At 55.0% G+C, this 230,686-nt stretch carries 208 protein-coding genes and 3 tRNA genes (2 of these 211 cut by a window edge); 64 read left to right on the forward strand and 147 right to left on the reverse strand.

Features of this window, described 5'->3' with window-relative positions; all coding sequences use genetic code 11:
- Positions 1 to 42: the beginning of a type I secretion system permease/ATPase gene (locus LG297_RS18325; RefSeq protein WP_404422818.1), read on the reverse strand. It extends 2,268 nt beyond the left edge of the window; the window shows 42 of its 2,310 coding nt (coding positions 1-42); its start codon is at positions 40 to 42; its stop codon lies off the left edge, out of view.
- Positions 43 to 368: 326 nt separating this feature from the next.
- Between LG297_RS18325 and LG297_RS18330 the strand changes: the two genes are divergently transcribed.
- The 3 genes from LG297_RS18330 to LG297_RS18340 all read left to right on the forward strand — a co-directional run bounded on the left by LG297_RS18330 (position 369) and on the right by LG297_RS18340 (position 2,489).
- Positions 369 to 1,265 carry a M48 family metalloprotease gene (locus tag LG297_RS18330; RefSeq protein ID WP_404422820.1) on the forward strand — a complete coding sequence of 299 codons (897 nt, stop codon included), beginning with the start codon at positions 369 to 371 and terminating at the stop codon, positions 1,263 to 1,265.
- A 30-nt stretch (positions 1,266 to 1,295) separates the two neighbouring features.
- Entirely contained in the window at positions 1,296 to 1,628 is a 333-nt protein-coding gene (locus tag LG297_RS18335) for an HNH endonuclease signature motif containing protein (protein WP_404422822.1), read from the forward strand.
- A gap of 162 nt (positions 1,629 to 1,790) precedes the next feature.
- Positions 1,791 to 2,489 (forward strand): MarC family protein, encoded by a 699-nt coding sequence (locus LG297_RS18340; RefSeq protein WP_404422824.1) that lies wholly within the window; start codon positions 1,791 to 1,793, stop codon positions 2,487 to 2,489.
- A 19-nt stretch (positions 2,490 to 2,508) separates the two neighbouring features.
- On the opposite strand, the gene LG297_RS18345 is transcribed toward LG297_RS18340, so the two are convergent.
- The 4 genes from LG297_RS18345 to LG297_RS18360 form a co-directional block, all read right to left on the reverse strand.
- The gene (locus LG297_RS18345) at positions 2,509 to 3,654 is read right to left on the reverse strand and encodes an HPP family protein (RefSeq protein WP_404422826.1); all 1,146 of its coding nucleotides are present in this window, start codon (positions 3,652 to 3,654) and stop codon (positions 2,509 to 2,511) included.
- 229 nt (positions 3,655 to 3,883) lie between these two features.
- The gene (locus tag LG297_RS18350; protein WP_404422828.1) at positions 3,884 to 4,804 is read right to left on the reverse strand and encodes a calcium/sodium antiporter; all 921 of its coding nucleotides are present in this window, start codon (positions 4,802 to 4,804) and stop codon (positions 3,884 to 3,886) included.
- A gap of 163 nt (positions 4,805 to 4,967) precedes the next feature.
- Entirely contained in the window at positions 4,968 to 7,352 is a 2,385-nt protein-coding gene (locus tag LG297_RS18355; RefSeq protein WP_404422830.1) for a transketolase, read from the reverse strand.
- A gap of 368 nt (positions 7,353 to 7,720) precedes the next feature.
- Positions 7,721 to 8,938: a methionine gamma-lyase gene (locus LG297_RS18360; RefSeq protein WP_404422832.1), complete on the reverse strand. Its 1,218-nt coding sequence runs from the start codon at positions 8,936 to 8,938 to the stop codon at positions 7,721 to 7,723.
- Positions 8,939 to 9,162: 224 nt separating this feature from the next.
- On the opposite strand from LG297_RS18360, the gene LG297_RS18365 reads away from it, so the two are divergent.
- The 4 genes from LG297_RS18365 to LG297_RS18380 all read left to right on the forward strand — a co-directional run bounded on the left by LG297_RS18365 (position 9,163) and on the right by LG297_RS18380 (position 13,333).
- Entirely contained in the window at positions 9,163 to 10,773 is a 1,611-nt protein-coding gene (locus tag LG297_RS18365) for a sigma-54-dependent transcriptional regulator (RefSeq protein WP_404422834.1), read from the forward strand.
- Between the two features lie 81 nt (positions 10,774 to 10,854).
- On the forward strand, positions 10,855 to 11,640 hold the full coding sequence (locus LG297_RS18370) for a 3-hydroxybutyrate dehydrogenase (RefSeq protein WP_007088879.1): 786 nt from the start codon (positions 10,855 to 10,857) through the stop codon (positions 11,638 to 11,640).
- A gap of 116 nt (positions 11,641 to 11,756) precedes the next feature.
- Entirely contained in the window at positions 11,757 to 12,023 is a 267-nt protein-coding gene (locus tag LG297_RS18375) for a helix-turn-helix domain-containing protein (protein ID WP_404422836.1), read from the forward strand.
- Entirely contained in the window at positions 12,023 to 13,333 is a 1,311-nt protein-coding gene (locus LG297_RS18380; protein ID WP_404422838.1) for a type II toxin-antitoxin system HipA family toxin, read from the forward strand. Before LG297_RS18375 ends, LG297_RS18380 begins: the two co-directional genes overlap by 1 nt.
- Before the next feature lie 61 nt (positions 13,334 to 13,394).
- On the opposite strand, the gene LG297_RS18385 is transcribed toward LG297_RS18380, so the two are convergent.
- Positions 13,395 to 14,270: a LysR substrate-binding domain-containing protein gene (locus LG297_RS18385; RefSeq protein WP_404422840.1), complete on the reverse strand. Its 876-nt coding sequence runs from the start codon at positions 14,268 to 14,270 to the stop codon at positions 13,395 to 13,397.
- 101 nt (positions 14,271 to 14,371) lie between these two features.
- Between LG297_RS18385 and LG297_RS18390 the strand changes: the two genes are divergently transcribed.
- Together LG297_RS18390 and fghA are read left to right on the forward strand one after the other, a co-directional pair.
- Positions 14,372 to 15,496 carry an S-(hydroxymethyl)glutathione dehydrogenase/class III alcohol dehydrogenase gene (locus tag LG297_RS18390; protein WP_404422842.1) on the forward strand — a complete coding sequence of 375 codons (1,125 nt, stop codon included), beginning with the start codon at positions 14,372 to 14,374 and terminating at the stop codon, positions 15,494 to 15,496.
- Positions 15,497 to 15,569: 73 nt separating this feature from the next.
- A complete protein-coding gene (gene fghA, locus LG297_RS18395) occupies positions 15,570 to 16,427 on the forward strand; it encodes an S-formylglutathione hydrolase (RefSeq protein ID WP_404422844.1) in 858 nt (285 codons plus the stop codon).
- A gap of 88 nt (positions 16,428 to 16,515) precedes the next feature.
- Here the strand turns inward: fghA and LG297_RS18400 are convergent, their stop codons facing one another.
- From LG297_RS18400 to LG297_RS18475, 16 genes are all read right to left on the reverse strand, one after another.
- Positions 16,516 to 17,118: an energy-coupling factor transporter transmembrane component T family protein gene (locus tag LG297_RS18400; protein WP_404422846.1), complete on the reverse strand. Its 603-nt coding sequence runs from the start codon at positions 17,116 to 17,118 to the stop codon at positions 16,516 to 16,518.
- Positions 17,115 to 17,789 (reverse strand): energy-coupling factor ABC transporter ATP-binding protein, encoded by a 675-nt coding sequence (locus LG297_RS18405; RefSeq protein WP_404422848.1) that lies wholly within the window; start codon positions 17,787 to 17,789, stop codon positions 17,115 to 17,117. The genes LG297_RS18400 and LG297_RS18405 overlap by 4 nt, the downstream gene beginning before the upstream one ends.
- Positions 17,790 to 17,863: 74 nt before the next feature.
- Positions 17,864 to 18,412, reverse strand: coding sequence for a biotin transporter BioY (locus LG297_RS18410; RefSeq protein WP_404422850.1), 549 nt, complete (start codon positions 18,410 to 18,412; stop codon positions 17,864 to 17,866).
- Positions 18,413 to 19,690: 1,278 nt separating this feature from the next.
- Positions 19,691 to 20,311 carry an urease accessory protein UreG gene (gene ureG / locus LG297_RS18415; protein WP_097051598.1) on the reverse strand — a complete coding sequence of 207 codons (621 nt, stop codon included), beginning with the start codon at positions 20,309 to 20,311 and terminating at the stop codon, positions 19,691 to 19,693.
- Positions 20,308 to 21,033, reverse strand: a complete 726-nt coding sequence (locus LG297_RS18420; RefSeq protein ID WP_404422852.1) for an urease accessory protein UreF — start codon at positions 21,031 to 21,033, stop codon at positions 20,308 to 20,310. The genes ureG and LG297_RS18420 overlap by 4 nt, the downstream gene beginning before the upstream one ends.
- Complete coding sequence (locus LG297_RS18425; RefSeq protein ID WP_404422854.1) at positions 21,023 to 21,607, reverse strand: urease accessory protein UreE; 585 nt, start codon at positions 21,605 to 21,607, stop codon at positions 21,023 to 21,025. The genes LG297_RS18420 and LG297_RS18425 overlap by 11 nt, the downstream gene beginning before the upstream one ends.
- 11 nt (positions 21,608 to 21,618) lie before the next feature.
- Positions 21,619 to 23,328, reverse strand: a complete 1,710-nt coding sequence (gene ureC / locus LG297_RS18430; RefSeq protein ID WP_404422856.1) for an urease subunit alpha — start codon at positions 23,326 to 23,328, stop codon at positions 21,619 to 21,621.
- Positions 23,329 to 23,330: 2 nt separating this feature from the next.
- Positions 23,331 to 23,642: an urease subunit beta gene (locus LG297_RS18435; RefSeq protein WP_007088864.1), complete on the reverse strand. Its 312-nt coding sequence runs from the start codon at positions 23,640 to 23,642 to the stop codon at positions 23,331 to 23,333.
- Positions 23,643 to 23,658: 16 nt separating this feature from the next.
- Positions 23,659 to 23,961 (reverse strand): urease subunit gamma, encoded by a 303-nt coding sequence (locus LG297_RS18440; protein WP_007088863.1) that lies wholly within the window; start codon positions 23,959 to 23,961, stop codon positions 23,659 to 23,661.
- Between the two features lie 9 nt (positions 23,962 to 23,970).
- On the reverse strand, positions 23,971 to 24,837 hold the full coding sequence (locus LG297_RS18445; RefSeq protein WP_404422859.1) for an urease accessory protein UreD: 867 nt from the start codon (positions 24,835 to 24,837) through the stop codon (positions 23,971 to 23,973).
- A 222-nt stretch (positions 24,838 to 25,059) separates the two neighbouring features.
- Entirely contained in the window at positions 25,060 to 25,755 is a 696-nt protein-coding gene (gene urtE / locus LG297_RS18450) for an urea ABC transporter ATP-binding subunit UrtE (protein WP_404422861.1), read from the reverse strand.
- Positions 25,756 to 25,757: 2 nt separating this feature from the next.
- On the reverse strand, positions 25,758 to 26,549 hold the full coding sequence (gene urtD / locus LG297_RS18455; RefSeq protein ID WP_404422863.1) for an urea ABC transporter ATP-binding protein UrtD: 792 nt from the start codon (positions 26,547 to 26,549) through the stop codon (positions 25,758 to 25,760).
- The gene (gene urtC, locus LG297_RS18460; RefSeq protein ID WP_404422865.1) at positions 26,546 to 27,733 is read right to left on the reverse strand and encodes an urea ABC transporter permease subunit UrtC; all 1,188 of its coding nucleotides are present in this window, start codon (positions 27,731 to 27,733) and stop codon (positions 26,546 to 26,548) included. Before urtC ends, urtD begins: the two co-directional genes overlap by 4 nt.
- Before the next feature lie 3 nt (positions 27,734 to 27,736).
- Entirely contained in the window at positions 27,737 to 29,431 is a 1,695-nt protein-coding gene (gene urtB / locus LG297_RS18465; protein WP_404422867.1) for an urea ABC transporter permease subunit UrtB, read from the reverse strand.
- Between the two features lie 116 nt (positions 29,432 to 29,547).
- Complete coding sequence (gene urtA / locus LG297_RS18470; protein ID WP_404422869.1) at positions 29,548 to 30,822, reverse strand: urea ABC transporter substrate-binding protein; 1,275 nt, start codon at positions 30,820 to 30,822, stop codon at positions 29,548 to 29,550.
- Between the two features lie 355 nt (positions 30,823 to 31,177).
- Complete coding sequence (locus LG297_RS18475) at positions 31,178 to 32,122, reverse strand: LysR family transcriptional regulator (RefSeq protein WP_404422871.1); 945 nt, start codon at positions 32,120 to 32,122, stop codon at positions 31,178 to 31,180.
- A gap of 105 nt (positions 32,123 to 32,227) precedes the next feature.
- Here LG297_RS18475 and LG297_RS18480 point away from each other — a divergent pair, with 105 nt between their 5' ends.
- A complete protein-coding gene (locus LG297_RS18480; RefSeq protein ID WP_404422873.1) occupies positions 32,228 to 33,211 on the forward strand; it encodes an MBL fold metallo-hydrolase in 984 nt (327 codons plus the stop codon).
- 96 nt (positions 33,212 to 33,307) lie between these two features.
- Here LG297_RS18480 and LG297_RS18485 read toward each other — a convergent pair whose 3' ends face one another.
- Positions 33,308 to 34,504, reverse strand: a complete 1,197-nt coding sequence (locus tag LG297_RS18485) for a urate hydroxylase PuuD (RefSeq protein ID WP_404422875.1) — start codon at positions 34,502 to 34,504, stop codon at positions 33,308 to 33,310.
- A 261-nt stretch (positions 34,505 to 34,765) separates the two neighbouring features.
- Between LG297_RS18485 and LG297_RS18490 the strand changes: the two genes are divergently transcribed.
- Positions 34,766 to 35,680 (forward strand): LysR family transcriptional regulator, encoded by a 915-nt coding sequence (locus LG297_RS18490; protein WP_404422877.1) that lies wholly within the window; start codon positions 34,766 to 34,768, stop codon positions 35,678 to 35,680.
- Between the two features lie 64 nt (positions 35,681 to 35,744).
- Here the strand turns inward: LG297_RS18490 and LG297_RS18495 are convergent, their stop codons facing one another.
- From LG297_RS18495 to LG297_RS18505, 3 genes are all read right to left on the reverse strand, one after another.
- A complete protein-coding gene (locus LG297_RS18495; protein ID WP_404422879.1) occupies positions 35,745 to 36,782 on the reverse strand; it encodes a histone deacetylase family protein in 1,038 nt (345 codons plus the stop codon).
- Between the two features lie 75 nt (positions 36,783 to 36,857).
- Positions 36,858 to 38,030, reverse strand: coding sequence for a methyl-accepting chemotaxis protein (locus LG297_RS18500; RefSeq protein ID WP_404422881.1), 1,173 nt, complete (start codon positions 38,028 to 38,030; stop codon positions 36,858 to 36,860).
- Positions 38,031 to 38,057: 27 nt separating this feature from the next.
- Positions 38,058 to 38,591, reverse strand: a complete 534-nt coding sequence (locus tag LG297_RS18505; protein ID WP_404422883.1) for a PAS domain-containing protein — start codon at positions 38,589 to 38,591, stop codon at positions 38,058 to 38,060.
- Between the two features lie 261 nt (positions 38,592 to 38,852).
- Here LG297_RS18505 and LG297_RS18510 point away from each other — a divergent pair, with 261 nt between their 5' ends.
- Complete coding sequence (locus tag LG297_RS18510; protein WP_404422885.1) at positions 38,853 to 39,236, forward strand: hypothetical protein; 384 nt, start codon at positions 38,853 to 38,855, stop codon at positions 39,234 to 39,236.
- A gap of 71 nt (positions 39,237 to 39,307) precedes the next feature.
- Here the strand turns inward: LG297_RS18510 and LG297_RS18515 are convergent, their stop codons facing one another.
- The 9 genes from LG297_RS18515 to uraH form a co-directional block, all read right to left on the reverse strand.
- Positions 39,308 to 40,390 (reverse strand): BMP family ABC transporter substrate-binding protein, encoded by a 1,083-nt coding sequence (locus LG297_RS18515; protein WP_404422887.1) that lies wholly within the window; start codon positions 40,388 to 40,390, stop codon positions 39,308 to 39,310.
- Positions 40,391 to 40,601: 211 nt separating this feature from the next.
- A complete protein-coding gene (locus LG297_RS18520; protein ID WP_404422889.1) occupies positions 40,602 to 41,522 on the reverse strand; it encodes an ABC transporter permease in 921 nt (306 codons plus the stop codon).
- A complete protein-coding gene (locus LG297_RS18525) occupies positions 41,522 to 42,601 on the reverse strand; it encodes an ABC transporter permease (protein WP_404422891.1) in 1,080 nt (359 codons plus the stop codon). Before LG297_RS18525 ends, LG297_RS18520 begins: the two co-directional genes overlap by 1 nt.
- Positions 42,588 to 44,171 carry an ABC transporter ATP-binding protein gene (locus LG297_RS18530; protein ID WP_404426969.1) on the reverse strand — a complete coding sequence of 528 codons (1,584 nt, stop codon included), beginning with the start codon at positions 44,169 to 44,171 and terminating at the stop codon, positions 42,588 to 42,590. The genes LG297_RS18525 and LG297_RS18530 overlap by 14 nt, the downstream gene beginning before the upstream one ends.
- Positions 44,172 to 44,293: 122 nt before the next feature.
- Entirely contained in the window at positions 44,294 to 44,770 is a 477-nt protein-coding gene (locus LG297_RS18535) for a nucleoside deaminase (protein WP_404422893.1), read from the reverse strand.
- A gap of 107 nt (positions 44,771 to 44,877) precedes the next feature.
- Positions 44,878 to 45,912, reverse strand: coding sequence for a xanthine dehydrogenase accessory protein XdhC (gene xdhC / locus LG297_RS18540; protein WP_404422895.1), 1,035 nt, complete (start codon positions 45,910 to 45,912; stop codon positions 44,878 to 44,880).
- A gap of 4 nt (positions 45,913 to 45,916) precedes the next feature.
- A complete protein-coding gene (xdhB, locus tag LG297_RS18545; protein ID WP_404422897.1) occupies positions 45,917 to 48,325 on the reverse strand; it encodes a xanthine dehydrogenase molybdopterin binding subunit in 2,409 nt (802 codons plus the stop codon).
- Positions 48,318 to 49,811 carry a xanthine dehydrogenase small subunit gene (gene xdhA, locus LG297_RS18550; RefSeq protein ID WP_404422899.1) on the reverse strand — a complete coding sequence of 498 codons (1,494 nt, stop codon included), beginning with the start codon at positions 49,809 to 49,811 and terminating at the stop codon, positions 48,318 to 48,320. The genes xdhB and xdhA overlap by 8 nt, the downstream gene beginning before the upstream one ends.
- Before the next feature lie 7 nt (positions 49,812 to 49,818).
- Complete coding sequence (uraH, locus tag LG297_RS18555) at positions 49,819 to 50,172, reverse strand: hydroxyisourate hydrolase (protein ID WP_404422901.1); 354 nt, start codon at positions 50,170 to 50,172, stop codon at positions 49,819 to 49,821.
- 421 nt (positions 50,173 to 50,593) lie between these two features.
- Between uraH and puuE the strand changes: the two genes are divergently transcribed.
- From puuE to LG297_RS18575, 4 genes are read left to right on the forward strand one after another with little or no spacing between them, the layout of a single operon-like run.
- Positions 50,594 to 51,514, forward strand: a complete 921-nt coding sequence (gene puuE, locus LG297_RS18560) for an allantoinase PuuE (RefSeq protein WP_404422903.1) — start codon at positions 50,594 to 50,596, stop codon at positions 51,512 to 51,514.
- A 33-nt stretch (positions 51,515 to 51,547) separates the two neighbouring features.
- Positions 51,548 to 52,075, forward strand: coding sequence for a 2-oxo-4-hydroxy-4-carboxy-5-ureidoimidazoline decarboxylase (gene uraD, locus LG297_RS18565; protein ID WP_404422905.1), 528 nt, complete (start codon positions 51,548 to 51,550; stop codon positions 52,073 to 52,075).
- Positions 52,076 to 52,125: 50 nt separating this feature from the next.
- Positions 52,126 to 53,157 (forward strand): allantoicase, encoded by a 1,032-nt coding sequence (alc, locus tag LG297_RS18570; RefSeq protein ID WP_404422907.1) that lies wholly within the window; start codon positions 52,126 to 52,128, stop codon positions 53,155 to 53,157.
- A 4-nt stretch (positions 53,158 to 53,161) separates the two neighbouring features.
- Positions 53,162 to 53,674, forward strand: a complete 513-nt coding sequence (locus LG297_RS18575) for an ureidoglycolate lyase (RefSeq protein ID WP_404422909.1) — start codon at positions 53,162 to 53,164, stop codon at positions 53,672 to 53,674.
- Between the two features lie 39 nt (positions 53,675 to 53,713).
- On the opposite strand, the gene LG297_RS18580 is transcribed toward LG297_RS18575, so the two are convergent.
- The 20 genes from LG297_RS18580 to pspA all read right to left on the reverse strand — a co-directional run bounded on the left by LG297_RS18580 (position 53,714) and on the right by pspA (position 72,143).
- On the reverse strand, positions 53,714 to 54,391 hold the full coding sequence (locus LG297_RS18580) for an HAD family hydrolase (protein ID WP_404422911.1): 678 nt from the start codon (positions 54,389 to 54,391) through the stop codon (positions 53,714 to 53,716).
- The gene (locus LG297_RS18585) at positions 54,388 to 55,164 is read right to left on the reverse strand and encodes a hypothetical protein (protein WP_404422913.1); all 777 of its coding nucleotides are present in this window, start codon (positions 55,162 to 55,164) and stop codon (positions 54,388 to 54,390) included. Before LG297_RS18585 ends, LG297_RS18580 begins: the two co-directional genes overlap by 4 nt.
- Before the next feature lie 56 nt (positions 55,165 to 55,220).
- Positions 55,221 to 56,927 (reverse strand): DUF4153 domain-containing protein, encoded by a 1,707-nt coding sequence (locus LG297_RS18590; protein ID WP_404422915.1) that lies wholly within the window; start codon positions 56,925 to 56,927, stop codon positions 55,221 to 55,223.
- Positions 56,928 to 57,070: 143 nt separating this feature from the next.
- Positions 57,071 to 57,850, reverse strand: a complete 780-nt coding sequence (locus LG297_RS18595) for a succinate dehydrogenase iron-sulfur subunit (RefSeq protein WP_404422917.1) — start codon at positions 57,848 to 57,850, stop codon at positions 57,071 to 57,073.
- A gap of 25 nt (positions 57,851 to 57,875) precedes the next feature.
- Positions 57,876 to 59,672: a succinate dehydrogenase flavoprotein subunit gene (gene sdhA / locus LG297_RS18600; protein WP_404422919.1), complete on the reverse strand. Its 1,797-nt coding sequence runs from the start codon at positions 59,670 to 59,672 to the stop codon at positions 57,876 to 57,878.
- A gap of 4 nt (positions 59,673 to 59,676) precedes the next feature.
- Positions 59,677 to 60,060, reverse strand: coding sequence for a succinate dehydrogenase, hydrophobic membrane anchor protein (gene sdhD, locus LG297_RS18605; RefSeq protein ID WP_404422921.1), 384 nt, complete (start codon positions 60,058 to 60,060; stop codon positions 59,677 to 59,679).
- Between the two features lie 26 nt (positions 60,061 to 60,086).
- Positions 60,087 to 60,467 carry a succinate dehydrogenase, cytochrome b556 subunit gene (gene sdhC, locus LG297_RS18610; protein WP_062951138.1) on the reverse strand — a complete coding sequence of 127 codons (381 nt, stop codon included), beginning with the start codon at positions 60,465 to 60,467 and terminating at the stop codon, positions 60,087 to 60,089.
- Between the two features lie 273 nt (positions 60,468 to 60,740).
- Positions 60,741 to 61,793: a MaoC family dehydratase gene (locus LG297_RS18615; RefSeq protein ID WP_404422923.1), complete on the reverse strand. Its 1,053-nt coding sequence runs from the start codon at positions 61,791 to 61,793 to the stop codon at positions 60,741 to 60,743.
- Positions 61,794 to 61,890: 97 nt separating this feature from the next.
- Positions 61,891 to 62,769 (reverse strand): HpcH/HpaI aldolase/citrate lyase family protein, encoded by an 879-nt coding sequence (locus LG297_RS18620; protein WP_404422925.1) that lies wholly within the window; start codon positions 62,767 to 62,769, stop codon positions 61,891 to 61,893.
- Between the two features lie 144 nt (positions 62,770 to 62,913).
- Positions 62,914 to 63,807, reverse strand: a complete 894-nt coding sequence (locus LG297_RS18625; RefSeq protein WP_404422927.1) for an efflux RND transporter periplasmic adaptor subunit — start codon at positions 63,805 to 63,807, stop codon at positions 62,914 to 62,916.
- Positions 63,808 to 63,815: 8 nt separating this feature from the next.
- Complete coding sequence (locus LG297_RS18630; RefSeq protein ID WP_404422929.1) at positions 63,816 to 64,019, reverse strand: DUF1656 domain-containing protein; 204 nt, start codon at positions 64,017 to 64,019, stop codon at positions 63,816 to 63,818.
- On the reverse strand, positions 64,016 to 66,109 hold the full coding sequence (locus LG297_RS18635) for an FUSC family protein (RefSeq protein ID WP_404422931.1): 2,094 nt from the start codon (positions 66,107 to 66,109) through the stop codon (positions 64,016 to 64,018). Before LG297_RS18635 ends, LG297_RS18630 begins: the two co-directional genes overlap by 4 nt.
- A gap of 15 nt (positions 66,110 to 66,124) precedes the next feature.
- Positions 66,125 to 66,532, reverse strand: coding sequence for a MarR family winged helix-turn-helix transcriptional regulator (locus tag LG297_RS18640; RefSeq protein WP_404422933.1), 408 nt, complete (start codon positions 66,530 to 66,532; stop codon positions 66,125 to 66,127).
- A gap of 192 nt (positions 66,533 to 66,724) precedes the next feature.
- Positions 66,725 to 67,855, reverse strand: coding sequence for a serine hydrolase domain-containing protein (locus LG297_RS18645; protein ID WP_404422935.1), 1,131 nt, complete (start codon positions 67,853 to 67,855; stop codon positions 66,725 to 66,727).
- A 62-nt stretch (positions 67,856 to 67,917) separates the two neighbouring features.
- Positions 67,918 to 68,250: a hypothetical protein gene (locus tag LG297_RS18650; protein WP_404422937.1), complete on the reverse strand. Its 333-nt coding sequence runs from the start codon at positions 68,248 to 68,250 to the stop codon at positions 67,918 to 67,920.
- Between the two features lie 22 nt (positions 68,251 to 68,272).
- A complete protein-coding gene (locus LG297_RS18655; RefSeq protein ID WP_404422939.1) occupies positions 68,273 to 68,842 on the reverse strand; it encodes an EndoU domain-containing protein in 570 nt (189 codons plus the stop codon).
- A 103-nt stretch (positions 68,843 to 68,945) separates the two neighbouring features.
- Positions 68,946 to 70,322 carry an ATP-binding protein gene (locus LG297_RS18660; RefSeq protein ID WP_404422941.1) on the reverse strand — a complete coding sequence of 459 codons (1,377 nt, stop codon included), beginning with the start codon at positions 70,320 to 70,322 and terminating at the stop codon, positions 68,946 to 68,948.
- 261 nt (positions 70,323 to 70,583) lie between these two features.
- Entirely contained in the window at positions 70,584 to 71,162 is a 579-nt protein-coding gene (locus LG297_RS18665) for a PspC domain-containing protein (protein WP_404422943.1), read from the reverse strand.
- Positions 71,159 to 71,407 carry an envelope stress response membrane protein PspB gene (gene pspB, locus LG297_RS18670; protein ID WP_404422945.1) on the reverse strand — a complete coding sequence of 83 codons (249 nt, stop codon included), beginning with the start codon at positions 71,405 to 71,407 and terminating at the stop codon, positions 71,159 to 71,161. Before pspB ends, LG297_RS18665 begins: the two co-directional genes overlap by 4 nt.
- A 70-nt stretch (positions 71,408 to 71,477) precedes the next feature.
- Complete coding sequence (gene pspA / locus LG297_RS18675; RefSeq protein WP_404422947.1) at positions 71,478 to 72,143, reverse strand: phage shock protein PspA; 666 nt, start codon at positions 72,141 to 72,143, stop codon at positions 71,478 to 71,480.
- A gap of 169 nt (positions 72,144 to 72,312) precedes the next feature.
- Here pspA and pspF point away from each other — a divergent pair, with 169 nt between their 5' ends.
- Both pspF and LG297_RS18685 read left to right on the forward strand, forming a co-directional pair.
- Positions 72,313 to 73,314, forward strand: coding sequence for a phage shock protein operon transcriptional activator (gene pspF / locus LG297_RS18680; protein ID WP_404422949.1), 1,002 nt, complete (start codon positions 72,313 to 72,315; stop codon positions 73,312 to 73,314).
- A 15-nt stretch (positions 73,315 to 73,329) separates the two neighbouring features.
- Positions 73,330 to 73,785, forward strand: a complete 456-nt coding sequence (locus LG297_RS18685) for a hypothetical protein (RefSeq protein ID WP_404422951.1) — start codon at positions 73,330 to 73,332, stop codon at positions 73,783 to 73,785.
- On the opposite strand, the gene LG297_RS18690 is transcribed toward LG297_RS18685, so the two are convergent.
- The 10 genes from LG297_RS18690 to LG297_RS18735 all read right to left on the reverse strand — a co-directional run bounded on the left by LG297_RS18690 (position 73,782) and on the right by LG297_RS18735 (position 84,838).
- On the reverse strand, positions 73,782 to 74,915 hold the full coding sequence (locus LG297_RS18690) for an acyl-CoA dehydrogenase (protein ID WP_404422953.1): 1,134 nt from the start codon (positions 74,913 to 74,915) through the stop codon (positions 73,782 to 73,784). The two genes, LG297_RS18685 and LG297_RS18690, sit on opposite strands and share 4 nt — an antisense overlap.
- A gap of 77 nt (positions 74,916 to 74,992) precedes the next feature.
- Complete coding sequence (locus tag LG297_RS18695; RefSeq protein ID WP_404422955.1) at positions 74,993 to 75,613, reverse strand: carbonic anhydrase; 621 nt, start codon at positions 75,611 to 75,613, stop codon at positions 74,993 to 74,995.
- A 106-nt stretch (positions 75,614 to 75,719) separates the two neighbouring features.
- Positions 75,720 to 76,907 (reverse strand): acetyl-CoA C-acyltransferase, encoded by a 1,188-nt coding sequence (locus tag LG297_RS18700; RefSeq protein ID WP_404422957.1) that lies wholly within the window; start codon positions 76,905 to 76,907, stop codon positions 75,720 to 75,722.
- A gap of 32 nt (positions 76,908 to 76,939) precedes the next feature.
- Positions 76,940 to 78,112: an isovaleryl-CoA dehydrogenase gene (locus tag LG297_RS18705; protein ID WP_404422959.1), complete on the reverse strand. Its 1,173-nt coding sequence runs from the start codon at positions 78,110 to 78,112 to the stop codon at positions 76,940 to 76,942.
- Positions 78,113 to 78,176: 64 nt separating this feature from the next.
- Positions 78,177 to 78,641 (reverse strand): PaaI family thioesterase, encoded by a 465-nt coding sequence (locus LG297_RS18710; protein ID WP_404422961.1) that lies wholly within the window; start codon positions 78,639 to 78,641, stop codon positions 78,177 to 78,179.
- Positions 78,642 to 78,840: 199 nt separating this feature from the next.
- Positions 78,841 to 80,139, reverse strand: coding sequence for a TRAP transporter large permease (locus LG297_RS18715; protein WP_404422963.1), 1,299 nt, complete (start codon positions 80,137 to 80,139; stop codon positions 78,841 to 78,843).
- Entirely contained in the window at positions 80,136 to 80,711 is a 576-nt protein-coding gene (locus LG297_RS18720; protein ID WP_404422965.1) for a TRAP transporter small permease, read from the reverse strand. The genes LG297_RS18715 and LG297_RS18720 overlap by 4 nt, the downstream gene beginning before the upstream one ends.
- A gap of 106 nt (positions 80,712 to 80,817) precedes the next feature.
- Positions 80,818 to 81,846 carry a DctP family TRAP transporter solute-binding subunit gene (locus LG297_RS18725; RefSeq protein WP_404422967.1) on the reverse strand — a complete coding sequence of 343 codons (1,029 nt, stop codon included), beginning with the start codon at positions 81,844 to 81,846 and terminating at the stop codon, positions 80,818 to 80,820.
- Positions 81,847 to 82,056: 210 nt separating this feature from the next.
- Positions 82,057 to 82,899 carry a substrate-binding periplasmic protein gene (locus tag LG297_RS18730; RefSeq protein ID WP_404422969.1) on the reverse strand — a complete coding sequence of 281 codons (843 nt, stop codon included), beginning with the start codon at positions 82,897 to 82,899 and terminating at the stop codon, positions 82,057 to 82,059.
- Positions 82,900 to 83,095: 196 nt separating this feature from the next.
- Entirely contained in the window at positions 83,096 to 84,838 is a 1,743-nt protein-coding gene (locus LG297_RS18735) for a DEAD/DEAH box helicase (protein WP_404422971.1), read from the reverse strand.
- A 377-nt stretch (positions 84,839 to 85,215) separates the two neighbouring features.
- On the opposite strand from LG297_RS18735, the gene LG297_RS18740 reads away from it, so the two are divergent.
- Complete coding sequence (locus LG297_RS18740) at positions 85,216 to 86,886, forward strand: methyl-accepting chemotaxis protein (RefSeq protein ID WP_404422973.1); 1,671 nt, start codon at positions 85,216 to 85,218, stop codon at positions 86,884 to 86,886.
- Positions 86,887 to 86,991: 105 nt separating this feature from the next.
- On the opposite strand, the gene LG297_RS18745 is transcribed toward LG297_RS18740, so the two are convergent.
- Positions 86,992 to 87,852: a prephenate dehydratase gene (locus LG297_RS18745; protein WP_404422975.1), complete on the reverse strand. Its 861-nt coding sequence runs from the start codon at positions 87,850 to 87,852 to the stop codon at positions 86,992 to 86,994.
- 80 nt (positions 87,853 to 87,932) lie between these two features.
- Positions 87,933 to 88,673, reverse strand: a complete 741-nt coding sequence (locus LG297_RS18750; RefSeq protein WP_404422977.1) for a 3-deoxy-manno-octulosonate cytidylyltransferase — start codon at positions 88,671 to 88,673, stop codon at positions 87,933 to 87,935.
- A gap of 338 nt (positions 88,674 to 89,011) precedes the next feature.
- Here LG297_RS18750 and LG297_RS18755 point away from each other — a divergent pair, with 338 nt between their 5' ends.
- The 3 genes from LG297_RS18755 to LG297_RS18765 all read left to right on the forward strand — a co-directional run bounded on the left by LG297_RS18755 (position 89,012) and on the right by LG297_RS18765 (position 91,977).
- Positions 89,012 to 89,740, forward strand: a complete 729-nt coding sequence (locus LG297_RS18755) for a c-type cytochrome (RefSeq protein WP_404422979.1) — start codon at positions 89,012 to 89,014, stop codon at positions 89,738 to 89,740.
- A 127-nt stretch (positions 89,741 to 89,867) separates the two neighbouring features.
- Positions 89,868 to 90,653: a histidinol-phosphatase gene (gene hisN / locus LG297_RS18760; RefSeq protein WP_404422981.1), complete on the forward strand. Its 786-nt coding sequence runs from the start codon at positions 89,868 to 89,870 to the stop codon at positions 90,651 to 90,653.
- A gap of 97 nt (positions 90,654 to 90,750) precedes the next feature.
- Entirely contained in the window at positions 90,751 to 91,977 is a 1,227-nt protein-coding gene (locus tag LG297_RS18765) for a cation:proton antiporter (RefSeq protein ID WP_404422983.1), read from the forward strand.
- 174 nt (positions 91,978 to 92,151) lie between these two features.
- On the opposite strand, the gene LG297_RS18770 is transcribed toward LG297_RS18765, so the two are convergent.
- From LG297_RS18770 to LG297_RS18790, 5 genes are all read right to left on the reverse strand, one after another.
- Positions 92,152 to 92,817: a LysE family translocator gene (locus tag LG297_RS18770; protein ID WP_404422985.1), complete on the reverse strand. Its 666-nt coding sequence runs from the start codon at positions 92,815 to 92,817 to the stop codon at positions 92,152 to 92,154.
- A complete protein-coding gene (locus LG297_RS18775) occupies positions 92,817 to 93,317 on the reverse strand; it encodes a DinB family protein (protein WP_404422987.1) in 501 nt (166 codons plus the stop codon). The genes LG297_RS18770 and LG297_RS18775 overlap by 1 nt, the downstream gene beginning before the upstream one ends.
- A 50-nt stretch (positions 93,318 to 93,367) precedes the next feature.
- Positions 93,368 to 94,312, reverse strand: coding sequence for a DMT family transporter (locus tag LG297_RS18780; RefSeq protein ID WP_404422989.1), 945 nt, complete (start codon positions 94,310 to 94,312; stop codon positions 93,368 to 93,370).
- 113 nt (positions 94,313 to 94,425) lie between these two features.
- Entirely contained in the window at positions 94,426 to 96,384 is a 1,959-nt protein-coding gene (locus LG297_RS18785; protein ID WP_404422991.1) for a potassium/proton antiporter, read from the reverse strand.
- 237 nt (positions 96,385 to 96,621) lie between these two features.
- On the reverse strand, positions 96,622 to 97,086 hold the full coding sequence (locus LG297_RS18790) for an Lrp/AsnC family transcriptional regulator (protein ID WP_404422993.1): 465 nt from the start codon (positions 97,084 to 97,086) through the stop codon (positions 96,622 to 96,624).
- Positions 97,087 to 97,244: 158 nt separating this feature from the next.
- On the opposite strand from LG297_RS18790, the gene LG297_RS18795 reads away from it, so the two are divergent.
- The 4 genes from LG297_RS18795 to LG297_RS18810 all read left to right on the forward strand — a co-directional run bounded on the left by LG297_RS18795 (position 97,245) and on the right by LG297_RS18810 (position 101,035).
- Complete coding sequence (locus LG297_RS18795) at positions 97,245 to 98,252, forward strand: DMT family transporter (RefSeq protein WP_404422995.1); 1,008 nt, start codon at positions 97,245 to 97,247, stop codon at positions 98,250 to 98,252.
- Positions 98,245 to 99,195, forward strand: a complete 951-nt coding sequence (locus tag LG297_RS18800) for a DMT family transporter (protein WP_404422997.1) — start codon at positions 98,245 to 98,247, stop codon at positions 99,193 to 99,195. Before LG297_RS18795 ends, LG297_RS18800 begins: the two co-directional genes overlap by 8 nt.
- Before the next feature lie 27 nt (positions 99,196 to 99,222).
- Positions 99,223 to 100,176 carry a DMT family transporter gene (locus LG297_RS18805; RefSeq protein ID WP_404422999.1) on the forward strand — a complete coding sequence of 318 codons (954 nt, stop codon included), beginning with the start codon at positions 99,223 to 99,225 and terminating at the stop codon, positions 100,174 to 100,176.
- Between the two features lie 97 nt (positions 100,177 to 100,273).
- Positions 100,274 to 101,035: an SDR family NAD(P)-dependent oxidoreductase gene (locus LG297_RS18810; RefSeq protein WP_404423001.1), complete on the forward strand. Its 762-nt coding sequence runs from the start codon at positions 100,274 to 100,276 to the stop codon at positions 101,033 to 101,035.
- A gap of 74 nt (positions 101,036 to 101,109) precedes the next feature.
- On the opposite strand, the gene LG297_RS18815 is transcribed toward LG297_RS18810, so the two are convergent.
- The 3 genes from LG297_RS18815 to LG297_RS18825 are packed head-to-tail and all read right to left on the reverse strand — an operon-like array spanning position 101,110 to position 102,779.
- Positions 101,110 to 101,400: a 4a-hydroxytetrahydrobiopterin dehydratase gene (locus LG297_RS18815; protein WP_404423003.1), complete on the reverse strand. Its 291-nt coding sequence runs from the start codon at positions 101,398 to 101,400 to the stop codon at positions 101,110 to 101,112.
- Between the two features lie 44 nt (positions 101,401 to 101,444).
- Positions 101,445 to 102,086 (reverse strand): uracil-DNA glycosylase family protein, encoded by a 642-nt coding sequence (locus LG297_RS18820; RefSeq protein WP_404423005.1) that lies wholly within the window; start codon positions 102,084 to 102,086, stop codon positions 101,445 to 101,447.
- Between the two features lie 27 nt (positions 102,087 to 102,113).
- Entirely contained in the window at positions 102,114 to 102,779 is a 666-nt protein-coding gene (locus LG297_RS18825) for a glutathione S-transferase family protein (protein WP_404423007.1), read from the reverse strand.
- A gap of 336 nt (positions 102,780 to 103,115) precedes the next feature.
- On the opposite strand from LG297_RS18825, the gene LG297_RS18830 reads away from it, so the two are divergent.
- Complete coding sequence (locus LG297_RS18830; protein ID WP_404423009.1) at positions 103,116 to 104,516, forward strand: leucyl aminopeptidase family protein; 1,401 nt, start codon at positions 103,116 to 103,118, stop codon at positions 104,514 to 104,516.
- 94 nt (positions 104,517 to 104,610) lie between these two features.
- Positions 104,611 to 104,958 (forward strand): MarR family winged helix-turn-helix transcriptional regulator, encoded by a 348-nt coding sequence (locus LG297_RS18835; protein WP_007088785.1) that lies wholly within the window; start codon positions 104,611 to 104,613, stop codon positions 104,956 to 104,958.
- Positions 104,959 to 105,292: 334 nt separating this feature from the next.
- Here LG297_RS18835 and LG297_RS18840 read toward each other — a convergent pair whose 3' ends face one another.
- The 7 genes from LG297_RS18840 to LG297_RS18870 all read right to left on the reverse strand — a co-directional run bounded on the left by LG297_RS18840 (position 105,293) and on the right by LG297_RS18870 (position 113,772).
- Positions 105,293 to 105,961 (reverse strand): LysE family translocator, encoded by a 669-nt coding sequence (locus LG297_RS18840; RefSeq protein ID WP_404423011.1) that lies wholly within the window; start codon positions 105,959 to 105,961, stop codon positions 105,293 to 105,295.
- Positions 105,962 to 106,096: 135 nt separating this feature from the next.
- On the reverse strand, positions 106,097 to 106,786 hold the full coding sequence (locus LG297_RS18845; RefSeq protein WP_404423013.1) for a hypothetical protein: 690 nt from the start codon (positions 106,784 to 106,786) through the stop codon (positions 106,097 to 106,099).
- Positions 106,787 to 106,867: 81 nt separating this feature from the next.
- Positions 106,868 to 108,502, reverse strand: a complete 1,635-nt coding sequence (locus tag LG297_RS18850; RefSeq protein WP_404423015.1) for an ABC transporter ATP-binding protein — start codon at positions 108,500 to 108,502, stop codon at positions 106,868 to 106,870.
- Positions 108,503 to 108,512: 10 nt separating this feature from the next.
- Positions 108,513 to 109,544: an ABC transporter permease gene (locus LG297_RS18855; RefSeq protein ID WP_404423017.1), complete on the reverse strand. Its 1,032-nt coding sequence runs from the start codon at positions 109,542 to 109,544 to the stop codon at positions 108,513 to 108,515.
- 2 nt (positions 109,545 to 109,546) lie between these two features.
- Positions 109,547 to 110,650 (reverse strand): microcin C ABC transporter permease YejB, encoded by a 1,104-nt coding sequence (locus tag LG297_RS18860; RefSeq protein ID WP_404423019.1) that lies wholly within the window; start codon positions 110,648 to 110,650, stop codon positions 109,547 to 109,549.
- A gap of 3 nt (positions 110,651 to 110,653) precedes the next feature.
- Positions 110,654 to 112,483: an extracellular solute-binding protein gene (locus LG297_RS18865; RefSeq protein WP_404423021.1), complete on the reverse strand. Its 1,830-nt coding sequence runs from the start codon at positions 112,481 to 112,483 to the stop codon at positions 110,654 to 110,656.
- A 362-nt stretch (positions 112,484 to 112,845) separates the two neighbouring features.
- Positions 112,846 to 113,772 carry a LysR substrate-binding domain-containing protein gene (locus LG297_RS18870; protein ID WP_404423023.1) on the reverse strand — a complete coding sequence of 309 codons (927 nt, stop codon included), beginning with the start codon at positions 113,770 to 113,772 and terminating at the stop codon, positions 112,846 to 112,848.
- 154 nt (positions 113,773 to 113,926) lie between these two features.
- Here LG297_RS18870 and LG297_RS18875 point away from each other — a divergent pair, with 154 nt between their 5' ends.
- Positions 113,927 to 114,136, forward strand: coding sequence for a DUF1127 domain-containing protein (locus tag LG297_RS18875; protein ID WP_404423025.1), 210 nt, complete (start codon positions 113,927 to 113,929; stop codon positions 114,134 to 114,136).
- Positions 114,137 to 114,392: 256 nt separating this feature from the next.
- Here the strand turns inward: LG297_RS18875 and LG297_RS18880 are convergent, their stop codons facing one another.
- The 3 genes from LG297_RS18880 to LG297_RS18890 form a co-directional block, all read right to left on the reverse strand.
- On the reverse strand, positions 114,393 to 115,658 hold the full coding sequence (locus LG297_RS18880) for a class I SAM-dependent methyltransferase (RefSeq protein ID WP_404423027.1): 1,266 nt from the start codon (positions 115,656 to 115,658) through the stop codon (positions 114,393 to 114,395).
- A 135-nt stretch (positions 115,659 to 115,793) separates the two neighbouring features.
- Positions 115,794 to 116,777 (reverse strand): NADPH:quinone oxidoreductase family protein, encoded by a 984-nt coding sequence (locus LG297_RS18885; protein WP_404423029.1) that lies wholly within the window; start codon positions 116,775 to 116,777, stop codon positions 115,794 to 115,796.
- A gap of 102 nt (positions 116,778 to 116,879) precedes the next feature.
- Entirely contained in the window at positions 116,880 to 117,185 is a 306-nt protein-coding gene (locus tag LG297_RS18890; protein ID WP_404423031.1) for a hypothetical protein, read from the reverse strand.
- Positions 117,186 to 117,524: 339 nt separating this feature from the next.
- Here LG297_RS18890 and LG297_RS18895 point away from each other — a divergent pair.
- Positions 117,525 to 117,614, forward strand: a tRNA-Ser gene (locus LG297_RS18895).
- 127 nt (positions 117,615 to 117,741) lie between these two features.
- On the opposite strand, the gene LG297_RS18900 is transcribed toward LG297_RS18895, so the two are convergent.
- Together LG297_RS18900 and LG297_RS18905 are read right to left on the reverse strand one after the other, a co-directional pair.
- Complete coding sequence (locus tag LG297_RS18900; protein ID WP_404423033.1) at positions 117,742 to 118,275, reverse strand: SRPBCC family protein; 534 nt, start codon at positions 118,273 to 118,275, stop codon at positions 117,742 to 117,744.
- The gene (locus LG297_RS18905) at positions 118,272 to 118,616 is read right to left on the reverse strand and encodes an ArsR/SmtB family transcription factor (RefSeq protein WP_404423035.1); all 345 of its coding nucleotides are present in this window, start codon (positions 118,614 to 118,616) and stop codon (positions 118,272 to 118,274) included. Before LG297_RS18905 ends, LG297_RS18900 begins: the two co-directional genes overlap by 4 nt.
- Positions 118,617 to 118,810: 194 nt before the next feature.
- Between LG297_RS18905 and LG297_RS18910 the strand changes: the two genes are divergently transcribed.
- Complete coding sequence (locus LG297_RS18910; protein WP_404423037.1) at positions 118,811 to 120,613, forward strand: monovalent cation:proton antiporter-2 (CPA2) family protein; 1,803 nt, start codon at positions 118,811 to 118,813, stop codon at positions 120,611 to 120,613.
- Between the two features lie 12 nt (positions 120,614 to 120,625).
- On the opposite strand, the gene LG297_RS18915 is transcribed toward LG297_RS18910, so the two are convergent.
- Complete coding sequence (locus LG297_RS18915; protein ID WP_404423039.1) at positions 120,626 to 121,159, reverse strand: NUDIX hydrolase; 534 nt, start codon at positions 121,157 to 121,159, stop codon at positions 120,626 to 120,628.
- 92 nt (positions 121,160 to 121,251) lie between these two features.
- The gene (locus LG297_RS18920; protein ID WP_404423041.1) at positions 121,252 to 121,908 is read right to left on the reverse strand and encodes an NAD(P)H-binding protein; all 657 of its coding nucleotides are present in this window, start codon (positions 121,906 to 121,908) and stop codon (positions 121,252 to 121,254) included.
- A 196-nt stretch (positions 121,909 to 122,104) separates the two neighbouring features.
- Between LG297_RS18920 and LG297_RS18925 the strand changes: the two genes are divergently transcribed.
- Positions 122,105 to 122,662 (forward strand): DJ-1/PfpI/YhbO family deglycase/protease, encoded by a 558-nt coding sequence (locus tag LG297_RS18925; RefSeq protein ID WP_404423043.1) that lies wholly within the window; start codon positions 122,105 to 122,107, stop codon positions 122,660 to 122,662.
- A 63-nt stretch (positions 122,663 to 122,725) separates the two neighbouring features.
- On the opposite strand, the gene LG297_RS18930 is transcribed toward LG297_RS18925, so the two are convergent.
- The 11 genes from LG297_RS18930 to hutI all read right to left on the reverse strand — a co-directional run bounded on the left by LG297_RS18930 (position 122,726) and on the right by hutI (position 135,810).
- A complete protein-coding gene (locus tag LG297_RS18930; RefSeq protein WP_404423045.1) occupies positions 122,726 to 124,273 on the reverse strand; it encodes a TRAP transporter large permease subunit in 1,548 nt (515 codons plus the stop codon).
- Positions 124,273 to 124,776 carry a TRAP transporter small permease subunit gene (locus LG297_RS18935; protein ID WP_404423047.1) on the reverse strand — a complete coding sequence of 168 codons (504 nt, stop codon included), beginning with the start codon at positions 124,774 to 124,776 and terminating at the stop codon, positions 124,273 to 124,275. The genes LG297_RS18930 and LG297_RS18935 overlap by 1 nt, the downstream gene beginning before the upstream one ends.
- A 60-nt stretch (positions 124,777 to 124,836) precedes the next feature.
- A complete protein-coding gene (locus LG297_RS18940) occupies positions 124,837 to 125,934 on the reverse strand; it encodes a TRAP transporter substrate-binding protein (RefSeq protein ID WP_404423049.1) in 1,098 nt (365 codons plus the stop codon).
- 71 nt (positions 125,935 to 126,005) lie between these two features.
- Positions 126,006 to 127,682 carry a urocanate hydratase gene (gene hutU, locus LG297_RS18945; RefSeq protein ID WP_404423051.1) on the reverse strand — a complete coding sequence of 559 codons (1,677 nt, stop codon included), beginning with the start codon at positions 127,680 to 127,682 and terminating at the stop codon, positions 126,006 to 126,008.
- Positions 127,679 to 128,479 (reverse strand): N-formylglutamate deformylase, encoded by an 801-nt coding sequence (hutG, locus tag LG297_RS18950; protein WP_404423053.1) that lies wholly within the window; start codon positions 128,477 to 128,479, stop codon positions 127,679 to 127,681. The genes hutU and hutG overlap by 4 nt, the downstream gene beginning before the upstream one ends.
- Before the next feature lies 1 nt (position 128,480).
- A complete protein-coding gene (gene hutH / locus LG297_RS18955) occupies positions 128,481 to 129,983 on the reverse strand; it encodes a histidine ammonia-lyase (protein ID WP_404423055.1) in 1,503 nt (500 codons plus the stop codon).
- On the reverse strand, positions 129,980 to 130,804 hold the full coding sequence (locus tag LG297_RS18960) for a glycine betaine/L-proline ABC transporter ATP-binding protein (RefSeq protein ID WP_404423057.1): 825 nt from the start codon (positions 130,802 to 130,804) through the stop codon (positions 129,980 to 129,982). Before LG297_RS18960 ends, hutH (LG297_RS18955) begins: the two co-directional genes overlap by 4 nt.
- Positions 130,797 to 131,654: an ABC transporter permease gene (locus tag LG297_RS18965; protein ID WP_404423059.1), complete on the reverse strand. Its 858-nt coding sequence runs from the start codon at positions 131,652 to 131,654 to the stop codon at positions 130,797 to 130,799. The genes LG297_RS18960 and LG297_RS18965 overlap by 8 nt, the downstream gene beginning before the upstream one ends.
- A gap of 101 nt (positions 131,655 to 131,755) precedes the next feature.
- A complete protein-coding gene (locus LG297_RS18970; RefSeq protein ID WP_404423061.1) occupies positions 131,756 to 132,790 on the reverse strand; it encodes an ABC transporter substrate-binding protein in 1,035 nt (344 codons plus the stop codon).
- Positions 132,791 to 132,985: 195 nt separating this feature from the next.
- Positions 132,986 to 134,527, reverse strand: coding sequence for a histidine ammonia-lyase (gene hutH, locus LG297_RS18975; RefSeq protein ID WP_404423063.1), 1,542 nt, complete (start codon positions 134,525 to 134,527; stop codon positions 132,986 to 132,988).
- A gap of 56 nt (positions 134,528 to 134,583) precedes the next feature.
- A complete protein-coding gene (gene hutI / locus LG297_RS18980; protein ID WP_404423065.1) occupies positions 134,584 to 135,810 on the reverse strand; it encodes an imidazolonepropionase in 1,227 nt (408 codons plus the stop codon).
- 81 nt (positions 135,811 to 135,891) lie between these two features.
- Between hutI and LG297_RS18985 the strand changes: the two genes are divergently transcribed.
- From LG297_RS18985 to LG297_RS18995, 3 genes are all read left to right on the forward strand, one after another.
- Positions 135,892 to 137,256, forward strand: coding sequence for a formimidoylglutamate deiminase (locus tag LG297_RS18985; protein WP_404423067.1), 1,365 nt, complete (start codon positions 135,892 to 135,894; stop codon positions 137,254 to 137,256).
- On the forward strand, positions 137,253 to 137,957 hold the full coding sequence (locus tag LG297_RS18990; protein WP_404423069.1) for a GntR family transcriptional regulator: 705 nt from the start codon (positions 137,253 to 137,255) through the stop codon (positions 137,955 to 137,957). Before LG297_RS18985 ends, LG297_RS18990 begins: the two co-directional genes overlap by 4 nt.
- Before the next feature lie 855 nt (positions 137,958 to 138,812).
- Entirely contained in the window at positions 138,813 to 138,983 is a 171-nt protein-coding gene (locus tag LG297_RS18995) for a hypothetical protein (protein WP_404423071.1), read from the forward strand.
- A 359-nt stretch (positions 138,984 to 139,342) separates the two neighbouring features.
- Here LG297_RS18995 and thpR read toward each other — a convergent pair whose 3' ends face one another.
- From thpR to LG297_RS19025, 6 genes are all read right to left on the reverse strand, one after another.
- Positions 139,343 to 139,888: an RNA 2',3'-cyclic phosphodiesterase gene (gene thpR, locus LG297_RS19000; protein ID WP_404423073.1), complete on the reverse strand. Its 546-nt coding sequence runs from the start codon at positions 139,886 to 139,888 to the stop codon at positions 139,343 to 139,345.
- Positions 139,889 to 139,949: 61 nt separating this feature from the next.
- Entirely contained in the window at positions 139,950 to 140,816 is an 867-nt protein-coding gene (locus LG297_RS19005) for a pirin family protein (protein WP_404423075.1), read from the reverse strand.
- Between the two features lie 50 nt (positions 140,817 to 140,866).
- On the reverse strand, positions 140,867 to 141,907 hold the full coding sequence (locus tag LG297_RS19010; RefSeq protein WP_404423077.1) for an NADP(H)-dependent aldo-keto reductase: 1,041 nt from the start codon (positions 141,905 to 141,907) through the stop codon (positions 140,867 to 140,869).
- A 144-nt stretch (positions 141,908 to 142,051) separates the two neighbouring features.
- Positions 142,052 to 143,170: an FIST C-terminal domain-containing protein gene (locus LG297_RS19015; protein ID WP_404423079.1), complete on the reverse strand. Its 1,119-nt coding sequence runs from the start codon at positions 143,168 to 143,170 to the stop codon at positions 142,052 to 142,054.
- Positions 143,171 to 143,346: 176 nt separating this feature from the next.
- Positions 143,347 to 144,048, reverse strand: coding sequence for a J domain-containing protein (locus LG297_RS19020; RefSeq protein WP_404423081.1), 702 nt, complete (start codon positions 144,046 to 144,048; stop codon positions 143,347 to 143,349).
- Positions 144,049 to 144,954: 906 nt separating this feature from the next.
- Entirely contained in the window at positions 144,955 to 145,689 is a 735-nt protein-coding gene (locus LG297_RS19025) for an arylesterase (RefSeq protein WP_404423083.1), read from the reverse strand.
- Between the two features lie 164 nt (positions 145,690 to 145,853).
- Here LG297_RS19025 and LG297_RS19030 point away from each other — a divergent pair, with 164 nt between their 5' ends.
- Complete coding sequence (locus LG297_RS19030) at positions 145,854 to 146,600, forward strand: ABC transporter ATP-binding protein (protein WP_404423085.1); 747 nt, start codon at positions 145,854 to 145,856, stop codon at positions 146,598 to 146,600.
- A complete protein-coding gene (locus LG297_RS19035; RefSeq protein WP_404423087.1) occupies positions 146,597 to 149,155 on the forward strand; it encodes an ABC transporter permease in 2,559 nt (852 codons plus the stop codon). The genes LG297_RS19030 and LG297_RS19035 overlap by 4 nt, the downstream gene beginning before the upstream one ends.
- A gap of 77 nt (positions 149,156 to 149,232) precedes the next feature.
- Here LG297_RS19035 and LG297_RS19040 read toward each other — a convergent pair whose 3' ends face one another.
- Together LG297_RS19040 and LG297_RS19045 are read right to left on the reverse strand one after the other, a co-directional pair.
- Positions 149,233 to 150,849 (reverse strand): acyl-CoA synthetase, encoded by a 1,617-nt coding sequence (locus tag LG297_RS19040; protein ID WP_404423089.1) that lies wholly within the window; start codon positions 150,847 to 150,849, stop codon positions 149,233 to 149,235.
- A gap of 149 nt (positions 150,850 to 150,998) precedes the next feature.
- Positions 150,999 to 152,504 carry a hypothetical protein gene (locus LG297_RS19045; protein ID WP_404423091.1) on the reverse strand — a complete coding sequence of 502 codons (1,506 nt, stop codon included), beginning with the start codon at positions 152,502 to 152,504 and terminating at the stop codon, positions 150,999 to 151,001.
- A gap of 252 nt (positions 152,505 to 152,756) precedes the next feature.
- On the opposite strand from LG297_RS19045, the gene LG297_RS19050 reads away from it, so the two are divergent.
- A complete protein-coding gene (locus tag LG297_RS19050; RefSeq protein WP_404423093.1) occupies positions 152,757 to 153,476 on the forward strand; it encodes a Bax inhibitor-1 family protein in 720 nt (239 codons plus the stop codon).
- Positions 153,477 to 153,567: 91 nt separating this feature from the next.
- Here LG297_RS19050 and LG297_RS19055 read toward each other — a convergent pair whose 3' ends face one another.
- The 6 genes from LG297_RS19055 to LG297_RS19080 form a co-directional block, all read right to left on the reverse strand.
- Entirely contained in the window at positions 153,568 to 155,145 is a 1,578-nt protein-coding gene (locus LG297_RS19055; protein ID WP_404423095.1) for a hypothetical protein, read from the reverse strand.
- Positions 155,146 to 155,334: 189 nt separating this feature from the next.
- Positions 155,335 to 156,276 (reverse strand): zinc metalloprotease HtpX, encoded by a 942-nt coding sequence (gene htpX, locus LG297_RS19060; protein ID WP_404423097.1) that lies wholly within the window; start codon positions 156,274 to 156,276, stop codon positions 155,335 to 155,337.
- Between the two features lie 164 nt (positions 156,277 to 156,440).
- Positions 156,441 to 159,620: an efflux RND transporter permease subunit gene (locus LG297_RS19065; RefSeq protein ID WP_404423099.1), complete on the reverse strand. Its 3,180-nt coding sequence runs from the start codon at positions 159,618 to 159,620 to the stop codon at positions 156,441 to 156,443.
- A 39-nt stretch (positions 159,621 to 159,659) separates the two neighbouring features.
- On the reverse strand, positions 159,660 to 160,826 hold the full coding sequence (locus LG297_RS19070) for an efflux RND transporter periplasmic adaptor subunit (RefSeq protein WP_404423101.1): 1,167 nt from the start codon (positions 160,824 to 160,826) through the stop codon (positions 159,660 to 159,662).
- Positions 160,827 to 160,952: 126 nt separating this feature from the next.
- Positions 160,953 to 161,603 carry a TetR/AcrR family transcriptional regulator gene (locus LG297_RS19075; protein WP_404423103.1) on the reverse strand — a complete coding sequence of 217 codons (651 nt, stop codon included), beginning with the start codon at positions 161,601 to 161,603 and terminating at the stop codon, positions 160,953 to 160,955.
- Between the two features lie 298 nt (positions 161,604 to 161,901).
- Complete coding sequence (locus tag LG297_RS19080) at positions 161,902 to 166,737, reverse strand: NAD-glutamate dehydrogenase (protein WP_404423105.1); 4,836 nt, start codon at positions 166,735 to 166,737, stop codon at positions 161,902 to 161,904.
- 371 nt (positions 166,738 to 167,108) lie between these two features.
- Here LG297_RS19080 and fabI point away from each other — a divergent pair, with 371 nt between their 5' ends.
- A complete protein-coding gene (gene fabI, locus LG297_RS19085) occupies positions 167,109 to 167,867 on the forward strand; it encodes an enoyl-ACP reductase FabI (RefSeq protein WP_404423107.1) in 759 nt (252 codons plus the stop codon).
- Between the two features lie 18 nt (positions 167,868 to 167,885).
- Here fabI and LG297_RS19090 read toward each other — a convergent pair whose 3' ends face one another.
- The 4 genes from LG297_RS19090 to LG297_RS19105 all read right to left on the reverse strand — a co-directional run bounded on the left by LG297_RS19090 (position 167,886) and on the right by LG297_RS19105 (position 170,124).
- Positions 167,886 to 169,043: a calcium-binding protein gene (locus tag LG297_RS19090; RefSeq protein WP_404423109.1), complete on the reverse strand. Its 1,158-nt coding sequence runs from the start codon at positions 169,041 to 169,043 to the stop codon at positions 167,886 to 167,888.
- A 153-nt stretch (positions 169,044 to 169,196) separates the two neighbouring features.
- Positions 169,197 to 169,871 carry a DUF488 family protein gene (locus LG297_RS19095; protein ID WP_404423111.1) on the reverse strand — a complete coding sequence of 225 codons (675 nt, stop codon included), beginning with the start codon at positions 169,869 to 169,871 and terminating at the stop codon, positions 169,197 to 169,199.
- Between the two features lie 69 nt (positions 169,872 to 169,940).
- Positions 169,941 to 170,015: transfer RNA gene (locus LG297_RS19100), tRNA-Gly, on the reverse strand.
- Between the two features lie 34 nt (positions 170,016 to 170,049).
- Positions 170,050 to 170,124, reverse strand: a tRNA-Gly gene (locus LG297_RS19105).
- Between the two features lie 217 nt (positions 170,125 to 170,341).
- On the opposite strand from LG297_RS19105, the gene LG297_RS19110 reads away from it, so the two are divergent.
- The 5 genes from LG297_RS19110 to LG297_RS19130 all read left to right on the forward strand — a co-directional run bounded on the left by LG297_RS19110 (position 170,342) and on the right by LG297_RS19130 (position 173,208).
- Positions 170,342 to 170,851, forward strand: a complete 510-nt coding sequence (locus tag LG297_RS19110; protein WP_404423113.1) for a prolyl-tRNA synthetase associated domain-containing protein — start codon at positions 170,342 to 170,344, stop codon at positions 170,849 to 170,851.
- Positions 170,852 to 170,986: 135 nt separating this feature from the next.
- Complete coding sequence (gene trxA, locus LG297_RS19115) at positions 170,987 to 171,913, forward strand: thioredoxin (protein WP_404423115.1); 927 nt, start codon at positions 170,987 to 170,989, stop codon at positions 171,911 to 171,913.
- Complete coding sequence (locus LG297_RS19120) at positions 171,910 to 172,596, forward strand: LON peptidase substrate-binding domain-containing protein (RefSeq protein ID WP_404423117.1); 687 nt, start codon at positions 171,910 to 171,912, stop codon at positions 172,594 to 172,596. The genes trxA (LG297_RS19115) and LG297_RS19120 overlap by 4 nt, the downstream gene beginning before the upstream one ends.
- A 28-nt stretch (positions 172,597 to 172,624) precedes the next feature.
- Entirely contained in the window at positions 172,625 to 172,813 is a 189-nt protein-coding gene (locus LG297_RS19125; protein WP_404423119.1) for a Trm112 family protein, read from the forward strand.
- 8 nt (positions 172,814 to 172,821) lie between these two features.
- Entirely contained in the window at positions 172,822 to 173,208 is a 387-nt protein-coding gene (locus LG297_RS19130) for a gamma-butyrobetaine hydroxylase-like domain-containing protein (protein WP_404423121.1), read from the forward strand.
- Positions 173,209 to 173,318: 110 nt separating this feature from the next.
- Here the strand turns inward: LG297_RS19130 and LG297_RS19135 are convergent, their stop codons facing one another.
- Together LG297_RS19135 and LG297_RS19140 are read right to left on the reverse strand one after the other, a co-directional pair.
- Positions 173,319 to 173,984: an OmpW family protein gene (locus LG297_RS19135; RefSeq protein ID WP_404423123.1), complete on the reverse strand. Its 666-nt coding sequence runs from the start codon at positions 173,982 to 173,984 to the stop codon at positions 173,319 to 173,321.
- Between the two features lie 202 nt (positions 173,985 to 174,186).
- The gene (locus LG297_RS19140) at positions 174,187 to 175,410 is read right to left on the reverse strand and encodes a UbiH/UbiF/VisC/COQ6 family ubiquinone biosynthesis hydroxylase (protein ID WP_404423125.1); all 1,224 of its coding nucleotides are present in this window, start codon (positions 175,408 to 175,410) and stop codon (positions 174,187 to 174,189) included.
- 513 nt (positions 175,411 to 175,923) lie between these two features.
- On the opposite strand from LG297_RS19140, the gene LG297_RS19145 reads away from it, so the two are divergent.
- The 5 genes from LG297_RS19145 to LG297_RS19165 all read left to right on the forward strand — a co-directional run bounded on the left by LG297_RS19145 (position 175,924) and on the right by LG297_RS19165 (position 183,705).
- The gene (locus LG297_RS19145) at positions 175,924 to 176,262 is read left to right on the forward strand and encodes a P-II family nitrogen regulator (RefSeq protein WP_007088725.1); all 339 of its coding nucleotides are present in this window, start codon (positions 175,924 to 175,926) and stop codon (positions 176,260 to 176,262) included.
- 23 nt (positions 176,263 to 176,285) lie between these two features.
- A complete protein-coding gene (locus LG297_RS19150; RefSeq protein ID WP_404423128.1) occupies positions 176,286 to 177,614 on the forward strand; it encodes an ammonium transporter in 1,329 nt (442 codons plus the stop codon).
- 388 nt (positions 177,615 to 178,002) lie between these two features.
- Positions 178,003 to 179,214, forward strand: a complete 1,212-nt coding sequence (locus LG297_RS19155) for an aminotransferase class I/II-fold pyridoxal phosphate-dependent enzyme (protein WP_404423130.1) — start codon at positions 178,003 to 178,005, stop codon at positions 179,212 to 179,214.
- Between the two features lie 48 nt (positions 179,215 to 179,262).
- Positions 179,263 to 181,743 (forward strand): DNA translocase FtsK, encoded by a 2,481-nt coding sequence (locus LG297_RS19160; protein WP_404423132.1) that lies wholly within the window; start codon positions 179,263 to 179,265, stop codon positions 181,741 to 181,743.
- 276 nt (positions 181,744 to 182,019) lie between these two features.
- The gene (locus LG297_RS19165; RefSeq protein WP_404423134.1) at positions 182,020 to 183,705 is read left to right on the forward strand and encodes a methyl-accepting chemotaxis protein; all 1,686 of its coding nucleotides are present in this window, start codon (positions 182,020 to 182,022) and stop codon (positions 183,703 to 183,705) included.
- An 84-nt stretch (positions 183,706 to 183,789) separates the two neighbouring features.
- Here the strand turns inward: LG297_RS19165 and trxA (LG297_RS19170) are convergent, their stop codons facing one another.
- The 6 genes from trxA (LG297_RS19170) to tsaE all read right to left on the reverse strand — a co-directional run bounded on the left by trxA (LG297_RS19170) (position 183,790) and on the right by tsaE (position 193,151).
- Positions 183,790 to 184,110 carry a thioredoxin TrxA gene (gene trxA, locus LG297_RS19170; protein WP_007088718.1) on the reverse strand — a complete coding sequence of 107 codons (321 nt, stop codon included), beginning with the start codon at positions 184,108 to 184,110 and terminating at the stop codon, positions 183,790 to 183,792.
- 105 nt (positions 184,111 to 184,215) lie between these two features.
- Entirely contained in the window at positions 184,216 to 187,677 is a 3,462-nt protein-coding gene (gene addA / locus LG297_RS19175) for a double-strand break repair helicase AddA (protein WP_404423136.1), read from the reverse strand.
- Positions 187,674 to 190,808 carry a double-strand break repair protein AddB gene (gene addB / locus LG297_RS19180; protein ID WP_404423138.1) on the reverse strand — a complete coding sequence of 1,045 codons (3,135 nt, stop codon included), beginning with the start codon at positions 190,806 to 190,808 and terminating at the stop codon, positions 187,674 to 187,676. Before addB ends, addA begins: the two co-directional genes overlap by 4 nt.
- The gene (locus LG297_RS19185; RefSeq protein WP_404423140.1) at positions 190,808 to 191,581 is read right to left on the reverse strand and encodes a nucleotidyltransferase family protein; all 774 of its coding nucleotides are present in this window, start codon (positions 191,579 to 191,581) and stop codon (positions 190,808 to 190,810) included. The genes addB and LG297_RS19185 overlap by 1 nt, the downstream gene beginning before the upstream one ends.
- On the reverse strand, positions 191,581 to 192,678 hold the full coding sequence (locus LG297_RS19190; protein WP_404423142.1) for an aminoglycoside phosphotransferase family protein: 1,098 nt from the start codon (positions 192,676 to 192,678) through the stop codon (positions 191,581 to 191,583). The genes LG297_RS19185 and LG297_RS19190 overlap by 1 nt, the downstream gene beginning before the upstream one ends.
- Entirely contained in the window at positions 192,675 to 193,151 is a 477-nt protein-coding gene (gene tsaE, locus LG297_RS19195) for a tRNA (adenosine(37)-N6)-threonylcarbamoyltransferase complex ATPase subunit type 1 TsaE (RefSeq protein WP_404423144.1), read from the reverse strand. The genes LG297_RS19190 and tsaE overlap by 4 nt, the downstream gene beginning before the upstream one ends.
- A gap of 230 nt (positions 193,152 to 193,381) precedes the next feature.
- On the opposite strand from tsaE, the gene LG297_RS19200 reads away from it, so the two are divergent.
- Both LG297_RS19200 and LG297_RS19205 read left to right on the forward strand, forming a co-directional pair.
- Positions 193,382 to 194,404, forward strand: coding sequence for an NAD(P)/FAD-dependent oxidoreductase (locus tag LG297_RS19200; protein ID WP_404423146.1), 1,023 nt, complete (start codon positions 193,382 to 193,384; stop codon positions 194,402 to 194,404).
- A gap of 27 nt (positions 194,405 to 194,431) precedes the next feature.
- A complete protein-coding gene (locus tag LG297_RS19205; protein ID WP_404423148.1) occupies positions 194,432 to 194,845 on the forward strand; it encodes a GFA family protein in 414 nt (137 codons plus the stop codon).
- 21 nt (positions 194,846 to 194,866) lie between these two features.
- Here LG297_RS19205 and LG297_RS19210 read toward each other — a convergent pair whose 3' ends face one another.
- Together LG297_RS19210 and LG297_RS19215 are read right to left on the reverse strand one after the other, a co-directional pair.
- On the reverse strand, positions 194,867 to 195,661 hold the full coding sequence (locus tag LG297_RS19210) for an SDR family oxidoreductase (protein ID WP_404423150.1): 795 nt from the start codon (positions 195,659 to 195,661) through the stop codon (positions 194,867 to 194,869).
- A gap of 50 nt (positions 195,662 to 195,711) precedes the next feature.
- On the reverse strand, positions 195,712 to 196,038 hold the full coding sequence (locus tag LG297_RS19215) for a hypothetical protein (RefSeq protein WP_404423152.1): 327 nt from the start codon (positions 196,036 to 196,038) through the stop codon (positions 195,712 to 195,714).
- A 94-nt stretch (positions 196,039 to 196,132) separates the two neighbouring features.
- On the opposite strand from LG297_RS19215, the gene LG297_RS19220 reads away from it, so the two are divergent.
- Positions 196,133 to 196,489 (forward strand): winged helix-turn-helix transcriptional regulator, encoded by a 357-nt coding sequence (locus tag LG297_RS19220; protein ID WP_404423154.1) that lies wholly within the window; start codon positions 196,133 to 196,135, stop codon positions 196,487 to 196,489.
- Positions 196,490 to 196,515: 26 nt separating this feature from the next.
- Here LG297_RS19220 and LG297_RS19225 read toward each other — a convergent pair whose 3' ends face one another.
- Together LG297_RS19225 and lepA are read right to left on the reverse strand one after the other, a co-directional pair.
- Complete coding sequence (locus tag LG297_RS19225; RefSeq protein ID WP_404423156.1) at positions 196,516 to 196,974, reverse strand: heme-degrading domain-containing protein; 459 nt, start codon at positions 196,972 to 196,974, stop codon at positions 196,516 to 196,518.
- A gap of 131 nt (positions 196,975 to 197,105) precedes the next feature.
- A complete protein-coding gene (gene lepA, locus LG297_RS19230) occupies positions 197,106 to 198,911 on the reverse strand; it encodes a translation elongation factor 4 (RefSeq protein WP_007088706.1) in 1,806 nt (601 codons plus the stop codon).
- 533 nt (positions 198,912 to 199,444) lie between these two features.
- Here lepA and LG297_RS19235 point away from each other — a divergent pair.
- Both LG297_RS19235 and LG297_RS19240 read left to right on the forward strand, forming a co-directional pair.
- Positions 199,445 to 201,487, forward strand: coding sequence for an ATP-binding protein (locus LG297_RS19235; RefSeq protein WP_404423158.1), 2,043 nt, complete (start codon positions 199,445 to 199,447; stop codon positions 201,485 to 201,487).
- 113 nt (positions 201,488 to 201,600) lie between these two features.
- Complete coding sequence (locus tag LG297_RS19240) at positions 201,601 to 202,056, forward strand: hypothetical protein (protein WP_404423160.1); 456 nt, start codon at positions 201,601 to 201,603, stop codon at positions 202,054 to 202,056.
- Positions 202,057 to 202,136: 80 nt separating this feature from the next.
- Here the strand turns inward: LG297_RS19240 and pheT are convergent, their stop codons facing one another.
- From pheT to LG297_RS19280, 8 genes are all read right to left on the reverse strand, one after another.
- Positions 202,137 to 204,545 carry a phenylalanine--tRNA ligase subunit beta gene (gene pheT / locus LG297_RS19245; RefSeq protein ID WP_404423162.1) on the reverse strand — a complete coding sequence of 803 codons (2,409 nt, stop codon included), beginning with the start codon at positions 204,543 to 204,545 and terminating at the stop codon, positions 202,137 to 202,139.
- Between the two features lie 4 nt (positions 204,546 to 204,549).
- Positions 204,550 to 205,620 carry a phenylalanine--tRNA ligase subunit alpha gene (gene pheS, locus LG297_RS19250; RefSeq protein WP_404423164.1) on the reverse strand — a complete coding sequence of 357 codons (1,071 nt, stop codon included), beginning with the start codon at positions 205,618 to 205,620 and terminating at the stop codon, positions 204,550 to 204,552.
- Positions 205,621 to 205,738: 118 nt separating this feature from the next.
- A complete protein-coding gene (rplT, locus tag LG297_RS19255; RefSeq protein WP_007088700.1) occupies positions 205,739 to 206,095 on the reverse strand; it encodes a 50S ribosomal protein L20 in 357 nt (118 codons plus the stop codon).
- A 16-nt stretch (positions 206,096 to 206,111) separates the two neighbouring features.
- Positions 206,112 to 206,309 carry a 50S ribosomal protein L35 gene (rpmI, locus tag LG297_RS19260; RefSeq protein WP_404423166.1) on the reverse strand — a complete coding sequence of 66 codons (198 nt, stop codon included), beginning with the start codon at positions 206,307 to 206,309 and terminating at the stop codon, positions 206,112 to 206,114.
- A 317-nt stretch (positions 206,310 to 206,626) separates the two neighbouring features.
- Complete coding sequence (locus tag LG297_RS19265) at positions 206,627 to 207,031, reverse strand: response regulator (protein WP_404423168.1); 405 nt, start codon at positions 207,029 to 207,031, stop codon at positions 206,627 to 206,629.
- 38 nt (positions 207,032 to 207,069) lie between these two features.
- Complete coding sequence (infC, locus tag LG297_RS19270; RefSeq protein ID WP_404423170.1) at positions 207,070 to 207,585, reverse strand: translation initiation factor IF-3; 516 nt, start codon at positions 207,583 to 207,585, stop codon at positions 207,070 to 207,072.
- A gap of 248 nt (positions 207,586 to 207,833) precedes the next feature.
- Complete coding sequence (locus LG297_RS19275) at positions 207,834 to 208,850, reverse strand: glycosyltransferase family 9 protein (RefSeq protein ID WP_404423172.1); 1,017 nt, start codon at positions 208,848 to 208,850, stop codon at positions 207,834 to 207,836.
- The gene (locus LG297_RS19280; protein WP_404423174.1) at positions 208,847 to 210,079 is read right to left on the reverse strand and encodes a glycosyltransferase family 4 protein; all 1,233 of its coding nucleotides are present in this window, start codon (positions 210,077 to 210,079) and stop codon (positions 208,847 to 208,849) included. Before LG297_RS19280 ends, LG297_RS19275 begins: the two co-directional genes overlap by 4 nt.
- Positions 210,080 to 210,253: 174 nt before the next feature.
- On the opposite strand from LG297_RS19280, the gene LG297_RS19285 reads away from it, so the two are divergent.
- A complete protein-coding gene (locus LG297_RS19285) occupies positions 210,254 to 210,916 on the forward strand; it encodes an alpha/beta hydrolase (RefSeq protein WP_404423176.1) in 663 nt (220 codons plus the stop codon).
- A 23-nt stretch (positions 210,917 to 210,939) separates the two neighbouring features.
- On the opposite strand, the gene LG297_RS19290 is transcribed toward LG297_RS19285, so the two are convergent.
- The 5 genes from LG297_RS19290 to tsaD all read right to left on the reverse strand — a co-directional run bounded on the left by LG297_RS19290 (position 210,940) and on the right by tsaD (position 214,203).
- Positions 210,940 to 211,290, reverse strand: coding sequence for a Rieske (2Fe-2S) protein (locus LG297_RS19290; protein ID WP_404423178.1), 351 nt, complete (start codon positions 211,288 to 211,290; stop codon positions 210,940 to 210,942).
- The gene (locus tag LG297_RS19295) at positions 211,287 to 211,700 is read right to left on the reverse strand and encodes an EVE domain-containing protein (protein WP_317340771.1); all 414 of its coding nucleotides are present in this window, start codon (positions 211,698 to 211,700) and stop codon (positions 211,287 to 211,289) included. Before LG297_RS19295 ends, LG297_RS19290 begins: the two co-directional genes overlap by 4 nt.
- Before the next feature lie 3 nt (positions 211,701 to 211,703).
- Positions 211,704 to 211,982: a YciI family protein gene (locus LG297_RS19300; RefSeq protein ID WP_037988376.1), complete on the reverse strand. Its 279-nt coding sequence runs from the start codon at positions 211,980 to 211,982 to the stop codon at positions 211,704 to 211,706.
- 101 nt (positions 211,983 to 212,083) lie between these two features.
- Positions 212,084 to 213,091, reverse strand: coding sequence for an NAD(P)H-dependent glycerol-3-phosphate dehydrogenase (locus LG297_RS19305; RefSeq protein ID WP_404423180.1), 1,008 nt, complete (start codon positions 213,089 to 213,091; stop codon positions 212,084 to 212,086).
- Between the two features lie 53 nt (positions 213,092 to 213,144).
- On the reverse strand, positions 213,145 to 214,203 hold the full coding sequence (tsaD, locus tag LG297_RS19310) for a tRNA (adenosine(37)-N6)-threonylcarbamoyltransferase complex transferase subunit TsaD (RefSeq protein ID WP_404423182.1): 1,059 nt from the start codon (positions 214,201 to 214,203) through the stop codon (positions 213,145 to 213,147).
- Between the two features lie 265 nt (positions 214,204 to 214,468).
- On the opposite strand from tsaD, the gene hemC reads away from it, so the two are divergent.
- From hemC to LG297_RS19330, 4 genes are read left to right on the forward strand one after another with little or no spacing between them, the layout of a single operon-like run.
- Complete coding sequence (gene hemC, locus LG297_RS19315; protein ID WP_404423184.1) at positions 214,469 to 215,422, forward strand: hydroxymethylbilane synthase; 954 nt, start codon at positions 214,469 to 214,471, stop codon at positions 215,420 to 215,422.
- A 40-nt stretch (positions 215,423 to 215,462) separates the two neighbouring features.
- Positions 215,463 to 216,185, forward strand: coding sequence for a uroporphyrinogen-III synthase (locus LG297_RS19320; protein ID WP_404423186.1), 723 nt, complete (start codon positions 215,463 to 215,465; stop codon positions 216,183 to 216,185).
- Positions 216,186 to 216,239: 54 nt separating this feature from the next.
- Entirely contained in the window at positions 216,240 to 217,763 is a 1,524-nt protein-coding gene (locus LG297_RS19325) for a mitofilin family membrane protein (protein ID WP_404423188.1), read from the forward strand.
- Entirely contained in the window at positions 217,760 to 219,184 is a 1,425-nt protein-coding gene (locus LG297_RS19330) for a heme biosynthesis protein HemY (RefSeq protein WP_404423190.1), read from the forward strand. The genes LG297_RS19325 and LG297_RS19330 overlap by 4 nt, the downstream gene beginning before the upstream one ends.
- A 75-nt stretch (positions 219,185 to 219,259) precedes the next feature.
- Here the strand turns inward: LG297_RS19330 and purH are convergent, their stop codons facing one another.
- From purH to LG297_RS19345, 3 genes are all read right to left on the reverse strand, one after another.
- Positions 219,260 to 220,837 (reverse strand): bifunctional phosphoribosylaminoimidazolecarboxamide formyltransferase/IMP cyclohydrolase, encoded by a 1,578-nt coding sequence (gene purH / locus LG297_RS19335; RefSeq protein WP_404423192.1) that lies wholly within the window; start codon positions 220,835 to 220,837, stop codon positions 219,260 to 219,262.
- 285 nt (positions 220,838 to 221,122) lie between these two features.
- Positions 221,123 to 223,081 carry a polysaccharide biosynthesis protein gene (locus LG297_RS19340; RefSeq protein ID WP_404423194.1) on the reverse strand — a complete coding sequence of 653 codons (1,959 nt, stop codon included), beginning with the start codon at positions 223,079 to 223,081 and terminating at the stop codon, positions 221,123 to 221,125.
- Positions 223,082 to 223,205: 124 nt separating this feature from the next.
- Positions 223,206 to 224,219 (reverse strand): glycosyltransferase family 4 protein, encoded by a 1,014-nt coding sequence (locus LG297_RS19345; RefSeq protein ID WP_404423196.1) that lies wholly within the window; start codon positions 224,217 to 224,219, stop codon positions 223,206 to 223,208.
- Between the two features lie 188 nt (positions 224,220 to 224,407).
- Between LG297_RS19345 and LG297_RS19350 the strand changes: the two genes are divergently transcribed.
- From LG297_RS19350 to LG297_RS19360, 3 genes are all read left to right on the forward strand, one after another.
- Positions 224,408 to 225,745 carry an RsmB/NOP family class I SAM-dependent RNA methyltransferase gene (locus LG297_RS19350; RefSeq protein ID WP_404423198.1) on the forward strand — a complete coding sequence of 446 codons (1,338 nt, stop codon included), beginning with the start codon at positions 224,408 to 224,410 and terminating at the stop codon, positions 225,743 to 225,745.
- 126 nt (positions 225,746 to 225,871) lie between these two features.
- The gene (gene rpe, locus LG297_RS19355) at positions 225,872 to 226,540 is read left to right on the forward strand and encodes a ribulose-phosphate 3-epimerase (RefSeq protein WP_404423200.1); all 669 of its coding nucleotides are present in this window, start codon (positions 225,872 to 225,874) and stop codon (positions 226,538 to 226,540) included.
- Positions 226,541 to 226,662: 122 nt separating this feature from the next.
- On the forward strand, positions 226,663 to 227,406 hold the full coding sequence (locus LG297_RS19360) for a hypothetical protein (RefSeq protein ID WP_404423202.1): 744 nt from the start codon (positions 226,663 to 226,665) through the stop codon (positions 227,404 to 227,406).
- Between the two features lie 2 nt (positions 227,407 to 227,408).
- Here LG297_RS19360 and LG297_RS19365 read toward each other — a convergent pair whose 3' ends face one another.
- Complete coding sequence (locus tag LG297_RS19365; protein WP_007088679.1) at positions 227,409 to 227,669, reverse strand: DUF1674 domain-containing protein; 261 nt, start codon at positions 227,667 to 227,669, stop codon at positions 227,409 to 227,411.
- Between the two features lie 247 nt (positions 227,670 to 227,916).
- Between LG297_RS19365 and LG297_RS19370 the strand changes: the two genes are divergently transcribed.
- Both LG297_RS19370 and LG297_RS19375 read left to right on the forward strand, forming a co-directional pair.
- On the forward strand, positions 227,917 to 230,286 hold the full coding sequence (locus tag LG297_RS19370) for a Tex family protein (RefSeq protein ID WP_404423205.1): 2,370 nt from the start codon (positions 227,917 to 227,919) through the stop codon (positions 230,284 to 230,286).
- A 187-nt stretch (positions 230,287 to 230,473) separates the two neighbouring features.
- Positions 230,474 to 230,686, forward strand: partial view of a hypothetical protein gene (locus LG297_RS19375; protein WP_062950398.1) — the 5' portion only. It continues 93 nt past the right edge of the window; 213 of the gene's 306 nt are visible here — the first part of the coding sequence; its start codon is at positions 230,474 to 230,476; its stop codon lies off the right edge, out of view.

Here is a 230,686-nt window from a genome sequence, read left to right on the forward strand (position 1 = left end):
GCCCGCCTTGCGGACCGACTGGATTTTGTCCAGCAGGGTCATTGCGTTCCTTCCCAAACCCCGATTTCCGATATCGAATTCCGGCTCACACGCCAAGCCCCCGCGACAGAACTGTCACAGGGTACCTATCCGATTGCATAATCACTATTCTAGGGCAACATATAAGGATGTGTTAACGAATTAAGGAAATTCAACGATTTGCGGGCGCAATTGTCGCTATTTTTTCCTCTATACCGCCAACATCGGACAACGAATCCGGATTTCGCATCACCTGTGCGCTCTTCATGTTTATCCCTTGCCGTTGCAGGCGAAAAGAACAACTTTTCAGAAAAGGGAGCCAGAAAAGGGAGAAGGAGCCGGAAAACCGCATGAGTAACGAACGTTCAAACCTGCCGCTCTTTCTGCAACGCTTTCTGGCGATCAGCCCCGGAAGTGCATCGCATACTTTTCCTCTGCTGGCCTGTATGGCCGGGGTACTGGCGGCCTGCGCATGGATGCTGGGCGGGTTGTCGATGGCGATTTCAGCCGCCATTGCGGTTGCACTGATGCTGGTACTCGCCCCGATGATTTCGCCCGAAATCCTGATGAAACTGCTGCGTGCCCGGCCACTGGACAGCGGATCATTCCCCGCCATTCACGAAATGGCGGCCATGCTGGCGCGGCGCGCCGGGCTTGATTACCTGCCCAAACTTTTCCTTCTGCCCGGCAAGGGTGTCAATGCGATCACCACCGGCACCGCCGAGGATACCACCATCGCGATATCCAGCGACGCCCTGCATGACCTCTCCCCGCGCCAGATGCGCGCCCTTCTGGCACACGAGATCGCCCATGCCTGGCATGGCGACACCCGCATTCTTCTGATGACCGATATTCTGTATCGTGCAACCTGGACGGTGGCACTCTTCGGATTGATGGTGTTCATCTTTGGTGACCTTAACCCACCCGCCTGGATGATCATCATCTTTGGGGCCATCCCGACGATCAGCTTCCTGTTGCAGCGCGCCGTAATACGCGACCGCGAATTTGTTGCCGATCACGGGGCCAGCGACCTGTTGAATGGCCCCGAAGACATGATCGACGCACTTTTGCATATCGATCAGATCAATCGCCGCCGCCTGCGCCTGATCCCCTATCGCAGCACGCAACCGCCATCCCTGCTTGATACCCACCCATCGGTCAGTGCCCGCATCCGGGCATTGCGCGACCTTAAACCGGGCACATGGCAGAAATTCTTTGAAAACCGGCGTCCGCCCGGCGCAAACTAGCCCCACCTGAAAACAACGACGCCCTCTTTCATGCCCCTATCGCCCACGCCAGATCAGGAACTTGGTCCCTGCCCGATTTGCGGGCGGATGATGGTCGCAGGCAACAGTGTCGACCGCCATCACTGGACACCGAAATCAAGGGGCGGCACGGATACCCAATGGCTGCACCGCGTCTGTCATCGCATGATCCATCGATTGTTTGACGAAACAACGCTGGCGCGTGATTTCGATACACCGGAAAAAATCATCGCCCATCCCGACATGCAGACATTCATCCGATGGATACGCAAAAAACCAGTTGATTATGTCGACTGGCCCGAAAATGCCGGACGATACGGGCGCAATCGCCGCCGCAGCCGTTAAAATCACGAAAACAGATAACAGGCCGATTGCATTTTGCAGCCGACATAAAGGTTTACCTTGCACGACCGGGCCGATATACGGCCCCAGTTTTGCGGCGACAAACCGTGTTGCAATTGGCAGTATGAAGACCAATCACCCCCAAGAACGGACAAAGGAAACCAGATGCCAAGCCTCGACATGCTGAGCGAACTGATCCCGGCCTTTGTCACGTTATTTGTGATCATTGATCCGCTGGGGCTGGTGCCGGTTTTCATCGTCCTGACACAGGGCACCGACACCAGACATCGCCGCCGCATGGCGATCCGGGCCTGTATCGCAAGCTTCCTGATCCTGGCCGCCTTTGCCGTTATCGGCGAAAGCGTGCTTGGCATCTTTGGCATTCACATGCCGGCCTTCCGGATTGCCGGCGGAACGCTTCTGTTCCTGATCGCGCTTGAAATGCTGTTTGAACGCCGCAGCCAGAAACGCAACCAGCGCGCCGAACAGGTTCATCAGGAACTTGAAGACGAACACGAACTTGAACAGCAGATCACCGATGCCAAACCGGCGCAACCCGACGAAGAACCGGACGACATTTCAATCTTCCCGATGTCGATCCCGTTCCTTGCCGGTCCCGGCTCCATCGCGACCGTGATGCTCCTGATGGGCAAATACGAAGACAGCGTGGTGATGCAGGTCAGCGTCGTCGCGGTTGTCGGCCTTGTCATGCTCTGCGCACTGACCATGTTCCTGCTGGCCAATCTGGTTGCCAAACGCCTGAGCCCGACGGTCGCCACGGTTATATCCCGCCTGCTCGGCATGATCCTGGCCGCCCTTGCCGTCCAGTTCATCATCGATGGCATCAAACAGGCGTTTTTCTGATCGACACCTTCGACGTTACCTAGCCTTTCAACCCCGCATGGGCCAATGCGGCAATAAGGTCGGTTCGGGTGACGATGCCGATGATCCGGTTATCTTCAAGGACCGGAACCGCATCACAGGCCCCATCCGCCATCAGCGGCAGCAAGGCAGCAATCGGGGTATTTGCCGTTGCCCGCGGTTCTGTCACCGACATGATTTCGATGGCCCGGATCGGGACATTGCGACGGCGATCAATCAGGCGCGCCATCGCGGCAAGCAATCCGCGATCCAGACGCAGTGCGTCTTCGGTTGCACGCCGAATCAGATGGATCTGGAAAATCACGCCGATAAAACGTCCGTCATCCTGAATGACCGGCAATGATGTAAACCCGTGACGACGAAACAGATCGGCGACCTCGCTAAGCGGAGTTTGGGCATTCACCGTCACCAGATCGCGAGACATGATCTGACCGGCCGTGATCGGCCCTGCGCGATGGGCAGCAACCTGAAATTCGGCCGCCCCGATCAGGCGCGCAAGGTCTTCGACGCCAAGGTTCAGCGACTGGCGATATTGCTGCAAAATGGTGTTCAGTTCCCCCTCGTCCAGACCAAGCCGCTCAATCGGGGAACGGTCCGCTGTCTGATACGGCCCCTTGTCATCGAAATGGCGCAGCGGATATTTCCGCCCGGTTGCCCGGGCATACACCACCGCCGTCAGAACAAGAATGGCCGTGATTGCGGCAACCGGTGTCAGGGCAAACCGAAAGCCAAGCTCGGTTGCAATATCGGGGTTCATCGCAACAACCATCGCAACCGCCCCGCCCGGCGGATGGACCGCACGCGCCAGGATCATAACCGTAATGGCAAGCCCGACCGCCACCGCCACCCGCAAAACCGGATCGGGTATCACATAACAAACGGCAACCCCGGCAAGGGCAGCAACAGAGTTGCCGACAATTGCCGACCACGGCTGCGCCAGCGGGCTGTTTGGCACGGCAAACAGCAGCACCGACGACGCCCCGAAGGGCGCAATCAGATAAAGCCCGGCACCCTGCAGATCAAAGAACGACAGAACAAAACCGGCAATCCCCAGCCCGATCAGCGCCCCGAGCCCGGCACGGATGGCTTCCTTATGCGTGCTGGCCGGTATCGCCGGATAAAGCGCGCGATAGTTGCAAAATTTCATAGGATTGGTTCATTTCCGGCCCATTATTGAACATTTCATTATTGTTCAATTTTTATAAATGCGATTTTTTCTAGTACTTATAATCCACATCCCCGTCAATAACGGCAACCGATAAGCGCCCAATAAAAAAGGAGGGCACCGGGCCCTCCTTTCAAACTTTTACCGGCAAGACCTTCGGTCGCGATATCTTGCGACAGGCGGGATCGCACCCGCACTGGCTGGCAATATTTCACTGTGCGGCAAAAACATATCCGCCATAGGCAACAAGCATCACAATCCCGATCCCCCGCCCGAGCATCTGACGGCGCAACAACAAAGTCAGAACCAGCGATACCGCGATCATGATCGGCAGATCGAAGGTCAGGAAACGGCTGGCAACCGGGATCGGGGCAATGATGGCGGTCAGACCAAGAATACCCAGAACGTTGAAAATGTTCGACCCGACGATATTGCCGATGGCAATTTCCGACTGTTTGCGGAACGCCGCGATTAACGAGGTTGCCAGCTCCGGCAGGGATGTGCCCACCGCAACCACCGTCAAACCGATAAAGGCCTCGGACACGCCAAAGGTCCGGGCAATCGTCACCGCCCCATCGACCATGAAGCGCGCGCCAAACATCAACGCAACCAGCCCGCCAATCACCCAGACCAGCGACAGCCACAAGCCACGCGCCGGAACGGGCAGATCACTCTCATCGGCAACCGGCGCATTGCGCGACTGGCGATAGGCAAACACAAGATAGGCGACAAGCGACGCAAACAGGATCCCCCCGGCAACCCGCCCCATCATCCCGAAGGCAAAGATCGGCACAAGGATAATGGCGGCCGCCATCATCACCCCCGTGTCGCGTTTCAGGGTATCGCCAGAAACCCGGATCGGCCAGATAAGGGCCGAAACGCCGACAATCAGCAGAATATTGGCAATATTCGATCCAACGACATTGCCCAGCGCAATGTCGGAAGCTCCGCGCAGGGCAGCATCAACCGAAACCAGCAATTCCGGGGTCGAGGTGCCAAAACCAACGACCGTCAGGCCGATCAGAAGCGGCGGCATCGCCAGACGTTGCGCAATCCCGACACTGCCACGCACCAGCGCCTCGCCACCGAAAAACAGACCGGCAAGGCCGGCCAGCAACAACAAATATTCCAAGACAGAAGCTCCCCATTGCGCTGCGGAACGATATTGTCACAGCAACCAATGCGCAGATGTGTGTGCATTCCCGCAACCGTGCAAGTGACCCCGATTACATTTCCGCGACAAAGCAAAATGGCCGGGAAATTCCCGGCCATTGATGCAGATTTCCAGATGGATATCAATCCCAGCGCTTGGTCGCCCGGATGATCGCATCGGTGTCGATCTGGTAATATTTATACAGATCGATACTGTCGCCGCACTGGCCAAACGCATTGACGCCAAGCGGCGCAACCGCATGCCCGCGCACAGACCCCAGCCAGGCAAGGGCTGCCGGATGACCGTCAATCACCGTAACAAGACGCGCATCGGATGCCAGCGGCTTCAGAAGGTTTTCGATATGGGCCATGCGCCCATCCGATTTGCCTTCAAGCCGCGCCCGTTCCAGATCCTGCCATTCATTATAAAGCCGGTCGGTCGAGGTCACGGCCAAAAGGCCAATTCCCGGATGATCGGCTTCAAGTTTTTCCCACGCGGCAATGGCTTCGGGGGCCATGGCCCCGCAATAGGCAATCGCCATTTTGCAATTTTCGCCCGGTTCGCGCAGCCAGTAACCGCCCGATACGATTTCGGATTTTGTCGCCTCGGAAAGGTCACGTTCCGGCTGCGCAAGCGGTTTGGTCGACAGGCGCAGATATACCGATCCGCCGTCGGGATTTTGCAGATGATCAAAAGACCAGCCCATGATGGTGGCAAGTTCGTCGCCAAAGCTTGGCTCGAAACTGGTCAGGCCCGGCTGCCCCATGCCGATCATCGGGGTTGAAATCGACTGATGCGCACCACCCTCGGGGGCCAGGGTAATGCCGCTTGGCGTGGCAACAACCATGAACCGCGCATCCTGATAGCAGGCATAATTCAGCGCATCGAGGCCGCGCGCAATGAACGGATCATAAAGCGTTCCAATCGGAAACAGCCGCTGCCCGAACAGGCTGTGCGACAGGCCAAGGGCGGCCAGGTTCAAAAACAGGTTGTTTTCGGCAATGCCCAGTTCGACATGCTGGCCTTCGGGCGATCTGATCCATTTCTGGGCCGAGGGCACCTTGCGTTCGCGGAATTCATCGGCAAGGTTTTCGCGCGCAAACAGCCCGCGCTGGTTCACAAACCCGCCAAGGTTGGTCGATACCGTCACATCGGGCGATGTGGTGACGATCCGGTCAGCCAGATCGCTATCCTTCATTTTCGCAAGCTCGTTCAGGATTTTGCCAAAGACTTCCTGCGTGCTCGATGTATCAACCCGCGCATAAGGCATTTCGGGGATATCGATGACAGTCGCGAGCTTCTTGCGCGATTTGCCGTCATTAAAGGGGGCTGCGTCGATATAGGCACGCACCTTGTCCTCGGCGACGTCAAGACCGGCGGCATAATCCCATTCCTGCCCGTCCCCGATATTGTTCTGTTTTTTGAACGCGTCCATCTGGGCCACATTCATAAGGCCCGCATGGTTGTCCTTGTGCCCCTGAAGCGGGGTGGCATAGCCCTTGACCGTATAGGCGATAAAGATCGTCGGCTTGTCATTGGGAACCGAATCAAACGCATTAAGAACCGCTTCCATGCAATGCCCGCCCAGATTGGTCATCAGGTCATGCAGGGCATCGTCATCATAATCGCCAAGCAAACTTGCCAGCGCATTGTCGCCCGGCATATCGCCAAGGATCTGTTTGCGCCATGCCGCACCCCCCTGGAAGGTCAGGGCGGAATAAACATCGTTCGGCGCCTCGTTCAGCCATTTTTTAAGCGACTTTCCACCCGGCTTGGCAAAGGCATCATGCAGTTTGCGGCCATATTTGATGGTGATGACGTTCCAGCCGACCGCGCGGAAAAACCGGCCGATCACGCGGAACAGATGCGCATCGATCATGCCATCAAGGCTTTGACGGTTGTAATCAATCACCCACCAGACATTGCGAATATCGTGCTTCCAGGTATCAAGAAGCGCCTCATAGATATTGCCTTCATCCAGTTCCGCATCACCAACAAGCGCAACCATGCGACCGGGCTGTTCCCCACGCGGCAGCATATCCTTGTAACGCAGGTAATCCTGCGTCAACGCGGCAAAGTTGGTAACCGCCGCGCCAAGCCCGACCGACCCGGTCGAAAAATCGACAACATCGCCATCCTTGGTCCGCGACGGATAGGATTGCGCGCCGCCAAAGGCGCGGAAGTTTTCAAGCTTTTCCTTCGACTGGCGACCAAACAGATAATTGATCGCATGGAAAACCGGCGAGGCATGCGGCTTGACCGCGACCCGGTCCTGCGGGCGCAGGACGTTGAAATAAAGGGCCGTCATCAAGGTTGTCATCGATGCGCAGCTTGCCTGATGGCCGCCGACCTTGATGCCATCGCGTTTCGGGCGGATATGGTTGGCGTTATGGATGGTCCAGCTTGATAGCCAGCGCACCTTTTTTTCAATCTGGCCCAGCATCTCGAGGTCCCTGGCCGCCACGCGCCCGGTCGAGGTTGCTTCGATCATTTCGCCAATTTCAGGTGTGCTGTTTTGTGCTGACATCTTTTTCTCGCCTCTCGCTGGCGTTTCGGCCCGGTATCACCGGTCTGGCCGCACGCCTTATTTCGGTATGGGATTGCGTATTTTTGCTGCTGCGCGACGCCAATCAAGCGAAAGCAACAAAAATCGCAGGATTGACGAAACTTTCAAAAAACCCTCGTTCAGCCCACGCAAGTTTTCTGAAATTCGTCGAATGTGGCACACAGGCCCGGATAGGATTTTTGCCGGTTTCCGATCCCGATTCGGGGTCAACAAACCCCGTCAAAGCGATTACGCATGGCACGAACGGCACCCGCGCCATGCGCAACCTTATACGGACCGCAAATCGTTCGGGGGGTGCGGTCCGCCTCCCTTGTTCGGGGAGTCCGGGATTATTCGGCGGCAATCGCCATCTGATCCCCGTCCAGCGCCTGCTCAAGATCGGCCAGAATATCGTCGATGCTTTCAAGTCCCGCCGACAGGCGGATCAGGCCATCGGTGATCTGATATCGCGCGCGTTCTTCCGGCGTATAGGTCGAATGGGTCATCGATGCCGGATGCTGGATCAGGGTTTCGGCATCGCCAAGGCTGACCGCGCGCGTGATCATGTTAAGACCGTTCATCAGCTTGCGGCCCTCCTCGATCCCGCCTTTAAGTTCAAACGCGATCATGCCGCCAAAGCGGGCCATCTGCCTTTTCGCCAGTTCATATTGCGCAAAGCTTTCAAGACCGGGATAGAAAACCTTTTCGACCTTCGGATGGTTTTCAAGGAAGGTCGCGATTTTTTCGGCATTGTCGCAATGGCGTTCCATGCGAAGTTCAAGCGTCTTGAGCCCCCGCATCACCAGATTGGCATCCTGCGGCGACAGAACCGCACCGGTCATGTCTTTCAGGCCAACCAGACGAACCTGTTCAAGATCTTCCGCACGGCCAATCACCGCCCCCGCCGTCAGATCCCCATGACCGCCCAGATATTTGGTCGCCGAATGCACCACGATATCGGCCCCCAATTCAATCGGGCGCTGCAAATACGGCGTGCAATAGGTGTTATCGACCACGACCTTCGCCCCATGTTTATGGGCGATCTCGGAAATGGCTTCGATATCGACCAGACGCATATTGGGGTTGGCCGGGGTTTCGAAATAAACGATTTTGGTTTTGTCCGAAATCGCCTTTTCAAGTTCCTTCGGATCGGTCAGATCAACATGGGTATGCTTGACCCCGAATTTCTCAAGCCCGTGGCGGAAATAGGCAAACGTGCAGCCATAAAGCGTGCGATCCACAATGATCTCGTCCCCCGGCGCAATGAAGGTCCAGAAGACCGACGTAATCGCCCCCATGCCCGATGCGGTGGCAAGGGCTGCTTCGCCGCCCTCAAGCACCGCCAGACGGCTTTCCAGAAGGGCCAGCGTCGGGTTGCCGATCCGCGAATAGATAAAGCCCTGCTCTTCACCGGCAAACATGCGTCCGCCCTGCTCGGCGGTTTCAAACGCAAAGGTGGAGCTCATGTAAACCGGCGGGTTCAGCGCACCATTATGGCTTTGCGGATCATAACCATGATGGATGGCGCGGGTGGCAAAACCGGATTTGGTGTGACGCGGATCAGACATGAAAGGCTCCTGTTATCTAAAGTTTTCTGCCCCCATCTCCGCAAGGCCCGTGCCAGAATTGAAAACCCCCTCATTTCAGATACTTAGCAAAACCTCACCTCGCCCACGTGTAAACTTAAGTTTACAAGCACCTTCACCAACCGCGACATTTCGCCAAAACCACTGGAAAACAGCCGCCTATCACTGTATAGTTTTCGATACAGTGTAAACATTTCGGTACAGCCATGCGTTTTGAAATCACCGGGGAAAACAGGGTCGGCATCACGCGGGACGTCGTCAATGTGCTGGCGGATTTCAAACTGGATATCCGCGCCTTTGAGGTCACGACCCACCATATCTTTGCCGATATCCCGGCAATCCGGCCGGAACGTTTTCCACTGCTCGCCCATCGCCTGATGCAGCTACCCGGCATCGAGGACGTCAAACCGATTGACCGCCTGCCGACCGAACGACGGCGCGCGCAGCTTCACGCAACCCTTGCCGCCCTTGGCGATCCGGTGATCGCGGTTGACGCCAACGGCCTGATCGCGCAGGCCAACCCGGCAGCGCAAAACATCGCAGGCTCCCCCGATGCCCCGCTGCGCGACCGGCCCTTGGCCGATTTCCTGACCGACCCGGATATTGATGACCTGCGCCAAAGCCATTTCCGCCTGCCCGAACGCGAGGTCACACTGGGCGGACAGACCTATCTGCTGCAGGTCGAACCCATCGGCCATGTCGATGACGGTACCGATGCCGCCGATGACGAACCGTGGGGCGGGGTCATGGTATTTCACCGGGCCGCACGCCTTGGCCGCGTCATGACCGCCCTTCAGGATCGAAGCCACACCGGATTTGACGATATCATCGGCCAAAGCAAGGTTCTGGCACGGGTCAAGGCACAGGCAAAACGACTGGCATCGGTCGATGCCCCGCTTCTGATCCTTGGTGAAACCGGCACGGGGAAGGAGCTTTTTGCCCGCGCCTGCCACCGGGCCAGCAACCGCGCCGATCAGCCTTTTCTGGCGCTAAACTGTGCTGCCATGCCCGAAGGCCTGGCCGAAAGCGAACTGTTTGGCTATGCCGCCGGGGCCTTTACCAGTGCGCGACGTGGCGGCAAGCCGGGGCTTCTGGAACTGGCCGATGGCGGCACATTGTTTCTCGATGAAATCGGCGAACTGACACCCTATTTGCAGGCCAAGCTTCTGCGCGTGTTGCAGGATGGCCGGTTCCGGCGCGTCGGCGGCACGGATGAAATTGCGGTTGATGTCCGCATCATCAGTGCGACCAACCGCGACCTTGAAACCATGTCGCATGACGGCACATTCCGCGAAGACCTTTATTTCCGTCTCAACGTCCTTGGCATCACCCTGCCGCCCCTGCGCGACCGGCGCGAAGACATTGCCGAACTGGCGCTTTATTTCGTCACCCGCACCGCCCAGCAAACCGAACGCGCAACACCCCATATCGCAAGGGATGCCCTGTCCTGGCTTGCCAGCCACGATTGGCCGGGCAATGTCCGCGAACTGGAAAACACCCTGTTTCGCGCCGTCGCCCTTCTGGATGGCGATATCCTGACCGCACGCGACCTGACCACAACCGCAAGCAACCCGCCCGCCACGGCCACGGATGAAACCGCAACATCCCGCGATCAGGCACCCACCGCCCCCGCAACCGACCCGATCAATGCGGCCATCGCCCAAGGTACACTTGCCGACGGGTTGGACATGCTCGAACGTGAAATGCTGGCGCGCCTTTACCCGGATTATCCAAGCTCGCGGAAGCTTGCCGAACGGCTTGGCATCTCGCACACGGCGATTGCCCGCAAGCTTCGCAAATATGGCATTTCCGGTTGATCTTGCCACCCATGTTGCATTGCGGCATGATCCACCTAACTTAGGAGGAGCAACAACTCCTCACCCACAGGGAGAAACATCATGCTGACAGGCAAATGCGCACTTGTTACCGGCTCCACCAGCGGCATCGGACTTGCGATGGCCAAGGCCCTCGCAGGGGCCGGGGCGGATATCATGCTGAACGGCTTTGGCGATAAGGACGAAATCGAGGCCACCCGCAAATCGCTTGAAACCGAATTTGGCGTGACCGCGCATTACAATGGCGCGGACCTCTCCAAACCCGATCAGATCGAAGCAATGATGATGGACGCCGCCGCAAAATTCGGCGGTGGCGCCGATATCCTGATCAACAATGCGGGTATCCAGTACACCGCGCTCATCGAGGATTTCCCGCCGGAAAAATGGGATGCGATCATTGCGATCAACCTGACCTCGGCCTTTCACACGACGCGCTTTGCCCTGCCGAACATGAAAAAGAAAAACTGGGGCCGGATCATCAATACCGCATCAGCCCACGGTCTGGTCGCATCGGTCCAAAAGGCCGCCTATGTCGCGGCCAAACACGGCATCATGGGCCTGACCAAGGTAACAGCCCTTGAAACCGCCGAAAGCGGCATCACCGCCAATTCAATCTGCCCGGGCTGGGTACGCACCGAACTGGTCGAACGCCAGATCGAAGCCAAGGCCAAGGAAGGCGGCATTTCCATCGAACAGGCCGCAACCAATCTGGTCTCGGACAAACACCCGTCCAAACAGTTCGTCACCCCCGAACAGATCGGCCAGACCGCCCTGTTCCTGTGCTCGGACGCCGCATCACAGATGACCGGCACGCATATGTCGGTGGATGGTGGCTGGACCGCGCAGTAAAGTTTTCATGCGCTACTTTGATACCGTTTGGTGTCAAAGTAGCGCATTTTGCTTGAATGATACCGAATAGTTACATAACCTTGCCTCAGGCAAGAAAGAAACTGTTCGGTGACATCATGATCATTCGAAACATTGACGATATTCGGGTGGCCGCGCGTAGCTTACGCAAGCAGCGCGGCCTTACCCAAAGCCAGACCGCAGCCCTTATCGGCTACAGCCGAAAATGGCTATCGTCATTCGAGCGGGGCAGCAGCACCCCACCCATTGACATGATCATTCGCCTGTTTGTTTTGCTGGGCAGTCCACTATCGCTGACCGATCTTCAGACCACCACAACACCAAACGATACTTCCGAAATCATCGACATTGACGAGGGGCTTTAATGGCACAGGAAGCCTCTGTTCGATTGCACGGTATCGAAATCGGCACACTTGGCACCGACGATAAGGGTGGCCTGCGCTTTCGCTATAGCCCCGATCACATTCACCGATCTGCCACCGCTCAAACCGTCAACCCCCAACTGTCCCTTCGCCTGCCGGTACCGACACAAGCGGGGGAAAATCGCTGGTTTGATGATGCTGAATGCGGGCCTTTCTTTGCCGGGCTGCTGCCGGACAACAAATTGACCCGTCGAAAACTCGCTCTTGTTCTAAGCAAAGATCACGACATCGCCGCAGATGACGAATTTGCAATGCTATTTGCCCTTGGCAAGGATTGTGCGGGGGCCGTATCCATCGCCCCGGTCGGCACTGCTGAAACCCCCGAAGATACAACCCATCCGGAATATCGCATTCTCGACGAAGCAGAACTTGCCGGGCACATCCGCGACTTGCCCGCACGTCCCCTATTCGTTGATGCGCAAGGCGAAGTCCGCATTTCGCTGGCAGGCGTGCATGACAAGGCCGTTGTTATTCGAACCGGCGAAAAGATTGCCCTGCCGCATGGCAACACACCAAGTTCCCACATCCTCAAGACCGATATTCAGGGCCTTCCGGAATCGATCCGCGTCGAACATTATTGCCTTGAAATCGCCCGTGAAATCGGGCTTACCTGCCCCCGGTCACACATTTTGCAGGCAGAAGATCAGGTTTTCATGCTTGTCGCACGATACGACCGGACATTGCGCGAAAGATCCGGCCAACGATATCTGACCCGCCTGCATCAGGAAGATTTCTGTCAGGCGCTCGGATATTTTCCGCACCAGAAATACGAGCGTGACGGCGGCCCAGACTGGAAAAAAATGTTTGCCGCGCTGGATTTCAGCCTCGATCCTGCCCGCGATAAACTGCTGCTGCTACGATATGCGATTTTCCAATATCTTGTCGGCAATCCTGATGCGCATGCCAAAAATTACAGCCTGATCTGGCAGGCTGGCGGTGTGCGCCTCGCCCCGCTTTATGACCTCAATAACGCCGCAGCATTCCGTAATTTTTACAAAGAGCAACGCATTCTCCTTGCCATGTCCATCGGTGGCGAACGCAACCCGAAACTGCTTGGCCGCGAACATTGGGAATCTTTTGCATCCGATATCAATATCAGTCCGAAACTGGTGATCGACGAACTTGCAACACTCTCCAAGCTAACCGAAAAAGCAGCAACCAAACTGCGCCAAGCCACGCGCGGAACAATTGCGGATACAAGCCTGCTTGATCTCGCCTTGGAAGACATTAAATCGCGCTGCCAGAACCATTAAGCGATACCGAACGGTATCATTTCCTCGATTTCAAGACGAATGATACCGTTCGGTAACAAAATCAGCCCAAATACCGCCCCAAATGCTCCACCAGCATCCGGATTTTCGGACTAAGGTGCCGGTTGGTCGGATAAAGCGCCCAGATGCCTTCATCGGTCGGCTGGAATTTGGACAGGACCGGGACCAGATCACCACTGGCGATCCACGGATCGACGTAATAATCCGGCAACTGGACAATGCCGATGCCCTTTAGCGCCGCATCAAGTAACGCCTGCCCGCTATTGGCGTGGATCGAGCCATGAATGCGGATGGTCCGTTCGCGGCCATCTTCTTCAAACCGCCAGTAATCCAGCGTCCCGACAAGGCAGTTATGGCGCGCAAGCTCCGAAAGCGAATGCGGCTCCCCACGTTTGGAAAGATAGGCTGGCGACGCGCAGACATGAAGGCGGCGGGTTGAAAGCTGCTGGCTCATCAAGCTGCCGGTCGTGCCATCAAGCCGCCCAAGCCGGATCGCCATGTCATAGCCTTCCAGCACCAGATCAAGCTTCTGGTTGGTAAAACGGCACTGGACTTCAAGTTCCGGATAGCGGGCGACGAAATCATTGACCAGCGGCGCAATCACGGTTTCACCGTAGGTCGTTGGCGCGGTCAGTTTAAGCTTGCCACGCGGCACCTGTGTCAGGGTGCCGATTGCCCGTTCTGCATCCTGCAAGCCATCCAGCAATTGTCGGCAATGCTGGTAATAAACCTGCCCGGCTTCGGTAGCACTAACCTTGCGCGTGGTGCGGTAAAAAAGCTGCACGCCAAGCTTTTCTTCTAACGCGGTGATCTGGCGGCTGACCTGGGCGACGGAAATGCCAAGCTGCTTGGCGGCTGCCGTAAAGCTTTTGCGTTCCGTCACGGCGACAAATTCGCTGATCCCGTCCCACGCATTCATTGTTACACCACCGTAAAAGTCATTTACCGAAATACCGGATTATCAGATCAGGGGAAATAAATACACTGTTGGCAGTAAATCATTCAAGCCGGAGGAGCGACATGAGCGCCCAAACCATCACCTGCAAAGCCGCCATTGCCTGGGAAGCGGGCAAGCCGCTATCGATTGAAGAAGTTCAGGTCGCCCCGCCCAAGGCCGGCGAGGTCCGGGTGCGCATCGTTGCCACCGGCGTTTGCCACACCGATGCCTTTACCCTGTCGGGCGAAGACCCCGAAGGCATTTTCCCCGCCATCCTTGGCCATGAAGGCGGCGGGATTGTTGAATCAATCGGCGAAGGTGTCACCAGCGTTGCGGTCGGCGATCACGTGATCCCGCTTTACACCCCGGAATGCGGCGAATGCAAATTCTGCAAATCGGGCAAAACCAACCTGTGCCAGAAAATCCGCGCCACCCAGGGCAAGGGCCTTATGCCCGATGGCACCACGCGCTTCTCGCAAGACGGCAAGCCGATTTACCATTATATGGGCTGCTCGACCTTCTCGGAATATACCGTTCTGCCGGAAATCTCGATTGCCAAGGTCAACAAATCCGCCCCGCTTGACGAAGTCTGCCTGCTGGGTTGTGGTGTCACGACCGGCATGGGGGCCGCCACCAACGCCGCCAAGGTCAAACCGGGCGACAGCGTTGCGATTTTCGGGCTGGGCGGCATTGGTCTTTCGGCGATCATCGGCTGCAAAATGGCCGGCGCCAGCCGCATCATCGCCATTGATATCAACGAAAAGAAATTCGAACTCGCCAAACAGCTTGGCGCGACCGATTGCATCAACCCGCAAAAATTCGACAAACCGATCCAGGAAGTCATCGTTGATATGACCGATGGCGGCGTTGAATACAGCTTTGAATGTATCGGCAATGTCAATGTGATGCGCTCCGCCCTTGAATGCTGCCACAAAGGTTGGGGGGAGTCGGTGATCATCGGCGTCGCCGGTGCCGGTCAGGAAATCTCCACCCGCCCGTTCCAGCTTGTCACCGGTCGCGTCTGGCGCGGCACCGCCTTTGGCGGGGTCAAGGGCCGGTCGGAACTGCCCGATTATGTCGAACGCTACCTCAAGGGTGAATTCAAACTGTCCGATTTCATCACCCACACCATGAAGCTTGAAGACATCAACGAAGCTTTCGACCTGATGCACGAAGGCGAAAGCATCCGTTCGGTCATTCACTATTAAGACCAATCAGCTTCATGAAATAAAACCGCCTTGCCGGTAAAATTCCGGCGAGGCGGGCGAACGGGAGAATAAAATGGGCATCGAAAATTCATCCAGCAACAAGGTATTCGGCGGCTGGCACAAACAATATACCCATCGGTCCGATGTGCTGGGCTGCGATATGCGGTTTGCCATCTTCCTGCCGCGTCAGGCGGGCAAGGGCAACCGTGTGCCGGTGATGTACTGGCTATCGGGACTGACCTGCACGGATGAAAACTTCATGCAGAAGGCCGGCGCGTTTCGCATCGCAAGCGAGCTTGGCATTGCCATCGTCGCCCCCGACACCAGCCCGCGCGGCGACCATGTGCCCGATGACGAAGAAGAAGCCTATGACTTCGGCAAGGGTGCCGGTTTTTACGTCAACGCGACGCAGGAACCCTGGGCGCGCAATTACCGCATGTATGATTACGTGACGAAGGAACTTCCGGCCCTTGTCCGCGATCATTTCCCGATTTCCGATGATGCGGTGATTTCCGGTCATTCGATGGGCGGGCACGGCGCGCTGATGATCGCGCTTAAAAATCCGGGCATGTTCAAATCAGTAACGGCCTTTTCGCCGATTTCAAACCCGATCAATTGCCCGTGGGGCCAGAAGGCGCTTGGCAATTATCTCGGTGATGACAAATCCGCCTGGAAACAGTGGGACAGCTCCGAACTGATGAAGGCCGCAACCGCCAAGGATATGCAAACGCCAGCCCTTGTCGATCAGGGCGATGCCGATGGCTTCCTGACCGGGCAGCTTAAACCCGATACGCTTTTTGCCGCTGCAAGCCATGCCGGTTATCCGCTGAACCTGCGCATGCAGGAAGGCTACGACCATAGCTATTACTTCATCGCGAGCTTTATCGAAGACCATCTGCGTTTCCACGCATGGCATCTTGGTATCGCCTGAGATCATGTAATAGAGGAACCCGCACCCAAGCGGTTTTCACCCGGCACGCGCCTCGTCCCTGTAGGCGTGCCGGGTCTTTTTTTGAAGATCAATCCGGGTCGAAGCTGCGCGCGTCGATGGCATCGGCGACATCGTCGGCCGTTTTAAGCGTGCGGATGATCAGCGGCACGACAAGTGCCAGCACCGATTTATCAAGCCCGCGTGCCCGTTGCGCATCGCGGATTTCATGACCGATTTGCGCAATCACCGGGATAAATCGCAACACCATCGAAAAGGCCAGACTGACCTTTTCCGGGTTCACCCCAAACCGCGCCAGCGGCCTCATCGCCCGCTCCAGCGCGGCCAGCATGTCGGATGTTCTGGTCGTCAGGGTGACAAGCCCGGCGAAGGTAACAATCGCGGCGAGCCGGAAAATCACCACAAGCCCCGCCTGCCAGTCATGGAGCCAAAGCTGCACGGCAAAGAACAAAGCCAGCAACCACAATATCGGCCTGATCTGCGCCCAAAGGATGCCGTGGCCAAAACCCGAAACCGGATACAGGACAAAAACCGTCACCAGCACCACCGCCAGAACCGGCCAGTCAGGGATCAGAAAAACACCGGTCCCCAGCAGGACAAGGGCAAGCACCTTTAACCCCGCTGCCGCCCGATGCAGGGCGGAATTGCCATCGATGTAAAGTCCGGCAATCACGCCATCATCTCCCGATAGCGGGGAATGGCGATGGCCGGTACATCGTCACAGGCGATGCGGCCATTTTCAAACACCAGCACCCGGTCATAACCGGCGATCAGATCAAGGTCATGGGAAACGGTGATCACGGTCTGATCCAGTTCGGCAATCGCGCGTTCGACCCGGTTGCGATTACGCAGGTCAAGCAGCGTGGTCGGCTCGTCAAAGATGATGTAACGCGGCGCCATCACCAGCACACCGGAAATCGCCAGAAGCTGCTTCTGGCCCCCGCTTAACAAATGGCTGGGATGATTGCGAAATTCCGACAGCCCATATCGCGCAAGGACCTCGTCAATCCGACGGTCAATCTCGTCCTTTGGCAGTTTAAGCGCCTTCAGGCCAAAGGCGATGTCTTCCTCGACCACCGGATAGACGATCTGATTATCCGGGTTCTGAAAAACAAAGCCGACATGGCGGCGCAATTTGCGCCCGTCCTTGGCAGCATCGAAATCATCGACGCGCACAGTCCCCGACGATGCCACCTGAAGCCCGTTCAGAAGCCGGACAAACGTGCTTTTGCCCGATCCATTGGCCCCGACAATCCCGATCCGCTTTTCGGAAAGTGACAGTGAAATATCGTCAAGCACGCGGCGCTGATCAAATTCCACGGTGACATTTTCAAGCGTGATCATCGGCACCCGGCGCAAAATTTCAGACAGGGAATAACAGCAAAAGGCGCGATCTTCGGATCGCGCCTCATCAAAACCTAGCGTGCCCTGGAAATCAAGGGATAGGCACGGCGCACGGCCAAACAGGCAGCCGTCGCAATCGCAACCTTGATCCCATCGCCAATCAGGAACGGCGCGGCCCCGACGGTCGCCTTCCAGTAACTGACATCAACAACGATGCTGACCCAAAGATTGCCAATCGCATACAGGACAACAATCCCGCCAACCGCAATCGACAATGCCGCGTTGAAGATATTCAGCCTGTCCCAGAATTTTTCAATCAGCAGGCCGATCACAAAAGCCGAAATCACCCAGCCAACGATAAAGCCGCCCGTCGCCCCCAGAAGAACGCCAAAACCACCGCGACCACCTGACAAAAGCGGCAGGCCAAGCGCAACCAGCACAACAAACAGCAGGATCGAAAGCCCGCCACGACGCGCCCCCAAAATCGCCCCGGCCAGCATCGGCCCCAGCGATTGCGCGGTCACCGGCACCCCGGTAATCGGCAGGGTGATGGGTGGAAACAACCCAAGCACAGCGGTCACAGCCGCGAACAGCGCGATATAGACGATATCTTTGGTGTTCATGATTTCACGATCCTTCCTTCCCGTTCTCCCCGGCGGTGATGGCAAAACCCCCAGGCCCTGACAATAGCCATCACCGTTCGTTTTCCGGTCCGCCCGACCAGTTCAACGGCCGAAGGGATAGCCGCAAAACCGCAGATCGCAAAGCAAAATGACGCATCATTCCCATTAGAACGGGATAAGGATCGCCTAATAATATTTTGGTTTCAAAAACTTGCCGCGGATCAAACCCCATCACATGCCGGATGCACCGGCAAAGCATCCCACCAAAAACCGAACTTCCCGCAACCCGCCGAAGTCCGGACAAACCTTGCGCTTCGGCATCCTCACCCAACCGGGCGCATCAGGGACACAGACGGGCCGCAGACAGGCCACCTTCGGACGAACAACCCGCTCCGCTCCCTTTCCGGCAATTCTGGCACTCCACCCCGGACGGACCTCATGCCGCCACCAGCCTTGCCCAGCAGACGGCCTTCGGGCTCACGGCCCGCTCCGATCTCTCCCGGCCATGGCGGCATTTCCGGCAACCGATGAGCCCCGGGCACACTTCGGGCGTCTGCTATCCTCGCCAACTGACGGTCTCCGGGCCCACGACCCGCTCCGGTCACTTTCGGCAATGGTGACATTTCCGGCAAACAATGAAGCCCGGACACACTTCGGGCGTCTGCTATCCTCGCCAACTGACGATCTCCGGGCCCACCACCCGCTCCGGTCACTTTCGGCCACGGTGACATTTCCCGCAACCGATGGAGCCCGGACACACTTCGGGCGCACGGCCCCCACCGGTCCACCGTCGGCGGGCCACAGATCACCGCTGCCCGCTGCTGCCATTACTGCCGCTCCCGGCAAATTCAAAGCTCCTTTTCCAACAAGACGCACCTCTCCCGTCATGACAAATGACCGGGTTAGTCCCCTTACAAAATGCCGCCATAATGGCTCCGCCATCCGCCGCCCCGTATCCTGCGGAGTACCCCGCCGCCCTGTCTCTGTCCGTATCTTTGCCGCTGCATCCTGAAACCCTCTTTCATCCGGCCCCAAACGCAAAAACCCGCAAGGCACAAGGCCTTGCGGGTTCTGGTCCGGGCGCTTTTGTCCCGTTGATTTTTCTCTTATGCCATAAACAAAAGAACAAATCAAGAACTTTCTGAAAAAAGTTTTATATGCAGTCCGCCCGCAGGCTATCGCCCGTGCTCAACCTTCCGACCAAATGTTCAGGCCCGGCCATTTTCAGGCCGGGCCCGTGTGCTCCCGTCATCCGGCATTATTGCGTCCGGATCCCCATCAGGACGCGGCGGATTGACGGAGCCCCCCTGTCTCGATGATGAAATTCTTGACGTCTTCAAGGCCATCCATCGCCTTGAGATTGGTAAACAGGAACGGACGGGTGCCGCGCATTTTTTTGGCGTCGCGGTCCATCACCCCCAGATCAGCCCCGACAAGCGGTGCCAGATCGGTTTTGTTGATCACCAGCAGATCGGACCGTGTGATGCCCGGCCCCCCTTTACGCGGGATTTTGTCGCCCGCCGAAACATCGATGACATAGATCGTGATATCGGCCAGTTCCGGCGAAAAGGTCGCCGAAAGGTTATCACCACCCGATTCGATAAAGATCGCCTCAAGCCCCGGATGTTTGGCGCTCATATCCTCGACCGCGGCAAGGTTGATCGATGCGTCTTCGCGAATGGCGGTGTGCGGGCAGCCACCCGTTTCAACACCGGCAATGCGGTCTGCTGCCAATGCACCCGACCGGGTCATGAATTCGGCATCTTCGCGGGTGTAAATATCATTGGTGATCGCGGCGATATTGAACTCGTCGCGCATGGCCTTGCACAGCCGTTCCAGAAGGGCGGTTTTGCCCGAACCAACCGGGCCACCGATACCGATGCGAAGGGGGGAGCTCATGATCTGAAAAGCCTCGTATATTGGGTTTCGTGTTTCATCGACGTCCAGTCAACCATCGGGGCAGCCGCCCCCAGATTGACCGGATCGCTATTCATCGCGGTTTCGGTCGCCACCGCCACCGCCTGATCAAGGGACGCAAGCGTCCGCACACCATCGGTCTGCCCCAACGGCACCAGACGCACGGCACTCGACACCAGATTGGCCGCCATCGCGTGCAAAAACGCGCTCAGCGCATCACGCAACGGCACATCCGCCTCGGCCGCGGCAATACCAACCGCAACCGGATAGGATGGCAAACGGTCATCATCGCGCATTCGTTTGGCCCAGTCTGTCAGGATACCATCACCCCAGACCTTTTGGGCGGTCGAGACAAAGGCACGCCCCTGTGCCGTTGCCTCCAACGCCATTTCAGCCGTCCCGCGCCAGCAATCGGCATCCACCCCGATATCAAACAGCGCGTCCTGATCCCCCGCACGCGCCGCGCGCCATGCGGCACAGAACAGCACCGCATCAATCCGCCCGGCACCGAATTCCAGAACCCCCTCAATCCAGGTTGTCAGGCTTTCGGCACTGATGACCCGGCGATCCTCGACCGCGTATTCCACGCCGTGGGAATAGGTATAGGCACCGACCGGAAATGACGGGCTAAGCCATGTCATCAACCGCATCAGGCCGCCCGGCGTCAGGTTGGCGGGGGAACGGGGATCAAGATCAGTGGTCATGCGGCTCCCCGATGGCATGGGCGTGCGCATGAGAATGTGAATGCCCGTGAGAATGCGCATGGCTATGATCATGACCATGATCATGCGCTTCTTCGAAATGATCATGGCCGTGGCTGTGTCCGTGGCCATCGCCGCCCAGCCCGTGATAGGCTCCATTCAGCGGATCGAACGGGGCGACTTCGGCGAAAACAACACCGCCCAGCCCCTGAACCATGTCGCGCATGACATGATCAGCAATGATGCGAAGCCGCCCGTCTTTCAGGACCTGAAGCGGGGTATGACGGTTGCCGATATGCCAGGCCAGTTTGGCCGCCGCAATCGGACCGGAACAGGTGATGGTCAGAACGTCCTCGGCAGCCGCGCGCACCACAATCACCCCGCCATCAACCAGACGCAACCGGTCGCCATCACCCAACCGCACCGCATGGGGCAGATCAAGCAGGAACGCCTCCCCCCCATCATCCATCAGCCGGATGCGCCGCCGGTGACGGTCCGCAAAGGCAAGTGTCACCGTACCGCGCACTTCGGATGTGTCGGACTGGCTGACCGGGATATGTTCAATCGCGCGACGCATGATCCGGGCTCCTAGAACAGGAAATAACGCTGTGCCATCGGCACGCGGTCAACCGGCTGACAGGTCAGAAGTTCGCCATCGGCACGGACCTGATAGGTTTCCGGATCGACTTCCATTTTCGGCAGGGCATCGTTCAGTTTCATGTCCTTTTTGCCGATATTGCGCGTGTTCGAAACCGCCAGAAGCTGCTTTGCCAGACCGAATTCGGCGGCAATCCCGGCATCAATCCCGGCCTGGGATACGAACGAGAAGCTCGATTTCGACAATGCTGAACCATAGGCCCCAAACATCGGACGATAATGGACCGGCTGCGGTGTCGGGATCGAGGCATTCGGATCCCCCATCGCCGCACCGATGATCATGCCAGCCTTGATGATCATGTCGGGTTTGACGCCAAAGAACATCGGCTTCCAGACCACGATATCGGCGATCTTGCCAACCTCGATTGATCCGACATGGGATGCGATCCCCTGCGCAATTGCCGGATTGATCGTGTATTTCGCGACATAACGCTTGGCGCGGAAATTATCATTCCCCGGCCCGTCTTCCGACAGGCTGCCGCGCTGCTTTTTCATCTTGTCCGCCGTCTGCCAGGTGCGCGAAATCACCTCGCCCACGCGGCCCATGGCCTGACTGTCCGACGAAATGATCGAAAACGCGCCAAGGTCATGCAGGATATCCTCCGCCGCAATGGTTTCGCGGCGAATGCGGCTTTCGGCGAACGCGACGTCTTCGGGGATTTTCGGATCAAGGTGATGGCACACCATCAGCATATCAAGATGCTCGTCGATGGTATTCACCGTAAAGGGACGTGTCGGGTTGGTCGAACTTGGCAGAACATTCGCCTCGCCGCACAGTTTGATGATATCGGGCGCATGGCCGCCACCGGCCCCTTCGGTGTGGAAGGTATGGATGGTGCGGCCCTTGAAGGATGCGCGGGTATGTTCGACAAAGCCGCTTTCATTCAGTGTATCGGTATGGATCATCACCTGCACGTCAAGGTCATCGGCCACCGACAGGCAGGTATCAATCGCCGCCGGGGTCGTGCCCCAGTCTTCATGCAGTTTAAGCCCGCACACACCGGCTTTGACCTGCTCTATCAATGATCCCGGCAGGGTTGCGTTGCCCTTGCCAAAGAAACCGATATTCATCGGCAGCCCGTCGGCTGCCTGCAACATGCGGGCAATATGCCACGGGCCGGGCGTACAGGTGGTGGCGTTCGTGCCCGCCGCCGGGCCGGTCCCACCGCCCAGCATCGTCGTCACGCCGGAATACAGCGCATCTTCGACCTGTTGCGGACAAATCCAGTGGATGTGGGCATCAATGCCGCCTGCGGTGATGATATTGCCCTCACCGGCAATCACCTCGGTCCCCGGACCGATGATGATATCGACACCGGGCTGCACATCGGGGTTCCCGGCCTTGCCGATCCCGGCAATGCGGCCATCGCGAATGCCGATATCGGCCTTGATGATGCCGGTATAATCAAGGATCAACGCGTTGGTGATCACGGTATCGACCGATCCCTCGGCACGCGATGCTTGCGACTGGCCCATGCCGTCGCGGATGACCTTGCCGCCGCCGAATTTGACTTCTTCGCCAAGGACCGTGAAATCCTGTTCGACCTCGATCAAAAGATCGGTATCGGCAAGCCGGACCTTGTCGCCGACGGTCGGGCCAAACATGGCGGCATAGGATGCGCGATCAATTTCATAAGCCATTTTTACGCTCCCAGCTTACCGTTGATTTTGGCGTTAAAGCCATAGACCACACCCGACCCGGCATATTTCACCAGATTGACTTCGCGTGTCTGGCCCGGTTCGAACCGAACGGCGGTGCCCGCCGGGATATCAAGACGGAAACCGCGCGCCGCCTCGCGATCAAAATCAAGGCCCGGATTGGTTTCATAAAAATGATAATGCGATCCAACCTGTACCGGGCGATCCCCGGTATTGGCGACGGTCAGTGTTTTGGTTTCGCGATCCTGATTAAGGATCAGGCTGCCTTCTTTGGTAATGATTTCACCTGGAATCATGGCCTGTTTCCTTTTCCTAGCGGATCGGTTCGTGAACGGTCACAAGCTTCGTCCCGTCGGGAAATGTCGCTTCGACCTGAATTTCATGGATCATTTCGGCGATGCCATCCATCACCTGATCGCGCGTGATCACAGTGGCCCCGTCACGCATCAGATCGGCAACCGACTTGCCATCGCGCGCCCCTTCGACCACAAAATCCGTGATCAGGGCGATGGCTTCGGGATGGTTCAGTTTCACACCGCGTTCAAGGCGGCGTCGTGCCACCATGGCGGCCATTGAAACCAGCAATTTGTCCTTTTCGCGTGGCGTCAGATTCATGCCGTTCTCCTAAATTTCCCAAAGACGCGGCAGGCGCGCCGGAAGTCCCCGTGTTTCATGGCGGAACCGTTTCCACCACGCGCCGTAAACCCGGCGCAATTTCATCGGATCGCGCGCCATGAAACGCGTGATCACAATCCCCTTCATCGCGGTTGCCGCGCACAGCACATCCGTTTCCGTCAAACCACCGGATGCGCGCGCCAGACAGTCGCGTGCGATATCAAGTTTTTCTTCAGCGCCCTGCCCGACCAGAATGGCGGTCGCCGCCGCACGTGCCCCATCAAACGATGCCGGGTGATCCAGCATGCGCAAAACATCGCCTTCCAGATGCAGCGCATCACGCCAGACAGGCCGCCCGTCAACCGACACATCCCATGCATCACGTGCCAGCCCGGTTGTGAAAACCTCGCCACGGGCAAGGCGGCCAAACACCATGATTTCACCGGCCATCACCTGCCCGGAACCGGTAACGGAAACACTCGTCTTGCGGCGCAGACGCGCCTGATCAAACAGGATGGTTTCATGCGGCAGCCATTCCAGCCAGCCGCTATCTTCGACCGCCAGATCAACCGACATCACGCAATCAGGCCCGGCAGAACGGTAAATCTTTTCGGCGGCCTGGGCGGTAAATAGCGCAGATGCGCCTGCCTTGACCCGGCCTTCAAATGCCAGATGATCGCCACCCACCATGCCACCCGACGTCGTCACCAGAACGGCAGTCGCCAGATCCCCGGCAACCGGCCGCGGGAACAGGATTTTCATCGGGTCGCGGTAATAAAGGTGATCAAGGGCCGCAAACCCCGAACCCGACACACCCGGCTTGAACGCAACCTCGGCCCGGCCATCGGTGACGATCGGGTTGGAAGCGTCTGACATTTGCGGTTCCGCCTTCAAAACGCTGCGGACCGGGTTTTCGAATTTGCGAAGCTGCACAAAGCCACCTGACTGTTTCAGCCGCACAACCGGTTAACCCGTGGTCAGACCGGCTGGCCCACTGATACGCACAGCAAGATGCGGGCCAAACCATACAGCCCGCAATCGCGCCATTTGCAGGGCCGGGTTCAATTTTCCCATGCGCAAAATTTTGGCAAATGCTGATCAAACAGTCAGATGGGACCGAACCTTTTCGCGGTCCAGCGCATCCTTGGATCCCGACAGCACCACCTCGCCACGTTCCAGCACAACGATCTCGTCGGCCAGTTCATGGGCAAAATCAAAATACTGCTCGACCAGAAGGATCGCCATATCGCCGCGATCCGCCAGCTGTTTGATCACGCGCTGGATATCCTTGATGATCGATGGCTGAATGCCTTCCGTCGGCTCATCAAGCACAAGAAGCCGCGGACGCGTCACCAGTGCGCGCCCGATGGCAAGCTGCTGCTGCTGCCCGCCCGAAAGATCGCCACCACGACGGCCCAGCATGTCGCGCAGCACCGGAAACAGTTCAAAAATCTCGTCGGGGATATGACGAAGGGCGCGCGGCAGGGCGGCAAACCCGGTTTCAAGGTTTTCCTTCACGGTCAGAAGCGGGAAAATCTCGCGCCCCTGGGGCACGATCGCAATCCCCGATGCTGATCGTTTCCAGGCCGGATCACGCGATATGTTTTTGCCTTCCCATGTGATGTTGCCATCGGCAATCGGATGTTGTCCGACAACGGCGCGCATCAACGATGTTTTACCCACACCGTTGCGGCCCAGAACCGCCGTGACCTTGCCGGTTTCGGCACTAAGCGACACCTTGCGCAGCGCGTGCGACGCGCCATAAAACAGATCGATATTGGCGACTTCCAGCATGATCAGCGCCCCAAATATACTTCGATGACCCGCGGGTCTTTCTGAACATGGTCAAGGCGGCCTTCGGCCAGAACCGATCCTTCGTGCAGGACGGTCACCTTGCAATCAAGGTCGCGGACAAATTCCATGTCATGTTCGACAACCACAACCGAGCGGTCCGTTGCAATGGATCGCAGCAATTTCGCGGTCTGTTCGGTTTCGGAATCCGTCATTCCGGCAACCGGTTCATCCACCAGAAGCAATTCCGGCTCCTGCATCAGCAACATGCCGATTTCAAGCCACTGTTTTTGCCCGTGTGACAGGTTTGCTGCCGTCTCGCCCCGCTTGTCGGTCAGCATGATGGTCTCAAGCGTCTGTTCAATGCGGAGCTTCTCGGCGTTGCCCAAGCGATGAAAAAGCGCCTGAAACACACCCCGCCCGCCCGAACAGGCCAGCAGCAGATTGTCAAACACCGTATGGCTTTCAAACACGGTCGGCTTCTGGAACTTGCGTCCAATGCCAAGGTTTGCGATCTCGGCCTCATCCAGTTTGGTCAGGTCGACTTCGCTTCGGAACATCACATCCCCGGTATCGGGCCGGGTTTTACCGGTGATGATATCCATCATCGTCGTCTTGCCCGCCCCGTTCGGGCCGATAATCGCGCGAAGTTCACCCGGCTCGACATAAAACGAAAGGCTGTTAAGCGCCCGGAACCCGTCAAAGGTGACGGAAACCCCATCGACATAAAGGATGGTGTTGGCTTGGGCCGCCTTGCGTTCGGCCTGCTCGATCCTGATTTCGGCTGCCTCGCTCATGCCTTGCCTCCTTCCTTTGCGCGCCCGTTCAGGAAACGCTTGCGCAGGGTGCTAAACGCCGATTGCCGGTCGGGTGACCCAAATGCCGGGACCGCCCCGATCACGCCCTTTGGCAGGAACAGGGTCACGGCAATGAACAGCCCGCCCAGGAAGAACAGCCAGAAATCAGGCATCACACCGGTAAAGAAGGTCTTGGCATAATTCACGATGAACGCCCCCAGCACCGCACCATACAACGTACCGCGCCCGCCAACCGCAACCCAGATGACGATTTCAATCGACAGGGCCGGGGCAAATTCACCCGGATTGATGATGCCGACCTGCGGCACATAAAGCGATCCGGCAATACCGGCCATTACGGCCGATACGGTAAAGACGAACAGTTTATAATATTCGACCCGGTAACCGGTAAAACGCACGCGCGCCTCGGCATCGCGGATGGCAATCAATACCTTGCCCAAACGCGAATTGGTGATGCCGCGCGCAACGACATAACAGATGCCCAGCATCACACAGGATGCGATAAACAAGGCCGCCCGCGTTCCATCAGCCTGTAACGAGAAACCAAGCAGGTCCTTGAAATCGGTCAGGCCGTTATTGCCGCCAAAGCCCATGTCGTTACGGAAGAATGCCAGCAACAGGGCATAGGTCATCGCCTGGGTGATGATCGAAAGATACACCCCCGTCACACGCGACCGGAAGGCAAGGAAACCAAACACAAAGGCCAGAAGCCCCGGCACGAACATTGCCATCACGATGGCGAACCAGAACATGTCAAAGCCGTACCAGTACCACGGCAATTCGGTCCAGTTCAGGAACACCATGAAATCGGGTAACTCCGGGTTGCCATAAACCCCGCGATCCCCGATCTGGCGCATCAGATACATGCCCATGGCATAACCGCCAAGCGCAAAGAACGCCCCGTGACCAAGGCTTAGAATCCCGCAGAACCCCCAGATCAGATCAACCGAAAGGGCCAGCAACGCATAGCAAAGATATTTGCCAAGCAGGCTCATCATCCATGTCGGGACATGAAAAGCCGATCCCTCGGGCACAATCAGATTGCCAACCGGGATCAGGATGGATGCCGCAATCAGGATCGCAAGCAGGATCATGCCGCCGCGATCCCGCAACAGCCACCCGATCACCGGCGTCATTTGGTATTTCGTGCGATAGTCGGTCATGTATCAGGCCTCCACCGCGCGACCCTTAAGGGCAAACAGGCCCTTTGGTCGTTTCTGGATGAACAGGATCAATGCGATCAGAACGAATATTTTCGCCAGAACTGCTCCTGCCATAGGTTCAAGAAACTTGTTGACGATGCCAAGGCTGAATGCGCCAAGAACCGTGCCCCAAAGGTTACCAACCCCGCCAAACACCACGACCATGAAACTGTCGATGATATAAGCTTGGCCAAGGTTCGGACTGACATTTGAAATCTGGCTAAGCGCAACACCGGCAATCCCGGCAATGCCGGAGCCAAGCCCGAATGTCAGGGCATCGACATAGCCGGTGCGAATGCCGACCGATCCGGCCATGCGCCGGTTCTGGGTAACCGCACGCATTTGCAGGCCAAAGGCGGTATAGCGCAGCACAATCGCGATCCCGCCCACCACAATCAGACTGAACAGAATGATCCAAAGCCGGTTGTAGGTCAGGACCAGACCGCTGGACAGTTCAAGCGCGCCACTCATGAAATCGGGTGCGGTAACCTGCTGGTTGGTTGCGCCAAAGATGCTTCTGATTGCCTGCTGCAAAACAAGGCTCACCCCCCATGTCGCCAGAAGCGTTTCAAGTGGACGCCCATACAGGAAGCGGATCACGCAGCGTTCGATCACAATACCGACCAGCCCCGCGACAACAAATGCCGCAGGCACCGCAATCGCCAACGACCAGGGCGAACCCGACGGGAAGACTGATGAAAAAATCTGCTGCACGACAAAGGTGGTATAGGCACCGATCATGATCATTTCGCCGTGCGCCATGTTGATCACGCCCATCACGCCAAAGGTAATGGCAAGACCAACCGCGGCAAGCAACAGGACCGAACCAAGGCTGATGCCGCGATAGACATCGCCCAGCGTCTGCCACATCGAAAGCCGCCCCTCGACATCGGCGAGCGCGTCTTTGGCGGCGGCAACGACTTCGGGCTGATAACCTTCAGCCTCGGCACTGGCAACAAATTGCGACAATACGGCACGGATTTGCGGTGTGGTCTCGCTGGCCAAAACCGCAATTGCGGCAAGACGTTCTTCGGTATTTTCCCCTGCCGCCAATGCCATTGTTGCTCTGGCCAGCTCCATACGCGCCAGAAGAGTTGCATTGTCTTCACGTTCAATCGCGCGGATGAGCAATGGCAACATCGACGGATCGCGGGCATCCATGACCTGTTCGACGGCAGCGGTGCGGATGCGGATATCCGGACTGAACAGGTTAAGCGCCGCCAACGCATCGCGAAGCACGCCGCGCAACCGGTTGTTGATCTTGATCTTGTCGAGTTCCTTCGAACCGCTTTCACCAACCACCTCGCCGCTGACGACGTCGATATGGCTCCAGACCTTGCCTTTTTTCTCGCCGATCACGACATGTTCGTCGCTGGCGCGAACAAACAGGTTCCCTTCAAGCATCGCGTTCAGGATCGGGGCCACACGGGGGTCCGCGTCAGCGGCCATGGCTTTGATCGCATCAAGCTTTTTGGTCGAACTTTTATGGTTCAGCTGTTCCGTCACATTGCGCAGTTCTTCGTCACTAAATGCGTGTGCCGGTTTCAACAATGCCAGCGCCAGAACCGCAAAAATTGCGGCAACGGCAAACAGGACAGGCAGGGAATTGTTTGCGCGGACACGGAAACGGCACAGGACAGCGGTCAAGACAGTGCGCATGGTCACCAAGCCTTTGAAAATCGGATGTCAGAAAATCACAAAAAGAACGGTTGCCCGATAAACAGGGCAACGAAAAACAGGCTGGCTGCATCAACAGCCAGCCTGTCCAATCCCGATCAGTACATCGGTTTTTCACAGTTGCCGCAGACCCACGGATAGGTCCAGTCGGCAGTCAGTTTTGCGCTTTCGGGCAGGAAGTCCGACCATGCATCGCCAACAACGGTGCCTTCGGTTTCCCAAACGATGTCAAACTGGCCATCATCCTGCACTTCGCCGATCAGAACCGGCTTGGACAGGTGATGGTTGGTGTTCATGACAGCGGTACCACCGGTCAGGTTGGCAACTTCCTGGCCATACATGGCCTGACGGACGGCATCAACATCGGTGGTGCCAGCCTGCTCAACAGCCTGTTTCCACATGTTAAAGCCGATATAGGTTGCTTCCATCGGATCGTTGGTTACGCGGTTTTCATCACCGATAAAGGCATGCCATTTTTCGATGAAGGCCGTGTTGGCATCGGACTCAACCGACTGGAAATAGTTCCACGCCGCCAGATGACCAACCAGCGGTGCGGTATCAATACCAGCCAGCTCTTCTTCACCGACCGAGAAGGCAACAACCGGAATGTCTTCGGCCTTAATACCCTGGTTGGCGAGTTCCTTGTAGAACGGCACGTTGGCATCACCGTTAATGGTCGAAACCACTGCGGTTTTCTTGCCGGTGGAGGCGAATGCCTTCACATCGGCAACAATCGACTGCCAGTCGGAATGACCGAACGGGGTATAGTTCTCCATGATATCTTCATCGGAGATACCCTTGCCATTCAGGTAGGAACGCAGGATTTTGTTGGTCGTGCGCGGATAGACATAGTCCGTCCCCAGAAGAACGATACGCTCGGCACCGCCGCCATCTTCGCTCATCAGGTAGTCAACAGCCGGGATTGCCTGCTGGTTCGGCGCGGCACCGGTATAGAACACATTGCGCGAGCTTTCCTCACCCTCGTACTGAACCGGATAGAACAGCATGCTGTTCAGTTCTTCGAAGACCGGCAGTACCGACTTGCGCGAGACCGAGGTCCAGCAGCCGAACACCACGTCGACCTGGTCTTTTTCAATCAATTCGCGTGCTTTTTCGGCGAAAAGCGGCCAATCCGATGCCGGATCGACAACAACTGCCTCGACCTGTTTCCCCAACAGGCCACCATTTTTATTCAGATCGTCCACCAGCATCAGGACCGTGTCCTTCAGCGTGGTTTCCGAAATCGCCATCGTCCCAGAGAGAGAGTGCAGAACGCCGACTTTAATCGTATCAGCGGCCTGAGCATTGGACATGGTCATTGCAGACCAAGCCAAGGCCCCAGCGCCCATAAGCGCCTGAAGCTTCTTATTCATTCTATTGCCTCCACTGCGAGTTTATTGCACCGCAGTGGTGCTTGCTAAAATCGTGCCAGATTCCGAATAATATGCTGCAGCGCCAGAAATCGCGGCGACTCAACGCAATATCCAACTATTTAACAGGCAGAAAACGGAAAATATTTGCGTCGAGAGCGATTTCAATGATCACTTTTCGATCATTAATTAAAATTTGATTATTTTTTAATCATGTTGACCTGCGTCCTCACAGCCCTTAATGGAGGGGTGGAAGTTTCGCCTTTCTGCGGTTATTGCACCACAATGCCCATAGGCCGAAGCATCCCGCCCCGCCGGTTCGCCGGCGGGGTTCCTTATATGCATTAATACGGGTCAATCATTGTGCCGCAATGGCAGGCAAATCAATTGAAATGTCGCCGATCACTGATCTGATCTGATTACGCAACCAGACCAGCCCGACATCCTTGTCCGCCCAGATCGGCCAGTTCATGGTTACCGGCGGGAAATTCAGTGGAATGGGCATTTCACAGAACACCAATCCAAACAGCGGAGCATATTGCACCGCAATCCTGCGCGGCACATTTGCCACAATCGGGGCATTCCGGGCAGCTGCAAGCAACGGCATAAAATCGGGTGCCGCCAGAACCACATCAAGATCGATACCGATCGCACGCAATGCATCACCAACGCAGCCTTCAACATTGCCCGTCTGGGACAGAACCGCGTGGCGCGCGCCAAGGTATGTTTCGCGCGATAGCGGCAATGTCAGCTTGCAGATATCGGGGTTAAAGCAACAGGCCACACTGGATTCAAACAGCACTTCGCCGATCTGGCGAGATTCCTTGCATCCGATTGCCAGATCGATTTCCCCGGCATTCAGCATAAGATCGACTGTTTCGACAGAAATAGAACGACTTACAACACGTACACCCGGTGCGGTTGATTGCAAATGGTGCATCAATGCTGGCAACAGGACCATTTCCATTTCGCCGGTAATACCGATCCGGAAAATGCGATCCGCTGTACCCGGATCAAAACTGTCCGTCGCCTGAAGCGCACTTTGCGCCTGCGTCAAAGCCGCCCGAACCGGCCCGGCCAATGCGCGAGCCTTTGCGGTTGGCTGCATTTTCTGTCCGACACGAACAAAAAGATCATCCTGCAGCAGCATCCGGAGCGTTGACAGGTTGTGGCTCATGGCGGACTGACCAATCCGCAATTTTTCCGCAGATTTCGTGACACTCAACTCTTGCATCATTGCGTCAAACGCAATCATGAGGTTGAGGTCAAATGACCGTAAATTGAAATGATCAATAGCATCCATGATCCGCATCGATTTGATTACTGACTGATTGAAATATAACCTTTCCTTATCGCGTTACAAGCCGCCGGTTAAATACCGGCCATTTGATTAAGGGAGAATGTTCTGATGCTGTCACGCAGAGACATGCTTAAAGGTTCGCTTGCTGCTGCCGCCATCGGGGCGACAGCCAGCACCGTTTTTATTCCGTTGCGCGCTAGCGCCAAGGCAACATTGGTTGGCACACAGGCGCCGGGCTATTACCGCCTGATGGTGGGCGACGTAGAAGTTACCGCTCTTTCCGATGGTACCGCGCAGTTCCCGCTTGCCGATCTGTATCTGAATACCAGCCCCGAACATGCGCGCACGGCCCTTGCAAATGCTTTCCAGGGCACGCCGACAACGACATCCGTGAACGCCTATCTTCTGAACTTCGGCGATCGTCTTGTGCTGCTGGATGCCGGGACAAGCGACTTGTTGGGATCGGCCCTTGGCAAACTGCCATCCAATATCCTCGCATCGGGCTATCACCCCGATCAGATCGACGATGTGGTGATTACTCACATTCATACCGATCATACCGGCGGACTGACTTTGAACGACAGGAAAGTCTTCCCGAACGCCACGGTGCATGTACCGAAACTCGATGCGGAATACTGGCTGAGTACGGAAAATCGCGACAAGGCACCGGAAAGTGCCAAACAATATTTTGATCAGGCCGCCTTATCGACGAAGCCTTATAGCGAAAGCGGCACGCTTTCGACCTACGCGTCCAATGAATCGCCGGTTCCGGGCCTGATCAATTCAACGCATCGTCCGGGGCACACACCAGGACACAGCGCCCTTTGGTTTGAAAGCAAAGGCGAGAAGTTTGTTTATTGGGGCGACATCACCCACGGCGATGTCATCCAGTTTGATGAACCGGGCGTCTCGATTGCCTTTGATGTCGATCCCGATCAGGCCATCACCACCCGCGAAGCGGCCTTTGCCGAAGCCGTATCGGAAAAATATCTGGTTGCCGGGTGCCATATCGCCTTTCCCGGAATCGGTCACGTGGTCGAAGACAGCACGATGTATGACTGGGTCCCGATGAACTATCGCGCCGACGTCTGATCAGATTTCCCGACCCACGTTTCCGACACCAGACGAAAAAGGGCGACCTGCATCAGACGCAGGCCGCCCTTTGATTACCGTTATCGATAAAGCCGTCTATTCCGGCATTCCGGCACGGATCCACTGCCCCAATTGCACCCGTTCCTCGTCCGTCATTTCGGTCATGTTGCCAAGCGGCATGGCACGCCCGATGACGGCCTGCGCCAGAACACGCTGCGCATTAGCTTTGACCTGTGCGATGTCGTCAAACATCACCCCCATCGGGGCTTCGTCAAAACCTTCATCGGTCGGGTTGGCCGAATGGCAAGATGAACAACGATGCTGAACAATCGCCAGCGCATGATCGGTGGTGATGACTTCCTGATCGGCCAGTTTGGCAGCATCGGGATCATAGGATGCGAACATCGCCAGAATAGCCATGCCCACCGCTGCCGATGGCAATTGCCACGCAATCGCCCTGCCACTTCCGCCGGCATTGCGGGTGTTGAAGAAATGGCGCACCAACCCGCCAATGATCAGGATCAGACCGACAATCAGCCATGACTGATCATGGGAAAACAACATCGAATAATGGTTGCTGATCATCATCAGCAATACCGGAAGCGTCAGATAGTTATTATGAGTGGATCGTTGCTTGGCCTGCAACCCCAGGGCGGGATCGGTTTTTTTCCCGGCCATCAGGCTGGCGACGACCTTTTTCTGGTTGGGGATGATGATGCGAAACACATTGGCCGCCATGATCGTCCCAATCATCGCACCGACATGAATAAACGCGCCACGCCCGCTAAACACATGAGTAAACAGATAACTCGCCGCCATGATCAGGATGAACAATGCAACCGCAAGCTTGCCGGTACTTTTGCCTATTGCACTTTTGCAGATGATGTCATAGATCACCCAGCCGGCAAAAAGACTACCCAGCCCGATCAGGATTGCATCCGTTTTGCTCAGCGCCAGAATGCTCGGGTCAATCAGATAGCTTTCGGCACTCCAGTAATACATGGTGACCAGAAGTGCAAAACCGGTCAGCCAGGTGAAATAGGCCTCGTATTTGAACCAGTGCAATTCCGGCGGCATGGATTTTGGGGCAACCATCCATTTATTGACGTGATAAAACCCGCCGCCATGAACCATCCAGGCTTCGCCATAAACGCCTTCATCCATGCCCGGACGTTTGCGCAAACTCAGATCAAGCCAGACGAAGTAAAAAGATGAACCGATCCACGCGATACCGGTAATCAAATGCGCCCAGCGCAGGATCAGGTTGATCCAGTCCTGAAACAGAATATCCACCCGCTGAAACCTCCGTCTTGCCGGGCGCCTCTCATGCCGCCCTGCTGTCCCCTTGCCGGTTATGCGCATCATACGACCGCACTGATCCGGAATTATTCCAATCAGAGTCCTAACATAGCGTATCCGGGTGCTCTATTATTAAGGGCAGGCGCATAATCGAAATGACTTTCAAGTTATTTTTTAAAATGGCACAGTGACCATCAGGATTTGGAAAAATACAAATCCAGAAAATAAAAACGCCGTATCAGGAGCCCGCAACCCATGTCCGACTTTGAGGACATCCAGATTTTTGTCCGCGTAGCCGAACTTGGAAACCTGTCTGCCGCCGGGCGCGAATTGCGCCATTCGGCGGCGGTTGTTTCAAACCGGATCGCGCGCCTTGAAGAGCGGCTGGGTGTCCGGCTTTTGAACCGCACGACAAGACGGGTCAATTTGACGACCGAGGGTGATGTTTATTACCGGCACTGCCTGCGAATTCTGGCCGAAATGCAGGAAGCCGAAAATGCCATCGCCAATCAGAAAAATACCACACGCGGTCCGGTCACGCTGACCTGCCCGATTGCGTTTGGCAACAAATATGTCGCACCGATCATTCCGAAATTTGTCGAGAAAAACCCTGATGTGCAGATCAGACTGCACCTTTCCGACCGTTTGCTGGACCTGCTTCAGGACAAGGTCGACCTTGCCATTCGTATTGCCGAGTTAAAGGAAAGCTCGTTGATCGTGCGCAAGCTTGCGGCAAATAAACGCATGCTGGTGGCAAGTCCGGCCTATCTGAAACGACATGGCATTCCAAAGGCACCGGGCGACCTGCTGCATCACAACTGCCTTTTACTGCGGTTTCCGGGATCACGGCAATATCAGTGGACACTGCATGGTGCGAAGGAAGAAGGCCCGGTGACTTTGTCGGTTTCCGGCTCGATGGACTCAGATAATGGCGAAGTCCTGACCCGCTGGTGCCTTGATGGGTATGGCATCGCGTTGAAATCACACTGGGAAGTCGGCGACCATATCCGCAACGGTCATCTTCAGGTGGTTTTGCCCGATTATACGCCGCCATCACATGCGGTTTACGCGCTTTATCCGGAAAACCGTTACCTGCCGACACGTGTACGTGCCTTTGTTGATTTTCTGGTGGGCGAGTTTGGCGGGACACCGCCATGGGAAAAGAGCTGATACAGATCCGTATACCCCCTAAGCATCCTGCCAGATTCAGGACGTTTCGCGGCATTTGTTCGTATTACTTTTTGATTTCCGCCAAATACCCGCCCAGAACGGCCGCGACATTGAACCCGATGACGTCATGGGCATAACCGCCTTCCATGACGAACACGGTTTTCAATCCCAGTCGTCCGATCATTTGTCCAATCCGGTTGAAATCATCGGTTTTCAGTTTGAAATCGCACAAAGTTTCGGCTTCGTGAGCATCAACGCCAAGCGCGATCACCAGTGCGTCGGGCTGCCAGGTGATGATTTTCTGAATAGCCTTTGCAAAGCCCTGCCCCCACGGACCGAAATCCGACCCACCGGGAAGCGGGATGTTCAGGTTCGCCCCCTGCCCGTCCAGACGACCGGTTTCATTTTCATAGCCTGTAAAGAACGGAAACTGGTGTTTCGGATCGGCATGGATCGAAACGGTCAGAACATCACCGCGATCATAGAAAATATCCTGCGTCCCGTTGCCGTGGTGGTAATCGATATCCAGGACCGCGACCTTTTTCGCACCCTTGGAGATCATCTGCTGGGCAGCAATGGCCGAGTTATTGAGGAAACAATATCCGCCATAACGATTGGCATGGGCATGATGTCCCGGCGGACGGGTCAGAGCAAAGGATGCCTCGCCATCGTTCCAGACGGCATCTGCCGCCGACACCACGGTTTGTGCGCCCCAATAGGCCGCCTTCCACGTCCCCTTGGTGATCGGGGTATCAGATGAAATGGCATATTGCCCAAGACGCGCACTGATATGGGCGGGTTTGCCGCCGGAAAAACCGGCTGTCGGCCAGACATACGGGAAAGCGTCGTGGTCGTTACCCGCCGCATTCCAGTCCGCCCATGCGTTTTCAAGAAAGGCCAGATAATCCGCATCATGGATTGCCGCAATCGGTGCCATGCCATGATCGGCCGGATCAACCAGCTGCGCCTGCACGGAATGGGCCACCGCATCACGAATAATTGCCATACGGCGGGAATTTTCAAAGCATGGAATCAAACGTCCATGGTGCATTTCACCATTCCCGTCATGGGCATCGTGGCGGGAATTAAAGAACACACGCATGACCGTCTTCCTTTCCGGCAAAGGCAATAAGGGGCGTTTATCCCCTAATGTTATCAGAAAGTTCTTAACAGGTGCCTATTTGCGCGCAGTGCTAAAAAGCAGTTCGGCAATCGTATCAAGGAAACCACCAAGCTGTTTGCGCAGGCTTTCCGATTCCCTTGCCAAACGGTCTGCCATGTCGCGCGTGGTATCGGCGGCCTCCCCGGTTTGACCGGCCATTTCGGAAACTACGGTGATATTGTCGGTGACTTCCTGTGCACCGCTGGATGCCTGCTCGACGTTACGCGTGATGTTTGACGAGAGTGCAGTCTGGGTTTCGACATTGTTTGAAATCAGATCCGAACGTGCGGCCAGATCATCAATCACCGATGCGATTTCGCGGATTGAGTTGACCGATGCCTCGATCGCGTTCTGGATGTCCTGAACTTTTTCCTCGATCGATTCCGTTGCCTTGCTGGTCTGGTTCGCAAGGCCCTTGACCTCGTTGGCGACAACGGCGAAGCCCTTGCCTGCCTCGCCCGCACGGGCGGCTTCGATGGTCGCGTTCAGTGCCAGAAGATTAGTCTGAGCGGCAATATCGCGGATAAAGCTGACAACTTCGACAATTTCACCGGCTGCAGCTTCGAGCTGACCAATACGGCCATCGGTTTCCTGTGCCAGACCATTCGCACGATGGGCGATTTCAACCGATTCACGGGCCTGATCGGCAACGGTGCGGATTGACTGATTAAGCTCTTCGGATGCCTCGGACACGCCAGATACATTTGCAGCCGTTTGACGGGCCGCCGCCGCAACGTTTGTCGAACGTGAACTGGTTTCATGCGCAATACGATTGGCATCGCCCGATGCGGTTGAAAGCGCACCCGCGGCCTCGGCGATTTGATCGACGGCTTCGAATGAACCGCTTTTGAATTCATCGATGATCGTATTGAAACCGGACAGTTTCTTTTCAATCGACGCGGTTGCTGCGTTGATTTTCTGTGCCGACGTCAGATAGGCACCGACCAGACCTGTTTCGACAATCCGGCGATAATACCGGTTTTCCGAAACAGCGCCCATTGAGGCCGCGCTTTCACGCAGGAAGGCATCATTACGGTCAATCAGACGGTTGATCGCAATAAAAAGTTCACGCATGTCCGGATGACTGTCGACATTGGTGATACGTGCTTCGTAATCACCCTCGGCTGCGGCCAGCACCACATCCAGTGCCTTTTTGATCCCCGATTTTGAACCACCAAATAGCGACATATTGAAACCTCGAACTTGAAATCGACCTTAAAGGCTTTGAATGAATTTGTCATATGCCAGACCGGCATCTGAAAGTTTTTGCGCCAGCGCTTTGCCCGCGGCAATCATGCCATCCTTGCGGTTGGCAGTGCTTTCCTCGATCTGGCGAAGTTCGGCATAAAGAGGGATGACCTTGTCTTTAAGAACTTTGGGATCGGCAACCCGGCGATTGGAATGATAACCGACAATCTTGCCGTTTTTATCAAAGCTGGGCGTAACATGTGCAAAGACCCAGTAGTGATCGCCATTCTTGGACATATTCACGACATAGGCGAAAATCTCGTGACCGGCGGCGATTTCATCCCAAAGGAGCTTGAAAATACAGCGCGGCATATCGGGGTGACGAATGATCGAATGGGGCTGACCCAGCACATCCCTTTCGCGATAATCGGAAATACGGAGAAAGACTTCGTTGGCATAGGTAATCCGGCCTTTAAGATCCGTCTTGCTGACGATCAGTTCTTCCGGTTTGAAATGGCGTTCCTTGCCGGTCGGCTTGGCCCTGACTGATGTTTCGCTCACGTTTCTTTCCCCGATTTTTGTCTGATAACCCGTTCTTTCGAAGGGTGGCAGTTTTGCATATCCGCATACTATGTAACGATATCCTCGCGAAGGATAAATGTAAAATGTCCATGGAATACATAGGCTAAGCCCGATGATAGAAATTAGATAAATCCAATCAATTGATTCATAGCAGGTCGGACTGGATAAAACCCGCTATCATTGCATCAGAAACTCGTCATTTTGATTTCCCGATCACCGGCGCACGAGCAGAGGAACGGCATGGCAAAAGATCTTCGGGATTTTCCCTATCGCGTGGTTATTCATGAAAAACAGTCCGCACAAAATGTATTGGATTGGCTGGACAAGAACATCCGCAGCGACAGGTGGACCATGGGTATTCGAAATATCGAATTGCCACGCTCCGACCACTCCGCACCGATTGTAGATATGGTGATCTATTTTTCCCGGCGCGAGGATATGGAACTGTTTCGCGAACGGTGGGCTGGCAAGACGCGCGAACATAAGGTCAAACTGAAGTTCTGGCGCGCCGCCCTTTATGCCCTGATGCACCCAAAGATGGAAATGGTCGCCTACGAAAAAATGGATGACATCCCCAAACGTATCCGTCCGGGCGATCCCGAAACATCAATCAGCAAACCCTGAAACGAAACAACCCCGCATGGTGACATGCGGGGTTGTTCATCACGCATCCTTTTTCAGGTTGCATGTCTTGATTATTTCGGCAGTTCGGCATCGATGCCTTTGACATACCAGTCCATGCCCAGAAGCATCTCGTCAGGCGCAACTTTGCCTTCTGCAACACGCAGTTCACCAGCCTGATCGTAGATCGGGCCTGTAAACGGATGGAATTCACCCGAGGAAATCTTGGCAGACGTTTCCTCGGCCAGTGCCTTCACATCATCAGGCATGTTGGTATAAGGCGCCATTTCAACCATGCCGCTGTCAATGCCCCCCCAAGTGTCCGTCGATTCCCAGGTTCCGTCGAGAACAGCACGGGTTCGTTCGACATAGTATTTGTCCCAGTTATCAACAATCGCGGTCAGCTGTGCTTTCGGCGCGAACTTGATCATGTCCGATGCCTGGCCAAAACCGACGATGCCGCGATTTTCGGCAACCTGAAGCGGTGCCGGGCTGTCGGTGTGCTGAACCATGATATCGGCCCCCTGATCGATCAGGGCCTTGGCAGCATCGCCCTCCTTGCCCGGATCATACCAGGTGTTGGCCCAGACGATTTTGACTTTGACGTCCGGATTGACCGACCATGCCCCCATCATGAAAGAGTTAATGCCGCGCACCACTTCCGGGATCGGGAAGGAGCCGACATAACCAACAATATTCGACTTGGTCATTTTACCGGCAATCACACCGGCAACATAACGGCCTTCATAGAAACGTGCGGCATAGGTCGAAAGATTGTCTAAACGTTTGTATCCGGTCGCATGTTCGAATTTGACATCGCCGAACTGTTTGGCAACCTTTTCCGTCGGGTTCATGAAGCCGAATGAGGTGGTGAAAATCAGGTTATGTCCGGTCTGGGCCAACTGACGGATCACACGTTCGGCGTCCGCGCCTTCCGGCACGCTTTCGACATAGCTTGTGCTGACGCGGTCGCCAAATTCGGCTTCGATGGCCTGACGGCCGATGTCATGACGGTATGACCAGCCATGATCACCAATCGGACCGACATAGATAAAGCCCACCTTGGCGTCCTGTGCCTGAGCCGCCCCCATGCCCGTTGCAAGGGCTCCGATGGCCGCGACGGCGGCAATGGTGCGTTTTAGAAAAGTTGCAGTCATTATCAAGTCTCCCTGTTTATCAGTTGATGAGCATTTAACCCCAATTTCTTGGGCAATCAATCACATGTTCAATCCAGTGTCGAACTATGTACGGGTGCTCACTTGATGGTGAAATACCCTGCACGGCTCTTGCCCGGTCTGCACTTCCTCCCGCCGGGCCGGAGCATCTTTTGGCGTACCCCGATCCCGAAAATTCGTCCCCGAACCGCCCCTATTGTGCTGGTCGGAATGACTGCCCGATACAGGCAGGTGCATTCAGTCTGATCTTGGCGCGGTCGCTTGAGATAATCACAAGAACAATCACGGTCGCAAGATAAGGCAGCATAGACATGAACTGGGACGGGACGTGAACCCCCATGCCCTGCGCATGAAGCTGCAGCACCGAAATCAGCCCGAACATATAGGCCCCCATCAGCAAGCGCCCCGGGCGCCAAGTGGCAAATACCACCAGTGCCAGCGCGATCCAGCCTCGTCCGGCGGTCATGTTTTCTGCCCACATCGGGGTATAGGACAGCGACAGATACGCCCCGCCAAGACCCGCCATCGCCCCGCCAAACAACGTTGCCATATAGCGTATTTTAATGACCGAATAACCGATGGCATGTGCCGAATGATGCGAATCACCCACTGCCTTCAGGATCAGTCCGGCACGTGACCGCGTGAGGAAGAAACCGATGGAGATCACTGCTGCGATCGAGAAATAAACCAGAAAATCCTGACCAAAAAGGATCGGGCCAACAACCGGAATTTCGCTTATGAACGGGATCGACAATGAGGGTAACGGTTCAATCGCAAAACCGACAAAGCCGGAACCGACAAGTGCTGAAAAACCGACCCCGAAAATGGTCAGCGCCAATCCCGTTGCCACCTGATTGGCCATCAGGGTCAGGGTCAGGAAGGCAAAAATCAGGGCCATCAATATCCCGGCAATGATCGCCGCCAGAATACCCAGAATGGCCGATCCGCTTGAGGCCGTCACGGCAAATCCGGAAATCGCCCCGACCAGCATCATGCCTTCGACGCCGAGGTTAAGCACCCCGGATTTTTCGGTAATCAGTTCGCCAGTCGACGCCAGCAAAAGCGGGGTCGATGCCGTGATAACAGTCAGGATCAGTGGAATGAGCCAATCCATTATGCGGCCTCCCCTTTGGCTGCAGGAGTTCCGAAACGAACCCGGTATTTGGTCAAAACATCACAGGCCAGCAGGAAGAACAGCAAAATTCCCTGAAACAGCCCGGTCACCGCATTTGGCAGCCCCAACGTAATCTGGGCCAATTCCCCGCCCAGATAAGTCAGCGCCATAATCAGCCCCCCAAAGAGGATACCAACCGGATGTAATCGGCCAAGGAAAGCCACAATAATCGCGGTAAAGCCGTAACCTGGGGATATGGCGGGCTGCAATTGACCGATAGGCCCGGCAACTTCGAACAACCCTGCAATACCGGCAAGGGCACCGGAAAGAAGCAACGTAAACCAGACCATGCGTTTCTGGCGGAAGCCGACATGACGGGCCGCCTGCGGAGCCTTGCCAACTACACGCAACTGGAAACCGATCACGGACTTCGACAACAGTATCCAACCGGCAATTACCACAAGAACCGCAACCGCCGTTCCAAGATGAACCCGCGTTCCATCATAGATTACCGGCAGCAGACCTGCATCGGGGAACGGACGTGATTCCGGGAAATTGAAGCCTTCGGGATTACGCCACGGACCATGCACAAGGAAGCTAAGGAACAGCGTTGCGACATAGGTCAGCATCAGGCTGGTCAGGATTTCGTTGGCATTAAATCTGGTGCGCAAAAGCGCCGGTATGGCCCCCCAGAACGCCCCGCCAATTGCCCCAAGCACAAACATTGCAGGCAAAAGGAACATGCTTTCACTGTCATAGAAATAAAGCGCAAGACCACCGCCGAATATGGCACCCATGGTCAATTGACCCTCTGCCCCGATGTTCCAGACATTTGCCCGGAAGCCCATGGCAAGACCGATTGCAATGATCACAAGCGGAGTTGCCTTCACAAACAGTTCGGAAATGCCATAGCTGTTATTGATCGGCAGGATGAAGAAAGTATAAAGCGCATCAAACGGGTTCTTCCCCATAAAGGAAAAGATGATCCCGCCGACAAACAACGTCATTAGAATTGCCAGAACCGGCGACAGATAAACCATCGCCTGACTATGCTGGCGACGGGGTTCAAGCCTGACCAACGCGATCTCCTTCGATAAGCTCTTTCGTCTTCAGGGTTGCGTCGCCTTCCAGATCGTGAAGCCCCCCCATCAACAAACCGATTTCCTCGACACTGACATCGGCCATTGGCCGCGGGGCGGACATCTTGCCTTCGGACATCACCACCACCTGGTCACAAATGGCGAAAATCTCGTCCAGATCCTGGGAAATCACCAGAACCGCCGTACCCTTTGCCGCCAGATCAAGCAATGCCTGATGGATGGCGCTTGCCGCACCGGCATCGACACCCCAGGTCGGTTGTGAAATCACCAGCACGCCCGGATCCTGAAGGATTTCACGCCCGACGATGAATTTCTGAAGGTTCCCACCCGAAAGACTTCCGGCCTCGGCCGAGGCACCGGTGGTCCGCACATCGAATGTCTTGATAATCTTGTCGGCAAAGCTACGGGTCGGCACTTCGCGGATCAGACCACGCGCGGACAATGCCATGCGCCGGAATGCTGTCAAAAAGCCGTTTTCCGACAGGTTCATATCGGGAACGGCACCATGCCCGTTGCGTTCTTCGGGTACAAACGCAGCTCCAAGCCGACGGCGACGGCGCGGACCAAAATGCGCAACCGCATTGCCATCAATTTTGATGCAGTCGGGCGTGCCGATGATTTCTGTCTCGCCCGCCAGTGCCTTAAACAGCTCGTTCTGGCCATTTCCGGCGACACCGGCAACACCCATGATTTCACCGCCGCGTACCTTAAGGCCAATCCTCTTAAGATCGGTGCCGAATTGTTCATCGCTGATCAATGATAGATCGGAAATATCAAGACGCACATCACCAAACTTGCGCGCGCCGCTGCGATCAGGCGCAGTCAACTTCTGGCCGATCATCATTTCGGCCATGGATTTTGCCGTTTCCGCGCGCGGGTCACAGCCGCCAACAACCTTGCCACCGCGCAATACGGTAGCCTTCTGACACAGTGCTTTGACCTCGTGCAGCTTGTGGCTGATATAAAGGATCGCGCACCCTTCATCGGCAAGTCGGCGCAATGTTTCAAACAGCTTTTCGACTTCCTGAGGGGTTAAAACAGATGTCGGCTCGTCCAGAATAAGCAGTTTGGGATTTTGCAGAAGGCAGCGGACGATTTCGATCCGCTGACGTTCGCCAACCGAGAGCGTGTAAACATGACGATCCGGATCAAGCGGCAGACCATAGGTCTTTTCGACCTCAATCACCTGCTGACGCAGGGCGGCCATATCGCGCACATCGTTCATCGCCAGCGCAATGTTTTCCAGCACCGTCATGGTTTCAAACAGCGAAAAATGCTGGAACACCAGACCAACGCCCATTTCGCGCGCGTCATGCGGGCTATGGATCGTGACCGGCTTACCTTCCCACAGCAATTCGCCCTGATCGGCCTGCAATACGCCATAGATGATTTTCACAAGCGTACTTTTACCCGCCCCATTTTCCCCCAGAAGGGCATGGATTTCGCCAGGTTCGATACGGAAACTGATATCGTCATTTGCCAGACAGCCCGGAAAGGCCTTGGTCACACCGCGCACTTCAAGCTGTGCCGGTTTCACCCCACCTGTCATCACCAAGCCTGTATCTGATCCGGTATTCCCGGTCGTAGACGTCACTGCTGCCACCCCTAAATTGCGATCTGATCACACGCACCGAAGGTATTACCCGTTCACGGTTTGCTAATCAAACGGTCTCAATACGCGATTTTGTCTTCTTTGGTATCCCAGGCCGCAAAGACATCACGCGCTTCCCCTAAATCCAGATGTTCGCAAGGCAGACTCCGATCCGGGATCGGTTTTGCCACTTCATCATACAGGAATTGATCGTCAAAGCCGATTGCCGCGGCATCATCACGGGAATTGGCATAATAGATCCGGTCAAGACGTGCCCAATAGATCGCCGAAAGGCACATCGGGCATGGCTCGCAACTGGTGTAAATCTCGCATCCGGCAAGATTGAAGGTACCAAGCTTTTCACAGGCCGAGCGGATGGCGCTGACCTCGGCATGGGCGGTCGGGTCGTTGCTGGATGTTACCTTGTTCCAGCCTTCGGATACGACTTCACCGTCCTTGACAATGATTGCGCCGAACGGACCGCCACAGCCTTCTTCCATTTTCGTCCGCGATAAATTCACGGCATGGAGCATGTGTTTATGCTTGGCATCACACACAGCCAAATCTCCCTATATGAACTCCTGATCCGGTAAACGGATCCTCCTGATCAGGCCGCTATTGGCGCGGCCCTTTATCATTTAAGTGCCTCGCAATGAAGGCCTTATCATCCGGCAAGACCATCTTGCGCGCGCCTGTTCACCGGATATTGCGCCATTCGTGCCTCACGCACGGACAGCAATTGCACCGCGACCGATGCCGCGATGATTGTCGGCTGTTTGCCGGTAATGCCTTGAATTCCAATCGGGCATGTCAAACGACCGATTTCCACGTCACCCAACCCCCGATCTTTTAATCGCCGGACAAAACGCGCGCGTTTGGTTTGGCTTCCGATCATGCCAACAAAACCAAGATCATCCCGCATCAAAGCCGCCCGGCAGATATCAAAATCCTGCGCGTGGCTGTGCGTCAGGATGAGCACAAAGGCGCCAGAGGGTATGTCGCCCACTTCGCCCTGTGGCCTATCACTTTGATGCAGATGCAATTTTGGTGCTTCTGACAGGGACAGGTATTCATCACGCGAATCGATCAGATGAAGATCGAAGGGCAAGGGTGCCAATGCCTGAACAACCGCCTGCCCGACATGCCCGGCCCCAAAAAGCCAAAGCGGTGTTGCCCCGTCATCAAGCCGCAGGCAAAGTTTGCGTTCTTCGCCCAACCGCGACAAACCACCGCGCACGCCTGTGAAAAGACGATCCAGTGCTTCGGAATCCGCAGCACTTGCAGTTTCAAGATGTTGGCTTTTGCCCATCGACAACAATACCCAGTCACCATGACCAAGACCGTCGCGGTTTTGTGTGCTGCTTATTGCGGTTGCCAACTGATTCTTTTGCATTGGGTTCAGCGGGTGAAATGCAATATCGACAGCGCCCCCGCAACATTGCCCAAGCCCCGGCCCCAAGGGGAAGGGAACCAGTTCCGTAATGACATCACCCTGAGAGGCTAGAATTTGACGGGCGCGCAATGTGACCTGATATTCCAGATTGCCGCCACCAATCGTTCCGGCAATGGCACTTTCGCTGACCAGCATAAACGCCCCTGCCTCACGCGGGGTGGACCCGCGAATGGCCGCCACACTGATCAGCATCACCGGATCAGGGGACTGCAACACAGTAATAAGGGCGTCATGGGACAGGCGCATGATGCTATTCTCCCGCCGCCGGAACAGCGTCATGATTTTCGGCGATCATACCCTTTGCCACGTTGGCAACTGCGGTCAGGACGGCTTCGGGGGTTGCCGGTGCATCAAGCATCGGGATCACCTTGTAATCCCCGACGGACGCAATCGCATCGGCAATCGCACGATGCACCGAAATCGCCAGCATCAGGGGCGGCTCGCCAACCGCCTTGGATCTGTGAATGGTTTTTTCAACGTTTCTTCCGGATGACCACAAGTCAAGCCGGAAATCATCCGGTCGATCCGAACATGCGGGAATTTTATAGGTCGACGGCGCATGTGTGCGCAAACGACCTGCATCATCCCACCACAACTCCTCGGATGTCAGCCATCCCATGCCTTGAATAAAACCGCCTTCGATCTGACCACGGTCAATCGCCGGGTTCAGCGACCGGCCTACATCGTGGCTGATATCAACGCGGGTCACCTTGTATTCGCCGGTCAGGGTATCGATCATTACCTCGGAGCAGGCCATACCATAGGCAAAGTAATAAAATGGCCGTCCCGATGCGGTTTCACGGTCGTAATGAATTTTCGGCGTCGCGTAATAGCCGGTTGCCGAAAGCGAAACACGCGCCAGATAGGCCTGTTTTACCAGATCGGCAAATTCCAGTTCGGCAACATCACCAACAATCACCCGGCCCGGAACAAAGCGAATGGCGGCCTCGGCCACACGGTATTTTTCAGCCGCAAATGCAATCAGGCGGGATTTGATTGTGATGGCGGCATCGCGCGCGGCCATGCCGTTCATATCCGCCCCGCTTGATGCCGCGGTTGCCGATGTGTTGGGGACCTTGCCGGTATTGGTTGCCGTGATCTTGATCCGGTCCAGATCAATCTGGAATTCCTCGGCAACAACCTGGGCGACCTTGATAAACAGGCCCTGCCCCATTTCCGTCCCACCGTGATTCAAATGTACCGATCCGTCCTGATAAATATGGATCAATGCGCCCGCCTGATTAAGGAAGGTCGTGGTAAAGGAAATGCCGAATTTGACCGGCGTGATCGAAAGGCCGCGCTTGATCACCGGGCTTTCGGCGTTAAACGCATCTATATCTTTGCGGCGTTTGCGATAATCACAAGATGCCAGAATGTCGTCGGTCAGTTCCGAAAGGACATTATCCTCGACCGTCATGTGATAGGGCGTCGTGTTGCGGTCGGTTGTCCCGTAATAATTGGCAATCCGTACATCAAGAGGATCACGGCCAATCGTCATGGCGATTTCATCAATAATCCGTTCAATCGCCACCATGCCCTGCGGGCCGCCAAATCCGCGAAACGCGGTATTGGACACCAGATTGGTTTTACAGCGATAGGACCGTATTTCGACATCGCCAAGGAAATAGGCATTGTCGGTATGGAACATCGCCCGATCACAAATGGCGGCGGACAGATCGGCCGAGAAACCGCAATTGGCGGCATATTGAATATCCAGCCCGCAAATGCGGCCGTCATCATCAAAACCGACATCATATTCGACAATAAAGTCATGGCGTTTACCCGTCATGACCATGTCATCATCGCGGTCCAGACGTATTTTCGCCGGACGCCCGGTTTTGACCGCAACGATTGCGGCCAATGCCGCCCATTGCGATGCCTGCGTTTCCTTGCCGCCAAAACCACCCCCCATACGGCGTACCTCGACCGTCACGGCATGTGCCGGGCGGCCCAGAACATTGGCGATGTTGTGCTGCACTTCGGAGGGATGCTGGGTCGAACAATGCAAAAGCACATCGCCGTCTTCCTGCGGAATGGCAAGGGTGATCTGTCCTTCAAGATAGAAATGATCCTGCCCGCCGATTTCCATCATACCGGACCGGCGATGCTTGGCGCGCGCCAGTGCCGATTTGGCATCGCCCTGCGCCATCACATGGGGCGGGGCGACGAATTGCTGTTTTTCCAGTGCCTCCCTGACGTTCAGGATAGCCGGCAGTTCTTCATATTCGATCTCGGCCAGCTTGACGGCATTACGGGCCTGTTCGCGGGTTTCGGCGGCAACGCAGAAAACCGGCTGACCGTAAAACTGAACAATCCCGTCGAGCAGAACCGGATCATCATGGGTATGGGCAGGCGACACGTCATTGACACCGGGCACATCCTCAGCCGTCAGAACACAAACCACACCGGGGGCGGATCGCACCTTTGACAGATCCATCTTCGTGATCCTGCCATGTGCGATGGTTGCCGCACCGGGGGCCAGATGAAGGGTGCCGAACGGTTCAAGAATATCGTCGACATAAACCGCCTCGCCCGCGACATGTTTCGGACCGCTGTCATGCTTGCTGGCGGACCGGACCCCACCCGAAAGCCCCGGTGTCGGGGCAAGAAGTTCATCCGGGTCTTTGGTATCGATGATTTTGGATGCGTTGTCAGACATGGGCGGCCTCCCTGCCAACCAGACGGGTGGCAATTTCGGGGGCGGTTGTTTCGATAAACAGTTTGGTCAAAAGGTTTTGCGCGACCAGCATGCGGTATTCCTTTGATGCCCGCATATCCGACATCGGATCGAAATCCCTGGTCAAAGCCAGTTGCGCCGCGTTCAGGCTGGCTTCATTCCAATCCTTGCCGATCAAGGCCGCCTCGCATTTTTTGGCCCGCATCGGTGTCCCGGCCATACCACCAAATGCCGCACGGAATTCAGCGACCTTGCCATTTTCAACCCGAATGGCAAAGGCCGCAAGAACCGCCGTAATATCCTGATCAAACCGCTTGGAAATCTTGTAAGCCTTGAACTGCACTGTGGCGTCAGGTTTGGGAACGATAATGCTTTCAACAAACTCGCCCTTGGCTCGGTCCTGCTTGCCATAGGTGATAAAGAAATCTTCAAGCGCAACTTCGCGGCGGATATCGCCCATACGCAGAACAATGCGCGCGCCCAATGCAATCAGGGCTGGCGGTGTATCGCCAATCGGCGATCCATTGGCAATATTGCCGCCAACCGTCCCCGCATTGCGGATTTGCCGCGACCCGATCCGGCGAACCAGTTCCCCGACATCACCGGCAATCATGCCAAGTGCATTATGGGCATCGCTATAAGTCACACCGGCACCGATGGTCAGAACACCGTCCTTTTCGCGGACCGACTTAAGATCGGCGACATCCCCGATATAGATAATCGGATCCAGCCGTTTGAGCATCTTGGTCACCCAAAGCCCGACATCCGTGCCCCCCGCCAACACCGTTGCATCGGGGTGGGTTACCAAAAGTGCGGCCAGTTCATCGCTGCTGCGTGGGGCAAAATATCGGCCAACCGGCATTTCGAGGACGAGCATGCCTGCCCCCTCGACCATTGCGGTCAATCGGGTGGCGATATCGGAACGGCGCGTTTGTTCAACCGGGTCAGTTACGCTTATGCCGCCGGACCTTCGGGCAGCATCAATGATCGGGCCATAGCCGGTGCAACGGCACAAGTTACCGGCCAATGCATCATTGATGGCACCCCGGTCACCCTCGCCCCCATCCAGCCAAAGCTGATACAGGCTCATGACAAAGCCCGGTGTACAGAAACCACATTGCGACCCGTGGGTTTCCACCATGGCCTGCTGCACCGGATGCAGGCTTCCGTCATCGGATTTAAGATGCTCAACAGTCAGAAGCTGCTTGCCATCAAGGGTCGGCATAAACTGGATACAGGCATTGACCGTCCGGTAACGCATGCTGCCCATTCCATCCGGTTCGCCCAGAATAACCGTGCAGGCACCACAGTCGCCCTCGGCACAGCCTTCTTTGGTCCCGGTCTTGCGCTCGTTTAAGCGCAGCCAGTTCAGAACCGTCATTTGCGGATCAATATCGCGCAGGCGGCGTTCCTCGTTCCCGAACAGGAACCGGATATTATCGCGTGTATCAAGGGCCGGTTTGGTCATGATGGCCTCAGCTGCCGCGATAGGTGGAATAGCCAAACGGCGAAAGCAGCAACGGCACATGATAATGTGCCTGCGCATCTGAAATACCGAACCGGATTACGACCTGATCAAGGAATTTCGGTTCCGGCAGATCAAGACCGATGGCGTCGAAATACGCCCCCGCATGAAAGACAAGCTGATAATCGCCCGGCTTGAACGAGGCACCGTCAAGCATTGGCGCATCTGTGCGCCCGTCGGCATTGGTTACGGCTTCGGCGACCAGATCATCATGGCCGTCACCAAAACGGTGCAGCTCGATCCGGATGCCGCCCGCCGGGCAACCTTTTGCCGTATCTAGAACATGGGTGGTCAGTCGTCCCATGCCGGGCCTCCTCTTTTCTCTCTCATGCGGTGGTCGGTCGCTTCTTCCCTGGTCGGCTTTTCTGATTGATCGTTTTATGCCGAACGAATTTATAGCGTTTCAAAAAGGTCGCATTAGGACGCTGATCGTGGAAAGAGGCGATAAAGTGAAACTATATCAATAATTCTTTGAAAAACGATTGCCACAGCTTCGTGCAGAATACTATCAAAGTCGGATAAAAAGCTTTTAAAAGCCAACAAAAAACCGGCCAAAGCGATTTCCCGTCCAGGAACATTATCAAAGTCAGTTTGATAGTGCGGCATGATCATCCACTGATCAGCGCGCAGGAGTTCTTCCTTGCTGCGCTGCGACCTATGGTTAATGCTACACCAAACAGCCCGCATGACAAAGCCGGGCGTTGCGATATCAGGAGAGGCCAAAGATGACCGAACAGAATTATGCACGCGACCTGATTGGCTATGGCCCCAATCCGCCAAAGGCCAACTGGCCGGGCAAGGCCCGTGTTGCGGTACAGTTCGTGCTGAATTACGAAGAAGGTGGAGAAAACTGCGTTCTGCATGGCGATCGCGCGTCCGAGGCCTTCCTGTCGGAGATCATCGGTGCCGACATGCGCGAGGGTGTGCGCCATATGAGCATGGAGTCGATTTACGAATATGGTTCGCGCGTGGGTGTCTGGCGCATCCTGAATCTGTTTCGCGAACGGCAAATTCCGATCACCATCTTTGCCGTGGCCATGGCACTGGCCCGTCACCCGAAGGTTGGCGAAGTCGCGATGCAGGATGGCCATGAAATCTGCTCCCACGGCTATCGCTGGATCGATTATCAGTACTTCCCCGAAGACCTTGAACGCGAACACCTTCACAAGGCCATCGACATCATCAGGGATGTGACGGGTGAACGCCCGCTTGGCTGGTACACAGGCCGCACGAGCCCGAACACCCGGCGGATTGTCGCCGAAGAAGGCGGGTTCCTGTATGACGCGGATGATTACAGCGATGAGCTGCCTTTCTGGTCGACACAGACAGACACACCGCATCTGATCGTGCCCTATACGCTTGATGTCAACGACATGCGCTTTGCCGCCATGCAGGGTTTCAATTCCGGCGAACAATATTTCCAATATCTGAAAGACAGTTTTGATACGCTTTACGAAGAAGGTGCCGAAACACCGCGGATGCTGTCTGTTGGTTTGCATTGCCGTCTTGTCGGCCGTCCGGGCCGGTTTGCAGCCCTGAAACGCTTTATCGATTATGTTCGCGGCCATGATGATGTCTGGTTTGCACGCCGCATCGATATCGCCCGGCACTGGCGCGAACATCATCCGTTTACAGCAAACAAATAACCATCAAGAAAAACAAGGACTGAAAAGGCCGATATGACCGAAGCTGCAAAACCATTGTTCGAAACACGACCGCCCAGCACATTGGCAAAAAGCGCCTTTGTGTCACTTTATGGCGGGGTTTACGAACATTCGCCCTGGATCGCCGAACAGTTATATGATCGCGGCATCACGCCCGACCTTGATCACCCCGATGCGCTGGCCGATGCCATGGCTGCCGTCGTTAATGGTGCGGTTGATCCGGACAAACTTTCATTGCTGCGCGCACATCCCGATCTTGCGGGCAAACTTGCCTTGGCCGAACTGACGCACGCCTCACAGAACGAACAAACCGGTGCCGGACTTGATCAATGTACACCCGATGAACTTGCCCGTTTCACGCAATTGAATGACGCCTATAAAAAGAAGTTCGGCTTCCCGTTCATCTTTGCCGTCAAAGGGTTTCACCGTAACGACATCCTGAACGCATTCGAACGCCGCGTAAAAAACGATGTCGAAACCGAATTTAACGAGGCCATCAATCAGGTACACCGTATCGCCAAGCTGCGCCTCGAAGCCCTTTGATCCCAATGACCGGCCCGAACCGAATAACCGAAAATCAGGATTTAGTAGCCATGAGCCAACCTGTAAACCATGATGCCCCGGAATTTACCCGGCGTTTTGTAAACTTGGCCGATGAACGTCTGGGCGCAGAGGCAATCTTTGCGACCGATGATTTCTTTGCCGACAAGCAACGCATGTTGCAAACCGCGGATGCCATTTTCTATCCGGACAAATATGATGACAATGGCAAGTGGATGGATGGATGGGAAAGCCGTCGGAAACGTGTCGAAGGACATGATTACTGCGTGGTGCGGCTGGCGACATCGGGCCGGATTTACGGGGTTGATATCGATACCAGCCACTTCACCGGCAACTTCCCGCCCGCCGCATCGCTTGAGGCATGCTATTGCCCGGATGGTGATCCCGCCGATGACGCCGCATGGACCGAAATCGTCGCCCCCATAGGACTACGTGCCGGTGTCGGTTCAGAAGCCCACCATTATGCCGATGTCACGGCAGAGGGCGTTTTCACCCATGTGCGCCTGCATATCTATCCCGATGGCGGCATTGCCCGTCTGCGCGTTTATGGCCGTCCGGACAGGGACTGGTCAAAAATGGCAAACAGTGCGGATCAGGTTGATCTGGCGGCCATGATCAATGGTGGCGTGGTTCTGACATGGTCGGATGCCCATTATGGCAACCCGAATGCCATTCTGGCACCGGGGCGAGGTGCCAATATGGGCGATGGCTGGGAAACCAGACGACGCCGTGAACCGGGTAACGAGTGGCTAATTGTTGAACTCGGCCATCCCGGCGAGATTGAAAAGATCATCGTCGATACCTGTCATTTCAAGGGCAACTATCCCGACCGGGTTTCGATTCAGGCCGCCTATGTGGTTGGTGAAAAGGACAAATCACTGCGCGCACGTTCGATGTTCTGGCAAACCATCTTGCCCGAACAGAAAATGCAGGCCGACCATATCCACGAATTTGATGCGTCGGTGCTTGCCAAGCTCGGCCCGGTATCGCATTTGCGGGTAAATTCCATTCCAGATGGCGGGATCAGCCGCCTTCGCATTCTTGGCAAACCGGCAAAGCGATAAGACGATGAAACTGAAAGTCGAACCGCTAACCCCTGCGGCCTTTGCCCCGTTTGGCGAGGTGATATCCACCGCCACCGCGCGGGATGAATATAAAATCAATCTGGGCACGACAACCCGCTTTCACGACATATCGCGTGTTGATGTCGGCGATGACGGTGGCACACCAATCATCAGCATTTTTCGCGGCACACCGCGTCCGATGCCGATTGAAATCAGGATGATGGAACGCCATCCGCTGGGATCGCAGGCCTTCATGCCATTAAGCGGCCAGCAATTCCTGATTGTTGTGGCAGAGGGCACGGAAGCCCCTGCCCCCGAAAAGCTGCGCGCCTTTATCTCGGACGGATCGCAAGGTGTGACTTATGCCAAGAATGTCTGGCACCATCCGCTTCTGGTCCTTGAACCCAAAAGTGACTTCCTGATCGTGGATCGCAGTGGCCCGGGCAACAATCTGAACGAAGTTGATCTGCCGATGGTTAATGGTGCGCCTGTGACGCTTGGCTGGCCCCGGACCTGAGATAACGATCACAAGACATTGCACCCTGATCAATTACGATCAGGGCCGTTTTGCCAGTCCCTGATTGACAAGATACCGGTGCAGTTCGTTGGCATCGTCGACAACATCCTCGGCACCTGCCTGCATTAACATTTCAGCATCTTCCGGATTTCGATGGCCACCACCCAGAAATCCGACGGATCGCATCCCGGCCGCCCCGGCGGCAACAATCCCCGCGGGGCTGTCTTCGATCACAAGACAGTTTTCCGGTTTGGTACCGCATTCCCGCGCAGCATGCAGGAAGATATCCGGGGCCGGTTTGCCATGTGCCACTTCCTCGACCGAGAAAATCCGCGCCCCAAAGAAATCAAGCAGCCCGGTATTCCCAAGACACTTATCAAGGCGTGCCAAATCACTGCCCGATGCGACACAAACGGGCACATCAAGTGATTTCAGAACCGCGTCAATGCCACCAATCGCCCGCAAATCTGTTTCGAATAGGCTTTCGAGCAGATCTTCGCATTCTTTCTGATACTGGGTGGCTTTGATCGCGGTTGCATGTTCATCATTCAGGCTGGCGACCATCCCGGCATAGCACACACCGCCAAAACGGCGCGCCAGGTCAGCCGATGAGACTTCAATGCCATAGCCTGCAAGTATCTGAACATCGACAGCAAAAGACAGCACTTCACTATCGATCAGCACACCATCACAATCGAGTATGACAAGATTGATCACTGCGGTGCTGCGTCGCCGCCAAGATCAAGGGCAAGCAATCGTTTCTGAATCTCTTGGGACAGGGCCGCACTTGGCTGGGCGGCAAGGGCACGCTGATAGGCCGCACGTGCCATATCGGTTTTACCCATCGCCAAAGCATTATCAGCGAAATGCGCAAGATGTTCAGCCGTCGGCACAACCTTGTTAACAGCAATGAAGACCTCTTCAGCCTCCTGATATTTTCCCTGCTTGTATAGTATCAAGCCATAAGTATCGAGGATTGCGGGATTATCAGGCTGCGCCTGCATCGCCCGCTTGATCTGGCGTTCAGCTTCGCCAAGATTCTCACCGCGCGTCGCATAATGAAATGCTATCCAGTTTGCAGCTTCTATATTCCCTGCCTGCGCCGCCTGATAGGCTTCCGCTGTCAGGGTATCGCGGTAGGTGTTGATCACATCTTCGATTTCCGTCTGATCCAAACCATCAACCCAGGCCAAACCGACACGCACCGCCTTGCAATTCTGTCCACCGTTATCCTGACACAACGCAACAGCTTCTTCGACTGCCCCTAGCACGGTGGCGCTGGGTCCGGCAGCATACTCAACCCCGGCCTCGTCACGTGACAGTGCCTTGAAGTCAGCCATGACACGATATTGTTCATCGACCGGCTGTGCTGCCGGGCTCGCGAACATATCCTCTGCTTCCCATTTCGGAGACGTATCACCGCAAGCCGTCAGGGCCAGCAAAGCAAGGCCCGCAATCAGATAGTGTGTACGAATCGACAAAACACTCATTCCCTGATGCTGTTTCACATGATGACAAATCATACCCGCTCCGGGTAAGTCAGGAGTTAACGATACTGGCTCCAACGCACGCCACCGACCAAAAGATCGAAATAGCGCGGCGGGGTGATCTCAAAATTGCCGTTGGCAAGATCACGCAAAATTGCCGCGTGATCAATTTCATCCTGATCGTGATAGAAATTGGTCACAACCCGCCAGTCGCTATCTGCCGCCTCGTAACGATAAATATCGACATAGCTGCGCGTCGTGAAAAAGATCGCCTCTTCCGTTCCGTCACGGTCCAGATCGATCATTAACAATGCACATTGGTTTGTGTCCTCCGCACTCGCCCCATCCTTGCGACAGAATTGGCGATCATCTTCAAGTTGCCCTTCAAGCAGCCTGGTTATGGCCTCCCCAGGCACACGATATTCCGAAGGATAGACTGGAATATTGTCAATTTCGACCACCACCCGATCACCATCAGGATCGATATAGCTTCGCAATTCGGCAAGTGACGGCACCATGTCGGGCTTTGCGCCCCCAAGTTCGGCAAGTGCTTTTTCACCCGGCATTCCAAGATTTCGGGCAATGAAAGCAAGATCGGCTTTGTCCCAGTCTGCCATAGACAAAAGGCGGCTTTGTTGATTGCGCGCCGAAATGCTGACCGGATCAAGGAATGGCAGATGCATGATAAAGGCCGTCAGGGCCCCGCAAATCGCAATATGGCCAAAGGCCCTGCGTAACGACAACGGGATTGGCCGACGACGGTCAAATGCCACCACCGAAAGCCAGATCGTCGCCATCAGGACAAATACCGCCGCCCAGATCGCATAAACCCGCGATGGGGTCAGGCCATATTCACGCACCCGGATATAAATCGTCGCCATCGCAATCAGGGCAAATATCGGTGCCATCCATAATGTAAAGCGAAAGACGCGATCACCAATCCGGCCAAACAGAGTGGCACCTTCGCCTGCCTGAACAGCACCAAACAGCAAATAGCTAAGCCCTGCTGCGGCGGCCATCACGGTCCACCAGACACCAAAATCCTGATCCAGCAGAACTTCCCAGCCGCCAAGTGCGGCAGCAACCAGAAACAGGAAAAGCCCGGATGCCTGAATAGGATATAGAATGCGGAACATTCCACCAATCACCTGACGAATCGGGATCATAAGTCCCGATTTTTCGCGCGCAATCAGGATACCAGTCGCAAAGGCTGCCCCCGAAAGGGGCAAGGCCACATATGCCTCACTGACCAAGTCCCAAATCTGGTCGATGCCAACCAGCATGAACAGCGAGCACAGCGCATAGAAAATCGGCCAGAAAACGCCAACCCCGACCAAACCGAAAACCAATGCCAGCTTGATTGACCAGATTTCCGGCACAAGGGCCGCCCGATCCGGATAATTTGGCAAAACGGTCGTTTGCAACGGGCCCCAAATTCGCCAAATACCAACCGCAACCCCGACCCAAAGCGCCTGACAGGCCAAAAGACCGAAAATGGCAGTTTCGTCAGCATGCTCGAACCCGACCAAATGCTGAAACGCCAGCACCTGCAGGGCAGCAAGCATTGGCAAAACAAGCGTCACGGCAATATCTTCGCGCAGGCGCCGCACTCCTATGGCAAACCAGCCGCAATAAGCCAAGGCTGCGACAAATGTCATCAGGCTCGCCAGAAGATAATCATTCTCCCAGCGATAATCGATCAGATACCAGAATGCGAAGCCGTATGCCGCACCGCTCAGGGGGAACAGCCAATGCGCCTTTTTCATGAGTTTGCCTTTGCTCGTGCCCGATTATCCGGGTCAGGTTGTCTTTATAAACGGTATTAAAACAGAAAAAGCCGCCGGGATCATCCGATCTCCGGCGGCTTTAACTTTTTGTCCCAAAAAGACTTTTTTATGGTTCAAGCCGATCAGGCGCGGCGTTCTGCGATCATCTTTTTAATTTCGGTGATCGCCAATGCCGGGTTCAGGCCTTTCGGGCAGGTATTGGTGCAGTTCATGATCGTGTGACAACGATACAGGCGGAACGGATCTTCGAGCGCGTCGAGGCGTTCACCGGTATATTCATCACGCGAGTCAGCCAGCCAACGATAAGCCTGCAACAGAACAGCCGGGCCAAGGTAACGGTCAGAGTTCCACCAGTAAGACGGGCACGCGGTCGAGCAGGAGAAGCACAGGATGCATTCCCACAAACCGTCAAGCTTTGCACGCTCTTCACGCGACTGCAGACGCTCGCCAACCGGCGGCGGGCTATCGGCCTTGAGCCAAGGCTCAATCGAGGCAAGCTGTGCATAAGGCTGCGACAGGTCCGGCACCAGATCCTTGACCACCGGCATATGCGGCAGCGGATAGATTTTGACTTCGCCCTTGATATCATCAATCGGTTTAAGGCACGCAAGCGTGTTACGACCATCAATATTCATCGCGCACGAACCGCAAATGCCTTCACGGCAGGAACGGCGGAACGTCAGGGTCGCATCAATCTCGTTCTTGATCTTGATCAGCGCGTCGAGAACCATCGGACCGCACTTGTCGAGATCAATATCGTAAGTGTCGGTACGCGGGTTATCGCCGCTGTCAGGATCGTAACGATAGATCTTGAAGCTGCGGGTGTTTTTCGCGTCAGCCGGTGCAGAGAACGACTTGCCCTCTTTGACGACCGAATTGGCGGGAAGATTGAATTCTACCATCTCTCAAATCCTCTCTTGCCGCGCCTTAATAGACGCGTTCTTTAGGCTCGATATACTCAACTTCATCGGTAAGGGTGAAGTTGTTGACCGGACGATATGTCAGATCAACCCCGTAACCCTTGTCCCAACCGACAGTCGCAATCGTATGCTTCATCCAGGCGGCATCATCACGTTTCGGATAATCCTCGTGGGCATGTGCCCCGCGTGATTCGTGACGGGCCTCGGCGGAATTCATGGTTGCTGCGGCACAAACCATAAGGTTTTCGAGTTCCATCGTCTCGACCAGATCCGAGTTCCAGATCAGCGAGCGATCCGCAACGGCAACATCGTGAAGTGTTGCAGCCGTTTTTGACAGTTTCTCGACACCTTCGCCAAGGATTTCTGCCGTACGGAACACACCGCAATTGCCCTGCATCACACGCTGCATTTCCAAACGGATTTCGGCGGTCGGGCGGGAACCCTTGGCCCAGCGCAGGCGATCAAAGCGCTCAAGCGCAATCTCGCCATCAGTTGCTTTAAGCTCCTTGAAGGACGCCTTCGGATCGACGACCTCGGCAGCATGAAGACCGCAGGCGCGACCAAACACAACCAGATCAAGAAGCGAGTTGGTACCCAAACGGTTTGCACCGTGGACCGACACACAGGCCGCTTCGCCCGCTGCCATCAGGCCCGGAACGATTGCGTTCGGGTCATCCGCGGTCGGACGCAGAACTTCGCCCTTATAGTTGGTCGGAATGCCGCCCATGTTGTAATGGACCGTCGGCAGAACCGGGATCGGTTCCTTGGTTGCATCAACACCGGCAAAGATTTTGGCGGTTTCGGTGATACCCGGCAGACGTTCCCACAGCACTTCCGAACCAAGATGTTCAAGGTGCAAGTGGATATATTCGCCGTGTTCGCCAACACCGCGACCATCACGGATTTCCTGTGCCATACCGCGCGAAACGACGTCGCGCGATGCAAGGTCCTTCACGGTCGGGGCATAACGTTCCATGAAGCGTTCGCCTTCGGAGTTGGTCAGATAACCGCCTTCGCCACGTGCACCTTCGGTAATCAGGCAACCCGAACCGTAAATACCGGTCGGGTGGAACTGAACGAATTCCATGTCCTGCAAACCAAGGCCTGCACGTGCGACCATGCCATGACCGTCACCGGTACAGGTATGGGCCGAGGTGCAGCTGAAGAATGCACGACCGTAACCACCCGATGCCAGAATGGTCATCTTGGCATTAAAACGATGAATTTCGCCGGTATCGAGATCCCATGCCACCAGACCGCGGCAGGAACCGTCTTCGCCCATGATCAGATCAAGAGCAATATATTCGACAAAGAATTCAGCCTTGTGTTTCAGGCACTGCTGATAAAGCGTATGCAGCATCGCATGGCCTGTACGGTCAGCAGCCGCACAGGCACGTTCGACCGGGGCCTTGCCGTGGTCACGGGTGTGGCCACCGAACGGACGCTGATAGATTTTGCCATCTTCGGTACGCGAGAACGGCATGCCGTAATGTTCAAGTTCATGAACGGCAGGCACGGCATTACGGCACATATATTCGATGGCATCCTGGTCACCCAGCCAATCCGATCCCTTGACGGTGTCATACATATGCCACTGCCAGTGATCCTCGGACATGTTGCCAAGCGACGCACCAATGCCGCCCTGTGCCGCAACGGTGTGCGAACGGGTCGGGAAGACCTTGGTGATACACGCGGTTTTCAGGCCGGCTTCGACCGTACCAAGCGTCGCGCGAAGACCGGCGCCACCTGCGCCCATAACAACGACATCGTAGTTATGGTCGATGATTTTATATGATTCGCTCATTGCTTCAGGCTCCGGCAAAAACGATGCGCAAGACCGATACGATGGCAGCAACCGACAGGAAGGCGGCCACAGCCTTGATCAGGAACAGCGATATGATTTCTGCTTTACGGTTGTGCACATAATCCTCGACCACGACCTGAAGGCCATGTGTGAAGTGCACAGAAACACTGATGATCATCAGGATCATCATGGTCGAATGGAAATACGAGCTCAGCCAGTCACGGACTGCATCATAATCGGCCGTATGACCGGACAGGATCGATATGATGAACCAGATGCCGAGCGGAAGGTTTGCGACAGCGGTAACGCGCTGGGTCCACCAGTGCGACGAGCCACTTTTAGCAGAACCGAGGCCGCGAACACGGCCCAGATCGGATTGCATTTTCATGACAGGTTTGTCCCCTCTTGCCCGGCCTAGGCCAGACCGATAATCCAGGTGAGAATGGTCAGAACGACTGCCGCGCCAAGGACGATCGGGTTGCCTTTTGCAGCTCCCTCATTCGTCAGGCCGCGACCGGTATCCCAGACAAGGTGCCGGACACCGTTGCAAGCGTGGTAATAAAAAGCCGCCGTCCAGCCGAACAGCAGCAACAGACCAAACCACGAGGTGAAAAATGCGTGATAGCCGTTAAAGGCGTCACGACCAGCGCCGGCACCAATCAGCCAGGACGCCAGGAATACGAAACCAATGGCAAGACCGACACCCATCGCACGGAACGAAATGGACATCTTTGCTGCCATCGGAAGCCGGTACACCTGCAAGTGCGGAGACAGCGGCCGATTGGCTTTGCTCATAGCGGATTTGCCTCTTCTCAAAGTAGCTGGCGGGAAAGCAGGGTTTATTTACCCATGCAACGGGTTTGAGTCAATCTAGACACCTTTGAAATCCAAAGAAATCCGCGATCAAATTCCGTTTTCGCCTCAGTTAAACTACGTAGGTTGACCTCTCATATGCCGTTTGCGACCCGCGGGAAGGGCCAAGGGTTTCCCCTTAATGCAGAAAGCGGCGTAACGTCCTTTTAGCAATCGCACAATTAGACCTTATTACGCAAGACTGCACCTGCCAGATTATCTGGGAATTAAAACTGTATAATCAAAGTCCAGCAGAACGGAGGAGTCATATTTTCCGTCCGCATCTTTTAGCGGAAAGTCACTGGCTTCGCGATCCCGCACCGCAACAAGACGCAATCGAAGTGCACCAACATCACGTCGACCTGGGATTTCGAACTTATCAAGTACTTCGGACCAGGCAAAAACGGTGTTGCCCGCAAAAGCCGCGTTGGCGTGGGCCCCGGCATTGATTGCTGCAATCCTGAATCCATTACCAAGCCCGTTAAACGACAGGGCACGTGCCTGCGAAATAATATGGCCGCCATAAATCAGACGCTTGCCAAATCGCCCGGCACTTGCCGCAAGCTGATCGAAATGAACTTTTGCCGTATTCTGATACAACCGGGTTGCGATCTGGTGCTCGGCTTCCTCAATGGTCATGCCGTCGATATGATCGATTTTTTCACCAATCGCATAATCATCCCAACGATGGGATGACCCGGCAAGTTCGAAATCATACGCCGACAGATCAAGGCTTTTGGGTATTTGCAATGCCTCTGGCGCAACAACGCCTGCCAATTCAGGAAGAACTGTTTCAGGTGCCCGGGCGTTTTCGTCACGTTTGCGCACCATGACCCAGCGATTATAATCCAGCACCATCTCGCCGCGCTGATTGCGACCGATGGAATTGACATAAACCACACCGGTCTTGCCGTTCGAGTTTTCCTTTAACCCGATCACCGTCGATACCGTACTGACCGTATCGCCAGGATAGATTGGCGCGCCGAACACCCCACCGGCATAACCAAGATTAGCAACCGCATTTAACGACACATCCGGCACGGTTTTGCCAAAAACCATGTGAAACGCCAAAAGATCATCCACCGGCGCGCCATCGAACCCGACCCGTCGGGCAAATTCATCCGATGACTGCACCGCAAAACGGGAACCATAAAGCCCGGTATAAAGTGCAACATCACCAGTCGTAATCGTGCGCGGTGTTGCGTGGCGCATTTCCTGGCCGATGCGGAAATCTTCAAAGTAATTTCCGGGATTTGTCTTCGATGCCATGGTGCCTCCCTGCATGTCTGGCGTTTGGTCTGGCGCTTGATCTGATGAAACGGAATGCCGGTGTTTTTTCTGCGTTTTATCCGGCTATGACGCCGTTTCAGGCCGCATCCATTTCCGCAATCTGGTCGGCCATCGCGACCAAACGCTTGGCTGAAACCACGTGCAAATTCTCGATCAGCTTGCCATCCACCACGACAACCCCCTTGCCCTCTTGTGCCGCTTCCTGATGCGCGGCAATGATTTTGCGTGCCCAGGCAATTTCGCTTTCGGTCGGGGCAAATGCGGTGTTGGCGGTCGCAATGGTTTTAGGATGGATCAATGTCTTGCCATCAAATCCCATTTCGCGCCCCTGCTTACAGGACGCAACGAAGCCTTCATCGTCCGAAAGATCAAGATAAACACCATCAAGAATCGCAAGGCCATAGGCACGTGCCGCCAGCAGACAAAGACCAAGACTTGTGATCATCGGCAACCGATCGGGCGTATGGGCACAATTAAGGTCCTTTGCCAGATCGGATGTCCCCATCACAAAACCGCCAAGACGCGGATGAGCCCCTGCGATTTCCCTGGCATCAAGCATCGCAAGCGGCGTTTCCATCATGCACCAGATACGCATATCTGCGTGCGCGCCTTCGGCTTCCATGATGGTTGCGACCTGTCGAACAGTATCGGCACTTTCCACCTTCGGCAGCAAAATGGCATCGGCCGATGTTTTGGCCGCAGCCACGATATCGGCATATCCCCAAGGGGTATTTAATCCGTTGGTCCTGATCTGGATTTCACGTTTGCCATAGCCGCCTTCCGCCAAGGCGGAAACGATCTGATCGCGCGCCACGTCCTTTGCATCAGGGGCCACGGCATCCTCAAGATCAAGGATCAGGCCATCAGCAGGCAGGCTGCGTCCCTTTTCGAGCGCCCGGGCGTTGGAGCCCGGCATATAAAGAACACTGCGACGTGGACGTGCGATTGCAGCCATCTGGAATCTCCCGTTTGATAATTTTTGTTCAATAATTATCGTTATTGTTTTCGAAAATTACCGAAACTTGTTTTGCACTGCAAGCCATCTTTTGCGCTGCGGCATAACATTGGCGATCACAAAATGGCCGAACGGCCACCTGTATCAAAGCCTTGGAAAGGCCGTACCATGCGCTTCCAATACCGTTACCGTCGCACTCCGTCCTGCAACCAACCGGATATTTTCAGGGATATCATCCAAAGATACACGCACCGGCACGCGCTGCGCCAGGCGGACCCAGCTGAAGGTAGGTTTAACATTTGCAAGACTACCGCCAGTCCCTGACCGTTCACTATCCTGAATACCGCCCGCAATGCTGACGACATGGCCGTAAATAGCGTTATCCTCCCCCATCAAACGGACTTCGACCTGGTCACCGATTGCGATACGCGGCAGTTTGGTTTCTTCGAAATAGCCAGCGACATAGAATGACTGGCTATCGACCAGGGCAGCAATCGCCTGCCCTGCACCAACATAGTTCCCCGGACGCAACGAGAAATTCGTCAGGATGCCATCAACCGGGGCAACAACCTTGGTACGCGCCAGATTCAAAATCGCAAGGTCAAGATCGGCCTTGGCCAGATCCATATCCGCCTGTGCGGTCGCAAGACTGGTCGCAACCTGTTCTTTTTTCTGGCGCGACACAACGTCGCTATCAAGCCCCTGATAGCGTTTCACTTCACGCTTGGCCTGATCACGTGCGGCAATGGCACTTTCAAGTTTTGCCTGTGCCTGATCGACGGCCACCTGATAACGAGCGGGATCAATGGAAAACAGCAGATCCCCGGCATGAACAATCTGGTTGTCAGTGACGTTTACCTCGCTGACCAACCCTGAGATGTCAGGCGCAATTGCCACAACGTCGGCACTAACCCGACCATCCCTAGTCCATGGGGAATTCATGTAGTAATCATAAAGCTGATAACCGCCAGCGGATGCCGCCAGAACAAGAACGAGTGTCACCAGAACGCGAAGAAAATTGGCAAAGGTCAGTTTCATATCGTCACCTATTGAACAAACAGGACCGAAAGTGCTGTCAGGATCAGCACAAACAGGGCCAGATCCGTTAAAGCGGGATGCGCGGTTATCTTGTAAAAACCGATCCGCGCAAGGCCGACATGCAGCACTTTCAGGCAGAACCAGGCGCCAAGCGCCATCATCAGAAAGGCGGGTACAAACACGCCATAAATATCGATCATCGGATTGATCATGCGGTTTCTCCCATCAGGGGCGGCAGACCGGGCATAAATGCCTTTTCTGCCGGGCGATCCAGCCTTGGCGCACCGGTCCGTGACAAGGCACGACGCAACGCAATCAACGGGATCAGCAATTTGTCACGCAGCGGCGAAGGCGAAACCGCCACCATGTCGCGCAAGATATTGTCGACTTCTTCAACGATCACCGGATCAGGCAACACGGAGAAGTCACGGCGACGGCTATCGAAATGACGTGCCATGTTTCGTAAAACGACATCCAGCTTGCTTGCAATGCGCCGATCCGCCAGAGCCCTGAAACGACGCAAATCATAAATGCTGGCCGCGATCGAAACTTCGGGCATTGCGCGCATCAGGGTGTCGCGATGGTCTGGTGCGAGTGCCAGCCGAGGCAAAATCAAGCCCTGCCGATCCAGCAACCGGCGGATCATGACCATTCTCGGCAAACTGACCGTTCCGCGCGCGATTGCACTGATATCGCGCCAGTTTGACATCACCAGACGCCGAATGCTGGCATCGACTGTCACGCTGCGCACAAAGGCCGTTACGACCGCAGCAACCGCAAAACCGGCAAGCGATGCAATTCCCCCATCAAGCAAAGTCGCAAAATCGCTGCTGTAACTTGTGTCGATATTCAGAATCATCACAACATTGACCAGCATCGCCAGACCAAACCCATAGGTCTGCGGCGATGTCATAAGCACACCAAGCAAAAGGAAATAGGGCGCAAATGCCATCACCAGAAGCGGGAAGCCATCAATACCAGGCAAAATTGCAAGGCTGTATATAATCACGACAACAATTGCCATCGCGGTATATCGGATGAATCCCTTTAATGCCGGAACCGGATTATCAAGGAATGACATGATACTGGCACCAACGGCTGCCATCATCGCCGCCGTCCCGCCCGAAGGCCAAGCCGTCATAATCCAGAAGCCGCATACCAGCAAGGTTGCAATCACCGCCGTCATACCGGACCGGAACGCAACACCATAATCGCGATGCAAAGCCCGGTCCTGTGCGCTATCACGCCAGCGTTCGACAACTTCGGACGGGACATCGTCAACACGCAAACCATCCCACAACTGGCAGCAATCGGAATGAAAATTCAAAAGCCGATGCAACCTGTTACAGAGATTAAGCTGTAAAAGACCGTCCCATTCCGTCGCATTCGAAAACACAGTCCCGTATTTGGCAATTCGTGCATGAAGTTCCTGCACTGCAGAACCATCGTAGTGACCGGTTGCCATATGAATGGCAACATCGTCCAGAATGGCCTGCAAATCTCTGGGTATGACTCCACAGTGATCGACAAGTGCCGATATTCTGTCATGAACGGCATAAAGCACGGGCAAAAGAGCCGCTATCGCACTTTGCAGGGCCTGCAATTGACGGGTTCGCCCCGCAAACCGGGATTTTTCATACCCCAAATGGACGGCAAGCCCGTGCAACTCACCAATATCTGCCGCAATGCGTGTCCGATCATGATGGAGCTTGTCCGGATCGGAACCGGCATCAAAACTCAGCTTTGCCAGTTCGGCAATATCCTCCATCCAGCTATCAATCCGTGCCGCAACTACCGGGCCGACATGGCGTGGAAAAATGATATGACTGACCAGTGTGGCACAAATGATGCCAAGCGAAATTTCCTGGACGCGCGCTACGGCCGTATCAAAAATAATTCCGGGGTCCGTTACGCACGGAAAACCGACAATCGACGCAGTATAACCCGCCAGCATGAAAAGATAGCTTTTGGGCGTACGGTCCAGACGCGACAAATAAAGACAGCCACCAACCCAAAGGGCAAGCGCAAGCGAGAGCAAAACCGGTGCATTCACAAGGCTGGGCACCAATACAATGGCCGCAACCGCCCCAATAAACGTTCCGACAACACGATAAAGTGCTTTGGACGCCAGAACACCGGACAGAGGATGGGCAACGATATAAACCGTCGCCATTGCCCAGACTGGTCGATCAAGATCAAATGCCAATGCGATAAACAGCGCAAGTACGGAGGCAACAAAGGTTTTTGCCGAAAATAACCAGTCTGAACCTGCTGGCCGAAGGGCAAGGATATTTGCAAACACGTTATCCTCCCTACCCTAGACGTTTGTCTCACGATCCGCCAGCTTGCCAAGCAATTGCTGCAGGACATCAAGCGTGGTCGCAAGATTTTCGGGGTCGATATCGACCGTAAGTTCGTTCCGAATATCGGCAAGAATAATTTCGATCTCGGCGGCCTTGTCTTTACCTGATGCTGTCAGCGCAACCATTTTGGCGCGACGATCAACGGGATCGGAAATCCGCGAAATAAGCCCGTCACGCTCAAGCGCATCAATAACTCGCACAAGCGACGGCCCCTCGACCCCTATTTCATCGGCAATCAGTCCCTGACGCACCGGCCCGTTTGCACGATTCAGAACGATCAGGGGCATCACCATGGTTTGAGACAAGCCATGCGATTGCAATGTGCGGTCAATCTCGCGCCGCCAGCAACGTGCGACACGCATCAACGTGCTTCCAAGACTCAGATAAGGAGTATCGAGATTATTGTTTTCCATGACGCAGAGCATAACAGAAAAATTAGATAGGATTCTAACTATTATAATTCTATCAGTTATGCGCTGTGAGCATAAATATCCACCCGTATCCTAGCAGCGAACAATTAACCAATTAATTTCAATATATTAAATTGTTTTGAGCTATTGCGCCTTACCAAACAGCCCCGACAACAGCAAACCCGTCACAGGCGGGACCTCGTTCAATGCCCGCCCGTTGGACAGGAAAACAATCGCGACATTCTGTTTGGGAAACCATGAAAATTCTGCGGAATAACCAAAATAGATTCCGTCATGCCCCCAGACCGGCCCCCAATCAGTATTGCCGATCATCATGCCATAGCCATAAGAACCTTCGCCGGCAAACAATGTATCGGTCGTCGCCCGCTCCAGGCCGTTCGCGCCCAGTAAAATACCATCGGCAAACAGTGCCCGCCCGAATTTCAAAAGATCTTCTGCGGTTGAAATCACCCCGCCATCGGCCAACTGATCACCAACATCAAAATCGGTAACGTCTTCAAGGTTGCCATCCCCATTGGCATCATCGAAACCACGCGCCAGATCATCAGGTCGCGGATACCGGCCAAAGGATGTATTGCGCATTTCGGCGGGCTCAAAAATCCGCCGATTGAACACCGCTTCGATGTGATCGCCTTCGACCTGTTCGATCAAGACACCCAGCAGGATATAGTTGCTGTTGGACGGGTTATATTGCGTTCCGGGTTTGAAATGCGCTTCCCGCTCTGCGATTAGCGGTAGTAACTCGCGATTGCGCCATCCGTGCTGCGGATCGCGCCCAACCAGTTCAAAAAAGAACTCTCCATCCAGATAATCGGGAATGCCCGAACTGTTGCGCAACAGATCACGGATGGTCGCAACATTGGCATTGGCAATCTTGTCGCGGAATTCCGCAGGAAGCCATTTGGCAATCGGGTCCGCAAGATTGATCCGCTTTTCAGATGCCAGCTGCAAAACAACCACCGCCGTCATCATCTTTGTAAGCGACCCGATATAGAATTGCTTATCGCGCGTCATGCCTTTGTCGGGATTTACCGATGCATAACCGGTCGCGGCAAAGCGCATTTGACCGCCACCATAGCCAATGCCAATCACACCGCCCGGCAGACCGGCCTGTTCGACATATTGGCGCAGAAATTTGACAAGCGGATCGCCCGGTTCTGCTTTCTCCTCGGCATGTGCCGCTTGCGATACCGATAATGCGATGACCAGCACAAAGAATACCGGCACCCAAAGCCGCCAAATGCCTGCAATCACGATTTTGTCCCCACAAAACGTCAAATTCGGCGCCAGCATTGATCAAATTGATTATCTGCTGGTTAACCTGCTGACTGATCCATCTGTTTTATCCATGCAACCAATGCCGCACGAAACTCCGCAGACGGAACCCAGACAATCTCTTCGCCCTGTTCTTCATATGCCGGGGCAATTTCGCAAATTGCCGGATCCATTTTTAAAATATAGGCATTCATTACCATCTCCCAATGGCCTTCACTGCCATTGATTACGGCATCCACCCGATCAAGCACGATTTGCGCCCATTCCGGCGCATTCTGAATATCCATAACAAGACAGGCGGCGATGCGATCATGCCCTTCATCGCCAACAATCCTGCCAGGCCAATCGGGTACCATCATTTCACCGCCTGCCATCTTCAAGCCTCACATTTCAAGGTTAACGTAGCGGGAACGCGGTGTTGATGTTTCCGCCATTAATCCCTAGCGCAACATAGAAACGGTTTGGATCGTCATCGCCTTCACAATACGGCCCTTGTGTGGCCATCACCGGATCGGGTCGGTTTTTCCCGCACACCACCCAGCCGGGCGCTCCGGTCGGACAGGCTTCCTGATTGGCTTCCGCATAAAGAATGGAGTTCACGACCTCATCCTGGGAACAGCTGTCGGGGAACATTGTCGATATCGATTTCTGAACCCCGTTCTTTTGAAAGGATATATTGTAAATTCCCATAGGGTTCGCTGGCTGGGTAATTACAATATTCGTTATGCTCCCACCCGCAGGATTGTTTCCGCCGGGACGGGAATGGAAACCGACAGCCTTGCCCTTGCTGTTAATTTCGCCACAGAAAACGTGATCGCCATTAATATCGGGCAAGCCGGCATTTGTGATCGTGCCGACCGGGCACACAACCTGAGCCGTTGCAGGCACGATATTGATCATAAATATCCCGCAAACCATCAGAATCGCAGCTGCAAAAGTTTGGGAAAGCTTTGAAAGTGTCGTCATAAACGACCTCCTTTGTCTTGTCCTGTGCAGTTCCTGCCGCCACCGTCGGGGCCGCAGCATACTGCCCGAAACAAACGCCACCAACCCGGCATTGTAACGCTGTTCAGATCTGCGAGAATTCCAGCCCGATCCGAAGTGCCAGGACACTCGCAGGTTCAAAGCGCATCGGCACGCCACCGATTTTACCGCCGTGCCATTGCGCCTTGGTCAGGACGAATGCCCCAAGCGGCAAGGCATGACTGGTGCGGAAATTGACCAGTGCGCGGATTTCCTTTGGTTTTCGAATACCCTCGTCACGCCACAGGCAATTATAGGCAAAAAGTGGCGTACCGCTACGCCGGTCAAGAAAGACAAACGGCACCTCATAATGCCCCCAGCGCGCGTAATAAAGGCTTTCAAGCCCGGCACTCGACGTCAGGAACTGGGTCTGGATCGCGGTTTCAGCCAATCGGGTGATCGTTCCGCTATCCATCGCCTTGGCACCGATCAGGCCGGTCCGAAGGCCCGGATGGATCAGATGCACCTTGAACGCAACAGCACGCTGGAACGGCTTGGCATCCTGGTCGACACGCTCAAGCCTGCGCACCAGCCAGGCACTTTCAAGATATTCGAGATAACGACGCAGCGTATTTTTGGCGATATCAAGTTCGCGTGCCAGCATCTCGATCGAGAATTCCGCACCGGTGTTATAAGCCAGCAGCACAAACAAACGATGCAAATCCGACGGACTTGAAATGCCGTGTAATCCCGGAAGGTCGGAATGAAGCGACCGATGGATCGCACCCGCCTCCCCCTCGCGGTCATGAAAACCTCCCTCATGGATATAGGCCTCAAACAAATCGTTCAGTTCGATCAAACCATCGGGAATATCGGCGGTATAACGCCCGACATTGGGCGTTTGCGGCAGGACCTCCGAAGGTGCGATACCACGCTGTTCAAGATATTCGGCAAAGCTGAAGGGGGGCAAAAACAGACTTTGAATATGGCCAAGCGAGTCCGGATTTGGTGCCAACGCACTTACGGCCACCACGCGTAACATCGGATCAGCGACCAACAATTTCGCCAGCCGATCTTCCCAGTCACGCTGGTAGGAAACTTCATCGATAAACAGCCATAGTGGATGATCCGCCGATATGCCCCGCATGGAACGCAGAAGCTTTGGCAATCGCGGCAAATCGATTTCAAGAAACAGCGGATGCTCAAGCGAGATATAGCAAACATGACGTCGCGGCGTATCAGCATTTAGTAATTCCGCCACCGCCTGACGCAGCATGACGGTTTTACCAACACCGCGTGGCCCGGTCAGGATGACGGCCTTTTGCCCGTCGTTCTTTTCAACAGCAGCCCATAACCGCTTGAAAAAGGTACGTTGTGGCAGGCCATGAACCAGATCATCGGTGATGCCATCCCACCAAGGATTATCAAGCATCAGCCGATGCAGGAAATCCTGCTCGCCCGGATGTTCAATCATGGTCGCCATTATCACCCCACCCCGTTTTCCGGCTGATTCTCCGGCATGCCCATCGCACGTTCGGCTTCAGAATAACCGGTAAAACCTTTAAATTAGGTATAGCGATAAACGCTATTTCGATAGTTTTCAGCAAATACTTGCGATCACACCCAAATCCCAAAAAGAAACCGGACCTGCGAAACAGGCCCGGTCAGGAGGCAATGCTGGATACTATGCAATATCACTGCAAGGCAGGGGGGGGGATTGATACCGGCATCATCCCAGCATGCGTTAAGCTTTATCGTTGGGGGAGGATGAAACGTCGTCAGCTTTACCATTGGCATCATTCTTGCCGACGGTATCGTCCTTTTTCATCTTTTCAAGCTCTGAGGTGAGCCGGTAATCACCGGAGGCTACATAACCCTCCATCGAACCGGTCCGACGTTCGAGATCATCAAATTTCTCGCGAAGTTCATCCATCCATGGCTCTTCAAAATCGACCCCCATGGTCGGACGCTCTTCTGTCGCATCAGCCTGTGTGGCTGACGCGTTATATGAACCCGGGCGACCAGCCCCGCGAAACCTCCCGCGCAGACCATCAAACCATTCAGGATGATGCACATAGGCCCAGGCAAGAGCAAACAGCAGAACCCCGACTGGGAAACTGAAAATCAGGATCAGGATGAAGGCGATCAGAACCCCTTTGCGCGGGATACCGAACTTTTCCGCGATCCCGCGGGTCGTACGGCCAATTACGCCATGGCATTCCTTGCCGTCCTGATCATGACGCCGGACACGACAACCGCCATGACGATGTTTCTTGTGACCGCGCTGATAGCCGGCACCGGCAGCAGCTTGCTGTGCAGTCATATCCTGTTCCTCCATTCGACAACCTCGGCATCCAACAGGCGTTCAAGTGTTTCGATCCGGTTTTCCAGTCGCTCGGCCCGGCCTTTAAGGGCGGATACCGCTTCCTTTTCCCGGGCAAGCTCCGCCGGATCGGTTTTGCGCTGATCGGCTTTCATCCGTTTCCAGACGGTAATGTAGTGAAACACGACCCATACCGGTCCCACAACGCTGATGAACACAATAAGGGGTATCGCAATCGCCCACATGACTGTCTGATCAACCTTTTATTCTGGCTGCGGCTTCAGATCTTCTTGAGACGAAACACGCAAACACCGATTATTTGTCTTGTTTGACCCGCGCCTTGAGCTCCTTGAGGTCATCCTCGATCCCAAGCTCGGCTTCGAGATCCTCGAACTGCTCCTCAAGGCTCTGGCCACGGCCAAGATCCCAGGAGTCTGCACCGGCTTCAAGTTCATCGATACGGCGCTCCATCTGCTCATAGCGCAGAAGTGCTTCGTCGATTTGGCCCGAATGCAGCTTTTCACGCATCTTGACACGCTTTTCGGCGGTCTGCATGCGGATTTCGACTGCACGTTGCTTGCCCTTGGCTTCGTTAAGCTTGTTCTGAAGCTTGTTCAAGTCATCGTCAAACTTGCCAAGCGTTTCCTCGATCACTTCAAGCTCACGCTCCAGCACGACACTCTGGTCGGCCAGACGGCGACGCGCCATCAGCGCACCTTTCGCCAGATCATCGCGACCTTTGGAAATGGCAAATTCTGCCTTGCCTTCCCACTCAAGCTGACCGTCATGAAGCTTCTTGAGCTTGCGCTCGACTTCTTTCTTGTCGGCAATCGCCTTGACCGCGGCGGAACGAACTTCAACCAGGGTATCTTCCATTTCCTGGATCATCAGTCGAACCATTTTCTCCGGGTCTTCGGCACGATCCAGAAGCGAGTTGATATTGGCATTTACGATATCGGACAAACGCGAAAACACGCCCATTGTCTGATCTCCTTAAGAATACGGGGGACGCACAAATTCTGATCTCATTATTGCAGGCAGCGTGCCAGTTTTAGTTTTCAGTATAATCAATAGCTTAGTGATTTCCCGTCTTTGCGAAATTATATTTTCCGCGACTTTATTGTCGATTTTCGATAACGTTTTTCGCGAAATGGATAATTTGCAACCAATATTGGGCGAAGACCCGGTTTTTCTGGCGGCTCTTGAACATGTTTCACGTCTGGCGCCAATTGAACGCCCATGTCTGGTGATCGGCGAACGGGGGTCGGGCAAGGAACTGATTGCTTCACGCCTGCACTATCTGTCCCGTCGCTGGGGCGGCCCGCTGGTCAAGGTCAATTGCGCAGCCCTGACCGAAAGCCTGCTTGATACCGAGTTGTTTGGTCACGAAGCCGGCGCGTTTACCGGGGCGACCAAACGTCATATTGGCCGATTTGAACGCGCACATGGCGGCACCATCATCCTTGATGAAATCGCTACTGCCAGCCCGATGGTGCAGGAGAAGCTTCTGCGCGTTGTCGAGTATGGCGAGATCGAGCGCGTTGGTGGAGCGGAGGTCATCGAAGTTGATGCCCGCGTGATTGGCGTCACCAATGAAAATCTGCGCGAACTGGCTCATCAGGGGAAATTTCGCGCCGACCTGCTCGACCGACTGGCTTTTGATGTCATTGCCGTACCGCCGCTACGCGAACGGTCCGATGACATCCTGCCGTTGGCCGAACAATTTGCTCTTGAAATGACCAAACGCCTGTCCCGTTCGGTCTTTGCCGGGTTTACCCCTGCCGCCGCCCGACAACTCCTTAGCCATTCATGGCCGGGTAATGTCCGCGAATTGCGCAACGTAGTTGAACGCAGCCTTTATCTGGCTGAAGATGATGAAAATCCGATTGCACGTATCGTCCTTGATCCGTTTGCGGGCATCTGGAGCGAAACCGGGAGCAAAACCGAACCAGCCAAGACCGAAACCCCGATGTCAGGAGACGGTGCCAACACAGACTTTAAATCAGAAGTCGCAGCCTTTGAAATTCTCCTTCTGGAGAAGGCACTGGCAAACAATGCAAACAATCAGACCGAAGCTGCCAAACAACTTGGCCTGAATTATCATCAGTTCCGCCGATTGCTCGACAAACACAATCTGCTTCCCGGAAAATAGACCCGGAACACAGGAATGTATCAGCCCCGTACCGCAGATTACTGCAAATCCGATCCTGTCAAACGCTGGAACCTGCCCGACAGGGTCTTTTTTGCCTGCGGTGCCTGTCACATTCTCGCACACGCCTTTCTCGAACAGCACGCAACAAGCACGATGCAACCACTCTGGCTCCGGCCGTCTGAAGATTATACCGGCAACCATATCATCGTCATCTGGAACGAGTGGGCGTTTGATTATCATGGTTACAGCAAACGTACCGACCTGATCTCCCATTACTTCAAGCGAGCAAGGCAACGCTGGCCGGGATGGAACGCCGAACTTACCCTGCTACCTCGCAACGTTCTGATATCGGAGAAAAAATCAAAGGAAATCAAAGGCCTCTGGTTGCGCGAACCCGATCAGTTTTTTCACAACGCGCTGCCCCGTGCCGAACGTTATCTGGATCGATTTGGCCCACCACCCGGCACTTAATCGGCCAGGGATCGCGCGATCACCATGCGCTGGATATCGGATGTGCCCTCATAAATCTGGCAAACCCGGACATCGCGATAGATGCGTTCGACCGGGAAGTCCTTCAGATAGCCGTATCCGCCATGAATCTGAATTGCCGCCGAACAGACTTCTTCGGCAATTTCGGATGCAAACATTTTGGCCATGCAGGCCTCGGTCAAACAGGGCTTTCTATCATCGCGCAGTGCCGCGGCACGATTGACCAGCAAACGTGCCGCATCAATCTTGGTTGCCATATCGGCAAGGCGGAATGCCACCGCCTGATGTTCGATGATCTTTTTGCCGAACGTCTCGCGCTCATTGGCGTAATCGCGCGCAGCTTCGAACGCGGCGCGCGCCATGCCGACCGACTGGGCGGCAATGCCGATGCGCCCGCCCTCAAGGTTCGCAAGCGCGATCTTGTACCCCTGACCTTCTTCACCCAGCATATTTTCCGCCGGAACGCGGCATTCAACAAAGGTGATCTGGCAGGTATCCGATGCATTCTGGCCAAGCTTTTCCTCGACCCGTGACACCACATAGCCCGGCGTGTCGGTGGGTACGATAAAGGCGGAAATGCCGCGTTTACCTGCATCCGGGTCCGTCACGGCAAAGACAATCGCAACATCGCCTTCACTGCCCGATGTGATGAATTGTTTTGAACCGTTCAGAACCCAGTGATCACCGTCGCGCACGGCACGCATGCGCAGTGCACTGGCATCCGATCCAGCCTGCGGTTCGGTCAGGCAAAATGCACCGATCTTTTCGCCGCGCGCCATCGGCACCAGATATTTTTCTTTCTGATTTTCGGTGCCGAACTTCAGGATTGGCATGCAACCGACCGAATTGTGGACCGAAATGATGGTCGATGTTGCACCGTCGCCCGCAGCAATTTCTTCAAGGGCCAACGCATAGGCGACATGATCCATACCCGCCCCGCCATACTCCTCGGGTACAAGCATGCCCAAAAAGCCAAGCTCACCCAGCCCGGCAATCGCTTCGGCCGGGAAGGTATGGTGGATATCCCATTTTGCGGCATGAGGTTTGAGTTCATTTTCGGCGAACTCACGCGCGGTATCGCGCACCATGATCTGATGTTCTTCCAACCGCATGGCGGCCATCCTCCCCATTGGGCGATGCACCGGCCATGTGATCGGAACAGGTTGGAACCTATGGATCAGGCTAGCGCTTATTCTTCGCCCTGCACAAACTTGTCCTGTTGGGCATCAAAGCGCCACAGGATGCCCTCTTTCATGCCGTACCACCAACCATGCAGGTTAAGGTCACCGGCTTCGACCCGTTCCTTGATGAACGGGAAAGTCATCAAATTTCCAAGCGAGTTGCGGATCGAATGCCGGGACACCTTGTCCACATCCGGCCCGTGATGGAGGCAGCATTTCGCAATACTGACCCATTCACCGATAAAGTCACGATCAGGCACCTTGCCCGCGTCACCATGCTCGACCAGGGCCGCCATACCGCCACATCCCGAATGGCCAAGAATAACGATATCCTTGACCTTAAGATCGCGAACGGCAAATTCGATCGCCGCCGACGTCCCATGATAATTCTCGTCAGGCTCATAAGGCGGCACCAAGTTTGCCACGTTACGAACGACGAACATCTCACCCGGTTCGGCATTGGTCAGAATCGCCGGATCAACACGGGAGTCCGAACAGGCAATCAGCAGAACTTCCGGTTTTTGGCCCATATTGACCAAATCTTCTACTCGTTCAGGGCGTTGCTCGTAATACATCGCCTTGAAGCTTTTAAATCCGGCAAGCATCCGGTCGACTGTCGGTTTTGACATCACGCGAATTCCCTCATCCTCGTCAATCACTCTGGCGACAAAATAGGGTGAATTCGCGCAAGTTGGTAGCCCCAATCACTGATTTTTAGAACAACTTTAATCTAGCTCACAAAAGCTCTATCGCGACCGCAGTTGCTTCGCCACCACCAATGCAAAGTGATGCCACCCCCTTGGCTCCACCATGAGTTTTAAGTGCATGAATCAAAGTCACCAGCAGACGTGCACCGGTCGCACCAATCGGATGACCAAGCGCACAGGCACCGCCATGGATATTGACTTTGCCATGATCAAGGTCGAGATCGCGCATGGCGGCCATTGCCACCACCGCAAAGGCTTCGTTGATTTCCCAAAGGTCAACGTCGTCCTTGGACCAACCGGTTTTCGCCAACACTTTTTTGATCGAGTCAATCGGGGCGGTCGTGAACCAGCAGGGCTCTTGTGCATGGGTTGCATGTCCCATGATTTTCGCCAAAGGTTTCAAACCACGTTTTTCTGCTTCGGACTGGCGCATCATTACCATTGCCGCCGCTCCGTCCGAAATGGAGGCCGAATGAGCGGCTGTTACCGTGCCATCCTTGCGAAAGGCCGGACGCAAAGTCGGGATTTTCTCAGGCTTGGCCTTGGGGGGCTGCTCATCGGCGGAAACCGTCACATCGCCCTTGCGGGAGGTGAAAGATACCGGAGCGATTTCTGCATCAAAATGCCCCGCACTCGCCGCATTCTGCGCGCGCGTCAGGGACGTGATCGCGTAATCATCCTGCTGTTCGCGAGTAAAGCCGTATTTATCCACCGTCGCCTCGGCAAAAGTGCCCATCGAACGACCTTTTTCATAGGCATCTTCAAGCCCGTCCAGCGCCATATGGTCGTAAACCCCGGTATGTCCGTAACGCTGACCACTGCGCATATTGGGCAACAGGAACGGCGCATTGGTCATGCTTTCCATGCCACCGACAACCATGACACCGGCACTGCCTGCGCACAGAATATCATGGGCGAACATCACGGCCTTCATGCCCGATCCGCACATCTTGTTGATTGTGGTTGCACCAGCAGAACGCGGGATGCCGGCCTTCCATGCGGCCTGACGTGCCGGGGCTTGTCCCTGACCCGCGGGCAGAACGTTACCCATAATGACTTCGTCAACATCGTTAGCAGCAACCCCACCACGTTCCAATGCGGCCTTGATGGCAACCCCGCCCAGTTCGGATGCGGTAACGGTCGCGAAATCACCCTGCATGCCCCCCATCGGGGTACGGGCGCAGGAAACAATAACGATGGGATCTGAACTGTTCATGACTTTGGTCCTGTATTCCGAAGTGGGACGGGTTAAGCGGTTTCACCAAAAAGCTCGCGGCCAATCAGCATCCGGCGGATTTCGCTTGTTCCCGCACCGATTTCATAAAGCTTGGCATCTCGCAACAGGCGACCGGTCGGATATTCATTGATATAGCCATTGCCACCCAGTGTCTGAATGGCTTCTAGCGCCATCCAGGTCGCTTTTTCCGCAGCATAAAGGATCACACCGGCGGCATCCTTGCGCGATGTTTCGCCACGATCGCACGCCTTGGCGACTTCGTAAACATAGGCGCGACAGGCATTCATTGTGGTATACATGTCGGCAATCTTGCCCTGCATCAGCTGGAATTCGCCAATCGCCTTGCCAAACTGTTTGCGTTCGTGGATATAAGGCACCACCACATCCATACAGGCCCGCATGATACCGGTTGGTCCGGCGGCCAGAACGACACGCTCATAATCAAGACCACTCATCAAAACACGAACGCCACCATTCAGGTTGCCCAGAATATTTTCTTCCGGGACTTCGCAATCCTGAAACACCAACTCGCAGGTGTTGGAGCCCCGCATCCCCAGTTTATCGAGCTTCTGCGCCGTCGAGAAACCCTTGAAACCCTTTTCGATAATGAAGGCCGTAATACCTTTGGGCCCGGCATCCATATCCGTTTTGGCATAAACCACCAGCGTATCCGCATCCGGACCATTGGTGATCCACATCTTGTTCCCGTTCAGAATGAAACGGTCACCCCTTTTCTCGGCGCGCAGTTTCATCGAAACCACATCGGAACCGGACCCCGGTTCGCTCATGGCAAGCGCACCGACATGTTCACCAGTCATCAGTTTCGGAAGATACCTTGCCTTTTGCTCGGCATTGGCATTGCGCTTGATCTGATTGACGCACAGGTTCGAATGTGCACCGTATGAAAGCGCAACCGACGCCGATGCACGGCTGATTTCTTCCATGGCGATCACGTGTTCAAGATAACCAAGCCCGGTTCCGCCATCCTCTTCGGAAACAGTCATGCCGAGCAGACCGAGATCGCCAAACTTGCGCCAAAGATCGTTGGGAAACTCGTTTTTTTCATCAATTTCGGCAGCACGCGGCGCGATTTCGGCCTCGGCAAAGGATGAAACGGTTTCGCGGATCGCTTCTGCGGTCTCGCCAAGATCAAATTTCAATCCGGGAAATTCGAAAAATGCCATGGTGACTATCCTGCCCTGGAATGGAGTTCTGTTTTGTTTACGGGAACGGGGTCCGACTTAAGGCTCAGGCTGCATCGCCCAGAAGTTCAGGCGGCAGCTTCATGACTTTCAGCGTCTGAAGCGAGGTCGCGCATAAAACCGATGCACCATCCTTAACGCCGAAAACATTAATGTGCGTGACAATGATCGACCGGCCACGCGAAACAACCTCGCCAACCGCACGCAGTTCATGACCAATTCCGGGTGCGACGATATTAATCTTGTATTCGATGGTCAGCATGCCCTGATCGTCGGCAACAAGGCTCCAACCAGCAAATCCGCCCGCAATATCGGCAAGTCCCGCAATCAGGCCACCGTGGAAATATCCGTTATGCTGAATCAAGTCAGCACGCGACGGAACCACAATTTCGACCCGACCCGGCTTCACATCGGTAACTTCGGCCCCGATTGAAAGATTATAGGGCTGTTGGCGAAACCTGTGCCGAACTTCGGTATCATAGTTCGGATTTTGTGGCTCAAACTGTGCCATGTCGCGATCCTGTCCTGCCTGCCGCCATCCCGACCCGATGCCGGAAATGGCAAAGTATGACGCGACTCTGTTGTAGTTGACGTTTACGTTAACGTCAAATTAAATCCGCATCATTATACCGATTTATATTCCGGTCCTGAAACAACAATGGCGCATCCAGAATCCACCGTTGCCTAAAGGAATTTAAACACTTGGCTATTCAGGTCTGATAGCCAAGTGTTTCAGGCAACCAGGTAACCAGTTGCGGAAAAATGATAACCAGTGCCATAGCAATCGCCATCGACAACACTAGCCATAAGGTCCATGGAACAGTCCGCTCCAGCGGAATACCTGCGATACGGGATGTCACCATCAGGTTCACAGCAACCGGCGGTGTAAACTGGCCAATCGCAATATTCATCGCCATAACGACCCCGAACCATACCGGGCTCCAATCGAACGCGGCCATGATCGGCATCAAAAGAGGCAGGGTAATCAGATAGATCGAAACACCATCAAGAACCATACCGGCCAACAGCAGGAAAATCATGATCAAGGCAAGCAGGACATGCTCGTTATCTGACAAGCCAAGCAACGCTTTGGCCGCCATATCGAACGTACCAAGCGTCGCACCTGCCCACGCAAAAATCCCCGCCAGCGTCATGATCAGCATGATCACACCTGATGTCACTGCGGAATCGACCAACAGGCGATAAAGATCGCGCCACCGCATGCTACGGTATATGAAAATACCGATCAGAAGCCCATAGGCCACCGTTACCACCGCCGCCTCGGTCGGCGTAAACAGCCCCGTACGCAACCCGCCAAGAATGATCACCGGGGCAAGCAATGCCGGAATGGCCCGCACAAAGGCTGGCCCAAGCGGAATCTTGGAACCTTCCTCTGCCGCACCGAAGTTATGTTTACGAGACAGAAGCAACGCCGGAATGATGATCGCCACCCCGGCCAGGAGCCCGGGGATCATTCCGCCGGCAAACAATGCGCGCAAATCCGTCCCTGGCACGATCAGGGAATAAACGATCAAAGCAACAGACGGCGGGATCAGGATTGCGGTTGATGCCCCCGCTGCGATGATACTGGCGGAAAATTCTTTGGGATATCCTGATCGCATCATCGACGGAATCATAACCATCGCAACCGCCGCCGCATCAGCCGGTCCCGATCCGGACATTCCCCCCATCATCATGCAGACAAGCACCGCCACCACAGCCAGCCCGCCACGACGCGGCCCGACAATGGCGCTGGCAAAATCCACAAGACTTTTGGCTACCCCGGATCGTTCGAAAATCATTCCGGTCAGGATAAACAACGGAATGGCGATCAGCGGATATTTGGCAATCCCGTTATAAGTGTTGGTCCCTACCGTTGCCAACGCATAGACATCCAGTCCGAAATAAATGCCCACCACCCCCGCAAAACCAAGGGCGACCGCGATTGGCGTACCGATAAACAGCAAAATGACAAATGCTGCGATCAATGCAAGACTGGCGGTCATCATGACGGCCTCCCCGGTCGGGTTGATTGCCTTGCCGCGCGCATCACACGCCATGCCCTGATCAAAACCCGGACAAGGATCAGCGCCGCAAGCATCGGCAGCCAAACCGAATAAAGCCAGCTGGGATAACCTAGTCCTGCGGATATTTCGCCGTAATTATATTCATCAAGGGCAAAAAGTGCGCCGTAATAAACGATCATTGAAAACAGCAAGGTCGTAATCATCAGTGTGATCAACTCGGCAAGCAGACGCACGGACCTTGGAAATCTTTCAAGGAAAAACGTAATGCGGATATGTTCATTCCGGGCAAAGGCGACGGATGCCCCCAAAAGGGTCATGACCACCAGCAGGAATACTGAAAATTCCTCGGTAAAGGCAAAGGATGCATCGGTCAGGTAACGCACCACCACATTGGCAAGGCTGATCAGGCAAATCAGCCCCATCGCAAGAGCCGCAAAAGCTTCTTCGACCTTGATGCTTTTGCCTGGCGCACCGCTATCGGACATTGCGCCGGGGTCGTTTTCGCCCGGTGGTTCGGCTGAAAATTCAATCGGGATTCCGTCACGATCCGCCACGGCAGGGGCCTTTCAAACAAACAGATACACAAAACAAGCAAAAGACACCGTTCACTGCCTTAAGAACCGGCAATGAACGGCAGTATTTCATTTACCTGTTTGTCTTTTAGTTGGCGCGGTCGGCAATCGATTTTTCGGCCATATCAACCAGATCAGCACCGATACGATCTTTCCACTTGCGATAAACCTCGCGGGTGGCATCGACAAATTTCTGGCGCTGTTCATCGGTCAGTTCGGTGATCTCTGCACCGCGCGCCTTCAGATCCTCGATCAGGGACTGGTCGTCTGCCGTTGTCCCCTTTCGTGCCAGTTCAATGCCATAGGCACCTGCATCAATTGCCGCCTGTTTGACAATTTCCTGATCCTCCGGGGTGAATGACTCCCATACCCGTTCATTGGATGCAAAGATCAGCGGATCAGCAACATAGTGCCACAATGTCACATAGGTCTGACCGGCCGTATCCATTTTGGCGGCATCATAAACGTTCAACGGGTTCTCCTGTCCGTCAACAGCCCCCGTTGTCAGGGCCGGCTTGGCATCCGCCCAGCTCATCTGCGTCGGGTTGGCCCCAAGGGCGGTAAAAGTATCGTTATAAAGCGGCGACCCGACCACACGCATTTTAAGACCGTCAAGGTCTGCGGGTTCAGAAATCGCATGCTTGGAGTTGGTCACTTCACGGAAGCCGTTCTCCGACCAGCCAAGCGGCACAATACCCTGACGCCGGACCGCCTCAAAAATCTGTTCACCCACCGGCCCCCGGGTCAGGGCATCCATCGCAGCATAATCGGGCATCAGGAACGGCAGGGAAAAGAGATTCAGTTCCTTCACCTGCGGAGACCAGTTGATCGTCGACCCCACCGCCATATCAATAATGCCCTGACGCATTGCGGTGAATTCCTTCGTCTGGTCACCGGCCACCAGCTGCGCATTCGGGTAAACTTTCAGATTAATACGGCCATCGGTGCGCTCGGCCACCAGTTCAGCCCATTTTTCCGCAGCCTCCCCCCACGGGAAGGGCGACCCCAGAACGGTCGAAACCTTGTATTCCGATTTGTAATCGTTTGCATAGGCAGTCGCAGACATCGACAGAGCCGCGCCAAAAGCAAGCGCGGAGAGCACTTTTACAAATTTCATGATTTCCGTCCTCCCGGAATGATTTGTTTCTTTTAGGAAATTAAGTTTCCCTGAGGACCGAATTTAATATGACTTATGTCTCGATAACAACCTTGAAGGCCCGGATTTTGCGGAATTCACCACAAAATAAATCCCCAGCTTATATTCCGAACCAACTATCCCGACATAACCAGAAAACCACACTGCCACTTTGGATGAGATATGCCAAACCTAGTTGGTTCCTGCCCCCCATCGGGCGATATTGGCATTCATCATTTCGTCAACCACTTTGCCGGTCACCAAAGTGAAAAGCGCCTGCGCGATACGTCCGCGCATCTCACCGGTATTGCAAGGCGATCTGTGCGACATTGTCAGATACAGGTCCTCCTCGCTGACTGGCGTATCGTAGCTTTGAATATCCTTGATATTCTCGCGTGCAGCAAAAGCCTTGCCGGGAAATTCCTCATAGATCAGATATTCGGCCCGATCACGTTCAAGCATGCGAAGCCCCTGCTCAAGGCTTGGTACTTCACGTATTGTCAGGTTTTCTGCGGCATAGCTATCAAACTCCTGGCCAAAGCTGTTATTGATTACAGTCAAGCCTTCAAGCCCACGCAAGTCTTCCCAGCGGCCATAGTCGATATCGATATTATCCTTGGTCCAGATTACCGTCCGGGTGCCCAGAAAGGCAGGATAGAAATAGTCCATGTATTCAAGACGTGGCAGCGTGAAAAATGCGCCGGCAATCAAATCGATACTGCCTTCGCGCATGTTTTGCTGCACGCGCCCCCAACTGCCGGTATTGACCACCTCGATTTCAACACCGGCAACCTCACCGACACGCATCAGAAAATCCGCTGCCGCTCCGATCAGGTGATTGCTGCCATCATTGGCTGGCCAAAGATAGGGGGGATAATCCGGATTGCCCGACGCGAGAAGCCGGGTGCAATCACGGTCGCCTCCGGTTCCGGGTATTTGATACCCGGCGGCTTCATCAGCGTGCGCAATTCCTGTCGCCAGAATGGCCGCAACACAAACAGTTGCAGCACACCGTGCCCGGGTAACCAATTGCATGTCTACCACTCTCCAACAGCATCATCGAACGCACAACGTCGATTGTTTTACGATGTAATGTAGGAAGGCACTTTGACATATTCATCGTCGGGTACGCGTTTTTCGGCACATTGCCGCAACGTTTCCCCAACCGCAGGATAGCATAAAAAAAGAAGCCCCCAATGAATGAGGGCTTCCTTTCGATATTTTCAGGTTTTCAGGCCGAGCGACGTTTCATGCCCTGATTGCCACCACGGCCTTCGCTACGAACGCCTTCGGCGCGACGCGGACGATCACTGAAGTCACGACCACGCGTATCGCGATCACGATTTTTGAAACCACGTTCGCCTCGCGGCTTGTCAGCAAAACGACGCTCGCCATCACGAGCCGGTACAGCACCTTCGCCCCGCGGGCGGAAGTTGGTACCACGATCAGAACGTTCCGTACGATCATTGCGTTCGGTACGTTCTGCACGATCCGGTCGCTGATCGGCTGCTGCGCGATCAAAACGCGGCTTACGATCAAAACGGTCACCACCACGATCATTACGGTCACCACGTGCCGGACGATCACCACGCGGCTGATCGGACTGGCCAAAACGACGACCGCCTTCGCGATCACCTTCGAAACGGCGCGCACCATCACGCGCGCCATCACGACCACCGGCAAAACCACCGCGACCGCCACGGCCGGCATCGCGACCACCGTCACGACCGCCACCGAAACCGCCACGACCACGACCGCCATCACGGGCGCCGCCAAATCCGCCGCGACCACCACGGGCACCATCACGACCGCCGCCGCCCGACGAACGGGCCGGAGGAGCCGAATGGAATTCATGATCTTCGTCGATCTCGACCTGCTGGCCGATCACGCGTTCGATATTGCGAAGATGACGAACGTCGCGCGGTTCGCAGAACGAAATCGCAATACCTTCGGCACTGCCACGACCGGTACGGCCAATGCGGTGAACATAGTTTTCCGGATCGGTCGGCAAATCATAGTTGATGACATGCGTAATACCCGGAACGTCGATGCCGCGCGCAGCAACGTCGGTTGCAATCAGAACCGGGAACTGGCCATTACGGAAATTCCGCAGGATTTTCTGACGGATGCGCTGCTGTTTGTCGCCATGAATGGCATCGGTATCGACACCTTCATCGCGCAGCTGGAACGACAGCTCATCCGCATCGGCTTTGGTTTTGGTGAAAACCAGAACGCGTTCGCTTTCCTGACGTTTCAGCAACTGAACCAGAAGCGAGGTCTTGTCGTGACGTTTCACAAACATGCCACGCTGGGTTACACGCTCGGTAACGCTCGACTGCGGTGCAGTTTCAACCTTGACCGGATTATTCAGCAGACGGTCGGTGAGATGTTTGACAGCTGGCGGCATGGTTGCCGAGAACATCACCGTCTGGTGATCACGCGGCAGCACTTCGGCAACGGTCAGAACGTCCTCCGAGAAGCCCATATCGAGCATACGGTCGGCTTCATCAAGGACGAAAACTTCGATATCGTCGAAGCGGATGGTGTTACGCGACATATGGTCAAGCAGACGACCCGGGGTCGCCACCAGGATGTCAACGCCACGGCGGAGTTCCTGAATCTGCGGACCCATCGGCGAGCCACCATAAACAACAGATGAAAACAGGCGAATGCCTTTTTTGAAATCACGCAGACACTGACCGATCTGGTTCACCAATTCACGCGTCGGTGCCAGAATAAGCGCGCGCGGCTGGCCCGGTGCCGGGCGTTTCGGGTTTTCAGCAAGACGCTGCAGCAGCGGCAGGCAGAATGCAGCGGTTTTACCACCGCCCGTCTGGGAAATACCCATCAGGTCACGACCTTCAAGCAAAGCCGGAATGGTTTTTGCCTGAATCTCGGTCGGTGCGGTGAAACCCGAAGCTTCAACGTTGCGCAGCAGGGGCTCGATAAGGTTGAGCCCGTCAAAATTAGTCATAAAGGAAAGTCCTTCAATATCCGGTCGGCGCCATGTTCGCGCCATGATTTGCCAGCTCGACAGCAATAGCGACCGGTGTACAGCAAAAATTGCCGCAGCCACGGACCCTGCATGAGAGGCATATGATGAGGCCATGACGTCATCACGTCATAGCCGCCCTCGCCTTTTCACACAGTTCCTGACAGCTCAATCTGCCCTACAAGCGAAGGAATGGAGCGGGTAATACAGGTGTGCCGAAAGAAAGTCAATCAATCCCTGCGCCGGGCAGCCATGCAAAAACGCATTTTCCGTTCCCATATGTAACGTCGAATTAATCTATCGATATCAAATTTGTGTGCATTATCGGTCGGTTAAACTCACACTCAAGGGGACGGACAATGCGGTTTCGGGTTGTTACGGGGATTTTCTCAATTCCGGCGATCTGCCTGCTGACGCTGATCGCGATTATCGCAACGGTGGCACTGAATTATCAAAGCAGCCTGCGAAACGGGAAGTTCGAACAGATCGAACACCTGACCGAAGGCGCAGTTACTATCGTTAACTCATATATTGCCAAGGTCGAATCTGGCGAAATGGATGAAAATGCCGCCAAGACCGAGGTTCTGGCTCTTCTGAATGCCTATCGTTTCGATGGCGAGAACTATATCTACGCCTCCGATTACGGCCATTGCATGGTTCTCGATCCGCTCAGCCCCGATGATGTTGGAAAATGCAATCCCGACAGCAAGGTCCGCCAAATGATCGTCAGCACCGCCAAGGCAGGTGGTGGCGTCATTACCTATGAAACCAAAAAGCCGGGCATGGGTGAAACACTGGTCGAAAAAGCCGCCTATGTCCGCCCGATTCCAGGCTGGAACTGGGCACTTGGTGCTGGCGTCTACATGGATGACGTTAGCGCAGAATTTCAGTCTGTGATGCAAAGGATTGCAATCATTTCCGTAATTGCAATCGTCATCGCAGGCATCCTGTCCTGGTTTGTCGGAACCCGCATTACCAAAAGCATCGTCGGGCTGAACCGTTCGATTGCAACGATTGCCGAAGGCAATTATCAGGCACCGGTCGATACAGAGTCCAACTTTACCGAAATCGGGGACATGGCATCGGGCGTACTTGCGCTGCGCGATAAATCGGCACAGGCCCAGCAACTTGAAAAAGATGCCGCGTTCCAGAAACAAAAAGCCGAAGAAGAACGTCGCACCAATATTCGCAATATCGCGCAGAAACTCGAAAGCGAAGTCGGCGGGATTGCCGGTGCGCTCGACCAGTCGGTCAAACGCAGTAGCGAACTTGCAATCAATATGTCGCACAACGCCGAGGGCATCCTTGATCAAAGCCAGCAGGTTGCATCTGCTGCCGGATCGGTTTCGCAGAATGTTGACGCGGTTGCCGCCGCAACCGAGGAACTTTCTTCCTCAATCACGGAAATCAACGTTCAGATTACCCAGATGTCGAATACTGTCGAACGCGCAACCCATGAAAGCCAAAGCGCGTCCGACGATGTTGGCGGCCTGTCCGAAGCCGTCGACAAGATCAAGGAAATCGTCAGCCTGATCAACGACATCGCAGGTCAGACCAACCTTCTGGCTCTGAACGCCACCATCGAGGCCGCCCGCGCGGGCGATGCCGGCAAGGGCTTTGCCGTTGTCGCAAGCGAGGTCAAAAACCTTGCCACCCAAACCGGACGCGCGACCGAGGAAATTGCAGCCCAGATCAATGGCATTGTTGAAGGCACCGAGCGGGCTGTTACCGGCATTTCGCGAGTGTCCGAAACCATTGATCAGGTTCGTTCGGCGTCAACTGCGATCGCAGCAGCAATCGAGGAACAGGGCGCCGCAACCCAGGAAATCGCTGGCAACGCCAATCGCAGTGCGGATGGTGTAAAACAGATTTCCTATAGTGTCGATCAAACCATGAAAAACGCCCAAAGCACGACGACCCATGCGGGCGATCTGCGCAATGCGTCCGAAGAACTGTCATCGCGTTCGTCGGAACTGACCCAGATCATTCACCGCTTCTCGAACGATCTGATCAAGCAAGCTGAGAACTGATTCCTGCGAAGAAAATAGCCTCAAACAAAACGATGAGACTTAAGCAAAACGGGTCATTTCCTGCGAAATGGCTCGTTTTCTTTATCGAAATGGATCTAAGCCGATCTATTCGGCGGGAAGGTCATTTTCCCGACGGAAGGAATGAGACGGATAGACACCCAAAATCCGGACCTCGTGCGAGAAGAACTGAAGTTCTTCAAGCGCATGGCGCAGGCCAAGCTGTTCTGGATGGGCTTCGACCTCGGCAAAGAACTGGGTCGCGGTGAAATGCCCCTCGACCATATAGCTTTCAAGCTTGGTCATGTTGATCCCATTGGTCGCAAAACCGCCAAGCGCCTTGTAAAGGGCCGCCGCAACGTTACGGACGCGGAAGACAAAGCTTGTCACTACCGGCGTGCCGTCATTGGCGATATCAAGCGGCTCGCGCGCCAGAATGATGAATCGGGTCGTATTATGCGCCGCATCCTCGACCTCGGTACGGAGCACATCAAGACCATAAATCTCTGCTGCCAGAACCGGGGCAATCGCCGCGATGCTTTTATCGCCCAGATCGGCTACTTCCTTTGCGCAACCTGCCGTATCTGGCCCCACAACCGTATTTACGCCAAGTTCCTTGCGGATTTTGCGACATTGTCCCAGTGCATGAACGTGGCTGCGGATTTCCTTGATGTCGGAAATTTTGGCACCTGGAACCGCGACCAATGCATGGTTGATGCGCAGGAATGTCTCGCCAATGATATGCACGCCCGAGTCCGGCAAAAGGTGATGCACATCGGCGACACGCCCGGCCAGCGTGTTATCAATCGGAATAACCGCCAACTCGACATCACCGTCATGCAATGCACTAAAGGCACCTTCAAACGTCCGGTACGGCACCGTCGTTGCACCCGGAAAGGCGCGACGGGCAGCCTGGTCGGAGTAGGCACCGTGCATTCCCTGAAAAGCGATCCGTTGTTGGGCAGTCATCTGGTTGTTTCCTGATAGTTAAAGAAGATTTCCATGTTTTGCCGACAGTTTGACCGCAGGCAAGACTTAGGAAAGCCTAATTACGCGCCCAAAACAAGTCGGGCGCGTTCAAGGTCTTCGGGTGTATCGACCCCCAGCGGCACACCGTCAACCAGTGCAACCGCAATCACCATACCGTTTTCAAGTGCGCGCAACTGCTCAAGCTTTTCGCGCTTTTCAAGCTCTGCCGGGGGCAAGCCGACAAACCGGTCAAGTGCCGCCCGACGATAGGTATAAAGACCTATGTGATGATAAAGTGGGCCGTCGCCGTGGGGTGCTGTCGCGCGTGTAAAATAAAGCGCGCGCGCAACGCGCGACCCACCGAATGCTGCAACCGCCTTAACGACATTCGGATTGGTACGTTCTTCCTCACGCGTGATTTCGGACGCCAGAGTCGCAATATCGACATCCGGATCAGCAAGCGGATCAAAAACCGCACGAATGTCGGCTGCATCAATCGTCGGCAAATCGCCCTGAACATTGACCACAGCATCGTATTTACCATCGGGATCAAAGCTTTGCAGTGCCCGATGCACCCGATCCGATCCGCTTGGCAGGTCCGGATCGGTCAAAACCGCGATTCCACCTGCCACCGTAATAGCATTGGCGATTTCCTGTTCTGCACAGGCTACGATCACCGGCCCGATTCCCGCCTCGGTCGCGCGGCGCCAGACGTGTACAATCATCGGCTCACCATGAATATCGGCCAACGGTTTGTTCGGCAGGCGCGTGGAAGCCATGCGGGCTGGAATAACGACAACGGGATTGCGCGGCGTAGACATAGGGGCCTCCGGTCTGGCTCAAATCCTGCTTTGATCTTGCGCAAAGCACGCGCATTACGACCCATGCAAGAAACAATGGCTTGAATCGGCGGGACAATAGCCGGTTTTGGAGATATTGCGAAAGCCGGAATTGAATATGACGAAGGTCTATCTCGTCTGTTTTCGCCTTTGTGTTTAAGAAAGGTTGATGCAAATCTCTGAAACGTATAGTTTTCCCTCCGACCGGTCTGACCTGCTGTCGCATGCGCGTTCTTGTGATCTTTAAGAGCGTTTTGGGGGCGCATGGGTCAGCTGTTAAAAAAGAAACCTGAGAGTGATTAGGCTGTAGGGATCCCGTCATGAACACGATGGAAATCAACAAGATCGTCGCCGGTGTTATCTGTGCTGTGCTTTTGGTCATAGTTGTTGGCAAGGTCGGCAGTGCCCTCGTGCACCCCGAAGAACTGGAAACACCCGTTTATCCATTCTCCGAAGACCTGATGGCTGGCGCAAATGTTCCGGCCGCCGCACCGGCAGAGCCGGCCGGACCGGAACCGATTCTGGCAATGCTGGCATCGGCTGACCTGTCCGAAGGCGAGAAAGTCTTCAAAAAATGCGCATCCTGCCATGACGCAGAAAAAGGTGGTCCGAACAAAACCGGCCCGAACCTTTATGGCATTGTTGGCAATAACTTCGCCCACAAGGATGACTTCGCCTATTCTGCGAGTATGGCCGACCATGGCGGCACCTGGGGCTGGGAAGAGTTGAACGAGTTCCTGTATGCACCGCGTGGCTATGTCGATGGCACGAAAATGGCATTCGGCGGCCTGAAAAAGGCCCAAGATCGTGCAGACGTGATCGCATGGCTGAACAGCAAGTCGGATAATCCGCTGCCATATCCGGATCCGGCCGAAGCCGCCCCGGAAGGTGAAAACACCGATGCTGCAGCAGACGCACCGGCCGAGTCAGCTGAATCCACCGATACTCCGGCTGATGAAGTCCCCGCAGAAGGATCTGCCGATGAAGGTTCTGCGGAAAACGGCGATGCAGGCGAACCCGCAGCCGAAGGTGAAGCACCGGCTCAATAAAGGAGCCGGAAATTTCACCAGATAATCGATTGATTTTTTGCAGGGGACAGGTAACTGTCCCCTGTTTTCTTTTGCCACTTCTTTTAGCGTCGCGGCAGCCTATCGTTTCAAGCAGGGATGCAATTTCATGGAAAATCTCGACCACTTTCTGGAGATCGCCCAAAAGCTGGCCGATGCCGCCCGTCCGGTCGTCCGCCAGTATTACCGCACCCCTGTTGCCGTGGACGTCAAGGCCGATGCCAGCCCGGTCACCATTGCCGACCGCGAAGTCGAAACCGCGATGCGTGCGATCCTGACCGCCGAACTGCCCGAGCACGGAATTCTTGGCGAAGAGCATGGTCGCCACAATATTGATGCCGATTTTGTCTGGGTCCTTGATCCGATTGACGGCACCAAGTCGTTCATCGCGGGCAAGCCAAGTTTTGCGACACTCATTGCCCTGTGTCACAAAGGTGTTCCCGTTCTTGGCATTATTGATCAGGCCATCACCAATGAACGCTGGGTCGGAGTTATCGGACGCCCCAGCACGATGAATGGTGACGAAATCACTGCCCGCGAATGCGAAACGCTTGATGCTGCCACCTTCTTTACCACGGCACCGGAACTATTCGACACCGATGCATCGGAACGCGCCTACAAGACCGTTTCGGACAAGTGCCGTCAGCCGATGTATGGCGTTGATGCCTATGCCTATGGACTGGTTGCTCTCGGTTTTGCAGATACCGTGGTTGAATGCGGGCTGCAGGCCTATGATTTTTGTGCGCTCGTCCCGGTCGTCGAAGGTGCGGGCGGCGTTATGACCGACTGGCAAGGCAAACCACTTACAATTTTCAGCAATGGGGAAGTCATCGCCAGTGGGGATGCCCGTTGCCACCACGATGTTCTGACCTCTGTCCGAGCCGCAATCGCCTGATTAAGGATAACGGCCTGCTATCCTGCTGCCCTTGACGTTTGGTGTTTACCGCAGTTTGCGGCAATATACCTGTTAAACTAATCAGTTAGGCCATATCATGTTCGAATGGGTCATCATCCTTTTTCTGGGATCGGGGCTGCTTTACGGACTGCAATCACGCAGACTGCAACGGCGCAATATATCGTCGCCCATGATGATGGTTTTGACCGGGGCGTTGATTGCTGTACCGCTTGGTATATGGCACGAGGCACCGCTGGCCCTATTTGCCGATCGTATCCCTTTCGCCACCAGCTTTTCCGAAATGACACTGGCGATCATCCTGTTTCTGGATGCAGCTGTCCTTGACTACCGCAAGGAAAAACCAGCCATCCGGCTTGCCAACCGGTTGCTGCTGGTGGGATTGCCACTGACCATTGGCGTGACATGGGCCTTTATCATTGGGCTGCACCCTTCCATCGGGGTTCTTCCAGCTCTGATACTCGCCTTGATTGTCAGCCCGACAGATGCGGCCTTGGGCCGCCCTGTGATGGAAAACAAATCGGTTCCCGATCCGGTCAGGCAGGGCATCAATATCGAAAGCGGTCTAAATGACGGGTTAGTTTTGCCAACATTCACAGCCGTCGTATTGCTCGAAGCCGATCTTGTCGGTGAAGGCAGCAACAATTGGCTGTCCGAGGCGATGATCGAAATTTCCGTCGGGGCCGGGGTCGGGCTTCTGACCGGCTATGTCATCGGCCAGATCGTCAATCACGCGGTTACCACCAACACCATCCTTGACCGGTTCGAACGCCTGCTTGGCGTGCTTTCAGCACTTTTCATCTTCTTCCTGTCTGAAAAGCTCGGAGGGAACGGCTTTGTCGCGGCCTTTGCAGGCGGTCTTGCCTTGAACATATCCTCGAAAAAGGTCCGCGAAACCATCGAAAGCTTTGGCGAAGCGGAATCAGAACTACTTACCATGCTGACCTTCTTCATTTTCGGTCTGGTGGTTATCCCGGCTGTGTATCAGCTTTGGACATGGGAGATGCTGATCTTCTCAATTGTCAGCCTCGCGATCCTGCGCCCGATTTGCGTCTGGATTTGTATGATCGGCAGCCCCTACAGTCTGGCGGAAAAACTCTATATCGGCTGGTTTGGTCCACGCGGCATCGCGTCGGTTATTTACCTGCTGATCATGATCACCATGATCGATCCGAAGGGCTACGAATCCTTGATTGCCACCGCCGTCATGATTGTCGCCATCAGCGTAACCGCACATGGCCTGTCGGCTGTCCCGCTTTCAAATATGCTGGTGCATCACCTTGCAAAAAAAGGCGCCCGGTCCTGAGGATATCCCAGCCGGGCGCAAGTTTTGGTTTGCAGTAAGAGAGCTCTGGATGAAGTGTAAAATCCAGAGGGCCCGGCTACCAATCCGGACCAAGGACCTTTGCTCCTGAATGCGAAGGCCCGGCATCGTCATCCTTCCCAACCGGTTGGAAACGAAGGGTGACGAATTCGATTATCAACGTTCGGTCAGCGCCAACCGGACACCAAGCGCTATAAACATCCCGCCAAGCGAACGTTGGAGCCAGATACCAAACAATCCGTTACCCCGAAGGCGGGTCGCGGCAAATCCGATGGCAAATACCACGACTGTCTCGACACAAAAACCGATGACATTCACCAGGGTACCAAGCACCAGAAACTGGACAGCCCCATCCCCCGCCGCCGGGTCAACAAACTGGGGCAGAAACGCCATAAAGAAAATCGCGACTTTGGGATTAAGGACATCGATCATCGCGCCCTGACGCCATGCGTGAAAGGCTGTCATGGTGCGTATCGGAGACCGCTTTACCGCAGATATTCCAGACACTACATCATCCGGAACTCGCTTGGCAAAACTGCTGCGCAAGACACCAATCCCCAGCCACACCAGATACGCCACCCCGACCCATTTCAACACCGAGAATGCCAGTGCCGATGTCGCCAGAATGGCCGAAAGCCCAAGGGCTGCAGCAACCACATGGACAAACGCACCGGAACAAACGCCAAGACTGGAAAACACCCCGATCTTGCGGCCATGGATCGCGGTCTGGGCACTGATATAAGCCAGATCCGGCCCAGGCGAGATATTGAGCAACAGGGCAGAAATCAGAAACGGCGTGTACTGAATCAGAAGATCAGCCATCACGCATCGACCTCCAGACAATAATAAACCAGATCAATCGCAAGCGGCTTTGTCCCGGCCTCGATCAGCATGGAATGGATCTGTCCGCGATGGTGTGTCTGATGATTGAACATATGCGCCAGAACTATTTCGCGCGGCAATGTATAGGCCCCGGCCAGCATGGATTGATATGTCAGATCGCTTGCCAGCGTTTCCGGATCAAGCTGCTCGGTAAAGGCGATGATCCTGGCATCCTGCGCCTCGCGGGCGATACGGAATTCGGCAAAATCGGCGTGAAGAATACTATCAAGCGCCAAACGTTCGGGCGTCCCAGCCAAACGTCCCAGCCACAAACGATCCGCGACCAGAAGATGGTTCAGCGTCTTGATCATTGACGGAAAGAAGGCCACACGCGGTGCTTCAAGCTCCCCGGCAGCAAGACAGGCACATGCATCCAGAACATGCTGGTTTGCCCAACTGTTGTAGCGGGCCATCCGTTGAAAATAGGCAACACCGTTCATCGCATTTCATCCGTCATCATTTCGGCACAACACCTGTCATCTCGAAAGCCTTATCTGACCTTTGCCTCGCAGGGTGTTGTTGCCGGTTTTACGCCTGTTTTCTGTATCGCAACGACCGCCGGTTTGGGCATCCGCTTGGTCAGGATAACGATATTACCTAGCAACGTCAGGCCGACACCCAGAACGATATTGCTGTCCCAGACAAATCCTTCAAACCAGGTCGACAGCAAAAGTGCCACCACCGGAAACATGACGGAACTGTATGCCGCACGATCCGGGCCGATCTTGCCCAGAAGTGTCAGATAGGAACCAAACGCCAAAACCGAGCCGAACAGGGAAAGGTAAAGCAGCGCCGCAACGAAGGACGGGCTGGTGTCAAAGGTGAAGGGGATACCGGTAGCAAGGATGTATCCGATCAACAGCAACGAGCCATACATCATCCCGTAGGCATTCGCCTGCAAGACCGGAATACCGCGCGCCTGATTGCGTGCCGATGCCATATTGCCAAGGGATGCTATGTAGCTGCCCGCAAGCGAAACCAGCAAACCAACGCTGCCACCTGCCGCCAGATCAAACGTTGCCAGATCCCGTACAAACACCAGCGAAATTCCGCCAAGCCCGATTGCCGCCCCGATCAATGTCCGGGTTTCCGGCCGTCGTTTGAAAAAGATCGCACCATTAATCATGTTCATGATGACAATGGTCGAAAACACCACTGCCAAAAGACCCGACGTCAAATGGGCGCTGGCGATATAAATCAGCACATAATTCAATGAAAACAGGCACACGCCAAGGGCGGCCATGAACACATGATCACGCAGGGAATAACGCATCGGCAAACGGCGGAGAACACACCATGCCATCAGAATTACTGCCGCCAGAACAAAACGATAGGCAACAGCCAGTTCCGGCCCGACCGAAAGCTGATACTGGATCGCGATCCAGGTGCTTCCCCAGATCAGAACAACAACGCTATATAATCCAAGCGGGCCCATGGTGGCACTCCAACGAAATCAATCGTTGGAATTTAGGGCAGTTTGCGCCATTCGCACAAACCAGCAAAACTCATCTATCCATTAGATAAACTAATTAATATACAAACCCGTACTCAGGATTTGTCATGCTTTTCCGCTTCTGCCCTCTCCGGCTCGACGTCATCACCGCCACCGTCATTGGCAGCCTCGTCAATGCCCGACATTTCCTCGACGGGCTCTTTGACGTCATCGGTATCAAAAACATCATCACCGCGTTTCTTGCGCATTTTTTCGCGCAGGCGACGACGCTGCCATTCCTTCCAGATCGCCAGCAATTCTGTCCGCGAATGGAACATCGGTAGATGACGTTTCGGTTTGACCGGTTTCTGTTCAACCGCCATGCCGACCTCGACAATTTCGTGCGTATCATCGATTCGACGAACAATCAGTTCAACCATGCCATAGGCAACCCGGTCGCCCGGTTCGATATCGCCCGAAAGGTTGCGCTCCAGGATTTCGGCAACAGTCGCTTCCTCATCCTCGTCCTTGACCACAAATCCATACAAACGGCCAAGATCGGCAATGCGTGTATCAGGCGGGAAACTGAAATCACCAAACAAATCTACGTCATTCGCACCCTCGGCCGGTCCGGCAAACAACTGGTCAAGCAGTTCGACGTGACGCGGCGGAGTGATGATATAGACCTGATCTCCCCCCTCGATCCTCCCCGCACTATGCGGGCGAAGCGATTTGCCATCGCGTAAAATCAGGCTCGGCCTTGCCCAGCGCGGGATACGCTGCCCGGTTGCCACCGGACTTTCGGTATGAACCCGGTAAACGACAATTTCCTGATTGGCATTGCCCGGCAATTCAAGGTCGATACGGTCTACAGGCCCGTGCCGAGGCGGAATCATAATGCCCAGCCAGCGCGCCATCAGCCGGATCGTCCAGCCCTGCAGCAAAAGCGACGTGATCACGACAATAAAGGCCGTGTTAAACAAAAGCTGCCCGTATTCGACTCCCTCGACCATCGGCACAATGGCAAGAAGGATCGACACCGCCCCGCGTAAGCCGACCCACGAAATAAACGCTGTATCGTTGCGCGAAAAATTGAAAAACATCAGGCAAAGCCACACCGCCACCGGGCGTGCAATAAACACCAGCACAAGGGCAAGTATCACCCCGGGAATAATGACTTCACCAAATTGCGACGGTGTCGCCAGCAAGCCCATCGTGACAAACATTGCGATTTGCGCCAGCCATGTCGTGACGTGCTGGAACCTGCGCACACCGACACTCATGCGCATCTGGCTGTTCCCGGCATAAAGGCCGGCAACATAAACCGCCAAAAATCCGCTGCCGCCAACGATACTGGTTGCGCCAAAAAGGCTCAGCGCACAGGCAAGGGTAACAATGGGAACCAAGGCGGGCTCAAGTTTGACCCGGTTGATCATCTGAACGATGGCCATACCACCCAGAAGACCCAGAACACCACCAACCCCGATTTGCAGAACAAACCTTTCAAGCAGTTCAAGCGCCAGATTATCCCCGCCACCCTGCATGATCAGTTCGACCAGCGAAATGGTCAGGAACACCGCCATGGGGTCGTTCGAGCCGGACTCCACTTCCAGCGTACTGCGTGTGCGATCACGCAAATTTATTCCGCCAACCCGCAACAGGAAAAACACTGCGGCCGCGTCCGTCGAACTGACAATCGCCCCGAAAAGCAAAGCCACCAGCCACGGCACATCAAGCACGAGCCACGCAATCCCACCAACCACCCCCGTGGTTAGCATCACGCCCACCGTCGCCAGCACAAGCGACGGTGCTGCAGCAATCTTCAATGTTCGAAGCTGGGTTTCAAATCCGCTGTCAAACAGGATCATCGCAAGTGCGATCGAGCCGATGAAATAGGCCAGCGGCGCATTATCGAAATTGATGCCGCCAATCCCGTCCTCGCCGGCACCAAGGCCGACAAACAGGAACACAAGCAGCAAGGGAGCACCAACCCGGAAACTGATCAGGCTGGTAAAAACGGCAACGACAACCAGAACCGATGCAATCAGGATCACCAGATTCATCGATTCAATCATCTTTGCACCTCCATACAGCTTGTTGTTTCGGGTTCAAACGGGCAATACAGCCATCTCTTCCCGTCGAGAATGTTTCTACGACAGGAAAGTTTGGAATGCGTTACCTTCACGCATAAACGCAAGGATGCGTTAAAGCGCCCAAAGGCGGCATTCTTGCGGCAAAATTGCCGGAAATTCGGTCAAATATCAGGCAAATGAAATCATATCTGCCTGCAGCCCATATTCCAGCGCGACCGATCAACTTTCGCCATCACTTGCTGCCGGAACAAAACCGGTTTCCTTGGCAGTCGACAGGGCAATTTCCGGTATAACCTCGACCACACCGGGGACTTCCTTGATCGTATCGGTCACAAAGCTTTCAAGGTGTGCTGTATCGCGCAACCGCAATTTCAACAGGAAATCAAACCGCCCGGTCATGTGATGACATTCAAGAACCTCGTCCGACTTGATCAGCGATTTGACCAGCTTCTTGTTTCCTTTGGCCGGATCGGTCCGTAACCAAACCATCGCGGTAAGCGCGCGACCGATGGCATTTCCGTCCACTTCAACGCGGTACGCCTTGATCACGCCCTGTTCGCGCAATTTGCGGACACGGTCATTCACGGCCGAAACCGAAAGGCCGACCTTCGTTCCCAGCGCTGAATAAGACAAAGACGCGTCATTCTGCAAGATGTCGATCAATTTGCGATCAATGGCATCCATAAAACATCCCCCTGAAGAATTTTTATCAATATCAGACGATATTACACGAAAACTGTGTCCACGCGAAACTTTCGACCCGCTGCATCGCAGACATGGCAGGACTAATTCACGTATCAAGGCTGGATTTTTTACAAAATCGGTCTTATTCGTTGATGATCATGCACTTTTTTCGTGTCTCTCCGGATGATGATGCGCTTCGCGGCGCGCTGTTGATGACCGGTGCCGCAATTTGTTTTGCGGCGATGGCGGTGCTTATTCGCTATATCACGCGCGACGTTCATCCGTTCGAAGCGGCTTTTTTCCGAAATCTGTTCGGTCTGATCCCGATGATCCCCTGGATGCTGCGCGAACGGCTTGTCGGCCTGCGCACGCTGAAACTTAAACTGCATTTCATCCGGGCGGTGATCGGGCTTTGCGGCATGCTGTGCCTGTTTTCGGCCTTGGCAATCGCCCCCGCCGCCCAGGTCATCGCGATCAATTTCACCGTGCCGATCCTCACCACCATCCTCGCCGCCCTGATCCTGCATGAAACCGTCCGGGCACGCCGCTGGACCGCTGTGGCTCTTGGGTTTGCAGGCGCAATGATCATTGTCCGCCCGATTGGTCAAACCCTTGAAACCGGCGCCATTCTCGCCCTCCTGGCGACCTTGTTCACCGCGTTTGCCGTTACCACGGTAAAAATGCTTTCGCGCAGTGAAAGTGCCAATGCCATCGTCACGTGGATGGGCATGATCATGACACCGTTATCGCTGATCCCGGCATTATTCTATTGGCAAAACCCGACGCTGATGCAATTGGCCGTCCTGCTGCTTATCGCCATTTTGGCAACCGCCGGGCAGCAACTTTTTGTCCGGGCCAACCGGGCGGCCGATCAATCCTATGTCATGGCATTCGATTTCCTGCGCCTGCCGTTTGTCGCCGCCCTTGCTTTCATCATGTTTGGCGAAACGGTCGATTTATGGACATGGGCGGGGGCATCGCTCATTATCGGATCAACCCTTTATATCGCCCGGCGCGAGGCCGCTCTGGCCAAGCGGGAAAAACGCCGCCGCCGGATGCCGACAACCGCCGCTGCAGACTCGCAGGCCATCCCGGCCACCAAGGCCAAAACCATCAATCCGCCAGAAGATCCGCCGGAGAGCAAAACAGGCTCCCGCCATGCGTAAATGGTTCGACGCTCTGCCTCCCTATCTTCAGGCATCGGTTTTCGGTGTAATCGCATCGCTTATGGCCGCCCTGTTTTCGGTAATTGTGCGCATGGCGACCCGCGAAATCGATCCGTTGCAGGCCGTTTTCTTCCGCAATTTCTTTGGCCTGATTTTCATTGCCCCAATCGCACTCGGGGCCGGGATCACACAACTGAAAACCCGGCGCATGCCAATGTTTTTGTTGCGCGCCCTGCTGTCGGTGGGCGCGATGAGCTTCTGGTTCTCCGCCCTTGCCTATATGCCACTGGCCGAGGCAACCACACTGAACTTTACCGTCCCGTTATTCGGTACTGTTCTGGCTGCGATCTTTTTGGGTGAGGCCGTTCGGAAATACCGCGTTGCCGCCCTTTTGGCTGGTTTTATCGGTGTCATCATCATCATCCGCCCCGGCAGCGAAACCATGCAGTTGGCAAGCTTGCTGCCGATTGCTGCGGCCCTTTGCATGGCAAGTGCCGGATTGACGATCAAGTCCCTGGCCAGAACCGAAAACAGCACCACCATCGTACTTTACATGATGCTGCTAACCACGCCGCTAACACTGGTGCCCGCCCTTTTCGTCTGGCGAACGCCAAGCCTGGAAGTTTTGGGGCTGATGGCGCTCGGTGCTTTCATCGCCAACATTACCCAGATTTGTAACACCAATGCATTTCGCATCTACGATTACAGCTTTGTCGTCGGATTTAACTATCTGCGCCTGCCGTTTGTCGTCGTCATCGCATTGGTGATGTTTGGCGAAGTCCCGGAAATCTGGCTTCTACCCGGTGCTGGCCTGATTATCGGATCGGCGCTATTCATTGCGCGGCGCGAAGCCAAACTTGCCAAAGAAGCCAAACGAATCAATCGCAGCCCATCACCCGCGGCAAGTGATCTTGACCCGCCACCTGCACGCGACAATCACTGACCGACCACTCAAAGGAACAACGACTGCATGAAAAACTGGTTCAAAAGTCAATCGGCACCGGTTCAAGCCAGTTTTTATGCCCTTTCTGTGGCCATTCTTGCTGCCTGTTTCACCCTGACCATCCGGTTTGCCACCGCCGAAATTCATCCCTATCAAGCGGTATTCCTGCGTTTCCTGTTTGGCCTGATCATGATCGCGCCCATCGTGATGCACCGTGGCCTTGGCGAACTGCGCACAAAACGCCTGCCTCTTTTGGGATTGCGCGGCGTATTGTCGGCGGCCGAAATGTGCCTGTGGTTTATGGCTGTTCTTTATCTGCCACTGGCCGAGGCCACCACGCTGAACTTCACCGTGCCGCTGTTTGGCACCATTCTGGCGGCCCTGATTCTGCGCGAGACTGTGCGCGTTCATCGCTGGCTGGCTGTTCTTGTCGGGTTTGTTGGTGTCGGACTGATCATTCAGCCGGGGACCGCTGCCATGCAACCGGCAAGCCTTCTGCCGATTGCCGCAGCCATCTGCATGGCAAGTGCAGGCCTGATCACCAAACGGCTGGTTACGACCGAAAGCACAACCGCCCTTCTGTTTTATCTGATGCTGATCACAACCCCGGTATCCCTGATCCCGGCCCTGTTTGTCTGGCAAGCGCCAAGCTGGCCGGTACTGGGCCTGATGGCGCTCGCCGCACTCATGATGAACATCATGCAGGTTTGCAATGTCAAAGCCCTGCAACTGGCTGATTACAGTTTCTTTGTCGGCTTTTCCTATCTGCGCCTGCCGATCATTGCCATTCTGGCCCTGATCCTGTTTGGTGAAGTTCCCGATATCTGGGTATTGCCGGGCGGGGCCCTGATCATTGCAGCAGCAATATATGTCGCCCTGCGGGAACGGAAAATTGGTAAATCCGTAACACCAACTGTCCCTGATATCGCCGCGCAGGACCCGGTTGCCGCCACACCAGAAAGCCGCCATTCCCGCCTCTGACATTACATTGTCAAATGACCTTGCCCGATAAACAAATAATTTGGTATAGAATTACCTATTATTTTTTCGTCGGACTGAATACAGGGAATTTGAAGCCATGCAGGTCAAGGGATCGATTGCCATTATCACCGGGGCGGCGTCGGGCCTTGGGGCTGCCACCGCACGTATTCTTGCCAATGCCGGGGCAAAGATCGCGGCCTTTGATTTGAACGAAGCCGGGGCCAAGGCCACAGCGGCCGAACTGGGTGGTGTCGGTTATGGTGTCGATGTGTCAAATGCCAAAAGTGTCGAGGACGCGATTTCGGATGTTATCGAAACACAAGGTATTCCATCCATTCTGGTAAATTGCGCAGGTATCCTGCAAGGCGAACGCATCGTCGGACGCGAAGGCCCGGCCGACCTCGATGCTTTTGCGCGCGTGATCAATGTCAACCTGATCGGCACATTCAACATGATGCGTGTTGTCGCCACCGCCATGAGCCGCAATGCCCCAACCGAAGGCGGCGAACGCGGCGTCATCGTAAATACCGCATCCATCGCCGCCTACGAAGGCCAGATCGGGCAGGCCGCATATTCGGCGTCCAAGGGTGGGGTTGCCGCCATGACCCTTCCGGCCGCACGCGAACTGGCCCGACACGGCATCCGTGTCGTCTCGATTGCCCCGGGCATGTTCGGCACCCCGATGGTCACAGCCCTTCCCGATGAAATGCAGCAGGCGCTTGCGTCAAACATTCCCTTCCCCAAACGCCTTGGCGATCCGGCCGAATATGGTCGGCTGGCCCTGCATATCTGCGAAAACGAAATGATCAACGGTGAAACGATCCGGATCGATGGCGCGGTCAGGCTGGAACCCAAATAAGCCACCGCTGCCGCGACAAACGCCCTGCCAGTCCCGCAATGGCAGGGCGTTTTCTTTCTGACGCATCACACAGCTTAATGCGACACAACCGTTTCGGCGAAAGCCGCCAGATCGATATCCTTTTGCGTCACGCCATCCGCATCATGCGTTGTCAGCGTAACCCCGACCTTGTTGTAAACATTGAACCATTCCGGATGGTGATCCATCTTTTCGGCCTGCATCGCAATACGTGTCATGAAACCGAATGCCGAATTGAAATCGCCGAACATATAAATCTTGCCGATTGATAATCCGTCTTCTGCCAGATCCCATCCATCCAGCTTGGCAAGTGCGGCTTCGATGGTGGTTTTGTCCAGTTTGCTCATTGTGACCTCCTGAATTTTTCGTTGTCCTGTATTGGACCATAAAATCAGTTTGTGCCCAACAGCCGATGCACCCGGTCGCGCAAGACCGGCAAAAGGTCCGCTTCGAACCACGGGTTCTTTTTGATCCAGCCGGTGTTGCGCCAGCTTGGATGGGGCATCGGCAGCAACCCGTCCGGCACATATTCGGCAAATCGATGTACGGTTTCCGTCATGCTTTTTGCCCGGCGCGGGCCAAGATAACGTTCCTGCGCATATTGCCCGATCAGAAGTGTCAGACCGATATCAGGCAAATGTCGTAACAATTCATCATGCCATGTCGGGGCACATTCGGGGCGCGGCGGCAAATCACCGCCACGTTCAAACCGGCCAGGATAACAGAATCCCATCGGCATGATTGCGAGCTTGCCCGGATCATAGAAATCCTCGACCGTCATTTGCAGCCAGTCGCGCAACCGGTCCCCCGATGCATCATTCCATGGCAAGCCGGTTTCATGTACCTTCGTCCCCGGTGCCTGCCCGATCACAAGGATTTTGGCACCTGCCGCAATCCGAACAACCGGACGCGGCCCCAGCGGCAACGCACCTTCACATATCCGACAGGCCCGGACATTGACCAAAAGATCGTCGAGCGCCGGGTCACCGCCCGGCGGATCGATTTCGGGAAGCTTGCCGGTCACTCCGGCCATTGCATACTCCTGCTTTGTTGCTTCTGCCTATGCGTCGGAAATCTCGCCACCGGCAACCACCCATTCCTCGGCCAGAGCATCACGATACCATTCGACCATCTCGGGAAGGGCAAGGATCGCTTCCATATAGGCATTGCCAACAGGATCAAGCGACACGCCATAAGTCTTGAAGCGGGTCACGACCGGTGCAAACATCGCATCGGCAATCGAAAAATGCCCGAACAGAAAATCGCCACCCTGCCCGTATTGGGCCCGGCAGGTTTTGAAAATTTCGCCAATCCGCGCGATGTCCTTTTCAACGCCCTCTCCCCGGCCGCGGCCCGGCAGGCTTTTGCGTAAATTCATCGGCATATTGCTGCGTAATGCGGTAAACCCGCCATGCATTTCCAGGGAAACCGACCGCGCAATCGCGCGCACATCAAGATCAAGCGGCCATAGCATGGCATCAGGCCTGCTATCGGCGAAATATTCCAGAATGCTCAATGCCTCCCAGATGGTTTTGCGGCCATCAAACAGGGACGGAACCTTTTTGCTGGGCGAAAAAACCTCGGCCTTCGCATGCCATTCCTCGGTATAGAGCGGGATCAGCTTTTCCTCGAAATCAATCCCGGCCACGCGCAGGCCAAGCCATGCACGAAGCGACCAGGAAGAATAATTTTTGTTGCCGATATAAAGAACGGGGCGCGTTTCCATTGCGGAATCCTTTATCAAACGGATGACGGTGGCCGACCACTATCGGGGCTTTCAAAATCCGGTTCAAGACCGTTGCATCGCTGATTTTCGTTTGCCGTTTTGTCGTACCCGAACGTTTTCTTTGGCATTTGGCAATGCCGTGTCCCTTCGACGGCCAGAATAGATCATCACCCGCATGATATTTCCGCATGCGGGGTTTTCTTTTGGGCGATTGCCGATTGACGGTGGCATCCGTAAGATCAGATTCATATCTCGCCATAAGAAACGTCGTCGGTCGCCCTACCCATGGGTCTTCTCCCGACAACGCCAACATGCCACCACAAGGGAAGTGCCAAATTGTTCGATCACATCATTGCGTCTGAAAAATCGTCCAACCCGATCCGCATTACTGCCGTCGCCGAAGCCGATTTCAAAAACTGGCTGAGCAAGCAAACCAACGGTCATCAGGCATGGGTTAAATCTTCCGGTTATGAAGGGAAGCGCGGCACCCATCTTGCCCTGCCCGGCGAAGCGGGCGCCTATCAGACCATTGTGATCAGCTATGTCGATGATGCAAAAACCCAGTGGGATTTTGCGGCATTGCCGGGTGCGCTGCCTGCGGGCGAATATATCCTGACCGATGATGTCACAGAAAACGATGCGGTCTGCGAAAAGGCCGTACTTGGTCTTTATCTTGGCGGTTACCGGTTTGACCGTTACCGCAAGACGGATGCCAGCACTGCCAAACGTGCCCTGTTTGCCATTCCGGCAAACGAAGCGTCCAAGCGTGCCGAAAATATCGCGCGCGGCATCGGCCTTGCGCGCGACCTGATCAATATCCCGGCCAATGACATGGGGCCCGAGGAACTCGAAGCCGCCGCCCGCCGCCTCGGTGAGGAATTCGGAGCAAAGGTCACCAGCATCGTTGGCGAAGATTTGAACAAGCGGAACTTCCCGGCGATCTATACCGTAGGCAAGGGCAGCGACCGCGCGCCCCGTCTGATTGATTTGCGCTGGGGCGATGAAAGTGCGCCCAAAATCACGCTGGTCGGCAAGGGTGTCTGCTTTGATACCGGTGGCTATGATCTGAAACCCTCCAGCAACATGTTGCTTATGAAAAAGGACATGGGCGGCTCGGCCCAGGTTCTTGGTCTGGCGCGCATGATCATGGCGGCCAATCTTCCGGTTCGTCTGCGTGTTCTGATCCCCGCTGTTGAAAACATGGTATCGGGTAAGGCATATCGACCAAGCGACATCCTTCAGACCCGCAAGGGCATCACGGTTGAAGTCGGCAATACCGACGCCGAAGGCCGGCTTGTCCTGTCCGACGCCCTGACCGAAGCCGCCGCCGAGGATCCGGAAATGCTGCTGGACTTCGCGACCCTGACCGGGGCGGCACGTGTTGCACTTGGCCTCGGTCTGCCTGCCCTGTTCTCCAATAACGATGAACTTGCCAATGGACTTCTGGAAAACGGTCTGACCCTGAATGATCCAATGTGGCGCTTGCCGCTGTGGGATGAATATCGTCCGATGCTTGATAGCAAGGCAGCCGATATGAACAACATTTCCGGCTCTCCCTATGGCGGGGCAATCATCGCCGCCCTGTTCCTTGATCGTTTCGTCGAAGGTGCAAAAGCCTGGGCGCATATCGACCTGATGGCGTGGAACCCTTCTGCCCGTCCAGGACGCCCCGAAGGTGGCGAAGCCCAAGGCATTCGGGCGGCTTTCAAGCTGATCGTGGATCGTTACGGAAAGTAAACATTCAGATTTCCCCAATTAGACCTTTGACATCCGTTCAGGGGTCAGGTAGACAGATTACGTATTCGTAACAAATTAATTGTTGGGCACAGGCATGTCGATCGAGATCAAACCGTCTCAGGCGCTTGACCTTTGGCGTATCGCGATTGTGGAAAGCGTGCGTCGGGATTCTCCCGACCTGTCAGCTCGCCAGATGGCCCTTATGTTGACTGTTTACCTGACCCCTGCCCCGCATACTGTGCGCGGTCTTTCGGACGCCCTTAACATCTCCAAACCGGCCATTACACGTGCCCTTGATCGTCTCAGTTCGCTGGGCATGGTCAAGCGCAAGGTCGACGAGGACGACCGTCGCTCGGTCCTGATCCAGCGCACGGTAAAGGGTTCCGTCTTCCTGCGCGAATTTGGCGATATTATTGTCTCGGCAGGCAAGAAAACCGAATAACCTGATCCTGTTTGATCGGAAATCCGTCACGGTTTCGACAGCAGCATCGCTTTTCCGGACACCAATCATCCGGCATGCCAGGAATTAACGCCTGAATTCCTCTAAAAGGGACAGGATATCTGCCTTATCTCCTGCAATAAAGCCTCCCATACGCAAGAATAGGCAACAAACAGACCAGTTGGTTTGTTTGTGGATTATTTTATGTTCTATACAATGACAGGTATTATCCTTCATATTCAGATAGTTAGAAAATCGATATACGTGCTTTGACCATAAAATCGCGCAGCCATAACGTGAGTTCTTTGGCGCAATCCCGGCTTATGGGCATAATGCCTTATCGGGTTTTGGCAATGCTTTCCGGCATGTCAATCAGGGATAAAAGCAGGGCTGCAGCGATCAAAACCCCGCCACTTACCCGCCCGATCATATTCTTGCCACCCCGCTTCACCAACCAGGGCATCAGCCTGGCGGCCCCCATTGCGTAAATCATTACGAATGTGTAATCAAAAGCCACAAAGGTCGCCCCAAGGATCATTAATTGCGGCAGGAGGTCAACCGATGGATCGATGAATTGGGGGAACAGGGCACCGAAAAATGCGATCGCTTTCGGGTTCCCGGCAGCAACCAGAAAACCCTCACCGAACAGACGTCGTTTGCGCACAGGTTCAAACCCCGAATTCAAATCTATTTCGATATCGTTATTATTATCGAAGCGTTTGGTTTTCTTGAGAATTGCGACTAAGCCGATAGTAAACAGGAAAGCCACACCGCACCATTTGACAACACCAAACGCCGTTGCAGATGTCGCCAGTAACGCCCCCAGTCCAACCGCGGCAATAACCATCTGGATCATGTTGGCAGTTACATCGCCAAGGGCGGTGATCATCGTCGGACGCGGACCATAGCGAAGCGAATGCGACATCCCGATCAGAACGCTTGGCCCCGGTGTCGCCACCATAAGCGATACCAGTGCACAAAAACCAAACCACGTTTCAATCGACATTTTAATCCCCCAGATCGGTTCAGGGGAACTCGATAGCATGATCATATCTGGAGACAAGCGCACTCTGTGCACGGCTGGCATCCGCAAGCTTGGCACATGACCAGAACGGGAACTGCATTCGATCTGGGTTACGGGTTAACGTCCCGTCTTCTTGTCGCCCGGCCAGTTGTCATAGAATTTGCGTATCTGCACCGACCGGATTGCTTCGGGCGGCACAATACCGCGCGCAGTTACCAGAAGCCGGTTCTGAAGGGCTGCAAAATACCGGTTGGTCGTCGGCTGGAACGGAGAAAATGGTGGCTCGGATTTAACTTCATCGCCGTTTTCTTTTGCTGCTTCGGCGGCTTCTTTTTCCGCTTCCAGCTCTTCCGGGGTTTTGGGTGGGGGCGGTCCGATCAGTTCAGGCCCGTCATAAACAAAACCGCGCTTTCCCGCTTCGAGCTTCTCGTAACGGTTCTGGGTATCACGATACATGATGCGTTGCAGATCGCGCAGAAACGCGTTCAGCAATTTTGGCTCCGCCTGTTCGATAACCGCGCGATCAGCTACCGTGGCGGCTTCAAGCCAGACATGAAACACCATCTGCCGGATCGCGCCGGATTTGGGCAAAACCACTGTAAGCGCAATTGAATCAGGTTGAATAACCGTTTCGGGAATTTGCGGCTCCTGCGGTCCGGATGCCTCAGATGCAGTTGCCGCCCCATGTCCGCCACCGGCGGCCCGGGCATCGGGCACACCCAGCAACATTACCCCCATCGACACCGCCGATAGCGGTTTGACAATGCAGTTCCTGAATCCTTTCGGGGGACGTCCCGGTTCGGTCATGAACGCTTCGCTTCCAGCCTGTTAACGTTTCAGAGCAACACCTGACGAACGCGGACCATCCCTGCCAGGTTCCGGCGGAGATCACGCTTGCACGAACTGCGCTCCGGCCGCACGCAGATCCAGTGCCGCAGCCAACAACGCCTTTGTATAGGATTCTTTCGGGTTTTCAAAGACTTCGTCAGCATTTCCGCTTTCGATAAGCCGCCCGCCCCGCATCACCATCACCCGATGCGAAAGGGCCCGTACCACCCGAAGGTCGTGACTGATAAACAGATAAGCCATTTTATGGCGCGCCTGCAAATCGCGCAAAAGCTCGACAATCTGTGCCTGTACCGACATATCGAGAGCCGATGTCGGTTCATCAAGAACCATGAAACGCGGTTTCAGAACAAGCGCACGCGCGATCGAGATGCGCTGGCGTTGCCCGCCGGAAAACTCATGCGGATACCGGTCCATTGCATTCACCGGCAAGTCAACTTCGCGCAACGCGTCGGCAATGCGTTCGGTACGTTCCTGTTTCGACATATCCGGATTATGAATTTCAAGCCCTTCACCAACGATCTGGCTGATCGACATGCGCGGGCTCAAGGACCCGAAAGGGTCCTGAAACACAACTTGCATATCGCGTCGCAATGCACGCAAACCGGCCCCCGCGAACTGTCGGACATCCTTACCGTCAAACCGGATATCGCCGGTCGATGACAGCAGACGCAGGATCGCCATCGCAAGTGTCGTCTTGCCCGATCCACTTTCGCCAACAATACCCAATGTCTCGCCCTGTTTCAGGCTAAGCGAAATATGATCGACCGCATCAAGGTAATATTCCGGGCGCCCCAAAATCCCCTTCTTGCCAATCGGGAACCGAACCAGAATATCATTTGTCCGGATCAGTTCCTGTGCATTTTCGGGTAATGGTGGTGCATTGCCGCTTGGCACGGCCGCCAGAAGCTTTTTGGTATAAGGATGTTGCGGGTTGTCAAAAAGCCCGCGCCCCGTGCCGCGCTCAACCACCTCGCCATCCTTCATGACGCAGACATTATCAGCCATTTTCTGCACGATCTGAAGATCATGGGTAATCAGCAGCAGCCCCATGCCAAGCTTGGCCTGCAAATCCTTCAGCAGTTCAAGTATCTGTGCCTGAATGGTCACATCAAGAGCCGTAGTCGGTTCGTCCGCAATCAGCAATTCCGGCTCGTTTGCCAATGCCATGGCAATCATCACACGCTGGCGCTGTCCACCCGATAATTCGTGCGGCAATGCTTTGAGCCGCGATGCCGGGTCGGGAATCCCCACCAGATCAAGCAATTCAAGAATGCGTTCGCGTGCCTTGCGTCCCCGCAATCCTTTATGAAGCAGCAACACCTCGCCGATCTGCTTCTCGATATTGTGCAGCGGGTTTAACGATGTCATCGGCTCCTGGAAAATCATTGCGATCCGGTTGCCGCGAATTTGGCGCAGAATTTTCGTATCCGTTCCGACCATTTCCTGCCCGTCAAAGATGATCGAACCGCTTGGATGGCTGGCCCGCGGATAGGGCAGCAATTGCAGGATCGAAAGGGCAGTGACCGATTTACCCGATCCGCTTTCGCCGACAAGCGCCATGGTCTCACCACCCTTCATGGTGAACGAAACGCCTTTGACCGCCGGAACTCCGGCAAAACTTGCCGAAAGATCCCTTACTTCCAGAAGCGGCTGTGTCGATTGATTGGTCGTCATAACCGTTCCCCTAGAAGGTTTTTCGTGGATCAAAGGCATCGCGCACCGCCTCGCCGATAAAGATCAGCAAACTCAGCATAATCGCGATTGCAAAGAACGCCGTCATGCCAAGCCACGGTGCCTGAAGATTGTTTTTCCCCTGCGCAAGCAATTCGCCAAGAGACGGCGATCCGGGCGGCATGCCAAGCCCAAGGAAATCAAGCGATGTCAGCGCCACAATCGAACCGTTCAACACAAACGGCAGAAATGTAATTGTTGCCACCATCGCGTTCGGCAGAACATGGCGATACATGATGCGATAATCGGTCATGCCCAATGCACGCGCAGCCCGAACATATTCGAAATTGCGCGCCCGCAGGAATTCGGCCCTGACAAGCCCGGTCAAACTCATCCAGCTAAACAGCACAAGAATGAACAAAAGTGTCCAGAAACCCGGAGCAAACAGGCTGGCCAAAATGATCAGGATGAACAATTGCGGCAATCCGGACCATATTTCGATCACACGCTGGAAACCAAGGTCAACCCATCCGCCGAAATAGCCCTGTACCGCACCGGCCGCAATCCCGATTACCGAACTGATTGCGGTTAAGGCAAGGCCAAACAGGATCGAAATCCGGAACCCGTATATCAGACGCGCCAGAACATCCCGGCCAAGATCATCTGTTCCCAGCCAATGCCGGAACGATGGCGGGGCGGGCTGTGCCTCGCGCATTTCAAAATCGATGGTGTTGTAAGAAAACGGGATCGGCGGCCAGATGGCAAAACCGTGTTCCTCGATCTTGCCAAGGATATAGGGATCATAGAAATCGGTTTCGACGTCAAAATCCCCGCCATAAACCGTTTCCGGATGGTCTGACAGGATCGGGATATACCAGTTATCGTCATATTTGACAAAAATCGGCTTGTCATTGGCGACAAATTCCGCTGCCAGACAGATGACAAACAGAATGGCAAAAATCACAAGCGACCAGTATCCGCGCTTGTTGGACCGGAAGTTGGCAATCCGGCGTTTGTTCAACGGCGAAAGAATGATGTTTTGCATGATCAATTCTCCCGCGCTTCGAAATCGATCCGCGGATCAACCAGGTGATAGCTGAGGTCACTGATCAGGTTCAGCACAAGACCAAACAACGTAAACAGATAAAGTGTCGCAAACATCACCGGGTAATCACGCTTCATCACGGCTTCAAAACCAAGTAGCCCAAGCCCGTCGAGCGAGAAAATCACCTCGATCAGGACCGAACCGGTAAACAGCAGCCCGATCAATGCACTTGGAAAACCGGCAATAACCAGCAGCATCGCGTTACGAAACACATGCCCGTACAAAACCCGCTTCTCGGTCAGGCCCTTGGCACGGGCGGTCACGACATACTGCTTGTTGATTTCATCCAGAAACGAATTCTTGGTAAGCATCGTAAGCGTCGTAAACCCGCCGATTGTCAGGGCCGTGATCGGCAAGGCCAGATGCCAGAAATAGTCCGCAACCTTGCCGAAAAATGACAGTTCTTCGAAGTTCGATGATGTCAGTCCCCTTAACGGGAACAGATCGAAATAGGTTCCGCCGGCAAACACAACAATCAGCATCACGGCAAACAGGAACCCCGGAATGGCATAACCGACAATAATCGCCGCCGATGACCAGACATCAAAACTTGATCCGTCACGCACGGCCTTGGCCACGCCAAGCGGCACGGAAATGATATAAATGATCAGTGTCGACCAAAGGCCAAGCGATATCGAAACCGGCATCTTGTCGATCACGATGTCGACCACATCACGGTCCTGGAAATAGCTTTGGCCGAAATCGAACGTCAGATAATTTTTCATCATCATCCAGAATCGTTCATAAGCCGGTTTATCGAAACCGAACTGCTTTTCAAGCTGAGTGATGATTTCGGGGTCAAGCCCCTGAGCCCCGCGATAGGTCGAGGAGAAACTGTTCCCACCACCCGCACCGCCACCACCACCGCTATCGGCACCCTGATTGCTGATGCGGGCAGTTGCGGCAACATCGGTGCCCTGTAGCTGGGCAATCATTTGTTCGACCGGTCCGCCCGGTGCGAATTGCACAATGGCAAAGTTCAACACCATGATGCCAAACAGCGTAATCGGGATCAGCAAAAGGCGACGCAGGATATAGTTCAGCATGGCCTAATACCCCCCTTTGCGGAGCTGCCGCGACTTTTCCGGATCAATCCACCATGTCATGACCGATGCCCCCTTGAGCGGCACCTCGTCAGGTCTTCCAAACACATCCCAATAGGCCATCCTGTCCCCGCCGAGATAATATTGCGGGATCACATAAAATCCCCACTGCAACACGCGATCAAGCGCGCGCACTCGCTGCACAAGGCTTTCACGGCTGTCGGCATCCACAACAAGATCAATCAGTTCATCAATAACCGGGCTCTTGATACCGGCAAAGTTGCGACTGCCAGCCTGGTCGGCGGCTTCGGATGACCAGAAAATCCGCTGCTCGTTCCCCGGTGAAAGGCTTTGTGTCCACCAGAAGGTCGTCATATCGAAATCATAGGCCTGAATACGATTGACCCACTGCCCGGTATCGATCAGGCGGATATCCATGGTTATGCCAAGCTGTCGCAGACGCGCTTTCAGGACCAGTGCGATTTTCTCGAGCCCCGGTTGACGGATAATCAGTTCGAACCGGAACGGCTCGCCGGTCTTGCTGTTGACCAGTTGCATATCGCGCAATTCCCAACCCGCATCCTGCAAAAGATTCATCGAGTGGCGCAATGCTTCGCGTCGGCCATTGGGTGCATCAAAGTTTGGCAATTGTGGCGGCTGGGTAAACAATTCCGGCGGAAGCTGACTTCTGAAGCCTTTCAGAATATCAAGTTCCTCCCCCTCGGGCACACCTGTCGCGGCCAGCTCGGAATTGGCGAAATAGCTCACATTGCGTTTATATGCGCCATAAAACATCGCGCGGTTAAGCCATTCGAAATCAAACGCATATTGCAGGGCTTCCCTTACACGAATATCGGCAAATTGCGGTTTGCGCGTGTTAAACACATAAGCCTGCATGCCATTTGGCAGATTGTCGGGCAGGAATTCCTTCTTGATCTGGCCATTCCGGACAGCGGGCGTGTTGTATGCCGTACTCCATTCGCGCGAAGAATGTTCGCTTCGGATCATATATTCCCCGGCAAAGAACGCCTGGCGCTGCACATCGGGATCAAGATAGGTATCGAACCGCAACGTGTCATAATTATTGCTGCCACGATTGACCGGCAGATCCTCTGCCCAGTAATCCTTGACCCTTTCATAGGTAATCCGGCGACCGGATTCGAAGTCACGGATTTTATAGGCCCCGCTACCGACCGGAATATCAAAGGTGGTTTTGGAAAAATCCCGCCCTTCCCAGTAATGTTTTGGCATGATTGCCAGTTCGGCGATGATCATCGGCAGTTCACGATTGTTTCCCGGCTTGAAATCGAACCGGACCGTCAAATCATCAATCGCCTCGACCTTGTCGACGCTGGCATAATACTGTCGAAAATACGGGCTGCCTTTTTCGATCAGGATGTTGAACGAAAATACAACATCTTCGGCCGTGATGTCGGTGCCGTCCTGAAAACGGGCTCGCGGATCAAGGTGGAAAATAACGTATGACCGGTCAGCGGGATATTCAACGCTACGCGCGATCAGGCCGTAAAGCGCATAGGGCTCATCCGCACTTGCCACCATCAAACTGTCATACATCAGTCCAAGGCCGCTGGCCGCCGTCCCTTTGAGGGTAAAAGGGTTCAAAGTATCAAACGAAACAATGGAACTTTGTACCAGCGTCCCACCCTTGGGCGCATCCGGATTGACGTAATCAAAATGCCTGAAATCCGGGCCATATTTCAGGTCGCCATATAACGATATGCCATGTGAAACCGTCGTCAGGGGGTCAAGTTGTTCCTCGGCGACCGGTACCGTCGGCGCGGCCGTAATATCAGGTTTATCGGAACTCTGTGCCATCGCCGTGATCGAAACCGTCAACGATACGACAAATATCAGCCCCCCGAATACGTCCCCGAAATAGCGGGAAATTTTCCCCCGGCTCCCCTTTTTTCGTGCGATGCACGTCTCGCCTGCTTGCCGCGTCATATTTATTCCTGAAATGTGCCCGGCTCGAAGCCCGAACCCCGGCAGGGCCGATACGTATCATTGGACCAATTATCATAAATACGGACGTATCCCTTCAACGGTACCGGACATTTCCGCCAAGAATTACGAGAACCGGTTACGCCGACGTTACGTCCGCAACGCGTCTTGATCCAAACGACATATTCATAATGAGGAATAAAATGGTTCAATTTCAAGGCATCATCTTGAAACTGTCATTCCGCCCCTGATTCTTTTTGCAAAAGCTTGCGCTTGCCCGTCTCGATCTTGATCTCGCTCATCAGCCAGTCGCGAAACGCCCGCACCTTGCGCCGCTCCAACCGCCCCTCGGGATAGCACAGCGAATAGGCATACGGGCTGTCTACCGGCAAATCGAACGGCACGGTCAAGCGATTGGTCACCACATATTCCCCGATCATCGCCGGATCGGAAATCACCGCGCCAAATCCGCTGGCTGCGGCTTCCATTGCCATATCAAGAGTCGCAAAAACCGGCCCCCGGTCCGGATCAACCCCCTCGATCCCTGTACCTTTCAGCCAGATACGCCAATCCTCGCGCTGTGCCGAACAATGCAATAGGGTCACATTACCAAGATCTTCGGGCGTTTTCAGTTGCTTTGCCAGATTGGGATGACACACCGGCAAAAGCCGCTCGCCGGTCAGAAATTCATGCACAAGCTGATCGCCGGGTGTATCGGCAAAGCGGATGGCAATATCGGTTTCATTGAAATCAACCGGGGCGGCATCGTCGCTATAGGTACCAAGCTGAACCTGCAAGTCAGGATGCTCCATCTGAAACCGTCCAAGACGCGGCACGATCCAGCGCATGGCAAATGTCAAGGGCGACAGGACCTTAAGCTGCGTATCATCCGGCCGGTTTTCGATACGCGAAACCGCCAGTTCGATCGAATCGAATGCCGCCGTCAGAGATGCCAGCAAGTTCCGCCCCGGCCGGGTCAGTTTCAATCGGCGGTGATGGCGTTCAAACAATTGCCGTCCCAGCACATCTTCCAGGTGCTGAACCTGTCGGCTGACCGCCCCTTGTGTCACATTAAGCTCATGTGAAGCTTTGGTGAAACTTTCAAGTCGACCGGCCACTTCAAAGGCACGAAGCGCATTTAACGGCAATGGACGGCGTTTCATGACGATCACTTTGTATGATTAAAACTCATGCAATGATGACAAAAGATGGTTTGAGCGCAAGTGTTTTTAGGCGTAACTCTGGGTTTAGCAAAACGAAACACATTCGGGCCGCATACAAATCGAGAGCTGGCCGATAGATTGAAGGAACAAGATCATGGTCGCGATCACCAAAGATGCCGGTGCTTTTGTCACCACCCGCCGTCACCACAACACCGCAAATGTTATGGAACTGCCGCGTCAGTGGGCAAAACGTTATGTTCTCCGCCAGAAGCTTGCGACGATGGACAGCCATCTGCTGCGCGACATTGGCTGGGACGTATATGAAGCCCGTATCGAAGCAGCCAAGCCGTTCTGGAAAGCCTGAGCATTCCGCTTAAAGGCACCAAACCGAGAGTATTTATTATGTCTCCCCGATTTTTCCGCTTGCAGGGACCACTTTCTTTCCCCCTGCAGGTTATTGAAGCGCTGACAAGCGCCTTCAGCCTCCCGACACGCAAAACCGAGACCCGCAACCGCTATTGACGGTTTTGTGTCCCTGATTGCCGACTATCCCCCCGATGGTCGGCATTTTTTATACGCTCAGATCGGGCTTCATCTTGCCTATTGGATCTTGTCTGGCGTTATTTTGCCGGATGCAGATACATCAGGTTTGCCGCATTCAGCACCGAATACATCACGGCAAACTGGGCATCGAATTCATATTTGTCTGGGCTTGGGTCAAACATCTCGTAAATCTGGCCAACCGTGCGTTTACCATTGATGCGTGACAGAATCCCGGGGCTTGCTGGCGGAAGACTGCGCGTTACCGATAGCCCGGTAAAATTGATCTTGATATGGCCGGTCTTGGCAACAGACCGCGCCAAAGCGGCCCCGTCAATACGTACAAAGAACGGCACTGCGTTGCGCTCAGGCACCGGCGGTTTGATCTTGTTATCCGATTTGACCACATAAAACAGATGCTTCGTAATATTGCCCGCCATCAATTCAGCCAATGCCGCGCGCTTGCGAAACGGCACATGCACGGCCTTGTCCAGAACGTCGTGACGCGAACAATAGGTCGTCGGATCATAGCGCATCGGTTCGATGAACTGCTGAAGCCGCAAACCGGCCTTCTCGACAAAATCAAAAACCTCGTCGACGCGATAGGCCCGATCCTGCTGATGCAAAAGCAGATCATAAAACCCGGCGTCACCGCCCTGGATGTGATCATTTACAAACGGGTTACGCTTCAACCAGTTTGTACCCGGCAGTGAATCGAACAATGCCTTGCCAAGGTTAAGCCGTTTGCGCCCACCCGCCTCGGCTGAAAGGCGCTCCATCATTTCCTGCATATGGTAAACGCCGATCCGGCCAAGTTCACCGTATACCATCAACCCCATACCACCCCGGGGTTTAAGCGCATCTGCCAAGGCCTTCAACCCGGCATCCGGATCAGGCAGATGATGGAGCACACCGCAGCAATCAATGTAATCAAACGGCCCGTATTTACCGGCCAGATCAACGAACGACCCGGTAACGAATTTGACATTTTTTTCAAGATTGCGGCGCTTGATCCGGGCTTCGGCGATCTCGCGCGAGCTTTCCGAAAGATCGATATAAACAATCTCGACCTTGGCCTTGCGATCGCGTGCCTGCTGCGCCAGCATCACCAACGCATCCCCGGTTCCACCTCCGGCAACAAGAACTTTTATCTTTTTGCCATCAGCCGATGGATCGCGGCCACCAAACACAAAATGAACCACTTCGTCCCAATTACCGGGGGAGCCTACGACAAGACGCTTGTCCTCATCTTTCGGGTCACGCGCCGGATAAGGAAATGTCTCATATTGCGCCCGTGTTTTGTCGGACGATTGCGGCGCGTCTGGCTTTTTCCGGGTTTCGGACATCTATAAATTCCAATGGATCAACAGGTACTGTGGCAAGCTCGAAAACGAACCCGCAAGCCGCAATGATATCAGGGACGGCAACATCCTATAAAATTTCAAGGATTTGATTAATAGAATAATCGCCAGACAACGAACTCACTCGCCGCACCGGATCACAAGCTTCCCCGTCGCAGTCCGGTTCCGGATCGCTGCAAGTGCCTCCATGGCGTCGGAAAGCGAATAAACCGCTGACACCATCGGCGATATCTTCCCCGATGACAGCAGCTCCAAAAGTTCCGCCATGCCTGCCTTTGCGATATCCGGGTTCTGTTCCAGATAGGCTCCGAAATAAAAGCCGAGTGCGGCAACATTCTTGACCAGCAAGATATTGGCCGGAATTTGCGGTATCGATCCGCTGGCAAATCCGATCAGAAGGATCCGTGCGCCGGGTGCCACACAGCGCAGGCTTTGATCAAACACGTCACCACCGACCGGATCATAAACCACATCAGCCCCTGTTCGCCCGATCCCGGCACAGATTTCCTTGACCCTGTCCCGAATGCTTTCGGATTTGTAGTCAATAACGTGATCCGCACCATGCGCTTCGGCGATGGCGCATTTATCCGCCCCGCCCGCAGTTGCGATCACGGTTGCACCCAGCAGTTTGGCGCATTCGACCGCCGTCAGGCCAACACCCCCCGCTGCTCCATGCACCAAAACGACATCGCCCAGCCGCACATTGGCACGATATTTTAACCCAAACCATGATGTCCCATAGGCAATCTGAAATGCAGCCGCCGTATCAAAACCGACATTATCGGGCAAACGGGTCACGAGTCCCGCATCTACCGCAATCTTTTCCCCGTATCCGCCCCAGTCGGGCAAGGCCATGACACGATCGCCGATTTTGAGGCCATGCACATCCGCGCCAATGCCTGAAACCGTCCCGGCAATTTCAAACCCCGGCGCAAACGGGCCTTGGGGCCGCTTCTGGTATTTACCTTCAAGAATCAGCGTATCGGCAAAATTAACGCCGCACGCCGCAATATCAATGATGACGTCTCGGGATTGTGCGACCGGTTCGTCGCAATCGGTCAGCATCGGCGCTTCGCCAAATGCCTTGCATATCCATGCCTTCATGGCTGTTTTCCATATCGTGATCCTGCCCGATCACGCACAGTGTGCCGCGCGTCAAACGATCAGACAAGAAAAAGCCGGATATAAAGACAAAGGTGAAAAATCTCAGAAAAACTTCTGACGTCTGCGCTTGCGCGTTACCAGCAACAGCAGGATGCCTGGCACCAGCAAAATGACAAAGGCCGGTGCCAGAAGGGCCGGAACAAACGCATTGTCCCAAATCCAGACCGAGATATAGCGCTGAATCACGGACTGCAACAGGTTCAGGCTTCCGGCATCCAATCGATACCAAAGCTCGCCTGCCGCCACAAAGCGGAACGTTCCTGTTTGAAGCGCGGTAATGCCATCACCGACCAGCACAGCAAGACTGGCAAACAGTAATATCCACCCCAGCGCTCTGAAAAGCCACATAGCCTTCTCCGAAATCCCGGTCAGAACTTTTCGTTTTCGTTATGATCGCAGCCACGGTAACGGGTTTGCCCCGCCAGCGTAAAGGTTTCTGCGAATCACCCTATCGTCCCGGTATATCTGGAACCATTACCTGAAACCTTAGAGCCCATTGATCAACAAGAAGTAAATATTGGACAAATCGCTGCAACTTTATCCGTCAAGTTATTGTAACAAGGGCACTTGTTCTCATGTTTCTGCGCTATGGAAACAAACATCAAGAACGACGGGATTTTGCCTTGTCAACCGGGATCGGGTCGGCTAATGTCCGCCCGCTTTCGCGATATATACAAGATCGCATGTGGAGAGGTGGCCGAGTGGTTTAAGGCGCACGCCTGGAAAGCGTGTTGGGGTGTAAGCCCCTCAGGGGTTCGAATCCCCTCCTCTCTGCCACTCTATCAGTCATGAAGACATGACCGATTGCATTCCCCGATAATCTTTACGTTTACAACGACAACAGGGGAAGGCAATGCCCGCTCCCTCTCAATATTTAAGCATCTTGATTGCTGCCGGGTCACAATTACGCAGGTATCTTGCGAGCATATGTGTCTTTCAATTGTGCCCAATTGTCCCAAAATGGTTTGGGCTCCTCACCCGAAATACGCCCGACCAGAATGTCGAGATGGGCATGCCATCCGGCACTGACACTGAGCAGGTTCGACCGATCTGCAAGGCGGCGATGGATGATTGTCAGCAACACCTGATCGCCGCTTGGTTCCAGCTCGAACGACACATTCCCGCTGCCATCCCAGGTAAAGGCAAGCCTGCGTAGCGGCTCAAGCGCGGTAATCTTGCTTTGCATCCGGTGTTCGTCGCCAAACCCGGCCGGTTTGTCTCCCGGCGGGTTGGTCAGGGTATCGTTGCGCCAGACAAATTCGAACGGTGCGCCAACCTTCAATTCCATCCCGGCCGATGCCAGCCATTTGCTTAGAAACTCATCTTCGGTCAGATAGGACCAGACCCTTTCGATCGGGCCGGGCAATAGCCGCTGGATTTTAAGCGTCGCGGGCTCGATCAGCGTGCCGAAATCGTCAATCTTTCCAGTTTCACTCATTGGGCGTCTCCATTATCCGGCTTCGGGTCGTGCTTGGCATCATCCTTGCGAAGAAGGTTTTCCAAAACATCCAGTCGGTCATTCCAGAACCGTGCATAGAAGCCAAGCCACTCATAGGCACTCGCCAGCGGGCCGGGATCAAGATGGCAATAATGGGTGCGCCACCGAACCTCGCGGCGGATCAACCCGGCATTTTCCAGCACCTTGATATGCTTCGATGCCGCAGCCAGCGAAATGTCGAACGGTGCGGCAAGCTGGCTGACGGTCCGCTCACCCCCGGACAGATTGAAAAGCATCTGCCGACGCGTCGGATCGCCAAGCGCGTGAAAAACCGAATTCATCTGCTGGATTTCTGATTCAACCATAAAGTTGAATGTAAAACCGGCAAGAATATCAATCAACCATTTTATTGAATGAAATTTAAGCTGCTTGACCTGCGATGTTTTAGATGCAGCATCACCATCCGCCAGCTAAACTGCAAATCCGGGTGATCGGTGCCCGAAAAATCACAGCAGATACAGGGACATGAAGGAAAATGGCGACAATTGAAGGCGGATTTCTGCATACGGCGGTTGTTTTTCTGGGTGCTGCCGTGATTGCCGTACCAATTTTCAAGAAACTTCGCCTGGGTTCCGTTCTGGGTTACCTGTCCGCCGGGGCATTGATCGGGCCGTTCGGCCTTGCCCTGATCGCAGAGCCGGAAGAAATCCTGCATTTCGCCGAATTTGGCGTTGTTCTTCTGCTGTTTATTATCGGTCTTGAATTACGTCCCCAACGTCTGTGGGCAATGAAAAGCGAGATTTTCGGGCTGGGTCTGTCGCAGGTCGCCATTACTGCCGCCCTTCTTCATGCCGCACTGATTGCTTTTGACTGGCCATGGCAACAGGCCATGATTGCTGCCCTTGCCCTGTCGCTATCTTCAACCGCCTTCGCCCTTCAAATCCTTGAAGAAAAGGGCACGCTCAATAGCGACCATGGCAATACAGCCTTTTCAATCCTGCTGTTTCAGGATCTTGCCATCGTACCGCTGATTGCGCTTGTCGCTTGGCTAAGCCCGATAAGTGACGGCGGCGAAGCCGGTACCGACTGGATTTATATCGCTAAAACCATCGGTGCGATCGCACTGGTTATCGGGGCAGGAAAATATCTGCTTAATCCGTTTTTCCGTATCATCGCCCTGACCCGCGCACAGGAAATCTTCACGTCTGCCGCACTGCTGCTGGTGATCGGCGCGGCCCTTCTGATGCAGGCAGTCGGTCTGTCGATGGCACTTGGCGCGTTTCTGGTTGGTGTGATGCTGGCAGATTCCGAATATCGACATCAGCTTGAAACCGATATCGAGCCCTTCCGTGGCATCCTGCTAGGTCTGTTTTTCATCGCGGTCGGCATGTCAGTCAACTGGCCGCTGGTCGCCGATAATATCGGAATTGTTCTGGCATCGGTTGCCGGGCTGATGGCAATCAAGGGGATCGTGGTTTATGGCCTGTGCCGGATTTTTAGCAAATGCCACGCGACTGCCTGGCGGGCCGCGATCACCATCCCGCAGGGGGGCGAATTTGCCTTTGTCCTGTTCAGCATGGCGGCATCGCTTACCGTCATTAGCGCCACACGCGCCAACCTTCTGACCGCCATCGTCACCCTTTCTATGGCTGCCACCCCGCTTGTCGGTGCGATTGCCGAAAAACTGTCTGCCAAACTGCGCAAGGATGATCAGCCGGATGTGGACGGCATCGAAATGGCCGAACTGCAATCGGTGATCATTGTCGGCTTTGGCCGTTTCGGACAAATCATTTCACGTGTCATGGCAGCCCGTGGCATCAACGCCACCGCGATCGACAACGATCCGAAACGCATCCAGATGGCCAGCCTATATGGCAACAAGGTCTATTTTGGTGATGTCCGGCGAAGCGACGTTCTTGCCACTGCCGGGGCCGCGAATGCCGATCTGATTTGCCTGTGCATCAATGATCGTGAGGCGACCAGACAGGCCGCCAAATATATCAGCGAACTGTTTCCCAAACCGAAATTGCTGGTACGCGTTTACGACCGGAACCATGCACTCGATCTGATGGAAATCGGGCTTGGCGTCGAACAGCTTTATCGCGAAACCTTTGATGCGGGTGTTTCCATGGCACGCCATGGGCTTTCAATGCTTGAAACCGAACACGATGTCATTGATCAGATTGCTGATGAATTTCGGCGTCGGGATATCGATATGCTGCACGCCCAAGTGGCCGAAGGCCGCATTGCCGGCATGGCAAAGGTTCATGAAAGCTATCAGCTTGACCGCAATGATGCGCGCACCAACAAGGATGACCCGGCAATGTCGCGTCTATAATCATTCGCTCCGTTAACCTTGGGCAAAAGCCCGAAGCTTGTCGCGCATCACCAGAACCGAATGCTCGTCAGTGTAATCCTCCAACCGGTCAAGCGCCACCCACGCCAGATCATCGGATTCCTCGGTGATCTTCAAAGGATCGCGCATATCGGCCTCAAACAAAAACCGCATGTCATAATGCAGATGCGCCGGGCCCTTGGCATTTTCGGGAATTTCATGAATGTCGATGTCAAAAATCCCGGATGACAAGGGCCGTATCCACGAAAGCCCGCTTTCTTCATAAGCCTCGCGCTGGGCGACAAACAAAACATCGCGCACCCCGTCACAATGCCCGCCAAGCTGAAGCCAGCGTTTAAGTTTCCGATGATGCGTCAACACCACATGACTGCGATCCGCATTCACCACAAAGGCCGAACCTGTGACATGCGATGTCACAGGATCATTTTCAAAAGCTTTCGGCTCACGCGCAATAAAGTCACTGATCCGCGTATAATTTTTCCGATCCCGGTCGGACCGGGCGACAAAGCTGGTAAGGTCGATCTGCATGATGGTTCCGGTATTTACGTGGTGTTCTGCCGAGCCTAGCCGAAGCAATCACATCAGAACAATCGCAAATCCACAAGATCCGGAACCCGACCCTATTTCCGAACAAACCTTGATACAGCTTCGGCAACCGGCATTCTTCCGTCGGTTATCTCGATAATCTCCCGACGAATTTCCGGCGTATCGATCAATTCGGCAAGAAACTGCGCAACATTGCCGCGCTTGACCGTGCCGTATGGGATTGCAAGTCCGGCATTTACCTGCCCGTCCTGATCCTCATGCAACAAGGTTCCCGGTCGCAGGATGACCCAATCGGTATCGGATACCGCTACATCGGCATCGGCACGCTTTTTCTCGGTCATGTAATGTTCAAACCGCGGATTGGGCTCCTTGCCACGCCCGGCTTCAGGGAAGGCGGAAACGAGGTAAAGCCGCGAAATGCCTTCCTGCTTCATCGCCGCCAGCACATGCCCCGGCCCATCGCCATCAATTCGCGTGGTTCGGTCAAGGCCGCTTCCTGCTGCCCCGGATGAAAAGACAACGATGTCATGGCCGCGGATCAGCGGGGCGAGTGTTTCGGCCGTTAATTCCATCAGATCACCGGTGACCGGCGTAATCCCTGCATTTTTCAGGTTATCTGCCTGTTCCGGCTTGCGATGCAGACCTGTGACCTGATGTCCGTTCGCCAGTAAAAGCGGTGCCAGACGATGGCCGATACCACCCGTGACGCCAATGATAAAAATCCGTGCCATATCGCGTCTCCGACTTTTCATTTCGATGCAAAACCTGCCTTCAAAGCTAGTTTGCAGCCCTTCGATGTCAACAAGACCTGCTGCTCCCGTGCGGCTCGGGGATCGGCACAAAATTGCCACACGAAAATTTGGAACGTTTTGAAGCTGCAGCCGTTGATGGGGTGTAACGCTCGACATCAATGAAAGGAGAGACGTTATGCCTGCGATTGATACCGCAAAGATTCTTATTCTTGCCACCGATGGCTATGAACGTTCGGAACTGCGTGTTCCACTGGAAAAACTTTCAACCCACGGTGCCGATGTCCAGATCGCATCCCCCAAATCATCCCCGATCAAAAGTTGGGATAAAAAAGATTGGGGCGACAGCGTCGATGTGGATATCGAGGTCAAGGACGTCGACATCGAAAATTATGACGCGCTGGTCATTCCCGGCGGACAGATCAACCCCGACCTGCTGCGCAATGACGAGGCGTCCGTCAGTCTGGTTCGCGAATTTGTTGCATCCGGTAAACCCGTTGCAGCAATTTGCCACGGTCCATGGCTTCTGGTCGAAGCCGGTGCCCTGCGCGGGCGCGCCGCGACGTCATACAGTTCGATCAAAACCGACTTGCTGAATGCCGGTGCAGTCTGGCGTGACGAAGCCGTCGTCTGCGATCAGGCCATCATCACGTCGCGCAATCCCAACGATCTTGATGCCTTTGTTTCCAAGATTGTCGAGGAAGTCAGCGAAGGCAAGCATCGTCGTGCGGCATAACCGCGCCCCGACCAATCAACAAAAATGCCCCGGTTTCGCCGGGGCGTTTTTTATTCAAAGGCATCAGAAAACCACGCTTGGCAACCATTTGGCTAAAGACGGCCATAGCCAGATCACGAATATGCCGAACACCTGAAGTGCGATAAACGGCACCACACCGGTATAAATCTGCCCGGTGGTGATTTCAGGTGGTGCCGCGCTGCGCAGGTAAAACAGCGAAAAGCCGAAAGGCGGTGTCAGGAACGATGTCTGCAGATTGATCGCAATCAGGATCGCCAGCCACACCGGATCATGGCCCATCATGATCAATCCCGGCGCGATCAGTGGCAACAGGATCACGGTGATTTCCACGAAATCAAGGAAGAAGCCCAGTACAAAAATCACCGCCATGCAGAAGAACAATGCCCCCATCGGGCCGCCTGGCATGGCTTCAAGGATTTCAGCCACATGGTCTTCGCCACCCAATCCGATAAACACCAGCGAAAACATGCTGGCGGTCAAGATGGTGGCAAAGATCATTGCCGTCACCGTCATCGTCGATGTCAGGGCAGACTTCAGAACATCCGCCTTCCATGCCTGTTTCAAGCAGGCGGCAATGGCGGTAACACCGATGATCGCCAGCACCACATAACCCGCACCAAAAACGTAATCGAGCCCCTCCAGATCATTGCGCTGGAACCGGACCGGCGCAATCCCGGCCATGACAGCAAGGACAAGAAGGGCCGCAGTCCCCGCCAGCACCAGATTGCGATTGGCCCCCTGCCGGATCCCCGCCATCAGGATCGCGCCAATCGCACCAACCGATGCGGCCTCGGTCGGGGTGGCAATCCCGCCAAGGATCGCGCCCAAGACCGCAATGATCAGCAAAACCGGCGGCAGGATAGCCCGGATCACCTCGCCCATAGCCGGGCGGCCCTCGTCACTTTGCACCGGAGGCATATCGTTTGGCCGGAAGAACCCGCGCAGCAGGATATAGGCAATATAAATCACCACCAGCGTCAGTCCGGGGATCAGGGCCCCTGCAAAAATCTGCCCGACGGAAATGGTTTCGATGGTGAACTTGCCCTGTTCATACTGCGCCTGCTGATAGGCCGACGACATCACGTCAGACAGAATGATCAGAAGCGTAGACGGCGGAATGATCTGCCCCAGTGTCCCCGCCGTGCATACAAGCCCCGATGCCATTTTCGGGTTATAGCCAGTGCGCAACATGGTCGGCAGCGCGATCATGCCCATGGCAATCACGGTCGCACCGACAATCCCCGTCGATGCCGCCAGCAACGCCCCCACCAGCACCACCGAAATGCCAAGCCCACCGCGCAACTGGCCAAACAACCGGCCCATGGTATGCAGCAAATCTTCGGCAATGCGCGATCGTTCCAGCACCACGCCCATGAGGACAAAAAGCGGAATGGCAATCAGCACATCATTGGTCAGAACACCAAACACCCGCTGACCAAGGGCGCCCATCAGCGCGATATTCATCGCGTCCGTTGCCCAACCGATAAAGGCAAAAATCACCGCCACACCGGCAATGGAAAATGACACCGGAAAACCCAGCAGGATGCAGCCCATCAGGGCTGCAAACATCAATAAATCGATATATTCCATCAGGCGGCACGCCCCCGCAGAATGATGATCTGCCGCAGAAGACAGGCGACCGACTGAATAATCAAAAGAATACAAAAGGCCGGGATCAGGGATTTAAGCAACCACACGGCGGGAATCCCGCCCACCGAAATAGCGCCTTCCATCATCAAGACTGCATTAACCACCGATGGCCATGACCAATACAGCAACGTTGCCATCGACGGGATCGCCAGCACAATATAGCCAAAGGCATCAATCCTGGCCTTGGTCGTTTCATGCGCCGCAGCATAGAAAATATCGACCCGTACATGTCGGTCGACCAGAAGCGTATACCCCGCGCCCAGCATGAAAAGCCCGGAATGCAGGTAAAGTACGCTTTCATTTAACGCGATCGAACTGAACCCGAAAACATAGCGCAGCAAAACCACGGCAAACTGCAAAAGAACCATCAGAAGTGCGAACCATCGCACGGTCATCCCGGTCCACTGGTTCACCTGATCGAGCGCATCAGCAAGGCGTTGCATGAAATCCCCCGCGAAACAACAAGACCGGCGCGAGCAAACCCGCGCCGGTCTTCAGTTCTATCAGAAGCCAAGAACCTTGGCGCGCGCATTCATCTGACCGTTATCGGCATAGGTCATGTAGCCGCCGATAAGATCACGATAGGCAACAAAGCTCTCGGCCGTTTTGCGTGTCAGCGCATCATCGCTTTCGCGAAGCTCGCCAATGACTTCGGCGGCTGCCTTGCCCATTGCTTCGATCACATCATCGGGCAACATGCGCACCTGTACTTCCTGCTCGGCAACAAGCTGTTTCAATGCCATCGCATGCTTGGTTTCGTACTCGGTCCAGACCTCGTTATAAAGGCTGTCACAGGCAAACTTGACCACGGCCTTAAGGTCGTCGGGAAGGTCGGCATATGCCTTGGCATTTACCGCACATTCCTCGGCCGAGGACGGCTCGCCCACACCGGGCCAGTAATAGTTCTTGGCAACCTGATAGAAGCCAAGCGCACTATCGGACCACGGACCGATGAACTCGCCCGCGTCAAGCGCGCCGGACTGCAATGCCTGGAACATATCGCGCCCGCCCATGGCCTGAACCGCCATACCAAGCTTCGCGCACATTTCCGATGCAAGGCCGGTGGTACGGAATTTAAGCCCCTTAAGGTCTTCGGCCGATTTGATTTCATTGCGGAACCAGCCGGCCCACTGCGGGCCGGAGTTCCCGCAAAGGAAGGGTTTCAGGCCAAACTGGCCATAAATCTCGTCATAAAGTTCCTGACCGCCACCATGGGTCAGCCAGCCAACCTGCTCGTCTGCACGCAAACCGAACGGCTGCGACCCGAACAGAAGAATGCCTTTGGATTTCGATCCCCAATAAGCCGGCACCGCGTGATAAATATCCGCAGTCCCTTCGGCAACCGCGTCAAACACGCCGTTGCCCGGTACCAGTTCACCGGCGGCATGCAACTTGACCTCGATCCGGCCACCCGAAAGGGTCGTGATACGATCGGCCAGTTTTTGTGCGGCAACGCCCGGCCCGGGCAGGTTTTTGGGCCATGCGGTCACCATGTTCCACTGGCGTTTATCCTGTGCAATGGCTGGCGTTGCAAAGGTCGCCGCCATGGCGGCAGCCCCGGCACCCGCAACACCGGCGGTCAGAAATTCACGTCTTTTCATTTTATATAGCCTCCTTGATGAAGAACCCTGATTGGCCGGGAGTGTTTGCCCCCGGCCCGTATTTCGTCAGATTACTTGCCGAGAATCCCGGGAAGATTAAGCCCGTGTTCTCGTGCGCAATCCAGTGCGATTTCATATCCCGCATCGGCATGACGCATCACACCGGTTGCCGGATCATTCCAAAGGACGCGTTCGACCCTGCGTGCGGCATCTTCCGTGCCGTCACAACAAATCACCATGCCGGAATGCTGCGAAAAGCCCATTCCGACACCGCCACCATGATGCAACGAGACCCAGGTGGCCCCCGATGCCGTATTCAGCAGCGCATTCAGCAACGGCCAGTCACTGACCGCGTCCGAACCATCTTTCATGGCCTCGGTTTCGCGGTTCGGGCTTGCGACCGAACCACTGTCCAGATGGTCGCGACCGATCACCACCGGGGCTTTCAGTTCACCATTTTTGACCATCTCGTTAAATGCCAGCCCCAAACGGTGACGCTGCCCCAGACCGACCCAGCAAATACGCGCGGGCAAGCCCTGGAAAGAAATGCGTTCGCGCGCCATATCCAGCCAGTTATGCAGATGCTTGTCATCCGGGATAAGTTCCTTGACCTTCTGATCGGTCTTGTAGATATCCTCGGGATCGCCCGAAAGTGCCGCCCAGCGGAACGGTCCGGTCCCCTTGCAGAACAGCGGCCGGATATAGGCCGGGACAAATCCCGGAAACGCAAAGGCATTTTCCAACCCTTCTTCGAGTGCCATCTGACGAATGTTGTTGCCGTAATCGACGGTCGGGATACCCGCATCATGGAAGGCAACCATCGCCTCGACCTGAACGCGCATCGATGCGCGCGCGGCCTTTGCCACGGCTTTCGGATCAGATTCCTGCTTTTCGCGCCATTCCGCCACGGACCAGCCCTGCGGCAGGTAACCATGAACCGGGTCATGGGCCGATGTCTGGTCGGTCACGATATCCGGGCGAACGCCGCGTTTGACCAGTTCCGGGAACACATCGGCGGCATTGCCGATCAGGGCAACCGATTTTGCCTCGCCCGCCTTGGTCCAGCGATCAATCATCGCCAATGCCTCGTCCAGCGAATGGGTTTTTTCATCAACATAACGGGTACGAAGACGGAAATCGGCCCGCGTTTCATCGCATTCCACGGCCAGACAGCACGCACCGGCCATCACGGCAGCCAATGGCTGTGCGCCACCCATCCCACCAAGACCACCGGTCAGTATCCATTTGCCCGTAAGGCTGCCGCCATAATGCTGGCGCCCCGCCTCGACAAAGGTTTCATAGGTGCCCTGAACGATGCCCTGCGACCCGATATAAATCCACGACCCCGCCGTCATCTGGCCATACATCGCCAGACCTTTTTTATCGAGTTCGTTGAAATGGTCCCAGTTGGCCCAATGCGGCACAAGGTTGGAGTTCGCAATCAAAACGCGCGGTGCATCCTTGTGGGTGCGGAACACGCCCACCGGCTTGCCCGACTGGACCAGCAGTGTCTGGTCATCTTCCAGTTCCTTCAGGCTGGCAACGATCTGGTCGAAATCCTTCCAGGTACGTGCCGCACGGCCAATGCCGCCATAGACCACCAGCTCATGCGGATTTTCGGCCACATCGGGATGCAGGTTATTCATCAACATGCGCATCGGTGCTTCGGTCAGCCAGCTTTTCGCGGTGATTTCCGTGCCGGTTGCCGGATAGACGTCGCGCTGGTTATGCCGCGGATTGTTGCTCATGATTTGCCTCTTAACGTCGGGGCCAGTTCGGCCAATTTTTCAAGAATGGAAGTCAGATGCGTGCGCAGTTTTGCGGCACGGCTTTCGTCATAGGCCCAGGGTGCTGCCTCGGCCTGAAGGTAGGTTGATTGCGCCAGTTCCATCTGGATGGCGTGCTGATTGATATCGGGGCGACCGTAATGGCGCGTGGTCCAGCCGCCTTTGAAACGGCCATTGACGATGCTGGTGAAATCCTTCGCCGCGGCACAGATATCGCGCGTTGCCGCCTCGATCACCGGATCGCAGGTCGTGCCCAGATTGGTGCCGATATTGAAATCGGGAAGCTTTCCGTCAAACAGGAACGGGATGTGTGACCGGATCGAATGGCAATCATAGAGGATCGCAACCCCGTGCTTTTCGCGCACCCGGTCAAGCTCGCTTGCCAATGCCTGATGATAGGCACTATGAAAATGATGCGCCCGAAATGCGATATCATCCTCGTCAGGTGCCTGATCCCAGATGTTTTCACCATCAAAATCGGTCAGCGGCACCAAGGTCGTGGTGTTCTGGCCGGGATACAAACTACCCCCTGCCGGGTCACGATTGGCATCAATCACGTAACGGTGAAACGTTGCCCGAACCGTCGTGACATTATCCAGAAGCCCGTCATAAAGCGTATGGATATGCCAATCCGTATCGGCAAGTTCGCGCCCGCGATCATTCAGTTTTGCGGCAATGTCGTCTGGAACATAGGTCCCCGTATGGGGCAGTCCCAGAACGATGGGGCCATCACCGCGTTGTATTTCCACAGGATTCATATCAACCGATCTCCTGATTGATGAAAGTGGTCTTCATAAAAGTCCGGATGGCGTTGAAATCGTCATACATCGGGCGATCATCGCGATAGGACGGAACAACCGCACGAATATCAGCGTAAACTTTACCCGTGCGTTTTGCGGGTGCGACATCTTCTGCCCGAAGGTCATAAGCCTGTGCTGCTGCCAGAAGCTCGATCCCCAGAACCATTTCCAGATTGTCGAGGATACCCAGCAACTTCCAGGCGGACGGTGTGGCATGGGTCAGGATATCTTCCTGAAGCGCGGATGTGATCCCGCCATCCAGACTTGCCGGGGCAGCAAGGCGACGGTTTTCCGCAACCAGTGCCACGGCAGTATATTGCGCAATCATGTAACCGGAACACACACCGCTTTCGGGCACCAGGAAGGCAGGCAACCCGCTAACCATCGGGTTGACCAATCGATCGATCCGGCGTTCCGAAATTGCCGCCAGTTCGGCTGCCGCCACCGCCAGCCCGTCCAGAACCAACCCCAACGCGGCGCCTACCGCATGGGCTTCGGAATGGACTTCGGGTGCGTTTGCATCACCCGAAACGGCCGGGTTATCGGTCACACTTGCCAGCTCGCGTTCAACCGTTTCGGCCGTATTGTCAAACAGATCACGCACCGCCCCATGCACATGAGGCACCGCCCGCACACTTAGTGGGTCCTGCGTGCGTTTGCCTGCCGCTGCCGCCAGCATCGGGCTGTTGGCCAGATAATCGCGCAGAATCCTGCCGACTTTCTGCAAACCGTCCGACTTCCGCAATCCCAGTGCGGTTTCGGAAAATGCCGTGATCTGGCATCCAAGGTTTTCAGCACTTAGTGCTGCCGCCGTATCAGCCCACCCCATTAACAACTGCAACCGCGAAAGTGCCACACAGGCAAGCCCGGTCGCACAGGGTGTCCCGTTGACCAGACTAAGCCCTTCCTTGGCTTCAAGTTGCAGCGGAGAGATCCCGATCTGTTTGCAGGCTTCTGCACCGGTAATTCGCACATCACCCTGCACGGCATGACCATGCCCGATCAAAACCAGCCCGATCGATGCCGCGTGGGTCAGATACCCGACAGATCCACGCGATGGCACCACCGGGATGCAGTTGGCATTCAGAAGTGCTACTAGGGCGTCGACCACCTCGATCCGGACACCGGATGCACCATGTGCAAAATTATTGATCTGGGCGGCCATGATCGCACGGGTTTCAACCTGTCCCAGCGGATCACCAACCCCGCAGGCATGGCTCATCAGGATGTTATGCGACAAAGCCTGCTGACGATCCCGATCAATGATCACGTCACACAGGGCACCAACACCGGTATTGATGCCATATCCCTTGATGCCACGTTCCACCAGCGCATCAACAATTTCTCGTGCTTTTACGATCCGGTCACGTGCTTCCGGTGCCAATGCAAGGCGCGCACCATTGGCAACCTCGGCAATCTGCTGCCAATTCAGGGATGACGAAAGCACAACATCCTGTGTCATTGCGCCTCCACTCCGACCTGACGGCGCTGAACGAACCGGGCAACATAGTCGTTTGCCGGATTGTTCAGGATCTCAGCCGGTTTGCCGACCTGCACAAGCTGCCCGTCCTTCAGGATCGCGATTTCCGACCCGATCCGAAGCGCCTCTTCCAAATCGTGGGTGATAAAGACGATGGTTTTGTGCAACTCGGTCTGAAGCTGCAAAAGCTGATCCTGCATTTCCGCCCGGATCAACGGATCAAGGGCACTGAATGCCTCGTCCATCAGGATGACATCCGTATCGGCGGCCAATGCACGGGCCAAACCGACACGCTGGCGCATCCCGCCGGACAATTCATGAGGATACTTGTTTTCATATCCCGTCAAATTGACCGCATCGATCCATTTCTGGCCGATTTCACGTGCTTCCTGTTTGGATGTACCACGCACCTTCTGACCGTAAATCACGTTCTGCATCACGGTTCGGTGCGGCATCAGGGCAAAGCTTTGAAACACCATGCTGACACGATGGGTCCGGAACGAACGCAATGCCTTCGGCGACAGATTCAGGATGTTTTCACCATCAAACAGAACCTCGCCACTGGTCGGCTCGATCAGCCGGTTCAGGTGCCGGACAAGGGTCGACTTCCCCGAACCTGACAAGCCCATGATCACAAAAATCTGGCCCGGTTCGATGGTCAGGCTGACGTCGTTAAGGCCAACCGAACATCCCGACACATTGAGGATTTCATCCTTGTCCTTGCCGTCACGCGCCATCTGCAACGCGTTCTGTTCCTGATGGCCAAAGATTTTGAAAACGTTGCGGATTTCGATTTTACCCATGGCTCGAGCCTCCTGCCTTTGGCTTGCCAAGGCCCTGTGTAATCCGGTCCAGCAACACGGCAAGGATGACAATCCCGATCCCGGCTTCCAGTCCCTTGCCGACATCAAGTGTCTGAATGCCGTTCAAAACCTGTTCGCCCAACCCGCGTGCGCCAATCATCGATGCGACAACCACCATCGACAGCGCCATCATGATTGTCTGGTTCAGACCCGCCATGATGGTTGGTGTCGCCAGCGGAAGTTCGACCCCGAACAGGATTTGCCTTGGGCTGCCGCCAAACGCGGTTGCGGCTTCGACAACTTCCTTGTCGACCTGGCGAATACCAAGATCGGTCAATCGGATCAGCGGTGGCACGGCATAGATAATGGTGGCAAGAATGGCCGGAACCTTGCCCAAACCAAACAGCATCAGGGCCGGGATCAGATACACAAAGCTTGGCATCGTCTGCATGACATCAAGGATCGGCAGGATGATGCTGCGCACCAGACTGCTTTTGGCCGCCAGAATGCCAAATGGCACCCCGATCACGACGGACACGATGGTCGCCATCAGCATCAATGCCAGTGTCTGCATCGTCAGGTCCCAGAGACCCAGTATCCCGACCACAAACAGCAATACGCCAACCGCAACCGTCAGAACCCAGCGCCGCGAGCTATACCACGCACCCGCCATGAAAAGGACGATAACAACCCACCACGGCAAGCCGCGCAGGACCCATTCGATAAACAGGACGGATTGCAAAAGCGCATGCGAAATCGCCTTGAATATCCAGCCGTAATTGATGACCAGCGTTTCGATGAAATCATTCACCGGGCCGCGAATGGAATAATGAAGGTTCTCGGGAAACATCGAAGATTTTCCTTTATTCTTGCCTGCTTGACCGGATGCGCCCTGGGGCGCGAAACGGTTCTCCTGCCGACATTCCGGCAGGAGAACGCAGTCCGACAGACTTACTTGAGGCTGTCTTCGATCTTCGCCTTTGCCTCGGGCGAAACCCATTCACCCCAGACATCCGCCTTGGTTTTCAGGAATTCCTTTGCGGCAACATCGGCATCGACTTCATTGTCAGCCATGTAGGCAAGGCTGCCATTGACGTCTTCAAGCGGGAAGGTTGCCTTTTCAAGAACGGCTGCGATTTCCGGTGCTTCCTTGGCAAAGGTACTGTTCACGCCATAGGCAACATCGACACTCGGAAACGCACAGGCTTCCTCACGCTTGCCATCGGATTTCGAAAGTTCCGCCCAGCACGCATCGCTATAAGCCGGTTCATCAAGCTGGATCAGATTGAACTTGCCCATCATCGCGGTCGGCGACCAGTAATAGAACAGAAGCGGTTCACCCTGCAGATATGCCGACTTGATCGCCGCATCGAGTGCGGTACCCGTACCCGGGCGGAAGTTCACGTAATGATCGTCAAGCTGATAGGCTTCGAGCTTTGCGGTACTGATCCCCTCACAGGTCCAGCCGGACGGGCAATTCAGAAAACGGCCCTTGGACGGTTCTTCCGGATCGGTGAACAGTTCGACATATTTCGGATCGGAAAGCTGGGTCACACTTTTAAGGTCAGGTGCCATCGGCTCGATGCCGCGCTTTTCATCCCCTTTGATCACATAATCAGGTACGAACCAGCCTTCGCTGGCACCGACAAAGGTTTTGCCAATGGCAACGACCTTGCCCTGATCAACGGCCTTGTTCCAGATGTCGCTGCGGCCAAGCCATTCTTCGGCAAAAATCTGAATGTCGTTATTGGCAACCGCCTGTTCGAGCGTGATCGAATTGCCCGGAATGGAATCCACCTGGCAATCGTAGCCGGTCTCAAGGATGTTCATTATCACTTCGGTGATGAATGCCCCGCTTTCCCAGCTGATACCGGCAAATTTCACGGTATTGCCATCACTGCAATAGGATGCGCTTGCACCCGTCGTCGAAAGACCAAGTGCAACAATTGCAGCAAGGCCCGTGGTTTTAATGTGTTTCAATGACATGGTAGCCCCTCTGTTCAAAATGCGTTCGGCACTTTTGCTTTTTGGACAGACCCGAAGGTCAGCCGGTTTCTTCCCTTGCGTGGTGATCTTTTGCCACCGACCCTTTTTGCTTTTGCCGCCTCGCTTTTGACGATTGCGGAGATTTCCCCGGATCATCGGGTTGTACACCGGTGATCCGAAAACTTTTTGCTGCCCTTACGCCTGTCCCCCGACGACGAAACCCGAAAGTTTCGCGGCCGAAACAAGGCTGCCATCGGTTACAAGTTCCGCAGCCTTCGCCAGATCCGGGGCCATATAACGGTCCTGCTCGACGCTTGGAATGTCTTTGCGGACCATCGCCAGAACATCCTGCAAACCGGCACTGGTTTTTAGCGGACGGCGGAATTCAACGCCCTGTGCCGCACAGATCAGTTCAACCCCCAGAATATAGGAAAGGTTGGCATTCATCCGTGCCAGTCGGCGCGCACCGTGGGCTGCCATCGACACATGGTCTTCCTGATTGGCGCTGGTCGGCGTGCTGTCGGTCGAACACGGATTGGCAAGATGCTTGTTCTCGCTCATAAGCGCTGCTGTCGTGACCTCGGCAATCATCAGGCCGGAATTCAAACCCGGATCGGGGGTCAGGAACGGCGGCAGATCATGTGAAAGTGTCGGATCAACCATCAATGCCACGCGGCGCTGGGCAATCGCCCCGATCTCGGCAACGGCAAGGGCAATCTGATCGGCGGCAAAGGCCACCGGTTCGGCATGGAAATTCCCGCCCGACACAATGCGACCGTCTTCTTTGAGGACCAGCGGATTATCGGTGACCGCATTGGCCTCGATCTCCAGTGTCTGTCCGGCGAAGCGCAGCAAATCCATTGCTGCCCCGGTCACCTGCGGCTGGCAGCGAATGCAATAGGGGTCCTGAACACGGGTATCGCCCTCGCGATGGCTTTCGCGGATTTCCGATCCGTCCATCAATGCGCGCATCGCGCGCGCCACATTGATCTGCCCCGGATGACCGCGCAGCGTATGGATTTCATCAACCAGCGGGGCGGTTGATCCCATGATCGCATCGGTCGACAGCGAGGCGGTCACAATCGAACTGGCCGCGTTGCGCCAGGCTGAAAACAGGCCGACCAATGCACATGCGGTTGAAAACTGTGTGCCGTTAATCAGGGCAAGCCCCTCTTTCGGGCCAAGGACCACGGGCGTCAGACCAGCTTTGGCGAGGGCATCCGCACCGGCCATGGTTTCACCGCGATAGACCGCCTCGCCAGCCCCGATCATGACAGCCGTCATATGGGCGAGCGGCGCCAAATCGCCCGACGCCCCAACCGAGCCTTGTGACGGGACAACCGGGGTTACACCATGTTCCAGCATGCCCTCAATCAGGTCGATAATGTTCCAGCGCACCCCCGATGCACCGCGCCCGAGCGACAGCAATTTCAACGCCATCATCAAACGCGTGGTCGCGATATCAAGCGCATCCCCGACACCGCAGCAATGGCTGAGGATCAGGTTGCGTTGCAGGGTTTCGGTATCCTTGGCGGCAATCTTGACCGACGCCAGTTTGCCAAAACCGGTATTGACCCCATAAACCGCATCATTGCCTTCGGCAGCCGCACGGACCATCGCATGGGCGGCCTCGACCCCGGCCTTGGCCGACGGGTCCAGCTTCACGGCTGCCTGACTGCGCCAGATATGTTCAAGATCGGCCAGTTTCACCGAAGCGGGGATCAGGGTGACGGTCATTTTGCATCCTTGTCGAATACAGGTTACAGGGGCGCATGGGCAGGGTTGCGATACGCTTAGCGCGCGACCGGAACCCCGCCGAAAATACGTTCGAACAGCGGGTTGAACCCGATGCGGTATGAAAGTTCTGCCGGGTGTGACACATTCCAGATCGCCAGATCAGCCCGCATGCCCGACTTAACCTGCCCGGTATCGGACAGGCCCAGTGCACGGGCGGCATGGGCGGTTGCGCCGACCAAGGCTTCTTCGGGGGTCAGGCGGAATAATGTGCAGGACATATTCATCGTCAGCAGGATCGACATCAGTGGCGATGTGCCCGGATTGCAATCGGTTGCAACCGCCATTGGCACGCCATGCTTTCGAAAGGCGGCGACGGGCGGCAACTGTTTTTCATGCAGGGTATAAAATGCGCCGGGCAACAGGACCGCGACCGACCCGGATTTGGCCATCGCCATCGCGTCTTCTTCGTTAGCATATTCGACATGATCGACCGACAATGCGCCATAACCTGCCGCCAGTTTGGTACCCCCGATATTTGAAAGCTGCTCGGCATGCAGTTTGACGGGGATTCCAAGCGCGCGGGCGACATCGAACACGCGGGCAATCTGTGCGGTATCGAACGCGATGCCTTCGCAGAAACCGTCAACCGCATCGACCAGCCCTTCGGCATGGGCGGCGCGCAATGTCGGGATGCAGACCTCATCTATATAACGGTCCGGTTCACCCTTGAATTCCGCCGGGGTGGCATGGGCACCAAGGAAGGTGGTTTTGATGCGAACCGCACGATGTTTTTCAATCGCACGTGCGGCGCGCAGCATGTTCAGTTCCGTGTCGCGGTCCAGCCCGTAACCGGATTTGACCTCGATCACTGCGACACCCTCGGCCAGCAAGGCATCGACACGGGGCAAGGCGCTGGCGAGCAATTCGTCAACACTGGCGGCGCGCGTTGCGCTTACGGTTGATACAATACCACCACCCGCGCGGGCGATTTCCTCGTAACTTGCCCCTTGCAGACGCATCTCGAACTCAACCGCCCGGTTGCCGCCATGCACAACATGGGTATGGCAATCGATCAGGGCCGGGGTGATCAGACGGCCTTCAAGATCGCGATAGGGGAATTTTTTGCTGTCTTTATAGTCTTCGGGGATGGCATCGGCATCGCCGACCCAGACGATCTTTTCGCCCTTGATCGCGACGGCACCGCTATTCCTCATACAATAGGAATACCGGCTCTCGCCCGGTGCTTTATCGATCGTGACGATTTTCGCATTTCCCAGAAGCATGAGAAGCATCACCCCTTGATAAGTCTGTTATTAAATATAATATGTACGTACATAATATCACTGTCAAGACGGGTATAGGCAATGACGGTTCTTTGGGCAAATCAGGCACTTACGGCTTCGGGCTGGAAACAAAACGTTCAGATCGAGATCGATGAAAGCGGCAGAATCACTAGGGTTCAGGCCGATTCCCCTGCTACTGGAAACCGTGTTGGCACGCTTTTGCCCGCGATATCAAACCTGCACAGCCACGCGTTCCAGCGTTCGATGGCCGGATTGACCGAAAAACGCGGCCCCGATCCCCGTGATACCTTCTGGACATGGCGGCAATTGATGTTCCGCTTCCTGGATCAGCTCACCCCGGATCACGTGCAGGACATTGCGGCCTTTGTGCAAATGGAAATGCTCGAAGCCGGTTACGCCAACAATACCGAGTTCCATTACCTGCACCATCAACCGGGCGGCGTTCCCTATGACAATATCGCCGAGATGGCCGAACGCATCGCCGCCGCAGCAAATATCACCGGCATCGGCCTGACGCTTCTGCCGGTGCATTACCAGTTCGGCGGTTGCGACAAACGCCCGCTTGGCGCGGGGCAAATCCGGTTTGGCAATGATCCGGAACGCTTTGCCAAACTGTATGAGGAAAGCGAAAAGGCGTTAAAATCCCTGCCGTCCGATACTCGCATGGGGGTTGCCCCCCATTCGCTGCGCGCCGTGGGGCGGGAGGATCTGATTGCCACAACCCGCCTGTCAAAGGATGGCCCGGTTCACATGCATCTGGCCGAACAGGTCGCCGAGGTGGAGGAAGTCGAGGCATCCTGGGGCAAGCGCCCGGTCGAATGGCTGCTTGAAAATGCCGATGTCGATGAAAACTGGTGCCTGATCCATTGCACGCAAATGCAGGAACACGAAACGCTTGGCCTTGCTAGAACCGGGGCTGTTGCCGGGCTTTGCCCGATCACCGAAAGCAGCCTTGGCGATGGTATCTTTGATGGTGTTCGCTATCTGAATGCGGGTGGAAATATCGGTGTCGGATCGGATTCCAACATTCGCATTTCACTTTCCGAAGAGATCCGCACGCTGGAATACAGCCAGCGTCTGCGCGACAAATCGCGTGCCGCCCTTGCCACCCCGGAAAAATCCACCGCCCGCCGGTTGTTCGATGCGGTTGCCAAAGGCGGCGCACAGGCCGCAGGCCGCGATGCCGGCCGGATCGAGGTCGGCGCACTGGCCGATCTGATGGCGCTTGATGGCGCGGCAGTTGACCTTATCGGTCGGACAGGCGATACGATCCTCGATACATATGTCTTTGCCGGAGATGATCGCATGGTGCGTGATGTCTGGTCGGCCGGTCGCCATGTCGTGACCGAAGGCCGCCATATCGCACATGATACGATCACGGGCCGGTATCGCAAGGTGATGGAACAACTCAAGGAAGCGGTGTGAGCACCACCACGGAACTGACAAACTGGCAATCGGTCCATGACGAGGTCCTGCGCCGCATTCACACCCGTGAATGGAAGCCGGGCGACCAGATCCCCAAGGAAGTCGAGCTGGCCGAGGAACTGGGCTGCGCACGGGCGACCGTCAACCGGGCGCTTCGCGAACTTGCCGCCGAGGGCTTCCTTGATCGCCGCCGCAAGGCCGGAACCCGGGTCGCAACCCATCCGGTGCGACGCGCGCGGCTTGACATCCCTGTCATACGGCTGGAGATCGAGGGCCGCGGCCAGAAATATACCTATGGCCTGCTGCTAAGCGAACGCCGCAGCCCGCCGCCGGAAATCTGCGCCAATCTGGGCGTCACATCTGATAGCGACATGCTGCATATCACCTCGCTCCATCTGGCCGATGGCAAGCCCTATATGTTCGAAGAACGCTGGGTTTCGGTCGCCGCCACCCCGGAGATTGTTGATGCTGACCTCTCGAAAATCAGTGCCAATGAATGGCTGGTCCTTCATGCCCCCTACACCAAGGGCGACATTTCATTTTCCGCCGTGCTGGCTTCCGAAAACGAAGCCGAAATCCTGCGCACGCAAAAGAATGAACCATTATTCCTGATCGAGCGCACGACCTGGGAAGGGGAACAGGGCATTACCTCGGCCCGGCTGTTATTCGCGCCTGGATATCGGATGCATACGGCACTTTAGACCTTCCGAAGAGCCTTTGGCTTATGCGCATATCTGCTCTTTTTTCAGATTTCCCAAAAAGTTCTTGATTTGTTCTTTTAATTGTGTCATAAGAGTCAAGTCAACGGGAGAAATGCACCCGGACTGAAACCCGCAAGGCCTTGTGCCTCGCGGGTTTTTGCGTTTGGGGTCGGATCAAAGAGGTGATCAGGATGCAGCGGCAAAGATTGAGGCAGGGCGGCGGGGCAGTCCGCAGGATATGCGTCGGCGGATGGCGGAGCCATTACGGCGGCGTTCCGCGCCGGTTCTAATACGCTTTGAACACCCTTATTTGTCATGACGGGAGAGGTGCGTCTTATCGGGGAACGGACCCCGGATTTGCCGGATGGGGCAGAAATGGCAGCAGTGGCGGCAGTAGCAGCAATGGATTGTGGCCCGTCGGTGGTGGACAGGTTGGGGGGGCAGTGCGCCCGAAGACCGTCTGTTGGTGAAAATGACGGAGGCCCGAGGTGTGTCCGGGCGCTGGAGGTCATGCCATTGCCGGACGGGAGCGAGGTCGTGGGCCAACTGAGGGCGAGTCTGGCGAGGGCCCGATGGCTGTCGGTTGGCGAGATTGGTGGAACCCGGAGTTTGTTTGGGCTTCCTCGGCTGCACGACGTCCGGCTTGGGGGTGGGTACTCTGCCGTTGTGGCTGTTAGGATTCTGTGGTCATTGGTCTGGAAGAAGCAGTGCAACCCGGCAGGGGTGTCAGTGCCGAGGATGGCGTTTTTGAAAAAGGGGAGAGTCCCCTTTTTTGATATCTGCGTATCCATACGTAAAATAGTGAGGTGTACTATGCAATGCCCAAGATGTGATGGACAAGGTGATGTATTTCTTGTGAAAGTAAAAAAAACCGGTGAGATGTTGAAGTTATGTGATGAGTGTGATGCTACTTGGAAGAAAGATGACCCCATAGATAAAAAAACATTCTTTGATTTCGAGACGTATATGGAATCACAAGGAATTACCAAAGCGTGGGATGAAGTAGATTTCATTACAGGACCATGACAACTTCATCTGAGAAAACAAAAGGGACAGTCCACTCTTTATTTAATTCCTAACGATCCCAGAGCATTCGATGTTCCGATGGGGCGTATCATTGGTACGGATGGTGAATCGACTGTCAGAGTAGTTGTCGGGGTGAATAAAAAGACTGGCGAACTGACACTCAACATAACAACTGCATATCCGGTAAAGTAAGGGTGAATATGCTCGAATGTCCTATGTGTAATGGCTAGGGCACGTGTTTCTGGTTCGCGTGAAGAAGACAGGAAAAATTCTCAAGCTTTACGATGAATGCGATGCGATCTGGAGCCATGATGAAGAGCAACGGATTGTCACCAAGAAAACCTATCCCAACAGACGCATTACCCGTTTGATCCGTCATAGGCCGCCACCACCCGGAATTCCGGGCCGTCGGCGGTTGAGTGGCTTTCGTAAAGGCAGAAACGATCAACGGTGAAGCTGCGCGATGTCAGGTCGATATTGTCGGCAACGGCCTGTTCGACGGTGGCACGGGCCGCGTCGCGGTTGCGGCCCAAAGTGATATGCGGGGTGAATTTGCGCATGTCCATGTCCGGGCATTCTTCGAGCCGCAGCAATGCCTTTTCCACGCGGTTTGCAAGGGTGTGCAGGGCGGGTTGATCGGCGACACCGGCCCAGAAAATGCGCAGTTTGCGGGCGGAGGCGAAGATGCCAAGGCCCTGCACGCGAAGATCGAACGGTTCGAACGGGAGTTCGGACAGGGCCGCGTCGATTTCACGGGCCAGACCGGGGTCGACATTGCCGATGAATTTCAGCGTGATGTGCATGTTTTCCGGGGTCTGGGCATCGAGCCCCTTGATCCCGCGCGCCAACGGGTAAAGGTCGTCGGCAATATCAGCCGGTATTTCGACGCCAACAAACAAACGCATATTCGGAACTCACGCACGACAATCTGGCAGATGGGGAGTTGAGTGGACGACCGCCCGGTATTTATCCGGTCGAACGGCCCGGAAGCGGGATGATGTCGTCCTCGCCCGGGATTTGCGGGAAGCGGCCCGAAGCCCAGTCGGCCTTGGCCTTATCGATCCGTTCCTTGGAACTGGAAACGAAGTTCCACCAGATATGGCGATAGCCGACCGGCAATCCGCCGAGCAGCATCACGCGGCAATCGGATTGGGCGACGATATCGGGAATTTCTTCCGGCGCGATATAGATGAAGTTTTCCGGCTCATACAAATCGCCGTCAATGCGCAGGCTACCGGAAACGACATAAAGGGCGGCTTCCTGATTTTCACCGGGCAGCAGAAGCTGCGCGCCGGCATCCATGTGGACATCAAGATAAAACAGCTTGGACTTGACCGGAACCGGGGCGGTTTTGCCAAATGCCTCGCCCGCGATCAGACGCATATGCAAACCGGCATCTTCGATAATCGGCAGGTCGTCCTTGGCGATATGGAAAAATTCCGGATCGGATTCTTCTTCGTCCTCGGGCAGGGCCGCCCATAATTGCAGGCCATCGAGTTTATGATGGCTGTTGCGCACCGCATCGGTTTCGCGTTCGGAATGGGTGATGCCGCGCCCGGCACTCATCCAGTTGAGATCGCCCGGCTGGATTTCGAGCAAACTGCCAAGGCTGTCGTGATGGCGGACCGCCCCTTCGAAAAGATAGGTGACGGTGGCAAGCCCGATATGGGGATGCGGGGCAACGTCAACCCCCTGCCCCGGCTCGAACGATGCCGGTCCCATGCGATCAAAGAACACAAACGGGCCGACAGACCGGACATCCCGATGCGGCAGGACGCGGCGCACGGACAGGGGACCAAGATTGGCTTCCTTGCCGGAAATCAGTATAGACATGCGCCGCCTCCTTCTAAATGTTTGTCAGACTAATCTGGTTTCTTTCTGCCTTACGGGCAAGGGTTCGGCCAGGTGGTCTGGATTTTCTCGATCTCGGCCAGAACGTCGTCGGACAGTTCAATATAGGCAGAGCCGATATTGGATTTGAGCTGTTCCATGCTGGTCGCGCCGATGATGTTGGCGGTCAGGAACGGGCGGGTATTGACATAAGCCAGCGCCATCTGTGCCGGATCAAGGCCGTTATCCTTGGCGAGTTTGACATAGGCCTCGGTCGCCTTGATGCCATTTTCCGTCAGGTAGCGACCGAAATATTGCGGCCAGATGGTTGTCCGTGCGCCTTCCGGACGGGCACCACCGATATATTTGCCCGACAATGCGCCACCGCCCAACGGCGAATACGCCAGAAGACCGGCATCTTCGCGGATCGAGCATTCCGCCAGACCGACTTCGTAGGTGCGGTTCAAAAGCCCGTAGGGGTTCTGCACCGAAACCACGCGCGGCCAGCCTTTTTTCTCGGCCAGTTCAAGGAACTTCATCAAGCCCCACGGGGTTTCGTTCGACAGGCCAATATGACGGATTTTGCCCGCCTGCACCAGATCGTGCAGGGCTTCGAGGGTTTCCTCGATCGGGGTGAATTCCTCGTTCGCGTCATGGACGTAACCGAGCTTGCCAAAGAAGTTGGAATTCCGGTCCGGCCAATGGAGCTGATAGATATCGACATAGTCGGTTTTAAGGCGCGTGAGGGAACCGTCAATCGCCTCGTTGATCTGTGCGCGGGTCAGGCGCGGGCCACCCCGGACATAGGGAAAACGTTCGGCCGGACCGACAATCTTGGTGGCGATCACCAGATCATCGCGACGGCCCCGTTTTTCCAGCCAGTTGCCGATGATGGTTTCGGTTCTGGTGAAGGTTTCTTCCATCGCCGGAACCGGATACATTTCGGCGGTATCAATGAAATTGATTTCATTGGCGGTGGCGTAGTCAAGCTGTTCGAAAGCTTCGTCCTGGCTGTTCTGCTGGCCCCAGGTCATGGTGCCAAGACATATCACACTGACATTGATGTCAGTTCGTCCCAATCGACGATATTCCATAGATCAATCCCCTTTTACGCCCTGATTGGGCGCATTTTATTTTCAATGGTATGAATATATCCCGGTCGCGGAGTGATGAAAGCTTTTGTGGCAAATTTTCTTGCAACATCATGGAATTGCAATGAATTTTCGACCGATTGAACCCTAGATAAACAGGGTCAGAACCCCGGTATAGCTGTAAAAGCGATCATTGCAGACCTCGCCACTGCCGTAAAATCCGGTGAGCGGCAGATCACCGATTTCATCGCGGATGATCATCATTTCGCGGTTTTCGGTGCCAAACAGATGCGGCCCGCGGGCGACACAACTGCAATACAGCGCGCCGCGCGGTTTGCCCGGCAGGCGTTTTTGCAAATCAGCCAGCATGCGGCGCAAATCCTGTTCGGCGGCAACACCGTCACGCCGGACAAAACGGATGGTGTCACCGACCTGGACATCGCCGCTGATGGCCATCAGGTTGTTGTGCGGATCGACGCCCATCAGGTTACGGACAACAAAATCGCCGGTATCGGATCCCGGCACCATCAGGGCGACGTGATAGCGGCCCGAGGCGATGGAATGTTCGCTGCCGTCGGCTTCCATTTCCGATTTGAAGACTTCAAGTGCCGGACGGTCATCGAGGGTCGAGATAATGCCTTCGCGTCCCTCGGTCACGCGATGGACCGGCCCGACCGGCGTGCAGGCCTGACTGATGCCGACCTGGACCATTGTCTTGCCCGTGAACAGAACACCCGACAAACCGCCATTGACGACCCTGTCGGCAATTTGCGGCGCGCCACGTTCGCCCGATGCAATACCGCCAACCAGATAGGTCGATCCCATGCGCGCGAGTTCCGAGAGCGTACCAAGGCTTTCGGGGGCAGAGGGATCGCCATGAACGAGACCAAAGAGCGGCTGGAGACGATCAATCGCACGCTGCAATTCCGGTGCATCAAGATCGGTATCGGTTTTGAGCGGGGCGAAAATATGAAAATCATCCGGGTCAATCGGTGCCACCATCACGGATGCCGCCGGAACCCCGAAATAGGCCCGGCCCGATCCGCACACACCAATCCCGACAGTGCCGACCCAGTGTTCAAGTGACAGGCGGGAGCGCAGGAAAGTCAGAATGCTGCCAAGATCGGCGGCCAGTGCCTCGGACACATATAAAAAAGCCAGTGCCTGTTGCGGCAGTGGCTGTGTTTGCAATTGATCGGCCAGTTCGGTGGCGACTGCTGCCCAATTTTCCCCGCTGGCATGTGCCGCATGAAATTCAGCCGTCATGCATTCTCCCGCTTTTTGAAAACCTGCCTGATGATCTGGCGGTCCGTTTTCTTGGTCTTGTCGTTATCCGAACATTATCCAAGCACTATCTAAGCATTCGGGGGGGCCATTCACAATGGGCGAACAAAGATTTCATTCCCGCCCTGGCAAAGCCCGTGCTCCCCTGTGTCCCAACGTCAGGCAATATGTCGACGCAACAGATCCATCGCCGCATTGAGCTGCGTCATGCGCTGATGCGATCCATAATTGCTGTCGGGGTGGTGAATGGCCGCCAGCACCCGGTATTTGGCGCGGATCGATTTTATATCGGGGCGGGCATTGGGGGCGAAACCCATGACATGCAGGGCTTCGTTATAGGTCGTGACCCCGCGATCAAGCGGTTCGAACGCCAGATTGTCGACAATGGCGCGCAGACGTTCCAGTTCCTCGCGCGATTGCAGAAGTTCGACCGGCGGCTCGTGCTGCCGCTTTTTCATGGCATGGGCTTCTTCAAGCGCCTTGCGTTCGGCAGCAAGAATATCGGCCTTTTCGACGCGCATCTTGACCTCGCCCTTGTCAAAATGCAGCGCCATATTGAGCGCCTTGCGCACGGCAATGATCGAATGCCCCGGTGGCAAACGCAATTGCAGCCTTGGTTTGCGCCGCCAGGGGCGGCCTTCGGCGGGGCCGGATTTCAGGACGATGGTTTCACGGTCACCGGGGGGCGGATCGCCCGGATCGTCATAATCCTCAATCGCGCCTTCGGGCACGATCAGCATGACGGACCGCGCCAGATCGGCGGCATTCACGCCGCGTTTGGTCGCCAGCGCCAGGACGGCATCACGAAAAACCGATGAACACGGAATGGTATAGGATTGTTTGACCGATTGTGTTGCCATCGCCCCTTGTCGTCCCCTGCCATATCTTTAGCTGTAAAATCAGTCTGTTAGATCATGATTTCAGATATCGCCATTCGTGAAACGGCCTGTTGAGGCAAAGTGTAGCGATCAGGGACTCGGGCTGCAACTGCGTTTGTAGGCAAAATCGAATCGCTTCCGATTCATTCACAGGCAAAACTGACGAATTCCGTTCGGTATTCTGAGGAAAAATATCGACCCAAATATTTGATAATAAAAGATATTTTCACGTTTTGACGGCAATTCGCCTGTCGTATCCTTGCGGTTGTAACAGCAAAAGTCCGCGGCGCGTTTCCGAATATGGGCGCGCGCAGAAATTCCCATCTAATTCATTGTTATAAAAAGATTATTCTGAGGTTCCGGGGACGAACTGCATTCGGGTTAAATTCCGGCATTTTTATCCGGCAGGTGTATTTGTCTTCTGAGTCAGGATCACCTGAAATACGATTACCTACAAATGCAGTTGCAGATGGCAATATTCGAAACATAACCGAAAGTAAATGGTATGTTAATTTCACACCTGATCAGGTGTTTTGAGCGATTTTTGCCGGTTTTCGGGCCAGTTTAGATGGTTTGAAATTCTTATCCGGAACAGATCAATCAATTGATTTAATTGGATTATATTGGACTTTTCATTTCCCGCCCGATGGATTGCTCCTGTGGCGACAGTATCGTTTCGGTTTGTTTCCTAATTCTATCTACGAATGTAGTTTTTTAGCCGGATTTCGGCGAAATTACCGTGCCTGCGAGGCGGTTTCACAACCGTCCGGGCGCGTTTTGGCGTCATTTACCATATTGTTATTGAACAGTTTTTTTGGGAATCCGCCCAAAAAAGACAAAGGCTGTGACGGGTGTCACAGACTTTGGGTCGTCAGATGATCCGGGAAATCAGGAATCGGCTTCCAGCACGTCAATCACCTTGGGCAGGATGCGTTCAACGATCAGCTTGACCCCGTCGGCATTGGGATGGATGCCGTCATCCTGGTTAAGGCTGGAATCGGCGGCGACCCCATCAAGGAAGAAGGGATAGAAAGCCAACTGGTATTCTGCCGCCAGTTCGGGGTAGATTTCATTGAATTCAGCCCCGTATTCCTTGCCCATATTGGGCGGCGCCATCATCCCGGCCAGCAGAACGGCAACATCGCGATCACGCAGTTTGCCGATGATGGCATCAAGATTTTCGCGGGTCCGGGCCGGTTCGACCCCGCGCAGCGCATCATTGGCACCCAGTTCCAGCAACACCATATCGGGTTGATCGACCAGCGCCCAGTCAAGGCGGGCGAGCCCCGCCGCAGTGGTATCGCCGGAAACCGAACTGTTGATAACCTTGACATTATGCCCGGCATCGCGAAGGGCGGCTTCAAGCCTAGGGGCAAAGCCCTCCTCGTGCGACAGGCCATACCCCGCCATCAGGCTGTCGCCATAGAGCATCAGGGTTTGCGGGGCATTGTCGGCAGCGCTGTCGGCCGCCTGGGCATCGTGGATGCCAAACAGGCTCATCGCGCCGATCAGAATGCCAAAGGCCAAACCCGCCGGGCGGAACAGACGCCGAAACAGACCGGGCTTTTCCCGGCAAGTGAACTGGTTAACAGCCGGGTCTTGCCCGAACAGCGTATATGCCACAAATCTCACCCTATGTTTTGTCATCTTGCACAATCGGTTACCCCCTGTTTACCTGTTGGTTACCTATTGGTTACCGTGAGATAAACCAGTCTGACCCTAAATTCCGTACAGTTATTTAACCCGTTTCCTTAACCTTGCAATGCTTTAGCCCGATTGGACCTGTAATGAGTGTTACCGAAACTGCCACTATCGCGGATGAAACCACGGTCACAACCGGGGCCACACGCCAGCGTACCGTCGATGTTTCCGGGCTTAAGCTGAGCCTTAAGGGACCGGCGGGGATCGTCGATATCCTGAAAGGGGTCGATATTCAGATTGATGCCGGCGAACGTGTCAGTCTTGTCGGGCCGTCCGGATCGGGCAAAACGTCGCTTTTGATGGTCATTGCCGGGCTGGAGCAGGCGCAGGAAGGCACCATCAATATCTGTGGCGAGGATTTACGCAAGCTTGATGAAGATGGTCTGGCCCTTTATCGCCGCCATCATGTCGGTATCGTGTTTCAGGATTTCCACCTTGTCCCGACCATGACCGCGCTTGAAAACGTGGCATTGCCGATGGAGTTTGCCGGGCGCAAGGACGCGTTTGAACGCGCCGAGGCGGAATTGATTGCCGTCGGACTTGGCCATCGCATCGGACATTATCCGGGCCAGCTTAGCGGCGGCGAACAGCAGCGCGTGGCACTGGCGCGTGCGCTTGCGACTGATCCGGAACTGCTTCTGGCGGACGAGCCGACCGGCAACCTTGACGGGGCCACCGGCGAAACGATTATCGAATTGCTGTTTGATCTGGCGAAGCGCAAGGGGTCGACATTGCTTCTGATTACGCATGATCCGGGGCTGGCATCGCGGTGCGACCGGTCGATCATGCTGCGCGACGGGGAAATCGTCACGCAACAGGATGCCAGCATATGAGCAGTATTTCCCAATCCACCAACGGGGCGGAAAAGCTGTGGTCGATTGCCTGGCGGGTTTGCCGTCGCGAATTGCGCGGCGGATTTTCGGGCTTTCGCATTTTTCTGGCCTGTCTTGCGCTTGGTGTCGGATCGATCGCCGCGGTCGGAAACGTTTCGGAATCCATTTTAAATGCGCTTGAGCGCGATGGCCGGGCCCTTCTGGGCGGGGATGTCGAGCTTCGGCTTGTGCATATGCCCGCAACCGAGGAGCAGCAGACCTGGCTTTCGGAAAATACCGAACGCATGGGCGAGCTTGCGACCATGCGTGCCACCGCCTATGGCCCGGAACAGCGCAGGCTGGTCGAGCTTAAGGCGGTTGATGATGTCTATCCGCTGTTTGGCGAGATGGAACTTGCCGATGGTATCGCGTTTGACGGCGCACTTGCCAAAACGGATGGTGTCTGGGGCGGGGTGGCCGAGGCCGGGCTTCTGGAACGGCTGAAGATTACTGTCGGTGATACGGTGCGCCTTGGCGATATCAATATTCAGGTGCGCGGCGTGATCGCGACCGAACCCGACAAGGCCGTCGGCTTTTTCAATTTCGGCCCGCGTTTGATGGTGTCGATGGATGCCCTTGCCGATACCGGGCTGGTGCAGCCCGGCAGCCTGATCAATTATTATTACGCTTTGGATTTGAATGATGCGGAAACGCCAAAGGTGTTTCGCGAACGGCTTGACGCGCAGTTTGAAGATGCCGGGTGGCGCGTGCGCGATGTATCGGATGCCAATCCGGGCCTGCGGCGGTTTATTGAACGGCTGACCCTGTTTCTGACGCTGGTGGGGCTTTCGGCATTGCTGGTCGGCGGGATTGGCGTTGCCAATGCGGTGCGCAGCCATATCGAAAGCAAAACATCCGTTATCGCGACGCTTAAATCCATCGGGGCATCGCACGGGCTGGTATTGCGGATTTACTTCCTGCAAATCCTGATGCTGTCGCTTGTCGGGATCGGCATCGGGCTTCTGATCGGGGCGGTGACACCGGCGATCATTGCACCGGCGCTGGCGGGGCGTTTGCCGATTGATGTGACATTGGGCCCGGCATTGCCGTCGCTTCTGATTGCGACGGCATTTGGTGTTCTGACCACGCTGGTCTTTGCCATGCCGTCGCTTTTGCGTGCGCGTGAAATTCCGGCAGCCCGGCTTTTCCGGGCCAGTGCGGGACTGATGAATGGCAGTGCGCTTCGCAAACGCGACCTGCCTTATGTCGGTATTCCGCTTATCCTGTTGCTGTTGTTGACCGTGTTTACCGCAACGGATCGGGAGATCGCGCTTGGCTTTATCGCCGGGTCGCTTCTGGCGATTGCGGTTTTTGCCGCGGCGGGCAAGGCAATTGTATCGCTTTCAAAACGGATGACGGGTGGCCGGAATGCCTTTAGCCGACTGGCACTGGCGAACCTGCACCGGCCGGGTGCCAGCACGGTGCCGGTCGCGCTGTCGCTTGGTCTTGGTCTGACGCTGCTGGTGACGATTTCGGGGATCGAGGGCAACCTTGATCACGAGATCAACGAGAATTTGCCGGACTCTGCCCCGGCCTTTTTCTTCCTGGATATCCAGCCTGATCAGATGGATCAGTTCAAAACGCAACTTCTTGAAAAAGATAACGTTTCGGATATCGAACAAACACCGATGCTGCGTGGCCGTGTGGTTGCGATTGACGGGGTTGATGCCAATGATGTCGGTCCGGGGGATGATCGATGGTTCCTGCGCGGTGACCGTGGCCTGACCTTTGCGGCCAGTCCGCCGCCCGAAACCCAGATCGTGCGCGGGGAATGGTGGCCGGCTGATTATGACGATGCCGCCAAGCCGCTTGTTTCCATCTCGCGCGATATTGGCGAGGCATTCGCATTGGAGCCGGGCGATACATTGACCGTCAATGTGCTGGGCCGGGATATCACCGCCGAGATTGCCAACTGGCGCGAAATCGAATGGCAAAGCCTTCGGATGAATTTCGCGATGGTGTTTTCGCCGGGCCTGATCGACAAGGCGCCCTATAGCCTGATTGCGACCGCGCATATGCCGCGCGAAATGGAAGAACCGGTTGATCGCATGATCGGCATGGATTTCCCCAATGTCTCGGCGATCCGGGTGCGCGAGGCGCTTGAGGCTGCCAATGCCATTCTGGCCGGGATCGGAACGGCGCTTAACGCGACCAGTTCGATTGCGATTGTCGCCGGTGTTCTGGTTCTTGCCGGGGCGGTTGCGGCGGGACGGCGCAAACGGATTTATGATGCGGTCGTTCTCAAGACGCTGGGCGCGACACGCGGCAATATCCTTTATGCCTATGCGCTGGAATACGGGATTTTGGGGCTTGCGACCGGGGTGATTGCCGCCCTGTTTGGCAGTCTTGCGGCGTGGTCGGTTCTGGTGCTGATCATGGAAGCGAGCTGGACGCTTCTTCCGATGACGATCTTTGGTCCGATTGCGATTGGTCTGCTGGCGACCCTGTCGGCGGGCTTCATCGGGACGTGGCAGGCATTGCGCAGCCCGGCGGCACCGCTTTTGCGTAACGAATAGCGCGCCGTACATAACACCGAAAAGGGCCGGTCCATCACAGACCGGCCCTTTTCATTTTGATCTGGTATCGGCTGGAATTATGCCAGATCGCGAAGGGCGCGACGGACGACCTTGCCGGTTGTCGTCATCGGCAATTGGTCCATGAAGGCGATTTCGCGCGGATATTCGTGTGCTGCCAGACGGGTTTTGACGAAATCGCGGATATCGGCCTCAAGCTCCGGACTTTGGGCAAAGCCATCGGCCAGCACGACGAAGGCCTTGACGATCTGTCCGCGTTGGTCGTCGGGCTTGCCGATCACACCGGCCATACGCACGGCAGGATGGCCGATCAGGCAATCCTCGATCTCGCCCGGGCCGATACGGTAGCCTGCCGAACTGATCAGATCGTCATCGCGGCCGACAAAACGGATATAGCCATCCTCGTCAAGCTGGCCCATATCGCCGGTCAGAAGCCATTCCCCGATGAATTTATCGCGGGTGGCTTCGGGGTTGCGCCAATATTCCAGAAACATCACCGGATCGGGCGCGCGAACGGCAATCCGGCCCATTTCCCCAGCGGGCAGAACATTCGCCGCCATATCGATCACCGCAACGTCGTGCCCCGGCACCGCACGGCCCATGACGCCGGGCTTGGGGAACATGATCGACTGGCAGGAACTGACCACCATGTTGCATTCGGTCTGACCATAAAATTCGTTGATGGTGACGCCAAACACGCGACGGCCCCAATCAAGAAGTTCTGCACCCAAAGTTTCCCCGCCGCTTGCGATTGAGCGGATATTGCATTTGAACTTTGCCGCCATATCGTCGCCGGCAGAACGCATCATTTTAAGCGCGGTGGGCGGCAGGAAGATATTGCGCACGCCATATTCGGCAATCAGGCCAAAGGCGGCCTCGGCACTGAATTTTTCAAAGCGGTGTGCGACGACCGGCTTGCCGTGATGCCAGGCCGGCAGCAGGACATCAAGCAACCCGCCGATCCATGCCCAGTCCGCCGGGGTCCACATGACGTCGCCCTCCTGCGGGAAGAAGTCATGCGACATTTCCACACCGGGCAAATGCCCCAGCAATACACGATGGGCATGCAGCGCGCCTTTCGGCTGGCCGGTGGTGCCGGATGTATAAATGATCAGGGCCGGTTCATCGGCCCGCGTCTTGACCGGCTCGAAATCGTCGCTGGCCTCGGCCGACAGTGCCTTGAAATCAAAACAGCCATTTGGCGCGCCATCAATCACATAGACATATTCAAGTGCCGGGAGCAGATCGCGGATTTCGGCAATTTTCCGCGCCCCTTCCCGATCCGTGACCAGAGCCTTTGCGGCACAGTTTCCAAGCCGGTATTCAAGAGCATCAACCCCGAACAGGGTAAAGAGCGGCACGGCAATACCGCCCATTTTATAGGTCGAAATATGCGCAATCGCTGTTTCGGGGCTTTGCGGCAACAGAATGCCAACCCGGTCCCCGCGACGAATGCCGTGACGGCGCATGACATTGGCAAAGCGGTTCGACAGACGTTTGAGCTGTGCAAAACTGTAATCGCGTCGTGAACCATCGCGCCTGCGATACATCAGCGCAAGGCGATCCGGATCATCCGCCCACTTGTCGCAAACATCGACGCCAATGTTGAAATAGGTGGGTACGTTCCAGACAAAATCCGAACGCACCGACGCGTAATCCGCACGAATCGGCAGCATGTTTCCTCCCTGTATCCGCCACGTCTTTTTGATTTTTTGATTTCACGACGTTTTGGTCGGGGACATGCTAGAACATGCACCCGAAAATATGAACCATTTTGTCGTAACGGAATCGGGGATATTCCCGACCTGCGAGAACAGCAATGTCCCTAGCGGGCAGGATCAAGCAGGAAGGTGAAATTGGACGGTTGTCCCGCATCGCTAAAGGCCGTGGCGTGACAGCCCAGACAGGTGCCATCGGTCTGATGCTGGATAAAACTTTCGAGCGCGGTATTGGTCAGAAAACGCGGAACTTCGCCGATACCAAACGGCACACCCCCGCCATTGCCGATCCATTGCGTCCCGAGCAGGAAATAGTTTTGCCAGACACTGCCTTCGAGTTTGCGTTGCCAGACGAAATTGGCTTCGGCCGTGCCGGAAAACAGCCGCCAGCACCGCACAATATCGGGTGCAGCCACGGGATTGCCATCCGGATCGCGGGCATAGGGCGGCTGATCGGCCCAGCGCAGATCGGACTTGATGATCCCGTTTGCCGCACGATCCGCTTTATCCACGCCCGCACCCCCGTCATAGAAGATGTAATCGCGATCCGTCTTTTCCGGTGCCAGGCAGCCATCGGGGAAAAGGTCGTTGGCGATGATGCTGTTGGGACGTCGGGCATTTTCGGCCAGCGGCGCATTGTCGGCATGCTCGAAACTTGACCAGATCCAGCGATCCCCGTTGCCGCTTTTGACCCGCTGAACAAGATGCAACCCGACCAGACCAACGGTCACGTCAAGGCATTTGGGCGTACCACCCAAGGTATCACTGGCAGCAAGCGCAATCCGGGCCGGGCGCGTGTAATACCGTTTCCGATCTGCCGCATCCGTCATAATCCGCCATGCGAATTTGGTCAGTTGCGCACCGGGCGTGAGCCAGGTCTTGTCACTGGCGAGCAATTCGGAATTATCGGCAACCTTTCCGCCCGCCGACAGGGTCAGCATCGGAAATTCGACCGATTGGCCGCTTTGGGCGAAGGCAAGACGCCCCTGCATCGTATCAAGATCGTTCCAGCGGATATAATCGGCGGCAACATCGTTGATCCGCGTATCATAGAGAATGAAATTACCCGCCTGATCGATCAGGATATCGCCCGACGACTGAACGAAGGCCGAAAGCAGCAAATGCCCGGCAGGCAAACCCGTGCGGCAACGATCATTGGCAAAGGACAGATCGTCAAAAAGGTCGCTCTTCGTGGCGTAGCTTTCCCAAGGAGCACGACCGTTATCAGGATTGCTGTAGCCTGCCGGAACGGGAAGCCCGGCAGCATCATTTGGCCAGAACAGCGAGATAAAGGATTGCCACGAAAAACGGTCAAAGGGACGCTGTGCCTCGTAGGCAACGAAACGATAGATGAAATTGGCATCGAATTCGGGCACATCGACCGGTGGGGCCGCGCAAAGCCCGCCAACGCCCGCTGTCGTACAAAATTCATCTTCCGGGTAAACGGCATCGAAAACAGGTATCTCGTCCACCTTTTTTGAGGCGACAAAATTCGGATTCTGTGCCGACGCCGCAGACAAGGCAGCCAGCAAAACGATACATACGATCAGCAGCGCAAGAACGAGCCGCCCGATATTTGGCATGTATTTGTTATCGAAAAACTTTTTCGCCATGTCCGGTCAATCCGCCGTCAAACCAGCCCCAGCAGCGCGGTTCATGAAACCTGATACGCGATTATAGGCCGAAACGGCCAAAAAGTCGCGTCGCCTAGCTGTCATCGGGGAAGTGAACAAGATCACAATATCATCGGTATGATATACAAGGTCATCGGCCAAACCGTTGCTTTTCACGGAAATCCTGCCATATTTTCATCATCGCAGAGTTCTATGAACATTCTGCCCGTTATGGATCAAAGAGGGATTTCAATGGCTTTTGAAACGCGTCAACGCGGCTATGACGTCTCGGTTGGCCGGTCGGCAGCCGAGATTGATGAAGGTCTCCGCGCCTATATGCTGCGTGTCTACAACTATATGGCATCTGCACTTGCCCTGACCGGGATCGTCGCGATGGCTGTGTCGACCAGCCCTACCCTGATGCAGGCGATTTTCGGAACCGGCTTGCACTGGATCGTGATGCTGGCCCCGATCGGGCTCGTCCTGTTCCTGAGCTTCCGCATCCACAAGATGAGCTTTGGTGCCGCACAGACCACATTCTGGATTTATGCAGCACTGATGGGTCTGTCGCTGTCGTCGATCTTCCTCGTTTACACGGGTGAAAGCATCGCACGGACCTTCTTCATCACCGCAGGCACCTTCGCCGCGATGAGCCTTTATGGCTATACGACGAAGAAAGACCTGTCGGGCTGGGGAAGCTTCCTGTTCATGGGCCTGATCGGGATCATCCTGGCCAGTGTCGTGAACATCTTCCTGGGCAGCTCGATGCTTCAGTTCGTGATCTCTGGTGCGGGCGTTCTGATCTTTACCGGTCTGACCGCATATGACACCCAGCGGATCAAGGAAAGCTACCACGTCCACGATGATCAGGCGACCGCAGGCAAGAAAGCCATCTTTGGCGCCCTGCAGCTTTATCTGGACTTCGTGAACCTGTTCGTAATGCTGCTTCAGTTCTTGGGCAATCGCGAATAGAACTGATCCCCGGCATTCGCAGTCGGAAAACCCCGCAATCGAAAGGTTGCGGGGTTTTCTTTTGCCTGTTTGGAACATGACAGGAACCGGATTACGACGCCTTGGCTTCGCCAGCGCCACCGGTCGCATCAATAACCGACTGACGTTGAGCGAGTTGGTGAAGCATGTTTTCGGCACGGGTAAAGCTGCCCGAAGCAGCGCGCGCCGCACCACGCGCCGCGGCTTCGTCAAAGGCCTCGTAAGCCTGCGAGAAATTCATCCGCGCCTGCGATATCAATTTAAGGTCCTTTTCCGCCGCACCGGTCGAAAACTGGACACTGCCGAGCGCAAACATCGCCCGCCCCCACAGATAGGGATGATCACGCCGCGAGCAGACCTTGAGTGCCGCCTGAAACACCGGGATCACCTGTTCGGCCGGAACGCCGACGCTGCCTATCGAGGACTGCGCAACAACAGACTCGGCCAATCCATAAGCGGTCTGTGCATACAGGGTCGCATGGGCCTTTGCATTCACCAGCCCGAGCGCCCGGCGATAATGGCCGCTGGCAGTTTGGGCCATTTCGATATCTTCGACTTCCTTGGCGTGGATCATCATGGCCTCGCCAAGTTTGCCAATGGCAATCGCGCGCGAAACAGGCGTACCCGCCATCAGTTCAAAGCGTCGTTCCAGAAGTTTCCACAAACCAATCGCGGTTCCCCCCGAGCGCGCGTTCATATTGCTGATCATCGACCAGTTCAGAAGCGTGCCGTAAAGCGCCATCAGTGCCGAACGTTGCGGATTGACAAGGGACAGATCGCCAACACCACGCAACATGTCTTCGGTTTTCAGGACCGTTTCCACGGTTTGCTGCCGTGTGATGCGTTCATGCAAAAGACCGGCCGGTTGTTTGGCTTTTTTGACGTCCTTTTGCGGATCACCGACAATCATCAGGATATCGCGGATAATCGGCTCGATCACCCTGATTGCGCTGGCGCAATAGCTGCGCTCACCGGTTTCGGCCAGCATTACAGCCCCAAAAGCATAGGCCGTTACGACCCCCGGCCCGGCATCGGCGATGTTTTCACCGTTGTTGATACGTTCCTGAAAGTCATCAAGGTGCGATGAAAGACGTGCAACCTGAAGGGCCCGCCGGTCATGTCCCCGCGCCTGGGCCAGCAGTTCACAGGTCAAAAGAATTTGCAGGGCGGCGGCCGTGTCCTTGTGTTGCGGCTGATGGAAACTGTGGATCAGCGGCATCAGCAATTCGTAGAGCGGCGAGACCAGAGTATCGTTACTGAAATGCACATTCAGCGTTCCGGTATCCGGATCGGTCTGCCCCCAGAATACGGCTGTCGCGTCCTGACGGTGCGCAAGGTTTAGTGCGCTAGCATGGGCTTCGCGCACGCCCTGAAACAGGTCGGCAATATCGGTATTAATCGCAATGTGGCGCCCAAGGGAAAGTGCCGTGGTATCGGGAATATCGGACAATATCCGTTTCATCCAGTCACCGGCCTGATCGGGCAAAGGAGTGCCAGAGGGATCTTCGGGGACAAAATGGGCAATGGCATACAGGCATGGTTCGACCGGTTCTGCAGTTTCCGTTTCCGGAACAGAACCATCGCCAACCGTTTCACCCGTGGCAAAGATGGACTTGAAAACAAGCCCGACCATGGACCAGAAGCCCGCCATTTATCCCCTTATCACACGTCCTTCGTCATCCGTGGCCGGAGGTTGACTTAGATGATCATGATATAATCACTTGTGGCGGCGGCGGCGTCAATAATACGCCGCCCTGTTTCACACCATACCGAAGGATAAAAGAGACCCGTCACGTATAGGGACAGGTCGGGAAATTCCCCCGGATTTTAATAACCTGGATTAATTCCAGGGGCGACGACGCACCCTGCGTTCCTTTGCCGAGCCGGACCACGGGCCGGATTTTGTCGGTGCCGTCGTTCCCGATTGTGGCGCGCCCGCCATTTCGCGCAATTTGGCAATCCGGTTGGACATGCTCGGATGGGTTGAGAACAGGTTATCAACACCTTTGCCCGAAAGCGGGTTGGCAATATACATATGCGCGGTCGCCGGGTTACGTTCGGCATCCATATTGGGAATGGAACGAACGCCCTTGTCGAGTTTGTTCAGAGCGGATGCCAGCCACATCGGATGGCGGCAGATTTCAGCGCCGATCTTGTCGGCTTCGTATTCGCGGGTGCGCGAGATTGCCATTTGCACCAGCATCGCGCCAAGCGGTGCCAGAATGGCAACAAGGATCATACCCAGCCCGCCGAGCGGATTGTTGTTATCGTTTCGACCACCACCAAACATCCCGGCAAACATCGCAAAGTTCGCCAAAGCGGAAATCGCCCCGGCGATGGTTGCAGTGATCGTCATGGTCAAGGTATCGCGGTTTTTGATATGGGCCAGTTCATGGGCCATCACACCGGCAATTTCATTGCGATCCAGCAACTGCATCAGGCCGCTGGTTGCGGCGACGGCTGCATTTTCCGGATTACGCCCGGTGGCAAAAGCATTGGGCTGGGGATTATCGATCACATAGACCTTGGGCATCGGAAGCCCGGCATTCCCGGCCAGTTCACGCACCATCGATACCAGTTCGGGTGCGGTCCGGTCGTCCACCTGCCTTGCACCGCGCATACGCAAAAGCATGGAATCCGCGTTCCAATAGGCAAACACATTCATCGCGGCAGCAAACAGCAATGCGATGATCATGCCCTGTTGCCCGCCAATCATCATGCCGACTGCGCCAAACAGCGCTGTCAAGCCAGCCAGCAACAAACCTGTACGCACATAATTCATGGTCGACACTTCCTTTGACGAATGCTCCGCGCAGAAGATAGGGAGAAGTTGCGCCAAGGCAAGCGTGACCGAAACCAGATGAGATCAATTTCACAGAAGAAAGAAACAGCCGGACCACGGGGTCGGGGGAACTTTATGGTCCGGCTGTTGTGCAACGGTTTTCGTTACTCCGCGGGCTGCTGCGCGTCAGCCCCTTCAAGTGAACGAACCTCGTTGCCACGGCCCATCTTGCGCACCAGCACGTAGAACACCGGTGTCAAAATCAGACCGAAGACGGTCACGCCCAGCATCCCCGAGAAGACGGCAATGCCGATAGCCTGACGCATTTCCGAACCGGCCCCGCTTGAAAGCACCAGCGGCACAACGCCCATGATGAATGCAAGCGATGTCATCAGGATCGGCCGCAGGCGCAGACGGCTGGCTTCAATTGCCGCCTGAACGGTTGTCCGGCCCTGATGTTCAAGTTCGCGGGCGAACTCGACAATCAGGATGGCGTTCTTTGATGCCAGTCCGGCCAGAACGAACAGACTGATCTGGGTGAAGATATTGTTATCCCCCCCAAACAGATAGACACCAAAGGCCGCCGACAACGTACTCATCGGGACGATCATGATGACCGCCAGCGGCAAGGTCAGGCTTTCGTACTGGGCCGCCAGAACAAGGAAGACCAGCAAGATACAGATCGGGAAGATGAAGATTGCCGTATTGCCCGCGAGGATCTGCTGATAGGTCAGATCCGTCCATTCATAGGACATGCCGGGTGGCAGGGTTTCATCAAGGATCTTGATAATCGCGGCCTCGGCCTCGCCACTGGAATAACCCGGGGCGGCGTTGCCGTTCAGATCAGCAGAACGGAAGGCGTTGTAACGCATGGCGGTATCCGGACCGAATGTTTCGGACACGGAAATAACACTGCCAAGCGGAACCATATCGCCATCCGCGTTGCGCGTTTGCAGACGCAGGATGTCTTCCGGGCTTGAGCGATAAGGTTTATCGGCCTGTGCGATCACCTGATAGGTGCGACCGAACTGGTTGAAATCGTTGACATACATCGAGCCCAGATAGATCTGCATGGTCCGGAAGATTTCATCGACCGGAATGCCGAGCTGCTGAACCTTTGTACGGTCCAGATTGGCCTCCAACTGCGGGACATTGATATTGTAGCTTGAGAACACACCGGTCAGTTCGGGTGCTGCCCATGCCTTGGCCAGCACCTGTTTCATGGCGTCATCAAGCGCACGATATCCCTGATCGGTACGATCCTGCACCTGCAGCTTGAAACCACCGACCGTACCAAGCCCCTGAACCGGGGGTGGCGGGAAGATGGCGACAAAGGCCTCGTCAAGTGCGGCATATTTCTGTTGCAGTTTACCAGCAATCGCCAGCCCCGACAGATCATCGGATTTGCGTTCGGCAAAGTCGGTCAAGGTCACAAAGACAATGCCGGCACTTGAACTGTTCACAAAACCGTTGATCGACAGGCCCGGGAAGGACACGGCACTTTCGACACCGGGTTCGGCCAGTGCGATATCAGACATTTCGCGAATGACTTCTTCGGTACGGTCCAGTGTCGCGCCCTGCGGCAATTGTGCAAAGCTGACCAGATATTGCTTGTCCTGCAACGGAATGAAGCCGGACGGCAAAATCTGGAAGCCCTGCCAGGTCAGAACCAGCAATCCGGCATAGACCGCCATCATGATGGTTTTCATCCCCAGCAGCCGCTTTACGCCACCACCATACATTTCCGTACTGCGGTTGAAGAACCGGTTGAACCAGCGGAAGAACCAGCCAAAGACAAAGTCCATGGCACGGGTCAGCCAGTCCTTCGGCGCGTCATGGGGTTTTAGCAGCAGTGCCGACAGGGCCGGGCTGAGTGTCAGGGAGTTGATGGTTGAAATGATCGTTGCAATGGCGATTGTCAGGGCGAACTGTTGATAGAACTGCCCCGTCAGGCCACTGATGAAGGCAATCGGAACGAACACGCCGGTAATGACCAGCGAGGTTGCGATGATCGGCCCGGTGACTTCGCGCATGGCGGCCACAGTCGCATCGCGCGGCGAAAGACCGCGTTCGATATTACGTTCGACGTTTTCGACCACCACGATGGCATCATCGACCACGATCCCGATGGCGAGGATCAGACCGAACAACGACAGCACGTTGATCGAGAATCCCAGCAACAGCATCAGGGCAAATGTCCCGATAATCGACACCGGCACAGCCAGCAGCGGAATGATCGAGGCACGCCAGGTTTGCAGGAAGATTGTCACCACCACAACAACAAGGGCGACGGCTTCGAGCAGGGTCATGATCACCGATTTGATCGAGCTTCGAACAAAGACGGTCGGATCGTAAACGATGCTGTATTCAAGACCTTCGGGGAAGTTCTGCTTGAGCTCTTCCATGGTTGCGCGAACGTTGCTTGAAATTTCAAGCGCGTTGGAACCGGGCGATGCAAAGATCGGCAGGGCAACGGCGGATTTGTTATCGAGCAGGGAACGCAGGGCATATTGCTGTGCCTCCAGCTCGACCCGGGCGACATCACCAAGACGGGTTACGGTGCCGTCCTCATCACGATTGACGATGATTTCGGCAAATTCCTCGGGCGTTTCAAGGCGTCCGTGAACATTGATCGGCAACTGGAACTGCACACCGGTATCATAGGGCGCGCCGCCAATGGTGCCGGCTGCGACCTGCACGTTCTGGCTTTGGATCGAGGACACAACATCGCCCGCTGTCAAACCGCGTTCGGCGACCTTGTCCGGGTTAAGCCAGATGCGCATTGCATAATCACCCGACCCGAACAGACCGACCTGCCCGACGCCCTTGATGCGCGCAAGCTGGTCCTTGACATTCAGGGTCGCGTAGTTACGCAGATACAGCATGTCATAGCGGTCATTTGGCGAGAGCAGATGCACCACCATCGTCAAATCCGGGGATTGTTTTGATACCGTCACGCCAAGCTGACGGACGATATCGGGCAGGCGCGGTTCGGCCTGTGACACCCGGTTCTGGACCTTTTGCTGGGCCAGATCAGGGTCGGTACCGATTTCAAAGGTCACGGTCAGACTGAGACGACCATCGGTCGTTGCCAGCGAGTTGACATAAAGCATCCCCTCGACCCCGTTGATCTGCTCTTCAAGCGGGGAGGCGACGGTTTGCGCAATTTCGGCCGGGTTTGCACCGGGGAATTGCGCCTCGACCACGACGGTGGGCGGCACGACTTCCGGATATTCGGAAATCGGCAAATTCAACATGGCAATCAAACCTGATAACAATATCAGGACGGATAGAACGCCGGCGAAAATCGGGCGATCCACAAAGAATCTGGATATATTCTGCATAACGGTCAGCCTAGTCTTTGCGCGCAGTCAAGCATCCCGTCAGGATGCCGAGGCCTGCAGAATTTCGGGGGCAACGGGCATACCGGGGCGAACCTTCATGATGCCGTTCACAATCACCATGTCACCGGGTTCAAGCCCGGAGGTCACGATGCGACGTCCGTCGACTTCGGCACCCAGCGTCACCTGACGATAGGCAACCGTATTGTCGGATTGGACCACGTAAACGAATTTGCGGTCCTGATCGGTGCTGATGGCGTCGGGTGAAATCAGGATGACATCCTGCTCGGCGGAGGTGCCGAGTTGCAGACTGGCAAAACTGCCCGGCAGAAGCGCGCCATCGCTGTTGTCAAACAGGGCACGCGTCCGAATGGTGCCGGTCCGGGTATCGATCCGGTTGTCGAAACTGTGGATAAAGCCTGAAATTGTCTCGCCACCCGCAACGGTCATACGGACCGGGATTTGCTGTGCGGCACCACCAATCTTGGTGGCGTCATAGATGCTGGCGAAATAGGTTTGTTCGTCCAAATCGAAATCGGCGTAGATTTTTCCGGTCGAGACAATGGTGGTCAGGACCGGTGCATTCGGCCCGGCATTGACCTGATTGCCGACGGTCAGTTCGACCCGGCTGACGCGGCCATCAATCGGAGCCTTGACGAAGGCATGGTCAAATTCGATTTCGGCAAGTTCAAGCTGTGCAAGCGCACGGTTAACCTGACTTTGCGCAACCTGCTCGGCACTGACGCGTTCGTCAAAGACACGTTTGGAAACCGTGCCGTTGGCAACCAGTTTTTCCGCACGTACCTTTTCCTTGGCAGCAAGCGACAGGGTTTGGCGCGCAGCAGCCAGTTCCGCCTTGGCTTCATCAACCGCCGCCTTGTAGGTGCGGGGATCGATCACCGCGAGAATATCGCCTTCCTTGACGATCTGGCCATCTTCGAAACGGATATCGACAATCGCACCACTGACCTGCGGTCGAAGCTGAACTTCCTCGACCGCACTCAGACGACCGGAAAAGTTGTTCCAGAGACGGACAGACTGACTGTGAATGCCCTGGACCGTGACGGGGGTGACTTGTGGCTCGGCCTGTACAACGGCTTCGTCTGCATCGGCAGAACCGATGGTGCTTAGTCCGTAACCACCGGCAGCAATCGCAACGATTGCAGCTGTGGCCGACAGCAACATTTTTAGTTTGGATCGTGATTGCATCTTTCCATTTCCCAATAGCGTTACCCGCGCATTTGCGGACAGAATAACGGGAAGATGCGTACCGATCGGTTTGTTTGCAAGTGCGAACTGAAAAAATTTTGCAGTTATTCTAAATTTTCAGAACGACTAGACAGCAGCGAGCTCGGTCTCTTTTTGGCTTACATTCCTGAATTCACAGCGTAAATCAAGGATTCGGCAGATGCCGATGCGCATATCAGACCGAACAGTATCAACACAGCCAAAAACCTTGCCAAATGTCAGCAGACCGTGAACATACTGGAAAACCAGACGCGCAAGCGTCGTCACATCGGCATCGCCCGACAACATGCCTTCGCCCTTCAGGCCGCGAATCATCGAGGCAAGATATTTCATTTGCTCTTCGGCCAGTTCGCGGGAGCAATCCTGAATTTCGATATCCTCGGGCCCAACCTGGCCACCTGCGGTAAAGATCGGGCAGACGCAGACCTCTGTATCGCCCGGCACACCAAACTTTTTCTGCTTGTTCATGATCAGGTCGATATAGCGGTTGAGCTGATCCAGCGGGGCGATTTCCGGGGAAAAGATCGCTCTGAGTTCGTCCTTTCCCTTGTCCCAGTGATGGCGGGCCGAGGCGGCAAACAGGGCGGCCTTGCTGTCAAAATGATGATAGAATGCGCCCTTGGTGACGCCTGCATGTTTGCAAACATCACTGACACCAATATCGTGATAGCTGCTGGTCCACAGCAATTGAATTGCGGTCTCCAGCAGTTTTGTCCGGGTCTCGGCAGCGTTCCTCATTTCTCACACCATTTATTGGTTTTTCCGAATTTAATATACGTACCGGTTGGTATTTTTCAAGGTTTCACCGGCTTTCATCTTGTTTTCATCATATAAAAACGGCAGGAGAATGGCAGTAAATTTAATCGATTCAATTACTTCTTTCTATTCTCCCAACCTGAAAAAAATACCAACCGGAACGCGTCTGATTGCTCCTGACAATGTTAACGGCCCGAAGCCCGCATTGCGGATAAAAAAAGAGGGCACCGAAGCGCCCTCTTTGGAATAGTATCAGGCCGTTGATCAGGCGGTTGATCGATCAGCCGCCGACCATTGCCCGGATCTGGCGGTTGGCAACCGTGATCATCGACAGATCGATCTGACCGGCAGCACGAAGTTCGTCGATCAGTTGATCGCACCGCGCACAGCCGCGTTGATGATCATCGACCCATTTCTTGACCAGATCACCGCCGACCGTGCCGTTTTTACCCGATGCCAACACAACACGGGTCAGTTCGCGCTGATGCCCGAACAGATCGTCGATGGCCGCGGCACGGGCCAGTTTCTGCCAATGGGTTTCGGCTTCGATAGACTCGGCCGCCGCACGCAGCAGGCCAAGCTGGAAGCGCGCCCCGATGGCAAAATAGGTCGCCCCGACATCGATGACGTCACGCCCGGTTGCCTCGGCAATACGGACGATGTCACACACCGCAACCATCTGCTGCATCGCGGCAATACGGCGCGCCAGATCTTCGGGCACGCTCTGATCGATCAGGGATTGCGATTTCTGATCCAGGGTCGTTCGGAAGGCCGCATCGGCGGGAACGATATCGTCAAAGGCCTCGATCACCTTGGCGACCGCCGGACGGAACAGTTCGATCTTCGCCCCGACATTCAATTCCTCGCAATTGCGCAGGAACCACAGGGTCACATCTTCGACCATGCGGTTGATGTGGGAGAACATCGCGATCTGGACCCTGGCATCGACCTTGTTATCAAGGGCCTCGATCCCCGACCAAAGCTTGCGCAGGCCAAAGACCGCACGGGTAATCAGATAACCGCGCGAGACATCCACCGCCGAAAGCCCGGTTGCCTCCATCATGTCATGGACAAACGTCCCGCCAACGCGGTTGACCAGACTGTTGGTGCCGACGGTGGCGATGATTTCGCGTCTCAGACGGTGGTTGGAAATGGCCGCACTGTATTTTTTACGAACTGCCGTCGGGAAATACCGCACCAGTTCCTCGACCAGGATCGGATCATCGGGCAGATCGGATTTAAGCACCTCGTCATACAGCCACAGCTTGGCATAGGGCATCAGAACCGAGATTTCCGGACGGGTCAGACCCTGATGCGCCGCAGAACGCCGTGCCAGTTCCTCGTCATCCGGAAGATATTCGATTTCCCGGTTCAGACGACCTTCGCGTTCCAGCATGCGGATCAGACGTATCTGCGCATCAAGTGCATCCCCGCCCCCGGCAAAGACGTTCGAGATCGCCTGGCTTTGCAGATAGTTGTCACGCAGCACCAGATCGCCGACCTCGTCAGTCATTTCGACCAGCAGTTTGTTGCGCTGCTTTTCGGTCATGTCGCCGGCGGCCACCACCTCGCCCACGAGGATCTTGATATTGACCTCGTGGTCCGAGCAGTTCACGCCCGCCGCATTGTCGATGGCGTCCGTATTCAAACGACCACCAGCATGGGCATACTCGATACGACCACGCTGTGTGCAGCCAAGGTTGGCACCCTCGCCGATGACCTTTGCCCGGATATCCTTGCCATTGATGCGAATGGCATCATTGGCACGATCCCCGGCATCGGCATTCGATTCCGCGGATGATTTGATATAGGTCCCGATCCCGCCGAACCACAGAAGTTCGACATCGGATTTCAGGATGGCCTTCATCATGTCGGCCGGCGTTACCTTGCCGGTGCCAAGATCAAGCAGCTTGCGGACCTCGGCGGAGGGATCAAGCGTCTTGGCCTTGCGGTCAAAGATTGCACCGCCTTTTGACAGAACCTTGGTATCGTAATCGGCCCAGCTTGAGCGCGGCATATCAAACAGACGCTTGCGTTCGGCAAAGCTTTTTGCCAGATCCGGGTCGGGATCGACAAAAATATGCATGTGGTTGAAGGCGGCAACCAGCTTGATCTGTTCGGACAACAGCATGCCGTTGCCAAACACGTCGCCCGACATGTCGCCAACACCGGCCACAGTGAAGGGTTCTTTCTGGATGTCCTTGCCGATTTCGCGGAAATGACGTTTGACCGATTCCCAGGCACCGCGTGCGGTGATGCCCATTTTTTTGTGGTCATAGCCCTGCGAGCCACCCGATGCGAAGGCATCGTCCAGCCAGAAGCCATAATCACGGGCGACACCATTGGCGATATCGGAGAAGGTCGCGGTCCCCTTGTCCGCCGCAACGACCAGATAGGGATCATCGTCATCAAGACGGCGTACACGTTCCGGCGGGATGATATCGCCACCGACGATGTTGTCGGTGATATCAAGCATGCCCGACATCAGCGTTTTGTAACAGGCAATGCCTTCTTCAAGGAAGGCTTCGCGACCGCCATCGACCGGGGGCCGTTTAACGACAAAGCCACCCTTGGAGCCGACCGGCACGATCACCGCGTTCTTGACCATCTGGGCCTTTACCAGCCCGAGAATTTCGGTGCGGAAATCTTCCTGACGATCCGACCAGCGGATACCGCCACGCGCAACCGGACCACCGCGCAGATGAACGGCCTCGACCCGCGGCGAATAGACAAATATTTCGCGCCACGGACGGGGAAGCGGCAAATCTTCGACCATGCCGGAATTGAATTTAACCGACAGATAGGGTTTCGGATTGCCGTCCTTGCCATACTGGAAATAGTTGGTGCGAAGCGTTGATTGAACAAGGTTGAGGAAGGCGCGCAGAATGCGGTCCTCGTCCGGGTTCATCACATCTTCGAGGCGGGTGATAATGTCACCTTCGATGGCTTCGACTTCGGCGGCCAGCCCCGGATCACGATCCGGGTCAAAACGCGCGACAAACAGATCAACAATCGTTGCTGCCAGACCGGCATTATTGGCCAGGGTTTTGGCCATGTAATCCTGCGAGAAGGCCGATCCCATCTGACGCATATAGCGTGCATAGGTCCGCAGAATAACGACTTCGCGCCAATGCAACCCGCCCAGCAGAACAAGACGGTTAAAGGCGTCGTTTTCGACTTCGCCATGCCACATGCGAATGAACAGTTCCTGGAACTTGTCACGCACATCATGCAGATGGAATTCGCCGTCAACCTGTACGCCGAAATCGTGAATGCGGACATTCACATCGGTATCGCGCGGCTCCACCTTGAACGGGTTTTCGGTAATGACCTTAAGACCCATATTTTCAAGCATCGGCAGAACGTCGGAAAGCGGCACCGGCGCACCGGGATTATAAATCTTGAAGCGCAGCTCGTTTTCGGCGGCCTCGATCGGACGATACAGATTGACCCGCAAGTCCGATGATTTGATCACATCCTCGATCCGGTCGATATCAAGGGCCGCTGTATCGACACCGAACCGATCACGATAATCGCCCGTGAAGCTTTCGCCATAGCGACGATACAGCGCCAGACCGCGTTCTTCGCCCATTTCACGCACCAGCACCTGACGGAGCGTATCGGCCCAGTCACGTGCGATTTCGACAAGCTGGCGTTCGATATCGGCGACATTGTATTCCGGCAACTCGCCCGGCGTGGTTTTGACCAGAATGTGCAACCGCGCAAGGGGACTATCGCCGATCAATGTGTAATGTGCCGTCACCTTGCCATCAAAGGCGGCTTCGATCACCGACTGGAACTTCATGCGAAGTTTGGTCGAGAACCGGTCACGAGGGCAGAACACCTGACAGGAAACAAAGCGTTCAAAGGCATCACGACGCACGAACAGGGCAATCCGCTGGCGTTCCTGAAGATGCAGGATGCCCATACAGATATGATACAGATCATCAAGTTCGATCTGGAACAGTTCATCGCGCGGAAAGGTTTCAAGAATATTGACCAGCGCCTTGGCATCATGGCTGGCGGGCGGGAAGCCGGCGCGCTTGATGGTCTCGGCAAGTTTCATGCGCAAAAGCGGGATTACGCGCGGACTGAGGTTATAGGCAACCGAGGTAAACAAGCCGACAAACAAATGCTGGCCGATAACCTTGCCATCATCATCGAACTGCTTGACGACGATGGTATCAAGATGCACCGGACGGTGAACCGTCGATTGTTTATTCGCCTTGGTCACCATCAAAAGGCTTGGCTGTGCCACGAATGCCTGCACTTCGGACGACAGGTTTCCGATCTGACGCAACTCATCAAAGATATGCGTACCTTCACGGCGCAAGATGCCCAATTGGCTATCGGCGTTTACATCGACCTTGGCCTTCTTGCCCGAACCACTGAATTTGTATTCGCGGTATCCCAGGAAGGTGAAGTGATCGTTATGGACCCAACCAAGAAAATCCTGGGCTTCTTTCTGGATTTCTTCAGAAATGCCGGTTGGTGCAGTTTTGATATCCTCAAGAACCTCGGCGACCTTTGACAGCATCGCCTGCCAATCCTCGACCGACAGGCTGACATCGGTCAGGACATCTTCGAGACGGTCACGGACTTTCTGCAGAACCGTTTCATCGGTCTGTTCGTCAATTTCAAGATGCATCACGGATTCACGTGGTGCATCGGAACCTTCGACACCTTCGACCGACTGCAATTCACCACGATCATCACGTGCAATACACATGATCGGATGGATCACCAAATGGACGGTCAGATCGAATTCATGAAGGGCAGACGTTACGGAATCCACCAGGAACGGCATATCCGTATTGATCATCTCGATCACGGTGTGATCGGATTTCCAGCCATGCTCCTCAAGATCGGGGTTATAAACCCGGATCTTGGCGGCATTGGCCGACGGGCGCTTTTGCGCAAATTTGTAAAGCGTCAGTGCCGCGCCATAAAGCGAGTCGACGGATCGACCTGCCATGTCGTCGGGCGGTACATCCTTGTAAAAAAGGCGAACGAATGCTTCTGCATCCTTCGCCATTTTACCGGTCAAGCGTTGCTGGATCTGTTCGACAACCTTGTCGATGACTTCCCGTTTCGGGTCGTCGCTTCGGGCTTTCATGTCCAATTTCCCTTTTTATCGGTTCTGTTTGCCAGAACCGAAGTGCCGACCTTTGCGGGCGGCACCACACACCTCGGATGTCACATGTATTTGGGAAGACAACCTGAAGTTCCCCACACCCGGAAATGACGGAAAACTGCAGCTTCCTTCCAAGGCTACACATAGCCGATCGTCTGCCTAAAAACTATGCTTCTGCACAAAAAAAAATCGTTCACTCAATAGGTTCCGATCAACGGAGCCCTGTATTCCAATTGGGGATTGTCACAGAATTTTACACTTTGTTGCATCGCAAAATCATCTAAGCTTTGCCAACCTTGTGAATCAGAAGTTCGCTTCGCATCCGCAAAACACTTCAAATCAGGAGATGCCCGGTGCTGGCAGGAAAGAAGGGCCTTATCGTCGGAATTGCCAACGACAAATCGATTGCCTATGGCTGTGCGCGAATTTTCAACCGGGAGGGTGCAGAGCTTGCGATTACCTATCTGAACGACAAGGCGGAAAAGCATGTCCGCCCATTGGCAGAAGGACTCGGTGCCGCGATCATCACCCCGCTTGATGTTCAGAACGAAGACCAGATGGATCGATTGTTCGCGGCGATTTCCGATCACTGGGGAAAACTGGATTTTGTCCTGCATTCCATCGCGTTTGCACCCGGCGATGACCTGCATGGGCGGGTGATCGACTGTTCACGCGACGGGTTTCTGACGGCAATGGATATTTCGTGCCATTCGTTCCAGCGACTGGCAAAGCGTGCCGAACCATTAATGAAAGACGGCGGGGCGCTTTTGACCGTCACCTATATGGGGTCGGAACGGGTTGTTGACCATTATGGGGTGATGGGGCCGGTCAAGGCCGCGCTTGAGAGTGCCACCCGATACATGGCGGCCGAACTTGGCCCGAAAAACATTCAGGTCCATGCGATTTCACCCGGCCCCCTTCTGACACGTGCAGCGTCAGGCATTGCCGAATTCGACAGCCTGATGACCACCGCCCAAAGCCGATCACCGGGGCGCAGGCTTGTCACCATTGACGAGATCGGGGAACTGGCGGCGTTTCTTGCCAGCGACCGGTCGCGCGCGATCACGGGCGACGTGATCCATATCGATGGTGGCTACAACATCATGGGCTAGGGCCGGAAGACCCTGCTGCTAACCGATAACACTGTCTTCGAAGACGATATTGTCCTCGGTAAAATCGGCAAGATCGGTATTTTCGATCAACACGCCATAGTCATAGGGGCGGCCATCGCTGAAATCGACATACAGGCCGTCATCCGTTTCTTCGGCGTGGGCGATAAAGTCGGCAAAATCGTGGATGCCGCTTTTTTCCTGAAACTCGCTTCCAAGCTGAAGCCTGTCACCATCGGGGCCGGTTTCAAAATCGGCAATCCGGTCGCGTTCAGCACCCCCTTCAAACACCCGCCACAAAAACGTGTCGGGGCCATCGTTCTGCGGATATCTGTCACTGTTGCCACGCAGGAAATCGTTGCCATCACCCCCCTCGATGATGTCATGACCATTGCCACCATGCAGTACGTCATGCCCGCCCCCGCCACGCAGAACATCATCACCGAAATGCCCCTGCAGAACATTCCGACCAGCATCGCCGATCAGCAGGTCATCATGGATTGTGCCGTAAAGGTTTTCGATATCATAGACAACGTCGCCTTCGGCTTCGCCGCCCTGAAAAACACCGGTTTCAAGGTTAATGGAAACACCGATGTCACCATTGTAGCGCAATGTGTCGTTTCCCGCACCGCCATCGACGTAATCAGCATCGGCACCGGGGCTTAGCATATCATCCCCGTCACCCCCCAAAAGGGTATCCTCGCCTTCGCGCCCCGTGATGGTATCGCTCCCCGCACCGCCCAGAAGGGTGTCATTGCCGGGATCATTGCCAAGATAATCACCGTACAGAAAATCATCCCCGTCACCGCCCAGCAGCAAATCGCTTCCGCCACGCCCCCAAAGCACATTGCTTGCATCATCGCCGATCAAGGTATCGTCGAAGGGACTTCCTTCAAGCACCTCGATCCCGACAAGCCGGTCACCCTGCGCCTCGCCCCCGTGGCCTGTTCCATCCTGCAGATCAACAATGACGCCTTCTGTTGCGGTATCGGTATCGTAGTTGGCGCTATCACGTCCTCCGGGACCACCGTCGAGCAAATCCGCCCCCGGTCCGCCCGTCAGCTCGTCATCCCTGCCAGCTCCGTAAAGCTGGTCATCGCCCGCCAGCCCATAAATCGTGTCATTATCACTTGATCCGACAAGGCTATCATTGCCTTCCGTTCCTGTAATGACCGCCATGGAATCCTCCTGCAACTGATAATATCAACTGCAGATTTAAATACATATTCGTGTTTGCATCAACATTCGCAAAATAGAATGAAATATAAACTTCAATTATACAAAATGACCATTTTCAAAAAATGGCGATAACGCGTTTTAATACATGAAATATTAGAAATTATTTTGCCGTTTTCCGGATTTTATTGCATCTGCCGCAAGCGGGGCTGCTTTTACAATTTGCTTCTTAAGTGCCAGAACCAGCTCTGCATCGGGATCCGGTGCGGCGGCAGCAAACAAATCTGCTGTATCGCCGCCATTGATCGCAATCATGCGCTTTTCTGTTTCAGCCTGGGTTTCAACACGCCCGTCTGAAACCAGATGCCGCAAATCAAACCCGGCGGCCTTGAGTGCCGGCGCGATCAGCAATGTACGATGGCAATCCAGCGGGTCCTTTTCCGCACACATAAGGCAGATTCGGTATTTGCCGGCCCCCGAAAGCAAACGATCAATTCCGGCCCTGAATTCCGGACGTGCCGCCATCAGCTCGTAGCTCAGCCGCCCGTCGGGATACAATGTCGGGTCTTGCGGCTTTCCGCCCAGAACATCCCCCATGAAAACGTAAGCAATGCCGTTCTCGCGCAGGAACGGGCCAAAGGTATCGGCATCAAATGCCTTCCAGTAATTCGATCCCCGAAAGGTCCGAATATCGGCCACCGCCGTAATGCCCTGCCCCTTCAAAAGGGCAAGCAAACTGTCCCGGTCATGCCCGGCATAACCGACGGTCCAGATAATGTTGCCGGGGTCATTATTGTCCTGATTATCGTCCATTTGCTCAAAAAACGACATCTCACAGGGAACCGCAAGCCCGAAACGAAAAAGGCTGCCCCGAAGGACAGCCTTTTTGAACTTTCATCATGGAGCGGGCGAAGAGATTCGAACTCTCGACCCTAACCTTGGCAAGGTTATGCTCTACCCCTGAGCTACGCCCGCATCATCATGAAAGCATGATGAGGAAATCATCTGATGGAGCGGGCGAAGAGATTCGAACTCTCGACCCTAACCTTGGCAAGGTTATGCTCTACCCCTGAGCTACGCCCGCATTCATCAGAATTTCCTGCCCCTGTGGAGCGGCGCGGATAATAGCCCAACAAAACGTGATTGCAACCCTTTTTTCCATCAAAACACGGCAGGGATCAGAATGGCGGTTTTCCTTGACTTTTCCCCCTGAAAACACAGAAATCACGCCAACATGCTGCAATTTGCGTCCTAATTGCAATTTGGCTATCTTCCCACGACCCAGCCAGAAGGAAAACAGGATGAGTGATCCATCAACCAGACTTTTCGATTATCTCGAAAACCTCGGGATTGAAACCCGCACGCACGAGCACGTGCCTCTGTTTACGGTCGAGGATTCGCAAAGCCTGCGCGGCGACCTTCCGGGCCTTCATGCCAAGAACCTCTTCATGAAAGACAAGAAAGATGTGCTTTGGCTGCTCGTCGTCGAGGAAAATACCCAGGTTCGCATGAACCAGCTGCACAAGGCGCTGGGCTGTGCGCGTTTGTCTTTTGGCAAACCGGAGCTGTTATTGGAAACGCTCGGCATCACTCCCGGGTCGGTTACGCCCTTTGCTCTGATCAATGATCGTGACCGCAAAGTAAATTTTGCCATCGATGCCAAACTGGCAAATGGCGACATTCTTAATTTCCACCCCTTGCGAAATGACCGAACCACAACAATTCAATCCGGAGACCTGATGAAGTTCATTACAAGTCTCGGTTACGCAACTCGAATTATCGATTTCGAGATGGAAACAGTCTTGTTCTAATTTTGATTCAATGACCGCCACACCCAATCCTTGGCGAACAGCACTACAAAAGTTTTTTCTAATGTTCAGGATGTGCCCCTTGTCGAACCGAGGTCGCGGCATCATCTAAAATTCAGAAATAGCGAGTAAACGATAATGTCTATCATTCTTGACGCCTCCGCCCCGAACACCAGCACGCCCAAAGGTCAGGACAAAGACCTGATAAAGGACAGCAGTGTAGAAACATTTGTACAGGACGTCATCGAACCGTCGATGGAGGTCCCTGTTGTTGTCGATTTCTGGGCCCCCTGGTGCGGTCCGTGCAAAAGCCTGACCCCGATTATCGAAAAGGTCACACGAGAGGCCGGCGGGCGCGTAAAGCTGGTCAAGGTCAATATTGACGAGAATCAGGAACTGGCAATGCAGTTGCGTATCCAGTCGGTTCCGACGGTCTATGCCTTCAAAGGCGGTCGCCCGGTTGACGGTTTTCAGGGTGCGCAGCCAGAAAGCGAAGTCCGGGCGTTTTATGAACGCCTTGCAGGCGGGCCGATTGAAAGCCCGGTCGATACCATTCTGGAACAGGCCGCCACGGCACTGGCTGAAAACGATCATGAAACCGCACACGGCCTTTATGTTGGCGTGCTTGAACGCGAACCGCAAAACGAAACGGCCATTGGCGGCATGATCCGGTGCATGGTTGCAATGGGCGAAGTTGAAGAAACCCGCCATTTTGTCGATAACATGGCCGAGGCAGATCGCCTGAAGGCACCGATTGCATCTGCGATCAGCGCCCTTGAACTGGCGGAAACCGGTTACAGCAAGGAAGATCTGGATGACGCACGCGCAAAAGTCGCAGCCGACCCGAACGACCTGCAAGCGCAATTCGATCTTGGCATGGCATGTTTTGCCACCAACAAGCGCGAAGAGGCCGTTAACGCCATGATTACGATCATTCGCAAGGATCGTGAATGGAACGACGATGCCGGTCGTGCCCAGCTGATTAAATTTTTCGAGGCATGGGGCCCAATGGACCCGGCCAGCGTTGCGGGGCGCCGCGCACTTTCAACGGTTTTATTTTCATGAGCATATGCGGTCCCTTTGATCCCAGCTTCTCGGATCTTCCAGATACATTGCCGGTTTTCCCGTTAAGCGGTGCACTTTTGCTGCCCCGTGGGCATCTGCCGCTCAATATTTTCGAGCCGCGCTATCTGAGCATGATTACCGATGCGCTGGGTCAGGATCGCATGATTGGTATGGTTCAGCCACGTCCGGACGGGCGCAACACCTATTACATGGACCCGGACAATCCACCTGTGTTCCAAACCGGCTGTGCCGGTCGCATCACGGCATTCAGCGAAACCGATGATGGCCGTTTCCTGATCACGCTGACGGGCGTCTGCCGGTTCAATATCGTCGAAGAACTTCCCATGCGCGATGGCGGTTATCGTGCGGTTCGCGGTGATTTCAGCCCGTGGAAGGATGATTTGCTGTTGCCGTCACCGGATTTGCAGCCCATCAATCGCGACCGCCTTCGGCTGGCACTGGAAAGCTATTTTGCCCAGCATTCGCTGCGATCCTGCTGGGATACGCTTAGCGATACCGATGATGAAATGCTGGTGACGGCCATTGCGATGGGCTGTCGGCTCAGCCCGCTTGAAAAACAGGCTTTGCTTGAATGTGCAAGCCTGTATGATCGCGGTGATATGCTGACAACCTTGCTGGAAATGGCGGCCCATCCCGGGGCATCGCAAACGGCCAGCAACTGATGAATTATTGATGTGAAGGCCCAGGACAATGACCGTGACTCACAGCCCGGTAGACCCGAAACTGCTTGAAATCCTTGTTTGCCCGGTCACCAAGGAAACCCTGGAATACAATCGCGAACAGAATGAACTGATCAGCGTCAAGGCGGGCCTTGCCTATCCGATCCGCGACGGCATTCCGATCATGTTGCCCGACGAAGCGCGCGTCATCGAAGACTGACGGTTTTTATGTCCGAGGACAGCTTCACACCACGTTTCAGCCCGGTTGAAATCAACTATCTGCGTGACGACCATATTCTGGAAATCATCTGGGATGACGGGCTGACGTCAAAATTCAGCGCCGAACTCCTGCGGGTTGAAAGTCCGTCTGCCGAGGTGCAGGGACACCATCCATCCGAAAAGAAAATCATTCCCGGCCGTCGCCATGTCGGCATTATCGACATCGTCCCTGTCGGGAATTATGCCGTGCGCATCACCTTCGATGATCTCCATGATAGCGGCCTGTATAGCTGGCAGTATCTGCGTGACCTGCATGCCAATCAGGATCAGCTTTGGGCCGATTATCTTCGCGCACTTGAAGCGCGCGGTCTGTCGCGCGATCCTGTGCGCCGTTAAGGCAACAGACCCCCTCTGATCCGCCCCCATAAACAAAAACGGCCCCGCCAAAGCCGCAGGACCGTTTTTGGGATCAGACAACAAACCGGAAAGTTTGCCGTCGGCAGTGATCAGAAGCGGTAACCGACACCAATACCGAAAATCCAGGGATCAAGATCGACATCAACCTTGGCAGGTGATGCACCGCCAAGGTCGGCAGTGACCGTTGTGTTCAGGAAGAGTTTTTTCACGTCAACGTTCAACGACCACGGGCCAGAGATTGCATAATCGAAGCCAGCCTGAAACGCGTAACCAAAACCATCATCGTATTTGATTGAGTTCGCGCCACCAGATTTCTCGTTATAGAACATGGTGTAGTTCAAACCTGCACCGACATACGGGCTGAAACGCTGATCCGAAAGGAAGTGGTATTGTACCGTCAGAGTTGGCGGAAGCAGATTAACCGAACCAAGATCAACATCAGGATTCTGCCACTTAACATCATGCTTCGTGGTCGCAGCAATCAACTCAAATGCAATGTTGTCAGTGACAAAATACGAAAAATCCACTTCCGGCACGTAATCATTGCTGACTTTGCCTTCACCGGTTGTAATGTCACTGGTCGAAGTATCTTCATCCGGTACGACACCGATAACACGACCGCGAATAAGAATATCGCCCGCCTGTTTGGTTTTAAATGCCGCTTCCTGTGCCTGCGCACCGGTTGCTGCCATCATCATTGCGCCAACAATAGCAAAGCTGGCTACGGTGGCCGTCAATTTCCGGGTAAGTGTCATGATTATCCCCTGCATTCAAAAATACGTCCGGGGGACACTGCGCCTTCGCAAATGCGAAAAGCTTGACCCAAATCAACAGGGGATTGCGAAAAACGACATGATTTTGAATGGTTTTTATCTGAGCCAGGAAACCACAATCAAAAGGCGATCTTGAGATTTTCAAGATCGCCTTCGAGATCCGGTTTCGTTGCTCCGCGAGGACTTAAAGCGGCTTGCCCTGCATCAGACGCGGCAGAGTCCCGGCATAACCCATGGCATGGGACATGAAGGTCTTTTTAAGAGGCGGGATTTTCTGAACAACGGCAAGACCGATGTCGCGCGCCCAACGGACCGGCGCGATATCGTTGGAAAACAAACGGTTTGTCAGATCGGTAACCGCAAGCATCACGGTGTTGTCAAACCGCCGCCACTGTTCATATTCACCCAGTACATCGGCCCCGCCAATATCGCGACCCAGACGACGGGCCTCGACCAGAATCTCGGCAAGGGCCGCAACATCGCGGATACCCATATTAAGCCCCTGCCCGGCAATCGGATGCATGCCATGTGCCGCATCACCGATCAGGGCGATCCGGGCATCGGTATAGCGATAGGCATGCTGCAGACCGAGCGGGTAGCAGAACCGCGGCCCGATGACTTCAAGATCGCCAAGATATCCATCAAAACGACGATGCAGTTCATCGATGAAGGTTTCTTCGTCCAGATTGACCAGATAATTGGCAAGATCGGTTGTTTCCGTCCAGACAATCGAACAACGATCATCGGTCATCGGCAGGATGGCAAACGGGCCGGCGGGCAGGAAATGCTCCACCGCAAGCCCGTTATGGGGCACCTTGTGCTTGACCGTGCACACCACCGCACTTTGCTTGTAGCTCCATTGGTAGGTCTTGATACCTGCCCATTTGCGCAGCATCGAGTTGCGCCCTTCGGCCCCGATGGCCAGGGAACCGCGAATGGATCGACCATCTGCAAGCGTAATTGTCATCCCGCCCTGATCACGCGCAATCGTTTCAACCTGTGCGGGGGCAATCATTTCGACCAGATCGGTTTTGCTAATCGCCTGATAAAGGGCACCACGGGTAATCAGGTTTTCGACGATATAGCCCAGCGGTTCATTTCCGACATCCTGATGGTCGTAATGCAGGAAAAGCGGGCTTGTGCCATCGGCAATCCGGATATCAAGGATCGGCTCGGCTTCGTCCGCCATGTATTTCCAGGCCCCGATGACGTCAAGAACCGACCGCGAGGCCGCAGCAATCGCACAGGTGCGTCCGTCGTAATTGGCACTCAGGATGGTTTTGGGATCGGCATAATCGATTACGACCGAACGAAGCCCGCCATGCGCCAATGCCAGCCCCATGGCTGCACCGTTAAGCCCGCCCCCAAGAATAATAACGTCTGTCTGGATCGTTTCCCGAGCACACATCGCGCCGCACCTTTTCTTTCTGTTCCGAACGGGCCGAAGGCTGCCCGGCAAATTCACACTTCGACAGGTTTTACGCAAAAGCCCGCCAAAAGATGCATCTGGTTTAACCCGCTGCCATTACAACCACAAGCCGGAGCAGCAATTTGATCATCCAGTCCGCAGATAACGGCAATCACAGGGCCGAAAACCGCAACTTTTTACGTACCCTCGGCCAAAGCTATACTCGTCGGGCAACGACATCACCTTGACGTAAAACAAGTTTTTCAGAGCTCCAGAGTTGATTAAAATTTATGCACAAATTTTAAACAGCGACAAAATCTATGCACATTTTGTAGTCCCACGGTAACTTGACCATGAACAGCTCACCTCCTGATTACCCGTAAAAATCAATTTATATCAATGCACTAAAAGATGATTTTCGAATCTGGCACGATTCTTGGTTTGAAGTTTGCGACTGCGAAATCGTGATTACCACGTCGGTACTCAACGGATATGCCGGGAGGTCGCAATATTATGAAACTCGTTACTGCTGTCATTAAGCCATTCAAGCTCGATGAAGTTCGTGAAGCGCTTAGCGCGCTTGGCGTTCAGGGCCTGACGGTGACCGAAGTCAAAGGTTTTGGCCGCCAGAAAGGCCAGACCGAAATTTATCGTGGCGCTGAATATATGGTCAGCTTCCTGCCCAAAGTGAAGCTGGAAGTCGCGATCACGGATAATCTGGTCGATCAGGTTGTCGAAGCCATTACCAAAACTGCTCAGACCGGGAAAATCGGGGACGGCAAGATTTTCGTTCTTGATGTGAGCCAGGCGGTACGTATCCGCACGGGCGAAACCGGCGACGACGCCCTGTAAGTCCAGAGACAAGGGGAGACATTATGAACATTCCGATGAAGAAAACCGGCCTTGCCGCACTTGTCGGCGCCGCTACGCTGGCGCTTACATCACCGGCCTTTGCTCAGGACGCGGGCGTTTCGGCCGAGACACAATACATCCTCAACACCTTCAGCTTCCTGTTTAGCGGTGCGCTGGTGATGTGGATGGCTGCCGGCTTTGCCATGCTGGAATCCGGTCTGGTGCGTACCAAAAACGTATCGACCATTCTTTTCAAAAACATCAGCCTTTTTGCCGTTGCGGGTATCATGTATTACCTGATCGGCTACAATCTCATGTATATGGATGTTACCGGCTGGATCGGTTCGCTCAGCCTGTGGAGCGCTGATGACGCTGCTGCACTTGGTGGCGATTTCTCCGGCGGTTATTCGGCAACATCCGACTGGTTCTTCCAGATGGTGTTCGTTGCAACAGCAGCTTCGATCGTTTCGGGTACTGTTGCCGAGCGCATCAAACTGTGGCCGTTCATGATCTTTGTCGTCGTTCTGACCGGCATCCTGTATCCGATTACCGGTTCCTGGACCTGGGGCGGCGGCTGGCTGTCTGAAATGGGCTTTGCCGATTTCGCAGGCTCGACCATCGTTCACTCGGTCGGCGGCTGGGCTGCTCTGACCGGCGCGATCATCCTTGGCGCACGTAAAGGCAAATATGGTGCGGACGGTTCGGTTCATCCGATGCCGGGTTCGAACCTGCCGCTGGCGACGCTGGGTACCTTCGTTCTGTGGCTCGGCTGGTTCGGCTTTAACGGCGGCTCCCAGCTTGCTATGGGCTCCGGTGCCGACGTTATCGCGATTGCCAACATTTATGGCAACACCTCGATGGCTGCTGCCGGTGGCGTTGTTGCCGCAGCAATCCTGACCCAGATCCTTTACAAAAAGGTCGACCTTACCATGGCACTTAACGGTGCACTGGCTGGTCTGGTCTCGATCACTGCCGGTCCGGACACCCCGACCATCGGTTCCGCCATCATCATCGGCGCCATCGGCGGGATTCTGGTTGTCATCGCGATTCCGCTGCTCGACAAACTGAAAATCGACGATGTCGTTGGTGCGGTTTCGGTTCACCTTGTTGCCGGCATCTGGGGCACCATGGCTGTTCCGTTCACCAATGACGGTGCATCGTTCGGTGTTCAGCTGACCGGTGTTGTTGCGATGGGTGCTTTCACCATCATCGCATCGGCAATCGTATGGCTGATCCTGAAATTCACGGTTGGCATTCGCCTTAGCGAAGAAGACGAAGCACTCGGCAGCGATGCTGTCGAGCTTGGCCTCGAAGCTTATCCGGAATTCGGTAAAGGTTCGCAGCGCTTCTAAGCGATCAGATTTCCTGACGGGTGCCATGTTCGCATGGCACCCAGCCTGTCAGACCGACTGACCCGCCTCGGGATTTCCCAGTGGCGGGTCTTTTGTATTTTGCCCATGCCACCTTTTTAAGCACAGTGATGAGCACAAGACATGCAAACGGTTCCATCCGGTCCTTGTCCCGAGGATGGATGATCTACGTGCCGGCTGATCTGCCAATTCTTTGCCCGAATTTTCTGCCAAAAGCCCGGAAAGCGCATTTTTCCGGGCTTTTTCGCAACTGACACCATCGCCCTTAAATCTTTCTTTGTATTTTTGGCATAGGGGTAAAGTCAGGGGAGATTGCCCACATTTTGCGGATACCTGCATTCTGACGCCTGTCGATCTGCGAGATCCATTCATGACCGGAATATCGAACGCGATGTTTAACCAGCGCCTTGATCAGTTGCCTGCCTACCCGTTTCCACGGCTTGCCGCCTTGCTCGACGGTCTTGAACCCGGCAAGACGCCGCTTGTGATGTCGATTGGCGAGCCGCAGCACGAACCGCCTGCAATGATTACCGAGGCAATGGTGAAATACGCCAGTCTCTGGCACAAATACCCGCCAGGAAACGGCACACCGGAACTGCGAAGTGCGATCAAGGGATGGCTTGACCGCCGGTACAGCCTGCCCGGCAGCATGATTGATCGTGACGCCCATATCCTGCCCGTCGCGGGGACGCGTGAGGCACTCTATCTGATCGCGACCTGTGTCATCCCGCAGGATCAGCCAGGCCCTAAGCCCAAGGTTCTGTTGCCCAATCCGTTCTATCAGGTCTATTGCGGCGCGGCAGTCCTCAACGATGCGGAAATGGTGCCATTGGCAGCATCCCCGGAAACAGGCTTCTTGCCCGATCTTGATCAGATCGATATCGAAACACTTAAGGCGTGCCGTCTGTTTTTCCTGTGTTCCCCGGCGAATCCGCAAGGGGCCGTTGCATCGCGGGACTATCTTGAACGTATCATCGCGATGGCGCAGGAACATGATTTTGTGCTGGCAATGGATGAATGCTACGCCGATATCTATGACCGCGAAGCCCCGATCGGCGCCCTTGAAATCTGTGCAGCGCAGGGCGGCAGGATGGATAATGTGGTTGTTTTCCACAGCCTGTCGAAACGGTCCAGCGCGCCGGGGCTTCGGTCCGGCTTTGTGGCTGGTGACCCGGTGATCATCAAACGTTTCAATGCATTGCGCAGCTATTGTTCGGCCACCATTCCGATGCCGATCATGGCCGCATCCGCCGAGCTTTGGTCCGATGATACCCATGCATCGGAAAACCGTGATCTTTATCGTGCCAAGATTGATGTCGCGCAGGAAATCTTTGGCAACCGGTTTGGTTTCTATCGTCCGCCGGGAGGCTTTTTCCTGTGGCTGGATGTCGATGACGGTGAAGCCGCCACCAAAAAAATATGGGAGGAAGCAGGTGTGAAAGTCATTCCGGGCAGTTACCTGTCGATCACGGATGCAAATGGTGACAATCCCGGAAAACGCTTTATCCGCATTGCCCTTGTCCATGACCTTGAAACCACCCGCGAAGGGCTTCGGCGCATCGCCGACGTCCTTGCCAGCTAACGCCGTAAATAATCGACGAACAGCGACGAAACGACAACGGATACCCCGATGAGCAGTCAGTCCAACATTCTCGCACGCAGCACCGCCTTCATGCCGGGCAGTCTTGTCAATCTGCTCAAACGCAGCGGATTGCAAATCTGCGGGCTTGCACTGGTTGGCACAGCAATCGCCCTTTTCATGATGCTGATCGGTTTTCATCCGGGCGATCCATCCTTTAACCATGCTGCAGATCGCGATGTGATTTTCAATCCGTTGGGAACCTTCGGGGCGTATACGGCCGATCTTCTTTTACGCACCCTTGGTCTGGCATCCGCCCTTCTGACGGTTCTGATCCTTGGATGGGGCCTGCGACTGATCGCGGTTCGACCGTTTAGCTGGATGTGGGCACGGTTTCTGATTTTGCCGCTTGCCCTGCTGCTGGTCGCAACTGCTGCGGCGGCCATCCGGCCCGGAATGCATTGGCCGCTTACCGTCGGGTTTGGTGGTTTTGCAGGGGATTTGCTGCTGTCAAAAATTCAATCCGGTTTCGAAATGATTGGCGTGCCGGGTGCCCGGCCGCTAATTGCCTTGCTCGCAATGATCCTTGGCCTGTTTCTGACCATGTTCTGCATGGCCTATCAGATGTCGGAATGGCAAAAGATCGGTTCGGTCCTGTCGCGCATCATGGGGGGCATTATTTCCGGGATCGGTCGGGCAATTCCTGGCAATTCCACCGATGACCGCCCGGGCGAGCGTACAGCAGCACGTAATCCGCGCATGCGTCAGGAACCCTCACTTGATAGAGGCAAGACCGGACTGGGTGCGGCGATAAGCACCCGTTTGCAAGCCGCAACATCGTCAAACAACACCGACGATAATGATACCGATGAAGACGATTACAATGACGCGGACCATGCGCCGCCCGTCCATATCGTGGCTGCACCGGCGGCAAAACTGCAGCCCGGTGAAAAAGCATCGGCCCAGCGTCAGGCGTCGTTTGATCTTGGATCAGACGATTACCGGTTCCCGCCACTTAGCCTTTTGCACGAACCCGATCCGGCAGACGCAACCCAGATTGATCAGGAAGCATTGGCGCAAAATGCCCGCCTTCTGGAAACCGTTCTTCAGGACTTCGGGGTCAAGGGTGAAATCGTTCAGGTTCGCCCCGGTCCGGTTGTTACCCTGTATGAGCTTGAACCGGCTGCCGGGGTCAAGTCATCACGCGTGATCGGTCTGGCGGATGATATCGCGCGTTCCATGAGTGCGATTGCCGCCCGTGTAGCGGTTGTGCCGGGGCGCAATGTGATCGGTATTGAATTACCGAACACGCGCCGCGAAACGGTGCATCTGCATGAAATTCTGGCATCAAGCGATTTTGAAAAGAATACCGGCAAGCTTAATATGAGCCTTGGCAAGGATATCGGTGGTACGCCGGTTATTGCCGATCTGGCGAAAATGCCGCACCTGCTGATTGCCGGTACGACCGGTTCGGGTAAATCGGTCGGCGTGAATGCGATGATCCTGTCGTTGCTTTATCGCCTGAAACCGGAAGAATGCCGTTTCATCATGATCGATCCGAAAATGCTGGAACTGTCGATTTATGACGGTATTCCGCATCTTCTGACCCCGGTTGTGACCGATCCGCACAAGGCGGTTGTTGCACTTAAATGGGCGGTGCGCGAAATGGAAGACCGTTATCGCGCCATGAGCCAGGTGGGTGTACGAAACATCGCAGGCTACAACAAACGCATCAAGGAAGCGGCTGCAAAAGGCGAACAGCTTACCCGCCGTGTTCAGACCGGCTTTGATCCCGAAACCGGCAAACCGATCTTTGAAGATCAGGAACTACCGATGGAGCCGCTGCCATTTATCGTGGTGATCGTCGACGAAATGGCCGATCTGATGCTGGTGGCGGGCAAGGATGTCGAGGCATCGATCCAGCGTCTGGCGCAGATGGCCCGTGCCGCCGGCCTGCATCTGATCATGGCGACCCAGCGCCCGTCGGTTGACGTGATTACCGGTACGATCAAGGCCAACTTCCCGACGCGTATTTCCTATTCCGTTACCTCGAAAATCGATTCCCGGACCATCCTTGGTGAAATGGGCGCCGAGCAGCTTCTGGGTCAGGGGGATATGCTTTATATGGGCCAAGGCGGCCGATTGCAGCGTGTCCATGGTCCGTTTGTATCGGACGAGGAAGTCGAAAGCATCGTCGCGCATCTGCGCGATCAGGGTGACCCGGCCTATCTTGAAACCGTGACGGAAGAACCCGAAGAAGATCCGGTTGCTGCCTATATGGCCGGTGGTGGCGGTTCAGACGGTGGTGGCAACGGGTCCGATGATGATTTGTATAATCAGGCTGTCGGCATTGTCCTGCGCGAGAAAAAGGCATCCACCAGCTTTATCCAGCGCAAACTGTCGATCGGCTATAACCGTGCTGCGCGCATCATTGAACAGATGGAAGAAAACGGCATTGTTTCGGCTGCAAACCATGTCGGCAAACGCGAAGTCCTGATGGAAAACATGGATGGATCGCCTTACGAATACTGATCCCCCCGCAACCAAAAATATCATCGACAAATGAAAGAGGGATGCCATGCGCATCCCTCTTTCGTTTGCAGATATCGCCGCAGTATTGATTTCACTTACTGATTTCACTGAGGATTCTTCATTTTATCACGGGTTTTCTGATTTCGATCAGGAACAATTGGCAAAGCTCTTTTTATAAAACCGCACATCTGCACAACCCTATGTTGCAGTTATGCTGATCTGACAGCTTTTGCTGCATGCAGTTTCCGCCGTTTACATCCAAACACGGAGAACCCGATGAAACTCTCCAATTTCTCGCTTTCCGCCAAATTGCGGATGGTACTGGTAATGACGGCTTTTGCGCTGGGAGGTCTGGCGGTCTTTGATCTTGTGACCCTGCGATCTGCACTGGTCGAAGAAAAGAAAGCCAATGTCCGGCAAGTCGTCGATATGACCCGTTCGATCTTTAGCCATTATGATCAGCTCGCCAAATCCGGCGAGATCACCCTTGAAGAAGCGCAGACCCGTGCAACAGAGTTTATTCAGAATGCGCGTTACGCTGACAATAATTATGTGTTTGTACTGGGTCTTGATACCAAGGTCATCCTGCACCCGATCCAGCCAAAACTGAACGGCCAGAACGGCAAACAGGTGATTGATGTCAACGGTGTCCCGATTCTTGATGAAATGGTCAAGGCAGCACGTCATCCCGAAGGCGGTTTTCTGACCTATGAGTGGAACAAACCGGGGCATGACGGGGTATTCCCCAAACTGGCCTATGCCGAAACATTCAAGCCGTGGGGCTGGGTGATAACAACTGGCGTTTATATCGATGATGTTGACGGGATTTTCTGGCAAACCGCCATCAACGATATCGCTGTGGCAATTGCCATGCTGATCGTCATCGGAATGGCCGGGCTTGCGATTGACAGATCGACAACCCGACCCTTGCGGATGATCACCGAGGCACTTGACAAACTGGCACAGGGCGATACCAGCGTCACCACAAACGAAACAGATCGGCGAGATGAGATCGGTGCGCTGGCCCGCTCGCTTGAGGTTTTCAGATCAAACCGCGAACAGGCTGAAAAGCTTGAACGGGAACAGAAAGATACACACAAGATCCAGATTATCCGTGCAGAAAAGGTCGAAAAGCTGATTAAAAGTTTCGAGACCGAAGTCGAGGGTAATCTGTCGACGGTTCACAGCGCGTTGGAGCAATTACGCGTCACAGCAACAGGCATGGCCAGCCAATCCGACGAAACCACCGGGCGTGCGGCAAATGTTGCGGCAGCAACCGAACAGGCCGCGGCCAATGTTGATACCGTTGCCGCAGCCGCAGAACAGCTTGCAGCATCCATTGATGAAATCACGTCGCAGGTTTCGCGAAGTTCTGATATCGCACAATCGGGTGCAAACGAAGCCGATGACGCAAGCACGATCTTTGCGGAACTTGGAACGGCTTCCGACAAAATCGGGCAAGTGGTTGAACTGATCCAGTCGATTGCCGAGCAAACCAATCTTCTGGCACTCAACGCCACAATCGAGGCCGCCCGTGCTGGTGATGCCGGAAAAGGCTTTGCCGTGGTTGCGGCCGAGGTCAAAAACCTTGCCAACCAGACCACGCGCGCGACCGAAGATATTGCAGGCCAAATCGGTGGCATTCAGGAATCGACCCAGAATGCACTGGGCGCGATCCAGCACCTTTCGGGTCGGATGAAGGAACTGAACGAGGTTTCGGCAAGCATTGCCGCCGCCGTACGTGAACAGGATGCAGCAACCGGCGAAATTGCCCGCAACGTTGCCGAAGCCGCAACCGGCACCAAGGATGTCGCGCGAAACGTCGTCGGCTTGCGCAAGGCCGCCGAAGAAGAACGCGAAGCATCCGGTCAGGTTCTGGCGGCATCCGGCAGCCTGAACAGCAAATCGCAAAACCTGATGGAGCAAATCAAACAGTTCCTGAACGATATCAGGGCAGCGTGATTGTTAACGCCAATCTGACAAAAAAGGCGGGCTGCATCATACAGCCCGCCTTTTGATGTTTTAAGATCGTCACCGATCAGATGATCAGATCGACTGATTGATCCAGTCGACAAGAGCGCTTTTGGGCAGCGCGCCAACTTTCATCGCTGCAACTTCGCCACCCTTGAAGATCATCAGGGTCGGGATACCGCGCACACCGTATTTCGCCGGGGTGTTCGGGTTTTCGTCGATGTTTACCTTGGCAATCTTGAGCTTGCCGCCCAGTTCGCCAGCAATTTCGTCCAGATACGGCGCGATCTGTTTACACGGGCCACACCATTCCGCCCAGAAATCGACGAGAACCGGGTCGTTGGAACCCAGAACGTCGGAATCGAACGAAGTATCAGATACTTTAATCGTGGTCATACTATCAGTTCCTGGTTGTTACGAGGCCAAGTGGGATAAACCCGCTCACCTCGATCCGCTGTATGGAGGCAAAGGTAGGCAGCACTGACGCAAACGTCAAGCGCGTTACAGTCTCATGATGTGTTCGGGCAGTTCGACCATCCATGGTCCGTTGGTCCAAAGGATGAAACAACGAATGCGTTTGTCCGGATACATCTGGCTTAATGCGGCCCGGTAAATCGACATCTGTCGACGATAGGCACGTGGTGTGCCCTCGACATCACGTGGGGGTGGGCGATTTGTTTTAAAATCAACGATCATGACCTCGTTTTCACGCACGACCAGTCGGTCAATCTGGGCGGAAACGACATCGCCGCCGACGATCCCGACCAGCGGCACCTCGGCCTTTGATCCGGCATCAAAAACAGGTGCAAATTCGGGATTTTCAAAAATCGCGATTGTTTCATTGGCAATTTCGCGCTGCTGGTCTGCATCAAGCGCATGCACCGGCTGGGCAAGGAACCGTTCGGCAGCATCCCGCCTTTTGGCTTCGGGCAGCTCGGGCAACAGTTCAAGCAGCTTGTGGATCAGAAGGCCGCGTTTGAAACTTTGCCCCTGATCCCCGCCCAGCGGCGATTGCACAGAGGGCTCTTCTTCAAGCGGACGGCTTGGTGCCAGCGGTTTTGGCGGGAAGGCCTCGGTCGGCGCGACATCGCGAATCAGAACGCGTTTGGACAAATCGGCGGTGCCGGTCGCGGCAGTGACCTTGTCGGCCTTGGGTGTTTCGCGCTGTGCTGTTTGCCAAACCCAACCGTCGCCCGACCAGCCGGACCCCGAAAATTCCGTAAAATCGAATTTTTCGGAATTTGCATAGCCTTCCATCGCCTGCTGACACAAATTGTACCAGCAATGATCGGGGGCCTTTCGTTTTCCCTGCCATCCACAGATGTAAAGCCGGTCTTCGGCGCGCGTCAGGGCCACATACAGCAGACGGTTATATTCCTGATCACGCTTGATCGCGATGCCCTCACGCAACCGCGCAACCACATCGGTTTCGAGTGCCACACGCGGCAGCCAATACATCAGGTCGCGATCTTCCTGCCAGAACAGGTTGGGGGCCTGTGTCGGGACCTGCATGGTATCGGGCAGGAACACGATAGGTGCCTGCAAGCCCTTGGCCCCGTGCACCGTCATGATCCGGACCTCGTCACGGCCGCTTTGTTCAAGGTCACGCTTGATTTCGGCGTCGCCTGCCATCAACCAGTGCAGGAAGCCCTGCAAGGTCGGCGCGTGATCGGCCTCGTATCCCATCGCGAGATTGAGGAATTCGTCAATCGGGTCATTTGCCTCGATCCCGAGCCGCCCGACCAGTCTGGCACGCACCCCGCGCGCATCATCACCACGCCCGCCCAGAAGTTCGGCAAACAGTTCGAACGGTCGTTCATAATCAACCCGCCCCAGCCATTTGAACAGGAATTCATAGGCCGAAAGGAAGGCCGGATCGGCATCATCACTGCCTGCCTTTTCGCGCAACGCAAGCCAAAGGGTACGGGGCCGGTTATGGGCGATTGCAAACAGCTGATCATCGTCAAAGCCGATCAGCGGGCTTTTGAGCACCTCGGCCAATGTCAGGTCATCTTCGGGCATCAGAAGAAACCGGCCGAAGGCGATCAGGTCCATCACGGCAAGCTGATCGGTGATCTGCATGCGGTCCACACCGGCAACCGGAACGTTGCGTTCCTTTAACGCCTTGACGACCTCATCGACAAAGGCCGTCCGACGCCGCACCAAGATCATGAAATCACCCGCCCGCACCGGACGATCACGCGATATCAGTTTCTCGCCCGTATCGATGGCATGGCGGATACGCCCGGCAATTACCCGCGCCAATCGAATTTCCGGGTCCTCAAGGCGCACGATGCGGGTTGGAGGCGTCCATGGGTCCTCGGCGGCTCTTTCCTGCGGCTCCACCGCCGGCCACAATTCGATCCGACCGGCCTGCCCGACACGGAACGGACTGTGACTGACATCGGCACCATCATCGCCCACCCCCTGTTTCGCGATCATACCGGCAAAAACCCGGTCCACCGTGCCCAGCACGGCATCGGTTGAACGAAACGAAATGTTCATCGGGACTTCACGCCATTCGGCTTCGATTTCACGCGCCCGTTCGCGGAAATAGGCCCGCATCTGGGTGAATTTTTCGGGATCGGCGCGCTGGAAGCTGTAAATCGATTGTTTCGCATCCCCAACGGCAAAGATTGTCCGTGGCTTTTCATCATGCTGCCCGGCACCGGCAAAGAATTCCTCCGCCAGAATACGCACCACGTCCCATTGTTCGGGGTTGGTATCCTGTGCCTCGTCAATCAGGATGTGATCAAGCCCCTCGTCCAGTTTGAACAAAACCCACCCGGCAATCCCGGCCTGCTGTTGCAGTAATTGCAGACTGGTCAGGATCAGGTCATCATAGTCAAGGCGGGCATGCAGGGCCTTTTTCGCGGCATAACGATCCAGCATCGCATTGCCGATACGGATCAGGGCCGATGTGGCACCGGCCAATGCGGCGGCCTTGCGCAAACGGTCAATTTCGATCAGACGCGCAAATTCGGCTTCGAGCGCATCGGCCCCCATCGGATGATTTTCGGCGGCTTTTTTCGTGATCAGTTTGGCACGCGGTTCACCTGCGGCGGTAAAGAAGACACCGCGATAATCTGAAAACACCGCCAGCCGGTCCTCGATACCGGTTTTTTCAAGGAATTGCGCCAATGCGGGCACACGATCCTGATCGGTTTTGGTGCCCGCCTCAAGTGCGGCCAATCCACGCATCAGCCCATCCCGATCAAAGGCATCATCGGATAGGGCCTTGCGCAGGATATCATCCTCGCTTTGCCCATTGGGAACGCCAAGTGCGGCATACACCGCATCGCGCATGCGTGCCGCACCGCCATGACGCATCAACATGCGTTTCAAACGGCCGCGTTCACGCGCCAATTCGCCCATGACCTCGCCAAAGGCACCTTCGCGGACCTGTCCGGTCACGACCGACAGAGCATCCGCCAGATCGTCGTCCCGGCCATTTCGGGCAAAGGCCAATACTTCTTCCTGAACGTCGGCCATGGTTTCGGCCGCGGTGCGGTCATCCATGATTTCAAAATGCGGTGCCAGCCCGGCTTCGAGCGGAAAACGGCGCAGCAATGACTGACAGAAGGCATGGATCGTCTGGATTTTCATCCCGCCCGGCGCATCAAGAACCGATGCAAACAAACGGCGCGCACGACGTGTTTCATCGCCACTTGGTGCGGTTCCGGCCAGATTGAAAAGATCATCCTGAAGATCGCGGTCTTCCATGGTGGCCCAATGACCCAGCCGTTCATTGACACGGTTGGCCATTTCCGCCGCGGCGGCCTTGGTAAAGGTCAGACACAGAATACGATGGGGTTCGGTTCCCGACAACATCAGGCGCAACACCCGGTCCGACAGAACCTTGGTCTTGCCGGCCCCGGCCGATGCCGACACCCAGACCGAGGCCATCGGATCGGATGCATTGCGTTGCAGAATATTGGGATCGGTTCCGCGAATTTCGGTCATGCGTCGCGCCCCCCATTATCTTTGCTGTCCTCTTGCTCCGTATCCTCGCTGCCCATCCATTCGCGCAGGCGTGCCAGATGGACATAATCGGAATATTTTGGCGCATGATCCGGGTGCGGCACACTCAGATAAGGTGTGTTTTCGTCATCAAAAGCGGTGGCAAGTGCATTGACACCGGCCACCGCATCACGCGCCAGCTCTGCCGGGGTGGTTTTCATCCGTTTGGTATCAATCTCGCGGATTTCACCTGCGGGGTCGCCACCGGAAAGCTTCCAGAACGCCATCGATGCGGGGGGACCGGGCGGCACATCGCCAAATCCGCCGTCTTGCGCAATCGCGGCCTCAAGCGGCAATTGCGGGGCAAAACCATTGGCAACGTCCGTCTGGCTTGGCGGCATCCCGGTTTTATAATCAATGATCGCGATCCCGCCATCACGCAGCACATCAATCCGGTCCGCACGGGCATAGACTTCGAACCCTGTCGCGGTTTCAAGCGTACCCGATTGTTCGGTATAGGATCTGCGCACATGATCCCGGCGTGCTGCCTCCGTCTGGATGAACCAGCGGGCAATCCTCTCGAACCGCGGCCACCAGAACGCCCAAAGGCCGGGCCGGGCCGCAAGCGGTTTGAACACCGCCCGCCCGATCATGATCAATTCCTGTTCGCCATCCGGTGGCAGATGATCCGGGTATCGGGAAATAAACTGATCAAGCGCATCATGGATCAGGTTGCCGTAATCCGCCGCGCCGGGATCTTCGTCCACCCCGTCAAGTTTACGCAAACCCAGAATATGCCGGGCATAGATCGCATACGGGTCGCGCATCCAGGTTTCAATCTGGGTAACCGACAAGCGCTGCGGACGGGCGGAAACCGGTGGTGTCGGGGCCGGACGGCCAATTTTGTGGCGCATGTCATCACGCGGTTCATCCAGCATTTCGGCCAAGGCGCGCCAGGCATGGGCATCGGTTTTTTCCATCGACACGCCTGATTTCCGAAGAATGTTTTCAATCCGTAACAACCACCGCGACGGCACGGTCGGCGTGCCTTCGACGCGGAGCGCACGGGTCATGACCACATCGGGCGCACAGAAAAGCTGTTGAAAATCATGGGCGGACTGCCCGACACGATGTTCAGGTGCCGGAAGGCCGAAATTACGCCGCATCGGGCGGCTCATCCATGGATCGGCCCCGGCTTCGGGCGGCCAGACACCCTCGTTCAAACCGCCCAGAATGGTCAGATCGGCCTGCTGCATCTGGGCTTCGACCGTGCCCCAGATAAACAGGCGCGGATGTTTGCCATAACGCGGACGCACCGCACGATCAGCCATCAAGGCATCCAGAAAGGCCGCATACCGGATACCCGGCATCGGAACGAAATCGGTTAATGCCTGAAGCAGTTCATGGACAAAATCAGCCAGGGCCTCGCCCGCCTCGCCACGCCAAAGACGTTCGGCACCGTCCTGCACGTCGCTTGCGGCAAGGGCTTCGGCGGCCATGATGTGACTGCGCAGGGCCCCCACAGGCGAGATCGATTTTTCATCCATCAGATCGAGCAAAGGCGCAAGACTGTCTTCAAACCGGGAAATCAGATCGGAAAGTCGTGCATGATCATCGCGAATACGTTCGATCCGGCGGGCTGCATGATCCCCCCTGTTTGCCGTAATCCGACCAATCGTCTCATCACGCCAGCCATCCAGCGCCACCTGCAAGCCGTCCAGACCCGGACCGGGACGCGCGCCGCGCAAAACATACTGTTCCATTTGCCGGGTCAGGACACGGAACTGTTCCGGCGGAAGCCCCGCCGCACTCAGCGGGTGTTTCAAAAGTTCCAGCAACGGCACCGGTGCGAACTGTTCCTGAACGGCACGCACGACCAGCCGCAAATAGATTGCGGGCGCTGTGTCATGCAACGGAATGCCCGCCGAATCATCAATTTCGATTTCCCAGCGACGCAGTTCCGTGGCAACACGGCGTGCCAGGCCACGATCCGGGGTTACCAGAGCACAGGTTTTACCGGGATGCTCCAAGGCGTCGCGCATCATAAGTGCAATCGTCGCAGCCTCTTCGCGCGCGCCGGAACAGTCAACCCGCAGAACGCCATCCAGAATATCTGGCGCGAAATTGGCGATATGGCGCCATTGGTCGGTTGTTTGCGCCGGGCGCAGGGCTTCGCGCGTCAATCGTCGGCGTTCTTCGTCCAGCGGGTCCGATTGCGGTACCGATGGCCAGATCAGGACCGTCCCCGGATCACGCCCGATATGGCGCAACGTTGTCCCCAAAAGATGTTGCGGGTGGGTGGCATCCTCGTTAATCGCCTGCCAGTCTTCGCGTCCCAACCCTGTCATCAGGCCGGGCAGGACCACGCGCCCCCGGGGCATTGCCAGAACGGCCTTCATCAAATCACGCAATGCCGGAAACGGCCCGGTTGACCCGGCAATGATTACCGGTGCGGTCGGCGGGTTATCGCGCCAAAGATCAATCTGGGCGGCAATCAGGGCATTGCGGCGCATGGCACGGTCACTGACCTGATGGGTTTCCAGAATGTCGGGCCAGTGCAAGGTCAGGATTTGCAGGAATTCCAGCGTCAATTGCCAATGTTCGGCAAATTCGGCAGGAACCTGCCCCTTGAGATCATCAAATTTGCAATTTTCCGTCTGCACCTGATCAAGAAACCGCGCCAGTTCCCCGGCCAGACGGGCGGCCTGATCGGCCGTTGGTTTGTCGCCCTTGTGATCGGGCCGGTTCATGATCAACCTGGTTAGCAGCAGTTTCCGTTGCAGATCCGGAATGGATGGAGGCAGATCAAGGGCGGCCTGTTCGCCGCCTGCACCATAAATCGTCAGTTCGTCCTCGTCGGCCTCCCCCAAGGCGCGGATGGCTGGCAGCATGGTCACCGCCCCGTTCGACTGACGAAGGAACGCATCGCGCATTACCTTGGCCGACCGGCGATTGGGCACCATCAGGATATAATCGGGGAGGGCAACCGGCTCTGCGGCGGTTTCTGCCATCAACTGTTTTGCGATCAGATCGGCAAATGCCGCGCCCGGCGGGATATAAAACAGGTTTTCCGGCTGTGCCGCCGGTGCGGCAAAGTGATCGGCAGCGTCCATATAATCGAACAGATCCGCCATCAGCCGCCCCCGGCTTTGGCGGCTTTTGCAATTCTGGCAGCACTTTCATGCGCCAAAGCGTCCGCGATGACGATTTCGGCATCGGCCAATGCTTCTGGCGTGCCGATATGGAAATAATCCCCGTCGTGAACAAGACCAAAGCAGCGCCCCGATGCCAATGCCTTGTCGTAAACCAGATTTGATGAAAACGCGCCATCAGGGGTATTTTCAAACAGCCTCGGCGACAGAATCTGAACACCGGTAAAGAAATACGGGGCAGACGCCGCATCGCCGCGACGCTTCAAACGACCATCGACCTGCCAGAAGAAATCACCAGCCCCGTCATAACCAAACGCCCCTTCGACCGGATAGATCGCAAGCAACGCATCCATATGATCGGGATCGAATGCCTCTGTCAGGCGATCAAAAAGCGGCTCCGCCCCCTCGGTCCAGAAAACATCCGCGTTGGCAACCAGCACGGCCTGATCATCAAGCATCGGCAAGGCCTTTTTCACCCCGCCGCCTGTTTCAAGCAGGTCTTCCTCGGGCGAGCAAAGCACCCGCGGCAGGGTCCGGGTGGCGACGTGATCGACAATCATCTGACCCAGATAATGGCTGTTGACCACCGCCTGATCAAAGCCCGCCAAAGCCAGCTTATCGAGTACGTGATCAAGCATCGGCTTGCCCGCAACCGGCACCAGCGGCTTTGGCATATGATCGGTGATCGGACGCATGCGTTTGCCAAGCCCGGCAGCCAGGACCATTGCTTGCGCCTTTGCGTTCTTATCCCTCATCAGGATGCCCCTTGTTCGGACGATTGGCGTACGCCGGAAAGTGACGGGGCCATTCTTGCCTCAACCGGGATATGATTTGCAATCCACGCGGCCAATTCCGGTAAATTGCGGTCTGCATCGCGCAGGATCAATTCCCAGCAACGCGGGATAAAGTCAAAATAGCGCTGCTTGCCTGCCTTGATGGCAAGCCAGCCAAACCGACCCAGTATCCTGAAATTCCGAACCATATTACAGGCCATATAGGATATTTCGAAATCAGAACGATCAAGATTTTCAAACGCGGCACAATAACGATCCTTCAGGCCGGCTTCGAGCGCCGGACCGATATCATGCCGAACATCACGTAATAGCGACACCAGATCATAGGGCCGTGGTGCAATTGCCGCGTCCTGAAAATCAATGATCCCGCAATCTTCGCCGCCCTCGTCATTTTCGACCAGCATCAGGTTATCGACGTGATAGTCACGGTGAATGATGACCTCGCCGGATTTCCAACAGTTTGGCAACACACCATCAAGCATCGCATCAAATTCGCTGATGGCCCGGTGGCGCTTTGCTGTGTCCGTCACGATCAGTGGCAGATAATCGGCCTTGAAGCTTTGCAGCATGCGTTTGAAATTGTCTGGCTCGTATTGAACCAAGCCACAATCCGTGCTTTCAAACCGGGTATCACAATACTGGTGCAGGGTGATGAGCTGATCCACCGCACGCAGATAAAGTGCCGGTTTGGAGGCCGCGCTCAGATCCAGTGCGCGGGTAAAGGTCAGATCCCCAAAATCCTCAATCAAGACAAGCCCAAGCGAAACATCGCTTGCGTATATCGCGGGGATACGCCAACCGGCTTTCGAAAGCAGTGATGTTGTCGCAATAACCGGCGTGACTGAAGCCGGACGTTCCGGGTTTTCGTAAATACCGTGCGGGTCGACACTGATCGCGTCCGGCGGAAAATCCATCAGAAGGGCGGTCTGCCGCCCATTATCCAGACGATAATATTTTCGCGCCGACGCATCATCAACCAATGCAACGGGTTCAATATCAGCCCAGCCATTGTCGCGCAGAAATCTGTCGATGGCATCCTGACGTCCAATCACGGTCATGATGCGACCCCGGGCAGATTTGTTATCCGTTTTTCCCAATCCTCGCCATGCGGGACCAATTGAAAAACGCGCGCGTCAGGATTTAATCCGGGTTCGATATGAATATCAAGCCGGTCTTGCGGTGTCAGATATTCCAGCCGATCAGGCCATTCAATCAGACTGACGCCGTCGGCAAAGGCATCCTCGATATCAAGTTCGTGGATTTCTTCGGGATCGGAAAGTCGGTAAAGATCGAAATGCCAGACCGGGACCGGATCAAGTTCGTAAATCTGAACCAGCGTGAAGGTCGGGCTTGGAACTTCTTCATGCGGATTACCGGCAAGCGCACGGATATAGGCGCGGCAAAACGCGCTTTTCCCCATCCCCAACGTCCCGTGCATCAGGATCACATCGCCGGCTTTTGCCAGGGCGGCAAGCTGTCCGGCAAGGGTTTCGGTACCTTTCTGATCACTGACAGTGACTGTCTTGCTCATGATATCCGTCGAATAATTGTGTTCTGATCCTAGTTGTAGGGTGATGGGCCCACCCTTCGCAATGATTTTACATGCATCGGATAACGCAGGCAGCAGTTTGCCGGGTAACCTCCAAGAAAGGCCGGTTTACGTTGCGATAAAGGGTCCCAAATGCTATCTCGCACATGTATAGATTGGATAAAAAATTACCGCCTCCTTTATCGACCTGATGTTATTTGGATGGAATGAACATGTCAGACGCGTCGCACAGCACCGATATCGCCATCATTGGCGCCGGCCCTGTCGGTCTTTTCGCCGTTTTCGAAGCCGGTATGCTCGGGCTTAAAACTCATGTCATCGACGCGCTTGATATGGTTGGCGGACAATGCAGCGCGCTTTATCCGGAAAAGCCGATTTTCGATATTCCGGCCCATCCGCAGATTGCCGGTCAGGACCTGATTGATCAGCTTGCCAAACAGGCCGCCCCGTTCGAGCCGACCTATCATCTGGGCCAGCAGGTTATAAAGCTCGAGAAACGTGACGATGGCCGTTTCACGCTTGAAACCTCGGTCGGGACGACCATTGATGCAGGCGCGGTTGTCATTGCGGCCGGTTGCGGTGCCTTTGGCCCGAACAAGCCCCCGATGGAAGGCCTTGAAGATTACGAAGGCAGCGGCGGCGTTCAGTATTACGTCAAACGCCGTGCCGATTTTGCCGGGAAAAAGGTCGTCATTGCCGGTGGCGGCGATTCGGCTGTTGATTGGGCGCTTTCCCTTCATGACATTGCCGAAAAGGTCATGGTCGTTCATCGTCGCCCGAAATTCCGTGCCGCCCCGGACAGCAGTGCAAAATTGCAGGCCCTGGCAGAAGCCGGAAAGATCGAGATGGTCATTCCCTATCAGCTCAAGAGCCTCAAGGGTGACAATGGCAAACTTTCCCATGTCGTCGTTGCCACGCTCAAAGGCGAAGAGCTTGCACTGGAAGCGGACCATCTGTTGCCGTTCTTTGGCCTTGCCATGGAACTGGGCCCGATTGCCGATTGGGGCCTTAACCTTGATCGCAACCATATCGGTGTCACGCAGGCCACGATGGCAACGTCGGTTCCGGGCATCTTTGCAATTGGCGATATCGCGACCTATGAGCACAAACTGAAACTGATCCTGTCGGGCTTTGCCGAGGGGGCAAGCGCCATCCATGCCGCGCGCAGCTATCTGTTCCCCGATAAGGAATTCCATTTCGAATATTCCACCACGACGGGCGTTCCGGCGGAATAAGCCCCGATCAAAAAGGAAAAGCGCACCATGCCTGCTACCAGAACCCCCGATCTTCATACCGGCGGCTGTCTGTGCGGCGCGGTGCGCTTTTCTGTTTCGGGCGATCCAACGGGCGGCAATCACTGCCATTGCGGCATGTGCCGCAAGGACAGCGGATCAGGCGTTTCGACCTTTGTCACTTTTGCGACGGTGACCCTGAAATGGGAAGGCAAACCGGCCGAGTTTGAAAGTTCGCCCAACCGGTTTCGCGGATTTTGCCCGACATGCGGATCAAGCCTGACCTGGCGGAACGGCGACCATCCCGAATTCCTTGATTTCAGGCTTGGCAGCTTCGACGACCCGACGCCCTTCAAGGCAAAAAAGCATCTGTGGATGAGTACGGCCCTGCCCAGCTTTGCCGGCATTGACCCCGATATCGAACATATCGATCAATCGAGCTGATCGCCCACGATTGTCCTTTTCCTAGACGGTCGGGACCGTGCCGCCATCGATGGTATATTCCACACCATGAATCGACGACGCCCGGTTTGATGCCAGAAAGGCAATCAGTTCTGCCACTTCTTCCGGCTGCGCCGGACGCCCCAAGGGGATGCCGCCCAAGGCATCAAGGATGCTTTGGCGCGCGGCTTCCTGGGTGATGCCGCCGCCTTCTGCAATCCGTTCGACCATAGCCTTTGATGCATCGGTATAAATCCACCCCGGCGCAACGGCGTTAACCCGCACGCCCTTGGAGCCAACTTCCTTCGAAAGAACCTTGCTGTAAGTCGTAAGCGCTGCCTTTGCCGAGGCATAGGCCGTTGTTGCGTCAAATAGCGGCAAACGTCGCTGAATTGAAGAGGTATGCACAACAACACCGCCGCCATGCCTGATCATTTCCGGCACCAGACAGCGATCCAGCCGCACAGCCGACATCAGGTTAAGGTTCAATTCCTTTTCCCATCCGGCATCGTCGATCACGGCAAAGCCCCCCGACGGGTTTGACGACCCGCCCAGAACGTGGATCAGGATATCAACCCCTCCCATGCGTTCACGTGCAGCTGCGGCGAGTTTTTCGACACCCGCCGTGGTCGCAAGGTCGGCCTGCACATAGCAATCGTAGGCGATATCATCGGGTTTCTCGCCCCGCGCCGCCGTAATCAAGGTTCCCCCACCGGCTAGCATGCGCTCAAAAACGGCCTTTCCTGTACCTTTGGTACCCCCCGTCACAACTATGCGTTTTTGCGCAAATTCCTGCGCAGGATCAGGAAGTTTCAACATTTTTTGGTCGCTCATTTTGTTGGGAACAGTGCGTTAGAAGTCGCAGTCGATTAACTGATCGAAAGTGTTTCGATCTTGCCGTTCGCAAGTTCAAACCGATAATCAAGTTCAATCGGGCTGTTGGGGAAGTCGCCGCTGACCCTGGCTTTCACCGCAAATTGTTCAGCTTTATGGGCAACTTCAATCGGCTTGGCGACAAAGTTGTATTTTGCATTGACGTCTTCCATCCATTTGCCGATTTCGGGGCGGCCGTGATGGCGTTGCTTTTCATCTTCGACAATTGCAGTTTCATTGAAAGCCGCAACCTTCTGCGCAACGCTATTGGATGGTTCAAAATATGCGGTGATCGGTTCAGGGAGTTTGATCATGTCAGTCATTCCTGTCTGCTTGCTTGTCAGACAGGCATTTTTCAAACAAACTCACATTTTGGGAAGTACGTACTTTAAAGTAAGTAACTAACAGGCTTGAAACATGGCGAAAACCTATACGCCCGTCACTGCGGCATCAGACGTCGAAACGATCTTTAAAATGCTTGAGGGTCGATGGAAGCTGATCATTCTTTTCCATCTGTTTGGCGGCAAGGTCCAACGCTATTCAGATCTGGAAAAGCTGATCCCCGGCATTTCTCAAAAGATGCTCGCACAGCAACTTCGACAGCTTGAATCCGATGGCATTATCGAACGCAAAGTTTACCCGGTGGTTCCGCCCAAGGTCGAGTATCGCATGAGCGAATGGGGGCAGTCACTTTGCCCTGCACTTGATGCATTGCTCAAATGGGCCGAGGCACGCCCCAAAGATTCAGCGATACCAGATACGAACAATCAATAACTACAATGTGCCTCAGACAAATCTAATCAAGCCGAAACCCCAAGAAAATCTTCCAGAACGCCAACGATCATGCCGTGATCCTCGTGCGAGGCAAGGCCGGATACAGTGATTGCGGCGATCACGCCAACACCATTGACGCGAACCGGAAAACTGCCGCCGTGGTCGGCATAATCGGCAAAATCAATCCCGTGTTCGGCAAGTGTCTTGCCCTTGGCCTTCAACGCCAATCCGAACTGCATTGATGATTGATGTTCGCGAAGGGTCAAATTGCTTTTGCGAGATGCCCAGGAATCATTGGCGGGCTTGGCCCCCAGAAGGGCTGCGTGGAACAAGGTGCGATCCGAAGTCCGGATGTCGACGACAACCGGGGCATTCTGTGCCCGTGCAACCGCCACAAGGGCCGATCCGATTTCCCACGCCGTTTCCTCGTCAAAGCGATCAAAGACAAGGATGGCTTCCTGGCGTTGAAGAATTTCAAGATCCATGGCGGGCTCCTGCAGCAAAACGGAATGAGGACCTAATCCATAGCGCATGGCACGAATTGCCGAAAGCCCTCAAAGAAAAAGGCTGCATCCACAATGGGATGCAGACTTTATTTCGATACCGGAACGTCGATTTATTTATCGTCGCTCATCTTAAGGGCGTTGATAAAGGCCGACTGTGGAATTTCCACCTTGCCGAACTGACGCATCTTTTTCTTACCGGCCTTCTGCTTATCGAGAAGTTTGCGTTTACGCGACACGTCACCGCCATAACATTTGGCCGTCACGTCCTTGCGCATCGCAGAAACCGTTTCACGTGCGATCACCTTGCCGCCGATAGCTGCCTGAATGGCGACCTTGAACATCTGGCGCGGGATAAGGTCCTTGAGACGTTTGCAAATCTCGCGGCCACGATGTTCGGCAGCCGAACGGTGAACCATCAATGCCAGCGCATCAACCGGTTCTTCATTGACCAGAATGGATACCTTGACCAGATCGCTTTCATCATAGCCCGCCAGTTCATAATCGAAGCTGGCATAGCCACGCGAAATCGATTTCAGGCGGTCATAGAAATCAAACACCACCTCGTTCAGCGGCAGTTTGTAAACCGCCATCGCCCGGTTCCCGACATAGGTCAGGTCCTGCTGAATGCCGCGACGTTCGGTGCAAAGGGTCAAAATACCGCCCAGATATTCATCCGGCACCATGATGGATGCCTTGATCCAGGGTTCTTCAATCGCCTTGATCTTGGTGACATCAGGGAAATCCGCCGGGTTATGCAGCAGGATATCTTCGCCCTTGGTCATCGAGATTTTATAGGAAACCGATGGCGCCGTGGTGATCAGGTCCAGTTCGAATTCGCGTTCGAGACGTTCCTGAATGATCTCCAGATGCAAAAGCCCAAGGAAGCCACAGCGGAAACCAAGCCCCAGTGCGGTCGAGTTTTCCGGTTCGAACTGGAAGGATGCGTCGTTGAGATGCAGCTTTTCAAGCGCATCGCGCAGGACATCATATTCGCTGGTATCAACCGGGAAAATGCCACAGAACACCACCGGAATGGAGGGCTTGAAACCGGCCAGCGGCTTTGCGCAGGGGCGTTTTTCTTCGGTAATCGTGTCGCCGACTTCGCATTCGGCAACGGTTTTCATACCGCAGTTGATAAAGCCGACTTCACCCGGCCCCATTTCATCAAGCGCAAGCGGCTTGGGCGTAAACACGCCGACGCGATCAACCGTATGGGTGACCTTGGCGTTCATGAAGCGGATTTTCTGGCCCTTTTTCAGCGTGCCTTCCTTGACACGCACCAGAATCATCACGCCAAGATAGGAATCGTACCAGCTATCGACCAGAAGAACCTCAAGCGGTGCCGCCGGATCGCCTGTCGGAGCAGGTAAACGATGCACCAATGCTTCAAGCACATCGGGAACACCAAGCCCGGTCTTGGCCGAAATCATCAGTGCGTCACTGGCGTCAATGCCAATCACTTCTTCGATCTGTTCCTTGACGCGGTCCGGTTCTGCGGCGGGCAGATCAACCTTGTTCAGGACAGGCACGATTTCGTGGTTGTTATCAATCGCCTGATAAACGTTGGCCAGCGTCTGCGCTTCGACACCCTGAGCGGCATCAACCACCAGAAGCGATCCCTCGCACGCGGCAAGCGAACGCGACACTTCATAGGCAAAATCGACGTGACCCGGCGTATCCATCAGGTTCAGGGTATATTCCTGACCATCCTTGGCCGTGTATTTCAGACGTACGGCCTGGGATTTGATCGTGATCCCGCGTTCGCGTTCGATATCCATCGAGTCGAGGACCTGCTCGGACATCTCGCGATCGGTAAGACCACCGGTAAGCTGAATCAAACGGTCGGCCAGGGTCGATTTACCGTGGTCGATATGCGCGATAATCGAAAAGTTTCGAATGTTCTTAAGATCGGTCATATGGCTGCTTCTGGCACTGGGCGAATGTTATGTCAAAATTCGGCTCGATTCCTGCAAAACGTGATCGCATTTCACATCGATCATTTATCACAAAGCCGGTGTCACACCGTTTGCATCATCCCGGTCAGCGTGCCGTATAAAGGCGGCAGCGACATCTGGAAAGACACGGCAGTAAAATCTGTTCTGCCGCGGTGCAAGCGGGCGATACCGGCGATTTGGGATCGTTTTGGCTTTCGGCGATCACAAAACAATCGCCAACAGCGGGTTTATAGGGGTTTTTGCCACCAATTAGAAGCGCTGTGTTTGATTTCCGTTCGGCGAAGGCACCTGCACCCGCCCTGTCATTTGCAGGCTGTGCAGTCGACACCTCATTCTTTGGCCCCAAAATCACATCAAGCTACTGGCATCCCGCCATTTTTCATCCCCCGGCAAAATTATTATTCCCGGTAGAATGCTTTTCAACAGGGAGAAAAGGACATAGGCTTTCGAAAGGGGACAGTGGGGCGGAACAGGGCAAGGGGACAACTTCGAAAATGTTTCTGACATCCATCGAACCGTCATTGTCCAAACGCGGATTGAGAAAATTGCGTAAACGTTTGGCTGCCCTGACCCTGACAGGCATGGTGATCCTGCTGTTTTCATTCTTTTTCATCCAGAAAACGCTTTATGACAGTGCGATTGATCAGGCGCGCGCCCAAATGATGGCTGTCACCTATCATCTCAGCGCGGTTCTGGCCCAGAACAGTGCGATTGATCTACAACGCGTCGTTGAAGAGAATCCCGATCTTTCGGCCGGAGTTCTTGATGGCAACCGCAATCAGATCAGCGGCACCGTTCCATCCCATTTGATTGATGACCTGTTTGATACGATTGCCGAACAGCAGGCAAATCGCGGCAGTCTGATCTGCGTCCACGGCAGCACAGTGATGCTTATGGCCTACAGCATCCTTCCGCAACTTGACCGTATCGTTGTCACCTATATTCCACGTCGGGTGTTGCTGGCCAACTGGCGCCAGGCCATCGTGCTTCATGCATCATTGTTTCTGATTGTACTTTTGATCATGGCTGGACTTGCAGTCTGGCTATGGCAACGATTGAAACGGCAGCATTTGCGCGCTGCCGATCTTGCCGAACATTTCAGCGATTCAGAAAATACCCTGTCGGATTGCGGTTGCGCGGTTTTAAGTTGGCCCGTCAGTAATCCTGATGGAACACTTGCCGTTCGGTTGAACTGGCCGGAAATACTCGGACTTGCGTTTACCGATGTCCAACCCACAGCCGAAGCATTCATATCGCGGCTTAGCGATGCATCGCGTAGCCAATTGCGTGGCCCGTTGATTGAAAACCGGTGGCAGGACAATCGTATTGGCACGATGGTCGATATGCATATTTCCGCTGATCAGACGCAGCGCTTCTATCTGATGGCGCACCGCCGCGTGGAAGAAGAAGGGGAAACCATCACCGTCCTGTTGCTGGAAACGGCCCCGCAGCAGGAACTTTGCCACCCGTTCGAAACCTATCTGCATCACACACCGGAACCATCAATCGCTGTCGATATGGAAGGTGTTCTGCGCGGCCTGAGCCCGGCCTTGGCCGAGCTTGTCGGCAAACAGGTCTATAATCTGATCGGGCAACCATTCGAAACCCTTTTCCTGCCCGAAGACCGCGAACAGGTTCGGGTGAATTTCACCAATCGCCAGCTTGGTGACACACAGGAAAAGGAACTGGTTTTCCGTATTCGCGACCAGCGCGGTGATATCCGCTGGCTCGCATGGCACGGCATCGGTCCATTCGAGGGCATGACATTTAACAGCGCACGCGATGTGACCCAGTTTGTCGAAAATGCCAACAAACTGCGAGATACGCTTGATCAACTCAAACGCAGTAATGAAGACCTTGAACAGTTTGCCTATGTCGCGTCCCACGATCTGCAGCAACCATTGCGGATGGTCGCCAGCTATACCCAGCTTCTGAAACGTCGCTATGGCGGTTCGCTGGATCAAGAAGCGGATGAATATATCGATTACGCGGTCGATGGTGCCAAACGCATGCACAAGCTGATCAGCCACCTTCTGGAATACGCCAAAACCGGTAGCAGCGACGACACCATGACGGAAATCGACTGCAATCTGGTCCTGAATGAAGCCCAGGCCGATCTTAAAGCCATTATCGTTCAGGAACAGGCCACCATTACCCATAACGATCTGCCGGTGATCAAAGGTGACCGTATCAGCCTGTCGCGTCTGTTCCAGAACCTGCTATCGAATGCAATTAAGTACCGCCGCCCGGGTGTACCGCCTCATATTGACATCCATGTTGCCCCTGACCCCGATACGCCCGGCTTCTGGCGATTTTCAGTCCGTGACAACGGGATCGGCATTCATCCGGAGCACGCACATCGCATCTTCCGACTGTTCCAGCGTTTGCATAAGGACGAGTTTAGCGGCACCGGCCTTGGGCTTTCTTTGTGCCGGAAGATAGTTGAACAGCATGGCGGCCGTATATGGCTTGATACCTCCCGCCCACTCACCAACCCGGGTGCGACGTTTATCTTCACACTGCGGGCGATGGGTTAAGGGGCCTTGTGATTTAACCTGTGGCAAGCATCTTGCTACCGTAAAGGTTTAAAGTCAGTGCAGGTCGGCAAGACCTGCCGGTTTGATGACCATTGACCACCAGGAAGCATCGCATGACACGCATCAATTTTCGTACTGCCCTGTCCCTGACAGGATTGTCGCTTCTGGCAGCTTGTGGTTCCGATCTGCGAACCATGCCAGACAGTCATATGCAGACCCTGGCATATATGTTTGCCGAGCGGGACATTGATGAACCTATGCCACCCGGCTGGCGACAGTTAAACGGCAAGGAAATCAATTACCGTTTTGCTAACGAAACGTATGCAGTTTACTCGGTCGACGAGGACGAAGAATTGCTGGTCATGCATCTGTCAGATAATGGAACTGGTCGGCTTGAAGCCGATGATGATCTCGAAAGCTGTGTCTGGAACAGCATGGTCGATCAACTGAATATCGAATGCGATGATACCGATATGGAGTGGCGCATCTACACCAACGGTCCCGATATGATTGCCGCCGACCTTGATGAAGATGAATTTGCCGTCATGCGCAAACGTCCCGGTGGCTAAAAACTTCCAAAGACCTGAACAAACAAAAACGGGCCACCCGATGGATAGCCCGTTTTTTAATCGTGGTTTGCACAAGCATCCTAGCTGCGCAAGGAGCCGCCTGTTGCCTTTTCAACCGCGGCAACGACCTTTTTGCAGACCCCGTCGATTTCTTCTTCGGTCAGGGTTGCCTTGGTCGGCTGCAAGGTGATCGAGAATGCAACCGATTTCTTGCCATCCTCGATACCTTTGCCTGCATAGAGATCAAAGATCGTGACATCCGAAATCAGGTTACGGTCCACGCTGCGCGCAGCTTTGACGATAGCTTCGGACTGCACATCCCCGTCAAGAAGGAAGGCAAAATCACGTTCGACCGACTGGAAGCTCGACGCATTCAGCAACGGGCGACCGGTCCCTTTTTTCTTTGGCATCGGAACGTTTTCAACGAACAGTTCGAACGCAACGACGCGCCCTTTGACACCCAGTGCTTTCAATACTTTCGGATGCAGTTCACCGAAATAGCCAAGGATGTTTTTCGGCCCTAACTGCAAGGCGGCAGAACGGCCCGGATGATACCAGGACGGGGCACCATCGGCGTTGACCTGAACGTTTGCTGCGGCAGTCCCAAGGGCTTCCAGCAATGCCTCGGCATCCGCCTTGACATCAAACAGGTCAATATCGCGACGGGATCCTGTCCAGCTGCGCGGAGTGGTCGATCCCGACCGCAAACCGGCGGCAACCAGACGCTGATCCCCCGGCTGATCGCCAAAGAATTCCGGACCAACTTCAAACAGCGCCAGATCGGCAAAACCGCGCGACTGATTGCGACCGACTGCGGCAATCAGGTTGATCAGCACATTGGGCCGCATCACATCCAGATCCGAACTGATCGGATTGGCAAGGAACAAGCCCGGTTTCAGATCGGCAAACAGCTTTGCCCAACGCGAATCGGTGAATGACCATGTGACGGTTTCATACATACCGCGCGATGCCAATGTCCGACGGGTCAGACCGACCCGCTTCTGGAACGGGGTCAGGGCCGGAACCGGCAGGCTGGTTTCACGTTCCAGCGGAACTGTCGGGATTTTGTCGTACCCGACAATGCGCAGCACTTCCTCGACCAGATCGGCTTCGCCAACAATATCCGGACGCCATGTTGGTGCAACGGCGGTAATGACGGGCGCAGACCCGCTAACGTCAAAGCCCAGCGACTTCAGGATTGCAATCGCCTGATCGGCGTCAATTTCGACACCCCCCAGTTCCCGGATGCGATCAATGCGAAGATCAAAGCTGTTCCGGGGGGCGGGAACGTCTCCGGCCTTGACCACATGCGAAACTTCGCCACCACAAAGTTCCGTGATCAGACGGGTGGCAACTTCCATGCCCCAGACAATTGATTGCGGATCAACACCGCGTTCGAACCGATACCGGGCATCGGAATTGATCTGCAGTTTGCGACCGGTTTTTGCAACACTGATCGGATCAAACAGGGCGCATTCGACAAACACATTGACCGTGTCTTCGACACAACCGGTTTCTTCGCCACCGATAATCCCGCCAATGCCAAGGGCCTTTGCCTGATCGGCAATCACGACCATGCTGTCGGACAGCTCGTATTCCCTGTTATCAAGCGCAGCAAGCTTTTCACCATTGGTCGCATAGCGCACATTGATGTCACCCGACAGTTTATCGGCATCAAACACATGCAATGGACGGGCAAGATCATGGGTCACAAGGTTTGTGATATCGACAAGAGCCGAGATCGGCCGCAAACCGATGGCTTCAAGACGGGCTTTCAGCCATGCCGGGCTTTCGCCGTTTTTAACACCACGGATATAGCGACCATAGAATGCCGGGGCTGCCGCATTCTGTGCAATATCGGCTGAAATCGAAACACCGACAGGGCTGTCAAACGTGCCCGAAACCGCCTGCTGGCGCGGATCGTCCTTTAGCGTACCAATGCCGGCAGCCGCCAGATCGCGTGCAATCCCGCGCACACCGGTACAATCCGGACGGTTCGGGGTCAGGCCGATTTCAATGATCGGATCGTCCGCACCAAGAACCGTTGCAACCTGCGCCCCGATTTCGGCATCTTCCGGCAGTTCGATAATGCCGTCGTGATCTTCGCCGAGGCAAAGTTCACGGGTCGAACACATCATACCCTGGCTTTCGACACCCCGGATTTTGCCCGGTTTGAGTTTCGAACCGTCAATCGGAATGATCGCGCCCGGCTGTGCCAGTGCAACCTTGATCCCGGTTCGGGCGTTCGGTGCACCGCAAACCACCTGAATGATCTTGTCACCAGTATTCACCCGACACAGTTTCAGGCGGTCGGCATCCGGGTGTTGGCCGGCTTCTTCGATATAGGCGACACGAATATCCCTAAGCGCTGCGGCCCGGTCGGTGACGCCTTCAATTTCAAGCCCGACATCGGTCAGCTTTTCGGCGATAACATCAATCGACGCATCGGTATCGAGGTGCTGTTTCAGCCAATCGAGTGTGAATTTCATGATCTTAGCCCCTCACCATATTCGGTACATCCAGCGGCACAAAACCATAATGTTTCAGCCAGCGCAGATCGGTATCGAAGAAGGTGCGAAGATCGGGAATACCGTATTTCAGCATCGCGATGCGTTCGATCCCCATGCCAAAGGCAAAGCCCTGATATTCATTCGGATCAAGTCCACAAGCCGCCAGAACGCGCGGATGAACCATACCGCAGCCCAGAATCTCAAGCCAGTCGTCGCCTTCACCAATCTTGAGCTCCCCACCCTTGCGCGAACAACCGATGTCCATTTCTGCACTCGGCTCGGTAAAGGGAAAGAAGCTCGGACGGTAGCGAACCGGAACTTCATCCAGTTCGAAATAGGTTTTAACAAACTCCAGCAGGCACCCTTTCAGGTGACCCATATGGGTTTTCTTGTCGATCACCAGTCCCTCGACCTGATGGAACATCGGCGTATGGGTCATATCGCTATCGGAACGATAGGTGCGACCGGGCGCGATGATCCGGATCGGCGGGGTTTTCGACTGCATGGTACGGATCTGCACCGGCGAGGTATGGGTGCGTAGCACAAGGCGCGACCCGTCTTCCTGCTCTGGCAGATAAAAGGTGTCCTGCATCTCGCGCGCCGGATGTTCCGGCGGGATGTTCAGGGCGGTAAAGTTATGGAAATCGTCTTCGACATCCGGGCCTTCGGCCAGGGCAAAACCCATCTCGCCAAAGATGGAAACGATTTCGTCCATCGTCTGGCTGATCGGATGAATGCGGCCAGCAGTCTCGTCCATGCGCGCGGGCAGGGTGACATCGATCCGCTCGCCAATCAGACGCGCATTCAATGCCACGTCTTCAAGATCGTTTTTGCGGGTGTCAATCGCCTCGGCAACCTGATCTTTAACAGCGTTCAACGTCTGACCGAATGCGCGGCGCTGCTCCGGATCCATCTGACCAAGGTTTTTCATCAGGCCGGTAATGCGACCCTTCTTGCCAAGAGCACTGATACGAACATCTTCAAGAGCCTGTAAATCGGCTGCTTTTTCGACTTCGGCCAGAACCTCTTCGCGCAATGCTTCGATGTTTTCCATAACTTCCGAACGCTTTGCTTAAAGTGAATTGGGATAAACAAAAGAAAGGGGACGGCCAATATGGCCGCCCCCGATCAAATCAGGCAAGTGCCGATTAAACCTTTTTGCAAAAGGTTTATTAGCCGAGTGCAGCCTGCGCCTGGGTAACCAGAGCTTTGAAAGCATCGGGTTCGCGCACGGCGATGTCGGCAAGCACTTTGCGGTCCAGTTCAACGCCGGCCTTCTTGAGGCCGTTCATGAACTGCGAGTAGCTCAGACCGTTTTCACGAGCACCGGCGTTGATACGCTGAATCCACAGGCTGCGGAACTGGCGTTTCTTAACGCGGCGGTCGCGATATGCATACTGCAGACCTTTTTCAACGGCCTGCACTGCAGTGCGGTAAGCATTCTTGCGGCGACCGCGGTAACCTTTGGCAGCCTTGATAACCTTGCGGTGACGGGCGTGAGAAGACACGCCCCCTTTTACACGAGCCATTTAACTCTCCTTAGCCTTAACCGTACGGCAGGAATTTTTTGACGATGCGGGCATCTGCGTCACAGAGAATCTCCGTGCCACGTGCCTGGCGCTTCATCTTGGTGGGTTTCGCAGTCAACAGGTGACGCTTGTTAGCGACATTGCGACGAACTTTACCCGTTGCGGTCAGGCTAAAGCGTTTTTTAGCGCTCGCTTTGGTCTTCATCTTGGGCATTTTTCTATCCTTGCATAAGCAATGAAACACGAAATTCCCCACGGCGGCTGGGCATGCCCTGAAAGATCAATGATCTTTCCAGCCTCACCACCTGTTTTGAGGACGGGTGGTTATAGACTCGACCCTTCCCTTTTTCAAGGGCCTTTTCACAGCAATTCTCTTGGAGTTTTGAAGGGTCTCGCACACCACGGCAAAACATTGCCCATAATCACCTCAGGCCTTGTGCCAAGGTATATCTGTCACACAGAATAGCTGACGATCAGTATCATCAGGTTTTTCTCACGTGTGAATATCTTGGGGAAGCACGGGATCAGGGATTAAATCGCTGTTTTAATGGTATGGACACGTCCGACCCATTTTTCGATTCGGCTCAGCAGCTTTTCGCGATTGATCGGCTTGAGAACAAAGTCATTTCCCCCCGCAGCAACGCCACCACGCAGGTCTTCCTCGCCCTGACGGGCCGTCACATAGATGATGGCACACGCAAGATCGGGAAAACGGGTCCGAACCCGAATGGAAGCTTCAAAGCCGTTCATGCCCGGCATCATAATATCCATCAGGATGATGCGCGGTTTTCTGGTCTTGAGGGTTTCAAGAAGTTCCTTGCCAGAGGAAACGCCAACGAAACTGTAACCGCCGCTTTCAACGATCCGCTTCAGAAGCACGAGACTTTTGGGGTCGTCATCAACCCCGACGATCAAAAGATCATTCCCGGCTGTCATGGCATTCCCTCTTGCTTGGAAAGGCAAAACGCCGCGGATTAACGCGGCGCCAGCACCATAATCATTATGCGACCTTCCATCTTCGGCATCTGTTCCGTTTTGGAAAGATCTTCAAGATCTCCCGAAAAACGTTGCAGCATGCCTAGACCAAGGTCCTGGTGAGCCATTTCACGTCCGCGGAAACGCAACGTGACTTTCACCTTGTCTCCACCGCCAAGAAACTTCTGCGCTGCACGGAGCTTCACATTGTAGTCATGGGTATCGATGTTCGGGCGGAGCTTGATTTCCTTGACCTCGATAACCTTCTGTTTCTTCTTGGCTTCGTTCTGTTTCTTGCTTTGTTCGTATTTGAACTTGCCGTAGTCGATCAGCTTACAGACGGGAGGCTCGGCATTCGGAGCGACTTCGACAAGGTCGAGTCCAGCTTCCATCGCCATTTCAATGCCTTCACGAACCGTCATTGGATCAGACATATTGCCTTCAGCATCAACGACACAGATGGCACGGGCTTTGATATCCTCATTGACGCGCGGACCTTCCTTGGTCGGCTGCATCGGTTTACGTGGTCGTGCTATGGATAATCTCCTTTGGTAATCAAACAAAAAGCACAGAAACAAGTCACGGGTAACACAGCAAGTGACCGGGTTGCACGTCCCGTCATGCATATTGTGAAACGGACCTTTGCCTAGCATATCGGGCCGCAGTCAGAAAGCAATGATTTTAGCCTTCTGCAACCGTATTCAAAGCCTTGCAACCCAATGCATGCGGCGATGACCAGATGATACGACAGTAAAGTGCTATGCTAATCGACCAGATCAAGGCGATGACGAACCTCGTCCATCACCCGATTAACCGTCAATTCGCGCAAATCATTTTCACGTACAATGCTGACCGCATGGTCGGTTGTACCGCGTGGTGCACTCATTTTCGGATCAGAGTCTCGTGAAAACAGAACGATAGACGGTGCACCCGCCGCTGCGGCAATATGCATCGGCCCCGTATCATTACCGATAGCCAGAACGGACCGCGCGGCAAGACCTGCAATATCAAGAAACCCTGTCCGCCCCATCAGATTGCGTGCCTTGGGACACATACTGTCGATCTTGCTCAGCACCTCGGCTTCCTTGTCGGTTCCGATCAGCACCGGTGTCAGACGATAATCTGCAATCTTCTTCGCCAAAAGACCAAAACGTTCGGCAGGCCAGCGTTTATCCGGACGATGCGGAGCTCCGCCGGGACAGATAAGGACAAAAGGGCTTCTGACCCCAAATCGTTCAAGATCAATATTGGCCCCCTTGATAAAGGGAAGCGGCACATGATCGATTCCGGCACGATGCAACTGATCGGCGAGACGATCAATGACATGCAAACTGTCACGATCCGGATTATCGTGTGGATGCGAACATCCCTTCGCGATCCCCGACCATTCGGGCGCCTTTCCCGGCCAGAACAGCCGATAATAAAATCCACTACGATCCGACGTCTGCAGATCATAAACCCGATCAAAATTGCCATTGCGCAAGAATCGGCGCAAGGCCAGCACTTCGCGAACCTGATAAAGTTTGGGTCGCCGATCAATTGCGATGGCATCAAAATAACCGGTCGATTTGATCAGGTCGACATAAAGCCGGGTCGTCAGAACCGTGATATGTGCTTTCGGATGGGCGGCACGAATGGCAGCGAATGCCCCTGTCGCAAGGATAATATCCCCAAGAGCAGAAAGCTTGATCACAAGGATGCGCTCCTGCCTGGCATCGGGCATTGCACCCGCAACAATTTCTGCATCCTGCAAGATATCAGGGGCCGTCGAATCTGTCATGCCGCGTTCCTGATCGCGCCTTTCAGCGCTTTCTCATAAACGGCCAAAGTCTTTTCTGCCATTTGGATCAGGGAGTAATTCTCGATCACATGCTTGCGCCCTTTCTGGGCCAGGGCAGCACGCTTTTCGGGTGTTAACCGTAATACCTGAGTCAGTGCAACAGACAGTTGTTCAACTTCATTTGGCGTAACCAGCCAGCCGGTTTCCCCCGGCAGAACCGTCTCCATGGCACCACCGTGAGCAGTTGATACAACCGGACGTCCCATCGCTTGCGCTTCGGATGGAATCCGTCCAAAGGCCTCGGGCTCGATTGAGGGACACGCCACCACATCCGCCAACATGTAGGCAGCGGGCATATCGGCACAGTGATCAACGATATGCACGATATCCTCAAGGCCAAGCTTTTTGGTCAACGCCAGCACTTCATCGCGATAGCCCGTTCGCCCCTGATCGGATCCGACCATAAGGCAGCGCACATTTCGATGACCAAGAGCCTCGAATACTGCTGGCAGTGCCTTGATCAGGAAACAATGACCCTTCCAGCGCGTAATCCGCCCGGGCAACATGATAACGTATTCCTCACCACTCAGACGCCACTGGTTTGACAAGGTGATCAAGCGTTCCTGACTGACATTTTCCGGATTGAACAAATCGGTATTGGTCCCGCGCGGCACAATATTGAGGCGTGCCGGGTCCATTTTATAAAATTTGCGGATGTGGTCGGCAATATGGTTGGAAATGGCGATCACCTGATCGCCCATCGTCATGATCGCATTATATCGCTTCTTGAACAGGTTGTTGTAACCGGAATAAGTGCCGTGGAATGTCGTGACGAATGGAATCCCTGCCTTACGCGCTGCGAAATAAGCACTCCAGGCCGGCGCACGTGAACGTGCGTGAATAATATCAACGCCCTCGGCACGAATAATATCCACCAGCGCGTCAACATTGCGGCGCATGGTAAACAGATTTTTTGACTTCAGTGGCAGGGTGATATGGCGAGCACCAAACCGGTCAAGCTCACGCTCAAGCCGTCCGCCTTGCGAGGCAACGAGCGCAACGCCGCCGCCATCAACAATGGCACGTGCAATATCAACCGTTCCGCGCTCCACACCACCGGTATCAAGTTCAGGCAGAACTTGCAGAATCACCGCCGGGCGATAATCCGCACCTTGCGCCTGCTGTTCCGGGCGATAAACTGACTGGGTCTTGATTTCTGACGCGCTCATGCAATTCCAACCACTAACACCCAAGGATACTTTTCCCGGATGACAAATGACATGCCGACGCCTCAGTATCTCGAACGGCCTGACGGATTAAAAATCGCATACCATGCGACTCCCGGCAAGCCGACAGAAGTACAAGGCCGACAAAAGCCTGGCGTTCTGTTTCTGGGGGGCTTCATGTCCGATATGACCGGCACCAAGGCTACCCATCTCGAGGCCCATTGCGTACAGCAGGGGCTGGCTTATACCCGCTTTGATTACTCGGGTCACGGACAATCGGCAGGCGCGTTCAAAGACGGGACGATTGGTCGGTGGGCCAGCGATGCCATTGCCATTATTGACGAAATCACCTCCGGGCCGCTTATTCTGGTCGGATCATCAATGGGGGGCTGGATCATGCTGTTGGCAGCTCTTGCCCGAAAGGAACGCATAGCAGGACTTGTCGGGATTGCAGCGGCACCCGACTTCACCGAAGACCTGATGTGGGCACAATTCAGTGATGCCCAGAAATCCGAAATCGTGGAAAATGGTGCCCTGGTCGAACCGACCGAATATGACGACGATCCCTATACGATTACGCATGCTCTGATAGAGGATGGCCGAAATCAGTTGCTTCTGCGAAATCCGATCAAACTTGAATGCCCGGTACGCCTTATCCAGGGCATGCAGGACCCGGATGTCCCTTGGCAGACCTCAATTCGTCTGACAGAAGCACTGGTTTCCGAAGATGTCCGCATAGATTTGATCAAAACCGGTGATCATCGCCTCTCCGAACCCGATCAGCTTGATGTCATCACCAAACATCTCGACGATATTATCGAAAAGGTGACGGTCGGCTAAAACCGTCACCACAACGCAGAATTTCAGGCCAGAACGACTTGCTCGTTCTCAATCTTTACGGCAACGGGTTCCAGCATATCCCCCTCGCAGGGGCCAGCGACGCAAAGGCCGTCTTCAAGACTGAAACGTGCACCATGCGTCGAGCAGATGATTTCGTTGTGAATATCACTGATGAATTCATCGGGCTCAAGTTCAAGCGGCACACCAATATGGGGGCAACTGTTGACGTAACCGAAAACCCCTGCGCCGTCTCGCACGATGAAAATCCCGGCCCGACCAGAATTTCCGTCAAGCGATATGCCTTTGGCCCCGGTCGCATCCAGATCAGAAAGCGCACATAACACTGTTCCGGGTGGCGGCAAATCGACCGTCATGCCGAAACACCACCCATCTCGCAAATCGCTTTCCAGGATGCATCATCTATCGGCATGACCGATAAACGGGATTGTCTGAGCAACGGCAATTCGGCAAATCGCGGATCAGCTTTGATATCGGCAAGTGTCACCGGATTTGGCACAGGTTTGACGGTTTTGAAATCAACCTGAACAAATTTGCCGGTGGCGTCAGTAGGATCGGGATAAGCTTCGCGGACCACTTCGACAATGCCGACAATCCGTTTTTCATTCACCGAATGATAAAAGAAAGCCAGATCACCGATCTGCATGGTCTTGAGGTTTTTTGCTGCCTGATGGTTGCGAACCCCGTCCCATCCTTCGACACCTTTCTTGACCTGATCGTCCCACGACCAGCTTCCCGGCTCGGTTTTGATCAGCCAGTATGCCATGGATCAGAATACCTTTTTAAACGGACGGATAATGACGGATTCGAACAGACCTGCCTTGCCGTAAGGATCATTGGCAGCAAATTCTTCGGCCTCGGCCTGGTTATCAAACTCGATAATGAAGACCGAGCCATTCATGCCCTCAAGATCGGGATCAAGTGTGGGGCCTGCCGCAACGATCCTGTCCGCAAAACCGTCCTTGATATAGGCAAGATGCGCATCCCGGTTCGCTTTGCGAACGGCAAGATGACCCGGTTTGTCGACACAACGAATGTAAAAATGCATGGCAGCGTTCCCTGTCAAAATTGGTTTTGATACCGGTAAATTGACAGAACCGGCTCGAAGGCTCAAGCCGAACAAAAGCTGATAGCGTGGATGTGACCGGATTATTTTCCGGTTTCAAGTTCATCGCGAAATGGGCGCTGCAACAATGCATTGATCGTGCTTCGCAGGTCCGCATCATGGTTGGCCACATGATCCACGGCACTGCAGATCGGCATTTCAATACCGTATTTCGACGCAACAGCCGTAATTGACGCGGCAGTATGCACACCTTCGGTCACGGAACGGCGTTCGGCCAGAATATCCTCGGCCTTGCCGCCCTGACCAAGGGCAAACCCGAAGGTGTAGTTGCGCGACAACGTGCCGGTGCAGGTCAGCGTCAGATCGCCAAGTCCCGCCAGCCCCATCATGGTTTCAATCCGGCCCCCCATCGCCACCGCCAATCGCGACATTTCGGCAAGCCCACGGGTAATCAGGGCTGCGCGCGCATTGTCGCCAAGCTCAAGCCCTGCAACAACGCCGCTTGCGATTGCCAGAACATTTTTGATAGCACCCGCAACTTCAACACCCACAACATCGGTACTGAAATAGGGTCGAAACGCCGACGTACCGATCAGTTCCACCAGATCCTTGCCCAAATTCCTGTCTGAACAGGCAAGTGTAATCGCCGCGGGCAGACCTTTCGCGACTTCCTGGGCAAATGTCGGGCCAGACAGAACCGCGACCGGAACATCACCAAGTGTTTCATTCACGACCTGCGCCATAAGCGCACCGGTCTTTTTTTCGATCCCTTTGGCGCAAATAATGGCAGGAAGCGTTTCGGGCCAATGGGGTGCCAGCTTTGACAAAGTGCTTCGAAGGTGCTGTGCCGGTGTAACCAGAAGAACCGCGTTTGACTCTCGCAGTCCATCAATAGCAACTGTTGCCCTTAAAGCTTCCGGAAGCTTTATGCCGGGCAGGTAGACGTCATTTTCACCCGATGTATCGATCCGTTCGGCCAACGCACGATCACGCAAAACAAGCTCAACATCAGCACCAGCCCGTACAGCCTGAATGGCCAGCGCAGTACCCCATGCGCCCCCACCGACTACCGTTATGCGCTTATCCGACATAGTTCTTTCGACCCCGATAATAAATATTCGAACAGTTTGGCGTTTGGAAAAGATCAGGCTTTCACACCCGCACCCGGACGTTTTGGTGCCTCCGGATCAAGTGGCCAACGCGGGCGCGGTTTGAAATCAAGATCATCATGCTGGCCCAAACGAAAACGTTCCAGTCCGGCCCATGCAATCATCGCTGCATTGTCCGTACATAATTCCAATGGGGGTGCCACCAATGCCATGCCTGCCTGATCGGTCAATTCCGTCAAACGGGTCCGCAAATATTTGTTCGCGGCAACCCCACCGGCAAGTACCAGCGTTTTGCCTGTCGGATAATCACGCATGAATTCGAAAATCGCATTCCTTGTCCGGTCAATAAGGGTATCCCCTACTGCCCGCTGGAACGATGCAGCCAGATCAGCTTTGACTTCTGCAGTCTGCTGTTCGACAGGAAACCCGTCCAGATAGGTGCGGACCGCAGTCTTCAAACCCGAAAACGAAAAATCACAGCCCGGACGACCGCGCAACGGACGTGGCAGACCAAACCGGTCCGGATTTCCGGATGCCGCTGTTTTCTCAAGCGCAGGTCCGCCCGGATAACCAAGTCCCATCATTTTCGCGGTTTTGTCGAATGCCTCACCCACCGCGTCATCAATTGTCGTCCCGATCCGCTTGTATTGACCAACACCCTCAACGATCAGGACCTGACAGTGGCCACCCGATACCAGCAACAGCAAATAGGGAAAGGCAACATCGTCCGTCAAACGCACGGTAAGCGCATGACCTTCGAGATGATTGACCGCCAGAAAGGGTTTTTGTGCCGCAAAGGCAATCGCCTTTGCCGTCATGGTCCCGACCATGACACCCCCAATCAAACCCGGTCCACCTGTGCAGGCAATCGCATCAAGATCGGCGAAATCAACCCCGGCATCATCCATGGCTTCGGCCACAAGACGATCAAGGTGTTCCAGATGCGCACGAGCAGCAATTTCCGGCACAACCCCGCCATACGGACGATGATCGTCAAGCTGTGACAGCACCCTGTTCGACAGAATGTCTCGCTTGTCATTCACCACAGCGGCGGCCGTTTCATCACAGCTTGTTTCGATACCCAATACGATCATGTCATGTGAATCCGGTAATGTGTGTCGCGCCCCATCTGGCGCACCATCCGTCAACAATTCTGGCAGTGATGTAGCCCAAACAGCGCACTCTTTCCACCCCAAGGCCACACATTGGCTCTATGCAGGAAAAGTACCCGAACCGAAAGACTACCACATAAGTCAATGAAACAGGGACATTCACCATTATAATCCAGCCCGGTTCGAATAGCGTTGCACACGCTACCACCCTTGTTTTTAACCGGTTTTATGACTACAAGTCGGCCTCATGACAAACACATCTGACACAGTAAAACTTCGCATCGGCACACGTGGCTCCCCCTTGGCTTTGGCTCAGGCGCATGAAGTCCGCGACGAACTTGCCAAAGCACATCCCGAATTCGCAGCCGAAGGCGCGATTGCCATTACCGTTATAACCACAACGGGCGACAGAATTCTTGATCGCGCCCTGTCGGAGGTCGGTGGCAAAGGATTGTTTACCAAGGAAATCGATGATGCCCTGCTCGGCGGGGATATCGACCTTGCTGTTCACAGCATGAAAGATGTGCCGACAATCTTGCCCGACGGCATGGTGCTGCCAACGATACTGCCACGTGAAGACGTCCGCGACGCGTTTATATCACTGAAATATAAAAGCTTTGCCGAAATGCCCGCGGGATCGGTGATCGGATCGGCTTCCCTTCGCCGTCAGGCAATGATCTTGAACAAATATCCGGAACTTAAGGTCATAACATTCCGCGGCAATGTGCAAACCCGCCTTCGAAAGCTTGAAGAAGGTCAGGTCGATGCCACTCTTCTGGCGATGGCCGGACTGAACCGGCTTGGTCGCCCGGATGTCGCAACCGCAGCAATCCCCGAAGACGACATGCTGCCTGCCGTTGCCCAAGGCGCCATCGGTATCACGATCCGCGAAGATGACGTCCGGACGCGCAAATGGATTTCGATCCTGAACTGCCCGGCATCTACAATCCGTGTCGCAGCTGAACGTGCAGCCCTGCGCGCACTGGACGGTTCGTGTCGCACACCAATTGCCGCTTTGGCAGAATATCTGCCCGATGGCAAGATGCGTCTGCGCGTTACAATCGTTCGACCCGACGGCAGCGAACGGCTCGACACCGAACGGTTGATTGACAACCCGGACCTGACCAATGCTGCAGCTGCCGGGACAGATGCGGGTAACGAACTTAAGGCACGTGGCGGCCCGGACTTTATTTCTGCCTGAAGACAATTTGCTGTCTTTCTGGGCCCTTGACGGGGATGACATGGGACCACTGATCCTCAATACCCGACCGGAAACCGACTCGCAGGACCTTGAGGCTGCGTTATTGGCGCGTGACTACCGCCTGTTGTCCGCACCGATGTTGCGGATCGAATTCCCCGCATGCCCCAACGGGCTTGATCTTGCAGGCGTACAAGCACTGATCTTTACGTCGGCCAATGGCGTGCGTGCCTTCGCCCGGCAAAACAGTGATCGTCATTATCCGGCCCTGTGTGTGGGTGACGCTACGGCCCATATGGCACGACGGGCCGGTTTTACTGACATCCAAAGTGCAAACGGCGATATTGAGGACCTTGCAGGATTGATTGCCCGTCATATCGACCCGAAAAGGGGGGTCCTTTTTCATCCGGCGGCACGCAAGGTTGCCGGTGATCTCGGGGAACTTTTACGCGGTCGCAATTTCGACATCCGGCGCCAGACCGTCTATGACGCCGTTCCATCTGATCGCCTGCCCGATGACGTCATTACCGCAATCGCTGCACATCATATTGATGCGGTGTTATTTTTCTCTCCCCGTACAGCAGAAAGCTTTGTTAAGCTGATTGAAAGACACAAGCTGGAAAAAGATTTGGTCGATACGCGTGCAATTTGTCTGAGTAAGGCTGTGCAAGATCGCCTTGACGTTCTTACATGGCATAAGACAGAGGTCGCGAAATACCCGACACAGGAATACCTTCTTTCGGCACTAGACAACGCATTCGCCTGACTTTTCCGCGCCAAGTGGTGTCTCGGAACAACCGCAAACTGCAATGGTCCGACCGTGAAAAAACCAGAAACGCCAAAAACCGACGCTTCCGCAAAACCGACCGAGACAAATGCCGGGCCGTCCGAAACCATTTCGATCGATAGCAAAGGCAACGCAAGCGTTGCCAAAGACGCTGCCGATCAAAAACCGGGCGCGGCATCGAATGCAGCAGAAAGCACGAAGCACGAAGCATCTGCTTCCAGCAATAGTGCGAACAGCAGCACAAAGTCAGACACCAAACCGGTCAACGCGAAGCCTGAAATCAAACCGGGCATGAACCAAAAGACTACGTCAGACAGGCAAGGCACAGACAAAGTCAAATCCGCGCCAAAAAAACGTGGCGGCAGTGCCATCCTTCTGTTTGTAATCATCATTATCGGTGCGCTGACCGTTGGATGGCTGACTCGTGCCCTATGGTGGCGTGATGCCGAACCGGTCCTGAGCCAGTATGTACCCACTGAAATCCTTGCCGAAATCACGCCGGAGGGCATGACCCTTTCCGAACCGCCAGCAGATACAACGACACCGGCCACCGACCAACCTTCTTCGTCTACGTCAAACAATGATACGCCCCCTGCGCCAAGTGCGACACCGGGCGCTCCCGAACGAGACGATGCAATGATCGGCCAGGAAGGCAGCCCGTCCAGACCGGAAGATGCCGCCGGAGCCAGTAATGACAATGCGATACCAATGTCTGCTGATGATGGCTCAATGGTTCTTGATCCGGATTTGACCGAGCGCCTGTCGCGTCTCGAAGGCACAATCAACGCCCTGCGTGAACGCCTTAACAGTGAACGCGGCGATACATTGAACAATACAGTTGCGCGCCGTATGGCCGAAATCGAAACCCGCACCGCCCCGATAGAGGAACTGGCAAGGGTTGAGTCCGAACTGTCCGGTATTGCTACTGAAATGCGCGACCTTTCCGCCCGCCTTTCGACCATGGAAGAAGAAGTTCGCGCGACGGTCGGTCTTCGTGTCGAGAGTCGAGGTCAGGCTGTTGCCATGGCAGTCACTATCCTGAGGGATGCCTTGCAGCGTGGCGGACCGTTCATGATTGCCCTTCATCAGCTTGAACGGATCGGATCGGATGACCCCGTCATTACCAAACAGATTGCAGCACTCGAACCGATTGCCGACCGTGGTGCGCCGACCATCGAAAGTTTGCGTCAATCTTTCCCCAAAACGGCACAAGAAGCGATTCAAGCCGCCAGTGATGATCATTCCGGTAGCATCTTTGCCGCCACTTGGGCGAACATCAAAAAGCTCGTTCCGATCCGTCGCGTTGACGTGGCAGGCGAAGATTCACTTGATGGTCGCCTGGTTACTGCCGAAACCGCGCTCGAAAATAACGATCTTGATGCTGCAATTGCTGCCCTTGAGGGTATCGAGGGCGAAAATGCCAAGTCGGTTATCGAACCCTGGCTTATTGACGCAAAGAATCGTCAGGTTCTCAATGGCGCAATCGCGACACTTAGTTCCCATGCAATCACTCTGTTAACCGGTGACGGAACCGAAAATGCGGAGGACAGCCAATGATCCGTCTTGGCCTGTTCATTCTGATAACTGCAATTCTGGTCACCTGCACGGTCTGGTTTGCCAATAATCCCGGAACAATGACCATCGTCTGGCTCGGCTACCGGTTTGATGGCTCTATTGGCATGGTCGCCCTTGGCCTTCTTGTCCTGTCCGGGATTCTGGTCATCCTGTGGCGCTGTTGGTCGGCCATAGCCAATTCACCCAATTGGCTCGGCCGTATTCTGGGCAGTCGTCGTCGCAAAAAAGGTCAGCAGGCCCTTACCATGGGGTTACTCGAACTGGCATCGGGCGATGTCCGTCAAGCATTGAAACATACCCGCGCGGTCGACCGTTATCTTGAAGATGACACCCTAACCCGACTTCTGACAGCACAGGCCGCCGAACTGGATGGCAATAACGATGCCGCCAAGCGCCAATTCGAAGCCATGCTGGAGAAACCGGATTCGGCCTTTTTCGGACTGCGCGGTTTACTGCAATTGTCTCTGAAATCCGACGACCGGACAGCCGCACTCGATTATGCCGAACGTGCTCATCGATTGCGTCCGCGCAATCCGGCTGTTCTGGTAACGCTGTTTGATCTGTTGCTAAGTGCAAAACGCTGGGATCGTGCTCTGACCCTTCTGGTCGATGCACAAAAGGCCGGTGTGTTTAACGAAGACGAATTAAACCGTCGCCGCGCGCTTCTGATCACGGCCAAGGCCGAAGACGCCATTGCCGACGGCGAAAATGCCGAGGCCATAAAACTTCTGCGCAAGGCATTGAATGCGCGTCCCGATTTTACCGGTGCTGCGGTTCTTCTGGCACGGCTATATGCCGATATCGATCAAGCAGCCAAGGCACGCGATATTGTTCTGCAAAGCTGGCGGACCTCTCCGTCTGCGGCTTTGGGCGAGATTTATATGACCAGTCTGTCAGGCGATGCTCTGTCCAACATCAAGAGCGTTGAAAAACTGGTCGCATCAAATCCGGACCATATCGAAAGCCAGCTTCTGATAGCCGAAGCCGCCCTTGAGGCAGATTTGTGGGGCATGGCGCGCAGCAATCTTGAAAAGGCCATCGCGCAGAAATCACAGGCACGTCACTACCGTCTTCTGGCCGATCTTGAATTCCGCGAGAAGAAAGACACCGCCAAAGCCCGTGAATTGCTGGTCAAGGCAAGCCATGCCAATCCTGACCCCGGCTGGCGTTGCGGTGCATGCGGTACAGAAACCGACAAATGGGCTGTTACCTGCCCGTCTTGCCATTCATTTGGCAGTATTGACTGGCGCGCACCGATGCGCATTCACAATGACGTACCGGCATCTGCTCCTTCTGCTCCGAAACAGCCCGCCGTAATCAAACAGGATGGTGCGATTATCGAGAATCCAGATATGGCAGATACGGAAATTGTCCGGAAAAAAGATAGCCAACCGGCTATCTGACCCCGGCCATACAAACGGAAAAAGGGCCGCAGACAAAAATGTCTGCGGCCCTTTTCTTACGACTGTATCCAGAATTTAATGGCGGAAGTGACGCATTCCGGTAAAGACCATTGCAATGCCATGCTCATCGGCGGCTGCAATGACTTCTTCGTCACGCATCGAGCCACCTGGCTGAATAACCGCTGTAGCACCGGCATTGACTGCGGCCAACAGTCCGTCTGCAAACGGGAAGAACGCATCAGACGAAACCACCGAACCTTTGGTGCGCAATTCGCCTTCACTGGCATTCTTGCCAGCTTCTTCTGCTTTCCATGCCGCAATGCGCGAGCTGTCAACGCGGCTCATCTGACCGGCACCAACACCAACCGTCTTGCCGTCTTTGACATATACAATGGCGTTTGATTTGACGTGCTTTCCAACACGGAAGGCAAACAGCAGGTCATCAAGCTCTGCCTCGGTCGGCTTGCGCTTGGTCACAACTTTAAGCTCGTCACGCTTTACACGACCTGCATCGCGGTTCTGCAGCAAATAGCCGCCCGCCAGCGAACGCAGGGTCATGTCTTCGGCTTCCGGATCGGCCATGCCACCAGTCACCAGAAGTCGAAGGTTTTTCTTGGTTGAAAGAACTTCGCGAGCGGCATCATCTGCATCCGGGCAAATCACGACTTCGGCAAACAGCCTGGCGATTTCTTCGGCAGTGGCCTTATCAAGGGTACGGTTAACCGCAATGATACCGCCAAAGGCCGAAACCGGATCGCAAGACAGCGCCTTGTTATAGGCTTCAATCAGGGTTGCCCCCTCGGCAACGCCACACGGATTGGCGTGCTTGATGATGGCAACAGCCGGTTTTTCGTCAAACTCGGACACCAGTTCAAATGCCGCATCCGTATCATTCAGGTTATTGAACGACAGTTCCTTGCCCTGAAGCTGGGTCGCGGTGGCAACGCCCGGACGGTTCTTGCCATTGGTATAGAACGCTGCCTGCTGATGGGGATTTTCACCGTAACGCAGGGTCTGTTTCAATTCGGCAGAAACATTCAGGCGCTGCGGGAAGGTTTCACCAAGCTCACCGGCAAACCAGCTTGAAATTGCCGAGTCATAAGCACCCGTACGGGCAAATGCCTTGGCGGCCAGAACGCGTCGGGTCTCAGCCGTCGTGGCACCTGCATTGTCTTTCATTTCGGCAACAACGCGGTCGTAATCAGATGGATCGACAACAACCGTAACCGATTCATGGTTCTTTGCCGCCGAACGGATCATGCTCGGTCCGCCGATATCGATATTTTCGATGCAGGTATCGAAATCGGCACCCTTGGCAACGGTTTCTTCGAACGGATAAAGGTTCACACACACCAGATCGATCGGCGAAATATCGTTATCTTCCATCGCCTTCATGTGGCTGGAAAGAGAACGGCGGCCCAGAAGGCCGCCGTGAATCTTCGGATGAAGAGTCTTGACGCGACCGTCCATGATTTCGGGAAAACCGGTGTGATCGGCAACTTCCTTTACAGGAATACCAGCCGCTTCGATGGCCTTGGCAGACCCACCGGTGGACAGGATTTCAACACCCTGTTCATGAAGAGATTTGGCAAATTCGACCAGACCGGTCTTGTCGGAAACGGAGATCAGCGCGCGCGCAATACGAGCAGTCATCGGGTTTGCTTTCAATACATCGTCAATGATGAAGGCCCCGGACCCATTGATGATATATCGGCCCACTCCGTATCGTTACTGATGCATACGGGGTAATGATGTTTGCGGGCAATCGGCTTGTTGATGAGTGAAAACCGCTGATTTTCATTCGGGCCGACACATGATCAATGAGTCCGAACCATGTTTCGCGCGGAGCTTTATCACGCACGCGCCAAAATGTGGACCCCGAAATGTTGCATGGCCGCAGGCCAAATGACGCAGATGCAAATCCAAAGCACCAGTCAATCACTGACCGCTAACGGCCTTATCCAGTTTTACCGGTTCACTTTCCGCAAAGAAGGATTTCACCCCGATCTCGGGCGGCTGGAACTCCGGGACCAAGCGGCTGATAAGTTCCAGCGTCTTGTGCGTATCACGCCTTGCTGCACTTTCACCAAGCTCGTCAAACACCTGCTTGATCAATGCATAATCGACAACACGCGGGGCTGCCAACATAACGCCATCCGTTTCGGTTGGTTCTGGCGGCTCACCGTCATGAAACAGTTCTTCATAAAGCTTCTCGCCCGGGCGCAAGCCTGTCACCTTGATGTCGATGTCCTTGCCCGGCCGCAAACCCGATAGCAGGATCATCTGGCGCGCCAGATCAATGATCTTTACCGGCCGTCCCATATCAAGAACGAAAATCTTGCCACCCTCTGTAACGCCATGTTTGCCAAGCTCGGCAGCCTGCAAAACAAGTTCGACTGCCTCGGCAATCGTCATGAAGTATCGCGTGATGCCTTCATGCGTCACGGTCAGCGGCCCACCCGCTTCAAGCTGACGACGGAACAAGGGCACCACCGACCCTGTCGACCCCAGAACATTGCCAAACCGCACGGTGACAAATCGCGTCGGCCCACGCTGATCCGCCGGAAGGGTTTCGAGCGCCTGACAATAGCATTCTGCCAGACGTTTGGACGCCCCCATGACATTGGCCGGGTTCACTGCCTTGTCTGTTGAAATCAGAACCATCGTACCAACACCGGCAGCACGACAGGCCTCCGCAACGTTGCGGGTCCCAAGCGTGTTGGTCAGAATGCCTTCATTCGGGTTATGCTCAACCAACGGCACGTGTTTATAGGCTGCTGCGTGGAAAACAATTTCCGGCTGTTGGGCCGCAAAAACCTGATCGATCCTCATGCGATCACGAACATCACCCAGGATGCTCTCACGGGGAAGATCAGGATATTTTTCCGCCATCTCCATATCGATGGCATAAAGATTGTATTCGCCAGCATCCAGCAAAGTAAGGCTAGCCGGACCATAGGCTGCAATCTGTCGCACAAGTTCCGATCCGATTGAGCCACCAGCGCCTGTCACCAGGACCCGCCGTCCGACAATCATCTGGCGAACCTTGTCACGATCAAGTCGTGCCTGCGGCCGTCCCAGCAAATCCTCAATCGCAACCGGGCGGATTTGCAACGGATCGGCAAGCCCTTCGCGCAAGTCACTCAGCTTCGGCAAGCGCGCCAGAGTCATGCCGCGCTGATCAGCAATTTCGACCCATTTGGTGATGTCGTCATGACGCAGCGCATCACCAGTCAAAACCAAACGACGGGGCAAACCACGCTTGCTGTTTGCAAGCTTTCCCAAAGCTTCTTCAAGTTTGTCGGCTGTCGCCAGCACATCAACACCGTGCATATTCCGCCCGACACGACTATTGGTCAGGGAAACTATGCCGATAACGTCAAACGGGGTGTTCGCCGAACGAAACGTTTCACGAATGAATGCCTCGGCCTCGTCTCCGGCTCCGATCAAGAGAACCGGCACGCGATGTGTTCCCTGTCGCATCATCGCACGTGCAGTCGTCTTGTCCTTGGCGACACGGTAAATCAGCCGTGACCCGCCAAGCATCGCCATCAACAGGAACCATTGAATAATCGGCGTTGATCGCGGCAACCAATCGAGCCGTGCGGTAAGGAACAACACGAGAAATAATACGCCAACAGCAACTGTTACCGCCTTGGCAATCCGCATGAGATCATTAAGTGATGCATAGCGCCAGATGCCGCGGTAAAGCCCGAAAACCCAGAATGTAATTGCGGCGATGACGGTAAAAACCGATACCGAAAACAGGATGTTTTGCGGATTGTAAAAAACCACACCATCGCCGACCCGCAGATATAATGCTGCCGGTAACGAAATGGCCGCCATCGTCACATCATGGACAAAGGCAATATGGCTACGTTGAAATAAACGCGACATGCGGTCCCTTACCGGAATTCTTGTATGGCTCATAATACCCGCAAGCCTGTGGTGCGGGCACGGATATTCTTTTCGCGTCCGGCCTGTGACAAGTCAAGCTATCCTAACGAGGACCGTCTTCACACTATTTCGGTTGCACAGCCTTTACAGGCAAAAGCTTAAATTCCGCGATCAGTAACGCCAGTATCATCGCAGCCGGAATCAAACGTACCCATCCCGCAATATCCATCGGGACAAAAATAACGATGATAAGTGCCAGATTTGCCAGTGCAATCAAGGCCGAAACCCGTGCATGGCTCATACCGCGACGGGTTGCCTGCTGATAGAAATGTTCACGATGTGCCTGCCAGACCTTCTCACCACGAAGCCCCCGCTTGATAAGGGTGAAAGTCGCGTCCAGCAGATAGTATGACGGCAGGATCAATGCCGGCATCCACGCCCCGCGTGCGGCAAGTTCCAGCAACAGCCAGCCCAGAACAAACCCCAGCGGTACGGACCCGACATCTCCCAGGAACAGCTTCGCAGGGTGCCAGTTCCAGGTCAGGAAACCGGCCATAATCGACAGAACGCCTAGCCCGATGTAACCAAGATCAACAAATTCGGGTAAGGGAGCCAAAAGTGCGAGCACAAAGATACCCAGTCCGATCGAACCTGCTTCGACCCCGGTAATGCCGTCAATCCCATCCATGAAATTGAACAGATTAAGGAACCAGACCCACGCCAGAACGACCAGAATACGATCCAGCCACATTGGCACCAGCCCTTGTAGCACCGGACCTTCAATCGCAAATACACCAACGATTACAGCAAGGAACTGGCAGGCAAAACGAATGGCTGCCGACAGATCATGCCGATCATCAAACCAGCTTAGCGCACCAAGCCCTACGCCTGCGATCAGCATCAACCATTGCTGCAAGCCTGCATTCCCGGACCACAAAAAGACGGCCCCGACCATGACGATCAAAAGGGGCGTCACCGCCAATCCACCACCGCGCGGGGTCGGTACCGCATGACTGGAACGGTGGTTGGGCATATCAAGAATCGCCTTGCGCCGCAGATAAAGCAACACCGCCCAGGTCAGCAACATCGAGCCGATCAGGAAGCAACCGGAAAAAATCGCAAGTGCGGCAAATGACATCGGTGTCGCCCGTTTCTTTCGAATGATCCGTCTGAATTACCGGGCACCCGTCTCCATCGCAAGGTTTTTCAATGTCGTTGAAAAACACCAGACAGGCCAGCCATGCCGGAAATCCTGCGGTTAAGTGCTTTACAGCCCTATCAAGGGCGCTTACTTACAAGCCATAACCCGAAACTGGAGATACCCTTTTGACAGAACGCCGCGCTCGCACGGATAACCGCCATACTCAACCGGCCGATCTTCCCGATCCGCGGATGCTGGCGCTCAAAACCCTGCAGGAACTGCGCGGAGGCGAAGTCACGCTGGATGAACTTCTGTCAAAACACGGGTTTGGTTTGCCGTCGCTGGATCGCAATTTTTTGCGTCAGCTACTTGGCACCACCCTGCGTCATCTGGGCGAAATCGATGCGGTTCTGGCCCCGCGTTATCAGGCACCGCAGGATCGTGTGGCAGGTCGCCTGACCAACATCCTGCGTCTGGGCGTGGCCCAGCTGTTTTTCATGGAAACATCGGATTACGGCGCGGTCGATAGCACGGTTAATCTGACCCGCGACGCGGGTTTGCATAAATATGTAAAGCTGGTCAATGCAGTACTGCGTGGCCTGCAACGTGATGGCTTCGAATGGCCGGAAAATGTCGAAGCTTGGCAACTTAACGTCCCGGCATGGCTGCGCGGCTCCTGGAAAAAGGCCTATGGGGCCGAAATTGCACAAGGCATCGCCGAAGCCAGTCTGGATTACGCCATGCTTGATCTCTCCATAAAGGATCAGGCGGAAGCCGCCGACTGGGCGGAACAGATGGATGGCATGGTTCTTCCAACCGGTACCGTCCGCCTCGAAAGCGGTCGTCGTATTCGCGACCTTCCGGGCTATAAAGACGGAAAATGGTGGGTTCAGGATGCTGCGGCCTCCATCCCGGCCAAGCTGTTTTCGGCCTATGAAGGCAAAACCATTTATGATCTTTGCGCCGCACCGGGTGGCAAGACCATGCAACTGGCATCCAAGGGTGCCAATGCGATTGCGGTCGACAAGTCCGAGGGACGGCTGAAACGCGTATTTGAGAATCTTGAGCGCGTAGAACTTGGCGCTGCAGTTGTTACCGGTGATGCCACCGATCTGGCCCCCGATACGCCGCGTGCCGATGCGGTTTTGCTTGATGCCCCCTGTTCGGCAACCGGCACCATTCGCCGCCATCCTGATATTTTGCTGCGTCAGAACGACAAACTGATGCGATCGCTTTTGCCGATCCAGACCAAGCTGCTTCATCAGGCCGACAAGCTTCTGAATGTTGGCGGAGAGCTCATCTATTGCACCTGTTCGCTTCAGCCGGAAGAGGGCGAGCATCAGGTCAAATCCTTCCTCGCCGATCATCCCAATTACGAACGCAAACCGATTACCACCGACGAGCTGGGCGGCTGGGACGAGGCAATCAACGATGCCGGAGAGCTTCGCATCCTGCCGCTACATATGCAGGAATATGGCGGGATCGATGGTTTCTTCTGCGCGCGGCTGGTCAAGAAAGCCTGATTGGTATCTTGAGCGATACAGATCAAGACAGCCATTCACCCCGCTTGGGTGACAGGATCATGTTTTTGGGGTATGAGAACCGCGAAATTCCCATATCCCAACCCGCTTCAGGACCTTTGCCGCACCATGACCGCAACAAACGCCATTAAAATCGCACCCTCGATCCTTTCCGCCGATTTCGCCCAGCTGGGTGTTGACGTCCGTGCCGTTGATGCCGCCGGGGCGGATTATATCCATATTGATGTCATGGACGGCCATTACGTGCCCAACATCACCATCGGCCCGGATGTGGTCAAGGCACTGCGGCCCCATAGCGACAAGGTGTTTGACGTCCATCTGATGATCGCACCGGTCGATCCCTATATCGAGGCCTTCGCCAATGCCGGTTCCGATATCATCACCATCCATGCCGAAGCAGGTCCGCACCTGCATCGTTCGCTGCAGCTGATCAAATCGCTGGGCAAAAAAGCCGGGGTGTCGCTGAACCCGTCAACGCCGGAAAGCGTGATCGAATATGTCATGGACATGGTTGACCTTGTTCTGGTCATGACCGTCAACCCGGGCTTTGGCGGTCAGAAATTCATTCCAAGCCAGCTTGAGAAAATCAAGCGCATCCGCAAGATGATCAATGCCACTGGGCGCGATATCGACCTTGAAGTCGATGGTGGCGTAAACCCGGAAATCGCGCCCAAGGTGATCGAAGCCGGGGCGAACGTTCTGGTCGCCGGTTCCGCGACCTTCAAAGGCGGCCCATCCGAATACGCCAACAACATCAAAGCCATTCGCGGAAGTTAAATCAGCATATATTTCTAAGATAAAAGACCAGCGAAGAAAGAATCGACCTTTTATTTTGTAAAATATCCAATATTGTGATGCTATTATGGCTTAGTTTTAACATCAAATGTTGGACTGTAGATATGTCTGATAATGAAAAAGAATCCGACACTTGGTCGGATAGCCCAATAAATGCTCAATTTTTTGAATTTGGAGTAGATACTTTTGACCCAAAAGTTATCGACTTTTATTCGAGCCCTGATACATTGGACAGGTTAGGTCATCACGAAGAAAACCTAAAATATAAATTTGGCAAAATGGTTGCAGTTATGATTGCGATTGATGCAGTTATGATAATAATATATTGCAATCCAAATATAAATATTAATATTTATGGAAATGATACAATTAAAATTCGCGGATTTATTGAATCCGCGACAATAATTTCTTCACTAATATATTGGGCATCAACATTATCATTTATTAATTTCTTTTCATATTCATCAATGATCACAAAAATCACAGAAACTGTAAAATCAAACAATAACTTGAGTTCAAATTTTTTAGGTCACGTATTCTGTGAGAGAGATTTCTCACAACACATACTAAACACACCCAGCATATTAGAGTCAAAATCAAAAATAAAGTCAGCAATATCCTCAACAATCAAGATAATAAATCTAACGCCGTTCTATTCAATATTTCTATTCCATTTACTATCAATATCCATAAATATATCATCAGTATATTATGCAAATACTTTTGGAAGCATCATAACATACATAATAATCGCCTCAGTATCCTTAACAAACATTTCGGCTTTTTTATATTTCATTTACGGTTGCGAAATGAAGTTTCAATTCAAACTGAAAAAGTTCGAAAATTAAACTCAAAAATCGATGCAACGGCCCTTGTTTTCCCAATCACCGAAGCGGGTCGGCTCGGGGCCCTTGGGTCCCCCGATTTCGCGCTGTTTTGCAGCAGCTTCCTTGGCAGCCTTGGCTTCGGCCAGCGCATTGATTGCATCCTGTGACAGAACAGGTGCCATGTCTGCACCGGCAATGGCTTCATTCTTTTCTTCCGAGGTTTTCGGTTCGGCCTTTTCTTTTGGCACCTCGTGAATGACGGTTTCGCGGAACTTTCCGGCCATCCTTATTCTCCGGTTGTCGGGACTGCCCGATGGATCTGTTATCCCAGAAATAGCCCGCCTGCACCGTCGGGGCAAGTTATAGGGCAGCAATATCTGGCAGGACTTCCAAAATCCTTTCGATTTCAGCAGCTTGGATTTCAACGAGAAAATCCACCAAATATGCAGACAGCCATTTATCCGAAACTGGCTCTTTCCCCCCTGCCCGAAAGCCGCTATTTCAGGCAGACGAGCAAACCAAGGAGAAACCATGCGTCCAATTCCCCAGCGTATCGCCGAAGAACTTTCATGCCGACCGGAACAGGTCATTGCCACCATCGAGATGCTGAATGAGGGCTCCACCGTTCCATTCATCGCCCGTTACCGCAAAGAAAAAACCGGCGGTCTTGATGATACCCAACTTCGTACGCTGGAAGAACGCCTGCGCTATCTGACCGAACTGGAAGAACGCCGTTCAAGCGTGCTTGAAAGCATCCGCGAACAGGAAAAGCTGACGCCGGAACTGGAAAAGGCCATCAACGAGGCCGACACCAAAACCCGTCTTGAAGATTTGTATCTGCCCTATAAGAAAAAGCGCCGCACCAAGGCCCAGATCGCCCGCGAAGCCGGGCTGGAGCCGCTGGCGGATGATCTGTACGGCAATCCGAACCTTGATCCGGAAACCGAGGCCGCCAAATACGTCGATGCCGAAAAAGGCGTCGAAGACACCAAAGCCGCCCTTGATGGCGCCCGTCAGATCCTGATGGAACGCTTTGCCGAGGATGCCGATCTGGTCGCCAAGCTGCGTGACCTTTTGTGGAATGACGGCGAAATCAGCGCCAGCGTGATCGACGGCAAACAGGCAGAAGGTGCCAAGTTTTCCGACTATTTCGAACATTCCGAAAAAATCAAAACCTGCCCGTCGCATCGCGCGCTGGCCCTGTTCAGGGGGCGTAACGAAAACATCCTGCAACTTAAACTGACACTTGGTGCCGCCGACGAAGACCGCCCCCGCACCGAACAGGGCCGGGCGGAGATCATGATTTCCGCCCATGTCGGTATTGCCGACCGGGGACGCGCTGCGGACAAATGGCTGGTGGATACGGTTCGCTGGACCTGGCGGGTCAAGCTGTCGCTATCCATCGAACTTGACCTGTTCGGGACACTTCGTGACCGCGCCGAGGAAGACGCGATCAAGGTGTTTGCCGACAACCTAAAGGACCTGCTGCTTGCCGCACCGGCCGGGCAGAAGGCCACCATGGGTCTTGATCCGGGGGTGCGTACGGGTGTCAAGGTTGCCGTGATTGATGCCACCGGCAAAATGGTTGATACCGCAACCGTTTACCCGTTCCAGCCGCGCAACGACGTCGAAGGCGCGCTGAATACGCTGGCGGCCCTTGCCGCTCGCCACAAGATCGAACTGATCGCAATTGGCAACGGCACCTATTCGCGTGAAACCGATGAGCTTGCCGGTCAGTTGCTCAAACGCTTCCCGGCCCTTAAGGCGACCAAGGTCATTGTCAACGAATCAGGTGCATCGATCTATTCGGCATCACAATTTGCCGCCGAGGAATTCCCCGATCTGGATGTGTCCCTGCGTGGGGCGGTATCCATCGCGCGCCGCCTGCAGGACCCGTTGGCAGAACTGGTGAAGATCGAACCGAAATCCATCGGTGTCGGTCAGTATCAGCACGATGTATCGGAAACCAAACTGGCCAAATCGCTGGATGCCGTCGTCGAGGATTGCGTGAACGGTGTGGGAGTTGACCTCAATACCGCGTCTATTCCGCTTCTGACCCGTGTTGCCGGACTGTCAGAAACACTGGCGCGCAATATTGTCGGCTATCGCGATATCAACGGTGCGTTCCGCTCGCGTGCCGATTTGCGCAAGGTCGAACGCCTTGGGCCCAAAGCGTTCGAGCAATGTGCCGGTTTCCTGCGCATTCGCGGCGGTGAAAACCCGCTGGATGCATCGGCGGTGCACCCGGAAGCCTATAAACTGGTGGAACGTATCAGCACGCGTTCCAACAAACCGCTGGCAGAGCTGATTGGCGACTCGCCCTTCATCAAAACCCTGCGCCCGGATGACTATGCCGATGACGTGTTCGGCGTCCCGACGATCCGCGACATTCTGGCCGAGCTTGATAAGCCCGGCCGCGATCCGCGCCCGGAATTCAAGACCGCAAAATTCACCGACGGCGTGAACGAGATCAAGGACCTTAAAACCGGTATGAAACTTGAGGGTACGGTCACCAACGTGACCAATTTCGGGGCGTTCGTGGATATCGGTGTCCATCAGGATGGTCTGGTTCATATTTCACAATTGGCCGACAAATTCGTTTCCGACCCGCGTGAAGTCGTCAAGGCAGGCCAGATCGTGTCGGTTACCGTCATGGAAGTGGACGCCCCGCGCAAACGTATCGGCCTGTCGATGAAATCCGCACCGGACTACGAAGGCACTCGCGAAAAGCGTACCGAGTCCCGCAGCAATCAAAGCAATCACAGCCATCAGGCCCGCGGAAACACCGGGCGAAACAGCCCGCCGCGCGGCGGAAATCATCAAGATAATCAGGGCAATACCGGAAATGACAGCGGTGCGATGGCCGCCGCCCTTAGGGCCGCTATGGAACGACGCAAATAGCGATTTCATAAAAATTTCGCATGCCCGCTGATTGTAGAAAGCCCCCTAACCTTTTGTTCAGGGGGCTTTTTACCTGTGACGGTTGGAAAATCGAAACATTCGGCACGGAAATGCCGCATTTGCGCCCCCATTTTCCCGTCTTCACCGCGCATCTTTGCAACACCAAGAAGAAGCGCGAGGAAACAACATGTTTAGATCTTTGCGCAGCAAGCCGGTTGTAATCGCCCTCGTCGGAGTTTTGACAGTGACGACAGCCGCACTGGCTGCAATCCGCGTCGCACCCAAAGCGACCACCGACAGTGTCACCATCCATGCTGATCAGGCAAAAGGCGAAGTCATCCTGTCCTTTCAGGACGGATCGATTGCGCTGAACAAGGATTGCGGCTCTTTCCCGTGCCGT

Origin of the sequence: Thalassospira australica (genome assembly GCF_044790785.1) — a bacterium.
Lineage (GTDB): Bacteria > Pseudomonadota > Alphaproteobacteria > Rhodospirillales > Thalassospiraceae > Thalassospira > Thalassospira australica_A.

Coding starts and splice junctions, on each gene's coding strand:
- LG297_RS18665 (WP_404422943.1), bottom strand. CDS start 71,162: ATGACTGCACAGCAAGCTGCTGCCGGTGCCGGCTATCAGCGCGGTCAC.
- LG297_RS18925 (WP_404423043.1), top strand. CDS start 122,105: ATGCCTGCGATTGATACCGCAAAGATTCTTATTCTTGCCACCGATGGC.
- LG297_RS18420 (WP_404422852.1), bottom strand. CDS start 21,033: ATGACCACTGATCTTGATCCCCGTTCCCCCGCCAACCTGACGCCGGGC.
- LG297_RS18725 (WP_404422967.1), bottom strand. CDS start 81,846: ATGAAATTTGTAAAAGTGCTCTCCGCGCTTGCTTTTGGCGCGGCTCTG.
- LG297_RS18765 (WP_404422983.1), top strand. CDS start 90,751: ATGTTCGAATGGGTCATCATCCTTTTTCTGGGATCGGGGCTGCTTTAC.
- LG297_RS18915 (WP_404423039.1), bottom strand. CDS start 121,159: ATGCAGATCGACCTTACCAGCTTTGTCGCCCGGTCCGACCGGGATCGG.
- LG297_RS18620 (WP_404422925.1), bottom strand. CDS start 62,769: ATGGCTGCAATCGCACGTCCACGTCGCAGTGTTCTTTATATGCCGGGC.
- LG297_RS18840 (WP_404423011.1), bottom strand. CDS start 105,961: ATGTCGATTGAAACGTGGTTTGGTTTTTGTGCACTGGTATCGCTTATG.
- LG297_RS19290 (WP_404423178.1), bottom strand. CDS start 211,290: ATGACGGTCGATTTGCCGCCACCCGGAACAGTGTTATGTGCGCTTTCT.
- LG297_RS19095 (WP_404423111.1), bottom strand. CDS start 169,871: ATGTCGTTTTTTGAGCAAATGGACGATAATCAGGACAATAATGACCCC.
- LG297_RS19280 (WP_404423174.1), bottom strand. CDS start 210,079: ATGAGCGCGTCAGAAATCAAGACCCAGTCAGTTTATCGCCCGGAACAG.
- trxA (WP_404423115.1), top strand. CDS start 170,987: ATGTCTATCATTCTTGACGCCTCCGCCCCGAACACCAGCACGCCCAAA.
- LG297_RS18705 (WP_404422959.1), bottom strand. CDS start 78,112: ATGGCATTTTTCGAATTTCCCGGATTGAAATTTGATCTTGGCGAGACC.
- LG297_RS19320 (WP_404423186.1), top strand. CDS start 215,463: ATGGGACCACTGATCCTCAATACCCGACCGGAAACCGACTCGCAGGAC.
- LG297_RS18965 (WP_404423059.1), bottom strand. CDS start 131,654: ATGTTTCCCGAGAACCTTCATTATTCCATTCGCGGCCCGGTGAATGAT.
- LG297_RS18835 (WP_007088785.1), top strand. CDS start 104,611: ATGTCGATCGAGATCAAACCGTCTCAGGCGCTTGACCTTTGGCGTATC.
- LG297_RS18575 (WP_404422909.1), top strand. CDS start 53,162: ATGAAACTGAAAGTCGAACCGCTAACCCCTGCGGCCTTTGCCCCGTTT.
- LG297_RS18405 (WP_404422848.1), bottom strand. CDS start 17,789: ATGATCACGCTTGAAAATGTCACCGTGGAATTTGATCAGCGCCGCGTG.
- LG297_RS18815 (WP_404423003.1), bottom strand. CDS start 101,400: ATGAGCAAACTGGACAAAACCACCATCGAAGCCGCACTTGCCAAGCTG.
- hutH (WP_404423055.1), bottom strand. CDS start 129,983: ATGACACAGGATGTTGTGCTTTCGTCATCCCTGAATTGGCAGCAGATT.
- LG297_RS18440 (WP_007088863.1), bottom strand. CDS start 23,961: ATGAATCTGACGCCACGCGAAAAGGACAAATTGCTGGTTTCAATGGCC.
- LG297_RS19010 (WP_404423077.1), bottom strand. CDS start 141,907: ATGGAATATCGTCGATTGGGACGAACTGACATCAATGTCAGTGTGATA.
- ureC (WP_404422856.1), bottom strand. CDS start 23,328: ATGGCTTATGAAATTGATCGCGCATCCTATGCCGCCATGTTTGGCCCG.
- hutH (WP_404423063.1), bottom strand. CDS start 134,527: ATGACCGTCACCCTGATCCCCGCTTCGGTGAAACTGGCCGATCTTGAA.
- LG297_RS18900 (WP_404423033.1), bottom strand. CDS start 118,275: ATGAGTGAAACTGGAAAGATTGACGATTTCGGCACGCTGATCGAGCCC.
- LG297_RS18780 (WP_404422989.1), bottom strand. CDS start 94,312: ATGGGCCCGCTTGGATTATATAGCGTTGTTGTTCTGATCTGGGGAAGC.
- LG297_RS19235 (WP_404423158.1), top strand. CDS start 199,445: ATGTTTCTGACATCCATCGAACCGTCATTGTCCAAACGCGGATTGAGA.
- LG297_RS18920 (WP_404423041.1), bottom strand. CDS start 121,908: ATGGCACGGATTTTTATCATTGGCGTCACGGGTGGTATCGGCCATCGT.
- LG297_RS18495 (WP_404422879.1), bottom strand. CDS start 36,782: ATGCGTGTGTTCTTTAATTCCCGCCACGATGCCCATGACGGGAATGGT.
- LG297_RS18845 (WP_404423013.1), bottom strand. CDS start 106,786: ATGACCGAACCGGGACGTCCCCCGAAAGGATTCAGGAACTGCATTGTC.
- htpX (WP_404423097.1), bottom strand. CDS start 156,276: ATGAATTATGTGCGTACAGGTTTGTTGCTGGCTGGCTTGACAGCGCTG.
- LG297_RS19145 (WP_007088725.1), top strand. CDS start 175,924: ATGAAACTCGTTACTGCTGTCATTAAGCCATTCAAGCTCGATGAAGTT.
- LG297_RS19160 (WP_404423132.1), top strand. CDS start 179,263: ATGAGCAGTCAGTCCAACATTCTCGCACGCAGCACCGCCTTCATGCCG.
- rpmI (WP_404423166.1), bottom strand. CDS start 206,309: ATGCCCAAGATGAAGACCAAAGCGAGCGCTAAAAAACGCTTTAGCCTG.
- LG297_RS18805 (WP_404422999.1), top strand. CDS start 99,223: ATGAAAAACTGGTTCAAAAGTCAATCGGCACCGGTTCAAGCCAGTTTT.
- LG297_RS19005 (WP_404423075.1), bottom strand. CDS start 140,816: ATGTCTATACTGATTTCCGGCAAGGAAGCCAATCTTGGTCCCCTGTCC.
- pheT (WP_404423162.1), bottom strand. CDS start 204,545: ATGAAATTCACACTCGATTGGCTGAAACAGCACCTCGATACCGATGCG.
- xdhC (WP_404422895.1), bottom strand. CDS start 45,912: ATGCGCCTGTCCCATGACGCCCTTATTACTGTGTTGCAGTCCCCTGAT.
- LG297_RS18800 (WP_404422997.1), top strand. CDS start 98,245: ATGCGTAAATGGTTCGACGCTCTGCCTCCCTATCTTCAGGCATCGGTT.
- hisN (WP_404422981.1), top strand. CDS start 89,868: ATGGAAAATCTCGACCACTTTCTGGAGATCGCCCAAAAGCTGGCCGAT.
- LG297_RS19365 (WP_007088679.1), bottom strand. CDS start 227,669: ATGGCCGGAAAGTTCCGCGAAACCGTCATTCACGAGGTGCCAAAAGAA.
- purH (WP_404423192.1), bottom strand. CDS start 220,837: ATGACTGCTCGTATTGCGCGCGCGCTGATCTCCGTTTCCGACAAGACC.
- LG297_RS18930 (WP_404423045.1), bottom strand. CDS start 124,273: ATGGAATATATCGATTTATTGATGTTTGCAGCCCTGATGGGCTGCATC.
- LG297_RS18530 (WP_404426969.1), bottom strand. CDS start 44,171: ATGACAGGTGGGGTGAAACCGGCACAGCTTGAAGTGCGCGGTGTGACC.
- uraH (WP_404422901.1), bottom strand. CDS start 50,172: ATGGGACGACTGACCACCCATGTTCTAGATACGGCAAAAGGTTGCCCG.
- LG297_RS18375 (WP_404422836.1), top strand. CDS start 11,757: ATGATCATTCGAAACATTGACGATATTCGGGTGGCCGCGCGTAGCTTA.
- LG297_RS18370 (WP_007088879.1), top strand. CDS start 10,855: ATGCTGACAGGCAAATGCGCACTTGTTACCGGCTCCACCAGCGGCATC.
- LG297_RS18655 (WP_404422939.1), bottom strand. CDS start 68,842: ATGACGACACTTTCAAAGCTTTCCCAAACTTTTGCAGCTGCGATTCTG.
- pspB (WP_404422945.1), bottom strand. CDS start 71,407: ATGTGGGCGATTGCGATACCCCTTATTGTGTTCATCAGCGTTGTGGGA.
- LG297_RS19090 (WP_404423109.1), bottom strand. CDS start 169,043: ATGGCGGTCATTACAGGAACGGAAGGCAATGATAGCCTTGTCGGATCA.
- LG297_RS18700 (WP_404422957.1), bottom strand. CDS start 76,907: ATGAACAGTTCAGATCCCATCGTTATTGTTTCCTGCGCCCGTACCCCG.
- uraD (WP_404422905.1), top strand. CDS start 51,548: ATGACCGAAGCTGCAAAACCATTGTTCGAAACACGACCGCCCAGCACA.
- hutU (WP_404423051.1), bottom strand. CDS start 127,682: ATGAGCAACAATCCGCGGCATAACCAGCGCGACGTCTATCCGGCAACC.
- tsaD (WP_404423182.1), bottom strand. CDS start 214,203: ATGATCGTATTGGGTATCGAAACAAGCTGTGATGAAACGGCCGCCGCT.
- LG297_RS18360 (WP_404422832.1), bottom strand. CDS start 8,938: ATGTCTGATCCGCGTCACACCAAATCCGGTTTTGCCACCCGCGCCATC.
- LG297_RS18850 (WP_404423015.1), bottom strand. CDS start 108,502: ATGACGACCAATCAATCGACACAGCCGCTTCTGGAAGTAAGGGATCTT.
- LG297_RS18435 (WP_007088864.1), bottom strand. CDS start 23,642: ATGATTCCAGGTGAAATCATTACCAAAGAAGGCAGCCTGATCCTTAAT.
- thpR (WP_404423073.1), bottom strand. CDS start 139,888: ATGCGTTTGTTTGTTGGCGTCGAAATACCGGCTGATATTGCCGACGAC.
- urtA (WP_404422869.1), bottom strand. CDS start 30,822: ATGAATAAGAAGCTTCAGGCGCTTATGGGCGCTGGGGCCTTGGCTTGG.
- LG297_RS18685 (WP_404422951.1), top strand. CDS start 73,330: ATGTATCAGCCCCGTACCGCAGATTACTGCAAATCCGATCCTGTCAAA.
- LG297_RS18595 (WP_404422917.1), bottom strand. CDS start 57,850: ATGGTAGAATTCAATCTTCCCGCCAATTCGGTCGTCAAAGAGGGCAAG.
- LG297_RS18740 (WP_404422973.1), top strand. CDS start 85,216: ATGCGGTTTCGGGTTGTTACGGGGATTTTCTCAATTCCGGCGATCTGC.
- LG297_RS18940 (WP_404423049.1), bottom strand. CDS start 125,934: ATGAAAAGACGTGAATTTCTGACCGCCGGTGTTGCGGGTGCCGGGGCT.
- LG297_RS19165 (WP_404423134.1), top strand. CDS start 182,020: ATGAAACTCTCCAATTTCTCGCTTTCCGCCAAATTGCGGATGGTACTG.
- LG297_RS19135 (WP_404423123.1), bottom strand. CDS start 173,984: ATGACACTTACCCGGAAATTGACGGCCACCGTAGCCAGCTTTGCTATT.
- LG297_RS19045 (WP_404423091.1), bottom strand. CDS start 152,504: ATGGCGAAAAAGTTTTTCGATAACAAATACATGCCAAATATCGGGCGG.
- LG297_RS18335 (WP_404422822.1), top strand. CDS start 1,296: ATGCCCCTATCGCCCACGCCAGATCAGGAACTTGGTCCCTGCCCGATT.
- LG297_RS19130 (WP_404423121.1), top strand. CDS start 172,822: ATGTCCGAGGACAGCTTCACACCACGTTTCAGCCCGGTTGAAATCAAC.
- LG297_RS18355 (WP_404422830.1), bottom strand. CDS start 7,352: ATGTCAGCACAAAACAGCACACCTGAAATTGGCGAAATGATCGAAGCA.
- LG297_RS18790 (WP_404422993.1), bottom strand. CDS start 97,086: ATGGATGCCATTGATCGCAAATTGATCGACATCTTGCAGAATGACGCG.
- sdhA (WP_404422919.1), bottom strand. CDS start 59,672: ATGAGCGAATCATATAAAATCATCGACCATAACTACGATGTCGTTGTT.
- LG297_RS19140 (WP_404423125.1), bottom strand. CDS start 175,410: ATGTGTGCTCGGGAAACGATCCAGACAGACGTTATTATTCTTGGGGGC.
- LG297_RS19055 (WP_404423095.1), bottom strand. CDS start 155,145: ATGGCGGGCTTCTGGTCCATGGTCGGGCTTGTTTTCAAGTCCATCTTT.
- pspF (WP_404422949.1), top strand. CDS start 72,313: ATGGATAATTTGCAACCAATATTGGGCGAAGACCCGGTTTTTCTGGCG.
- LG297_RS18905 (WP_404423035.1), bottom strand. CDS start 118,616: ATGAATTCGGTTTTTCACGCGCTTGGCGATCCGACGCGTCGGCAGATG.
- LG297_RS18410 (WP_404422850.1), bottom strand. CDS start 18,412: ATGAACACCAAAGATATCGTCTATATCGCGCTGTTCGCGGCTGTGACC.
- LG297_RS19300 (WP_037988376.1), bottom strand. CDS start 211,982: ATGCATTTTTACATTCGTTGTGTCGACAAACCGGGTCATCTTGCCGTT.
- LG297_RS18775 (WP_404422987.1), bottom strand. CDS start 93,317: ATGAACGGTGTTGCCTATTTTCAACGGATGGCCCGCTACAACAGTTGG.
- LG297_RS18380 (WP_404422838.1), top strand. CDS start 12,023: ATGGCACAGGAAGCCTCTGTTCGATTGCACGGTATCGAAATCGGCACA.
- LG297_RS18795 (WP_404422995.1), top strand. CDS start 97,245: ATGCACTTTTTTCGTGTCTCTCCGGATGATGATGCGCTTCGCGGCGCG.
- LG297_RS19215 (WP_404423152.1), bottom strand. CDS start 196,038: ATGACTGACATGATCAAACTCCCTGAACCGATCACCGCATATTTTGAA.
- LG297_RS19370 (WP_404423205.1), top strand. CDS start 227,917: ATGCGTCCAATTCCCCAGCGTATCGCCGAAGAACTTTCATGCCGACCG.
- LG297_RS19285 (WP_404423176.1), top strand. CDS start 210,254: ATGTCCGATATGACCGGCACCAAGGCTACCCATCTCGAGGCCCATTGC.
- LG297_RS19035 (WP_404423087.1), top strand. CDS start 146,597: ATGAGCAGTATTTCCCAATCCACCAACGGGGCGGAAAAGCTGTGGTCG.
- LG297_RS19340 (WP_404423194.1), bottom strand. CDS start 223,081: ATGTCGCGTTTATTTCAACGTAGCCATATTGCCTTTGTCCATGATGTG.
- LG297_RS18640 (WP_404422933.1), bottom strand. CDS start 66,532: ATGCGTGTCGCACGTTGCTGGCGGCGCGAGATTGACCGCACATTGCAA.
- LG297_RS18820 (WP_404423005.1), bottom strand. CDS start 102,086: ATGGCCGGAGTGACCGGCAAGCTTCCCGAAATCGATCCGCCGGGCGGT.
- LG297_RS18970 (WP_404423061.1), bottom strand. CDS start 132,790: ATGTCATTGAAACACATTAAAACCACGGGCCTTGCTGCAATTGTTGCA.
- LG297_RS19360 (WP_404423202.1), top strand. CDS start 226,663: ATGTCTGATAATGAAAAAGAATCCGACACTTGGTCGGATAGCCCAATA.
- LG297_RS19305 (WP_404423180.1), bottom strand. CDS start 213,091: ATGTCGGATAAGCGCATAACGGTAGTCGGTGGGGGCGCATGGGGTACT.
- LG297_RS18650 (WP_404422937.1), bottom strand. CDS start 68,250: ATGGCAGGCGGTGAAATGATGGTACCCGATTGGCCTGGCAGGATTGTT.
- LG297_RS19200 (WP_404423146.1), top strand. CDS start 193,382: ATGTCAGACGCGTCGCACAGCACCGATATCGCCATCATTGGCGCCGGC.
- sdhD (WP_404422921.1), bottom strand. CDS start 60,060: ATGAAAATGCAATCCGATCTGGGCCGTGTTCGCGGCCTCGGTTCTGCT.
- tsaE (WP_404423144.1), bottom strand. CDS start 193,151: ATGAGCAAGACAGTCACTGTCAGTGATCAGAAAGGTACCGAAACCCTT.
- LG297_RS19275 (WP_404423172.1), bottom strand. CDS start 208,850: ATGACAGATTCGACGGCCCCTGATATCTTGCAGGATGCAGAAATTGTT.
- LG297_RS18960 (WP_404423057.1), bottom strand. CDS start 130,804: ATGGGTAAAATCGAAATCCGCAACGTTTTCAAAATCTTTGGCCATCAG.
- LG297_RS18875 (WP_404423025.1), top strand. CDS start 113,927: ATGGTCGCGATCACCAAAGATGCCGGTGCTTTTGTCACCACCCGCCGT.
- LG297_RS19210 (WP_404423150.1), bottom strand. CDS start 195,661: ATGTTGAAACTTCCTGATCCTGCGCAGGAATTTGCGCAAAAACGCATA.
- fghA (WP_404422844.1), top strand. CDS start 15,570: ATGGGCATCGAAAATTCATCCAGCAACAAGGTATTCGGCGGCTGGCAC.
- LG297_RS18870 (WP_404423023.1), bottom strand. CDS start 113,772: ATGAAACGCCGTCCATTGCCGTTAAATGCGCTTCGTGCCTTTGAAGTG.
- LG297_RS18585 (WP_404422913.1), bottom strand. CDS start 55,164: ATGAGTGTTTTGTCGATTCGTACACACTATCTGATTGCGGGCCTTGCT.
- LG297_RS18825 (WP_404423007.1), bottom strand. CDS start 102,779: ATGGAAACGCGCCCCGTTCTTTATATCGGCAACAAAAATTATTCTTCC.
- lepA (WP_007088706.1), bottom strand. CDS start 198,911: ATGACCGATCTTAAGAACATTCGAAACTTTTCGATTATCGCGCATATC.
- LG297_RS19345 (WP_404423196.1), bottom strand. CDS start 224,219: ATGTCATTTGCCGCACTTGCGATTTTTTCCGGTTGCTTCCTGATCGGC.
- sdhC (WP_062951138.1), bottom strand. CDS start 60,467: ATGAGCAAAGCCAATCGGCCGCTGTCTCCGCACTTGCAGGTGTACCGG.
- LG297_RS19080 (WP_404423105.1), bottom strand. CDS start 166,737: ATGAAAGCCCGAAGCGACGACCCGAAACGGGAAGTCATCGACAAGGTT.
- LG297_RS18695 (WP_404422955.1), bottom strand. CDS start 75,613: ATGTCAAAACCGACAGTCGACCGGATGCTTGCCGGATTTAAAAGCTTC.
- LG297_RS18330 (WP_404422820.1), top strand. CDS start 369: ATGAGTAACGAACGTTCAAACCTGCCGCTCTTTCTGCAACGCTTTCTG.
- rpe (WP_404423200.1), top strand. CDS start 225,872: ATGACCGCAACAAACGCCATTAAAATCGCACCCTCGATCCTTTCCGCC.
- LG297_RS18630 (WP_404422929.1), bottom strand. CDS start 64,019: ATGATCAATCCGATGATCGATATTTATGGCGTGTTTGTACCCGCCTTT.
- LG297_RS18770 (WP_404422985.1), bottom strand. CDS start 92,817: ATGGCTGATCTTCTGATTCAGTACACGCCGTTTCTGATTTCTGCCCTG.
- LG297_RS18515 (WP_404422887.1), bottom strand. CDS start 40,390: ATGACTGCAACTTTTCTAAAACGCACCATTGCCGCCGTCGCGGCCATC.
- xdhB (WP_404422897.1), bottom strand. CDS start 48,325: ATGTCTGACAACGCATCCAAAATCATCGATACCAAAGACCCGGATGAA.
- LG297_RS18785 (WP_404422991.1), bottom strand. CDS start 96,384: ATGATTGAATCGATGAATCTGGTGATCCTGATTGCATCGGTTCTGGTT.
- LG297_RS19065 (WP_404423099.1), bottom strand. CDS start 159,620: ATGCAGAATATATCCAGATTCTTTGTGGATCGCCCGATTTTCGCCGGC.
- LG297_RS18730 (WP_404422969.1), bottom strand. CDS start 82,899: ATGCAATTGGTTACCCGGGCACGGTGTGCTGCAACTGTTTGTGTTGCG.
- xdhA (WP_404422899.1), bottom strand. CDS start 49,811: ATGACCAAACCGGCCCTTGATACACGCGATAATATCCGGTTCCTGTTC.
- LG297_RS18855 (WP_404423017.1), bottom strand. CDS start 109,544: ATGCAAAACATCATTCTTTCGCCGTTGAACAAACGCCGGATTGCCAAC.
- LG297_RS19020 (WP_404423081.1), bottom strand. CDS start 144,048: ATGGCAACACAATCGGTCAAACAATCCTATACCATTCCGTGTTCATCG.
- pspA (WP_404422947.1), bottom strand. CDS start 72,143: ATGGGCGTGTTTTCGCGTTTGTCCGATATCGTAAATGCCAATATCAAC.
- LG297_RS18935 (WP_404423047.1), bottom strand. CDS start 124,776: ATGCAACGCCTTGCTGATGCGCTCGATCAGGTGAACCAGTGGACCGGG.
- LG297_RS18755 (WP_404422979.1), top strand. CDS start 89,012: ATGAACACGATGGAAATCAACAAGATCGTCGCCGGTGTTATCTGTGCT.
- LG297_RS18345 (WP_404422826.1), bottom strand. CDS start 3,654: ATGAAATTTTGCAACTATCGCGCGCTTTATCCGGCGATACCGGCCAGC.
- LG297_RS19150 (WP_404423128.1), top strand. CDS start 176,286: ATGAACATTCCGATGAAGAAAACCGGCCTTGCCGCACTTGTCGGCGCC.
- infC (WP_404423170.1), bottom strand. CDS start 207,585: ATGCAGCCGACCAAGGAAGGTCCGCGCGTCAATGAGGATATCAAAGCC.
- ureG (WP_097051598.1), bottom strand. CDS start 20,311: ATGAGCTCCCCCCTTCGCATCGGTATCGGTGGCCCGGTTGGTTCGGGC.
- LG297_RS18880 (WP_404423027.1), bottom strand. CDS start 115,658: ATGTCCGAAACCCGGAAAAAGCCAGACGCGCCGCAATCGTCCGACAAA.
- puuE (WP_404422903.1), top strand. CDS start 50,594: ATGACCGAACAGAATTATGCACGCGACCTGATTGGCTATGGCCCCAAT.
- urtC (WP_404422865.1), bottom strand. CDS start 27,733: ATGACCGACTATCGCACGAAATACCAAATGACGCCGGTGATCGGGTGG.
- alc (WP_404422907.1), top strand. CDS start 52,126: ATGAGCCAACCTGTAAACCATGATGCCCCGGAATTTACCCGGCGTTTT.
- LG297_RS18475 (WP_404422871.1), bottom strand. CDS start 32,122: ATGGATGCTATTGATCATTTCAATTTACGGTCATTTGACCTCAACCTC.
- LG297_RS18625 (WP_404422927.1), bottom strand. CDS start 63,807: ATGAAACTGACCTTTGCCAATTTTCTTCGCGTTCTGGTGACACTCGTT.
- LG297_RS19120 (WP_404423117.1), top strand. CDS start 171,910: ATGAGCATATGCGGTCCCTTTGATCCCAGCTTCTCGGATCTTCCAGAT.
- LG297_RS19190 (WP_404423142.1), bottom strand. CDS start 192,678: ATGACCGTGATTGGACGTCAGGATGCCATCGACAGATTTCTGCGCGAC.
- LG297_RS19015 (WP_404423079.1), bottom strand. CDS start 143,170: ATGACGGCTGAATTTCATGCGGCACATGCCAGCGGGGAAAATTGGGCA.
- LG297_RS18520 (WP_404422889.1), bottom strand. CDS start 41,522: ATGGATTGGCTCATTCCACTGATCCTGACTGTTATCACGGCATCGACC.
- addA (WP_404423136.1), bottom strand. CDS start 187,677: ATGACCGAAATTCGCGGAACCGATCCCAATATTCTGCAACGCAATGCA.
- LG297_RS18735 (WP_404422971.1), bottom strand. CDS start 84,838: ATGACTAATTTTGACGGGCTCAACCTTATCGAGCCCCTGCTGCGCAAC.
- LG297_RS18660 (WP_404422941.1), bottom strand. CDS start 70,322: ATGGCGACCATGATTGAACATCCGGGCGAGCAGGATTTCCTGCATCGG.
- LG297_RS19110 (WP_404423113.1), top strand. CDS start 170,342: ATGAGTGATCCATCAACCAGACTTTTCGATTATCTCGAAAACCTCGGG.
- LG297_RS19205 (WP_404423148.1), top strand. CDS start 194,432: ATGCCTGCTACCAGAACCCCCGATCTTCATACCGGCGGCTGTCTGTGC.
- LG297_RS19070 (WP_404423101.1), bottom strand. CDS start 160,826: ATGCAATCACGATCCAAACTAAAAATGTTGCTGTCGGCCACAGCTGCA.
- LG297_RS18745 (WP_404422975.1), bottom strand. CDS start 87,852: ATGACTGCCCAACAACGGATCGCTTTTCAGGGAATGCACGGTGCCTAC.
- LG297_RS18510 (WP_404422885.1), top strand. CDS start 38,853: ATGGCAAAAGATCTTCGGGATTTTCCCTATCGCGTGGTTATTCATGAA.
- LG297_RS18390 (WP_404422842.1), top strand. CDS start 14,372: ATGAGCGCCCAAACCATCACCTGCAAAGCCGCCATTGCCTGGGAAGCG.
- urtD (WP_404422863.1), bottom strand. CDS start 26,549: ATGAGCGAGGCAGCCGAAATCAGGATCGAGCAGGCCGAACGCAAGGCG.
- LG297_RS18810 (WP_404423001.1), top strand. CDS start 100,274: ATGCAGGTCAAGGGATCGATTGCCATTATCACCGGGGCGGCGTCGGGC.
- LG297_RS18750 (WP_404422977.1), bottom strand. CDS start 88,673: ATGTCTACGCCGCGCAATCCCGTTGTCGTTATTCCAGCCCGCATGGCT.
- LG297_RS19240 (WP_404423160.1), top strand. CDS start 201,601: ATGACACGCATCAATTTTCGTACTGCCCTGTCCCTGACAGGATTGTCG.
- LG297_RS19030 (WP_404423085.1), top strand. CDS start 145,854: ATGAGTGTTACCGAAACTGCCACTATCGCGGATGAAACCACGGTCACA.
- LG297_RS18860 (WP_404423019.1), bottom strand. CDS start 110,650: ATGCTGAACTATATCCTGCGTCGCCTTTTGCTGATCCCGATTACGCTG.
- LG297_RS18885 (WP_404423029.1), bottom strand. CDS start 116,777: ATGAAGGCATGGATATGCAAGGCATTTGGCGAAGCGCCGATGCTGACC.
- LG297_RS19265 (WP_404423168.1), bottom strand. CDS start 207,031: ATGACAGCCGGGAATGATCTTTTGATCGTCGGGGTTGATGACGACCCC.
- LG297_RS19295 (WP_317340771.1), bottom strand. CDS start 211,700: ATGGCATACTGGCTGATCAAAACCGAGCCGGGAAGCTGGTCGTGGGAC.
- pheS (WP_404423164.1), bottom strand. CDS start 205,620: ATGGAAAACATCGAAGCATTGCGCGAAGAGGTTCTGGCCGAAGTCGAA.
- LG297_RS18385 (WP_404422840.1), bottom strand. CDS start 14,270: ATGAATGCGTGGGACGGGATCAGCGAATTTGTCGCCGTGACGGAACGC.
- rplT (WP_007088700.1), bottom strand. CDS start 206,095: ATGGCTCGTGTAAAAGGGGGCGTGTCTTCTCACGCCCGTCACCGCAAG.
- LG297_RS19040 (WP_404423089.1), bottom strand. CDS start 150,849: ATGCTGCCGATTCGTGCGGATTACGCGTCGGTGCGTTCGGATTTTGTC.
- addB (WP_404423138.1), bottom strand. CDS start 190,808: ATGGCGGATCTGTTCGATTATATGGACGCTGCCGATCACTTTGCCGCA.
- LG297_RS18480 (WP_404422873.1), top strand. CDS start 32,228: ATGCTGTCACGCAGAGACATGCTTAAAGGTTCGCTTGCTGCTGCCGCC.
- LG297_RS18690 (WP_404422953.1), bottom strand. CDS start 74,915: ATGCGGTTGGAAGAACATCAGATCATGGTGCGCGATACCGCGCGTGAG.
- LG297_RS19050 (WP_404423093.1), top strand. CDS start 152,757: ATGGCTTTTGAAACGCGTCAACGCGGCTATGACGTCTCGGTTGGCCGG.
- LG297_RS19330 (WP_404423190.1), top strand. CDS start 217,760: ATGATCCGTCTTGGCCTGTTCATTCTGATAACTGCAATTCTGGTCACC.
- LG297_RS18490 (WP_404422877.1), top strand. CDS start 34,766: ATGTCCGACTTTGAGGACATCCAGATTTTTGTCCGCGTAGCCGAACTT.
- LG297_RS19125 (WP_404423119.1), top strand. CDS start 172,625: ATGACCGTGACTCACAGCCCGGTAGACCCGAAACTGCTTGAAATCCTT.
- LG297_RS18425 (WP_404422854.1), bottom strand. CDS start 21,607: ATGCGTCGCGCGATTGAACATATCCCGGTCAGCCAGTCCGACACATCC.
- hutG (WP_404423053.1), bottom strand. CDS start 128,479: ATGAATCCTGTGGAAATACAACGCGGTGATGGCCCCATCGTTCTGGGA.
- LG297_RS19225 (WP_404423156.1), bottom strand. CDS start 196,974: ATGGATCTTGAAATTCTTCAACGCCAGGAAGCCATCCTTGTCTTTGAT.
- LG297_RS18365 (WP_404422834.1), top strand. CDS start 9,163: ATGCGTTTTGAAATCACCGGGGAAAACAGGGTCGGCATCACGCGGGAC.
- LG297_RS18615 (WP_404422923.1), bottom strand. CDS start 61,793: ATGGCATCGAAGACAAATCCCGGAAATTACTTTGAAGATTTCCGCATC.
- LG297_RS19220 (WP_404423154.1), top strand. CDS start 196,133: ATGGCGAAAACCTATACGCCCGTCACTGCGGCATCAGACGTCGAAACG.
- LG297_RS18500 (WP_404422881.1), bottom strand. CDS start 38,030: ATGTCGCTATTTGGTGGTTCAAAATCGGGGATCAAAAAGGCACTGGAT.
- hemC (WP_404423184.1), top strand. CDS start 214,469: ATGACAAACACATCTGACACAGTAAAACTTCGCATCGGCACACGTGGC.
- LG297_RS18890 (WP_404423031.1), bottom strand. CDS start 117,185: ATGTGGCTTTTCAGAGCGCTGGGGTGGATATTACTGTTTGCCAGTCTT.
- LG297_RS18445 (WP_404422859.1), bottom strand. CDS start 24,837: ATGTCAGACGCTTCCAACCCGATCGTCACCGATGGCCGGGCCGAGGTT.
- urtB (WP_404422867.1), bottom strand. CDS start 29,431: ATGCGCACTGTCTTGACCGCTGTCCTGTGCCGTTTCCGTGTCCGCGCA.
- LG297_RS19075 (WP_404423103.1), bottom strand. CDS start 161,603: ATGAGGAACGCTGCCGAGACCCGGACAAAACTGCTGGAGACCGCAATT.
- LG297_RS18865 (WP_404423021.1), bottom strand. CDS start 112,483: ATGGCACAGAGTTCCGATAAACCTGATATTACGGCCGCGCCGACGGTA.
- LG297_RS18340 (WP_404422824.1), top strand. CDS start 1,791: ATGCCAAGCCTCGACATGCTGAGCGAACTGATCCCGGCCTTTGTCACG.
- hutI (WP_404423065.1), bottom strand. CDS start 135,810: ATGCTTCTGGGAAATGCGAAAATCGTCACGATCGATAAAGCACCGGGC.
- LG297_RS18910 (WP_404423037.1), top strand. CDS start 118,811: ATGGCGACAATTGAAGGCGGATTTCTGCATACGGCGGTTGTTTTTCTG.
- urtE (WP_404422861.1), bottom strand. CDS start 25,755: ATGCTGGAAGTCGCCAATATCGATCTGTTTTATGGCGCGTCGCACGCG.
- LG297_RS19185 (WP_404423140.1), bottom strand. CDS start 191,581: ATGAGGGATAAGAACGCAAAGGCGCAAGCAATGGTCCTGGCTGCCGGG.
- LG297_RS18715 (WP_404422963.1), bottom strand. CDS start 80,139: ATGATGACCGCCAGTCTTGCATTGATCGCAGCATTTGTCATTTTGCTG.
- LG297_RS18985 (WP_404423067.1), top strand. CDS start 135,892: ATGACGGTTCTTTGGGCAAATCAGGCACTTACGGCTTCGGGCTGGAAA.
- trxA (WP_007088718.1), bottom strand. CDS start 184,110: ATGACCACGATTAAAGTATCTGATACTTCGTTCGATTCCGACGTTCTG.
- LG297_RS19155 (WP_404423130.1), top strand. CDS start 178,003: ATGACCGGAATATCGAACGCGATGTTTAACCAGCGCCTTGATCAGTTG.
- LG297_RS18590 (WP_404422915.1), bottom strand. CDS start 56,927: ATGAAAAAGGCGCATTGGCTGTTCCCCCTGAGCGGTGCGGCATACGGC.
- LG297_RS18710 (WP_404422961.1), bottom strand. CDS start 78,641: ATGGCACAGTTTGAGCCACAAAATCCGAACTATGATACCGAAGTTCGG.